The organism is Rhodovulum tesquicola, assembly GCF_024128855.1.
In the GTDB taxonomy this organism is placed as follows: domain Bacteria; phylum Pseudomonadota; class Alphaproteobacteria; order Rhodobacterales; family Rhodobacteraceae; genus Rhodovulum; species Rhodovulum tesquicola.
The window spans coordinates 335,176-537,080 of record NZ_JAMYDV010000001.1 but is presented as its reverse complement, the minus strand read 5'-3'; the positions used below and the strand labels follow the sequence as shown (position 1 = coordinate 537,080).

Below are 201,905 nucleotides of genomic sequence, written 5' to 3'. Positions count from 1 at the left end.
GCATCCTGCGCAAGATCGCCGAAAACGACTTCGGCGCGCTGGGCGACATCTCAACCCTCGCCGACCCATCCGTCGTCGATACCCTCATCGAAAACAGGATGAACAGGTAAACGAAATCCGGGGGCGGACCCGAAAGGGCCCGGCCCCGGCCTCTGCCAACTTCAACGGGAGGAAACCCATGTCCGACAAGGACAAAGCAATGGCCTACTGGAAGGCCAATGTCAGATTGATCCTGATCAGCCTGGTCATCTGGGCGATCGTATCCTTCGGCTTCGGCATCGTGCTGCGGCCGCTTCTGTCGGGCATCGCCATCGGCGGCACCGATCTTGGCTTCTGGTTCGCGCAGCAGGGGTCGATCCTGGTCTTCCTGGGCCTGATCTTCTTCTACGCGTTCCGCATGAACAGCCTCGACCGGAAACACGGCGTGGACGAGGAGTAAGTCACCATGGATCAGTTTACGCTCAACCTCGTGTTCGTGGGCGCGACCTTCGCGCTCTATATCGGCATCGCGATCTGGGCCCGGGCCGGGTCCACGTCCGAATTCTATGCCGCCGGCCGGGGCGTTCACCCCGTCACCAACGGCATGGCGACCGCAGCCGACTGGATGTCGGCGGCGTCCTTCATCTCGATGGCCGGCCTCATCGCCTTCGGCGGCTACACCGCGTCATCCTTCCTGATGGGCTGGACCGGCGGCTATGTGCTGCTCGCGCTGCTGCTTGCGCCCTACCTTCGCAAGTTCGGCAAGTTCACCGTGCCCGAATTCATCGGCGACCGGTTCTACAGCCAGACGGCGCGCCTTGTGGCCGTGGCCTGTCTGATCATCGCCTCGGTGACCTATGTGATCGGACAGATGACCGGCGTCGGCGTGGCGTTCTCGCGCTTCCTCGAAGTGTCCAACACCACGGGCCTGCTGATCGGCGCGGCAGTCGTGTTCGCCTACGCGGTGCTTGGCGGCATGAAGGGCATCACCTATACTCAGGTGGCGCAATACGTCGTGCTGATCACGGCCTACACGATCCCGGCGATCTTCATCTCGCTGCAACTGACCGGCGTGGCGCTGCCGCCCATCGGTCTGTTCTCGGAATACACTGCCACCGGCGAGCCGCTTCTGGCGCGTCTGAACGACGTGGTCCAGGATCTCGGCTTTTCTGCCTACACGCTGCAGGACACCAGCTTCCTTCCGATGCTGAACATGTTCCTGTTCACGATGTCGCTGATGATCGGCACCGCGGGTCTGCCGCACGTCATCATCCGCTTCTTCACCGTGCCGCGGGTGGCCGATGCGCGCTGGTCCGCGGGCTGGGCGCTGGTCTTCATCGCGCTTCTCTACCTGACCGCCCCGGCGGTGGGTGCGATGGCCCGTCTGAACCTGGTCGACACCATCTATCCGAACGGTGCGACCGAGCAGCCCATCGCCTATGACGAGCGGCCGGACTGGATCAAGAACTGGGAGATCACGGGTCTTCTGAAGTTCGAGGACAAGAACGGCGACGGCCTGATCCAGTGGTATAACGAGGGCAACGCCACCTTTGGCGAGACCGCCGCGGAGCGTGGCTGGCAGGGGTCGGAACTCACCGTGAACAACGACATCCTGGTTCTGGCCAACCCCGAGATCGCCGGCCTGCCGGGCTGGGTGATCGCGCTGGTGGCGGCTGGCGGTCTGGCCGCGGCGCTGTCCACGGCGGCGGGTCTGCTGCTGGCGATCTCGTCCGCGGTCAGCCACGACCTGATCAAGGGTGCGATCAATCCCAAGATCAGCGAGCGGGGCGAATTGCTGGCGGCGCGGATCGCGATGGCGGTCGCCATCGCCGTGGCGACCTGGCTGGGCCTCAACCCGCCGGGCTTTGCCGCGCAGACCGTGGCCCTGGCCTTCGGGATCGCGGCGGCCTCGCTGTTCCCGGTGCTGATGATGGGGATCTTCTCGACCCGCATCAACAACCACGGCGCCGTGGCGGGGATGCTGGCCGGTCTGATCTTCACGGTCGTCTACATCTTCCTGCACAAGGGCTGGTTCTTCATCCCCGGCACCAACAGCTTCCCCGACACGATTGCGGGATCGCTGTTCGGGATCCAGTCGACCGCCATCGGCGCGGTGGGCGCGATCCTGAACTTCGCGGTGGCCTATGGCGTCTCGAAGGTGACGGCCGACACCCCGCAGGAGATCAAGGACCTGGTCGAAAGCGTGCGCGTCCCGCGCGGTGCGGGCTCGGCCGCGGCCGACCACTGACGACAAGGACGGGGGCGGCGCGCTGCCGCCCCCGTCCCCACGCGCCCGGAATTTCCCGGATCGCGCCGTCCTTTTAGGTTCTTCGCACAACCGTTCCGCCCACCCGCGCAGGAGGTGCGCATGTCCGACCCCGAGGCCGGGATCCTCGAAAGCCTCAGGCAGGCTCCGCCCTTCGACCTGATCCCCGAGGACGCGCTGGCCGCGCTTGGTCCCAGCATCCGCCGCATCACGGTCGGTCCCGGCCAGACGATCTGCACCGAGGGCGAACGGCTGGACGGGCTTTACGTCATCGAGACCGGGACCGTCGATATCGAGACCGGCGGCTCGGACCTGATCGCCCATCGCGGGCCCGGCGACGTGGTCGGCGAACGCGGATTGTTGCGGCTGGGCCGCGCGACGCTGACGGCGCGGGCCGTATCCGAAGTGACGCTGCTGGTGCTGTCCAAGGCCGCCTTCCACGACCTGATGGACGACGTGCCGGCCTTCGCCGTGTGGTTCCAGCGCTCGCTGCCCGGCCGGGTCGCAGCCGCGGGCGAGGAGGCCGCCGGGCTGACCGCGCTGCGGGTGGCCGACCTGATGACCCCGACCCCGATCACCTGCACGGTCGGTTCGCGGGTCAGCGACGTGGCGCGGATCATGCGGGACAAGAACATCTCGTCGGTGATGGTGATGGAGGGCGAGACGCTGGCCGGCATCGTCACCGTGCGCGATCTGACCAACAAGGTGCTGGCCGAGGGGCTGGACGGCTCGACCCCCGCCACGCAGGTGATGACCCGCGACCTGATCACCATCCCGCCAGACGCGCTGGGGCTCGATGCGCTGATGACGCTGGCCGACAACAATATCAGCCACCTGCCGGTGGCCGAGGCGGGCCGGGTCGTCGGGCTGATCGGGCGCACCGACCTCTTTCGCCAACAGGCCGCCACCGCCAGCCACATGATCGTCGAGATCGTGGATGCCGACGGACCCGAGGCCATGGCGCGCGTCGTGGCCGAGGTGCCCGCGCTGCTGGCGCAACTGGTCCGCTCGGGCGTCAGCGCCAACGCGATCACGCGGCGGATCACCGACATCACCGACTCGATCACCCGCCGCCTGCTGACCCTGGCCGAGGCCCGTCTCGGCCCGCCGCCCGTGCCCTATCTGTGGCTGGCCTGCGGCAGCCAGGGTCGGCGCGAACAGACCGGCATCAGCGATCAGGACAATTGCCTGATCCTCGACGACGCCTTCCGTCCCGAGCATGACGGCTATTTCGCCGAACTGGCGAAATTCGTGTCCGACGGGCTGAATACCTGCGGCTTTTTCTACTGCCCCGGCGACATGATGGCGACCAACCCGCGCTGGCGTCAGCCCCGCCGGGTCTGGCGCAGCTATTTCTCGGGCTGGATCGCCCAGCCCGACAACGAGGCGCAGATGCTGGCCTCGGTGATGTTCGACCTGCGCCCGATCGGCGGCGAGCGGGCGCTGTTCCAGGATCTGCAGGCCGAAACGCTGGCCATGGCGCGCAAGAACTCGATCTTCGTCGCGCACATGATCTCGAACTCGCTCAAGCACACCCCGCCGCTGGGCCTGTTCCGCGGCTTCGCGCTGATCCGCTCGGGCGAACACAAGGACATGCTGGATCTCAAGCTCTCGGGCGTGGTGCCTGTGGTCGATCTGGGCCGGGTCTACGCGCTCAAGGGCGAGTTGCTGGCGGTCAACACGCGCGAACGGCTGGTCGCGGCGCGCGAGGCGGGCGCGGTCTCGCAATCGGGCGCGCATGACCTGATCGACGCCTATGACCTGATCTGCGAGACAAGGCTCGCCCATCAGGCCGACCAGATCCGGGCGGGCACGACGCCCGACAATTTCATGGCACCGGGCCAGTTGTCGGAACTGGAGCGCAACCACCTGCGCGATGCCTTCATGGTGATCAAGACAATGCAATCGGCCGCCGGACAGGGCCGCGGGGTGATGGGATAGACGATGTTTCTGGAACTGATCGCAAGTGTGGCCGCCGGGTTCGGCGCGGGCGGGCTCATGTTCCTGCTCAACCGGCTCAGTGGTCAGCGGCTGCCGCGCTGGTCGGTGCCGGTGGCGGCGGGCTTTGCAATGCTCGCCTACGCGCTCTGGTCGGAACAGTCCTGGGCCGCGCGGACCATGGCCGGCCTGCCCGAGGGCCTTGTCGAGATCTCGCGCGTCGAACAATCCGTCCCGTGGAAGCCCTGGACCTATCTGCTGCCCCAGACGACGCGGCTGATGGCGGCCGATATCGCCCGCGCCGCCCGCCGGGAGGATGCGCCCGAGATGCGGCTGGTCACGCTCTACTTCTTCGCGCGCTGGCAGCCCGCCCGTTCTGCGCCGGTGCTGGTCGATTGTGCGCGTCCCGCGCGCGCCGACGCGACCGAGGCGGCGCTGACCGACCCGCGCGGGGCCGACTGGCGCGCGCTGTCCGGCGACGATCCGTTGGTTCGCGCCGTCTGCGGCAGCACAAGCTGAGGGGGGATGCGTCATGGGGCGAAAATCGGTTCTGCTGGCCGAGGACGAGGATGGAATCGCCCTTGCGCTGGAATACCTGATCGCGCGCGAGGGATATGACACGCGCCGCGTGGCCGATGGCGATCTGGTGCTCAAGGCGCTGGAGGAGGCCCCCCCCGATCTTGTGGTTCTCGACGTGATGCTGCCCAATCGCTCGGGCTACGAGATCTGCCAGATGATCCGGCGTACCGAGCGGCTGAAAGATGTTAAGGTCCTGATGATGACCGCGCGCGGTGGAGAGGTCGAGCGGCGCAAGGGTCTGGCACTCGGGGCGGACGCGTTCCTGACCAAACCCTTCGCGACCGCGGATCTGACGGCCCAGATCCGCGCGTTGCTGGGGGGAGAGTTGGATGCATGAGCGGCTTGGGCTGAGAACCCGATTCGCGCTGTTCTTCGCGGCGCTGGCACTGGGCGGGCTGGCGATCCTGATCCTGGGCCTGTGGCTCGGCCATGCCAGGGCGGGCGGCCCGACGGACGGCTTCGTGATCGCGGGCGCCGTCGCGGGCTTTGGCCTCGCGGGGCTGGCGGCCTGGGTCGGCCTGCTGTTCGACCAGAACGTCGCCCGCCCGATCCTGGCCCTGGCCGCCGACCTCACGACACGGGCCCGGGCGGATATCGACGTCGATATCGACGAAGCACCCGCCCGCTATCTGGGCGCGCTGGCGCCCGCGGCGAACGCCATCAACGACGCGCTGGCCGAGACCCGCGCAGCCCAGGATCGCGCCGTGGCCGAGAAGACCGCGCTCCTGAACCGCGACAAGGCGATGTTCGAGGCGCTGTTGCGCGATCTTGCCGAAGGCGTCGTGGTGGCCACGCCCGATCACCGGATCATGCTCTACAACCGCGCGGCGCAGGGGCTTCTGGGCGATCTGGGGCTCGACCGGCGGCTGACCGCGTTCCTGCGGCCCGAACCTCTGGCCCACGCGCTCGACCGGATGGGCGCGCGCGCCGCGCGCGGCGAGCTCGAGGCCGAGCGATTCCTGGCCGCCACCGCCTGCGGCGAACGCTTCCTGATGGCCCGCGTCAGCCCGATCGCGGTGAATGGCAGCCGCGTGGGCTATGTCCTGATCTTCCACGACGCGACCGAGGATCTCGACGCCCATGCCGAGCGTGACCACCTGTTCAACACGCTGCTCGAGGCGATCCGCCGCCCGACCGCCGCGATCGGCGCGCTGATCGACGCGATCGAGGCCGATCCCGACCTCTGCACGGACACGCGGACGAGCTTTTTCCGACAGTTGCGGCGCGAACAGGGGGCGCTGGTGGTCAAGGTCCACGAGATCGCCGAGCGCCACGGCACCGCCACCGCGCGCCGCTGGCCGATGCCCGCCGTCGCCTCCGATGACATCTTCGACGCGCTTCAGGCCCGCCTGCCCGAGGATCTCCGCGTCGAGGGCGCACGCCAGTTCATCCGCTGCGACGGCTTCGCGATCACCGAGCTTCTGGCGCGCGTGATCGGTGGCTTGCGCTCCGACCCGGCGCGCTGCGATTTCGTTCTGCGCGCGGGCGCCTGCGACCGCGAGATCTGCCTGATGCTGGACTGGAAAGGCCCCGAACTGCCCGATGGTCAGCTCGATCGCTGGCTGGCCGCGCCGTTGTCCGAGGGCTACGGGCACTATACCGGGCGTGACGCGCTCGAGGGCCACGGGACCGAGATGTGGTCCGAGGCGACCGCGACGGGCAACCGGCTGATGCTGCCGCTCCAGGCCGCCAAGGCGCCGGTCCTGACCCCCGCGGATCCGCGGCCCGAATTCTACGATTTCACCCTGCCCCCGCCGGTCTCGGACGAGATCGCCGAGCGGCCGCTCTCCGAACTGCGCTTCGTGGTGTTCGACACCGAAACCACGGGTCTTTCACCCCGCGCGGGCGACGAGATCGTGCAGATCGGCGGCGTCCCGATCGTCAATGGCCGCATCCTGCGCGGCGAGGCTTTCGACATGCTGGTCAATCCCGGCCGGCACATCCCCGCCGCCTCGACCGCCGTGCATGGCATCGACAATGCCCGCGTCGCCGCTGCCCCCGACATCGTCGAGGCCGGGCGCCGCTTTCATGCCTATTGCGAGGGGGCGGTGCTGGTCGCCCATAACGCCGCCTTCGACATGGCCTTCCTCAAGCTCAAGGAGGACCGCATCGGCCTGCGCTTCGACCAGCCTGCGCTCTGCACCGTCCTGCTGGCCGCCGCGCTCTACCCGGATGCCGACGACCTGACGCTCGACGCGCTGGCCACCCGGTTCGGGGTCACGCTCGCCAACGAGCACCGGCATACCGCGCTGGGCGACGCGCTGGCCACGGCCGAGGTGTTCCGCCACATGCTGGGCGTTCTCGAAGGGGCCGGGATCGGCACCCTCGGCGAGGCCATCGCCCGCAGCGACCAGATGCACCGCATCCGCAAGGCCCAGACCTACTGAGCCCGGGCGCCCGCCCTATTCCTCGCGCTGGTCCGAGGGCGGATCGTCATACATCGACCAGCCATGCTCGCCTCCGGTCGGCGGCACGTCCGAGGGGCGGATATTGGCCTGGATGAAGGTCTTGGCGATGAAATGCGCGACGATCGGCGCGGTCAGGAACAGGAACAGCGTGATCAGCAATTCGTGGAACGACAAACTGCCCTCGATCAGCAGGAAATACAGCATCGAGGCGATCAGCACGCCCCCGACCCCCAGCGTCGTCGCCTTGGTCGGCGCGTGCAGCCGCTGCATCGTCCCGCGCAGCTTGATCAGCCCGAACGAGCCGACGAAGCCGAAGACCCCGCTGACGACAAGGAAGAACGCGATCACAAGCTCCGCCAGGAAATCCATCCCCTGCCCCCCTATTCGATGATGTCGCCGCGCAGCACGAAGCGGCAATAGGCCACCGTCGAGACGAAGCCGACCATCGCCACCAGCATCGAGGCCTCGTAATAGACCGCCGTGCCATGCTTGATCCCGTAAAGGATCAGCAACGCGATCACGTTGATGACGATCGTATCCAGCGCAAGGATCCGGTCGGCCACGTCAGGGCCGCGCGTGATCCGCCAGAGATTCAGCAAAAGCCCCAGCCCGTAGCAGCCGAAGGCGAAGATCAGGGCCGCCTCGATCATTCGAAGATCTCCTTCAGGCGCCGCTCGTAGCGGCTCTTGATCTGGTCGCGCACGGCATCCGGATCTTCGGCATGCAGGCAATGCACGAGGATCGCCCCGCCATCGGCTGCCAGCATTGCAGAGACCGTGCCCGGCGTCATCGTGATCGTGCCCGCCAGGACCGTGATCGCCTCGGCCGAGGTCAGGTCCAGCGGCACCGTGATCCACGTCGAGCGCAGATCCGCGTTGCGCTTGAACAGGATGATCATCGCCACCTGCACATTCGCCACCACGATGTCCCACAGCACCACCAGCGCATATTCCGCCGCCATCAGCGGATTGCGCAGCCGCGGCCGGTTCGGCCAATAGGCCGCCGTGGTCAGCGGCACGATGATGCCCAGCGCGACACCCAGCACCAGATTGCCCGGCGTCACCTTGTTCACCAGCCCCAGCCAGACCAGGGTCAGCACCAGGCTCAACAGCGGATGCGGGAAGATGCGTCCAAGCATGGCCTAGCCCTCCTCCTGCACCGGGTCTTCGACGGCGTCCGGTTCGGGTTGCGGCACCTCCGGCACCTCCTGCGGACCCAGCACCGCGGCAATATAGTCTTCCGCGTGGAAGACCTGGCGCGATCCCGCATCCAGGAAATCCGTCAGCGGCCCGGCAAAGGCCGCCAGCAGCGCCGTCATGCCGATCGCCGCCATGGTCGGCGCGATCTGGATCGGGCTGGCCGGGCGCGGTTCCGGGTCATCCGCGGCCGGCACATGCGCCGCCACGGCGGTCGAGCGCCAGAACAGCACGCTGCCCGCCCGCGCCAGACCGACGATCACCAGCAGCGACCCGGCCAGAACCGCCGTCCAGCCCAGCGCCATGAACTGCGGATCGCGCAGCGCATCCAGGATCATCAGCTTGCCCAGGAACCCGCTCAGCGGCGGCATGCCCGCCATCGCCACCGCCCCCGCAAAGAACAGCGCCGCGAACAACCCGTTCTGCACCGTCGCGGGCGCCGGATCCAGCCGGTCACCCTCGGGGCGCCGCGACACAACCAGATCGGCCAGCAGGAACAGCGCCGCCGCCGCAAAGGTCGAATGGATCAGGTAATACAGCGCCGCCGTCGTCGCCCAGGGCGTGAAGGCCGCGACCGCAAGCATCATCGTCCCCATCGAGGCCACCACCGAGAACGCCAGCAACGGCATCAGCCGCCGCGCGCCCAGCACGCCGAAGGCACCGATGGCCAGCGTCACCGCCGCGGCCGGGAACAGCCAGGTGCCGGTCAGCCCGTCCGTGGCCGCGATCTCGGGGCCGAAGATCATCGAATGGATCCGGATGATCGCATAGGCGCCCACCTTGGTCATGATCGCGAACAGCGCGGCCACGGGCGCGGGCGCATTGGCATAGGTCGCGGGCAGCCAGAACTGGATCGGGAACAGCGCGGCCTTGATCGCGAAGACCACCATCAGCAGCATCGCCGCCACCCGGATCAGCGCCGCCTCCTCGATGGGTATCTCGCGCACCTTCACCGCCAGGTCGGCCAGGTTCAGCGTGCCCGTCGCGGCATAAAGCGTGCCCAGCGCGATCAGGAACAGGGTCGAACCCGCAAGGTTCATCACCACATATTGCAGACCCGCCTGCAACCGCACCTTGCCGCCGCCATGGATCATCAACCCGTAGGACGCGATCAGCAGGATCTCGAAGAACACGAACAGGTTGAACGCGTCGCCGGTCAGGAAGGCGCCGCAGATCCCCATGATCTGGAACTGGAACAGCGCATGGAAATGCCGACCCCTTGTGTCCCAGCCCGTCGCCGCCGCATGGGTCAGCACGATCAGCGCCAGCACCGCCGTCAGCAGCACCAGAACCGCCGACAGCCGGTCCAGCACCAGGACGATGCCGAAAGGCGCAGGCCAGTTGCCCAGATCGTAGACATGAACCGCGCCATCCGCCGAGATCACGGCCAGCCCGACCGCGATCGCGACCAGCGCCAGCGCGCCCGCGAAGGACGCCGCGCGCGCCAGAACGATATCGTAGCGCATCACGAAGGCAATCAGCGGTGCCAGCAGCGCGGGCAGGATGATCGGGGCGATGATCCAGTGGCTCATGCCGCGCCGTCCTTGCGCACGGCCTTGCCCGCGTCATCCGCCTCGGTCATGTCGATCCGGTCGTCGCCCGCCTCGATGAAGGCGCCCAGCGCCACCATCACCAGCAGCGCGGTCATCCCGAAGGCGATCACGATGGCCGTCAGCGTCAGTGCCTGCGGCAGCGGGTCGGTATAAACCGCCTCGCCATATTTCTGCAGCACCGGCGGCGCGTTGATCCTAAGCCGCCCCGAGGCGAACAGGAAGATGTTGGCGGCATAGGACAGAAGCGCCAACCCCAGGATCACCGGAAAGGCGCGCAGCCGCAGCACCAGATAGACCCCACCCGCGGTCAGCACGCCGACCGAACTCGCAACGATCAACTCCATATCACTCGCCTCCCCTGCCGACCGCCCCGGCGCGCTGCGAGGGATCGTAATCCATCGGCTCGACATTCACCGTCTCGCCGGCATAGCGCGCGATCCGCGACAGGCTGTAAAGCGTCAGCATGACCGCACCCAGTACCGTCAGGAACACGCCCAGGTCGAACAGGAAGGCCGAGCCAAGCCCGAACTCCTCGATCAGAGGCAGCTTGATGTAGCCGTAGGCGCTGGTCAGGAACGGCTTGCCCGCCAGCCACGCCCCCGCGCCGGTCAGCCCCGCGATCACCACGCCCCAGCCGATCATGTCGTGATAGCCGATGCGCTGGCGGGCCTGCGCCCAGGCAAAGCCCGAGGCCATGTATTGCATCAGGAAGGCGATCGAGACCACCAGCCCCGCGATGAACCCGCCGCCCGGCTGGTTGTGCCCGCGCAGGAAGATATAGACCCCCACCATCAACGCAATCGGCAGCATCGCGCGGGTCGCCACCACCATCATCAGCGGATGCCGGTCGCGCGAGCGGTCCTGCGACTGGTCGGAGTTTCTCAGCCGCCGCGCCGCCTGGCCGCGCAACAGCGTCTCCATCAGCGCAAAGATCGCCAGCCCCGCAATGCCCAGGACGATGATCTCGCCATAGGTGTCGAAGCCGCGGAAATCGACAAGGATCACGTTGACGACATTGGTGCCGCCGCCGCCCTCGTAGGAATTGGCCAGGTGATAGTCCGAGATCGGCGAGAAATCCCGCAGCAGGAAGGCAAAGGTCAGCGCCCCCACCGCGCCCCCCGCGGCAACCGCAAGCACCCCGTCGCGCGCCCGCAGCGCCAGCGGGCTTTCGCGCGGCGTGTCCTTGGGCAGGAAATGCAGCGCCAGCAGCAACAGCATGATCGTGACCGTCTCGACCGAGATCTGCGTCAGCGCCAGGTCGGGCGCGGAAAGATAGACGAACCCGACCGAGATCATCAGCCCGATCACCCCGATCAGCACCAGCGCCTGAAACCGCTGGCGGTGCATCGTCACCACCAGCGCCGTCGCCACCGCCAGCAGGACCCAGCCGATTGCCACAACCGGCGGGATCGGCAGCATCGCCCGGTCGGCCGGCGCCAGCCCGCCCCCGGTCCAGGCGACATAGCCCAGCGCCACCGAGGCGGCGACGAAGATCGCCAGATAGCGGCTGATCGCCCCGTTATGCAGCCCCTCGGTAATCCGCCGCGACAACCCCGCCGCCGCCGCGACCAGCCCGTCGAAGATGACCTTGGCCTCTGGCCGCGGCGCAACCTGCCACAGCCGGTCCAGCGGCCGATGCAGCGCCAGCAGCACCAGACCGCCCGCCAGCGCGATCACCGACATGATCAGCGCCGCATTCACCCCGTGCCAGATCTTCAGCGAATAATAGGGCAGTTCTCCCCCCCCGATCACCGCGCCCCCCGCCACGGCCACCAGCGGCCCCACGATGGCGGCGGGCAGGATGCCGATCAGCACCACGAACACCGCCAGCAGCGCGGGTGCGGCCCACATGCCGAAGGGCGGATCATGCGGTTTCGCCGGATAATCGTCGCGCACCGGCCCGAAGAAGACATGGACGATGAAGCGGAAGGAATAGGCCACCGACAACAGCGCGCCCAGCGTGGCCGCGACCGGCACCGCCCATGCGCTGCCCGCCCAGACCGTCTCGGCGGCCGCGTCCAGCATCATCTCCTTCGACAGGAACCCGTTGAAGAAGATCATGCCCGCCATCGACAGCGCCGTGACGACGGCAATGCTGGCCGTGATTGGCATCAGGTGCCGCAACCCGCCCAGCCGCTTGATGTCGCGGGTATGGGTCTCGTGATCGACGATGCCCGCCGACATGAACAGCGCGGCCTTGAAGGTCAGGTGGTTGATGATGTGAAAGACGGCGGCAATCGCCGCGTATTTCGTCCCGAAGCCCAGCAGCATGGTCAGCAGGCCCAGATGGCTGACCGTGGAAAAGGCCAGCAGCGCCTTCAGATCGTCCTTGAACAGCGCAATCAGCGCGCCCAACACCATGGTCACCAGCCCGGTGGTCGCGACGATGTAGAACCACGCCTCGGTCCCCGACAGCACCGGCCACATCCGCGCCAGCAGGAACACCCCGGCCTTCACCATGGTCGCCGAATGCAGATAGGCCGAGACCGGCGTGGGCGCGGCCATCGCATGCGGCAGCCAGAAATGGAACGGGAACTGCGCCGATTTGGTGAAGGCCCCGATCAGGATCAGGATCAGCGCGGGCAGATACCAGTCCGACGCCCGGATCGCGTCGCCCTGTTGCAGGATGTCGGTCAGGTTGTAGCTGCCCGCGATATTGCCAAGGATCAGCATCCCCCCGATCATCGCCAGCCCGCCCGCCCCGGTCACCGCCAGCGCCATCCGCGCGCCCTGCCGGCCCTCCGGCAGGTGCTTCCAATAGCCGATCAGCAGGAACGAGGTCAGGCTGGTCAGTTCCCAGAAGATCAGCAGAAGCAGGATGTTGTCCGAAATCACGATGCCCAGCATCGCGCCCTGGAACAGCAGCAGATAGGTATAGAACTGCCCCATCGGATCCTCGCCCGACAGGTAGAACCGCGCGTAAAGCGTGATCAGCAACCCCATCCCCAGGATCATCCCCGCGAACAGCAGCCCCAGCCCGTCGAGGAAGAAACTGGCCGACAGCCCCAGTTGCGGCAGCCATTCGATTTCCGCCCGGATCACCTCGCCCCGCATCACCGCGGGCGCCAGCACCCCCAGCATCACCAGCGCCAGAAGCGTGGGGATCGCCGTGAAACTGGCGCAGGCCGTCCGGCCTGCGCGGATCATGATTCCGGGGATCAACGCGCCCAGGAAGGGAAGGATCGCAATGATGGGTAACAGGCTGCTGCCGCTGCTCATCCGGTGCACCACTCGCTAGTTCGGCCACAGACTTAACCGCTTTCCGCCGGATGGGAAATGCAGATGGAAAAAACGTTATCGCCGGGTGGGAAGACTGCCACGAATTGCCCAGAAACGCATCAGGACAGCCCGGTTTCGATGGCCAGCCGCACCAGTTCCGTGGTGTTGCGCGCGCCCAGCTTGCGTTTCAGCGTGGAACTGGTGTTCGCCGCGGTCTTGTAGCTGATGCACAGCGCATCCGCGATCGACTGCAAATCCTCGCCCCGCCCGATCAGCCGCAGCACCTGATGCTCGCGCTCGCTCAGCGCCGAGATCGGATCCGCCTTGCCGCCGATCTTCATCGAGGCGATGGAAACCGCGACCTTGTGGCTGAGATAGATCTCGCCCCGCTCCAGCGTGCGCACGGCCTCAAGGAAATCCTCGGGCGCCGAGTTCTTGGACAGATAGCCGCCAGCGCCCCCCTCCAGCGCCTTGACCGCGAAGACGGTCTGCTCGTTCATCGTGAAGACCAGGATCCGCGCATCGGGCGCCCGGGCGGCCAGCGGGCCGATCATGTTCAGCCCGCCCACGCCGGGCATGCCCAGGTCCAGCACGATCAGGTCGGGGCGGTGCGCCTCGGCCAGGCGATAGGCCTCGCGGTCGGTCAGCGCCTCGAACACCTCGTCATAGCCCAGATCGCGCAGAAGCTGGCCACAGCCGATATGGGTCACCGGATGGTCGTCGACGATCAGCGCGGTCTTCATGCCAGGGCCTCCATCGCGGGGCGCGCGGCCCGGGCACCGGCCAGCGGCAGGCGCACGGTCAGCCGCGTGCCGCCGCCCGGCCGCGGGCCCAGCGCCAGCCTGCCGCCCAGCGCATAGACCCGGTCGCGCATCGCGGTCAGCCCGCGCCCCTCGACCAGCCCGGCCCCCAGCCCCACGCCGTTATCCTCGATTCCCAGCGCGATCTCGCCCGCCCCATGCCCTTCCGTCACCACCGCCATCGCGATCCGCACCCGGCCGGGGCGTCCATGGCGCAGCGCATTCGTCACGCCCTCCTGCACGACGCGATAGACGGTCAGATCCACGATTTCCTCGGTGCCCGGCACCGACCGGGGCAGGATCACCTCCCAGTGGAGGCCCGTATGGGTGCTGCGAAAGCCCGCGATCATGTCCTCCAGCGCCTCGACCAGCGGCAACTGGCCGATGGTCATGGGCCGCAGCGTGGTCAGAAGCCGGGTATTCGCCACCCGGATCTGATCGACGATCGAGGCGACCGTCTCGGCATCGCGCCTCAGCGTGCCATCGCCCGACCGTTCGGCCACGCGCGCGATGGCACCCGCCTTGACCTTCAGCCCGAACAGGCAGGGGCCGAACTCGTCATGCAGTTCCATCGCGATGGCGCGCCGTTCCGCATCGCCCAGTTCCACGATCTTGCGCGCCAGCGCCGCGCGCGCCGCCTCGCTGGCCTCCAACCCCTGCGAAAGCGCGTTGAACCCGCCCACGATGGGCACGAAATCCGCCCCGCGCACGCCCGCGATCCGCGTCGTCAGATCGCCCGCCTGCAACGCCGCCAGCCCGCGATTGATCGTGTCCAGCGGTCGCAAGCCCCGCCCGATCACCGCCATCACCACCAGCGCGGAGGCCAGCAAGGCCGCGCCCAGCGTCCCGAACAGCGCCACCGCATCCTCCCAGATCTCGGCGATCTCGTCCTGCGGCGCCGTGCTCAGCGAGACAAAGCCGTAATCGCGCCCGTTATCCAGGATCGACAGCCGCGTCTCGCGCCGGGGGGGCATCACCAGACCGGCGAACCAGCCGGGCGCGGGCGCGATCTCGGCCTCGCGGCTGCCCGACAGCACCGGCAGCGGCCCGGTGCGCGAATCGTAAAGCACCAGCCGCACATGGCGCGGCTCGACCAGTTGCTCGGACAGCACGTCCAGAACCCGCTCGGGCGGGTGGTCGCGCATCGCCGTGCCGACCGCCGCGATCACCTGGGCGCGTGCCGCCGATTCGGCCGCCGTCATCTCGACCCCGACCGCCTTGCGCGCATTCTCCAGCATCACCCAGCCCGCAAGGCCCAGCGCCACGGCCTGAAGCCCGGCCACGCACAGGACCACCTGCCAGCGAAGGTGAAGCCGGTCGAACATCGCTGTTTCCTCCCTTTGCGACCCATTCTAGCGTTTCCTGCGCCAAGGTCGATTGGCGACGCCGCGCCAGCGGGAGGGATCGGCAAGGTGATTGCCGATTCTTCCCGGGCAGATTTGGGAGGAACGGCGCGCGCAGGCATGCTAGCCCGGAAGACGGGAGAAGCAGAGGGGGGAGATCGGCCATGGTTGCCGAAAACGGGTTCTGGTCCAACCTGGCCGGATTGCGCCTGCGGGCGCGCGCCGCGCTTCTGGGCGCGGCCTTTGCGTCGCTGGCGACACTCCCCGCCATGGCGCAAGAGGTCCGGACGGCCGTCATCCGCGTCGATTACCCCTCTCTCCTTCCCCTGTCGCGGCTTGACCTGCCCGCCGAGGATCGCGCCTTTGCAGGTGCCACGCTCGGCACCGAGGACAACGCCACCACCGGCCGCTTCATGGGCCAGACCCACGAGACGGTGACCGTGGCCACCACGCCCGAAAACGCGCTGGCCGAGTTCGAACGGCTGGCAGGCGACGGCTACCGCCTCTTCGTCATCCTCGCGCGCGAGGCCGAATTGCTGGCGATGGCCGATGCCGCGCCCGGGGATGCGCTGCTGTTCAATTCCCGCTCGGGCGCAGGCAGCCTGCGCTCCGAGGACTGCCGCGCGAACCTGCTGCATGTGGCACCCAGCGACGCGATGCGCGCCGATGCCGTGACGCAATTCCTGGTCTGGAAGAAATGGACCGACCTGTTCCTCGTTCACGGCTCGAACCCCGAAGACGTGGCGCTGGCCGACGCCTACCGCGCCTCGGCCCGGAAATTCGGCGCGCGGATCGTGGGCGAGCGTGAATTCACCGATACCGGCGGCTCGCGGGTGTCGGATTCGGGCCATGTGCTGGTCCAGCGCCAATTGCCTGTCTTCATGCAGAACACGCCGCGCCATGACGTCGTGCTGGCCGCCGACGCCACCGACTATTTCGCCGAATACCTGCCCTACAACACATGGGAGGCCGCGCCCGTCGCAGGCTCGGCCGGGCTGGTGCCCGTGACCTGGGCGCCGACGCATGAATCCTGGGGCGCGACGCAGCTCAACACCCGCTTCGAAAAACTCGCGAACCGCCCGATGCGCGACGAGGATTACCAGACCTGGCTTGCCCTGCGCGTGATCGGCGAGGCGGTCACCCGCACCGGCTCCGCCGATCCGGCGGAGTTGCGCGCCTATGCGCTGGGCGACGCGTTCACGCTGGCCGCCTTCAAGGGGGAACCTGTGACCTTCCGGAAATGGAACGGCCAGATGCGCCAGCCGATCCTTCTGACCAATGGCCGGATGACGGTCAGCGTCTCGCCGCAGGACGGCTTCCTGCACCAGCGCACGCTTCTCGACAGCCTCGGGCTCGACCAACCCGAATCCGCCTGCACCGCTTTCGAATGAGGTATCCGATGATCCGCTCCACGCTTCTGGCCACCGCCGCCGCCCTTGCCATTGCCGCCACGCCCGCGCTTGCAAACAATGTCTTCGTCTCGAACGAACGCGGCAACACCGTGACCGTGCTGGACAGCACCACCTGGGAGGTGATCGCCGAGTTTCCCGCCGGAAACCGCCCGCGCGGCATCACCATCGCCCCCGATGGCAGCGAACTTTACGTCTGCGCCTCGGATGACAACCTCGTGCGGGTGTTCGACCCCAACACCTTCGAGGAACTGCACACCCTGCCCTCTGGCCCCGACCCCGAACTGTTCGTCCTGCACCCCTCGGGCAACCCGCTCTACATCGCCAACGAGGACGACAACATGGTGACCGTGGTCGATGTGAAGACCCGGCAGGTGCTGGCCGAAATCCCCGTCGGCATCGAACCCGAGGGCATGGCGATCAGCCCCGATGCCCGCACGGTCATCAACACCTCCGAAACCACCAACATGGCGCATTTCATCGACGCCGAAAGCTACGAGATCACCCATAACGTGCTGGTGGACCAGCGCCCCCGCTATGCCGAGTTCACCTCGGACGGCACCAAGCTCTATGTCAGCGCCGAGATCGGCGGCACCGTCAGCGTGATCGACATGACCGCCAACGAACCCCCGATCACCAGGAAGATCACCTTCGAGGTGCCCGGCATCCAGCCCGAATGGCTGCAACCCGTGGGCGTCAAGGTGACCGCCGATGGCAGCCGCGTCTTCGTCGCGCTGGGGCCGTCGAACCGCGTCGCGGTGATCGACGGCGAAACCGACGAGGTCATCAAGTATCTGCTTGTCGGCCAGCGGGTCTGGCAACTCGGCTTCACGCCGGACGAGAAATTCCTGATCACCACCAACGGCAACTCGAACGATGTCTCGATCATCGACGTCGAGCGCGAAGAGGTCATCAAGTCGGTTCAGGTCGGCCAGCAGCCCTGGGGCGTGGTCGTCGCGCCGGACTGACGCAAACGGGACAGGAACGGAATGAAAGGGAGGAATACCATGAAGAAACTAGCCTTTGCCCTGGCGCTGGGCCTGACGGGCGGCCCCGTGATGGCCGCGCCGCTCTGCGACGATCTGGGCTTTGCCGGGCTTCTGGCGCGCTGCAACCGCGGCGAGCCGGTCGTGCTGACACTGGCTTCGGGCCAGCCGCTCTTTGACGGCGAACAACCCGTGGAACTGCAATCGGGCGCCTATTACGTTCTGGACATGACGGCGGACGGATCCGCGGAACTGGCCCTTGTCGGACCGGAATTCTTCCGTGCGATCTGGATCAACGAGGTCGTCATCAACGATATCGAGGTCCGCGCCATGGCGCTCGACAGCCTCGAATTCGACGCCGCGGGGCAGGTCCGGCTGTCCTTCATCGCGATCAAGCCCGGCACCTACGAGCTGCGCATCCCCGGCACCACCAGTGACAACCAGCGCGTCCAGATCGCCATCCGCTGACAGAAGGGACAAACCGATGAGAAGACTGATCGCCATTGCCGCGCTGATCCTCGCCCCCGGCCTTGCCATGGCCGATGACGAGGTGCCCGCCGAGGTCGTCGAGCAGATCATGGCCATGCTGGCCGAGATGCAATGCGAGATGGACCCCTCGGATATCGAGGCCGAAGACGATGGCGGCTACGAACTCGACGACGTGTTCTGCGTCGACGGGCAATACGACATCGAACTCGACGCCGATCTCCAGATCACCGAGCGCCGCAAGGAGTGATCGCGGATCGCAGGCAGAAACGGCAAACGCCGCGCAGGGCACCCCGCGCGGCGTTTCGCATTTCCGGGGCCGGGCCTATTTGGTCAGGATCAGCTTGCCCGCCCGCGTGATCCGCAACTGGTAGTCCATCCCGTTCAGCCGGATCACCGCGCTGGACCCGCCCCCCGTCAGCCGCCGCGCATCATGCTCGGGCACCCGAGCGCCGGCATCGTCCTCCCTGCCGGCCTCTCCGGCCCGCACGCATTCCACCTGTCCCGTCGCTCTCTCCATCCACGCGCTCCTGTCCCGATCGGCCCGCCCTCGGACGGCCTGCACCCCCTATTCCTGACTGAAACCCTAGGCTTTGAAAAGGGGCGTGCGACAAAAGACAGGTGCCCCGGTCGGGCGGGGTATCGACCCGGATTGCGCTGCCAACCGACAGGCCCGGTCGGCCGCCGCGGCGGGCAGCGCGCCCGCCCTCCCCGCGACACGGGCCAGCGCGCGGATCATACGGGCACCGCGGCCCCCAGACCGGGCAGCGTGGCCACCAGATCGTCCCAGCCGGGGGTATGGTCAGCCTCCCCCTGCCGCATGCCAAGGGCTTGCAGGATCAACTCCCCCCGCGCATCGAACGCCTCGACCGAAACGGCGGGGCCGCGTTTCGTCGGCCTGGTCACGGCCCAAAGCTCGGCCACATGGTCGCCGCGCAGATGCAGGTTGAAATCGGGATCGAGGATGTTCAGCCAGGGCCCCGTCGGCTTGATATTCGCCGCCGGTCCGCCATGGACCTCGATGCAGCCCTGATTGCCGACAAACAGCATGAAGGGCAGGGCGCGTTCCGCCAGCCCGTCCAGCAGCCCGCTCATCCCGGCCGGGTCCAGCGCCCGCGCACGCGGCGCCCCCGCGATGCGATAGGCGCCCAGCCGGTTCATCCCGAGCTTGCGCACCATTTCCGGGAACGGATGCGTGTCGGTCAGCCGGTCCCATTCCTCGCGCAGCCGCCCGGCCATGGCGGGGTCGGATTGCGCCGGTTCCACCGGTTCGCGCGGCGCAACGCCCAGGCTGTCGGACTGATCCTCCAGCCGCAGCGCGGCCAGCAGGTCCGCCCATTCGGCCTCGATCCCGTCCTCGCCCAGATAGATCTTGTGGACCGCATCCCCCGCCGCATCGAAGATCTGGAGCGAGCGGCGGATCCTGCCGCCCTTCGGCTCCTCGACCGCGAACCCATGCACCCAATGGCGGGGAAAGATCCGCAGGTCGATGGACGGGCCCTGCACCATCGCGGCATGTTCGCCCGGCGTGTAATCGCCATAGACGCCCGTCTTCTCGATCACCGCGCTGTCGTTCCGGGTCAGCGCCATCGCCTCGCCGAAACCGGGCATGCGCGGCATCAACCCGTCGGGATGCGCCGCGATCCGGGTCACGCCCGCGCCGCATTGCGCGGCCAGAACCTGCGCCTCGGCCACGCCCAGGCTGTCGGCCAGATCGCGGCTGCGCATGGTGGATTTCTCGGCCCGGACGGCCCTGATCCTGTCCGGAGTCACGTTTTCGCCCGCTTCCATCGAAGGCTCCCTTTCCGTTTCGACTGTCTCGGACATGCTGCCGGGCTGGCCGGGAAACGCAACCGTCGCGGCGTCGCTGGCTCGCGGGCCGTTCGCGCGACCGTCAGCCATCCGCCGCGCTGCTGGCGGCCTGTGACACCCGCGCGCCCAGCGCCGCCATGATCTCGGCCAGAACGAAGGCCGCGATCACCGCAGGCCGCTTGTCGCCCGCCCCGGCCGCGCCGATGGGGCAGGTCAGCCCCCGATGCGCAACGCCCCGCTCGGCCAGGAACCGCAAGAGCCGCGCGCGCTTGCTGGCCGAGCCGATCATGCCGACATAGGCCGCATCGCCCCGCGCCAGCGCCTCGGCCACCAGCAGGAAATCCAGCCCGTGATCGTGGGTCAGCACCACATGGGCCGCGCCGGGCGGGGCCGCGCGGATCTCGGCCTCGGGCAGCGGGGTCATCCGCGCCTCGACCCCCGGGGGCGCCTGCGCGACCTGATCGGCGCGGCTGTCGATCAGCAATGCCCGCACCGGCATCTGCACCAGCAACCCGGCCAGCGCCCGGCCCACATGCCCAGCCCCCAGGATCAGAACAAGCGGGCGGGCTTCCTGCCCGGCCTCCTCCGCGCGCAGCAGGGCCGCCCGGGCCGCGGGGTCCAGCCGCCGCAGCACAAGACCGACCCGCCCGCCGCAGCATTGCCCGCCGTCCGGGCCAAGGACCACCTGCAGCCGCGCTTCGGCCGCCCCCCCGTCCAGCATCGCCCGCGCCGCCGCGATCGCGTCGAATTCCAGCCGCCCGCCGCCAATCGTGCCGAAACAGGCCCCCGCCGCCACCAGCATCCAGGCCCCCGCCTCGCGCGGGGCCGAGCCCTGCACCCCCTCCAGCCGCACCAGAACCGCGTCCGGGTGGGCCGACAGGAAGCCCGACGCCTCAGCCACCGCGCAACCGCTCGACGGCCATCAGCACCCGTTCGGGCGTTGCGGGCGCGTCCAGCCGCGGACATTCGCGGTACTCCGCCACGCTCGCCACCGCCATCGAGATCGCTTCCAGCACCGAGATCGCCAGCATGAAGGGCGGCTCGCCCACCGCCTTTGACCGCTTGATCGTCATCTCGCGATTCTCGGACCAGTCGGCCAGCCGCACGTTGAAGACCCGCGGAATGTCCGAGGCCAGCGGGATCTTGTAGGTGGACGGCGCATGCGTGCGCAGACGCCCCTGATCGTCCCACCACAATTCCTCGGTGGTCAGCCAGCCCATCCCCTGCACGAACCCGCCCTCGACCTGCCCCAGATCCAGCGCGGGGTTCAGCGAGCGGCCCGCATCATGCAGGATATCCACCCGCTCGACCCGATATTCCCCGGTCAGCGTATCCACCGACACTTCGGAACAGGAGGCCCCATAGGCGAAGTAATAGAACGGCCGCCCCTTGCCCGCCGCCCGGTCCCAATGGATGTCGGGCGTCCGGTAGAACCCTGCCGCCGACAGATGCACCCGCGCCATATAGGCCTCGTGCACCAGCCGGTCGAAGGGCACCGCCTCGCCCCCGATCCGCACCTCGTTCGGCGCAAAGCGCACATCGGCCGGATCGACGCCGCGGCTTTCGGCGGCAAACCCCACCAGCCGCGCCTTGATCTGCTCGGCCGCATCCAGCGCCGCCATCCCGTTCAGATCCGACCCGGACGAGGCGGCGGTGGCCGAGGTATTCGGCACCTTCTCGGTCGTCGTCCGCGTGATCCGGATCCGCTCGATATCCACCTGAAAGGCGTCCGCCACCACCTGCGCGACCTTGGTGTTCAGCCCCTGCCCCATCTCGGTGCCGCCATGGTTCAGATGGATCGAGCCGTCCTTGTAGACATGGATCAAGGCACCCGCCTGGTTGTACCAGGTCGCCGTGAAGGAGATGCCGAACTTCACCGGCGTCAGCGCGATGCCCCTGCGGAGGATCCCCCCTTGCGCGTTATGCGCCAGCACCGCGGCCCTGCGGGCGGCGTATTCGGCGCTGTCCTCCAGCTCCGCGACCAGCCGGGGCAGGATCATGTCCTCCACCCTCTGGTGATAGGGGGTCAGGTCGCGGCCTTCGCGGTAGAAATTCGCGCGGCGGATCGCCAGCGGATCGCGGCCCAGCGCATAGGCGATCTCCTCGATCATCCGCTCCGCCGCGATCATGCCTTGCGGCCCGCCGAACCCGCGAAAGGCCGTGTTCGAGACGGTATCGGTCTTCAGGGGGCGCGAGCGCAGCCGCACCGCCGGATAGAAATAGGCATTGTCGGCATGGAACAGCGCGCGATCCGTCACCGGCCCGGACAGATCCGCCGAGAACCCGCAGCGCGCGGCAATCGTCGCGTCCACGCCATGAATCACGCCATCCGCGTCAAAGCCCACCTCATAGTCCACGACCACATCATGCCGCTTGCCCGTCGCGATCATGTCCTGATCGCGGTCGGGGCGGATTTTCACGGGCCGGTTCCAGCGTTTCGCCGCCAGTGCCGCGACCACGCAGAACAGGTTCATCTGCGTTTCCTTGCCGCCGAAGCCCCCGCCCATCCGCCGCACGTTCACCACGACCGCATTCGCGGGCACCCCCAGCACCTGCGCCACCATCTGCTGCACCTCGGTCGGGTGCTGGGTCGAGGCGTGGACCGTGACCTCGTCATCCTCGCCCGGAACCGCAAAGGCGATCTGGCCTTCCAGATACATGTGGTCCTGCCCGCCGACCGTCATCCGGCCCGTGATCCGGTGCGGCGCGGCGGCCAGCGCCGGACCGACCGCGCCGCGTTCCAGCACCAGCGGCGCGGTGACATCCGGATAGCCCGCCGCCAGCGCCTCTTCGATGGTGATGGCCGCGGGCAGCGGGTCGATCCCGGCACGCGCCAGAACCGCCGCCCGCCGCGCCGCCTCGCGGGTTTCGGCGATCACGGCAAACAGCGGCTGGCCGTGAAAGGCGACGGTCCCGACGGGAAAGACCGGGTCATCGCCGGTGCCGTTCGGGCTGATATCGTTCCGCCCCGGAATGTCGGCAGCCGTCAGAACCCCGACAACGCCCGGCGCGGCCAGAACCGCCGACAGGTCAAGTCCGGTCAGCCGCCCATGCGCCACCTCTGCCAGCCCCAGACAGGCATGCAGCGTGCCCAGCGGTTCGGGGATGTCGTCGGTATAGTCCGCCCGTCCGGTGACATGCTTTTCCGCCGAATCGTGCGGCCGGTCGCGATGGACCGCGCCGCCGATGGCCGCATCCCCCTTCATGCAGCACCTCCGGTCCGGGCCTCGCCCTGCTCCAGCCAGAACCGCCGGAACAGGTTCTGCGCGACCTTCATCCGGTAGGCGGCCGTGCCGCGCCAGTCGGTCAGCGGCGTGAAATCGCGCGGCAGATCCGCCGCGGCCGCGACCAGCGACGCCTCGCACCATGGCCGCCCCACCAGCGCCGTCTCGGCATGGGCGGCCCGCTTCGGCACCCCGGCCATGCCGCCAAGGGCGATCCGCGCCGCCCTGACGATCCCGCCCTCGACCGTCACGGCAAAGGCGGCGGCAAGGGTCGAGATATCCTCGTCCCGCCGTTTCGATATCTTGTAGGCGGCATGCCGCGTCCCCGGCCCCGAAAGCGGAATGCGCAGGCTCTCAACAAACTCCCCCGGCGCGCGGTCCTGTCGGCCATAATCCACAAAGAACGCCTCCAGCGGCAGCACCCGCCGCACATCGCCCCGGCGCAGCACCACCTCGGCCCCCAGCGCAATCAGCGCGGGCGGCGTATCCCCGATGGGCGAGCCGTTCGCGATATTGCCCCCGATCGTGCCCGCCGCGCGCACCTGCGGCCCGCCGATCCGCGACCAGTAGCCCGCCAGATGCGGAAAGGCCGCGACCAGCGGGCCTTGCGCCTCGGCATAGCTGGCGCCCGAGCCGAGATGCAGCGCGCCGTCGCGCGTCTCGACCCGCCGCAGCGCATCGAGATGGCCGACAAAGATCGCGGGCGATATGCGCCTCAGCCCCTTGGTCACCCACAGCCCCACATCGGTCGCCCCCGCCACCACCACCGCGTCGGGCATCTCGGCCAGAAGGGCGGCGAAATCCTCCACATCCGCAGGCAGGATCGCCCGGCTGTCACCGCGCGCCACCTCGACCCGCCGCCCGTCGCGCAGCCCCGCCAGCCGCGCCGCCACCTCGGCACGGCCCGTCACCAGCGGATCGGCCGCACGGTCCCCGAACCCGCCCATCGCCTCGGCCGCGCGCAGGATCGGCGCATAGCCCGTGCAGCGGCACAGATTGCCCTGAAGCGCCTCCTCGACCGCCTCGCGCCCCGGCGCGGGCGTCGAAAGCCACAGCGCCACCAGCGCCATCACGATCCCCGGCGTGCAGAATCCGCACTGGCTGCCGTGATGGGCGACCATCGCCGCCTGCACCGGATGCAAGCCCCCTCCCGGCCCCGCCAGATGCTCGACCGTCACCACATGACAGCCGTCCAGCGTGGCCAGCGGGCGGATGCAGGCATTGACCGGCTCATAGACCAGCCCGCCCCCGGTCAGCCGCCCCACCAGAACCGTGCAGGCCCCGCAATCGCCCTCGGCGCAGCCCTCCTTGGTGCCGGTCAGGCGACGCCGAAGGCGCAGGAAATCCAGCGCCATGTCCTCGGCGCAAACCTCGGCCAGGCGAACCTCCTCGCCATTCAGCAGGAATCGGATTTCCCGGCGGTGATCCATCGCGCGTCCCTCCATCCCCGCCACTCTACGCGCAGCCGCCGCAGGGGCAACATCCGCCCCGCACCCGGGCCCCGCCCCGCCCACCCGCTGCCCAATCCCCGGGCAACGAAAAAGGGGCCGCGAAACGCGGCCACCTTGCTTTCCGTCGCGGGGGAGGGATGGCGCGGGCGCCCTATTCCACCTCTTGCGGCACCGCGAAGACGATCGGCCCGAGTGTCCGGTTCGGAACCGGCCCCCATTTCCGATGCTTCAACTGGCCGTCTGCGATATACAGGTTGCGCAAGAGGAACGTATCGACAGCACCATCGGCCCGAAGTTCCATCGCATCCCCGTCCGCCGTCCGGACGATTGCAACCGCGTCGTCGTTGGCGGCGATGCTCTCGATGATCCGTCGGACATCATAGGGGTCGGTGACACGATCCACCCGGAAGTAACAGAACCCCTCATAGGCCCCCGCGCCGACGAACGCGACCGCACCCAGAGCGACCGTGACGGGGGCCATCAGGACGCTTCCGATGCTGCCGATGGCACCGGCCGTCCCGGCGATTATTCCGACGGTTCCGGCTGCCGACGCCCCGGCCGCCGTCGATCCCAGCATGGTCAGGCCGGACCCTGAATGCAACAGCGTGTAATAGCCCGCCGCCTTCAACGCGATACCCGCTGCGTCGGCACCACCGGCGACGGACGCCCCCACCGCCGTCGCCGCATTTCCGACGAGCTTCGAGGGTTTGTAGTCGCAGATTTCTGCCCGGGCGCTTCCCGCGATGAACGCGAGGCATGAAGCGGCCAGCAGGCCGGGCTTGCGTGTCATCGACCCCACTCCGTCAACAGTCCGACCGTTTCCAGATACGCGCGTCAGGACAAAAAAAGAAGGGGCCGCGAAACGCGGCCCCATTCCGATCCATCCCGAGGGGTGGCTTACATCATGCCGCCCATGCCGCCCATGTCGGGCATGCCGGCGCCGGCACCGGCGCCTTTCGGCTCGGGCTTGTCGGCCACCATCGCCTCGGTGGTGATCAGCAGGCCCGCCACGGAGGCCGCGTCTTCCAGCGCGGTGCGGGTCACCTTGGCCGGGTCGATCACGCCGAACTTGAACATGTCGCCATATTCCTCGGTCTGGGCGTTGAAGCCGAAATTGGCTTCGGCGCTTTCACGCACCTTGCCCGCGACCACGGCGCCGTCCACACCGGCGTTCTCGGCGATCTGGCGCAGCGGCGCTTCCAGCGCCTTGCGGATGATCGCGATGCCGGTGTTCTGGTCCTCGTTGGCGCCGGTCATGCCCTCGAGCACCTTGCCCGCCTGCACCAGCGCGACGCCGCCGCCGACCACGATGCCTTCCTGCACGGCCGCGCGGGTCGCGTTGAGCGCGTCATCGACGCGGTCCTTGCGCTCCTTGACCTCGATCTCGGTCATGCCGCCGACGCGGATGACGGCAACGCCACCGGCCAGTTTCGCGACACGCTCCTGCAGCTTCTCGCGGTCGTAGTCCGAGCTGGTTTCCTCGATCTGGGCGCGGATCTGGCCGACGCGGGCCTCGATCTCGGCCTTGTCGCCGGCACCGTCGATGATCGTGGTGTCGTCCTTCTTGATCAGGACCTTCTTGGCGCGGCCCAGCATGTCGAGGGTCACGTTTTCCAGCTTCATGCCCAGGTCTTCCGAGATCACCTGGCCACCCGTGAGGATCGCGATGTCCTGCAGCATGGCCTTGCGGCGATCGCCGAAGCCCGGCGCCTTGACGGCGGCAATCTTCAGGCCGCCACGCAGCTTGTTGACCACCAGCGTGGCCAGCGCCTCGCCTTCCACGTCCTCGGCGATGATCAGCAGCGGCTTCTGCGACTGGATCACGGCCTCGAGCAGCGGCACCATCGGCTGCAGCGAAGAGAGCTTCTTCTCGTGCAGCAGGATGAGGCAGTCTTCCAGTTCCGCGGCCATCTTGTCGGCATTGGTCACGAAATAGGGCGACAGGTAGCCGCGGTCGAACTGCATGCCTTCGACGACCTCGACCTCGGTCTCCATGCCCTTGTTCTCTTCGACGGTGATGACGCCGTCATTGCCGACCTTCTGCATCGCGTCGGCGATGAAGCGGCCGATATTGGCCTCGCCATTCGCGGAGATGGTGCCGACCTGCGCGACCTCGTCGCTGTCGCTCACCGGGCGCGAGGCGGATTTGATCGCCTCGACCACGGCACTGGTGGCCAGGTCGATGCCGCGCTTCAGATCCATCGGGTTCATGCCCGCGGCGACCGACTTCATGCCTTCGCGGACGATGGCCTGGGCCAGAACGGTGGCGGTGGTGGTGCCGTCGCCGGCCTCGTCATTGGTGCGGCTGGCCACTTCCTTGACCATCTGCGCGCCCATGTTCTCGAACTTGTCCTCCAGTTCGATCTCCTTGGCGACGGTCACGCCGTCCTTGGTGATCCGGGGCGCCCCGAAGGATTTCTCGATGACGACGTTGCGGCCCTTGGGGCCCAGGGTAACCTTCACCGCGTCGGCGAGGGTGTTCACACCCTTCAGCATGCGGTTGCGGGCATCGGTAGAGAATTTGACGTCCTTGGCAGCCATTGCGCTTGCTCCTGGTTGTCCGAATTACGTTTCTGCGACGGCTCAGGCGATGACGCCGAGGATGTCGCTTTCCTTCATGATCAGCAGGTCTTCGCCGTCGATCGTCACCTCGGTGCCCGACCACTTGCCGAAGAGGACGCGGTCACCGGCCTTCACGGCCATTTCGATCAGTTCGCCGGAATCCTTGCGGGCGCCGTCGCCACAGGCGATGACTTCGCCCTCGGCCGGTTTTTCCTTCGCGCTGTCGGGAATGATCAGACCGCCTTTGGTCTTCTCGTCGCTTTCGACACGGCGGACCAGAACCCGGTCATGCAGCGGTTTGAATGCCATCTTTGAACGCTCCTTGGTTCAGGGTGTGATCTGTTGTCACTCGCACCCATCGAGTGCTAACGCCGCTGAGTTAGGCACAAGCCGAATGCCTGTCAAGACGCCGCAGGGCGAAAAAATTCTTGCGCCTGCCCCTGTAAAACACGGCGCGCTCACCGTCATGAAAGCTTTGCCCGCCGCCCCCGTGACAAGCCCCGCGCCCCTGCCTATAAGGGCGCCCGACCGACATTCCTGACAAGCGGACATCCCCATGACGATCAAGGTCCTTGGCCACAAGTCCCCCGACACCGATTCCACCGGCTCGCCGATCATCTGGGCCTGGTATCTTTCCGAAATCCAGGGCCGCCAGGCCGAGGCCAAGCTGCTGGGCGAGCCCAATACCGAGGCGAAATTCGTGCTCGGCCGCTGGGCCCTCGACCAGCCCGAGATCATCGCCGACGTCGCGGCGGGCGAGGATGTGGTGGTCGTGGACACCAACAACCCCGCCGAACTGCCCGCCTCGATCAACGAGGCCAATGTCATCGCGCTGATCGACCATCACATGCTGGTCGGCGGGCTCAAGACGCGCAGCCCGATCGAGATCACCGTGCGCCCCGTCGCCTGCACCGCCACCATCATGCATGACCTGATGGGCGCGGACGCCGCGAAGATGCCCGCGGCGATCAAGGGCACGATGCTGTCCTGCATCCTGTCCGACACGCTGGAATTCCGCTCGCCCACCACGACGCCCGCGGACCGCGCGCTGGCCGAGGCGCTGGCCGCCGATCTGGGTGTCTCGATCCCCGATTACGCCGCCGAGATGTTCGCGGCAAAATCCGACGTGTCGGCCTTTTCGGATGCCGAACTGCTGCGGATGGATTCCAAGGAGTTCGAGATCGCGGGCAAGCAGTTCCGCGTGTCGGTTCTGGAAACCACCTCGCCGAAAACCGTGCTCGACCGCAAGGCCAGCCTGATGGAGTCGATGGTCACCGTGGCGCAGGAAGACGGCGCCGATCAGGTGCTTCTCTTCGTTGTCGACATCCTGCGCGAAGAGGCAACGCTTCTGGTGCCGAACGATCTGGTCAAGACGCTGGCCGAGAAGAGCTTTGCCGCCACGGTCGAGGGCGACACCGTGGTTCTGCCCGGCATCATGAGCCGGAAGAAACAGATCCTGCCCGCCCTGCAACTCTGACTCCAAGGGGGCGCCCATCGCGGCGCCCCGCTTCAAGGACCGCCCATGACGCAGATCATCGACCGCCTCGACGAGGTCTCCGCCCGCTACCGCGCGCTTTTCGTCGATCTGTGGGGCTGCGTGCACAATGGGCGCGAGCCGTTCCCCGAGGCCGTCGCCGCGTTGCAGCACTACAAGGCGGCCGGCGGCGTGGTGGTCCTGCTGACCAACGCGCCGCGCCATCGCAAGGCGGTCGAAGGCCAGCTTGACCGGATCGGCGTGCCCACCGATTGCTGGGACACCATCGCCACCTCGGGCGATGCCGCCCGCATGGCGATGTTCCGCGGCGCGGTCGGGCAGCGGGTCTTCTTCATGGGCACCGACGAGGACGAGTCCTTCTTCGACCCGATCCGCATCGTCGAGAACCCCGTCGCGATCGAGCGTGTCCCGCTGGATCAGGCCGAGGGCATCGTCTGCACCGGCCCCTTCGACGCCCATGCCGACCCCGCCGAGTTGCGCCCGCAACTGCTTTACGCCAAGAACAAGGGCCTGAAGCTGCTCTGCGCCAATCCCGATATCGTAGTGGACCGGGGCGAGACGCGGGAATGGTGCGGCGGCGCGGTCGCGCAGCTTTATACCGAGATGGGCGGCGAAAGCCTTTACTTCGGCAAGCCGCACCCGCCGATCTACGACCTCGCCCGCCAGCGGCTGGCACAGATCGCCGAGGTGCCCGATTACCAGATCCTCTGCATCGGCGACGGCATCGCGACCGACATTCGCGGCGCGCTGGGCGAGGATCTCGATTCGCTCTTCATCACCGGCGGGCTGGCCGCGCAGGAAACGAACACCGCGCGCGACCCCGACCCCGCCGCGCTGAACGCCTTTCTCTCCCGCGAAATGGCCAGCGCCACCTACGCCATGGGCTTCCTGCGCTAGGCCGGGTCCCGCACGCAACAAAGTTGCGACACTCGCATCTTCTGTAACGGTATATTACCCTTCGCCGTTGCAGCCTCGGATCGGCTTCGCTATGCTGCGCTGCAACATCAGAATCCGGGGAGCCGGGGGAATGCTCGACAACATGCCACGCGGAACCATCTGCATCGAGGATCTCGAGATCGGCATGATCCGCCACCTCCGCAAGGAAGTGACGAACCGCGATATCGAGATGTTTGCCGAGGTCTCGACCGACCGCAACCCGGTGCATCTGGACGACGATTACGCGATGGCGACGATCTTCGAGGGCCGCATCGCGCATGGCATGCTGACCGCGGGGCTGATCTCGGCGGTGATCGGCGAACAGCTTCCGGGCCATGGCACGATCTATCTGGGCCAGACCCTGAAATTCCTCGCCCCCGTGCGCCCCGGCGATGTCGTCCTGGCCGAGGTCGAGGTGATGGCCATCGACTACGGCAAGCGCCGCGTGACGCTGGACACCCGCTGCCTGGTCAATGGCAAGCCCGTCCTCAAGGGCGAGGCGACGGTGCTGGCGCCGACCAAGAAATTCGATTGACGCCGCCCGGCCTTGGGTGCAATCCGGGGCCGATGAAGACCTTCACGACATGGGCAGGCGCCCCCCTGGGCGAGCGCGGCGCGGTGGCCGCCATCGGCAATTTCGATGGCGTGCATCTGGGCCATCGCAGCGTGATCGAGCTTGCCCGGGCCGAGGCCGCCCGGCGCGGCGTGCCGCTGGGCGTCGTCACCTTCGAACCCCATCCGCGCCAGCATTTCGCCCCCGACGCCGCCCCCTTCCGGCTGATGAATGCCGAGGCGCGCTCGAACCGGCTGGCGAAACTCGGCATCGACCACCTTTACGAACTGCCCTTCGACGGCAGGCTGGCCGCCCTGACCCCCGAAGCCTTCGCCCGCGAGGTGCTGCATGAGGGGCTGGGGCTGGCCCATGTCGTCATCGGCCAGGATTTCCGCTTCGGCAAGGGACGCGCGGGCGATGTCGCCGCGTTGCGCCAGTTCGGCGACGAGCTGGGCTTCCGCGTGACCGCCGCCGATCTGCTGGAAAACGCCGCGGGCGAGGTCTCCTCGACCGCGATCCGCGAGGCGCTGACCGATGGCCGCCCGCGCGATGCCGCCGCGATGCTGGGCCATTGGCACCGGATCGAGGGCGAGGTGCTGCACGGCGATTCGCGCGGCCATGCGCTGGGCTATCCCACCGCCAACATGTCGATCCACGGCCTGCACCGCCCGCGCTTCGGCGTCTACGCGGTGCGCGTCGATGTGCTGTCCGGCCCGCATGCCGGCAGCCATGACGGCGTCGCCTCGATCGGGGTGCGCCCGATGTTCGGCGAGAATGTCCCGAACTGCGAAAGCTACCTGTTCGACTTCAAGGGCGATCTTTACGGCACGCATCTGTCGGTCGCGCTGGTCGAGTTCCTGCGCGACGAGGCGAAATATGACAGCCTCAACGCCCTGGTCGCCCAGATCGAGCGGGATTGCACCCGCGCCCGCGAGATCCTCGCCCGGGACCCGCCCCTGCCCTGGCGGCCCTGAGCCATGTCCGACCCCATCGACCGCATCGGCCTGCGCCCCCGCTTCTGGGAAAAGGTGCCGATGAAGAAGCTGACCCCCCACGAATGGGAGGCGCTCTGCGACGGCTGCGGCAAGTGCTGCCTGAACAAGCTGGAAGATGCCGATACCGGCGAGGTGGTCTTTACCCGCATCGCCTGCCGCCTTCTGGACGGCGACACCTGCCGCTGCGGCAATTACGACTGCCGCAAGGCCATCGTGCCCGAATGCGTGGTGCTGACGCCGAAAAACATCGCCGAGATCGCCTATTGGATGCCCGCCTCCTGCGCCTATCGTCGGGTCTGGGAGGGCAAGCCGCTTGCCGACTGGCACCCGCTGGTCTCGGGCGATGCCGAAAGCGTTCACCGGGCGGGCGCATCGGTAAGGGGCTGGACACTGCCCGAATTCGATATTCCCCTCGACGAGTGGGAAGACCACATCATCGAAGAGGAGCTTTGATCGTGCATTTCGCCTCGGACAACACCGCGCCCGTCCCGCCCCAGATCCTCGAGGCGATGATCGAGGCCAATCACGGCCATGCCATGCCCTATGGCAATGACGTGACCACGACCGACGTGCGCGACGCGATCCGCATCGCCTTCGAGGCGCCCGAGGCCGAGGTCTATCTGGTCGCCACCGGCACCGCGGCGAATGCACTGGCGCTGGCCTGCCTCTGCCCGCCCTGGGCCACGGTCTATTGCCACCGGAACGCCCATGTCGAAGAGGACGAATGCGGCGCCCCCGAATTCTTCACCGGCGGCGCCAAGCTGACGCTGGTGGGCGGCGATCATGCAAAGGTCGACCCCGACGCGCTGGCGCGCGCCATCGGCTTCACCGCACGGGCGGGCGTGCACAATGTCCAGCGCGGCGCGGTCACGATCACCAACGCGACCGAGGCGGGCGCGGTCTATTCCCCCGCCGAGGTGGCGGCGATCTGCGCCGTGGCCCGGGCGGCAGACCTGCCGGTCCACATGGACGGCGCACGCTTTGCCAATGCGCTGGTCTCGGCCGGATGCAGCCCGGCCGAGATGACATGGAAGGCGGGCATCGACGTGCTGACCTTCGGCGGCACCAAGAACGGGCTGATGGGGGTCGAGGCGGTCGTGCTGTTCGACCCCGCCCGCGCCTGGGAATTCGAACTGCGGCGCAAGCGCGGCGGGCATCTGTTTTCCAAGCACCGCTACCTTTCGGCCCAGATGGGCGCCTATCTCAAGGACGATCTGTGGCGCAAGATGGCCACCCGCGCGAACGCCGCCGCCCAGCGCCTGTCCACCGGCATCACGGCCCTGCCCGGCGCCACGCTGCTGCACCCGACCCAGGCCAATTCCGTCTTCGCCGCCTGGCCGCGCGAGGGCCATCGCCGGGCACAGAAAGCGGGCGCGCAATATTACCTCTGGCCGATGGACCAGTCGCTTGACGGCCCCGGCGATCAGCCGCTTTCGGCGCGGCTCGTCTGTTCCTGGTGCACCACGGATGACGAGATCGACGCCTTCCTCCGGCTGGTCGAGGGCGGCCCCGCGCCCGCGCCGGTCCACGTCCCGGGCTGAGCCCTCCGCCCCGTCCGCCCCCCGACAAGCAACGCCCGCGCGCCCCGGACCCCGGTCCGGGGCGTTTTCCGTTCCGCAGGGCCGCCCCCGCAGGCGCAACCATCGACCGGCCCGCGCGTATTCCCCGCCCGCAAGACCCCATACGGAAGTCCGATGGAATTCCGATGGAATTCAGATCGAATTCAGATCGCCGATTCCGGCCCGGTCCCGCTACAGCCTGCCCGCCAGATGCAGGTCCAGATCCTCCAGCCGGTCCTGCCCCCAGAACCGTTCATCCCCATCCGTGATGTAGAAGGGCGCCCCGAAAACGCCCCGCGCGGTGGCTTCTTCCAGGTTGGCCGCATAGGTCTCGGCCCCGGCCAGCAACCCCTTGTCCGCCAAGGCGGAATCGAACCCCGCCGCCGACAGGCACTCGCGGATCACCGCATCCTCGGCCACGTCCCGCTCCTCGGCCCAGCAGGCGCGCAGCACCCCATGCACCAGCCCGCCCAGATCCCCGCCCCCCGCCGCCTGCGCCGCGATGATCGCATAGGCGGCAGGCGCCGGGTTCGTCGGGAAATGCTTCGGTTTCAAAACGATAGGCAAACCCCGCTTCGCCGCCTGCCGCCGGATTTCCTGCAGCCGATAGGCCTTCCGGCAGTCCGGCCGATCCGGCAACGCCACGCCCCCCGTCCGCGCGAACAGCGCGATCATGTCCACGGGCTTGTAGGTGATCGTGGCCCCATGGCGCGCGGCGATCTCCTCCAGCCGCAGGCCCGCGAGATAGCAGAAGGGCGAAACCGCCGTGAAGTAATAGTCGATATGGGCCATCTTGTGCCTGTCCCCCTCACTAGGTTTTCAAGACCGTAACCGGGTGATAAGCGCTGTCAACGTCACGCGACCGTCACGAATCCGCTGCCGCCCAAGGATCCTCCAGATGCACAACATCCACGAACCGAAACTGATTTCGGGCAATGCCAACCGTCCGCTCGGCTCCGCCATCGCCCGGCGGATGTCGATGCATCGGGGGGTGAACGTCAACCTCGTCGATGCCCGGGTCGAACGGTTCAACGACCAGGAAATCTTCGTCGAGGTCTACGAGAATGTCCGCGGCGAGGACATGTTCATCATCCAGCCGACCTCGAACCCGGCCAATGACAACCTGATGGAATTGATGATCATTTCCGATGCGCTGCGCCGCTCGTCGGCCGCGCGGATCACCGCCGTCATCCCCTATTTCGGCTATGCCCGCCAGGACCGCCGCACCAAGGCCCGCACCCCGATCAGCGCCAAGCTGGTCGCCAACCTGCTGACCGAGTCGGGGATCGAGCGGATCCTGACGATGGATCTGCACGCCGCCCAGATCCAGGGCTTCTTCGACATCCCCGTCGACAACCTCTATGCCTCGCCGATCTTCGCGCTGGACATCGCGCATCAGTTCAACGGCATCGGCGACAAGATCACCGTGGTCTCGCCCGATGTCGGCGGCGTGGCGCGCGCCCGCGAACTGGCGCAGCGGATCGGCGCGGGGCTGGCCATCGTCGACAAGCGCCGCTCGCGCCCCGGCGAGGTGGCCGAGATGACCGTGATCGGCGAGGTCGAGGGCCAGATCTGCTTCATCGTCGACGACCTGTGCGACACGGCCGGAACGCTGGTCAAGGCCGCCGACAAGCTGATCGAGGCCGGCGCCGAAGAGGTGCACGCCTATATCAGCCACGGCGTTTTTTCCGGGCCCGCGGTGGAACGCATCACCGGCTCGCGGCTGAAAACGGTGGTGGTGACGGATTCGATCCAGCCGACCGAGCAGGTCCAGGCCGCCCACAACATCCGGATCGTGCCCACCGCGCCGCTGTTTGCCCAGGCGATCATGAATATTTGGCAGGGCACGTCCGTCTCGTCGCTGTTCGAGCACGAGACGCTGGCCCCGATCTACGAAGGGCTCTACGCCCCCGCCTCCCGCTGACGCCCCCCAGGGGGCAAGGGGCCACCCCGCGCGCAGGCGGGGGTGGCCCTTTTCGTTCACGCCGCCAGGTCGAAGCGGTCGGCGTTCATCACCTTGGTCCAGGCCGCCACGAAGTCCTGAACGAACTTCCCGGCATTGTCGTCCTGGGCATAGATCTCGGCATAGGACCGCAGGATCGAGTTCGAGCCGAACACCAGATCCGTGCGCGTCGCGGTCCACTTCACCGCATCCGACTTGCGCTCGCGGATCTCGTAGACGCCATTGCCCGCCGGAACCCATTTATAGGCCATGTCGGTCAGGTTGACGAAGAAGTCGTTCGTCAGCGCGCCTTCGCGGTCGGTGAACACGCCATGCCGGGTGCCGCCATGGTTGGTCCCCAGCACCCGCATCCCGCCGACCAGAACGGTCATCTCGGGCGCGGTCAGGCCCATCAGCTGCGTGCGGTCCAGCAGCAGTTCCTCGGGGCTGACGACGTAATCCTTCTTCATCCAGTTCCGGTAGCCATCGGCCAGCGGTTCCAGCACGTCGAAGGACGCCGCGTCGGTCATCGCCTCGGTCGCGTCCCCGCGGCCCGGCGCAAAGGGCACCTCGATGTCATGGCCCGCGGCCCTGGCGGCCTGTTCGATCCCGACATTGCCGGCCAGCACGATGGTATCGGCCAGCGACGCGCCCGCCTCGGCGGCCAGCGGCTCCAGAACCGCCAGCACCTTTTGCAGCCGCGCGGGCTCGTTGCCCTCCCAGTCCTTCTGGGGCGCCAGGCGGATGCGCGCGCCATTGGCACCGCCCCGCATGTCCGACCCGCGGAAGGTCCGCGCGCTGTCCCAGGCGGTGGCGACCATCTCGGCGATCGACAGGCCGGACCCCGCGATCTTCGCCTTCAGCGCCGCCACGTCATAGGAGGTCGCGCCCGCAGGCACCGGATCCTGCCAGATCAGATCCTCGGTCGGCGCCTCGGGGCCGATATAGCGCGCCTTCGGTCCCATGTCGCGATGGGTCAGCTTGAACCAGGCCCGGGCGAAGACCTCGGTGAAATAGTCCGGATCCTTGTAGAACCGCTCGGAGATCTCGCGATAGACCGGGTCCATCTTCATCGCCATGTCGGCATCGGTCATGATCGGGTTGTAGCGGATTGAGGGATCCTCGACATCCACCGGCTTGTCTTCTTCCTTGATGCCGACCGGCTCCCATTGCCATGCACCGGCGGGGGATTTCTTCAGCTCCCACTCATAGGTGAAGAGCAGGTAGAAATAGCCGTTGTCCCACTTGGTCGGATGGGTCGTCCAGGCGCCCTCGATGCCGCTGGTCACGGTGTAGCGGCCCTTGCCCGACTGGTTCGGGTTCGACCAGCCAAAGCCCTGTTCGCAGACATCCGCGGCCTCGGGATTCGGCCCCAGCAGGCTGGCATCGCCATTGCCGTGGCACTTGCCGACAGTGTGCCCGCCCGCGGTCAGCGCGACGGTCTCCTCGTCGTTCATCGCCATCCGGGCAAAGGTCTCGCGCACCTGAAGCGCGGTCTTCAGCGGGTCGGGCTGGCCGTTCACGCCCTCGGGGTTGACGTAGATCAGGCCCATCTGCACCGCTGCCAGCGGGTTCTCCATGGTCGCGGGATTGTCGAGATCCTCGTAGCGCGAATCCGACGGCGCCAGCCATTCCTTCTCGGCGCCCCAGTAGATGTCCTTTTCGGGATGCCAGATATCCTCGCGGCCGAAGGCGAAGCCATAGGTCTTCAGCCCCATGGATTCATAGGCCACGTTGCCCGCCAGGATGATGAGGTCGGCCCAGCTGATCCGGTTGCCGTATTTCTTCTTGACCGGCCACAGCAGCCGCCGCGCCTTGTCCAGGCTCACGTTGTCGGGCCAGGAGTTCAGCGGCGCGAAACGCTGGTTGCCGGTGCCCCCGCCGCCGCGGCCATCGGCGATCCGGTAGGTGCCCGCCGCGTGCCAGGCCATGCGGATCATCAACCCGCCGTAATGGCCCCAATCGGCCGGCCACCAGTCCTGGCTGTCGGTCATCAGCGCGCGCAGATCGGCCTTGATCGCGTCGAAATCCAGCGTCTTGACCGCCTCGCGGTAGTCGAACCCCTTCAGCGGGTTGGTCTTGGTGTCGTGCTGATGCAGGATGTCCAGGTTCAGCGCGTTCGGCCACCAATCCATGACACTCGTGTTCATCGCGGTGTTCCCGCCATGCATCACCGGGCATTTGCCGGTCGCCATGTCGTTTCCGTCCATTCGGGTTCTCCTCTGATGGTCATTGGCCGGGGGTCGGGAAGGGGCGGCCAGCCTCCGTGCCGTGCCACTCCCGCGCGAATCCGCCCCCGGATCACAGATTGCTTCTAGCACCTATTATCATTATTGGAATTTTGAAGTTCTAATGACAGTGATAATCCCAGCCTATGATAAGCCTCACCCTCAAGCATCTGCGCTATTTCGAGGCGCTCGCCCGGCACCGCCATTTCGGCCGCGCCGCCGAGGATTGCGGCATCTCGCAACCCGCCCTGTCGGTGCAGGTCAAGGAGCTCGAGGCGTTGCTGGGCGCCCCCCTGATCGAACGCGGCACCCGCCAGATCCGCCTGTCCGGGCTGGGCGAGGCGCTGGCCGAACGCGCCCGCGACATCCTGCGCGCTGTCGAGGAACTGGACGATCTGGCCCGCGCCGCGCGTGGCGGGCTGACCGGGCGGTTGCGGATCGGGGTGATCCCCACCATCGCGCCCTATCTCCTGCCCGGCCTCATCAAGGATCTCGCGGCCCGCAATCCCGATCTCGACATCCGCCCGCGCGAAGCCGTCACCCAGGTCCTGATCCGCGATCTGGTCGAGGGGCGGATGGATCTGGCCATCGTCGCGCTGCCCGTCTCGGAACCCGCATTGCACGAGGAACCGCTCTTCGACGAGGATTTCGTCCTTGTCCGCCCGCTTGCCGATGCCCACAGGCCGGTCCCCTGCCCCGAAACGCTGCGCGAGATGCGGCTTCTGCTGCTGGAGGAGGGGCATTGCTTCCGCGATCAGGCGCTGTCCTTCTGCGCCCCCACGACCCGCGCCGCGCGCGACATGATGGAGGGCAGTTCGCTTGCGACACTGGTGCAGATGGTCGGCGCGGGCATCGGCGTCACGCTGATCCCCGAAATGGCCATCCCCACCGAAACCCGCTCGGCCGCGGTCTCGGTCGCGCGCCTGCCCGCGCCCTGCCCGAAACGCACCGTCGGCATGGTCTGGCGCCGGACCAGCCCGCTGGCCCCGCAATTCGCCGCCATCGCCGCGATGCTGCGCCCGCCCGCTCAGCCCAGCGCAAGCGCCGCCGCCCCGGTGGCCAGCACGACCGCATAGACCGCCAGCACCCGCAGCCCGAAGCGCCCGCCGCCCAGCACGGCCGCGATACCGCCCTTGACCGCCGTATTGACCGACACGGCCAGCACGATGGCGGCCGCAGCGGTCTCCAGGCCCAGCCCGTCGCGGGTCATCCGCGCGACCGTGATCGTCAGCGCATCCACATCCGTCACCCCCGAGGCCGCCGCCACCGCCAGCACGCCGCCCGCCCCGAACCAGAGCTGCAGGTAATGGGTGGCCAGCACCACCCCCACCAGCACCGCCCCGAAGGACAGCGCCGTGCCCAGCGCCAGCGGGTTCGACAGCCCGTCCAGATCGGTCTCCGACCTCTGCCCCCGCCCCGCCGCCAGCGCCAGAACACCCGCCCCGGCAAAGCCCGCCGCCGCCATCGCCCCCAGCGGCACCAGCAGCGGCGCAAGCAGGTCGCGCGCAAAGATCGTGCCCACCACCAGCACCCGCAGGAAGGTCACCGATCCCGCCAGCACCACGCCGATCGCCATCACCGGCCCCAGCCGCGCATCGCTGCGCACCAGCCGCGACAGCGCCAGCGTGGTCGAGGTCGAGGAGGCCAGCCCCCCGAACAGCCCCGTGATCACCGCACCCAGCCCCGCCCCCGCCACCCGGATCGCCGCATAGCCAAGAAAGGACAGCCCGGCCACGATCACCACCGCCAGCCACAGCTCATGCGGGTTCAGCGCAGCCCCGGGGCCATATCCCCGGTTCGGCAACAGCGGCAGGATCACCACCGAGATGACGGCCAGTTGCACCAGCGCGGCCAGCTCGAACTGCCGGATCCGCGCGACCCAGCCATGCAGCACCCGCTTGAGCGACAACAGCGCCGTCGCCACCACCGCCACGGCCGCCGCCGCCGCCATGTCGCCCAGCAACGCCGCCGCCCCCAGCGCAAAGGTCAGCAACAGCGCGACCTCGGTGGTCAGGCCCTGATCCTCGTTCTCCTCGATCTGCGCCCAGTAGGTCACCGCGACAAGCGCCGCCATGGCCACGAAGGCCAGCCCCGGGAAAACCGGCCCGACCAGTATCCCCAGCCAGCCGCAGACCCCGCCCAGCAGCCCGGTCAACCCGAAGGTGCGCAGCCCGGCCACCCGCTCGCCCTCGGGCTCCTCGCGGGCATGCCAGCCCCGTTCCAGCCCGAACAGAAGCCCGATGGCCAGCGCAAGACCCAGACGGCGGAAAAGCTCGAAATCCTCCATGCCGCCGATTTAAGCGCGCGCGCACCGGATTCGGCCAGCGTCCTGCGCGGGAACCGTGGCCGCCGAAACGGCAACGGCGCGCGGAAGGCCCCGCGCGCCGGTCTTCTCATCGGTCGGCGATGGCCGGACCTACCCGGCCGTCTGCGCCTCCTCGGCCGGCGCCTGCGCCGGGATCGCACGGGCGCCCGCCGCCGCGATCTCGATGCGGCGGGGCTTCAGCGCCTCGGGCACCTCGCGCACCAGGTCCACATGCAGCATCCCGTCCACATGGCTGGCCCCCGTCACCCGCACATGATCGGCCAGCGCAAAGCGCCGCTCGAAGGCCCGGGTCGCGATGCCGCGATGCAGGAAGCTGCGCCCGTCGGGTTCGGGCGCCTTGCGGCCCGCGATCACCAGCGCGTTTTCCTTGACCTCGACCGACAGATCGTCGGCGCCAAAGCCCGCCACCGCGATCGAGATGCGATAGCCATGCTCGCCGGTCTTCTCGATATTGTAGGGCGGATAGCCCGGCTGGCCCATTTCGCTGGCCAGCAGCCGGTCCATCATGTCGGCCACCCGGTCAAAGCCCACGGTGGCGCGGTAAAGCGGTCCGAAATCATAGTGTCGCATGTCTGTCATCCTCTTCTGAGCGATGCAAGGAATGCCCTCCCCCTCGTCGGGACGGGCGATCACGCGGGCCCTGTCGGCACCCGCGAACCGGGATCTGGGAAGCCCGCCGGGGGCTGTCAAGAACCCCCGGGCCGCGCTCAGGGCCGGACGAAGCGCGCCCCGATCTCGCCGCGCGTGCCATCGCTCCCGGCCACGGGCAGGCGGCGGGCATCGACCCCCTCCCGGGGGAAGACGCCCCGCCCCGCGCGCAGCGCCGCGGCCAGCGCGTCCAGCGCCGCGCCCGCATCGGGGCCATAGGCGATGCTGCGCCCATCCTCGCGGAGGCCGCCCGACACGATGGACACGATCCGCGCCCGGCCCGACGAGGTCTCGAAGACCGGCGCCCCGGACGAGCCGAACCACACATCGCAGGAAAACGCATAGACCCCCGCCCCGCGGTCCAGCACGGTGCAGCCCGGCTGCCAGGACAGCGCCTCCTCGCGCCCGCGGGCATAGGAGACCACGCTGACCGCGCCGCCACGCCCCACCGCGCGCCCCGCCACGAAGGGCGCGGCCACGCCCGCCGGGATCGGCTCGGCCAGTTGAACCAGCGCCGCATCCGCCCCCAGCCGCGCCAGCGCGTCGCCCTCGTCCGGGCGATAGCCCTCATGGATCACCGCCCGGCGTCCGGCGACCTCGGCGATGGCGGCCCCCTCGCTCAGCCCCGCACGAAAGGTCAGCCCGCGCGGATCCACGCGCTGGCCCTGACCGTCGAACAGGCAATGCGCCGCGGTCAGCACCAGGTCGGGCGCGACCAGAACCCCGGTGCAGAACGCGCCCGCCGCATGGTCAAGCCGGCCCACCGCCTCCCAGCCCAGCAGTTCGGCGCGCTGGCCCAGCCGCCTGAGCCCGGTATCGCCCAGCGCCGGAAACGCGACCAGCGCCAGCATCAGAGCCAGGGAAAGCCGGGGGCACCGCATCGCTCAGGGCCTTACGAACCGCGCGCCGCCACTCGCGCGCGCGCCGCCCTGCCCGAAGCGCGGCGCCGCCCCGGCCGCGCCGATCACGCCCTCGCCCGCCGCAAGCCGGCCCTGCAACAGCTCCAGCGACGCGCCCAGCGCCGTGCCCAGCGCCACCGGCCGCGCGGCCAGCTCGGCCTTGGCCGACACGACGGACACGATCCGCGCCACGCCATCCTCGATCCGGAAGACCGGCGCGCCCGAGGCCCCGAAATCCACCTCGCAGGACAGCATCAGGACGCCCGGCTGCAAGGCCAGCACATGGCAGACCTCCTGCAGCGAGGGGGCCTCGGACCGGCCCTGGGCATAGGACACCACGCCCACCGCCGCCCCCATGCGCGGCCGATCCCCGGTCTCGAAGGGATGCAGCCCCGGCAGCCGGATCGCCTGGTCCAGTTGCAACAGCGCCAGATCATGGGACACGCGCGCGATGTCGTCCGGCGCGTCATAGCGGTAATCGGGATGAACGACGCCGCGGCGCACCTTGCGATAGGCTTCGGCCCGGCCATTGCGCCAGCCCGCCCGGAATTCCAGCCCGGACGGCTCCACCGGCAGCCCGCTCGCCCTGTCGAACAGGCAATGCGCCGCGGTCAGCACCAGATCCGGCGCGATCAGCGCCCCGGTGCAGAAGCCGCGCCCGCCGATCTCGATCCGCCCGACCGCGCGCCAGTCCTTCGAGGCGTCGCAGCTTTCCAGCGCGCGCAATGTCCCGTCCTGCGCCGCCGCGATCCCCGCGCCCAGCGCCAGCAAAAGCCCGGCCAGCGCCGCGATATGTCCGAACGGTCCCGCCATGGAACCGCGATAGCACCCGCCCGGGGCAGGATTATGGCCGCACCCCCTGGTCCGCGCCCAGCGCCCGCGGCCGCGGCCCGCCCGTCGCCCAGTCCAGCAACTCGACCGTATGGACCACCGGAACCCCGGTGCCCGAGCCGATCTGCATCATGCAGCCGATATTGCCCGTGGCGATCACCTGCGGATCCCGCGCCTCCAGCGTCCGGACCTTGCGCGCCTTCAACTCGGCCGAGATCGCGGGCTGCAACAGGTTGTAGGTGCCCGCCGAGCCACAGCACAGATGCGCATCCGCAGGCTCCACCACCTCGAACCCCGCGCGCTGCAACAGCGCCTTGGGCGCGGCCTTCACCTGCTGGCCATGCTGCAATGAACAGGCCGCGTGATAGGCCACCCGCAACCCGCCGCGCCCCTCGGGCAGGCCCAGCCGCTCGACCAGTTCGGAAATGTCCAGCGCGCGCGCCGCCACGGCCCGCGCCTCGGCCTCCAGCGGATCGCCCGCGAACATGTGGCCGTAATCCTTGATCGTCGTCCCGCAACCGCTGGTATTGACCACGATCGCATCCAGCCCCTCGCCCGCGATCTCGGCGCTCCAGGCCCGGATCGCGCGCGCCGCCATCGCGTGGCTGTCCCCCACCCGCCCCATGTGATGGGTCAGCGCCCCGCAACAGCCCATCCCCCGCGCGATCACCACCTCGCAACCCAGCCGCCGGAGCAGCCTGATGGTCGCGTCGTTGATATCGGTATCCAGCACCCGCTGCGCGCAGCCCGTCAACAGCGCCACCCGCATCCGCCGCGCCCCGATTGCGGCAAAGACCTGCGGCCGGTCATTCGGGCTGCGCTTCGGCAGGCGCGCGGGCACCATCGCCATCATGGCCTTGATCCGCGCATCGGGCAGCAAGGCCGCCACCGGCCGCCCCAGCTTCGCCAGCCGCATCGCGATCCGGAACCGCGCCGGATAGGGCAGCGTCTTCGCCACCATCCAGCGCAGCGCCCGGTCAGTCAGCGGGCGTCGATAGGTCCGCTCGATATGCGCGCGGGCGTGATCGACCAGATGCATGTAATGCACACCCGAGGGGCAGGTCGTCATGCAGGCCAGGCAGGACAGGCAGCGGTCGATATGCCTGACCGTCTTCTCATCCGCCGGCCGGTCATTCTCCAGCATGTCCTTGATGAGGTAAATCCGCCCCCGCGGGCTGTCCAATTCGTCGCCCAGAACCTGATAGGTCGGGCAGGTCGCGGTGCAGAACCCGCAATGCACACAGGCGCGCAGGATCTCGTTCGCCCGCGCGATGCCGGGATCGCGCAACTGGTCTTCGGTGAAATGCGTCTGCATCGCGCTAGCCCATCAGCCCGGGGTTCAGAATGCCGCGCGGATCGAACTGCGCCCTCAGCCCCCGCGCGAGCGCCGCCAGCGGCGCCAGCTCGGGCTGGAACACCGGCACCGCGGCACGCAACGCCTCCGGCCCCTTGACCAGCGTCGCATGGCCGCCGCCCAGTTCCGGATCGGCCATTTCCGCCTGCAGGTCGCGATGGAACCGGATCGCCCCCGCAACCGCATCCGCCGCCCCGAAGCGCGGCGCATAATCCGCCGCCTGCGCCTCGGTCATCCCGATCCAGCACAGGCCCCCGGCCCAGTCCACCACCCGGTCGAACCGCGCCGTCCGGTCCAGATCGGCCCGCAGCCCCGCCCGCATCGCGCCGGGCGCCATCGACACCCGCCAGACAAAGGCGTGCCCGGCCAGCGCCTCGACATCCCGGATCGCCCGCCACAGCCGCGCATTCGCCTCGGCCCCGGTCTCGACCGTCACCTCGCCCGGACCGGCCAGCAGCGCCCGCAACCGCCCCGCGCGATAGGCCACCGACCCCGCGAAGCCCTCCAGCCGCAGATGCACCTCACCCTTCCCCGGCAGCCACGCCGCCCCCGAAACCTCGAAGGGGCTCTTCATCGCCCGCGTCATCGCCTCGAAGGCCCGCGCGCCATCCGCCCCGTGCAGCGTGACGGTCGCGACACTCTCGGGCACCGGCAACAGCTTGAAGGCCACCTCGCTCAACACCCCCAGCGTGCCCCGGCTGCCCGCCATCAGCTTGACCAGGTCATAGCCCGTGACATTCTTCATCACGCGGCCCCCGTTGCGGATCACCGCGCCCCGCCCGTCGACGAAGCGCACCCCTATCAGGCTGTCGCGACAGGCCCCCGCCTGCACCCGCCGCGGCCCCGAGACATTGCCCGCCACCACGCCCCCGATGGTCGGCACGCCCGAACCGCCCAGGAGCACCCGGTGATCCATCGGTTCGAAGGCCAGCCGCTGCCCCTCACCGGCCAGCACCCGCTCGACCTCCTCCAGCGGCGTGCCCGCGCGCACCACCAGCGTCAACGCGCCCGGCTCGTAAAGCACCACCCCCGACAGCCCCGCCACCGACAGCGCCTCGCCCTCGACCGGCCGCCCCACCGGCCGCGTGCCCCCGCCCAGAATGCGCAACGGCCCGGCCGCCGCCGCCACCGCCTCGGCCAGCTCCGCTTCCGTCCCCGGTCTCATCATGCTTCTTCTGGCTCCAAATATCCTCGGGGGTGAATTGCCCGCAGGGCAAGAGGGGGCGGAAAGCCCCCTAACCCGCCCGCCGCCCCGCGCTCGCCTCCAGCGGAAAGACCTTGGCCGGGTTCAGCAGCCAGCCGGGATCGAACACGTCCTTCACCCGCATCTGGGCTTCCAGGTCCACGGGGTCGAACTGCACCCCCATCAGGTCGCGCTTCTCGATGCCCACCCCATGCTCGCCAGTCAGGCAGCCGCCCACCTCGACGCAGAGCTTCAGGATCGCCGCCCCGAACGCCTCGCAACGCTCCAGATCGCCCGGCGTGTTGGCGTCGAACAGGATCAGCGGGTGCATGTTGCCGTCCCCCGCATGGAACACGTTGGCCACGCCCAGCCCGAACTCGGCCGACATCTCGCCGATCCGGCGCAGCACATGGGGCAGCGCCGAGACCGGGATCGTCCCGTCAAGGCACATGTAATCGCCCAGTTGCCCCATCGCGCCAAAGGCCGATTTCCGCCCCTTCCAGATCGCCGCACTTTCCGCCTCGGACCCGCTTTCGCGCAGTTCGACCGGATCATGCCTGCGGGCGATCTGCTTGATCAGGCCCAGCTGCTCGTCGATCTCGGCCGGGCTGCCCTCGACCTCGACGATCAGCAGCGCCTCGCAATCGGGATAGCCCGCGCCGGCAAAGGCCTCGGTCGCGCGGATGCAGGGGCGGTCCATGAACTCGATCGCCACGGGCAGCACGCCCGCCTTGATGATGTCCGCGACACAGGCCCCCGCCACTTCGGAACTGTCGAACCCCATCAGCACGGGCCGCGCCCCCTCGGGTCTGGGCAGGATGCGCAGCGTCGCCTCGGTCACCACGCCCAGTTGCCCCTCGGATCCGCAGATCACCCCCAGCCAATCATAGCCGCCCGCATCCATATAGGCCCCGCCGATCTCGACCACGGTGCCGTCCATCGTCACCAGCGTCACGCCCAGAAGGTTGTTGGTGGTCACCCCGTATTTCAGGCAATGCGCGCCCCCCGAATTCATCGCGATATTGCCCGCGATGGCGCAGGCCAGCTGCGACGAGGGATCGGGCGCGTAGAAGAAGCCATCCGCCTCGACCGCGCCGGTCACGCTCAGATTGGTGCGCCCGGCCTCGACCCGGATGACGCGGTTGTCGTAATCGACCTCCAGCACCCTGTTCAGCCGCGCCACGCCCAGGATCACGGAGTCCGCCGTCGGCATCGCGCCGCCCGCCAGCGACGTGCCCGACCCGCGCGGGACCACCGGCACGCCCTCCTCGTGGCAGATGCGCAGCACGGCCGCGACCTCCGCGGTCGAGCCGGGCAGGACCGCCGCCATCGGCGGGCAGCGATAGGCGGCCAGCGCGTCGCATTCATAGGCGCGCGTTTCGGCCGGATCGTGGATCACCGCGCCCTCGCCCAGCACCTCGGCCAGACGGGCCACCACATGCTCCTTCTTCGCGATGACCGCGGCATTCGGCACGGGCATATCCATCGGCGTTCCTCCCTTATTGGTAAGAAATTATAACCAATATTCCGCGCTGACAAGCGCTTTCCCCTGCGTCTAGGCTCGCGCCCATGGAACTGCTCGACCGGATCGCAATGTTCACGGCGCTGGATGCCGCGGCCCTCGGACTGTGGATCGCGGCCTGGCTCTGGATCGGCTGGCGAATCGAGCATTCCTCGGCGGCCCGCCCCTCGGTCTCGGTGCTGATGTCGGGCTACCGGCGGGAATGGATGCGCCAGCTCGTGACCCGCCAGCCGCGCATCTTCGACGCCACCATCCTGTCCACCCTGCGCCAGGGCACCACCTTCTTCGCCTCGGCCGCGATGATCATCATAGGTGCGGGACTCGCGCTGATCGGCAATACCGAGCGGCTGCTTGGCCTGGCCGAGGATCTGACGCTGGACGCCGCCCCCGCCATCGTGTGGGAACTGAAGATCCTCTCCATCCTGCTCTTCGTCGCCAATGCCTTCCTGAAATTCGTCTGGTCGCACCGGCTGTTCGGCTATTGCGCGGTCATCATGGCCGCGGTCCCGAACGAGCCCGAGGACGCGGCCGCCCTGCCCCGCGCAGCCCAGGCCGCCGAGATCAACATCACCGCCGCGCGCAGCTTCAACCGGGGCATGCGCTCGCTCTATTTCGCGCTTTGCGGGCTGGCCTGGCTGCTGGGGCCGCTGCCGATGATCGCGGCCACCGCGCTGACGACCTGGGTGCTCTGGCGGCGCGAATTCGCCTCGAACTCGCGCCGGGCGCTGCTCGGCGAGGGCGCGCCATGAGGACCGCTCGACAGACGGGCAGAGCCGGGCTAGCCAGTGACCAACGCCATCGACCCGACGGAGCGCCCGTGACCAGAACCCGTTCCCCCCTCGCCGCGCCGATCCTTGTGGCCGCCCTCGCGCTGGCCGGCTGCGCCGCCGCCCCCCCGGGACGGGACAGCCTGCCCCCGCCCGATCCCGCCGAGGTCACGGCGCTGGCGCGCACGATCCAGGATCTGGGCCCCGGCATCGACCCCGCCGAGGCCGCCCGCGCCGCCGAGATCGCGCATGCCCATGCCCGCCAGCTGGCGCGCGACTACCGCGTGACCGACCCGCCGCTGGTGCATAACACCAAGGTCAACATGGGCCTGCGCGACCGGGGCCTGTGCTATCACTGGGCCGAGGACATGGAGGCCCGCCTGGCCCAGGAAGGGTTCCGCACGCTGCAATTGCACCGCGCCATCTCGCCCGGCGAGCGGCTGTTCCGGATCGACCATTCCACGGTGATCCTCAGCCGAAAGGGCGATCCGATGCAGGCGGGCGTGGTGCTCGACCCGTGGCGGACGGGGGGCGACCTGTTCTGGGCGCGCACGCCGGAGGACCGGAAATATGCCTGGCGCCCCCGCGCCGAGGTGCTGGCCGAAAAGGCCGCCACCGCGGGCCTGAGCGAGACCGCCTCGACCAGCAACCGGCAATAGCGCGGCACGGGCCGGTCTTCAGGCCGCGCGCCACGCCCCGCTCTCCAGCCCCACCAGCGTCCAGTCGCCGACCTGCCAGCGGATCAGCCGCAGCGTGGGGTGGCCCACCGACGCGGTCATCCGGCGCACCTGGCGGTTGCGGCCCTCGGTGATCGTCAGTTCGATCCAGCAATCGGGCACCGACTTGCGAAACCGCACCGGCGGCGTCCGCGGCCACAGCCCGGGCGGATCGCCCTCGATCCGGCGCACGCGGGCGGGCCGGGTCGGCCCGTCCTTCAGCGTCACCCCCCGGGCCAGCGCCTCAAGTGCGGCGTCGGACGGAATCCCCTCGACCTGCACCAGATAGGTCTTGGCCAACTTGTGGCGCGGATCGGCGATGCGGGCCTGCAACCGCCCGTCATCGGTCAGCACCAGCAATCCCTCGCTGTCGCGGTCCAGACGCCCGGCGGGATAGATGCCGGGGATGTCGATGAACTCGGCCAGCGTCCGGTGGCCGCCGCCCGCGTCGGTGAATTGCGACAGAACCCCCCAGGGCTTGTTGAACAGGATCACCCGGCTCACGCCGCGCCCTTGGCCGAGGTCAGTTCCACGAAGACGTCCTCGAGGTTGGGTTCCTCGGTCGCGATGTCGCGGATCGTGATGCCCGCATCGCGCACCGCCTCGATCACGGCGCCCGTGGGGATCTCGCGGCGGCGATAGGTGAAGCACAGCGCGCCGTCGCGGCGCAGGCTGGCTTCGACGCCGGGCGGCATCGCGGGGGGCGCGCTCACCGGCGCTTCGGGATGGATCACCAGCGTCTTGGCATCCATCCGTCCGATCAGCGCCGCGGTGGAATCCCGCGCGATCACCTCGCCATGGTTGATGATCGCGATCTCCGCGCACATCTGCTCGGCCTCTTCCAGGTAATGCGTGGTCAGGATGATCGTGGTGCCCTGTTCCTCGTTCAACCGGCGGATATTGGTCCACAGCATCTGGCGCAGCTCGATATCGACGCCCGCGGTCGGCTCGTCCAGCACCAGAACCTGCGGACGATGCACCAGCGCCTTGCCCAGCAGCAGACGCCGCCGCATCCCGCCCGACAGGTTGCGGGCATAGGCATCGGCCTTGTCCTCCAGCCCGATGGCCTTAAGGATGCGGTCGGTGATGCGCTGCGATTTCGGCACGCCATACAGCCCCGCCTGCATTTCCAGCGCGGCGCGGGGGGTAAAGAACGGGTCGATGTTCAGTTCCTGCGGCATGACGCCGATGGCCGCGCGCGACTGGCGCGGGTTCACGTCCTGATCGAACCCCCAGATCCGCACCTTTCCGCCGGTCTTCAACACCAGACCGGCCAGGATGTTGATCAGCGTGGACTTGCCCGCGCCGTTCGGCCCCAGCAACCCGAAGATCGAGCCTGCCGGGATCGCCAGATCCACCCCCTTCAGCGCCGGTTTCGGGGGCTGGCCGCCGCTGGCGGCATAGGTCTTGGTCAGCCCTTCGATCTCGATCGCGTTTTCGCCCATCTGTGCGCCTCTGCCGCTTGCCCGTGCCCCGGTCCTCGCTATCATGCCCCCCGAGTTAACGCGACCCCGTCGCCCCGGCAACGAGCGGAGCCCAGAGATGACCACACATGCCACCCGCGACCCGCGCGCGATCGACGCCCCCGAGACCGAGATCGTCAGCCAGTGGCGCGTGGCCTGCGATGGCTGCGGCCCCGCGCTGGGCCATCCCCGCGTCTGGCTGGTGATCCCGCACGAGACGGGCTTTGTCGATTGCGGCTATTGCGACAAGCGGTTCGTTCACGAGAGCTTTGCCGACAGCCTGGGATGAGCGCGCCTGACCCACGCGGGCGGCTGCGGCGCAACCTGTTGTGGCTGGGCGGCATCGCGCTGGCCTATGGGGCCATCGCCTCGGGTCCGGGGCTGTGGCGGCGGGCCTTTCCGCCCGGTTTCGAATTCGCGCCGGTCGCGGGCCTGCCGGGCTTCCGGCGGCTTGACACGGGCGCGGTTTCGGCCGGTTCGCCGATCCTGATCGGGCTGGGGGACGCCCCGCCCCGCCCGGCGCCCGAGACGCTGCGCGACGGGCTGTGCGGGCATCTGTTCGGGGGCGCGGTCGGCACGGGTGCCGTGCCGGTGGCCTATTTCACCGATGTCCGCTGCACCTGGTGCCGGGTGATGACCCCCTTGCTGCGCGAACGCGCCGGGGGGGCTGTTCCCTCGATCCGGCTCGCATGGCACGAATTGCCCCTGCTGGGCGAGGCGTCGGTCATGGCCGCGCGCGCGGTGCTGGCCGCGGCGGAACAGGGCGCGGGGCCCGCGCTTCACGCGCGGATCTCGGGCGGTCGCATCTTGCCCACGCCCGAGGCACTGGCGCGGCTGGCCGATGCGCTGGGGCTCGATGGCGCGCGGCTGCGGACCGACATGGACGCGCCCGGGATCGACCGGCAACTGGCGACCAGCCGGGGCCTTGCGGATCTGTTCGGCTTTTTCGGCACGCCCGCGCTGGTGGTGGGCCGCACCGCCGTTCTGGGCCGGATCGAGGCCGCCGATCTGGACCGCCTGATCGCGCTGGAGGCCGCCGAGGCCGCGACCGCCCCCTGCGCCTGAAGGCTGGCGAAGCGCGCGCCGTCATGGCAAGACCGGAGCGCACCGCCAAGGGGGACACGGACATGGGCACGACATTCGGCAAGGGCTGCCACCTGCACCTGATCGACGGCTCGGCCTTCATCTTCCGCGCCTTCCACGCGCTGCCCCCCTTGACGCGGAAATCCGACGGGCTGCCGATCGGCGCGGTCTCGGGCTTCTGCAACATGATCCACAAATACGTCCAGGACAACGCGGGGCCGGATGCGCCGACCCATGTGGCCGTGGTCTTCGACAAGGGCAGCCACACCTTCCGCAACGATCTTTACGACCTCTACAAGGCCAACCGGGACGAGATGCCCGCCGACCTGCGCCCGCAGATCCCGCTGACCCGCGAGGCGACGCGCGCCTTCAACATCGCCTGCCTGGAACAGGAGGGGTTCGAGGCCGACGACATCATCGCCACCCTGACCCGTAGGGCGGTCGAGGCCGGGGGGCGGGTGACGATCATCAGTTCCGACAAGGACCTGATGCAGCTTGTCGGCAATGGCGTCGAGATGCTGGACGCGATGAAGGGCAAGCGCATCGGCGTCGAGGAGGTCGAGGAGAAGTTCGGCGTCGGCCCGGACCGGGTCGTGGACGTGCAGGCGCTGGCGGGCGATTCGGTCGACAACATCCCCGGCGCGCCGGGTATCGGGATCAAGACCGCCGCGCTCCTGATCCAGGAATATGGCGATCTGGAAACGCTGCTGGACCGCGCCGAGGACATCCCCCAGCCCAAGCGCCGCCAGACGCTGATCGAGCATCGCGCGCAGATCGAACTGTCGAAACGGCTGGTGACGCTGGACGCCGCGATGCCGCTGGAGGTGACGCTGGACGATCTGGAGGTGCGCGCGCCCGATCCCGCCACCCTGATGGACTTCCTCACGCAGATGGAGTTCCGCACGCTGACCCGGCGCATCGCCGACGCGCTGGGGATGGAACCGCCCGCCGCCGAACCCGCCCCGGCCGCGGATGCCGCGGCCCCCGCACGGCTGCCCTTCACGCCCGAAACCTATGAATGCGTGCGCGACGCCGCGGCGCTGCGGGTCTGGATCGAGGCCGCGAATGCGCAGGGCTGGGTGGCCGTCGATACCGAGACCACCGGCCTGGACGAGATGCGCTGCGATCTGGTCGGCATCTCGCTGGCGGTCGCACCGGGGCGGGCCTGTTACATCCCGCTGGGCCACAAGACCGGCGGGGGCGACCTGTTCGGCGCGGATGCGCTGGCCGAGGGGCAGATGCCGCTTTCCGAGGCGCTGGCGCTGCTCAAGCCGCTGCTCGAAGACCCGGCCGTGATGAAGATCGGCCAGAACATGAAATACGACGCCAAGGTGCTGGCCCGCCATGGCATCGCGGTCGCACCCATCGACGACACGATGCTGATGTCCTACGCGATGAATGCCGGGCTGCACGGCCACGGGATGGACGCTCTGTCCGAACGCTATCTCGACCACAGCCCGATCCCGATCAAGTCGCTCCTGGGCACGGGGAAATCCCAGATCACCTTCGACCGCGTGCCGATCGACGAGGCGGTGAAATACGCCGCCGAGGATGCCGACATCACCCTGCGGCTGGCGCAGCTTTTCAAGCCGCAACTGCACCGGGCGCGCGTGACGACCGTCTACGAGACGCTGGAACGCCCGCTGGTCCCCGTGCTGGCCGAGATGGAGATGACCGGCATCAAGGTCGACCGCGACACCCTCAGCCGCATGTCCAACGCCTTCGCCCAGAAGATGGCGGGGCTGGAGGCCGAGATCCATGACCTGGCAGGCGAGAAATTCAATGTCGGCTCGCCCAAGCAGCTGGGCGAGATCCTGTTCGACAAGATGAGCCTTGCGGGCGGCAAGAAGGGCAAGACCGGCGCCTATGCCACCGGCGCCGACGTGCTGGAAGACCTTGCCGCCGAAGGCCACGACCTGCCCGCCCGCGTGCTGGACTGGCGCCAGATCGCCAAGCTGAAATCGACCTATACCGATGCGCTTCAGGACCATATCCACCCCGAAACGGGCCGGGTGCATACCTCCTACGTCATCACCGGCGCGGTGACGGGGCGGCTGGCCTCGACCGACCCGAACCTTCAGAACATCCCCGTCCGCTCCGAAGACGGCCGCCGCATCCGCGAGGCGTTCGTCGCCGATACGGGCAAGCTTCTGGTCAGCCTCGATTACAGCCAGATCGAGCTGCGCATCCTTGCCCATGTCGCCGGCATCGACGCGCTGAAACAGGCGTTTCGCGAGGGCCAGGACATCCACGCCATGACCGCCTCCGAAATGTTCGACGTGCCGCTCGACCAGATGACGCCCGAGATCCGGCGCCGCGCCAAGGCGATCAATTTCGGGGTGATCTACGGCATCTCGGGCTTCGGCCTTGCCCGCCAGTTGCGCATCCCGCGCAGCGAGGCGCAGGGCTTCATCGACCGCTATTTCGAGCGTTTCCCGGGCATCAAGGACTACATGAGCGAAACCGTCGCCTTCGCCAGGGCCAAGGGCCATGTCCAGACCCTGTTCGGGCGCAGGATCCACACCCCAGAAATCGGCGCCAAGGGGCCGCAGGCGGGCTTTGCCCAGCGCGCCGCGATCAACGCGCCGATCCAGGGCACGGCGGCCGACATCATCCGCCGCGCCATGATCCGGATGCCCGCCGCGCTGGACGGTCTGCCCGCGCGGATGCTGTTGCAGGTCCATGACGAACTGGTCTTCGAGGTGGACGAGAACGCCGCCGAGGACGTGATCGCCCGCGTGCGCGATGTGATGGAGGGGGCGGCGATGCCCGCGGTCAAGCTGGATGTGCCGCTGGTGGTCGATGCCGGGCAGGGGGCGAACTGGGCGGCGGCGCATTGACGGCGGGCCGGGCGCCGCGCAAGCCCCGGGCAGCGCTCAGGGCAGCTCGGCCGCAGGGATCACGGGGAAGAACGCCCCGCCCGAGCGCAGCCCGAACCAGTCCGCGCCCTCATGCGCTTCGGTCGTGCCGATCTCGACCAGCCGGTAAAAGCTCTTGCGGTCGATCCGCGCCTCCAGCCCGCTGCGGACATGAACATAGGGCGCGGGCTCGCCGGTCCCGGCATCGCGGGTGACGCGGATCGGATGATCCGGCCCGGCCGCAACCCGGTCGCCGACATTGGTGACAAAGGTCAGGACCTGGCCGGCACCCTCGCCCGTCCGCTCGAAATCGACGGCGACAAACGGGGCATCCTCGACCGTAATCCCCACCTTCTCGACCGGCGTGACCAGGAAGTACCGCGCGCCCTCGCGTTTCAGGATGGTCGAGAACAGCCGCACCAGCGGCGCCCGTCCGATCGGCGTGCCAAGGTAGAACCAGGTCCCGTCGCGCGCGATCCGCATGTCGATATCCCCGCAGAAGGGCGGGTTCCACATCTCGACCGGCGGCAGCTTCCCCTCGCGCGCCGCCGCGCTGGCCGTGGCGGCCAGCCTGTCGGCATCGGGTTTCACGATCATTTGTGGCGCTTCGGTTTTTGCCATTTGTGACGCGGGCGATATGTGACGATACTGGCCCATATAGCATCGCAGGGAGAGATGTCATGTCCGACGAGACCCAACTGGTGGCCGAGATCGAGGCGCTGGGCGTGCGGCTGGCCGAGGCCAAGACCAGCATCACCAAGCGGTTCATCGGCCAGGAACGGGTCGTGGACCTGACGCTTTCGGCGCTTCTGTGCGGCGGCCACGGGTTGCTGATCGGTCTGCCGGGGCTGGGCAAGACGCGGCTGGTGGACACGCTGTCCACGGTCATGGGCCTGCATGGCGCGCGCATCCAGTTCACCCCCGACCTGATGCCCGCCGACATCCTCGGCTCCGAGGTGCTGGAAACCGGCGAGGACGGCTCCCGCGCCTTCCGCTTCATCGAGGGGCCGATCTTCTGCCAGCTTCTGATGGCCGACGAGATCAACCGCGCCAGCCCCCGCACGCAATCCGCGCTGTTGCAGGCGATGCAGGAGAAATCGGTCACCATCGCGGGCGCCGCCCATCCGCTGAAACCGCCCTTCCACGTTCTGGCCACCCAGAACCCGATCGAGCAGGAGGGCACCTATCCGCTGCCCGAGGCGCAGCTTGACCGCTTCCTTGTCCAGATCGACGTGCCCTATCCCGACCGCAGGACCGAGCATGACATCCTGATCGCCACCACCGGCGTCGAGGAGGAAGCCGCGCATGAGGTGTTCAGCGCCGACCAGCTGATCGCCGCGCAGAAACTCGTCCGCCGGATGCCGGTGGGCGAAACGGTGGTCGAACTGATCCTCGATCTGGTGCGCGCCTGCCGTCCGGGCGAACCCGAGGCGCCGCAGATCGTGCGCGATGCCGTGGCCTGGGGGCCGGGTCCGCGGGCGGCGCAGGCGCTGATGCTGACGGTGCGCGCGCAGGCCCTGCTGGAGGGACGGCTGGTGCCCTCCGCCGATGACGTGCTCAAGATGGCCGCCCCGGTGCTGACCCATCGCATGGCGCTGAGCTTCGCGGCGCGGGCGCGCGGCGAAAGCCTGCCCGACGTGATCGAGGCCGTCGCGCGCCAGACCCTGCGGGTCGAGGCCGCGGCGTGAGCGATCCCGCCGCCCTCCGCGCCCGGGCCGAGGGGCTGGCGGCCGCGCTGCCGCCGCTTCTGGCCGATGCCGAGCATCTGGCGCAGGCGGTGCTGCTGGGCGAGCACGGGCGCAGGCGGGCAGGCACGGGCGACGAGTTCTGGCAATACCGCCCGGCCCATGCGGGCGACGAGGCGCGGATGATCGACTGGCGCCGCTCCGGGCGGTCGGATGCCCATTTCGTGCGCGAACGCGAATGGCAGGCGGCGCAAAGCGTGCTGCTCTGGGTGGACGGCTCGGCGTCGATGGGGTTTTCCGGGGCAAAGACCCGCCCCGCCAAGGCCGAGCGCGCCCGCGTCCTTGCGCTGGCCATTTCGGTCCTGCTGAACCGGGGCGGCGAGCGGGTGGGGCTTTCGGGCACCGGCCTGCCCGCGCGGCGCGGTCCGTTGCAACTCCTGCACATCGCCGAGGCACTCAGCGGCGATCCCGCCGCCGAGGATTACGGCGCCCCCGACGCGCGCGGCATGCCGCCCCATTCCCGCGCCGTGTTCCTGTCGGATTTCCTCGGCGACCCCGCCCCGGTCGAGCGCGCCCTGACCGAGGCCGCCGACAAGGGCGTGAAGGGCGCGATGTTGCAGATCCTCGACCCCGTGGAAGAGGCGTTCCCCTTCGACGGCCGCACGATCTTCGAAAGCATGGGCGGCAGCCTGCGCCATGAAACGCTCAAGGCGGGCGATCTGCGCGGCCGCTACCTGGACCGGCTGGCGATGCGCAAGGCGCGGCTGGCCGATCTGGCCCGCGCGACGGGCTGGCATTTCTCGACCCATCACACCGGCGAGTCGGCGCAGGGCTCGCTGCTCTGGCTCTTTCGCGCGCTAGAACGGGTGCATTGATGTGGACGCTGGGCGGCATCGGCTTCACCGCGCCCGTGCTCCTTTGGGCGCTGCTGGCGCTGCCCGCGCTGTGGTTTTTGCTGCGCGCCGTGCCGCCCGCGCCGATCCGGCGGCGGTTTCCCGGCGTCGCGCTGCTGCTCGGCCTGACCGATGACGAGACCCAGACCGACAAGACGCCCTGGTGGCTGTTGCTGCTGCGCATGCTGGCGGTGGCGGCGCTGATCCTGGGCTTCGCAGGCCCCGTCCTGAACCCGCAGGAGCGTCAGCCGGGACAGGGGCCGCTCCTGGTGTTCATCGACGGCACATGGGCCGATGCGCGCGACTGGCCGCGCCGGATCGACCGGGTCGCGGCGCTTCTGGACGAGGCCGGGCGCGACGGGCGGCCCGTGGCGGTGGTGCAGGCGACGGCCCTGCCCGAGGCGGGGCTTCCCCTCCAGTCGGCCGAGGCATGGGCCAGCCGTCTGGCCGGGCTGAAACCCGCGGCCTGGCTGCCCGATCCGGCGGCGCTGTCGGACTGGGCCGGGGCGCTGGAGGGCGGCTTCGACACGTTCTGGATGTCGGGCGGGCTGGACTACGAGGGGCGGCGCGACCTCATCGCGCGCTTCGAGGCGGCGGGAACCCTGCGCGTCTTCGAAAGCCCGCGCCCGGTTCTGGCGCTGCGCCCCGCGATCTTCGAGGATGGCGCGATAAGGCTGACCGCGCTGCGCGCCGGGCCGGGAGAGACCTCCGAGATCACGCTGGCCGCGACGGGGCGCGATCCGGCGGGCGTGGAACGGGTGCTGGCGCGGGTGCCTGCCGGTTTCGAACCGGGCGCCGCCGAGGTGACGGCGGACCTCGTCCTGCCGCCCGAATTGCGCAACCGGATCAGCCGCTTCGCCATCGAGGGCGTGCGCTCCGCCGGTGCGGTCAGCCTGACCGATGACAGCCTGAAACGGCGGCGCGTGGCGCTGATCGCCGGGCGCGACGACCGCGAGGGGCTGCAACTGCTCTCGCCGCTGTTCTACCTGCAAAAGGCGCTGGACCCGACCGCCGACCTGATCGACGGCGCGCTGGCCGACATCATCCTCGCCAGCCCCGATGTGATCGTGCTGGCCGATGTCGCGACCCTCTCCGCCGCCGAGGCCGAGGCGTTGCAGGACTGGGTCGAGCGCGGCGGGCTTCTGGTGCGCTTTGCCGGGCCCCGGCTGGCCGCCTCGTATATCAGCCGCGATGCCGAGGATCCGCTGATGCCGGTGCGGCTGCGCGCAGGCGGGCGGACCGTGGGCGGCGCGATGAGCTGGGGCGAGCCCAAGGCGCTGCGCCCCTTCGCCGAAACCTCGCCCTTCTTCGGGCTGACGATCCCCGGCGATGTGCAGGTCACCGCACAGGTCATGGCCCAGCCCGATCCGCAACTGGCCGAACGCGCGATCGCGGCGCTGGCCGACGGCACGCCGCTGGTCACGCGCAAGCGGCTGGAGGACGGGCAGGTGGTTCTGTTCCATGTCACCGCCAATGCGGAATGGTCCACACTGCCGCTTTCGGGCCTGTTCGTGCAGATGCTGGAACGTCTGGCGGTCTCGACCCGCCCCGCCCGGCCCGAGGCGGACGAGCTGCGCGGCACGACCTGGGTTGCCGAAACCGTTCTCGACGGCTTCGGCGAGGCGGGCGAGGCGGGCAATCTGCCCGGCATCCCCGGCGAACGACTGGCCGAGGCACGCCCCGCCCCCGACCTTCCGCCCGGGCTGTATGCCGGCGAGGATCGGTGGCTCGCGCTGAACGTGATCGGCCCCGACACCGCCCTGACCCCCACGACATGGCCCGCGCGCATCCCGGTCGAGGGGCTGGCCGTCGCGCGCGAAACCCTGCTCAAGGGCTGGGTTCTGACGGCCGCGCTGGCGATCCTGGCCGCCGACATCCTGGCGTCCCTGTGGCTGTCGGGGCGGCTGCGCGGGCAACGCTCGGGCGCGGCTGCGGTCCTCGTGCTGGCGCTGATGCTGCCCCGGGGCGCCGAGGCGCAGGTGGACGACCTGGCGCTTCGGGCCACGACCCAGGTGGTGCTGGCCCATGTGCTGACCGGCGATGCCCGGGTGGACGAGGTGGCGCGCGCCGGGCTCTGGGGGCTGTCGCAGAAGCTGATCCAGCGCACCTCGATCGAACCGGCGGACCCGATCGCGGTGAACCTCGAAACCGACGAGCTGTCGTTCTTTCCCTTCCTCTACTGGCCGGTGACGGCGGCCCAGCCGATCCCCTCGCCCGAAGCCTATGCCCGGCTGAACCGCTACCTGCGGACCGGCGGCATGATCCTGTTCGACACCCGCGACGCCGACGTCGCCCGCTTCGGCGGCGCCTCGCCCGAGGGGCGGCGGCTCCAGCAACTGGCGCGGCCGCTGGACGTGCCGCCGCTGGAACCCCTGCCCGCCGATCATGTGCTGACGCGCACCTTCTACCTGTTGCAGGATTTCCCCGGCCGCCACACCAGCCGCGAAGTCTGGGTCGAGGCCGCCCCCGCGGATGCCGAACAGGCCGAGGGGATGCCGTTCCGCGACCTCAATGACGGGGTGACGCCGGTGGTGATCGGCGGCAATGACTGGGCCGCGGCCTGGGCGGTGGATGCGCAGGGCGGCGCGATGTTCCCGGTGGGCCGCGGCTATGCGGGCGAACGGCAACGGGAAATCGCCTATCGCTTCGGCGTCAACCTGATCATGCATGTGCTGACCGGCAACTACAAATCCGACCAGGTCCATGTGCCCGCACTTCTGGACAGGCTGGGACAATGACGGGCAACGTGATCCTCGATCCGCTGATCCCCTGGCCGCTGGTCTGGATGCTGACGGCCCTGGCCGTCGCGATCACCGGCCTTGCCCTGTGGCGCGGGCTGGCGGGCTGGTGGCTGCGGGGCCTGGCCGCAGTGGCGATCCTGGCGGCGCTGGTCAATCCCGCGCTCCAGACCGAGGAACGCAACCCGCTGTCGGACATCGTGGTTCTGGTGGTCGATGACAGCGCCAGCCAGCGCCTTGCCGACCGCCCCGAACAGACCGCCGCCGCCATCGCCCGGATCGAGGCCGAGATCGCGGCGCTGGAGAATACCGAGCTGCGCATCCTCCGCATCGGCGATGGCGAGGGCAACGAGGGCACGCTTCTGATGACCGCGCTGGCCGCCGCGCTGGCCGAGGTGCCGCGCGCCCGGCTGGCGGGCGCGATCCTGCTGACCGACGGGCAGGTGCACGATCTGGACCGCGCGCCGCCCATGGCCGCGCCGCTGCACGCGCTGCTGACCGGGCAGCGCGACGACTGGGACAGGCGGCTGGTGGTGCGCAACGCCCCCGCCTTCGCGATCCTCGGCGAGGAGGTGACGCTGACGCTGCGGATCGAGGATCAGGGCGCGGTGCCCGCCACGCTCGGCCAGACGACACAGGTCCGGGTGGCCATCGACGGCGGCCCCGCGCAAAGCTACACGGTGCCGCTGAACCAGGATATCGCGGTGCCGCTGGTGCTCGACCATGCCGGGCGCAACGTGATCCAGTTCTCGGTGGCGCTCGAAGAGGGCGAACTGACCGACCGCAACAATGCCGCCGTGGTCCAGATCAACGGCGTGCGCGACCGGCTGCGCGTCCTGCTGGTCTCGGGCGAGCCGCATGCGGGCGAACGGACCTGGCGCAATCTGCTGAAATCGGACAGTTCCGTGGACCTCGTCCATTTCACGATCCTCAGACCGCCCGACAAGCATGACGGCGTGCCGGTGTCGGAACTCTCGCTGATCGCCTTTCCCACGCGCGAGCTGTTCCTCGACAAGATCGACGAGTTCGACCTCATCATCTTCGACCGCTACCGGCGGCGCGGCATCCTGCCCGGGCTCTATCTCGAGAATGTGCGCGACTATGTCGAAAAGGGCGGCGCGGTGCTGATCGCGGCCGGCCCCGAATTCGCCAGCGCGGATTCGCTCTACCGCTCGCCCCTGGCCCAGATCCTGCCCGCCGCGCCCACGGCGCGGGTCCTCGAAGAGGGCTTCCGCCCCGAGATCACCGAACTGGGCCAGCGCCACCCCGTGACCGAGGGGCTGGAGGCCGAGGCGGACGGCCCCTGGGGCCGCTGGTTCCGCCTGATCGAACTGGAGGCCGGAGGCGGCCAGGCGGTGATGTCCGGCCCCGGCGCGCGGCCGCTTCTGCTGCTCGACCGGGTGGGCGAGGGGCGCGTGGCGCTGATGGCCTCGGATCACGCCTGGCTGTGGAATCGCGGCTTCGAGGGCGGCGGGCCGCAGATGGAACTGCTGCGCCGGCTCGCGCACTGGATGATGAAGGAACCCGACCTCGAAGAGGAATCGCTGGGCGCCGCCGCCGAGGGCCAGACCATGACGATCACCCGCCGCTCGCTGTCCGAAGGCGCGCGCGGCGTCGAGATCACCCGCCCCGATGGCGAGACCGAGACGCTGGATCTGCAGGAAACCGCGCCGGGCCGGTTCCAGGCAACCTATCAGGGGCCCGAGATCGGGCTTTACCGGCTGACCGATGAGGACCTGGAAACGGTGATCGCGCTGGGCCCGGCGGCACCGCGCGAATTCGAGCAGACCATCGCCACCGGCACGCTGCTGGCCCCGGTGGTCGAGCCGACGCGGGGCGGCATCGTGGCGATGCAGGCCGGGCTGCCCGACATCCGCACCGTGCGCGAGGGGCGGCTGGCGGCGGGCCGGGGCTGGATCGGGATCACCCCGCGCGGCGCCTACCTGACCGCCGATCTGCGCATCACGCCGCTGGCCCCGGCCTGGGCGATGCTGCTGCTCGCCGCCGCTCTCAGCCTCGGCGCCTGGCTGCGCGAGGGGCGGCGCTGAGGGATCGGGTCCGGCCGGGGCGGGGCCGAAGGCGGGCTGCCGGTCCCGGCGCGCCGGGGCGGACATCGCGCCGGGAAGGGGGGCGCTGCCCCCCGTCCTTGCGGACTCCCCCCGGGATATTTCCGGCCAGAAGAAGGGCAGGTCGGGGGTTTCAGGCGAACAGCACCAGCGAGCGGGCATCCCAGGCAACACGGGCCTCGGTGCCGCGTTCCAGGACCGGGCGGCCGACGAGGTTCTTCATCGAGATCGTCATCGGCCGGTCCCCCCCGTCGAGGCGGACCTCGTAATAGGTCATGTCGCCGTAATAGGCGAGATCCTCGACGGTGCCGGTCGCCACGCGCCGGTCGGTGGTTTCCCCGGGGAACAGGATCGACATGGTCTCGGGGCGGATGCCCACGCTCTGGGTCTGGCCGGGATGCCAGCCGCCGGGCAACTGGTCGGGGCCGATCACCGCGCGCCCCAGCCCCGAGACATCGACCTCGATATGGGTCTCGTCGGTGACGGTGGCGCGGGCGGGCAGGAAGTTCATCACCCCGATGAACTCGCCCACCTGCCGCGTGACCGGGCGGCGATAGAGCATCTGCGGCGTGTCGAGCTGCGCGATCTGCCCCTCGAACATCACCGCGATGCGGTCGGACATGATCAGCGCCTCTTCCTGGTCATGGGTGACGAGGATGAAGGTGATGCCCACCTGCCGCTGCAACCGGCGCAGTTCGACCTGCATCTGGTCGCGCATCTTCTTGTCGAGCGCCGAAAGCGGCTCGTCGAGCAGCAGCACCTTGGGTTCCAGGATCAGCGCGCGCGCCAGCGCCACCCGCTGGCGTTGTCCGCCCGAAAGCGCATGCGCCGCCCGTCCGCCAAAGCCCGCAAGCCCCACCATGGCAAGCGCCTGCTCGACCTTCGCGGCGCGCTCGGCCCGGGACAGGCCCGATCGGCGCAGCCCGAAGCCCACATTCTCGGCGACGCTGAGATGGGGAAAGATCGCGTAGGACTGGAACACCATGTTGGTGGGCCGCCTGTTGGCAGGCACCCCGGCCATGTCCTGCCCGTCGATGAACAGCCGCCCTGCGGACAGGTCCTCGAACCCGGCGATGGTGCGCAGCAGCGTGGTCTTGCCGCAGCCCGAGGGGCCGAGCAGCGAGAAGAACTCGCCCTGCCGGATCTCGGCGCTGATGCCGCGCAGCGCGTGGTAGTCGCCGTAATATTTCTCCACCGCCTCCAGCGTGATGATCGGCCGGGCCTCGGTGCGCGTGTCTTTCACAGGAATCCTCCGGCGTCTTTCTGCCCGGTGCGCGCGGCGCCCCGGCGGCGGGCATATTCGGCAATCGCCAGCAACAGGACCGAGGCCAGCACGAGGATCGTGCCCAGCGCCATGATCACCGGCAGCCGCTGCGGAAAGCGCATCTGGCCCCAGAGATAGACGGGCAGCGTCGGTTCGGTCCCGGTCAGGAAGAAGGCGATGATGAACTCGTCCAGCGAGATGGTGAAGGCGATCAGCAGCGACGAGATGATCCCCGGCATCACCAGCGGCAGCGTGACAAGGCGAAAGCTGGACCATTTCGTCTCGCCCAGATCCACCGCCGCCTCTTCGAGCGAGCGGTCGAGCCCCTGGAAGGCCGAGTTCAGGATCGCGATGGCAAAGGGCGTCGCGATCAGCACATGGCCCAGGATCACCGTCCAGGCCCCGAGGCTCAGCCCCAGTTGCAGCAGCACCACCAGCAGCGACACCGCCACGATGATCTCGGGCAGCACCAGCGGCAGCATGATCAGCCCCATGATCCCCTTCTTGCCGGGAAAGGCGAAGCGCGTCGCGGCCCGCGCCGCCAGCACGCCCAGGCAGGTCGCCAGGATCGCCGAGATCACCGCGATCTTCAGGCTGTTCAGCACCGCCGCATGCAGCGCCGGGATCCCGGCAAGCTGGCGGAACCAGTCCCAGGTAAAGCCCCTCAGCGGAAAGGCGATCACCGTGCCGTCATTGAAGGCGAAGACCGGCAGCAGCGCGATCGGCGCATAGAGAAAGCAGAGGTAAAGGATCGCGTAGACGCGCAGCGGCCGTTTCATTGCCGGCCTCGCAGGTAACGGCGGTTGAGGAACACGAAGACCAGCGCCACGACCGTGACCATCGCCATGGTCAGCACGGCCAGCGCAGCCCCCATCGGCGCATTGTTCAGCCGCAGGAACTGGGTCTGGATCATGTTGGCGATCATCCGCCCGTCCGGTCCGCCCACCAGCACCGGCGTGACGTAATCCCCGATCGTCGGGATGAACACGATCAGCACCGCCGCCACCACGCCGGGCATCGCCAGCGGCAGCGTCACCCGCCAGAAGGTCGAAAGATAGCCCTCGCCCAGATCCTGGCTGGCCTCGTGCAGGCTTCGGTCGATCTTTTCCAGCGCCACGAAGATCGGCAGGATCGCGAAGGGCGCATAGGCATGGGCCAGCGTGATGACCACCGCATTCGCGTTGTAGAGGATGAAGGTCAGCGGCTCGTCGATGATGCCGAGGCCCAGCAGCGTGGTGTTGAACACCCCGTTATAGCCCAGGATCACCTTCCACAGGAACACGCGGATCAGGTAGGAGGTCCAGAACGGGATGGTGATCAGGAAGATCCACATCGCCTTGCGTTCCGGCGCGACATGGAACGAGACGTAATAGGCGATCGGAAACGCCGCCAGCACCGTCGCCGTCGTCACCGCCGCCGAGATCAACAGCGAGCGCAGCAGCAACTGGCGATAGAGCGGGTCGGACAGCGCCTCGCGATAGTTCTTCAGCGTCAGCGCGGTGTCGATGGTCAGGTAATCCTGCGACCAGAAGCTGAACAGCAGGATCGCCCCCAGCGGCGCGGCCAGCAGCAGCAGCGCATAGGCCAGCGGTGTCGCCACCAGCAGGTAGCCCTGTGCCGCCTCGCTCCGGCCGAAGCCCGGCCCCCTGTTCCCGTCGCTCATTCCGTTGCGTGCGCCTCCAGATTTGTGGCGATCATGGGAACGGACGCGCCGCTGTGCAAGCCCCGCGCAGGGGTCGGCGGGCGAAAAACCGGGCGCCCGCCCGAAAATGCGGCAGGTGCCTTGCGCCTCAGGCCGGGGCCAGCATCCGGCCCAGATCGCGCCCGCCCAGGATATGCACATGCATGTGCGGCACCTCCTGGATCGCGTCGCGGCCGGAATTGGCGATCAGCCGGTAGCCCGCGCCGCCCTCGCCCGGCCGCAAGCCCTTCTGGCGGCAGATCTCGCCGACGACACGGGTGAAATCCGCGATCTCGGCCGCCGAGGCGTCCTGTGCGAAATGATCGTAGCATACATAGGGCCCCTTGGGGATCACCAGCACATGCACCGGCGCCTGCGGCGCGATATCGTTGAAGGCCAGCGTGTAGGTGGTTTCCATCACCGTGTCGTTCGGGATCTCGCCGCGCAGGATCTTCGCGAACACGTTCTGGTCGTCATAGACATAGGGCATGGGGCCTCCTCAATCGGCGAAAAGCTGGTCGGTCGCGGCGATCTTGCCTGCCGTTTCGTAGGGGATCGAGAGGAACTGCGCCAGAGGGGCCGCGTTTTCGGCCGCCCCGCGACGCTGGTCGATCCGCAGCAGGCCGGCGAACCCCGCCCCGTCCAGCCGGTCGCTTTCGAACCCGATGTCGCGCCGGATCGTCGGCAACAGCCTCGCCAGCGCCTCGTCCGGGGTGCGCTCGCCCGCCAGCCCGACGCGCCGCGCATGCCCGGCCAGGTCCGCATCGCTGAAATCGCAGCGGATCTCCAGCACGCCCACGCGGGCGCGGTCGGCATCGAAATCGCGCATCGCCTCGATGCCCGCGGGATCGAGGCAGATCGCCAGCCGGTCGGTCCCGAAATGGTCGAACAGCATCCGCACCAGCGCCCGGCGGTGGCGGTTGCGCTTCTCAAGGCTCGCCGCGATGCCGCCCAGATCGGGCAGGCCCGCCGCCTCTTCGTCGAACAGGTAGCCGACGCCCGGCACCCCCGTCACCTCGCGCATCCGCGCGACCAGCCGCCGGGCCACATGCCATTTCTTGCAGGTCACGATCAGCAATTCGCGCCCCGGCCCCAGGCTTGCCTCGGTCTCCCAGATGCGGGGCGCGAACCGCCGCCCGACCCGCCCCTGCCCGGTCAGGAATGCATGCAGCCGCCGCCCCTCGTCCGAGATCGGGAAATCCACGCCCCGCGCGGCATAAAGCGTTCCCAGCCGCGCCTTGAGGTCCTGCGCCTCGGGCGAGATCTTGCGCGCGAACAGGAAATCCTGCGCCAGCAGCAGGTCGTAATGATCGTTGTAGAAGGTCACCGGCATCCCGTAATCGGTGAACATCAGGAAGGTGGGCGTGCGCGCGCTGATCTCGGCCGCGGGCACCAGATGGCGCACCAGCGTCTGGAAAAAGCTCTCGTCGGGGATCCATGTGCCACGAAAGAACCGCACCACGTCGGGCCGGGCGCGGATGAAATCCAGCACCGCCTCGACCGTGCGGCGGCGCAGGCACCACCACTGGCTGCCGATCATCACCCGCAGATCGGCCGGGATCGCCCGCCTCAGCCCCAGCCGCCGCTGCACCGCCAGCGTGGCGTAGAACAGCCGCCTGTGACGGCGCTCGTTGAACGGGTGGCGATAGATCAGCCGTTCTTCCCTGATCCCGGTGCGGATCCAGTCCGACTCGAAGAAATCAAAGCACTCGATATGGTCGGCGTCGCGGGCATCGAGAAAGGCATGGGCATATTCGGCCGTCTTGATCGGCATGCAATCGCCCGACAGCATGTAGAAATGGCTCGCCCGCGGGAAGGCCGCCAGCGCCGCGCGCAGCGCCTCCAGCGTGGCCTCCACCAGCGACCACCCGCCCCAGCCGCATTTCACCCGCCGCCGCGCGAACACAACCCCCGGATCGCCCGCCAGCGCCGCGCGGATCGCCGCATGCTCGCCCGCAGGCGCGCGCCCGTCATGATGGATCGCGACGAAATCCCCCGCCGCACTCAGCCGCCGGGCCTGGGCGATGACCTCGTCGGGCGCCTTGTGGCACAGAAGGATATAGGCGATTCTCGCCATCTCTCGCGGCCCGCCTCCGGTTTTGCGCACGCCCCGACCATGCGCCGGTCTTCGTTGAAAATTTGTTATGATTTTCCCGCCTAGAACCGTCAGGGACGGCGCAGAATCGCGTCGGCACAGCGGAGGCGAGGATGGGCTTTCCCGGCACCTGGATGACGACCAGCGAAAGCATGGTCTACCGCGTCGTGCCGAAATGCGCCTGCTCGACCATCGGCCAGATCATGTATTTCTCCGACCACGGCCAGTTCTTCGACGGCGACATCCACGACGCCACCGAAGGGCTGCACAAATGGGCACAGGACGACAGCCAAGGGCCCATCGACCGCGTGGTGCGTGCCCGCAGCGCGCCCGCCTTTACCTGCGTGCGCAACCCCTATTCCCGCATCCTGTCGTCGTTTTTCGACAAGATCTGCGGCATCCAGCGCAACGGCAACCGCTATCGCGGCAAGCTGGTGCCCATGCTGGTGCAGAAATACGGGATAGATGTCGGCGGCCCAGATGGCAGCGCCGAGTTCGACCAGATCGCCAGCTTCCGCCGCTTCCTGCTGTTTGCCCGCGACACCATCCGCTGGCGCAAACCGATGGATCCGGACATCCACTGGTCGGCCATGTCGGGCCATATCTCGACCTTCATCCTGGGCGGCGGGCGCTATGACCGCATCTTCTTCACCGAACGTTTCGACCAGGGGATGCAGGCCGTGCTGGACGCCGCCGACACGCCGCACCGGATCGACCTTGCCGCCATCCCCCGCTTCAACGAATCCGCCTCCCACGGCCCGAAACGCGCCCACCCTGTCGAGGCGTATTTCGACGACCTCGCCATGCACCTGATGCACGAGATCTACCGCCGCGACTTCGCGCTGTTCCGCTACGATTTCGACGATCCCGCCAACCGCATGCCGCTGGGCGAGGTCGACCTTGACGAGGTGCATGCCAAGCTGGGCGACTGACCCCCAGCCGCCCGGCCCCGCCCGCCTCAGCCGATCGGCGACAGCGGCGCCTGCGCCAGCCCCTGCCCGCGATCGGCGACCTGCACGCCCGGCGCGATGCCCGCCACCGTGGCCGAGGACAGCAACCGCATGCTGACCGTCCCGGCATTGGCCGGCAGCGCCCCCGCGCGCGTCGCCTCCCACCACAAGGCGGCCAGCCCCGCGACATGCGGACAGGCCATCGAGGTGCCCGACAGCGCGACCAGCCCGCCGCCCGCCCTGGCCGACAGAACCCCCACGCCCGGCGCGGCGATATCGGGATTGGTGTTCGAGAAATCGGCGATCCGCAGCCCCGCCGCGCCCTGCTGGAGCGCGCCCACCGCGATGCAGCCCTCGGCCACCGCCGGGACCGAGGCGCCGACCTCGTAATTGGGATGGATCTCGCGGCGGCTCTCGTTGCCGCTGGCCGCGATAACCACCGTGCCGCCATCGAACACCGCCTGCTGCCGGATCATGTTCATCAGCGCGTTGAACATCGCCAGATTGGTGCGGAACCCTTCCAGCGCGATCCAGGTGGCCAGATCGGCGGGGAAATCCTCCTCTTCGATCAGCAACTTGACGAGACCGGGAAAATCGAATCCCAGCGACATCGAGATCACCTGAACCCGTTCCTCCGACGCCCGCTTGAGCGCGCTGAACATCATCTCGGAACTGCCCGAGCCTTCCGCGTTCAGCACCTTGCCGATGAAGGCCTCACTCACCCCGCGCGCCACGCCGATCCGCTGGCCGTTCACGTCCCGGCCAAAGATCGTGCCCGCGCAATGGGTGCCATGCCCGTTGCCGTCGCCATCGCCCTCGCCGGTATAGTCCTGCTGGACCAGCGTCATCCCCGCAAAGGCCGGGTGGGCCGCGTCGATGCCGGTATCCAGCACCGCTACCCTGACGCCTGCACCGGTAAAGGGCGAGGCATCGGCGCGCACCGCCCCGATGCCCCAGGTATCGGTCGCCGCGGCGTCGGCAGCCGTCGCCTTCGGCACGATCAGCGCCGTCGGGATCGAGCGCACCACACCCACCACATCGCCCTGACGCATCGCGTCCTTGGCCTCATTCGCGGTCAGGTCGGCACTGTCAAGCTCGGGTCCGGGCGGCAGCATGGTGCTGATGGCCGCCCCCAGCCGCGGCCCGGCCGCCTCGCCCAGCACACCGGCCATCCCCGGCGCCTCGCCGAAGGCTTCGCCCGTGATGCGCTTGCGCAGATCGGCATTGCGGTCGCGCAGGATCACGTAACGCGATAGGTCTCCCATGGATGTTCCCCCTATGGTTCAACGCTCACCGGCACGGGGCAGGAAACGGAACGCACTGGAAAACCACAGGAAGGCCCCTCACCGGCCCGGGCGCCAGTCTACGCCCGGACGCGGGATTTCCGAAGCGGAAAGAGCGGCTCAGACCAGGCCGTGCTGGCGGAACAGCGCGGACAGATCGGCCTCGGGGCGCGCGCCGATATGGCTGATGATCTCGCTCGCCGCGACACAGCCCATCCGCCCGCAGATTTCCAGGTCGTGACCATGGGTCAGCCCCCACAGGAAGGCCGCGGCGAACAGATCGCCCGCCCCGGTCGCATCCACCACCTGCGTCGGCACCGCGGGCACATGCCAATGCTGCCCCTCGGCCAGCACATGCGCGCCGTTCTCGCTGTCGGTGCAGGCGACGATGTCGATCTCGGCCGCGGCCCGGCTCAGCGCCTCGTGGAAATCCTCGGTCTCGTACATCGACAGGATCTCGGCCCGGTTCGCGAACAGCAGGTCCACATCCTCGCGGATCATCCGCCGGAACGCCTCGCGGTGGCGTTCCACGCAGAACGGGTCGGACAGCGTCAGCGACACCCGCCCCCGCGCCGCCCTGGCCGAGCCGATGGCACGGGCGAAGGCCTCGTGGCTTTCCGGCCCGTCGAAACGGTAGCCCTCAAGGTAGATCCATTCCGCCCCGGCCATCTGGCGTTCGTCGATATCGGCGGGCGTCAGATGTTCGGTGACGCCCAGATAGGTGTTCATCGACCGCTCGCCATCGGGCGTGACCAGCACGATGCAGCGCCCGGTCTCGCCCTCGGTGTCCTTCGGCGCGGGGCGGGTCGTGTAATGCGCCCCCTGCGCGCGCAAATCATGGGCAAAGATCCCGCCCAGCTGGTCGTCCTTGACCTTGCCGACATAGGCCGTCCGCCCGCCAAGCCGGGCAATCCCCGCGATCGTGTTCGCCGCCGACCCGCCCGAGATCTCCTGCGCCGGACCGACCCGGCCGTAAAGCTCGACCGCGCGCTCCATGTCGATCAGCTGCATGATGCCCTTCTCGATGCCATGCGCCTCCAGAAAGGCGTCCTCGGCATGGGCCAGGATGTCGACCAGCGCATTGCCGATGCCGACGACGTGATAGGGTTTGGTCATGGTGTCTTGTCCTCATGGGGGCAGAGATCGCGGATCAGGCAATTGCCGCAGACGGGCTTGCGCGCCTTGCAGACATAGCGGCCGTGCAGGATCAACCAGTGATGGGCGTGGCGCTGGAACTCGGCGGGAACATTGTCCTCGATGGCGCGCTCGACCGCCTCGACACTCTTTCCCGGCGCGATCCGGGTGCGGTTGCCGACGCGAAAGATATGCGTGTCCACCGCCTGCGCAGGCAGCCCCCACCACATGTTCAGGACCACATTCGCCGTCTTGCGCCCCACGCCGGGCAGCGCCTGCAACGCCGCACGCGAGGACGGCACCTCGCCGCCATACTCCTCGACCAGGATGCGCGACATCTTCATCACGTTCTTCGCCTTGTTGCGGTAAAGACCGATCGTGCGGATATGCCCGATCAGCCCCTCCTCGCCCAGGGCCAGCATCTTCTCGGGCGTGTCCACCACCGCGAACAGCCCCCGCGTCGCGCGGTTCACCCCCACATCGGTCGCCTGCGCCGACAGCGCCACCGCGACCAGCAGGGTATAGGCGTTCACATGCTCCAGCTCGCCCTTCGGCTCGGGCTCGGCGGCGTGAAACCGGGCAAAGATCTCGCGGATCGTTCTGTAATCAAGCGGCTGCGCCATGCCATCCCTATGCCCGCCCCCCGGGCCGGAGGCAACGGCGATTTCGCGCATCTTTCGGGTCGCGCCCCTGCGGCGCGGCGCCTATCCTGCGCCGATGCAGGACAGCACCGACAGCTATCATTACCAGGTCATCCGCCGCGCCATCGCACGGATCGACGCGGCGGGCGGCCAGCCCCTGCCGCTCGACCGACTCGCCGCCGAGATGGAGATGAGCCCCGCGCATTTCCAGCGCGTCTTCTCGCGCTGGGCCGGCGTCTCGCCCAAGCGTTACCAGCAATACCTGGCGCTCGACCATGCCCGCGCCCTGATGCGCGCGCATTTCACCACGCTGGCCACGGCGGACGCGCTGGGGCTGAGCGGCGCGGGACGGCTGCATGACCTGTTCCTGACATGGGAGGCGATGAGCCCCGGCACCTATGCCCGCGCCGGGGCCGGGCTGACGATCCGCCACGGGCTGTTCCCCACCCCCTTCGGCCAGGCGCTGGCGATGGCCACCGATCGCGGCCTGTGCGGGCTGGCCTTCACCGACGAGACCGGCCCCGCCGCCGCCCATGCCGACCTGACCGCCCGCTGGCCCGCGGCCAGTTTCACCGAGGATCCCGACCCCGTCGCACCGCTCGTCGCCGCCGCCTTCGGCCAGGGATCCACCCGGCTGCACCTGATCGGCGCCCCCTTCCAGATCAAGGTCTGGGAGGCGCTGCTGGCGATCCCCTCGGGCCATGTCACCACCTATGCCGAGATCGCCCGCGCCATCGGCAGCCCCCGCGCCGCCCGCGCCGTCGGAACCGCGGTCGGCCGCAACCCCGTCGCCTTCCTGATCCCCTGCCACCGCGTCCTGCGCGCGGGCGGCGGGCTTGGCGGCTATCACTGGGGCCTGCCGGTCAAGCGCGCGATGCTCGCCTGGGAATCCGCCCGCGCCGAGGCCGCGGAGCCCCCCGCCGCCACGACCCCGTGATCGCCAGCTTGCCGCCGGAGCGCGCACCCCCTCGCATGAGCGCGCAGGATTCACTATATTCTGTATTGACGTCCGGATCAGCCGGACCCGAAGCAAGAGGCACACCCGATGCAAGCGAAGACCCCCCTCATCCTGGCCGCGGCCGGCGCGCTGGCGCTGGCGGCCTGCACGCCCACCACCACCGATACCGGCGATCCCCGCCAGCGCACCAAGGAAGGCGCGCTGCTCGGCGCTGGCCTCGGCGCGGTCACCGGCATGATCGTCACCGATGGCGGCAAGCGCGACAAGCGCGATGCGCTGGTCGGTGCGGCGGTCGGGGCGGCGGCAGGCGCGGCGATCGGCAGCGGGCTCGACCGGCAGGCGGCCGAACTGCGCCGCGATTTCAGCAGCGACGAGATCCGCGTCGTCAACACCGGCTCGGAACTGGTGGTGACCATGCCCCAGGGCATCCTGTTCGCCACCGACAGTGCCGCGGTGCGCTCCGACCTTCAGGCCGACCTGCGCGTGCTGTCGCGCAGCCTGAACCAGTATCCCAACAGCACCGTCGACGTGATCGGGCACACCGACAATACCGGGTCGGCCAGCTACAACCAGGATCTGTCCTCCCGCCGGGCTGGCTCGGTCGCGGCGGTGCTCACCGGCGCGGGCGTCGATCCGCGGCGCATCCGTGCCTATGGCCGGGGCGAGGAACAGCCCGTCGCCTCGAACCTGACGCCCGAAGGCCGGGCGCAGAACCGCCGGGTCGAAATCGTCATCCGCCCGACCACCTGAACCCGGGCGCGTCCCCGCCGGTCCGACCGGCGGGGAGACCGCGCATTGGCCGTTGCCGCCGCCCCGAAGTGGTCATATCTTCTGACCGGTTTCAGGGAGTTCGGCCATGCCCTTCCAGAAGGTTCACCCCGAAAAGCTTTCCGGCGCCGTGGTCCGCCAGATCGAGCTTCTGATCCTGCGCGGCATCCTGCGCCCGGGCGAACGGCTGCCCTCGGAACGCGACCTGTCGGACAAGCTGGGCGTCTCGCGCCCCTCGCTGCGCGAGGCCATCGCCGAATTGCAGGATCGCGGCCTGCTGGTCAGCCGCCCCGGCGCGGGGCTCTTCGTCGCCGAAGTGTTGGGCGCGGCCTTCCCCGAGGCGCTGGTCCAGCTTTTCGCCCGCCATGACGCGGCGCTGTTCGACTACATCGCCTTTCGCCGCGACGTCGAGGCGATGGCCGCCGAACGCGCCGCCCGCCGCGGCTCGGACACCGATCTTGCCGTGATCGACGCGATCTTCCGCCGGATGGAGACCGCGCATGCCAAGCGCAACCCCGCCGACGAGGCCCGTCTGGATGCCGAATTTCACCTCGCGATCATCGAGGCGGGGCATAATCTGGTGATGCTGCATGTGATGCGCGCGATGTTCGACCTGTTGCGCGCGGGCGTCTTCTACAACCGCCAGATCATGTTCCGCCAGCGCACCACGCGGGCGATGCTGCTGGACCAGCACCGCGCGATCAACGACGCGCTTCAGGCCCGCGACGCCCCCGCCGCCCGCGCCGCGGTGGAACGGCATCTGAGCTATGTCGAGACCGCGCTGGCCGACCACCTGCAATCGGAACGCAACGAGGAAATCGCCCGCCAGCGCCTGGAGCAGGTCAGCGCCCGCGGCTGACCGTCCCGGCCCGCGCAACGCAAAAGGCCCGGCAGTTCCCCGCCGGGCCGTCTTGCTGTCCCGTTCCGCCGCTCAGTGCAGCTTGAGCTTGGCCTGAACATCGCCGATGGCCGCTTCGACCAGGCGGTCGTTGGACGCGTCGGTCATCTGCCGGGCCACCACCTCGCGCGCAGCCGCCACCGCCACTGTGATCGCCCGGTCGCGCACCTCGCGCACCGCGCTGGTCTTGGCCGACTCGATCTGCTCGTCGGCGGCCGCAAGGCGGCGCTCGATCGTGGATTTCAGGTCTTCCTTGGCCTTCGCGGCGGCCGCCTCGGCCTCGGTGCGGGCGCTCGCGACGATGCGCTCGGCCTGCTCCTGGACCTCCTTCTGCTTGCGCTCATAGGAGGCCAGGACCGACTGCGCCTCTTCGCGCAGTGCGCGCGCCTCGTCCAGCTCGCGCTGGATCCCTTCCGCGCGCTTGTCTAGCATCCCCGCCAGCTTGCCGGGCACCTTCAGGTAGACCAGCACGCCGACAAAGGCGAGAAAGGACAGCAGCACCACGAAATCGGTGTTGTAGAGCGAGAAGAACGGCCCCGACGCGGCGAAGGCCGGGCTGGCGACAAGGCTGGCCGCGATTGCGAGTTTCTTCATGCCCCTCACCCCTTCACCTTGGCGTCGACCGCCGCGGTCACCGCGGCCTCGTCGGCCTGGAAGCCCAGCGCCGCGACCAGCTCGCCAGCCGTCGCGCGGGCGACGATGGTCACGCTTTCCATCGCGTTCTCGCGGATCTCGGCGATCTGCTTCTCGGCCTCGGCCGCACGCGCCGATATCTCGGCATCCGCCCGGGCGGTGGCCGCGGCGAGGTCCGCCTTGATCTCGGCCTTCGTCGCGGCGACGATGCGCTGCGCCTCGGCACGGGCATCGGACAGCGCCTTCTCATAGGCCCGCTCGGCTTCCTGCGCCTTCAGCCTCAGCTCGTCCGCGGCGGTGATGTCGTTCGAGATCGTGCCCTGACGCTCGGCCAGAACGGCCGCGATGCGCGGCAGCGCGATGCGCGACAGCACGAAATAGATCACGACCAGAGTCACCACCAGCCAGAAGATCTGGTTGGGGAAGGTCGCGAAATCGAGTTGCGGCATGCCGACCGGTTCGGCCGCTTTCGTATCAGTTGCCATTGTCGTCCCCCTGGACCCCGGGATTACACCGGGAGGGCGCTGTCAAAGCCCCCACCCGGCCGTAAGGATCGGTTCGGGAGATCAGACGGCGAACATCAGCAGAAGCGCGACGAGGAACGAGAAGATCCCCAGCGCTTCGGCGAACGCGATACCGATGAACATGGTCGCGGTCTGCGAGGCGGCCGCCGACGGGTTGCGCAGCGCACCCGAGATGTAGTTGCCGACAACATGGCCCACACCGACAGCGGCGCCGCCCATGCCGGTGCATGCCAGGCCCGCACCGATATAGGCACCCATTTGAACGATATCGCCTTCCATGTCGATTTCTCCTTACGTTGGAATTGGCAGATTTCGGAATGCGTCAGTGATGCGGATGCAGCGCATCGCGCAGGTAGACGCAGGTGAGGATCGCGAAGACATAGGCCTGGATGAAGGACACCAGAACCTCCAGTGCATAGACCGCGGTGATGGCGGCCAGCGGGAACACGGCGCCCACGCCCAGCACGCCCGCAAAGCCCGCGAACACCTTGATGACCGCGTGCCCGGCCATCATGTTGCCGGCAAGACGGATGGAATGGCTGACCGGCCGGACGAAGTAGGAAATCACCTCGATCAGCGCCAGGATCGGCCGCAGCGCCAGCGGCGCGGCGCTGATCCAGAACAGGCTGAGAAAGCCGATGCCGTTCTTGACCACGCCCAGGATGGTCACGAAGAAGAACACCGCCAGCGCCATGGTCGCCGTCACCGCGATATGCGACGTCGTGGTGAACGCCATCGGGATCAGGCCCAGGAAGTTCGCGAAGACGATGAAGATGAACAGCGTCATGATGTAGGGGAAGTATTTCACCCCGTCCTTGCCCGAGACATCCTCGACCATCTTGTAGACGAAGCCATAGGCCAGCTCGGCGATCGACTGCACCCGGCTGGGCACCAGCGCGCGCCCGCGCGTGCCGATCACCAGCAACAGCACCACGCAGACCACCGCAAGCGCCATCCACAGCGTCACGTTGGTGGGCGTGTACCAGTGGATCGCATCGCCGCCGAACAGCGGCTTGACGATGAACTGGTCCATCGGGTGGATCTGCAGGCCGCCGGTCGCTTGGTCGCTTGCCACGTTCAATCCCTCTTGTCGTCCTTGGCGGCCTGTTCGGCCACCTGTTGCCTCTGGACCTCCTGCGCCGAGCGCATCATCACGCGCACCCCGGCGGCAAAGCCCAGCAATATGAACAGCACCAGGAAGATCGGCAGCGTCCCCAGCCACAGGTCCACCGCATACCCGATGCCGAAGCCGATCCCCAGACCGGCGACAAGCTCGATCACCATCCGCCAGGCCAGTTGCGCCTGGGAATAGTGTTCGTCCTGGTGGCGCTTGCCGGGCTCGGCGGCCTCGGCCTTCTTCAAGGCCTCGATCCGCGCTTCGAGCCGCTCAAGCCGCTCCTTTTCCGCCGGATCAATCACCCCGAGCGCCCCCTGGGACAGTCGCCGCGAACCTAGAGAGGGCACCGACATGAGTCAAGCGCCCATATTCCGCGCCAAGCCATTGTTTGCAAACGGTTTCATGGAACGCTGCGCCGCCGCATCCCCGGCTTTCGGGCGCGCTGCATATTCAACCTTCCGGTTGACGATCGGGCGGCGGGCGGCCCATGCTCCGGCCATGGATGACCGGCTCGACATCGTTTTCGCCGCCCTCGCCGACCCCACCCGGCGCGCGATCCTCGCCATGCTGCTCGAGGACGACATGGCCGTGACCGATGTCGCCACGCCCTTCGAGATGTCGCTGGCCGCGATCTCGAAACATCTGGTCATCCTGACCCGCGCGGGCCTCATCAGCCAGGAAAAGCGCGGCCGGGTGAAATGGTGCAAGCTCGAACCCGACGCGCTGCGCGATGCCTCGGTCTGGATGCAGGGCTTCGGCCAGTTCGACCCCGTGGATCTCGACGCGTTCGAGCGGTTCCTGCGGATTGAACTCGACGACGGGGCGGCGGCGCAGCACGCCTCCGACGACGCCTGCCGGGAGGGCCTGTAAAGACCCGCCCTACCCGTCCTCTTTCAGCAGCAGGACCAGCGCGACAACCGTCAGCCCGATCCCCCCCAGCACCAGCCCGCGGGGCGCGGCATTGCCCAGCGCGATCTCCCAGCCGATCACCCAGCTCGGCGTCAGGTAGGTATAGGCCATCACCTTGGCCGAGGGCAGCCGCATCGCCGCATATTGCAACAGCACGAAGGTCACCGCGCTGGTAAAGACCGCCAGGTACAGCACCACCCACCAGACCCGCGCGGGCAGCGCGGCCCAGTCGGTCGCGCGGATGGACGGCAGCCCGTAGATCAGCAGCAGCACCAGCGCCGCCATCATCATCCCGAAGGTGAAGACCAGCGCGGGCTCGCCCCGGTTGAACTTGCGCACCAGCGGCGTATAGGCGGCATGCGCCAGCGCGGCGACGAAGAACACCGCCTCGCCCCGGCCCAGGTCGAACGCGATCAGCGCCGCCGGGTCGCCGCGAAAGATCACCCAAAGCGCCCCCGCCGCCCCCACCGCCAGCGCCAGCGCCATCCGGCCCGTTGTCAGTTGGCGCAGGAACAGCCAGCCGAACCCCGCCGCCATGACCGGCGTCAGGGTAAAGATCGCCGCCGTCGCCACCGGCTCGGCGGTCTTCAGCGCCTCGAACATCAGCACGAAATAGGCCCCGAACAGCCCGCCCAGGATCACGAACCGCCAGGGCGCCCGGAACCGGTGCGCGCGCAGCCCCGGCCCCAGCGCCGCCGCCGCCCCGATCAGCCCGCCCGCCAGCGCAAAGCGCAGCGCGGTCAGCGCGGCGGGGTCGATATCGTTGGCGATCAGCTTGCCGAAACTGAACGAGCCCGCCACCAGCCCCGAAAAGGCCAGCATCGCCAGATGCCCGCGCAGCGCCTCGGCCCGGGTCAGGGCCATTCCCGCGCCGCCTCCTTCAGCCGCGCGGTCAGCGCCTGCACCTTGGACGTGCGGTGCAGATCGACATGGGTGACCAGCCAGATCGTCACCTCCCACTCGGGCCGCGGCGGGCGCATCTCGACCAGATCGGGCAGGTTGCGCGCCTGCCAGAGCGGCACGAACCCGATCCCCGCCCCCGCCTCGACCGCCTCGACCGCGCCGCGCATGTCGCCCACGCGAAAGGTGACCCGCTCGGCCGGGACATGCGCCCGCAGCCAGCGGTAGAACGGCGCGGGATGCCCCTCGTCGGTGGGTCCGACGAAGCGGTGGGCCGAGACATCCTCGCCCAGCCCCCCCTGCGCCGCCACATAGTCACGGCTGGCATAAAGCCCGCTTTTCTGCACATACAGCGTCTGCACGATATTGTCGGGCTCGCCCGGCCGCGCGCCGGCCCGCAGCGCCACATGCGCCTCGCCATATTCCAGCCGGTAAAGCCGCGGATCGGCCATCAGCCGCACCGACAGCTCGGGATGATCGGCCTGGAACCCCGCCAGCACCGGCACCACCAGCGGCGTCAGCGCATCCACCGTCGTCACCGCCAAATCGCCGGTCATCGCCGCGCCCTGCCCGCGCAGCCGTCCCGCAAGCTGGCCGAACTGCTCGGCGGTGACCTGGGCCACCTGCATCAGCTCCTCGCCCGCCTCGGTCGGCGTATAGCCGCGGGCATGGCGCTGGAACAGCTTGACCCCCAGCCGGGCCTCCAGCGCGTCGACATGGCGGATCACGGTCGCATGATGCACCCCCAGCGCCTCGGCCGCGCCGCTGACCGTGCCCAGCCGGGCAACGTGATAGGCGGTGCGGATTTCGTCCCAGTTGTCGATATCCATATGTGCGCCAACTCACAGACCTTGTTGATTTTGAGCAATTGTGTTCACCAGCGCAAGGACCATTTTCCCCTCACATCCTCATCCCATCGGAGTTTCCCATGTCCCGCACAATCCTGCGCATCGACAGTTCGGCCCGCCGCGACGGCTCGGTCTCGCGCGAGCTGACCGACCGCATCACCGCCCGCCTTGCCGGTGACGACACCCGCATCCTGACCCGCGACCTGGCCGAGGGGCTGCCGCTGCTGACCGAGGCCTGGATCGGTGCCAATTTCACCCCCGAAGCCGACCGGACCGAGGCGCAGCGCGCCGAACTCGCGCTGTCCGACAGCCTGATCGCGGAACTGAAGGCCGCCGATACCATCGTGATCGGCCTGCCGGTCTACAATTTCGGCCTGCCCGCCGCGCTGAAGGCCTGGATCGACCTCGTGGCCCGCGCGGGCGTCACCTTCCGCTATACCGAGGCCGGGCCCGAAGGGCTGCTGGGGGCCAAGCGGGTGATCGTTGCCGCGGCTTCGGGCGGCACCGCCTTCGGCTCGGATTTCGACTTCGCCACCCGGTATCTCACCCATGTGCTGGGCTTCCTCGGGCTGACCGACATCACCGTGCTGGGCGCCGACCGCCTCGCGCTGGATGCCGAGGCCGCCCTGGCCGCCGCCCATGCCGCGGTCGACCAACTGCCCCGCGCCGCCTGACGCGCCCCCGGCCTGCCCCCTCGCACGGGCAGGCCGGACTTGACTCCCGCCCCCATCCATGGCTTAAGCCGTCCCGATATCCGGAACGGTTCACGCCTTCCGGTCCCGGTCATGTACCGGGATCGCCCCCCGTCAGCGAGGTTTCGCCCACGGGGGCGTCACTCGTTTGGCGCTTCGTCGCGCTGACATTTCAGGCGTCCCCGCCCATATCGGGGGCAGGTGCAACGGTCGACGGAGGGCCCGGCCCATGTTCGAAAGTCTATCAGACCGCCTGTCCGGCGTGTTCGACCGCCTGACCAAGCAGGGCGCGCTGAGCGAGGACGACGTCAAGACCGCGCTGCGCGAGGTCCGCGTGGCGCTGCTGGAGGCCGACGTTTCGCTGCCCGTCGCGCGCAGCTTCGTCAAGTCGGTGCAGGAAAAAGCCACCGGCCAGGAGGTGACGCGCTCGGTCACGCCCGGCCAGCAGGTGGTCAAGATCGTCCATGACGAGCTGGTGCGCGTGCTGACCGGCGAGGGCGAACCGGGATATCTCAAGATCGACAACCCGCCCGCGCCGATCCTGATGGTCGGCCTTCAGGGCGGCGGCAAGACCACCACCACCGCCAAGCTGGCAAAACGGCTGAAGGAGGTGAACGGCAAGCGGGTGCTGATGGCCTCGCTCGACGTGAACCGCCCGGCGGCGATGGAACAGCTTGCCATCCTCGGCGCGCAGATCGGCGTCGATACCCTGCCCATCGTGCCGGGACAGAAACCCGTCGACATCGCGAAACGCGCCAAGCAGCAGGCCGCGATGGGCGGCTATGACGTCTACATGCTGGACACCGCCGGGCGGCTGTCGATCGACGAGACGCTGATGGCCGAGGTCGAGGCCGTGCGCGACGTCGCCACGCCCCGCGAGACGCTTCTGGTCGTGGACGGCCTGACCGGTCAGGACGCGGTGCATACGGCCGAGAATTTCGACGGCCGCATCGGCATCTCGGGCGTGATCCTGACCCGGATGGATGGCGACGGCCGGGGCGGTGCGGCGCTTTCCATGCGCGCGGTGACCGGCAAGCCGATCAAGTATGTGGGCTTGGGCGAAAAGCTCGACGCGCTGGAGGAATTCCACCCCGAACGCATCGCGGGCCGCATCCTCGGCATGGGCGATATCGTGTCGCTGGTGGAAAAGGCGCAAGCCACCATCGAGGCCGAACAGGCCGAGCGGATGATGAAGCGCTTCCAGAAGGGTCAGTTCAACATGAACGACCTGAAGATGCAGCTCGACCAGATGCTCAAGATGGGCGGGATGGAGGGCATCATGGGCATGATGCCCGGCATGGGCAAGATGAAGGGCCAGATGGCCGAGGCGGGTTTCGACGACGGGGTCCTGCGCCGCCAGATCGCGCTGATAAATTCCATGACCAAGGTCGAACGCGCCAATCCCCAGATCCTTCAGGCCAGCCGCAAGCGGCGCATCGCGGCGGGCGCGGGTCTCGAGGTGCCGGAGCTGAACAAGCTGCTCAAGATGCACCGCCAGATGTCCGACATGATGAAGAAGCTCGGCCAGAAAGGCGGCCGCGCCATGCTCAAACGCGCCATGTCCGGAATGCTGGGCAAGGGCGGACTGCCCGGCATGGGCGCGGACATGGACCCCAAGGCGCTCGAAGAGGCCGCGCGCCGGATGGGCGGCGGGCTGCCCGGTGGCATGGGCGGCCTGGGCGGCATGGACCTTCCGCCGGGTCTGTCGGGGCTGGGCGGCAAGAAGAAATGACGCGGCGCGCTCCGGCATATCCCCTGCGGCGGCCCGGCACCGGGCGGCCTGACATCGGGCAATTTGTCCGACGAAAGTCCGATGGAATTCCGATGGAATTCCGATTTGCCAATCGCGACGAAAGGAGCGCTGCGTGACCTCCGCGACCGACACCACCGCCCGCGCCGCAGACCTTCTGCGCGAGCACCGCGCCAGCATCGACCGGCTGGACGCGATCCTCGTCTACACGCTGGGCGAGCGGTTCAAGCACACCCAGGCCGTGGGCCGTCTCAAGGCGCAGCACGGGCTTCCGCCCTCGGACCCGGCGCGCGAGGAAAGCCAGATCGCCCGGCTTGAGCAACTGGCCCGCGAGGCCGATCTCGACCCGGAATTTGCCAAGAAATTCCTGAGCTTCGTCATTCAGGAAGTCATCCGACACCATATCGAACACCAGAAATAGGCACCCCTGCCGAACGCCAGATACAGGAGAAACTGACATGGCACTGAAACTTCGTCTCGCCCGCGGCGGCTCGAAAAAGCGTCCCTTCTACAGCATCGTCGTGGCCGACAGCCGCGCCCCCCGCGACGGCCGCTTCATCGAGAAGCTGGGCATCTACAACCCGCTTCTGGCCAAGGACAACGAACAGCGTGTCCGCATGGATCTGGACCGCGTGAAGCATTGGCTCGGCCAGGGCGCCCAGCCGACCGACCGCATCGCCCGCATGCTGGAAACCGCTGGTATCGTTGCGAAAACCGAGCGCAGCAACCCCAAGAAAGCCGTGCCCGGCGCCAAGGCCAAGGCCCGCGCCGAGGAAAAGGCCGCCAAGGCCGCAGAGGCCAGCGCCGAGTAAACGATGCCCGCCCAGGCTCCCCAGCCCGACCGGTTCGCGCCCGCCTTCCGCGACGAGCTTTTCCGGCTCATGCACTGGCGGCGCGACGTCCGGCACTTCCGCCCCGACCCGGTGGACGAGGCGCTTCTGGACCGCTGCCTTGACGCGTTCCGGCTGGCGCCCTCGGTGGGCCTGTCGGAGCCCTGGCGCATCCTGCGGCTGGACAGCGAGACCGCCCGCCAGGCCGCGCGCGCGAATTTCGAGGCCGCGAATGCCGCCGCCCTTGCGGGCTATGACGGCGAGAAAGCCGCGCTTTATCCGCGGCTTAAGCTGTCCGGCATGGACCGCGCCCCGGTGCAGTTGGCCGTCTTCTGCGACGAGGCCACGCCGCAGGGCGCGGGCCTGGGCGCGGCCACCATGCCCGAGATGCGGCGCTATTCGGTCGTGGCCGCGATCTCGATGTTCTGGCTGGCCGCCCGGGCCGAGGGGCTGGGCGTGGGCTGGGTCTCGGTGCTCGATCCCGACCGGCTTTGCCGCGATCTGGCAGTGCCGGACGACTGGTCGCTGGTGGCCTATCTCTGTATCGGCTGGCCCGAGGTGGAACGCGACCACCCCGAACTGGAAGAGGTCGGCTGGGAACGGCGCGCCGAGGCGCTGCATGTCGAGGGGCGCTAGATGGCCGAAACCCGTGTCTGTGTGGGCGTGATCGGCGGTTCCTTCGGGGTCCGGGGCGAGGTGCGGCTGAAAAGCTTCTGCGCCGAACCCGAATCCATCGCCGACTACGGCCCGCTTTTCACCGAGGATGGCAAACGGTCCTTTGCGGTGACGCTGACGCGCGCCGTCAAGGGCGGGTTTGCCGCCCGGCTGACCGGCATCGCCACCAAGGAACAGGCCGACGCGCTGAAAGGCGTGCGGCTTCACGCCGACCGCGCCGCCCTGCCCGCCCTGCCCGATGACGAGTTCTACCATGCCGACCTGATCGGGCTTGAGGTCCTGGATACCGGCGGCAAGGTTCTGGGCCGGGTGCGGGCGGTGCATGACCATGGCGCCGGGGATCTTCTGGAGATCCACGGGCCGGGGCTGACATCGACGGTCCTGCTGCCCTTTACCGCGGCCTGCGTGCCCACCGTCGATCTTGCGGCGGGGCGCCTCATTGCGGATCCGCCCGAAGGTCTGTTCCCCTGATCGCCGACCAACAAGGAACGAGGATCACCATGTCCCCTGCAAACATCTTCTACGCGATCATCCTGGCCGGGGCCTTCCTGGCCGGGCAATCGGAAAACCCGGTCTGGGTCATCCTTGTCATCGCCGCGCTGGCCACCGTCGCGCGCGCCCTCGACCCCGCAGCCGCCGCCACCCGCGCCGCGCAGGGCAAGAAGCTGGCCAGGGCGCTGCCCTTGATGGTCTTCAACCAGATCATCTGGGTCAACCTTGTCTTCCTGATCGGCCTCGGCATCTTCTGGGCGCTTGACGCCCCGGTTGTCGCGCTGCCGCTCTGGCTGCCGATCCTCGTCTCGGCGGTCGGGCTTGGCGGCGCGATCGCGGTATCGCGCAAGGGCTGAGGCTTTCGCCCGGCCGCGTTTCCGGCTAGAGACCGCCCATGACGGACACACCGAAATCCCATGGGCGGCTCTCGATCTCGGCGAGCCTTCAGCCCCGCGACCTGATGGACACGCGGCCCCGCCTGAAAGGCGCCTGGACCGCGCGCATCATCACCCTGTTCCCCGAGGCGTTTCCCGGCGTTCTGGGCCTGTCGCTGACCGGACGGGCGCTGGAAATGGGGCTCTGGGCGCTGGAAACCGTCGATCTGCGCCCCTTCGGCGAGGGCAGGCACCGCAATGTCGACGACAACCCGGCAGGTGGCGGCGCCGGAATGGTGCTGCGCCCCGATGTGATGGGCGCCGCGCTGGATCAGGCCGCGCTGGGCACGCCCACGGATCGCAACCGCTGGCCTTTGGTCTACCTCTCCCCCCGGGGCGCACCGTTCACGCAAGCGATGGCGCAACGCTTCGCGCAGGCCGAGGGCATCACCCTGATCTGCGGCCGGTTCGAGGGGCTGGACGAGCGGGTGATCGAGGAATATGGCGTCGAGGAAGTCAGCCTGGGGGATTTCGTCCTGACAGGTGGCGAGATCGCGGCACAGGCCTTGATTGACGGGACTGTCCGCCTTATACCCCGCGTACTCGGGAATCAGGCATCCACGGAGGAGGAATCCTTTTCCGAGGGCCTGCTTGAACATCCGCAGTATACACGGCCCGCCGTCTGGAAAGGCCGCGCGATACCCGACATTCTCCTGTCGGGCCATCACGCGAAGATCGCCGCCTGGCGGAAGGCCGAGGCCGAAAGGCTGACCAAGGAACGCCGCCCTGACCTCTGGCGGGCTTACTGCGCAAGCCGCGGTAGGGACCCGGACGGAGACCGAGAGCTCTGAGGGCTGCATCACCTTCGCGGAACGAACCGCGAGCAAAGATGGAGACGCTGCGATGAACCTGATCGCACAGCTCGAGGCGGAACAGATCGCCGCCCTCGATAAGAAGATTCCCGACTTCAAGCCGGGCGACACGATCCGCGTGGGCTACAAGGTGACCGAGGGCACCCGCTCGCGCGTTCAAAACTACGAAGGCGTGTGCATTGCCCGCAACAACGGCAAGGGCATCGCCGGGTCGTTCACCGTTCGCAAGATCTCGTTCGGCGAGGGTGTGGAACGGGTGTTCCCCCTCTACTCGACGAATATCGACTCGATCGAGGTGGTGCGCCGCGGCCGCGTGCGCCGCGCCAAGCTCTACTACCTCCGCGCGCGCCGTGGCAAATCGGCCCGGATCGCCGAGGACAGCACCTACAAGCCGAAGACCGAGGCGTGAGGAGAGCGACCATGCGCAAGGATATCCACCCCGATTACCACGTGATCGACGTCAAGATGACCGACGGCACCGTGATCCAGATGAAATCGACCTATGGCAAGGAGGGCGACATGCTTGCCCTCGATATCGACCCGTCGGTGCACCCCGCCTGGACTGGCGGCGGCCAGCGCCTGATGGACACCGGTGGCCGCGTGTCGAAGTTCAAGAAGAAATACGAGGGCCTGGGCTTCTGATCCCGCCCGGCTTCAACACTGCGGAGACGCCGCCCCCCGGGGCGGCGTTTTCATGTGGCGGAGGCTGCGGCAGGACCATGCGCCGTAATCGTGACACCTTGTCCTCCACTCCCGCTTTGACTACCGCTTGCCACAACATATGGTTGTCGGCGACTCTCTCGCCCATAGTCATGCAGATCGCAGGGGGAAGGTGACGTGGCGCATATCATCGTCGTCGGCAATGAAAAGGGCGGGGCGGGCAAGTCCACCATGTCGATGCATGTGGCGACCGCGCTGGCGCGGCTGGGCCACCGGGTCGGCGCGCTGGATCTGGACCTGCGCCAGCGCAGCTTTGGCCGCTACATGGAGAACCGGCGCGCCTATATGGACCGCTCGGGCCTCGATTTGCCGACGCCGGACTACCGCGAATTGCCCGAGATCGCGCCCGAGCAACTGGAGCAGGGCGAGAACCCGCATGACCGCCGCATCGCCGAGGCGGTTGCCGGAATGGAGCAGGACAAGGAGTTCATCCTGATCGACTGCCCCGGCTCGCATACACGGCTGAGCCAGATCGCCCACACGCTGGCCGACACGCTGATCACGCCGCTGAACGACAGTTTCATAGATTTCGACCTGCTGGCCCGGCATGACGGGGCAAGCGGCAAGATCCTCGGCCCGTCGATCTATTCCGAGATGGTCTGGAACGCCCGCCAGATGCGCGCGCAGGCCGGGCTGAAGCCGATCGACTGGGTGGTGCTGCGCAACCGGCTGGGCGCACAGCAGATGCACAACAAGCGCAAGATGGGCGACGCGCTGGTCAACCTGTCGCGCCGCATCGGCTTTCGCGTGGCGCCGGGTTTCTCGGAACGGGTGATCTTTCGCGAGCTGTTCCCCAGCGGCCTGACGCTTCTGGACCTGCGCGATACCGGCGTCACCGGCATGAACTTCTCGAACATCGCCGCAAGGCAGGAATTGCGCGACCTGATGGTCGAACTGCGCCTGCCCGGCGTCGAGGTGACGTTCTAGGGGTCTTGGGCCGCGGCCGGGATTTGCGTAGGGTGGGTGTCAACCCACCGGCGGGCGGACGCGGGTGCGGGCAGGTGGTGGGTTTCACCCACCCTACGGTTGCTGTCACTCTCCGATCGGCAACGCCCGCTTCAAATCTTCGATCGAAAGTTTGGTCTTCTCAAAGACATCACGACGCATCGCTGCTACCGCTTTTGCAAAGAGGCTGTTGAATAACGCCATATCGCGGCCAAAATTGGGAGCACTGGTCTTTTTCGCGTAATCGTCCAAGTCGCCGACAGCCTTCAGCACATCGTCGGACGCGACCAGAACTACGGCCATTCTTGCTTCAGTCAGGGGCTGAAGTCCCTCAGCAGCGGCGGCGCGAAGGTATGCCAGCAGATATTGCTCGTAGGCCAAGCGACGCTTTGCAATTAGCTCGGCCGTTCGGTCGATCCGTTTTTGATTCCAATATGCAAGTGCGCCGCCAAAAATGGCGATCAATGCTGTCGTTATCGGAACCCACGCGCTCACCCACTCAACCCCCCATGCAGCGTCGGCATGTCGAGCGCGCTGAATCCGTAATGTCTCAGCCAGCGCAGGTCTGAATCGAAGAACGCCCGCAGATCCGGAATCCCGTATTTCAGCATCGCCAGCCGGTCGATGCCCATGCCGAAGGCAAAGCCCTGCCACTGGTCGGGGTCGATCCCGCCCGCGGCCAGCACCTTGGGATGAACCATGCCACTCCCCAGGATTTCCATCCAGTCATTGCCCTCGCCGATCTTCAGCGTGCCGCCTTCCCAGGAACAACGGATATCGACCTCGGCCGACGGTTCGGTGAAGGGGAAATGCGAGGCGCGGAAGCGCAGTTCCACGCCTTCGACCTCGAAAAAGGCGCGGCAGAATTCCTCCAGCACCCATTTCAGGTTGGCCATGGAAATGTCGCGGTCGATGGCCAGCCCCTCGACCTGGTGGAACATCGGTGTATGCGTCTGGTCGTAATCGCAGCGATAGACCCGGCCCGGCGCGATCACCCGGATCGGCGCGCCCTGGGCCTGCATCGCGCGGATCTGCACCGGCGAGGTATGCGTGCGCAGCACATGCGGCGCGCGGTTGTCGCCCGCGGCGCGCGCCATGAAGAACGTGTCATGCTCCTGCCGGGCGGGGTGTTCAGGCGGGATGTTCAGCGCGTCGAAATTGAACCAGTCGCTTTCGATCTGCGGCCCCTCGGCGACGGCAAAGCCCATATCGGCAAAGATCGCGGTGATTTCCTCGGTCACTTGGCTGACGGGATGGATCGTGCCGCGCGGGCGTGGACGGCCGGGCAGGGTCACGTCCAGCCATTCGGCGGCCAGTCGTTCTTCCAGCGCGGCATCGGCCAGCGATGCCTTGCGCCCGGCCAGCGCCGAGGTGATCTCGTCCTTCAGCGCGTTCAGCTTCGGCCCCATCGACTGACGCTCTTCGGCCGACATCTGGCCCAGTTCGCGCATCTTCAGGCTGATCTCACCCTTCTTACCGAGGGCCTGAACCCGCACCTCCTCGATCGCCGTCTCGTCCCCCGCACCGGCAATCGCGTCGAGATATTTCCGCCTGAGATCGTCCATTCCGGGGCCCCCTTGCTGGCATTTCGTGGCGTCGATAGCACAGGGTCCGGCGATTGCAAATGCAGGGCTCCGCCGGGCACGCGCTGCCAGTCTGCACGGCAGAGACGCCCGGCAGAGCCGAAAAACCGGGCGGATGGCCAGAAGGGCGGGCCTCCGGCGGCATGGACAGTTTGTGCGCGCGCTCGAAGCCGCGAAGATAGGAAGGCAAGCGGTGGACGCGGGATGTCGGGCCGGGCCTGTCGATACCGCCTCCGCCTCTTGCACGAAAGGAGCCGGGCATGACAGCGGACGAGGCCTATAGCTGGCTGATCGGGGGGACAGCGCCGGACGCCGACCCGTTCGACGCCCATGTTCTGGCCTCGATCCTGGCGCTGGCGATTGCCGAGGGCGGCGCGGCGGGCAGGCTGTGCGCCCATTCCGGGCTGGACGCGCAGGCGCTGCGCGCCCTGTCAGACATGGTGTTTCCGGGTTGCGGCGCGGGGATCGAGCGAATGACCCGCCCCCCCCCGCCCCCGGCAGAGATCGAAGAGACCTCGGTCCGCGATCTGCTGCTGGCCCATGCAAGCGGCGCAAGCCCGCTGGAACACCCGCTGGCCGCCATGATCGCCCGCCGCGCGATGGAACCCGACCATCTCTGGCAGGATCTGGGCCTGCGCGACCGGGGCGAGTTGACGGCGCTGCTCGATCGCCACTTCGCGCCGCTTGCCCGCCAGAACACCGCCAACATGAAATGGAAGCGGTTCTTCTACCGCAAGCTCTGCGAGGAGGAGGGCTTCGTGCTCTGCACCGCGCCGGTCTGCACCGCCTGCACCGATTTCGAGACCTGCTTCGGCGAGGAAACAGGCGAGGCCCGCCTGGCCCGGCTGCGCAACGGCATCTCCGCCCCGAGCCTGGCCTGATCAGCACGCGGAACGCAAAACCCCCGCCCGGGTCGACCGGACGGGGGCAGAAAGGCAGGATCGCGATGGATCAGGCCAGCGCGGCCTTGGCCCGGGCAACGATGGCGCCGAACGCCTCGGGCTCGTTCACCGCGAGATCGGCCAGAACCTTGCGGTCAACCTCGATCCCGGCGGTGGCCAGGCCGTTGACGAAGCGCGAATAGGTCAGCGTCTCGTCACAGGCGCGGACGGCCGCATTGATCCGCTGGATCCACAGCGCGCGGAAATTGCGCTTGCGCTGCTTGCGGTCACGGGTCGCGTACTGGTTGGCCTTGTCGACGGCCTGGGTCGCGGTGCGATAGGCATTGCCGCGGCGGCCATAATAGCCTTTCGCCGCCTTGATGACCTTCTTGTGACGGGCGTGGGTGGTCGTTCCACCTTTGACTCGGGACATGGTTCGGCCTCCTCAGCGGTCGTAGGGCATGTAGGTCTTGACGATCTTCTCGTCCGGGGCCGACAGCGTCGAGGTCCCGCGGGCGCTGCGGATGAACTTGTTCGTCCGCTTGATCATGCCGTGCCGCTTGCCGGCCTGGGCGGCAAGCACGCGGCCCGTCGCCGTCACCTTGAAGCGCTTCTTGGCGCTCGACTTGGTCTTCATCTTGGGCATTTCCGTCTCCTCTTCGGGCGGTTCAGGCGCGACTCGGCATGCCACTGGGGCCGGCCGCGCAACTTCGAGCCGCCCCAATAAGACCCCCGGCCCAGCTTTGCAAGGACAAAGCCCACCACGACCATGCCGCAAGAGACGCGCGCCTCCCCTTCTTCTTCTGGCCGGAAATATCCCGGGGGTCCGGGGGCTGGCCCCCGGACGGTCGCCGCGCGCGGGCCGGCGCAAGACCCGCAGCGGATCCGCTACCGTCCGGCCAGCGCCGCGACCTCGTCATGGCGCGGGCAGGTCACGAGATGGTCGTTGACCATTCCCACCGCCTGCATGAAGGCATAGGTGATCGTCGGCCCGCAGAAGCGGAATCCCGCGGCACGCAGATCCGCCGATACCTGACGCGACAAAGGCGTCTCGGCAGGTATGTCGCCCGGCGCTGCGAACCGGTTCTGGATCGGCAGGCCATCGACATAGCGCCACAGGAAGGGTGCGAACCCGTCGCGCGCCTCGAGGTCAAGCCATGCCCGCGCATTCCCGATCGCGGCCTCGATCTTGCCGCGATGCCGCACGATCCCGCGATCAGCCAGCAGGCGCGCGACCTCGGCCTCGCCCCAACCCGCGATCACCGCGGGATCGAACCCGGCAAAGGCTGCGCGGAACGCTTCGCGCTTTCTCAGGATGGTGATCCAGGCCAGCCCCGCCTGGAAGCCGTCGAGAATCAGCTTCTCGAAAAGTGCCCGCCCGTCACGCTCCGGAATGCCCCATTCGGTGTCATGATACGCTACGTAAAGCGGGTCCGCTCCGCACCACCAGCATCGCTCGTCCATTGCAAGACCTCTTTATTTCCAGTTGGTTGGCGGGTCGCGTCCAGATTACCGAAAATTGGAACCTAATGCGAACATTCATTCGCCCTTAACGGCTTTGCCCACAACTGGTCCGCGTGGAAGCGGAGAGACAGCATGCCAAGCAAGAAAGCCGATCCCAAAATCGTCGTGGAGCCTGGACAGGAAAGCCCGCTTTCCGTCGCGATCACCCAGCGGGATCGGGACATCCTCCAGACCGTGCACAAGGCGATCGAGCGGCGCGATGTGCTGCTGGCCTTCCAGCCCGTGGTGCAGTCGGTCGAACATGGGCAGGTCGCGTTCTACGAGGGGCTGATCCGTATCCTCGACCATACCGGCCGGGTAATACCCGCGCGCGACTTCATCGAGACGGTCGAGACGAACGAGATGGGCCGGATGATCGACTGTCTCGCGCTGGAGATGGGACTGATCGCGCTGACCGAGGCGCCGGACCTGCGCCTGGCGATCAACATGTCGGCCCGCTCGATCGGCTATCCACGCTGGAAGAAGACGCTGGAGGACGGCCTCGCCCGCGACGCCACGGTCGCCGAACGGCTGATCCTGGAGATCACCGAAAGCTCGGCGATGGTCATGCCTGACCTCGTGTCGGTCTTCATGCGCGAATTGCAGACCAAGGGCATCGCCTTCGCGCTGGACGATTTCGGCGCGGGCTATACGGCCTTCCGTTATCTGCGCGAGTTCTATTTCGACATCCTCAAGATCGACGGCCAGTTCATCCGCGGCATCGCAGACAGTCCCGACAACCAGGTGCTGGCCCAGGCGCTGATCGCCATCGGCCAGCATTTCGACATGTTCACGGTCGCCGAGAATGTCGAAACCGCGCGCGATGCCGCCTGGCTGGCTGCGGCCGGGATCGACTGCATGCAGGGCTTTGCCTTCGGCGCGCCGTCGCTCGTGCCCCCCTGGCGCGAGGGCCGCGAAAAGCGCCGCGCCTGACGGCTGCGCCATCGTGCTGGCGCCCGGCAGTTTCCCGCTTCGGCAGGGCATTCCCGGTCACTGACAGGGGGTGCCTTTCTGCATCCGCATCCCCTATAGTGCGCACGAAAATCGACCAGGGGAGAAGGACCCAACCATGACCAATGTCGTCATCGTCTCGGCCGCGCGCACGCCGGTCGGCAGTTTCAACGGCTCTTTCGCAACGGTGCCCGCCCACGAGCTTGGCCGCATCATGCTTGAAGCGCTGGTTGAACGCGCCGGCATCGACAAGGCCGAGGTGTCCGAGACCATCCTCGGCCAGGTGCTGACCGCGGGCCAGGGCCAGAACCCCGCCCGGCAGGCCCACATCAATGCCGGGTTCCCCATCGAATCGGCGGCCTGGTCGATCAACCAGGTCTGCGGCTCGGGCCTGCGCGCGGTGGCGCTGGCGGCCCAGCATGTCCAGCTTGGCGATGCAGCCATCGTCGCCGCCGGCGGGCAGGAGAACATGACGCTTTCGCCCCATGTCGCCCACCTGCGCGCGGGCCAGAAGATGGGCGATCTGTCCTTCATCGATTCAATGATCCGGGACGGGCTGTGGGACGCCTTCAACGGCTACCACATGGGCCAGACCGCCGAGAACGTGGCGAACCAGTGGCAGATCAGCCGCGACATGCAGGACGAGTTCGCGCTGGCCAGCCAGAACAAGGCCGAGGCCGCGCAGAAGGCCGGCAAGTTCGCCGACGAGATCGTGGCGGTGACGGTCAAGGGCCGCAAGGGCGACACCATCGTCGATGCGGACGAGTACATCCGCCACGGCGCCACGCTCGACAGCATGCAGAAACTGCGCCCCGCCTTCACCAAGGACGGCAGCGTGACCGCGGCCAACGCGTCGGGCATCAATGACGGCGCGGCGGGCGTGCTGGTGATGTCGGCCGACGAGGCCGAACGCCGCGGGCTGGAACCGCTTGCGCGCATCGCCTCCTACGCGACGGCGGGGCTTGATCCCTCGATCATGGGCGTCGGCCCGATCCATGCCAGCCGCAAGGCGCTGGAAAAGGCGGGTTGGAAGGTCGGCGATCTGGATCTGGTCGAGGCGAACGAGGCCTTTGCCGCCCAGGCCTGCGCAGTGAACAAGGACATGGGCTGGGATCCGGCGATCGTGAACGTGAACGGCGGCGCCATCGCCATCGGCCACCCGATCGGCGCCTCGGGCGCGCGCATCCTGAACACGCTCTTGTTCGAGATGAAGCGCCGCGACGCGAAGAAGGGCCTTGCCACCCTCTGCATCGGCGGCGGCATGGGCGTCGCAATGTGCCTGGAACGGCCGTAAGCCCGGGGACAAGATGGGCGCGCAATATTGTTGCGCGCCCAATCTTTCTTGCGTAACACCGTTACCGGCACAATCGACACCCATTCTGGAGGAATCATGGCAAGAGTTGCACTCGTCACCGGCGGCAGCCGCGGCATCGGCGCGGCGATCAGCAAGGCGCTGAAGGCGGCGGGCTATACGGTCGCGGCGACCTATGCCGGCAATGACGACGCCGCGAAGAAGTTCACCGAGGAAACCGGCATCCCCACCTACAAGTGGAACGCGGCCGATTACGAGGCGTCCAAGGCCGGGATCGAGAAGGTCGAGGCCGATCTGGGCCCGATCGACGTGGTGGTCGCCAATGCGGGCATCACCCGCGACGCGCCCTTCCACAAGATGACGCCCGAACAGTGGAAAGAGGTGATCGACACCAACCTGACGGGCGTCTTCAACACCGTCCACCCGGTCTGGCCCGGCATGCGCGAGCGCAAGTTCGGCCGGGTGATCGTGATTTCCTCGATCAACGGGCAGAAGGGCCAGTTCGGCCAGGTGAACTATGCCGCGACCAAGGCGGGCGACCTGGGCATCGTCAAGTCGCTGGCCCAGGAAGGCGCGCGGTTCGGCATCACCGCGAACGCGATCTGCCCGGGCTACATCGCCACCGAAATGGTGATGGCGGTGCCCGAGAAGGTGCGCGAGGCGATCATCGCCCAGATCCCGGCCGGCCGTCTTGGCGAGCCCGAGGAAATCGCGCGCTGCGTGGTCTTCCTGGCCTCGGACGAGTCGACCTTCGTCAACGGCTCGACCATCTCGGCCAACGGCGCGCAGTTCTTCGTCTGAACGCGGACCTCTGCGATCACGGGGGCGGCCCATCGGGGCCGCCCTTTCTTCATGCCCGCGTGCCGCGGGCGCGCTGCGCGCATGGGTATTTTTTCCAAGAAGAAGACAGGAGGGCGCGAACCGCTCTGGGCGGCGCGGCGCGACCGGTATAGAGGACGCGCCATGTCCCGGTCCCGCGCCACAGCCATCGGATTCCTTGCCGTCCTGCTCTGGGCGCTTCTGGCGCTGTTGACCGTGGGTTCGGCGCCGGTGCCGCCATTCCAGCTCAATGCGATCTGTTTTGCCATCGGGGGCGCGGTCGGGCTGGTCTGGGTGGCCGCGACCGGCGAGGCGCGGCTGTTGGTCCGGGTACCGCTGAGGGTCTATGCCTTCGGCACGGCGGGGCTGTTCGGCTATCACGCGCTTTACTTCTCGGCGCTGCGGCTGGCGCCCGCCGCCGAGGCGGGGTTGATCGCCTATCTCTGGCCGCTTCTGATCGTGCTGTTCTCGGGGCTCTTGCCCGGCGAGCGACTGCGGGCGGGCCATGTGTTCGGCGCGCTGGCCGGTTTTGCAGGGGCGGCACTGATCGTGGCGCGGGGGGCAGCCGGGTTCGACGGCGCGGCGCTGCCCGGCTACGGGCTGGCGCTGCTCTGCGCATTGACCTGGTCGAGCTATTCCGTTCTGTCGCGTCGGTTGGGCGAGATCCCCACAGCAAGCGTCGCGGTGTTCTGCCTTGCCACCGCCGGATTGTCGCTGCCGCTTCACCTGGTGCTGGAGGAAACGGTCTGGCCGGAGTCGGGTGTTGGCTGGTTCAGCGTGCTGGCGCTGGGGCTGGGGCCAGTGGGGCTGGCCTTTTATGTCTGGGACATCGGGGTGAAGCGCGGCGACATACAGCTTCTGGGGGTGGCCAGCTACGCCGCGCCACTTTTGTCCACGATGGTCCTCGTTGGCGCGGGGATCTCGGCCCCCACGCCTGTCCTTGTTGCCGCCACGGTGCTGATCACCGGCGGCGCCGCGCTGGCCGCCCGGGCCAGCGCACGGCATGATCAGGCCTGAGACAGCCTTTCGATCTGTTCCTTGAGCCTGAGTTTCTGCTTCTTGAGGTCCGCGATACGGAAGTCATCCGCCGACGGCGTTCGCTGCGCCTCCTCGACCTGGTCCGAGAGTGCCTGGTGCTTGCGGCGGAGTTCCTGAAGATGCGAACTCAGGTTCATGGTCGGTGCTCCTCTCCTTGTGTCATCGAACCATTACAGTGCAGCACGAAAAACGAGTCGTGTCACCTCCTTGAAAATCACGGATTCGCGCATAACGGGTTTCGTCAGACCGGCCATGGAAGTGCGGCGCCCCGACGCAGGACATCGGAGATGGCCGGAACATAGCTGTCACCATCCCGTTCGTGCCGGGAACCTTCGTGAAGAATCAATGGGCTATGCAACCTGAAGGCGCTCTTGCCTCCCTTCCTCGCGCGCAGGAGGACAAGTTTGGCAGGGCGGCCGGGGCGGGCTGCCAGGGGCAGGATCTCCACACTACCTAAACGTGTATCCAGGGCCCCCAGCAGCTCGGGCAGCCGCTCGGCGCGCTGGATCAGCGTGAGCCAGCCGCGGGGGGCAAGGCGGCGGGCGGCGGTCTCGACCCAAAGTGCCAGCGGCGTCGCCTCGCCCAGCGCTGTCTCGCGGCCCGGATCGGGGGCGGCGCTGCCGCGCGCGCGCAGGTGGTAGGGCGGGTTGGCGATGACATGATCGAAACCGCGCGCGCGCAAGGATGCGGGCAGCGCCGCCAGATCGGCGGTCACGATGTCGAGAGCGATGCCGTTCGCGCGGGCATTTCCGCGCGCCAGCTCGGCATAGACGGGTTGCAATTCCACCCCGGTCAGCGTCAGCCCCGGCACTCGAACGCCGAGGCAAAGGCTGGCCACCCCGACGCCGCAGCCCAGTTCCAGCACCGACTGCCCCGGCGCGGCAGGCACCGCGGCGGCCAGCAGAACCGGGTCTATCCCGGCGCGATAGCCTTGCTCTGGCTGGCAGATCGACAGCTTGCCACCCAGGAACGCATCGCGCGTGAACCCCTCCTCCGGCCTCATCCGCTTTCGGGCAGATCGATGCCGTTGTCACGCAAGACGGCGCGTGCGCGGAACAGGTCGCGATCCGCCACCATGATCCGGCGCGGCAAAACGCCTATCGAGCCCTCAAGTATGCTCATGTGGACATCCATCTGAAAGCAGACTATCTCCTCGCCTTGTAGAAGTGCCGAGACGAAGGCGATGATCGTCGGGTCGTTGGTGCGGATGAGTTCCTTCATGACAGCGAGTTAAGGCCAGAGCGCCCCGCTTGTCGAGCAACCCTGACGAGGCCGTGATGGGCTTGGACAACGCAGTCACGAAACCGCATGAACGGCTGGCCGCTCTGCTGAGCGAGGAAATGGCCGCCGTCGACAGGCTGATCCGGGAACGGATGCGGTCGGATTATGCCCCGCGGATCGAAGAGGTGGCCGCGCATATCGTGAGTGCGGGCGGCAAGCGCCTGCGCCCGATGCTGACCATCGCGGCGGCGCGGATGTGCGGCTATGACGGGCCCTATCACGTCTACCTGGCCGCGACGGTCGAGTTCATCCATACCGCGACGCTGTTGCATGACGATGTGGTGGACGAAAGCGGCCAGCGCCGCGGACGGCCGACCGCGAACCTGCTCTGGGACAACAAGTCGAGCGTGCTGGTCGGCGATTACCTGTTCGCGCGGTCCTTCCAGTTGATGGTGGCGCCGGGCAATCTGCAGGTGCTGGACATCCTGTCGAACGCCGCCGCGGTGATCGCGGAAGGAGAGGTGCTGCAACTGACCGCGGCGCGCGATCTTGCGACGACCGAGGATGTTTATTTCAAGGTGATCCGTGGCAAGACCGCAGCGCTGTTCGCAGCGGCGACCGAGGTCGGCGGCGTGATCGCAGGCATGCCCGAGGATCAGGTGCGCGCGCTCTACACTTACGGCGATGCGTTGGGCGTGGGCTTCCAGATCGTTGACGACCTGCTGGACGTGGCAGGCGATGCCAAGGCGACCGGAAAGAATATCGGCGACGATTTCCGCGAGCGCAAGCTGACGCTGCCGATCATCAAGGCGGTCGCTGCGGCCGATGACGAGGAACGCGCGTTCTGGAAGCGCACGATCGCCAAGGGCGACCAGCGCGAGGGTGATCTGGAACACGCGCTGGACCTGATGCACAGGCGCGGCGCAATCGAGGCGACGCGGATTGAGGCGCTGGCCTGGTCGGCACGGGCGAAAGAGGCGCTGGACTGCCTGCCCGATCACGAGATCCGGGACATGCTGAGCGACCTGGCCGATTTCGTGGTGGCGCGGATCAGTTGATCCCGGATTCCGTCAGAGAGTGAAGGGTTCGCCGGCGGCGACCCACCATCCGAGGTTCTCGGCACGCAGGGCCGCGGCGGCGGCCTCGGCCTCGGCGCGGGTGTCGAAAAGGCCAAAGCAGGTGGCTCCCGAGCCTGACATCCGGGACATGTGGCAGCCCGGGCTGGCGCCAATTGCCTTCAGAACCGCGCCGATCACAGGTGCCAGTTCCATTGCGGGGGCCTCGAGGTCGTTACGCTGGGTCTTCAGCCAATGCGCCATGGTCGCAGCGCTTGCCCATCCCGGCGGATGCGGCATGGCCGGGTTGTCCTTGCGGGTCAGCGCCTTGAACACCGCGGGCGTGGGCACCTCGACGCCCGGGTTCACCAGAACCAACCCCATCGCGGGCAGGCGCGGCCCCTCGGTGATCTCCTCGCCGACGCCGCGCATGCGCAGCGACCGAGGCGCAAGGCAGACTGGCACATCGGCGCCCAGCGACAGCACCGCCTGCGGCTCGGGCAGGGCCATGTCCCAAAGCTGCGCAAGACCGCGCAGCGCCGCCGCGGCATCGGACGAGCCCCCGCCGATCCCGGCCGCGGCGGGCAGGTGCTTGTCCAGCGTGATCGCCGCGCCTCGCCCCGGCCCGAACAGCGCCGCGGCCTTCAGCACCAGGTTGCGCCCGTCCGTGGGCACGCCCTCGGCGCGGGGGCCGGTGACGGTCAGCGTCAGATCGTCGGCGGGCGCCAGCGTCAGCCGGTCGCCGCAATCGGCAAAGACCACAAGGCTGTCGAGCAGGTGATAGCCATCTGCCCGCTGTCCGGTGACATGCAGGGTCAGGTTGATCTTGGCAGGCGCGAAGGCCTCAACCGTCATTGGCCGGATGCAGGGGCGGCGCCCCTTCTTCCTTGAGCACCTTGTCGAGCCCCACGTCCAGCTTGCGGCGGATGCGGTTGGCCTCGTCCTCCTCGGGGTCGAAGGACAGCGCGCGGTGCCACTGGAACCGCGCCTCGTTGCGCCGCCCCACGGCCCAGTAGACATCGCCCAGATGGTCGTTGACGATCGGATCGACCGGCATCAGTTCGGCCGCACGTTCCATATGCGGCACCGCCTCGTCGTAGCGGCCCAGCCGGTACAGCACCCAGCCCAGGCTGTCGGTGATATAGCCGTCATCGGGCCGGGCGGCGACGGCGCGTTCGATCATGTCGAGCGCCTGATCGAGATTGGTCTTCATCTCGACCCAGGAATAGCCCAGATAGTTCAGCACCTGCGGCTGGTCGGGTTCCAGTTCGAGGGCCTGAAGGAAATCGGCCTCGGCCCTGTCCCAGATGTCCAGCCGCTCATGCGTGATGCCGCGGACGTAGTAGACGATCCACTGGCCGCGGGCGGGCTCGTCGAACAGCGCGATGGCCGCGTCATAGGCTTGCCGCGCTTCCTCGTACCGCTCCTGGCTGCGGAACGTGTCGCCCAGCGTCACATGGACGATGGCGATGTCGGGAAATTCCGCGGCCAGCGCCTCAAGAACCCCGATCGCAGCGTCGATATCGCCCGCCCTGCGCATCGCTTCGGCGCGGCCGAGCTCGGCGGCGTAGAAGGCCGGATCCTCCGCCCCGACACGGGCATAAGCCGCGATGGCAAGCTCGTACCGCTCCTGCGATTCCAGAAGGTTGGCGGACAGCAGAACCGCATCGGTATTGGCCGGGGCAAGGTATTCGGCAAGCCGCGAGTAGATCAGCGTGTAGCTGTCCATCGCATCGCCGTTCAGCGCGCCCGCAACGGTGTAGAAGACCTCGGCTGCCCCCTCGGTCGCGTCGCGCACGACATCGAAGGGCAGCGGCTCATCCGCAGCCAGCCGCGCACTCAGCCGGGTCACCCCGGGATCGGTTTCGCTGCCGAAGGCCATCTCGACCAGTTCCAGCGCATCCGAATTGCGTTCGAGCTGGCTGAGAACCTGTGCGTGGGCGATCACGCCGCGCCGGGTCGCGCGCAACGGCCCCTCGGCCTCACCGGACAGGATCAGGTCGGCCCCCTCGAAATCGCCCGCCGCGGCCAGCGCCAGCGCCTTGTGGTACAGCCCGAATGCCCTGAGCCCGGACTGCGCAGAGGCCGCGTCGAAGGCCTCCAGCGCCTCGGACATGCGGCCCTGCCCGAACCGTGCCCAGGCGCGGATCAGCGCATCGACCAGCGGCGCGGCACTGCGCCCGGCCTCCATGTCGGCCAGCACCTCGTCCCAGGCGCCGCGCTTCATCTGCTCGGCAATAATGACGAGGTTCGCGATCTGACTGGAATGGCCGCCGCTTTCCAGACGCCGCGCGATCGGCACCGCGCGGTCAAGCTCGCCAAGTCCGACATGGGCGGTCAGGGCGTTTTCCAGGAGGAACGGATTGGACGGATCGCGCGCCAGTGCGGCGTCGAAATAGCGCGCCGCCTCGGCGTAGTCGCTGTACATGCTGGCCTGGCGCGCGGCCAGATAGGCCCCGGCAAGACCCTCCTGCGCGCGGACGGGGGCGGCCAATGTCAGGGCAGAGAGCCCGACAGCGGCAAGAAGGGCGAAACGCGGAAGGCGGGCGGCCAAGGAGATACTCCAACTGATATGGACAAACCTAGAGCCCGGCGCCGGGCAAGGCAATCCGCCGCCCCGAACCGCCCCCCGAAACCCTGCCCCCGTCGCGCGGATGTTACATGTTCGGATAGTTCGGCCCGTCACCACCCTGCGGCGTCACCCAGGTGATGTTCTGGCTGGGATCCTTGATATCGCAGGTCTTGCAATGGACGCAGTTCTGGAAGTTGACGACGAATTCCTTGGTGCCGTCCTTCTCGACCACCTCGTAGACGCCCGCCGGACAATAGCGCTGCGCGGGTTCCGCGAATTCGGGCAGGTTCACCCGGATCGGCAGGGCCGGATCGGCAAGCCGCAGGTGGCTGGGCTGGCTTTCCTCGTGATTGGTGAAGGAAAACGCCACGTTGGTCAGCCGGTCGAAGCTGAGCACGCCATCGGGCTTGGGGTAGTCGATCTTGGGAAAATCCTTGGCCTTTCCGGTATGGGCGGCGTCGGTCTTGGCGTGGTGCAGCGTGCCCAGCGGGTTCCAGCCGGTCAGGTTGGCCATCCACATGTCGAACCCGCCCAGCGCCGTCGCCATCAGGTTGCCGTAATGCGACCAGAGCGGCTTGACGTTCCGGACCCGCTTCAGGTCCTTGGCGATGGCGCCCGCATGCAGCGCGGTGTCGTAATCCTCAAGCGTATCGCCCGCGCGGCCTGCGCGGATCGCCGCGACCGCGGCGGTCGCCGCCTCGATCCCCGACATCATCGCGTTGTGATTGCCCTTGATCCGCGGCACGTTCACCAGCCCTGCGGAACAGCCCAGCAGCACGCCGCCGGGGAACGCTGCCTTCGGGATCGACTGGTAACCGCCCTCGGAAATCGCCCGCGCGCCATAGGCCACGCGCTTGCCGCCCTTCAGCAACTCGGCCACGACCGGGTGATGCTTGAAGCGCTGGAACTCCATGTAGGGGTAAAGATGCGGGTTCTCGTAGTTCAGGTGCACCACGAAACCGATGAAGATCTGGTTGTTCTCGGCGTGGTAGATGAACGAACCGCCACCGGCATTGCCGTCAAGCGGCCAGCCCATCGTATGGGTGACCGTGCCCTCGCGGTGCTTGGCGGGGTCGATCTCCCAGATCTCCTTCATGCCGATGCCGTATTTCTGCGGGTCGCGGCCTTCCGACAGGCCGAATTTCACGATCACCTGCTTGGACAGCGATCCGCGCACGCCTTCGGCAAGGAAGACATACTTGCCGCGCAGTTCCATGCCCGGTTCGTAATTCGGCCCCGGTGTGCCATCGGCCTGCCGCCCGAACTCGCCCGCGACGACGCCTGCAAGGCGGCCATCCTCGCCCCAGACGACTTCCGAACAGGACATGCCGGGGAAGATCTCGACGCCCAGCCCCTCGGCCTGTTCGGCCAGCCAGCGGCAGACATTGCCCATCGAGACGATGTAGTTGCCATGGTTCGACATCAGGGGCGGCATCAGCCAGTTGGGAAACCGGATCTGGCCCTTTTCGCCGAGAAACAGGAAATTGTCCTCGCGAACCGGCACGCTGACCGGCGCACCGCGTTCCTTCCAGTCGGGGAAAAGCGCGTTCAGGCCAGTGGGATCCAGAACCGCGCCCGACAGGATATGCGCGCCGACCTCGGAGCCCTTTTCAAGCACCACGACCGACAGATCGGACTCGAGCTCCTTGAGCCGGATCGCGGCAGAAAGGCCCGCAGGCCCCGCGCCCACGATAACGACGTCATATTCCATCGATTCCCGTTCGATCTCGGCCATGGAACTTCCCCTCTCGAACGGCGCGGGCGCCGCCCCCACGTTATGCTACCGCAAACCGTTAGCGCAGGCGGCGGGGCAGTTCAATCGCAACGCAACAAGATTTCGCTGCAGAGCGGCATTGCGCAACGGAACGCCCCCGGAGGCTTGGCGGAACGGCGCTTGCGGCTGGTGATGCACTCTTGCAATCCGCGCCGCTCTCGGTTCAGGTGAATCGGAACCCAACCGCTGGCGGGCTGCAGTTTGCGCCCGCCTTGTTCTCTTTAAGTCCCGAAGAGTGCCATGGAAAAGATACCTATGACCCGCGCGGGCCACACCGCGCTGGATGAAGAACTGAAGACGCTCAAATCCGTCGAGCGTCCGGCCGTGATCCGGGCGATCGCAGAGGCGCGCGAGCATGGCGACCTGTCGGAAAATGCCGAGTATCATGCCGCGCGCGAGAAGCAGAGCTTCATCGAAGGCCGCATCAAGGAACTTGAGTCGCTCTTGTCCCGGGCCGAGGTGATCGACCCTGCGAAGCTGTCGGGGCCGATCAAGTTCGGCGCCACCGTGACGCTGGTCGACGAGGACACGGACGAGGAACGGACCTACCAGATCGTGGGCGAGGCCGAGGCAGATATCGAGAAGGGCCTGCTGAACATCAATTCGCCGCTGGCCCGCGCGCTGATCGGCAAGGAGGCAGGCGACAACATCGAGGTGCGCACGCCGGGTGGCGAACGCGGCTACGAGGTGCTCAAGATCCGCTACGTCTGAGGACGCGGGAGCCGTTGCATGGCTTGGGAAAAGCAGGACAAGTCGTTCGACCCGGGAAGCTTCACGCGCCCGGTCCGCGATAACGGGATCACGACGACGGATGTCGTGGCGGCGGTGCTGTCCGTGCTCTGGCTGGCCGTGGCGGGAAGTTTCCTCGCCTTCGGGCGCGGGGCGGACGGGGGCGCCGGCGCCCTGGGCTTCGTTCTGCTGCTTCTGGCGATGGTGACGCCGCTCGCGCTGATCTGGGTGGGCGCGGCCACGATGCGCAGCGCGCGCATCCTTCGCGAGGAGTCGGCGCGGTTGAGCGCGGCGCTGGATGCCCTGCGCCAGAGCCAGATCCAGCAGCAGCGCGCCGGGGGCACCGATCCGCGTCCGACCCTGGAAAGACGGATCGAGGAAATCGCCGAGGCGCAGCGCAAGACCGAAACCGTCGTCGCGACCTTCGTTTCGACCCGCGCGCGCGAGGCGGCCGCAGAACCGCCCCCTGCGCCCGCCCCGCCCCCTGCCCCCCAGCCCCAGACCGAGGCGCAGCCCTCGCTGGCGCTGGGCGCAACGGCCGAGACATTGCAACCGCCGCTGGAACGGCGCGAGTTCATCCGCGCGCTGAACTTCCCCGAGACCACCGGCGACCGCGAGGGCTTTCGCGCGCTGCGCCGCGCGCTCGAGGACAGGATTGCCGCCAAGCTGGTCCGTTCGGCCCAGGACGTGCTGACCCTGCTCAGCCAGGACGGCATCTACATGGACGACCTGACACCGGACCGGGCCCGGCCCGAAATCTGGCGCCGCTTTGCCCAAGGCGAGCGTGGCGCGGGCGTCTCCGCGCTGGGTGGGGTGCGCGACCGCTCCTGTCTGGCGCTGACCGCGGCGCGAATGAAGCAGGACCCGATCTTCCGCGATGCCGCACATCATTTCCTGCGACAGTTCGACCGCATGCTGGTCGAGTTCGAGCCAGACGCCACCGACCAGGAACTGAACGACCTGGCCGAAACCCGCACCGCGCGCGCCTTCATGCTGCTGGGTCGGGTGGCGGGGATGTTCGGCTAGGACTGGCGATCAGGGACCGGTCGGATGCAACGCCGCCTCGGCAAGGGCAAGGTCGTCGGGGGTGTTGATGTTGAAGAAGGGGTCAATCCCCTCCGCCTCGAACCCGACCGTTACCGCGCGCATAATATGGGCGAAGCCCCCAAGGCGACGCTCACCCCGGGCCAGCGCGGCGCACACTTCCGCGCGCAGCCCTACCGGCCAGAGCGCCGCGGTCGGGTGCATTCGCCCGCCGCTTGCCGCAACCGCCAATTCGCCACCTGCCGCAGTTCCCAGCCGCGCCACCAGATCGACGGGAAGAAAGGGCGTGTCGACCGCCACGGTCGCGACCGCGTCTGCCCCCGCTTCTGCCGCCCAGTCGAGCCCGGCCAACACGCCCGCCAGCGGCCCGAGATCGCCCGGCGGCGGATCGGCCAGCACCGGCAGGCGGGCCTCGGCATAGTCCTCCACCGGGCCATTCGCACTGAGCGCCATCGCCGCGACCTGGGGCCCCAGCCGCGCGGCAACGCGCGCCAGAAACGTCGTGCCGCCCAGACGGATCAGCGCCTTGTCCACCCCGCCCATCCGCCGCCCCTGCCCGCCCGCAAGGATGACCCCGACCACCTGCATCGCATCCCCGTTTTGCGGTTGCACCCCATCGCCGGAGAGCTTACGCCCGCCGGGCACCGCAAGACCAGAGCGCGTCAATGTCCGCCTCAATTGTCAGATCGGCCTATTGGACCGGCGTCCGCCACGGCGCGCCGTTCGTGCTGGTCATCATGCCCTTCGGCCTGCTGTTCGGGGTCGTCGGCACCGAGGCGGGGCTGAACATCGCCGAGGTTTTGGGCTTTTCGATCCTCGTGATCGCCGGTGCTGCGCAGTTCACGGCCGTTCAACTGATGGTGGACCAGGCGCCCACGGTACTGGTGCTGGTGACGGCGCTGGCGGTGAACCTGCGCATGGCGATGTATTCCGCGGCCCTGACCCCGCATCTGGGCGCGGCACCGCTCTGGCAGCGGGCGCTGGCGGCCTATTTCCTGGTCGACCAGACCTTTGCCCTGGCCCAGGCCCGGTTCGAGTCGCGCCCCGAGATGAGCCTGCGCGAGCGGCTGGCCTATTACGCGGGCAGCATCACGCCGGTCTGTCCGATGTGGTATGTCGCGACGCTGGTGGGCGCGCTGGCAGGCCAGGCGATCCCGCCCGAATTCGCGCTGGATTTCGCGGTGCCGATCACCTTCCTCGCGATGGTGGCGCCCGCGCTGCGGACGCTGGCCCATGTCGCCGCCGCGGCCACCTCGGTCGGGGTGGCGCTGACGCTGGCCTTCCTGCCCTACCAGGCGGGCGTGCTGATAGCGGGGCTGGTGGCGATGATGGTGGGGGCGCAGGTGGAATTGCGGATGGGAAATCGGGAATGAGCCAGTCGAGCGTCGAGATCTGGACGATCATCGTTCTTCTGGGGATCGGCACCTTCCTGATCCGGTTCTCGTTCCTCGGGATGATCGGCGAGCGGCCGCTACCCGACTGGCTGCTGCGGCATCTGCGCTATACGCCCGTCGCGGTGCTGCCCGCGCTCGTCGCGCCGATGGTGGTCTGGCCGCAGGCAACGGGCGGCGAGCCCGACCCGGCCCGGATGTTGGCCGCGCTTGCCACCCTGGGCGTGGGGCATGTCACGAAGAACGTGCTGGCCGCGATCGGGGCGGGCGCGGTCACGCTTTACGGGATGCTGTTCGTGCTGGGATAGGCGCCGGGTTTCGGCTTGCTGCGCAAGCCGACCCGGGGGGGGCGCTGCCCCCGGACCCCCGGGGTATTTGGACCAAGAAGAAACACGGGGCGTTTAGTGCGCCTGGGCAGGATGCCGCGCTCAGTCCGCCGCGGCAAGTTCTGCCACGCGGTCGCGGTGCTGAGCCGCCAGAACGGCGCGGTTCCCGTCCGGGTCGTCGTCGCGGATCGTTTCGGTGCGGACCCCGGGCAGCTTGGCGAAACCGTCCATGATGGCCCTGGGGCGGACCGTGGCGGGGATGGTCTGAAAGCCCGGCACCTGGCGCAGTACCTGGCTGACGGAGCGGCCGCACATCGCCTTGGGCGCGGCGCCGAAGGCTTCGGCCACGCGCAGCGCCCGTTCGGCGGTTTCGGGGGAAACCTCCACGGTCTGGGTGACGACGCGAAAGGTTTCGCGCGCGTGGTAGTCGGTGTAGAAATCCAGCATCTTGGGCGTGATGCCGTAGAGCAGATCGTTGCGCTCGGGCACGGTGCGGTGCCACCAGGTTCCTGCCGGGTCGAAGATCACCCGCTGGCTGGCATTGATCATCAGCGCCGAATGTGCCCCGGCATCCGACCGGTTGGCGATCACCGTGAAAAGCGTGATCGAGGGCGGGCCGGGATGGCGATAGGCGGCGCGCGCCACATCCTCGTCAGGCGCCCAGACCGATTCGGCGCAGCCGGCAAGAAAGAGCAGGAAAAGAGCGGCGAGAAGGTGAAGCTTCCGCAAGGCAAAGGGGCGCCGTGCCGTTCGCCATTGCGCCGGAGTGGTCGATATCATCTGCGCGTCGATCCCCGTGGCCCTGCTTCGCGCGGCAGGCTAGCGGATCGGCCCGGGGCTGTCACGCCTGCGGCCCCTCGATGCGCTGAAACAGCCAGGCGCCATCCTCGCGCTGCCAGCGGCGGGCGCGGCCGGTCAGGAACAGGTGGTTCAGATGCCCCACCGCCTCGACCAGGGCGAGGACATATTCGGCCGGGCCGATCTCGCGACGGTAGAGCACGGGGAAGCAGTCGCAGGCGGTGCGCGGCCGGTCGAGATGGGCGATCAGCCGGTCGAGCGCGCCATGGTGGTTGTCGATCAGTTGCGAAAGCCGCGTGGGCAGGCCGGTGAAGGGCAGCTTGTGCCCGGGCAGCACCAGATGATCCTCGCGCGCATGGGTGGCCAGCCGGGTGCAGCTTTGCAGCCAGCCCGCGACGGGGTCGTTCAGCGGTTCGGTGGCATAGACCCCGAGATTGGGCGAGCTCGAGGGCAGGAGCTGGTCGCCGCCGATCACGAGGTTGCAGTCCCGGCTCCAGAGGGTGACATGGTCGCGCGCATGCCCGTCGCCCAGCCGCACGTCCCAGTCGCGCCCGCCCGCGCGGATCCTGTCGCCCTCGGCCATGTCGCGAAAGCCGAGCGGCATCGGCGCCACCGTGTCGGCGAAGTTGAACGGGCGCTGATTGGCGCGTTCGGCGAAAAGGGCCGGGTCCATGCCCGCGCCGCGCCAATGGACCAGCGTCTCGGGCGCGGGACGGTCCTGTTCGTCGAGTTGCAGCATGCGCGCAAACAACCAGGCGACGCGGCTGGTCCACAGTTCGGCGCCGTGCGCGGACTGGAACCAGCCCGCAAGACCGACATGGTCGGGATGGTGATGGGTGACGATCACGCGGGTCACCGGCCTGCCGCCGAGCGGCCCCGCCATCAGCGCCCGCCAGAGCGCGCGGGAGCGGCTCGAGGCGATTCCGGTATCGACCACGGTCCAGCCCGCGCCATCGTCCAGCGCGTAGACATTCACGTGATCCAGCGCCATCGGCAGCGGCAGGCGCATCCAAAGGACGCCCTCGGCGATCCGAACCGCGCTGTCGGGAGCGGGCGGGTCGGGGAAGGGATAGCGGATCGGGCCGCGCGTGCCGTCCATCATGCCGCCAGATCGTCGTCGGACAGCGCGTAAAGCCCCGCTCCCCCGGCCCGGGCCTGGGCCAGCAGGGCGGCATGTTCGGGCAGAAGCCGCGCGACGAAGACGCGGGCAAGCGCGGTGCGCGGCCCCGCGCCCCCCTCGGCGCGGGCGGCGGCAAGATGGACATGGCCGCCCAGAACCCGCGCCCAGGCGCGCAGGAAGGGCACCGCACCGGCGAATCGGTCGGTCTGGCCCTGGGTCAGCATCCATTCGGTCGTCTCGCGCAGCGTTTCGGCGGCGGCCCAGACGTCGCCGGCAAGATCGGGCAGAAGGGCGCGCGCGGCTTCGGCGCCCTGTTCGATTTCCTCGAGCAGCCGCCAGGCGGCCTCGCCGCCATCCGTCAGCTTGCGGCCGACCAGGTCCAGCGCCTGGATGCCGTTGGTGCCCTCATAGATCGGGGTCACGCGCACGTCGCGCAGGTATTGCGCGGCACCGGTCTGTTCGACGAAGCCCATGCCGCCATGGACCTGGATGGCGGCCGAGGCGACCTCGACCCCGGTATCGGTGCCGTAGGCCTTGGCAATGGGGGTCAGGAAAGCCGCGCGGGCGGCCCAGTCGGTCTGTCCCGTGGCATCGGCCATGTCGATCGCCACCGCGCAGGACAGGGCGATGGCGCGGGCGGCGAAGATCTCGGCCCGCATGGCGGCCAGCATCCGGCGGATATCGGCATGGCCGATGATGGCCTCGCCCTGCGGCGTCGCCCCCTGCCGCCGCTCGCGGGCATAGGCCAGCGCCTGCTGGAACGCGGCCTCGGCCACGCCGATGCCCTGCATCCCGACGCCAAGGCGGGCATTGTTCATCATGGTGAACATCGCCGCCATGCCGCGATGCGGTTCACCCACCAGCCAGCCGGTCGCGCCGTCATAGTCCATCATGGCCGTCGGGCTGCCATGCAGCCCCAGCTTGTGTTCAAGGCTGACCACCCGCAGGCTGTTGCGCGCACCCGGATCGCCGCTTGCATCGGGGATGTTGCGCGGCACCAGGAACAGGCTGATGCCGCGGGTGCCGGGGGGGGCGTCGGGCAGGCGGGCAAGCACCAGATGGACGACATTGCCGATGAACTCGGAATCGGCCCAGCTGATGAAGATCTTCTGCCCGGTGATCGCGTAGGTTCCGTCGCCCTTCGGCACCGCGACCGTGCGCACCGCCCCCACATCGCTGCCCGCCTGCGGTTCGGTCAGGTTCATCGTGCCCGACCATTCGCCCGAGATCAGTTTCGGCAGATACAGCGCCTTGAGCGCGTCGCTGGCATGATGGCTCAGCGCCTCGATCTGGCCCTGGGTCAGCAGGGGCGCGATCTGAAGGGCAAGGCAGGCGCCACTCATCATCTCGGTGACGGCCATTGCCAGCGTCTGGGGCAGGCCCATGCCGCCATGCCGGGTGGGCGCGGCCAGACCGATCCAGCCGCCTTCGGCAATGGCCCGCCAGCCCTCGGCAAAACCGGGGGGCGTGCGGACGATGCCGTTTTCCAGCCGCGCGGGGTGCAGATCGCCCACACGTTGCAGGGGCGCCATGACCTCCTCGCAGAGCCTGCCCGCGCCGTCGAGGATCGCGGCGGTCAGATCCGGCGTTGCCTCGGCGAAACGCGCGGTCGCGGCAAGCTCGGGGAACCCCGCCACATGGTCGAGCAGGAAGCGGATATCGGCCACGGGGGCACGGTAAGGCATGGGATCCTCCCTCTCCTCCTGCCTTGTCCCCGGGCCGGTGCGGCTGTAGCAGTCCGGCAAGGGTGTGGCAGAGGTCGCATGCAAGGTAAACGACCGCCCCGCCCCATCAAGTCCAACGCAACGTCACCGGGACCGCAGACCATGAGCGCAGAGATCCTGAAGCCCGATGCAGGCGGGCTTGCCCGCGCGGCGGCGCTGCTGGGGGCGGGCCAGCTTGTCGCCTTTCCGACCGAGACGGTCTACGGGCTGGGCGCGGATGCCCGGAACGACCATGCGGTGGCGCGGATCTTCGAGGCCAAGGGGCGGCCGCATTTCAACCCGCTGATCGTTCATCTGGCCGATGCCGCGGCCGCGGCACGGTTCGCGGTGCTGGACGGGGCGGGCGAACGGCTGGCATCGGCCTTCTGGCCCGGTGCGCTGACGCTGGTGCTGCCGCTGCGCCCGGATGCCGGGCTGTCGCCGCTGGTCAGCGCGGGCTTGCCCACCGTGGCGCTGCGGGTGCCCGATCATCCGGTGGCCCATGCCCTGCTGACGGCGTTCGGCGGGCCGGTCGCGGCACCCTCGGCCAACCGTTCGGGCAGCATAAGCCCGACGCGGGCCGCGCATGTTATCGAGGGGCTTGGCGACCGGATCGCGGCCGTGGTGGATGGCGGGGCGTGCCCGGTGGGGTTGGAATCGACGATCGTCGGCTTCGATCCCGCGCCGGTGCTGCTGCGCCCGGGCGGGCTGCCGCTGGAGGCGATCGAGGACTGCCTGGGCAGGCGGGTGGCGCCCCGCAGGGCGGACGATGCGATCACCGCGCCGGGGCAGCTTTCGTCGCATTACGCGCCGGATGCCCCCGTCGCCCTCGAGGCCGCCACGCCGCCCCCGGGCGCGCTATGGCTGGGATTCGGGTCGGGCTGCGACGGGGCGGCGCTGAACCTGTCGTCCACGGGCGATCTTGTCGAAGCGGCAGCGAACCTGTTCCACGCGCTGCGCGAACTGGATGCCCGCGCCGAACCGGGCCAGCGCATCGCCGTCGCGCCGATTCCCGATCACGGCCTTGGCCGGGCGATCAACGACCGGCTGCGCCGGGCGGCGGCCCCCCGGGGCTGATCACGCCCGGCCCGCTGCCGAGGACAGCATCAGCGGTTCGATCCCGAGGGTCCGAAGCGCGCGCTCCCACTTGGCGGTATTAGCAGGATCGAACACGATTTCGGGCACGGCCTCGCAGGTCAGCCAGCCATTGTCCTGTATCTCGCCCTCGAGCTGGCCCGGCCCCCAACCCGCATAGCCAAGCGCCAGCAGGGAATCGGCCGGCCCATGCCCCTTCGCGATGTCCTCGAGGATGTCGAGCGTCGCCGTCATCCCGAACCGGCCATCGACCCGCAGCGTCGTGTCGCTGCCGGAATTGTAGTCGCCCGAATGCAGAACGAAGCCCCGGGCATGTTCGACCGGGCCGCCGAAATGCACGCGGATGTCGCGGGCGCCGGGCGCCCGCGCAATGCCAAGCTGCTTGAGCAGATCGGAAAAGGACAGCTCCGCCATGGGCTTGTTGACGATCAGCCCCATGGCGCCCTCCTCGGAATGCGCGCAGAGAAAGACCACGCTTTTCTCGAAGCGGGGATCACCCATGCCGGGCATCGCGATAAGAAGCTTGCCGCCGAGTTGCATGCGAACCGTCCGGGCCGACCTTACCGACAGAATGTGTCGCCAGCTGCAACGGCGCAAGGCCGACGCGAGACAATTTTTTCGCGACGCTCTCTCCCGAATGTGATTTCCCGCCGCTGAACCGCCCATTATCTTCGCCCGCATGGGATTTGACAGATCACTCCGTCTTGCCGCGGCGTCGGCTCTTGCGCTGGGGTTGGCTCAGGCCGTCCTGGCAGGCCCCCCCGATGATGTGCTGAGCGCCGAGATCCTGCCGGGCTGGCAGACCGCGGACGGAACCTACATGGCCGGGTTGAAGCTTCGGCTTGCGCCTGGGTGGAAGACCTACTGGCGTGCACCGGGCGATTCCGGAATACCACCGCGTTTCGACTGGGCGGGGTCGGAGAACGTGGCGGGGGTTGAGGTGCATTGGCCCACTCCGCGGGTGTTTTCGTCGAACGGGCTGCGCACCATAGGCTACGAACACGAGGTTGTGCTGCCGCTGGAACTGACCCCGCGCGAGCACGGGCAGCCGCTGCAACTGGACGCGCGGGTGGAACTGGGCGTGTGTCAGGACATCTGCCTGCCGATCGAACTGCACCTGTCCGGTCTGTTGCCTGCCGAGGGCCGAGGCGAGTCGATCCGCGCGGCGCTGGCTGCGCAGCCCGAGAGTGCGCGTGCGGCACGGGTCGGCAGCGTGGCCTGTACGGTGGAAGCGATTCCCGACGGTCTGCGTCTGACCGCCGAGATCGAGGTCGCCCCCCTGGGGCGCAACGAAACGGCGGTCTTCGAGCTGTCGGACAGTTCGATCTGGGTTTCCGAGGCGCTCATTGCGCGGCAAGGCGGGCGGCTTGTGGCGCGCTCGGACCTTGTGCCGGTGACCGGCGCGCCCTTCGCGCTGGACCGCTCCGACCTGCGAATCACGCTGCTTGGTGAGGGGCGGGCAATCGACATCCGCGGCTGCGCGGTGCGCTGACCACCCCCGCCAAGGACATTGCAATCTTGCGGGCAGGAATCCTTCAGGAATTCTGCGTCTGGCCCGGGCTATGCCCTCCGGCTCGCACCATTGCGCGAGCAGCAAGCGCGTAAGCCACCACCAGGACGATGGCTCCACCGCCAAGGAAAAGCAGCAACGCCGCCGCCATCGGCCGATCGGCCAGCATCGGCAACGCCGCGGCCAGCGGTCCGGGTAGTGCGCCCGTCACAAGCACCGGCCCTGCCGTTGCCGCGAAAAGGGCCGCAAGCCCCAGCGCGGCCGACGCTGTAGTCCGCCCCACGGCACGCGCCCGACCGCCACGCGAATGCCCGCGAAGTGCATGGCGCAACGCGCGGATCTGTCGGCTGACATCCTGCTGCACCGCCAGAAGCGCCGGCACCACCAGAAGGACCAAGAGCATCCCGAAGCCCAGCCCGTAGACCAGCGTTATGACCGTCGGCTTCAGGAACTGCGCCTGTTGCGACTTCTCGAACAACAGCGGCATCAGCCCCAGCACGGTCGTCAGGGTGGTCAGCAGCACGGGGCGCAGCCGGTCGGCGGTCGCATCCACGATCGCGGGGATCAGGCCGCGCGAGCGGGCGTAATCGTCCACCGTGCTGACCAGCACGATCGAATCGTTGATGATGATGCCGACCATCCCGATCAGCCCGACCACTGTGAACATCGACATCGGCACGTCCCAGGCCATGTGGCCATAGATCGTGCCCACCAGCCCGAACGGGATGATCGCCATCACCACCACCGGCCGCGACCAGCTTGCGAAGATCCAGGCCAGCGTCAGGTAGATGCCGATCAGCCCCAGCCCCAGCCCCAGCCGGGCATCGGCCATGAAGTCCTGTTCCTGCTCGGACAGGCCCGCCATGCGCCAGGCGACGCCCAGATCGCTTTCGATCCGGGGCAGGACCACCTGTTCCAGCTCGCGCATGATCTCCTCGGCCCGCGCCGGATCGTCCTCGGACAGATCGCCCGCGACCGAGACCACGCGCAGCCCGTTCTCGCGCCGCACGGTCGAGAACCCGGTGCTGCGCTTGACCGAAACGATATCGGCCAGCGGCAGGTAGTCGCCCGAGGGCGCGCGCAGAAGCGTGCGCTCCAGGAAATCCGCCGTCAGCTCGCCCGCGGGCAGTTCCACCCGGATCGCGGCCGAACGCGGCCCGTCGGGATAGGTCGCGGCCTCGATCCCGTTCAGCCGGTGACGCAGCACCCGGCCCAGCTCCTCGATGGTGAAGCCCAGCGCCGCGCCCTGCGCCGTCAGGTCGAGCAGCAATTCCTCCTTGTCATAGGCCATGCTGTCCTCGACCGCCGAAACCTCGCCATACTGGGCAAGGGCCGATTTCAGCGCCTCGGCCGCGGACTTGAGCGTGGCGGCATCGGCGCCGTAGAACTGCACGTCCAACGCATCGCCACCGGGGCCCGACCGCCAGCCGCGGAAGCTGACCGTCTCGGCCATCGGGTGCTCGCGCACCTCGTCCTGAAGATCGGCGACGAACTGGAACGAGGAATAGGACCGCAGATCCGGGTCGATCAGTTCTATGGCGATCGAGCCCAAGAGGTCGGTATCCTTGACATCGGCCCCTGCCATCCCGCGCCCGGCATTGCCGCCGATCTCGGCGATGGCGTAATCGACCGGGTTGCGGCCATGCTCGGCCTCGTAGCGGGCCGCGACGGCCTGGGCGGCGCGCTGCATCTCGCGCATCATTTCCAGCGTGTCCTCGCGGCTGGCGCCGGGCAACATCGCGAAATTACCGGTGACCGAGCTTTGCTCGGGCGCGTTGAAGAACCGCCAGGACACATCGCCCCGGATCAGCAGCGCCACCTGGCTGGCCAGCAGCAGCACCGTCAGCGCCAGCACCGGGTAACGTGCCCGGATCACCAGGACCATGAAGGGCCGGAACAGCCGGTCGCGCACCCAGCGGAACCCGCGGTTGAAGGCGCGCGAGGGGGCGTCATACCAATGTTCCTTTGCCGTATGGGCCAGCGCATGCGCCATGTGATGCGGCAGGATCAGGAAACATTCCACCAGCGAGGCGACCAGCACCGCAATCACGGTAAAGGGGATGTCGGCGATCATGTGGCCGAAGCGTCCCCCGATCACGACCAGCGCAAGAAAGGCGATGATCGTGGTCAGCGTGGCCGAGAAAACCGGCGCGGCCATCCGCCGGGCGGCATTCTCGGCGGCCTCGACGGGCCCTTCGCGCAGGCGGCGGGCACGGAAGTCGGCATGTTCCCCCACCACGATGGCGTCGTCCACGACGATGCCCAGCGTGATGATCAGCGCGAACAGCGAGATCATGTTGATCGTCAGCCCGAAGGCATACATCAGCGCCACGGTGGCCAGCATCGCCACCGGAATGCCCGCCGCGACCCAGAAGGCGGTGCGCGCGTTCAGGAACAGGAACAGCAGCACCAGCACAAGGCCAAGCCCCATCAGCCCGTTGTTCAGCAGGATGTCGAGTCGGCCCGAGATGTATTCGGCGCGGGTGCGGATCAGTTCGACCGAGACGCCTTCGGGCAGGGTGGTGCGCAACTCGGCCGCCACGGCCTCGACCCGGCGCTGCAACTCGATCGCGTCGCCCCGGTCCGAACGGTCCACCCGGATCGTGATGGCGGGTTGATCGCCCACGAAATAGGCCCGCTGGCGGTCGACGCCCTCGACCCGGACGGTGGCGACATCGCTTATCCGCAGCGTCGAGCCGTCCGCGTTCGAACGCAGCACCAGCGCCCCGATCTGCTCGGCGCTGCGCTTTTCGGCACCGGTGCGCACCCGCGCGGTGCCGCCCGACACATCGCCCGCAGGCGCAGTCGCGGCCTCGGCGGCGATGACCTGGGCGATCTGGGCCATCGTGATGTCATGCCGGATCAGTTCCGCCGAAGGCACCTCGACCACGGTTTCGGGCGCGGCCAGCCCGCGCAGCGTGGTGCGCGTGACCCCGGCCGCGAACAACCGGGCCACCAGTTCGTCCGCAAGCCGGCCCAACTGGTCCACCGCCACGGGTCCGGTCAGGACGATATCGGTCACCTGATCGCGCCATGACCCGCGGCGCACCTCGGGCACCTCGGCCTCGGCGGGAAGCGTGCGCACGGAATCGACCGCCGTCTGCACATCGTCGGCGGCGCGCGACATGTCCCAGCCCGGTTCGAAATCCAGCGTGATGAAGGCCGAGCCTTCGGTCGCGCGCGACGAGCTTTTCTCGATCCCGTCAAGCGCGATCAGCACGGGCTCCAGCACCTGGACGATGCCGGTATCCACATCCTCGGCGCCCGCGCCTTCCCATTGCACGGTCACGGTGACGCTGTCGATCACCACATCGGGGAAGAACTGCGCCCGCATCCGCGGCGCGGCGGCCAGCCCCGCGACGATCAGCATGACAAGCAACAGGTTCGCGGCGGTGCGGTGGCGGGTGAAATAGGATAGGACCCCGCCGACCGCACTGGGGATCGGGCGCGTCATGGCCTAGCCCCCCATCCGGGATTCAAGCCGCTCGACCACGCGGACAGGCACAAGGTCCTGTTCAAGCTGCGCGCGCACCCGGGCCTTGGCCTCGTCGGGCATCATCGGGTTGGACTCGACAAAGGCGATCAGCGCGGCACGGCGTTCGGGCGACAGCTCGACCGATTCGGGGATGTCCCCGGCAGCCTCGGCACCGGGGCGCAGCGGGCGCACCCGGATCCCCGCGCCCAGAAGCGGCGTGCGCTCGGCCACGACCTCGCGCCCGGCAAGACCCGCGGCGCGCACGATCACGTCGTCCCCCTGACGGCGCAACAACTCGACCTGAACGGCCTCCAGCCGGTCATCCTCGCCCAGAACCAGCACCTGCGACGCCGCATCCAGCGCGGTCGCAGGCAGGCGCGCGACGCGGTCAAGCGGCGGTTCCTCAAGACGCACGGTGACGAAATCGCCCGGCCGCAAGCCCGGCGCGTTGTCGAGCCGTGCAAACAGCAGCCGCCCGGCCTGCCCCTGCGCAACCGCGCCGCTTTCGCGGATCAGTTGGCCCGCCGCGGTCAGATCGGCGCCGAACACGTCCAGCACAGCGGTCACCGGGGCGGGGCGCAGCGCGCCCTTGTCGTCCAGCAGTCGGGTGTATTGCGCGGTCGAGACACGGAACGCGACCTCGAGCGCGGAGGGGTCGATCAGTTGCGCCACCCGTTCGTTCGGCGCAACCAGCCCGCCCTCGACCAGCGACACCTCGGCCAGCGTTCCCGAGAAGGCCGCGTAAAGCTCGGTATCGGCCAGCGCGCGCTCGGCCTCCGCCAGCCGGATGCGCGCCCGGGCCAGCGCGTTATGCGCGGTTTCCACCGCGGCCTCGGCCTGCGCCTCGGCCTGCCGACGCGCGACCACGGCCTGCGCGGCGGCAGAGGCGGCCAGCGCGGTATCCTCGACGGCGGCATCAGTGCCCACGCCACGGGTGCGCAGGTCCTGCTGGCGGGCCAGCGCCTGCGCGCGCAGCCGGGCCTGCTCCTCGGTCGCGGCCAGTTCCTCGCGCGCCAGGATCAGCTTGCGCTCGGCATCGCGCAGATCGGCCTCGGCGGCGGTCAGGTCGGACTGCGCCACATCGCGCGCCCATTGGGTATTCGAGGGGTCGACCCGCAGTATCAGCTCGCCCGCCTTGACGCGACCGCCTTCCTCGAACGCGGGATGAAGCTCCACCACCCGGCCGCCCGCCTCGGCGCGCAGATCAAGGGTGCGGCGCGCGCGCACCTCGCCAAAGGCGGTCAGCACCGGCGATATGGTCTCGGGCGTCACGGTCACGACATTCGCCGCGAAGACACGCTCGCGGGCGGGGCGCTGGCCGGGCTGATCGGCAAGGCGGGCCTGAATGGCCGAACTGACCATGTGCCCGGCCCAGGCCAGCAGCCCGAAAGTCAGGGCGACAAGGAACAGCCCCACAAGGCTGCGGCGGAGAAATCTCATCTGCCAATGTCCTTTCCCGGCCGGTCAACCCGCGCCCGTGCCACAGCAATAGCGCCTGCCGGGCCCGGCACCCAACACATATGCGTTACGCGCGATGTATCTATTTCCGTCGCCGGTGTTCGTCGAGCCGGGGAAAAATCTCGACGAAATTGCAGGGCCGGTGGCGATAGTCGAACTGGTGAACAAGGATCTCGTCCCAGGCGTCCTTGCAGGCGCCGGGGCTGCCGGGCAGCGCGAACAGATAGGTGCCGTTCGCCACACCCCCGGTCGCGCGGCTTTGCACCGCCGATGTGCCGATCTTCTGCATCGAAACGATGGTGAAGACGGTCGCAAACGCCTCGATCTCCTTTTCATAGACGTCGCGATGCGCCTCGACCGTGACATCACGGCCGGTCAGCCCGGTGCCGCCGGTGGAAATGACGACGTCCACGCCCGGATCGGCGCACCAGTCGCGCAGTTGCGCGGCGATCTGGTCGCGTTCATCGGGCAGGATCGCGCGGGCGGCAATGACATGGCCCGCGGCCTCGATCCGATCGACCAGCGTCTGGCCCGAGCGGTCTTCGGCAAGGGTGCGGGTGTCGGACACGGTCAGCACGGCAATGCGCACGGGGATGAAGTCCTTGGTCTCTGTGCCGTGGCTCATGGCCGGGCTCCGATCTCGAACCAGTTGACCCTGGGGCCCAGGTTGACCACGCGCGTCGCGCCGATCATGCCCTCGCGCCCCCAGCAATCGTGGATATGCCCGCAGACCGCAAGCTGTGGCTGCACCCGGGCGATGGCATCGCGGATCGCGGTCGAGCCGACCGAGAACCATCCCCCCGTGACATCGGCGATGCCCTTGGGCGGCGAATGGAACACCATCACATCGGCAGCCTCGCACGGGGCCAGAAGCTCTGCCGCCGCCTCCTCGGTCAGGTCGCAGGACCAGTCGCCGAAGGGCGTGACCGGCACGCCATAGCCCAGCCCGAACAGCTTGAGTCCGCCGATCTCCAGACCCTCGCCATGCAGCACATGCGCCCCGCCCGGCGCGGCCGCGCGCAGTTCGTCCGCACTTTCGCAATTGCCGGGCACCATGACGAAGGGCGCGGCGATCCCCGCAATCATCACCATGGCCTGATCCAGACCGTCGCGGCGGTTGCAGAAATCGCCCGCGCCGATCACCAGGTCAGCCCCGGACGAGGCGGCGACCAGCGCGGCGGCTGCGTCCTCCGAGATATGGAGGTCGGAAAAGGCGAGTATCTTCATGCGGTCTCCCTCAGACGGGCCTGAAGCATCAGAAGGTCATGCCAGGCTTCGCGTTTCGCAATCGGATTGCGCAGCAGATAGGCCGGGTGGAACATCGGCAGCACCGGCCGGCCAAGCGCCTGCGCCCAATGCCCGCGCAACCGGGTGATGCCCTTGCGGCCCAGCAGAGCGCCGCAGGAATGGTTGCCCATCAGCACCAGAACCTGCGGGTCGATCAGCGCCACATGGCGTTCCAGGAAGGGCAGCATCATCGCCACCTCCTGCGGCTCGGGGTCGCGGTTCTGCGGCGGACGCCAGGGCAGGACATTCGTGATGTAAAGCGCGCGGGCGGGCTCGGCAGCGGCGCGGTCAAGGCCGATGCAGGCGAACATCCGGTCCAGAAATTTCCCGGCCGCGCCGACAAAGGGCTTGCCCTGGATATCCTCGTCCCGGCCCGGCGCCTCGCCGATGACCATGACGCGGGCGGCCGGGTTGCCGTCGGAAAAGACCAGCGATTTCGCGCCCTTCTTCAACTCGCAATGCTCATAGGCGGCAAGGGCGGCGCGCAGCCCGTCACGGTCGGCGGCACCGGCTGCCGCCGCGCGGGCGACAAGGACCGGATCGGCCTCGGGCGCGGGCGCAACCGGCATGGCGGGCCTGGGGGTCTGCAGCGCAACGGCCACGGGCGCCACGGGCGCGGCCTCGTAGCGGTTGACCGGCGTCTCGCCGATCGCCTCGGTCGCGCCCAGTTCGATCTGCCATTCCAGCAGCGCCAGCGCGGTGTGGGGGTCGATCCCGGAATCCATCGCGCAAGGCTAGGGCGCGACCGGGGCGGCGGCAATGGCCATCGCGTCCCTTGCCGGGGACAGGCGCGCTTTCTATAAGCGGGGCGATCAGGTCGGAGGCCCCATGACGTTCCGTTTCCGCCACCTTCTGGGCATCGAGCCGCTGAAGGCAGACGATATCCGCACCATCCTGGATCTTGCCGATCAATATGTCGATCTCAGCCGGGGCGCGTCGAAACATTCCGACGTGCTGGCCGGGCTGACCCAGATCAACATGTTCTTCGAGGCATCGACCCGGACCCAGGCCAGTTTCGAGATCGCGGGCAAGCGGCTGGGCGCGGATGTGATGAACATGTCGATGCAGGCGTCCAGCCTGAAGAAGGGCGAGACGCTGATCGACACCGCGCTGACGCTGAACGCGATGCATCCCGACCTGCTGGTGGTGCGCCATCCGCAATCGGGCGCGGTGGATCTGCTGGCGCAAAAGGTCAATTGCGCGGTGCTGAACGCGGGCGACGGGCGGCACGAACACCCGACCCAGGCGCTGCTGGACGCGCTGACGATCCGCCGCGCCAAGGGGCGGCTGCACCGGCTGACGGTGGCGATCTGCGGCGACATCGCTCATTCCCGCGTGGCGCGCTCGAACATCCTGCTTCTGGGCCGGATGGAGAACCGGGTGCGGCTGATCGGCCCCGCAACGCTGATCCCCGCCCGGGCCGCCGAATTCGGCGTCGAGGTCTACGAGGACATGCGCGAAGGGCTGGCAGGGGCCGATGTGGTGATGATGCTGCGGCTACAGAAGGAACGGATGGATGGCGGATTCATCCCCAGCGAGCGCGAATACTACCACCGTTTCGGGCTGGACGCCGAGAAGCTGGCGCATGCCAAGGAGGACGCCATCGTGATGCATCCGGGGCCGATGAACCGCGGGGTCGAGATCGACGGCACGCTGGCCGATGACATCAACCGCAGCGTCATCCAGGAACAGGTCGAGATGGGGGTGGCGGTGCGCATGGCGGCGATGGACCTTCTGGCGCGCAGCTTGCGGGCGGAACGCGCGGCGGGGGGTATCCATGTTTGATCCCACCTTGTCGGCCGATCTGGAGGATGGCGAAACCGTGCAGGCGCAGTTCCGCGCCGACCGGGGCACCTATATCAAGGCGCATGCGTTGCTGGCGGCGATCGCCGGTGTGGGGGCGAGCCTGGTGCTGTTGCTGCTGGGCAACCCTTATCCCTGGGTCGGGATCGTGGCCGCGCTTCTCGGGATCGGGGTGCGCGGGGCCTATCTGATCGGCGAGGAACTCAAGGCCACCTGGACGCTGACCGACCGCGCGCTGATGGGACCGGGCGGACGGCGGATCCTGTTCGAAAACATCGACAAGGCCCGCAAGCTGGGCGCCGCGGTGCAGGTCGTCACCCGCTCGGGCGACAAGCACCTGATCAAGTTCCTGGCAGAACCGGATGCAGTCGTGGCGCGGATACTGGCGGCGAAGGGCGCGCGGCGATGAGAACGCTATTTACCAACGCCCGCCTGATCGACCCCGAGGCCGGGACAGACGCGCCCGGCTGGTTGCTGGTCGAGGGCGAGACGATCCTTGCCACCGGCACGGGCGAGGCGGCGCCGGCCGACACCGTGATCGACTGCGCCGGGAACTGCCTTGCCCCCGGGATCGTCGATATCGGCGTCAAGGTCTGCGAACCGGGCGAGCGGCACAAGGAAAGCTTTGGCTCGGCCGGGGCGGCTGCGGCCGCGGGTGGCGTGACCACCATCGTCACCCGCCCCGACACGACCCCCGCCATCGACACGCCCGAGGTGCTGGAATTCGTCACCCGCCGCGGCCGCGATGCCTCGCCCGTCCGGATCAAGCCCATGGCCGCCCTGACCAAGGGGCGCGAGGGGCGCGAGATGGTCGAGATCGGGTTCCTGCTGGATGCGGGCGCGGTTGCCTTTACCGATGGCGACCGGGTGGTCGAGAACACCAAGGTCCTGTCCCGCGCGATGACCTATGCGCGCTCCCTTGGCGCGCTGGTGATCGCCCACCCGCAGGATCCGGGCCTGTCGGACGGGGCCTGCGCGACCTCGGGCAAGTTCGCCTCGCTGCGCGGTCTGCCGGCCGTCTCGCCCATGGCGGAACGCATGGCGCTGGACCGCGACCTGGCTCTGGTCGAGATGACGGGCGTGAAATACCACGCCGACCAGATCACCACCGCCCGCGCCCTGCCCGCGCTGGACCGCGCCAAGCAGAACGGCCGCGACGTGACTGCGGGCGTGTCGATCCATCACCTGACGCTGAACGAACTGGATGTCGGAGACTATCGCACCTTCTTCAAGGTCAAGCCGCCGCTCCGGGCCGAGACTGACCGCGTGGCGCTGGTCGAGGCGGTGGCCTCGGGCCTGATCGACGTGATTTCCTCGATGCACACGCCGCAGGACGAGGAATCGAAGCGCCTGCCCTATGAAGCTGCGGCAAGCGGCGCGGTCGGGCTGGAAACGCTCCTGCCCGCAGCGCTGCGGCTTTACCATGCGGGCGCGATCGACCTGCCGCGGCTCTGGCGGGCGCTGTCGCTGAACCCGTCACGGCGGCTGGGGCTTGCCACCGGGCGTCTGGCCCCGGGCGCACCGGCCGATCTGGTCTGGTTCGACGCGGATGCGCCCTTCGTGCTGGACCGCTTCGCGCTGCGCTCGAAATCGAAGAACACCCCCTTCGACGGGGCGCGGATGCAGGGCCGGGTGCTGGGCACCTGGGTCGCGGGCGCGCGCGTCTTTGGAAAAGGCTGACCCCTCATGCCCATGATCGAAACCGCGCCCCTGACCCTCGGCCTTGTGGCGCTGCTGGCCTATCTGCTGGGGGCGGTGCCCTTCGGCATCGTCATGGCGCGCCTGTTCGGCCTTGGCGATCTGCGCAAGATCGGGTCGGGGAATATCGGCGCAACCAACGTGCTGCGCACCGGCAACAAGCCGGCCGCCTTCCTGACATTGGTGCTGGACGCGGCCAAGGGGGGCATCGCGGTGCTGATCGCGCGCGTGGCGGTCGGCGAGGATGCGGCGCAACTTGCAGGCTTCGCAGCCTTCCTCGGCCATCTGTTCCCGGTCTATCTGGGGTTCAAGGGCGGCAAGGGGGTCGCGACCTTCCTTGGCACCTTGCTGGCGCTGGCATGGCCCGTGGGACTTGCGGCCTGCGGCACCTGGCTCGTGGTGGCTGCCGCGCTGCGCTATTCGTCGTTGTCCGCGCTGGTCGCGGCGGCGCTGTCGCCGGTCTGGGCCATGGTTCTGGGACATGGCGAAACGGCCGTGCTGGCCGCCCTGCTGGCCGCCCTGATCCTTGTCCGCCACGCCGCAAATATCCGCCGCCTGATCGCCGGGACCGAGCCGAAGATCGGCAGGAAGAGCTGAGTCGCGAAGGTCGGGTTTCCCTTACCCTGCGGCATTTTCGCTTTGTCCACGCCGCAGCTGGATCTAATATAAGTTAAGGAAACCTTGACATTTTTGGCAGGCTGCACCGCATGGGTTCGGCTGGTCCCGATCCTTCGCGGGAGGTCGGATCATGGACACGTTGTTCTGGCTGATACTGGCCACGGGCCTGACCGTAGCGGGCGACTATTTCATCAAGCTGGCATCCGACCACGATGACGGGATGACCTCGACGATGTTCCTTGTCGGGGCGGTGTGCTACGGGCTGCCCGCCCTGGCCTGGTTCTTCCTTATGCAACAGCATTCGCTGGCCACGATCGGCGTGCTCTATTCCTCGGCAACGCTGGTGCTGCTGGCGTTGCTGGGCATCGTCGTCTTCAAAGAAGCCGCCTCCTGGCGCGATGCGGTCGGCATCGGACTGGCGCTGGCCGCCGTGCTGGTCATGCACAGCGGGGACAGGGGCGCCTGAACGGCAGGCTCAGTAGCTGAACTCGGCGTAGATGCGGGAGAGATCCCCGTTCCAGTCGCCATGGTAATGCTCCAATAGCTCGTCGGCCGGGGCCTTGCCGGTGTCGACGCTGTCTTCGAGCGCGTGCAGGAAATGGCGTTCGTCCTGCACCATGCCGCCCAGCCCCGGCCGGGCGCGGGCCTTGAGGCCCGAGCGCGCGATCGCGACGACCTCGCTGGCAAGCGCCTGCATGCTGCGGCCACCCACTTCGGCCTGAAGCCCCTGCACCGAGGCCGCAACCCGCCAGGCATCGCGCGTTTGGGCATCCCAGTCCTTGACCAGATCCCAGGCAGCATCGAGCGCGGACTGGTCATAGGTCAGCCCGACCCACAGCGCGGGCAGCGCGCATAGCCGCCGCCACGGCCCGCCATCGGCGCCGCGCATCTCGATGAACTTCTTGACGCGGGCCTCGGGGAAGATGGTGGTCAGGTGATCGGCCCAGTCCGACAGGGTCGGCACCTCTCCGGGCAGCGCGGGCAGGCGACCGGCAAGGAAATCGCGGAAGGACTGGCCCAGCGCGTCGATGTACCTGCCGTCGCGATAGACGAAATACATCGGCACATCGAGCGCGTAATCCACCCAGCGCTCGAAGCCGAAACCGTCCTCGAAGGCAAAGGGCAGCATCCCCGTCCGCGCCGGGTCGAGATCGCGCCAGACGCGGGCGCGCCAGGACTTGTGGCCATTGGGCTTGCCGTCGAGGAAGGGCGAATTGGCGAAAAGCGCGGTCGCGACGGGTTGCAGGGCCAGCGCCACGCGCAGTTTCTGCACCATGTCGGCCTCGGACGAGAAATCGAGATTCACCTGCACCGTGCAGGTGCGGTACATCATCGTCTTTCCCATGGTCCCGACCCGGTCCATGTAGTCGGTCATCAGCCGGTAGCGGCCCTTGGGCATCACCGGCATCTCATCATGCGCCCAGACCGGCGCGGCGCCCAGCCCGATGAAGCCCACGCCGATCTCGTCGGCGACCGAGCGGACCTCGCGCAGGTGCTCGTTCACCTCGTCACAGGTCTGATGGATGGTTTCGAGCGGCGCGCCGGACAGTTCCAGTTGCCCGCCCGGCTCCAGGCTGACGTTGGCGCCGTCCTTTTCCAGCCCGATGATATGCTCGCCCTCGAAGATCGGCGCCCAGCCATAGCGCTGGCGCAAGCCCTGAAGCACGGCCAGCACCGACCGCTCGCCCGCATAGGGAATGGGCTTGAGCGTCGCCTTGTCATAGCCGAATTTCTCGTGCTCGGTGCCGATGCGCCAGGCATCCTTGGGCTTGCAGCCGGCTTCGAGATACTCGGCCAGTTGCGCCACGGACTCGATCGGGCCGCCGCCGGTTTGTGGGATGGACATGGGCGCTGGCCTCCGGGTTCGTTCGCGTCGTTCGGCCTGTCACCTGCGACGGGGGGCGGGTCAAGTCAAGGCCGGGTGACGCTCGCGCCGCCAGACCGTGACCGGTCCCTGGTCCGGGGTCCGGTCGAGTGCCGCGACAATATGGCCGGGGCGGGCGCCCGGCAATGATACGAAAGCATCGAACAGCGCATCGGCCCCCTGCGCCGCGGCCGGGATCGTCACGGTGGGAAAGCCGGATTGCGCAAGCCGCCAGAGCCGGGCGCCATCGGCGTCGAAGACCAGTTCCAGTTCGGTCAGTTCGCTCAGCGCCACGAAGCCGCCATTGCCGGGTGCCAGATAGGTGATCTGCCCCTCGTCCACCTGCACGATGCCCGGCGCCGCCCCGTGCGCCAGAAACCGCAGCCGCCGGATCGCGACATAGGCCAATGCCAGCGACAACAGCAACAGCGCCAGCCCGAGCCCCTGGAAGAACCAGCCGCCGAAGGTGAAGACCCAGCCCCCCGCCAGCGCCATCCCGCCCGCGGCCAGCATCTCGCGCGAGCGATCGAGCAGCGCGCGAATCTCGGGGCGCAGGAAGCTCACCCCCAATCCCCCAGCGCCTGCTGCCACAGCGTCATGGCGGCCACCGCCGCCGTGTCCGCGCGCAGGACCCGGGGGCCCAGGCTGACCGGATGGGCAAAGGGCAGGCCGCGCAGGCGGGTGCGCTCGGCATCCGAAAAGCCGCCCTCGGGGCCGATCAGTATGGCCCAGGGCCCGCGCGGCGCATCGCCCAGCGCCGCCCCCGCCCCCACCAGCGCCTCGTCGCAGAACATCAGCCGCCGCCCTTCGGGCCAGTCGGCCAGCAGGTCGGACAAGCGCCGCAGGTCGCAGACTTCGGGGACATAGGTGCCGCCGCATTGCTCGGCCGCCTCGATGGCATGGGCCTGCAAACGGTCCTGCCGGATCCGCTCGGCATTGGTGAAATCGGTCTGGACCGGGCAGATCCGCGCGGCGCCCATCTCGGCCGCCTTCTCGACGATGAAATCGGTGCGCGCCTTCTTGATCGGCGCGAACAACAGCCACAGATCGGGCGGCAGCCGAAGCGGCCTTGTCTGCCGCTCGCACAGCAGCGCGCCACCGCGCTTGCCCGCCGTGGACACCCGAGCCAGCCATTCGCCCGCGCGCCCGTCGAACGCCAGAACCGCATCGCCAACGCCAAGCCGCATCACGGAAAAGAGATAATGCGCCTGCTCCACCGCCAGAGGAACGGTTTGCCCTTCCCCCAACGGGTGCTCTACATAGAGCCGGATTTTCGCAGACCGGGGTTCGCTCATGGCCACCAGTGATATGTCCCAGACCGGCGAAACGCCAGAGGCCGAAGGCCAAGTCGCAGATGCGGTCCGGGGCAACTGGGTCGACGCCCAGGCGCCGGCCTGGACGCGCCCCTATCTGCGGCTGTCGCGCGCCGACCGGCCGGTGGGGACGTGGCTGTTGCTGATTCCCTGCTGGTGGGCGGTGACGCTGGCCGCGGCCTCGACCGGATTCCTGTGGATCGACCTCTGGATCGTGCTGGGCTGCGCCATCGGGGCGTGGCTGATGCGCGGTGCGGGCTGCACATGGAACGACATCACCGACCGCGAATTCGACGCCAGCGTGGCGCGCACCCGCTCGCGCCCGATCCCCTCGGGGCAGGTGACGGTGCAGAACGCGGTGGTGTGGATGGTGCTTCAGGCGCTGACCGCCTTCCTGATCCTGATCACCTTCAACAACGCGGCGATCTCTCTGGGAATCGCCTCGCTGGTGCTGGTGGCGGTCTATCCCTTCGCCAAGCGCTTTACCTACTGGCCGCAGGTCTTTCTTGGGCTCGCCTTCAACTGGGGGGCGCTGCTGGCCTGGACGGCGCATACCGGCAGCCTAGGTTGGCCTGCGCTGTTCCTTTACCTGTCGGGGATCGCCTGGACGATCTTCTACGACACGATCTATGCCCATCAGGACAAAGAGGACGACGCGCTGATCGGGGTGAAGTCCACTGCGTTGCTGTTCGGAGACCAGACGGCGCTGCGGCTTCAACAGTTCGGAATCGCAAGCGTCGGGTTGATGGCACTGGCGGTTCTGGTCGCGCTGACCCATAGCGCCGGACAGACAGCCGTGATCGTTGGATTGATGGGGGTCGCAGGCTTCGGCGCGCATCTTTACTGGCAATTGCGCAATCTTGACGCGGACGATGCCGAGACCTGCCTGCGACTGTTCCGGGCGAACCGCGAAGCCGGTCTGATCCCGGTGCTGTTCTTTGGTCTTGCAATTCTGGCATGATTGAGCGGCACGCGGCCTTGGAAGGGGACGATCCATGATCCTAACCGTGGGACAGCCCCGATGACCCGCCTCAGCCCGAAACTGATAACGAGTGCCGTGATCGCGCTGGTGGGCGGATTGTGCCTGCTGGCCGCGTTTCTGGCCGTCGGACAGCTCGAGTCGCGGACGGCAAAGGCCACGCGCGCGGCGTTGTCCGAGAAAGGGATCGACTGGGCCGAGGCCACGCCAGACGGGATGCTGATGCGGCTGACGGGCACGGCCCCGGACGAGGCGGCGCGGTTCCGCGCGCTCTCGGTCGCGGGCGAGGTGATCGATGCGTCGCATTTGCTGGACGAGATCACGGTCGAGACCACAAACCCACTGGCAGCGCCAAGATTCTCGGTCGAGCTGTTGCGCAACGCCTCGGGTATCTCGGTGATCGGGCTGGTGCCGACGGCGACCGATCGCGGCAGGCTTGGCCGTGATCTGGCGCGAATCGCGCGTGACGGGTCCGTCACCGACATGCTGGAAACCGTCAACGCCCCGGCACCCGAGGGCTGGGATGCCGCGCTGGCCTTCGGCATCGACGCATTGGGCCGTTTCGATAGCGCCAAGGTCTCGATCACGCCCATGAAGGTCTCGGTAGCGGCCATCGCGACCAGTCTGCGCGAGCGGGACAGGATCGCACGGGACCTGCGCGCCGCCGCCCCCGTAGGGGTGACGCCCGTGCTCGACATCTCGGCGCCGCGCCCGATGATCGCGCCCTTCACCCTGAGATTCCTGCTGGAGGATGGGACAGCAAGGTTCGACGCCTGCGCTGCCGACACTGCCGAAGCCGCGACATTGATCGCCCAGGCGGCCCGGCGCGCGGGGCTGACCGGCGCGCTGGATTGCCCGCTGGGGCTGGGCGTGCCCGCACCCGGCTGGGGCGAGGCCGCCGCGCTGGGCATCGACGCCCTGGCCGAAATCGGCGGCGGCACTCTGAGCTTTTCCGATGCCGACGTAACGCTGATGGCAGCCCCCGGAACCGAACGGGCGCGTTTTGACAAGGCGGTGACGGCGCTGCGGGCCCGGTTGCCCGCCCCGTTCGAGCTGACGGCCACCCTGACCGACCCGGCCGGGTCCGAGGGACCGGCCGCCGACGAGGGCCCCAAGGAATTCGTTGCCACGCTTAGCCCCGAAGGCCAGGTGCAGTTGCGCGGTCGGATGCCAGATGCGCTGGTGCAATCTGCGGCCGAAAGCTATGCGCGGGCGCAGTTCGGGTTGCAGAGCGTCCGCTCGGCGACACGGCTTGACCCGAGCCTGCCCGAGGGCTGGCCGATCCGGGCTCTGGCCGGGCTGGAGGCGCTTTCGCAGCTGCGCAACGGAACCGTGATCGTGCGGGCCGATCTCGTGCGGCTGACCGGCGTCACGATGGACGACACAGCCCAGGCAAGGGTGGCGCGGCTGCTTTCGGACAGGTTGGGCGAAGGTAAAGCCTTCCAGATCGACATCACCTATGTCGAACCCGAGGAAACCCCGGACGGCCGCCCGACCCCGGAGGCCTGCGTCGCCCGGATCGCCGAGATCCTGGCGAAAGAAAAGATCACCTTTGCGCCCGGCGCGACCAGGATCGAGGGCGCCGCGGTCCGGGTGGTCGACCAGATCGCCGACGTGCTGCGCAGCTGTCCCGATGCCCAGATCGAGATCGGCGGCCATACCGACAGCCAGGGCCGGGCGGCGCTGAACGAAAGGCTCAGCCGCGAGCGGGCCGAGGCGGTGTTGACCGCGCTGATGGCGCGGCGGGTGCTGACCTCGAACCTGACCGCGCGCGGCTATGGCGCCAGCCAGCCGATCGCGGACAACGGCACGGAAGAGGGGCGCGAGGCGAACCGGCGGATCGAGTTCCAGTTGGTGGCGGCGGAGCCCGAAGACGTCGAGACGGACGAGAACGAGAACGAGAACGAGAACGAGAACGAGAACGAGAACGAGAACGAGAACGAGAACGAAGAAGCAGAAGAAGAAACCGATGGACAGGACTGAATTCATCATCGTGACGACACTGGTTCTGTTCGCGACCTTCCTTCTGGGCTGGTTCGCCTCGTTGCTGGTGCATCGGGTGGCGCAGGTCACCGACGAGAACATGGACGATCTGGATCACATGGCCCAGGCGCTGCACGAGGCCGAGGAACAGCGCGACCAGGCGATCGCCTATCTGCACCAGCGCGAGGCGGAGCTGACCAATCGTCTCAGCCAGACCGAGGCCGAATTGCGCGCGACGATGGACGGGCTGCGCGATGCGCGGTTCGAGGCGGGCGAGCTTCGCGCCCAGATCGACCGGATGCGCACGGACTGAGCGGCAGAACGGGTATGCGCTCCAAGAAGCAGGCGGATGGTCAGTCTTCGGACCAGCGGCCGAGCGCCTTTTCGTCGGTGTCCTTCGCCGCGACCCAGGCTGAACCGTCTGCGCCGAACTCCTTCTTCCAGAAAGGCGCGCGGGATTTCAGGTAGTCCATCAGGAATTCCGCCGCGGCAAAGGCATCGGCGCGGTGGGGGGCGGCGGTCCCGACCATCATGATCGTCTCGCCGGGCAGCATCGTCCCGAAGCGGTGGATGACGAGGCAATCCCTCAGCGCCCAGCGCCGCATCGCTTCGGCCGTGATCCGCCCCAGCGCCCTTTCGGTCATGCCGGGGTAATGCTCCAGTTCCATCCGCGCGAGCCCGCCATCGTCGCGCACGATCCCCGCAAAGGTCACAACTGCGCCCGCATCGGTCCGCCCGGTGGCGAAGGCCCCGCATTCCGCGCCGAAATCGAAGGGCTCGGCCTGAACGCGAACCCGCATCCTCAGCCCCCGGTCATCGGCGGGAAAAAGGCGACCTCGCGCACGCCTGCCAGCGGGGCGTCGAACTCGGCAAGTTCCTGGTCCAGCGCAACCCGCACCGCCGCAAGATCGGCAAAGGCGGCGGCATAGCGGTCCTCGCGCGCCTTCAGTTCCTCGACCAGATCGGCCACGGTCGCCGCGGATGTCTCGATCCGTTCCTTCGGCAGGCCGATGCGCTCGCGCAGCCAGGCGAAATAGAGAACCTCGATCATCGCCGCTCTCCCTCGGCGAGATGGGGCCAGGCCTTGGCGAAATAATCCGCCCCGGTTATCAGCGTCAGCCCCGCCGCCACGACGAGCAGCGCGGTTCCCAGGAACTCGACTGCGGGCAGGGCCACGATCCCATGGCCGATCAGCACCGAGATCGCGACCATCTGGACCGTGGTCTTCCACTTGGCAAGCTGCGTCACCTTGAGCTGGCCAGCGCGCGCGCCCAGAAACTCGCGCAGGCCCGAGACGAAGACCTCGCGGAAGAATATCACGCCCGCGGCCAGCGTCATCACCGCCGGCATCCCCGCCTGTGCCACCACGACCATCAGCGCGATCAGCACCATCGCCTTGTCGGCGATCGGATCGACCATCGCGCCGAAGCGGCTGACGACATTCCATTTCCGGGCCAGGTAGCCGTCCACCCAGTCGGTCGCCGCGGCTCCGACGAAAAGAACAAGCGCGATCCAGTCGGCCAGCGGGCTGTCCCACAGGAAATAGACCGCCGGAAACAGCGGCGCTGCGCAAAGGCGCAGCACGGACAGGATATTGGGCAGGGTCCACCTCATGGCGTCAGGCTTACCGGCTCAACCCGCCAAGGGAAAGGGTGCTTGGATGCCATCATCATGCCTCGCGCTACAAACTCCCGCCCGGGGACGCTGCATCCTTGGGGCAAATGCCCTCCTGTGTCCGTCAGCGCCCAAGGCAAGCCCGCTCGGCTCACTCGCGGTCCAGGCCGCGTCAATGCCCAGCACAACCTGTCGCACAACTCAGCCACCGGCATGAAAGAAGTCATGGATTCTTTGTGCCAGCGATTCGGAAACTCCGTCCACGGCCTTGAGATCGGCCAATCCCGCGCGCGCTACCGCCTTTGCGCTGCCGAAATGCGCCAGCAGCGCGCGCTTGCGCGTGGCGCCGACGCCGGGGATGTCGTCAAGCGGCGTGGCGCCCACGGCCTTGGCGCGCTTTTGCCGATGCGCCCCGATGGCAAAGCGGTGCGCCTCGTCGCGCAGGCGCTGCACGAAGTAAAGCACCGGGTCATTGTGTTTCAGCGCAAAGGGGCGCTGGCCGGGGCGGTGGAATTCCTCTTTCCCGGCATCGCGGTCGATGCCCTTGGCCACGCCAAGAACCGGGATGTCCTCGACGCCCAGATCGGCCATGATCTGCGCGACCGCCCCCACCTGCCCCGCACCGCCGTCGATCAGCAACAGGTCGGGCCATGTCTCCCCCTCGCGATCCGGGTCTTCCCTGAGCAACCGCTGGAAGCGGCGCGTCAGCACCTCGCGCATCATGCCGAAATCGTCGCCCGGCGTCAGGTCGGTGCCGCGGATGTTGAACTTGCGGTACTGGCTTTTCACGAACCCCTCGGGTCCGGCAACCACCATCGCCCCCACCGCGTTCGTGCCCTGGATATGGCTGTTGTCGTAGATCTCGATCCGCGCGGGCGGGGAGTCCAGTCCGAACGCCTCGGCCAGCCCTGCCAGCAGCTTGCCCTGCGCCACGCTTTCCGACAAGCGCCGGGCAAGGCTTTCGCGGGCATTGCGGGCGGCCCCGGCCACCAGATCCGCCTTTTCGCCACGCTGGGGCACCGCGATCTCGACCTTGCGGCCCGCGCGTTCGGACAGCGCCTCTGCCATCAGGTCGCGATCCTCGATATCGTCCGACAAGAGGATCAGCCGGGGCGGGTCCTTGTTCTCGTAGAACTGGCCAAGGAAGCCGCGCAGCACCTCGGCCGCCTCGGCGCCGGAACCGGTCTTCGGGTAATAGTCCCGGTTGCCCCAGTTCTGGTTCGCCCGGATGAAGAAGACCTGCACGCAGGCCTGCCCGCCCTCCATGTGCAGCGCGATCACATCCGCCTCGGCCACGCCGCGCGGGTTGATGCCCTGAACCGACTGCACCTGGGTCAGGGCGCGGATGCGGTCGCGCAGGGCCGCCGCGCGCTCGAACTCCATCGCGTCCGAGGCCGCCGCCATCTCGGTCGCCAGCGCCTCCTGCACGCCGGTCGTGCGGCCCTGAAGGAAGCGTTCGGCATCGCGCACCGCCCGGGCATACTCGGCCGCGCTGATCCGGCCGACGCAGGGCGCGCTGCACCGCTTTATCTGGAACAGAAGACAGGGCCGCGTGCGGCTGTCGAACACCGAGTCCGAACAGTTCCTCAGCAGGAACACCTTCTGCAACTGGTTCAGCGTCCGGTTCACCGCGCCGGCACTGGCGAAGGGGCCGAAATAGGCGCCCTTCTCGGACTTGGCCCCGCGATGCTTGGTGATCTGCGGGAAAAGGTGGCCGGTGGTAATCAGGATGTTGGGAAAGCTCTTGTCGTCGCGCAACAGCACGTTGTAGCGCGGCTTGAGCTGCTTGATGAGGTTCTGCTCAAGCAGCAGCGCCTCGGTCTCGGTCCGCGTGGTCAGGAACATCATCGACGCGGTTTCCGAGATCATCCGCGCGATCCGGGGGGAATGCCCGGACGGCTTGGCATAATTCGCCACCCGTTTCCTCAGGCTGCGGGCCTTGCCGACATACAGAACGCGGGCCTGGGCATCGAGCATGCGGTAGACACCGGGCGAGTTGTCCAGCGTCGCAAGGTAGGACTGGATACAGGCATGGCCCTGCGGGCGGCGGGCGGCTTCAGCCTCGGTCGGGTTCATGGTCATTTCGTCGAGATCGTGATTCCCCGCCATCGCTGCAACGATACCCGGCCGGCCATCAAGTCCAAACATGTCCACGACTTCTGTGGACAAGTCTGCGTATAAGCTTGGGGCGCGTGGGATTTTCCATTGGATTCCGACCCGTTCAACGGTTTGCTCATTTTTTGTGCGGTTCTGCAAGTGATTGATATTTCATCACAAAATTCACAATGTTGCAAATTGTTGAATTTCCTGAAGAAATGGTGAAGAAATTATGACCGGCTCCGGCAGAGGTGGAAAAGTTAACGCGCCACTCTGCCCGAGACCGTCACTCCACCCCAAGAACATCGGGTGTCTGCCAGGACAGGTGCTGGCCGCCATCGACGCACAGAAGTTGCCCCGTGACCGAGCGCGCATCAAGGAAGTAGTCGAGCGCAGCGCAGATCTCGTCGGGATCGGCGCCGCGGCGCAGGATCGTCGCGGCGCGCTGGCGAGCGAAATGGTCCTCGGACTGCCGACCGCCGCGCAGCGTCGGCCCCGGCCCGATCGCGTTCACGCGGATCGCCGGGGCCAGCGCCTGCGCCGCGGTGCGGGTAAAGGCCCAGAGCCCCATCTTGGCGATGGTATAGGTCATGAATTCGGGCGTCGGCTTGAGCACGCGCTGGTCGATCATGTTGATCACCAGTCCCGAAGCCAGCGGCTCGCCACCCTCGCAGATGCCGTGATCGGGCGCCTGATGGGCAAAGGCCTGCGTCAGCAGGAAGGGCGCGCGCAGGTTCGAGCCGATATGCCGGTCCCAGCTTTCGCGGGAGGCGGTGTGGATGTTGTCGTATTCGAAGATCGAGGCGTTGTTGACCAGCACCGTCAGCGGCCCGCCCAGCGCCTCGGCCGCCCGCCCGACCAGCGCGGCGGCGGCATCCTCGTCCAGCAGATCGGCCTGCAGCGCCACCGCATGCTGGCCCCGGGCGCGGATCTCGCCTGCCACCGCCTCGGCTGCATCGGCGCTGGCGGCATAATGGATCGCCACGTCGAAACCGCGCGCCGCAAGGTGCAGCGCCATCGCCCGGCCCAACCGCCGCGCGCCGCCTGTCACCAGCGCACGATCCGTCATGTCATCACCACAAGCGCAATGTAGAGCACGAAGAGGGCCGTGAAGATCGCGCCCCAGACCCGGGTCAACGGCCAGCCCCGGAACACGAAGGGCACCAGAAGGAGCGTGGCCCCCAGCATCACCCAGAAATCGAAGCGCAGCATCTCGGCCGGGATCGGGATATTGCCGAAGAAGCTGGCAATGCCGACGATGGCGAGCAGGTTGAACATGTTCGACCCGATCACGTTGCCCAAGGCGACATCAGCCTGTCGGCGCAGCGCGGCCACGACCGTGGTGGCAAGCTCGGGAAGCGATGTGCCGACGGCCACCAGCGTGAGGCCGATCACCGTATCCGACACGTTCAGCGCCCGGGCAATCTCGATCGAACTGTCGACCAGAAGGTCTGCGCCCAATGGAAGACCGATGAGACCCAGCACCAGGTAGACCAGGATTTTTTGCCAGCCAAGACCGGGATCGGCACCCTCTATCTCCTCGGGATCGTCACCTGCTGCCACGCGCGCGCCATTCGCACGCCTATGGTTTCTGGCGGTCAGGAAGGCGTCGGCCAGAACGAAACCCAGCACCAGCAAAAGGCCCAGGCCGTGAACCCATGTGATCGTTCCGGTCAGCGAGATCGCCAAGAAGAAGACCGTGGCGCCCAGCATCAGCCCATAGGTGCGCCGCGTGTCGCATTCATCGGTCCGGATCGCCACGATCAGTGCCGGCAGGCCCAGCACCATAAGCACGTTGGCAATGTTCGATCCGACGACATTGCCCAGCGCAATGCCCGGCGAGTCGCGCAGCACCGCCTGGATCGAGACCAGAAGTTCGGGCGCCGAGGTGCCGAAGGCCACGATGGTCAGCCCCACGATCAGCGCGGGCACACCCAGTCGCAGCGACAGGTTCACCGCCCCCTTGACCAGGCTGTCCCCGGCCAGAACCAGCAACGCCAACCCGAGGGCGGCGTACATGAACTGGATCGCCATTGTGCCTAGCCCTTTCCGCAGGGGCAGGGACCGCTGCCGATCCGATGGCGCCCACAGGCGGGGCATTTGCCGGTTCTGGACCGCCCGAAGGCAATGCGCCGACCGCCCGTCCCGGGCAGGCGCAGCCTGCCGAACATGGCCAGCACGGCCATGCCGATCAGGAAGAGCGTCACGATCTTGAGTATCATATCCTACAACCCATAGCGCGCCCACAGCGCGCGCGCCTCGATCTCGTCCATCACGCCCGCCACCGCGGGCGCACCGAGCCGCGACCAAAGACCCTTGCGCGGGCTATGCAGCGCGAACTTCACCTTGTCGCCAAAACGGTCCTTCATCACCGGCACCATATGGCCGATGCCATCCGCCAGCCCCAGTTCGACCGCCTGCTCCCCGACCCAGACATCGCCGGTAAAGAGGTCGCGATCCTCCTTCAGCCGCGTGCCGCGACGCGCGCGGACATGGTCCTTGAACGCTTCGTGGATCGGGGTCTGCAACTGCATCAGCCGCGCGACATCCTCGGGCTTTTCCGGCTGGAACGGGTCGAGGAAGCTCTTGCTTTCGCCCGCGGCATGCACCCGGCGTTCGACGCCGTAGCGCGCGATGAACTCGGGAAAGCCGAAGCCCGTATAGATCACCCCGATCGAGCCGATGATGGAACTGCGGTCGGCCCAGATCTCGTCGGCCGCGCAGGCCAGCCAGTAGCCGCCCGAGGCGGCGACATCCTCGACGAAGGCGAAGACCGGCACCTCGCATTCCTCGGCAAGCCGGCGGATCCGCGCGCCGATCAGCGCGCTTTGCGCAGGCGATCCGCCGGGCGAGTTCAGCGCCAGCGCCACCGCGGCCGGGCGGCCCTTGCGAAAGGCGCGCTCGATCACCGGCGCAAGCCCCGCATCCGACAAGCTGGCCCCGCCCCGGCCGCCCGCCGCAATCGGGCCGGAAAGACGGATCACCGCCACCAGTGGATCGGATTTCACGAAGGGGAGCCAGCGCTTCATGGACTCGCATGTAGAGTGGGGGGCGGGTCCGAACAAGACGGCAGAAGAAATGGCCCCGCCCTGTTGCATCGCCGCCCGGCCGCGCAGCTCAGGCGGGCTTGCGCGCGATGATCGCGGCCCGGCGGCGGCGCAGCGTGCCCGTTCCGTTGGCCAGGTCCGTTGACTTGCCGGTATGGTCCACCCGCTCGACCGTCAGCCCGGCCGCCGCGAACAGCCCGCGCATCTCGGCCTCGCCCAGGGGGCCGGTGCGCCGTGTCGGGCGGGATGCCCAGAACCGGCCCGCGACCTCGGCCAGTTCGGCCACCTCCACGGGCGCAAGCCCCGCGGCTCGCGCCTGTTCGGTCAGCCTGGCCTGCCGGGCCGGGATGTCGTCCGCGCCCTCTGGCCGCCAGGGCTCGCCCTCGCCATCCTCGGCCAGCGCGCTGGACATCAGCACCGCGCCGCCGGGCACAAGGCTTGCCGCCCAGTTGGCAACGACCCGGCCGCGCTGGTCGCGCGGAAAGAAGACGAGGAAGGAATGGGCGATCACCAGATCCATGCCCTCGGCGCGGAAGTCCAGCATGTCGGCGGTGCGGGCGGTCAGATCGAGGCCCAACTCGGCGCCCAGCAGGCGGTTCTGCATGACCGGCGTCGCGCAGCGGTCGACATAGGTGATTTGCGGCGCAACGCCCGCATTGCGAAAGCCCGAGGCGACAATCGACAAAACCCCGGTATCGGCCCCGCCCGAGATCAGCACCCGCCGCGCACCCTGCGCCGCGGCCCGGGCGATCTCGGCGTGAAAGAACCGCCAGCCCGCGGGCGGCTTGCCCTGTGCCAGCACCAGCCGCAGCATCGACCAGGCCCGGTGGTAATCGGCGCAGCCATCGCCGGGCGCGCAAAGGGCGGGCGCCCAGTCCCAGGAAAACCGCGCGATCCGCTCAAGCGGCTCGATATCCTTGGGGGTCAGGGGTGCGTCCGGAACCATGGCCCGGACTGAACCCCTACCCCGCAGCCGCTTCAAGCGCAAACGCAGCCCGCGGGATCAGGCCTTGCGCTGGGCGGTGTTCAGATACCGGCATTTCCAGTTGGCGACGGTCCAGTTCGGATGCGTCTCGACCCATTTTGCCAGTTCCGGCTGGGCCCCCATCATGCAGGCCATGGGTGAGATGTCGGTATAGATCAGGCTGCGTTCCTCGCAGGCCCGTTGTTCATTCTGCGCCAGTCCAAAGCAGGCGACGAAGACAAGTTCGATCATGGCGACCTCGCGCTTTCCGGTTCCTGCCGAAAGGATGGCAGGCGATCCTGCATTGATGGTTAACCGGGCGCGCGCTTCCCGCAATGCTGCATCGCAGCAAAATCCATGCTGCACATGCAAAGCAGAAATCGGCGACGTTTTCGCCCTGCGCTGCCTGAATCCCGGGCAGAACGCGGCTATCCCTTGCGCCGCATCAGCCCCCGCGCCGGGTCATAGCCCAATAGCGCCAGCAGGAAGAACGCGACCGCCCCGGTCCCGACCCACAGCAACGCCCAGCCGTTGAACTGCGCATAAAGCGCAAAGCGGATCAGTTCGACCGCATGGGTAAAGGGGTTCACCGCGCAGATGTCGCGCAGCAGCCGCGAGGCTTCGGCCATCTTCCACAGCGGATAAAGCGCGGTCGACAGGAAGAACATCGGGAAGATGACGAAATTCATCACGCCCGCGAAATTCTCGAGCTGCCTGATCGTGGACGAGATCAACAGCCCCAGCGCCCCCAGCATCAACCCGCTGAGGACAAGCGCCGGCAGGACGTAGACATAGCCCATCGCGGGCATCCTGATGCCCATCAGCGCGGCGATGCCGAGAAAGGCATAGACTTGCAACAGCGACACCGCCACGCCCGCCATCAGCTTGCAGAACAGAAGCCACCAGCGCGGCCGGGGGGAGGTCAGCAACAGCCGCATGGAGCCCATTTCCTGATCGTAGACCAGCGAAAGCGAGGACTGCATCCCGTTGAAAAGCTGGATCATCGCGCAAAGGCCGGGGACGATGTAGACCTCGTAGGTGATATAGGTCTGGTAGGGCGGCGTGATCGACAGGCCCAGCGCCGCGCGGAACCCCGCGGCAAAGATCACCAGCCAGACCAGCGGGCGCACCAGCGCCGAAAGGAAACGGCCGCGGTTCTGAAGAAACCGCATCGCCTCGCGCAGCACGATGGCGTAAAGCGCGATCGTCCAGGCGTTCATGCCGCCGCCTCGTCATTGCCGCCGGTCATCTCGATGAAGGCGTCGATCAGATCGCCCTCGCCCGCAATCTCGGCCGCACTGGCCTGTTTCAGCACCCGGCCGCGATTCAGCACCACGACATCGTCCGAAGGCTCGATCTCGTCGACCAGATGGGTGGCCCACAGGACCGTCAGCCCCTCGGCCGCCAGATCGTGGACATGGGCGGTGATCGACCGGCGCGCGGCGGTGTCCAGCCCCACGGTCGGCTCGTCCAGCAACAGCACCTCGGGCGCATGGATCAGCGCGCGGGCAATCTCCATCCGCCGGCGGTGCCCGCCATTCAGCGCGCGCACCTTCTCGTCCGCGCGCTCGCGCATGTTCAGCCGCTCCAGCGCGGCGTCGATCCGGGCGGTGGCATCGCGCCCCGCCATGCCGTGCAGCGCCGCGAAATAGCGCATGTTGCGCATGACACTCGTATCCAGATCCAGCGTCGGCTGCTGGAACACCACCCCGATCCGGGCAAGTGCTGCGCGCGGGTTGCGGGCCAGGTCGAAGCCCGCCACCTCGATCCTGCCCTCGCGCGTCACCAGAAGCCGCGTGAGCAACGAGAACAGCGTCGATTTCCCCGCCCCGTTCGGCCCCAGAAGCGCGCAGAACCGCCCCCGGTCCAGCGCGAAGGACACATCGTCCAGCGCCCTTTTCGCCCCGTAGGACAGGCTGACATTGGAAACGCAAAGGGCGGTGGTGCGGGTCATATGTCCTGTCCCTGGGCAGGTGAGAGGATAGCGGGCCGGCCGGCAAGGTCCAGAATCCGGGTCCCGAGGCGCTCGGCCTCGGCGCGAGAGTGGGTCACGAACAGCGTGGCTGGCCGCTCCTCGGCGATCAGCCGCTCGGTCAGCGCCAGCATCGTCTCGGCGGTTGCAGGGTCGAGCGAAACAAAGGGCTCGTCCATGATCAGAAGCTCGGGATGCCCGGCAAAGGCGCGTGCCAGGGCAAGCCGCCGCTGCTGGCCCAGCGAAAGCTGGCCGGGAAAGGCATGCGCCTTGTCGCCGATACCGACCCGGGCCAGCATGTCGCGCGCCGCCCGGCGCGTCAGGCCCGGATGCACCAGCGTCAGGTTCTGCAGCACGCTGCGCCAGGGCAGAAGGGTCGGTTCCTGGAACACCATCGCGATCCGGCCGGGCCGCTCGACCGTGCCTTCGAACCTGTCATCCAGCCCGGCAACGATACGCAAGAGCGTCGTCTTGCCGATACCCGAGGGGCCAAGGATCGCCACCGTCTCGCCCTTGGCGACCTCGAAGGCGACCGGGCCCAGAACGGGGGTATCGCCAAAGGACTTGGCGCGGATATCGACGCGGATCATGCCGTCCGCCAGCGCCGCGCGCGCCGCTCCCACGGTTGCAGGATCAGCCATTCGACGGCCAGCATCACCACGATGAAGGATAGCGCGTAGATCAGCACCATGCCCACGTCGAACAGCTGGAAGTAAAGGTGGATCTTGAAGCCGATCCCGTTCGACCGGCCCAGGAACTCGACCACCAGGACGATCTTCCAGATCACCGCCACACCGCCCCGCGCCGCCGCCGCCACGAAAGGAGCAAGCTGGGGCAACAGCACATGGCGCAGCCGCGCCCAGCCGGACATGCGATAGACCCGCGCCATGGCGTCCAGATCGGCCGACAGCGCCCGCGCGCCCTCGCGGATGGTGACGGTGACGTTCGGCACCTTGTTCAGCGTCACCGCCACGATGGCCGCTGTCTCGTTCAGCCCGATCCACAGATAGCAAAGCACAATCAGCACCAGCGCGGGCAGGTTCAGGAACACCACCAGCCACGGATCGAGCCAGCGGTTCAGCCGCTCGAACCGGCCCATCAGCAGGCCGAGGATCAACCCCAGGCTCATCGCAAGGCAGAACGCCCAGATCACCCGGACCAGCGTCTGGCCCAGGTGATGGGGCAGCGCGCCCGAGCGGATCTCGGCCAGCCATGGCCCGACCAGCGCAAAGGGCTGGGGCAGGATCTGCGGATCGGCGGTCAGCGCCGCGGCGATGATCCACAAGAGCAGCAGACCGGAAAGCGAGATCGCCGGGACGGCGAGGCGGCCAAGCATCGCCGCCGCTCACTCCAGTTCCAGGAACAGGCCCGCAGGCAGGGTCGTGGCCCGCCCCACCAGTTCCTCGCCGCCCAGTTCCGCCATCAGCGCCAGAAAGCGGTCCGCCGCCTCGGGATCGACATTGCCCGGCGCCGGGATCCCCGCGCGATAATCGTCGCGCAGCCGCTCGAACTCGGCATCGTTGGCGGCGTTCATCAGGGGCCGGATCGCCTCCCACGCCGCGTCGCTTTCCAGAAGCATCGCCTTGGCCTCGCGCGAGGCGGCGTAAAAGGCTTCGGCGATGCCGGGATTCTCGGCCAGAAAGCTTTCCTTGAGCGCATAGCTCAGAAGCGGGGTATCCGGATCGAGCCCCAGCGCCGCCGAGGCATCCGCCACCGAGATCAGTTCGCGCATCCCCGCGGCCTTCATCTTGGCGAGGAAGTGCCAGAAATTGATCGCCCCGCCGGTTTCCCCCGACAACCCCGCCTTGAAGATCAGCGGCGGCGCGCCATAGACCTGTTCGGTCTCGGCGGCCAGGTCCATGCCGTATTCGCGCGCGGCATAGGCGCGCAGGATCAGCCAGCTCTTGTCCAGCGGTCCGCCCGCGATGCCGATCTTCGCCCCCGCCATGTCCTTCAGGCTTTGCGCCGGGCTGTCCGCGGGCACCACCAGACCGCCCACCGCCCGCGAATAGGGGATCGCGACATAGTCCCGGCCCGCGGCGCGCTGGCGGGCGACCCAGATCCAGTCGACCACCATCATGTCGGCCTCGCCCCCCTCGACCGCGACGCGCGTGGCGCCGTTATCGGCAAAGGGCGACAGCACCAGCTCGAACCCGTTCGCGGTATCGAGCCCGTTTTCCATGATCGTCGTCAGTTCCCAGGTCACGGTGCCCAACTGCAACACCGCCGCGCGCAGCCGCGGCAAATCCTCGGCCCACGCAGCGGCGGCGCTCCATAGCGCCAGCGCGGCCGCAAGCGCGCCCGTCAGTCGGTTCAACATGATCTTCCTCCCGGTTTCGGCGCGCGTTTCCGGTGTCGTTCTTGTCCGCCCTTTATCACCCGGACCGGCGGACAGCATCGCCGCCAGCCGCCTCCCCGCCAGCGCAGGCAGAGTTTCGAGGATCGTGCCAGAGCGCAGAGCAAATGGGAAACCGATACTTAAGGCGCATTGCGACCTGTCCGGGCGGGGATAAGCTCGGACGATGAACCTGCGCCCCCTTCTTGCGGCTCTTGCCGCCCTGATCGCTCTGGCCGCAGCCCCGCTCGCGGCGCAGGCCCCACTGGACCGCGACGGGCAGGTGGCGTTCTTCGGCATCACCTTTCTGGATACCTCGACCGAGGGCGACTATTTCGGCGCGCGCGCAGACGAACAGGCGCGCATCGTTCTGCTGGAGGACGAGGTGCGCGCACGCTTTGGCGCCGAGGGGCTTGCGCTGATGGACAACGCGCCGGTTGCCGAGGATCTGGCCCGCATCAAGAACCCCGCCAACTGCTATGGCTGCGAGTTGCGGATCGCCGACAAGCTGGGCGCCGATTACGTCCTGGTCGGCGAGGTGCAGAAGGTGTCGAACCTTATCCTGTCGATGAACCTGGTGATGCGCGATGTCGAAACCGGCGCAATGGTGCGGGGGATGTCCGTTGATATCCGCTCGAACACCGACGATTCCTGGCTTCGGGGCATGCGCTACATCCTGAAAAACAATTTCTTCAAGGAATGAGGGAGGATTTCGTGAAGTTCCATGGCTCTCTGGCCGCGCTGACGGCCGTGGCGGTGATGGTTCCCGCGCTGGCGCTGGCGCATGGGCCGACGCGCCAGAAGGTCGACGTGACCACCGAACTGGCCGCCGAACCGGCCGAGGTCTGGGCGGTCGTGGGCGACTTTCAGGACATGGGCTGGCACCCGGCTGTCCACGCCACGACCGGCGAGGGCGGCAACGCGGTCGATGCGACGCGGGTGCTGACGCTGGGTGCGGCGGACGGGCCGACCATTTCCGAACAGCTTTACAAATTCGATACCGAGAAGATGACCTATTCCTACCGGATCACCGAGGTCGCGGTCGAGGTGCTGCCGGTGACGAACTATTCCGCCCATCTGACCGTCAAGCCGCGCGATGGCGGCGGGTCGGTCGTGGAATGGCGCGGCGCCTTCTATCGCGGCTATCCCAACAACGATCCGCCCCCCGAACTGAACGACGAGGCCGCGATCAAGGCCGTGACAGCGGTCTATGAGGCGGGCCTGTCCGCCCTGGTCGACCGCTTTGGCGCGCCCTGACATTCTGGCGCTGGCCTTGGGCTGGACGCTCGCCGCGCCTCCGGCGGCAGGCGATATTGCCTATGTGACGAACCAGAACGGCGGTTCGGTCTCGATCCTCGATCTGGCTGCCGGAACCGAGCTGGCGCAGGTCCCGCTGCCCGGCCAGCCTGCCGGGATTGCGGTTGCGGCAGACGGCTTCTTCGCCGTCTCGCCCGACACCAAGTCGCTGCGCCGCTTCGATGCCTCGGGGCACCAGACCGGGCAGGTCGCGCTGGACGGCGGCCCCATCGGCATCGCCCATGATCCGCTGCGCGGGCGCGTCTTCGTGTCGGACTGGTACAATGCGCGGCTCTGGGTGGTGGATGCCGCCGCAATGGCGCTGACCGGCACGCTGGAAACGGGCGCCGCGCCTGCCGGGCTGGCGGTATCCCCCGATGGCCGCTGGCTTGCCTCGGCCGACAAAGAGGCGGGGCAGGTTTCGGTTTTCGACCTTGAAAACCTTGCGCGCATGGGCACGGTCCCGGTCGGCACCCGGCCCTTCGGGCTGGGCTTTGCGCCGGACGGGCGGTTGTTCGTCGGCAATGTCGGCTCTAACGACGTGAGCGTGGTGGATGTGGACCGACGCCTTGTGCTGGCGACGGTTCCGGACGGCGACCAGCCCTATGGCGTCGCCTTTGCCCGTGGCCGGGCCTTCGTCACCAACCAGCACGCGGATACGGTCAGCGTGATCGACCTTGCCACCCTCGCAGCGCTGGCCGAGATCGCGGTCGGCGAATACCCCGAGGGGATCGACGCCACCGCCAATGGCGCGACCATCGTGGTTGCCAACTGGTTTTCCAACAGCGTCAGCCTGATCGACGCCGAAACCCTGACCGTGACCGCCGAGATCGCCACCGGCGACGGCCCGCGCGCCTTTGGCCGCTTCATCGCAAAACGAGGAGACTGAGCCCATGCGCCGCCTTTTCCTTGCCCTCGCCCTGTCGCTGGCAGCCGGTCCGGCCCTTGCCCAGACGGCATGGGACGAGTTGCGGCCAATGCTGTTTCCGGACCATGAGTTGATCCCCGCCGGTCCGCATATCGCCATCACCAGCCCCTATCGCACCGAGGACGATGCAAGGACGCCGATCGGGGTGCATGTCGAGGGGCCCGAAGGGCGGCTGATCGACAGGGTCACCGTGGTTCTCGACGAGAACCCGATGCCGGTCTCTGCCGTGGTCGAGCTGGCGCGTCCGCTGCCCGCGCTGTTTCTGGACCTGACGCTGCGCTTCAATGGCGCGACGGCGCTGCACGTCGTCGCCGAGACGACCGATGGCGGGCTTTTCGTGGCCGAAACCCATGTCAAGACCAGCGGACAGGGCGCCTGCGCCGCGCCGCCCGGCAGCGATCCGGTGGCAGCACTTGCCGATCTGGGCCAGATGCGGATCGAGATGGCGCCATTGGCCCATGCCGCCCCTCCAACCGCGCGACTGGCCGCGCTGACGACAAGAGAGGGCCGGATCGACATCGACATCCGTCACCCCAGCCATTCCGGCCTGCAAAAGGACCAGGTCTCGCTGCTGTTCATCCCGCCACGCTATGTCGAGACGGTCGCGGTGGCGCTGGATGGCCAGCCCTATGCCACGATCACCGGCAGCATCTCGCTGAGCGAGAACCCCCGCATCGGCCTGTCCGCCCCGGGCGCAACCCGGCTGGTCGAGGTCACGATGAAAGACACCAGCGGCACCGTCACCACCGCCAGCCGCCAGCTTCCGGGTTACTGAGTGCCCGGCTCGCCGGGCTCTGGCGCTGCCCGCTCCAGCGGCAGGGCAAGGAACGTCCATCCATCGGTGCCTTCGGGAAACCAGTAGACGCGCGCATGGCCGTATTCGAGCGCGCGTTTCGCGGCGTTCCAGCTCATCCAGCATTCATCGAGGCAGAAGAATACAAGCGGCCGCGCCGCGTCCCCGCCGGTCGCGCGGTCAAGGCCATCGCGGAAATAGCCGTGCGTTACCTCGGCAATCTCGCCATAGCCCACATTCGGCAGCCAGATCGCGCCGGGAATCGACAGGCGCGGAGGATCGCGCCAGATCGTGCCTTCGGGCAGGTTCGGCGGCTTCGGTGCGCGCGGCATCACATCGACGAACACCGCCCCGCCCGCTTGCCAGAGCGCATGCGCCTGTTCGGGGCCAATCACGGTGGCGCCCGCCAGCGTTGCGGGCACCGGACCGCGATAGTCGTCCATGCGGTAGTCCGGGGGTTCCGGCACCTCGGCCAGCCCCTGCCCCGCCCCAAGCCCCAGCACGAGTGCAAGGGCCGCAGCGCGGATCATTGCGCCAGGTCCCGCACCACCTTGCCATAATCGTCCACGATCGGAACGCCCGCCTCGTGCAGGATCGCGTTGATCTCGTCCTGATGGCGGCGGATCAACGAGTTCAACTGGCGCTGCCAGACCTTCTCGTTCAGCCGCACCCCCATGGTGATGCGATAGAACAGCCGCGGCGGCAATTCCTCGTGGACCAGCGGGATGACCTTGAGTTCGGGGAAGTCGTTCTTGACCAGCGGTCCGCCGATCGGCCCCCACAGGACCGCGCCGTCGATCTCTCCGGCTCTCAGCGCGGTCAGCATGTCGGGGCCCGGCGCCTCGTAGCGGCGATCCACCATCAGGTCATAGGCCAGCGCCTTGCCCATCAGACCGTACCGCGCCATGTGCGAGGCAGGCGGCGTGCCCGCGACGACGCCCAGCGCGCGCCCCTGCAAGGCCGGGTCGGACAGGGCCTCGACATTCGCGAGCGGACCATCCGCATCCACGATCAGCACATAGGTCGAGGTGAAATAGTGGTTGGTGTTCAGCACCAGCTCATGCCCCTGGGCAAAGCCGATGATGACATCGCACTTGTTGGCACGCAGGGTATTCCGCACGAAACCTGTCGCCATCGGGTACCAGGTGTATTCGACCGGCAGCCCAAGCTTCTCTGCGAAAAGTTCCGCAAGCCGGTTCTCGAACCCGCGCCCCTGATCGTCCGACATCGGGTAGTTGGCAGGATCGGCGCAAACCCGGAATGCGGTCTTCGATACCAGATCCGAGGTTTGCGCCTGCCCCGGAACCGGCGCAAAGCTCAGAAAGAGTGTGCCTATCGCTGCAGCCAGACGCGCTTCAACCACCGGCCATACACTCGGCTTCGAAGGAGGCGACCGCATCCGACTTGTCCTCTCTCTTGGCCGGACGGCCCCGCTGCAACGCTCCATCACCTCGGGCCTTGAGATAGACATAGATGTCGTCGATGTAGCACATCACGTTCTTGTTCTGCCCGAAGGTGGGCATCACGTTCTGATGCGATACGTCGACATTCTGGATCCCGTTCGACACGATATAGACGAAGTCGTAGTAATCCATCCTCTCGACGGCGTCCTTCAGCGGCGGCGCGTAGGTCGAGCCCATGCCGTCAGGCCCGTGGCAGACATGGCACTCCGCGTGATAGCGGCGGAAGCCTGAAAAGGTCAGCCAATCGACCGTGCCGTCCTCGGCGATGAAATAGGTGGGCACCCCGTCCTCGGTGAAGTACCGCCCATCCTCCTTGTAGGCGGCAGGACCGTTGCCCGGCAGCCCCCTGTTCTCGGTGGCGCCGCCGGCGCTGGCCAGCCCCGCCACTGCGCCGAAAACCAGCGCCAGTCGCAACCTCTTCATCTTTCCTCCCTGTCGCGATGTGGACTGGCACGGGTCACCCCGTGCCAATCCGGCTCCTCCCCTCGCGCCGCCGATCAGTCCGGCAGCTTGAACACGGTCAGCTGACCGCCGAGCGCGGTATAGTCGCTGAGCGCGGCATAGCCTCCCACGGCACCCAGACCGTCATTCGGGTTGGTAAGGCCCGCCGCCAGACCGATGCCGGCCCAGCCGCCGACACCCGACAGGATGCCGACATACTGCTTGCCGTCATGCTCGTAGGACATCACGTTCCCGATGACGCCCGACGGGGTCTTGAAGCGGTAGAGCTCTTCGCCGGTCTCGGCGTCCACGGCCTTGAGGAAACCCTCGAGCGTGCCGTAGAACACGACGTCACCCGCGGTGGCAAGCGCGCCCGACCAGACCGAGAACTGCTCGGGGATCGACCACTTGATCTCGCCCGCCAGCGCGTCCCAGGCGATGAAGTTGCCCATCCCGCCATGGCTGTCCGGCGCCGGGTACATCGACAGCGTGGCGCCCACATAGGGCTGGCCGGCGGTGTAGCTGACGCGGAAGGGTTCGTAATCCATGCAGACATGGTTCGTCGGCACATAGAACAGACCCGTCTGCGGCGAGTAGGAGGCCGGCTGCTGGTCCTTCGTGCCCAGCGCGGCGGGGCAGATGCCGGTGGTGTTGACATCCTCGCCGTTCTGCGCGGTCGAGTAATCCGCCACCACCATCGGGCGGCCATAGGTCTCGGACGCAGGGTCCATGTCGACATGGGTCGCCCAGTTCACGGCCGGGTCGTATTTCTCGGCCACCAGAAGTTCGCCGGTCGCGCGATCCAGCGTGTAGGCAAAGCCGTTGCGGTCGAAGGTGACCAGCAGCTTGCGCATCTCGCCGTCGATTTCCTTGTCGACGAGGATGTTCTCGTTCACGCCGTCATAGTCCCACTCGTCATGCGGGGTCTTCTGGTAGACCCACTTGGCCATGCCGGTATCCGCATCGCGCGCGATGATCGTCATCGACCACTTGTTGTCGCCCGGACGCTGGGACGGGTTCCAGGTCGAGGGGTTGCCGGTGCCGTAATAGACGAGGTTCAGATCGGGATCGTAGGAGTACCAGCCCCAGGTCGTGCCGCCGCCGATCTTCCACTGGTCGCCTTCCCAGCTGTCGATCGAGGAGTTGGCCGGAACCGGCTTGCCCAGCGACATGGTGTTCTCGTCGAACAGGATCTGGTCGTCGGGGCCGACCGAATAGCCGCGCCAGGCAAGTTCGCCGGTTTCCATGTCATAGGCGGTGATATGGCCCTGAACTCCGAACTCGCCACCCGAGATGCCGACGATGATCTTGTCCTTGACCGGCATCACGGTCGCGGTGTTCGTCTCGCCAATCGAGGGATCGCCATTCACCGCGGTCCACTTGACTTCGCCCGTCTCGGCGTTCAGCGCCACGATGGTGGTATCGGCCTGATGCAGGAAGATCGTGTTGTTGGCATAGGCCACACCGCGGTTCACGGTGTCGCAGCACATCACCGGTATGACGCTGCTGTCCTGCTGGGGCTCGTATTTCCACTTGATCCGGCCGTGATCGTTCAGATCCAGCGCGTAGACGATATTCGGGAACGGCGTGTGCACATACATTGTGTCGCCGATCACCAGCGGGCTGCCCTCGTGGCCCCGCAGAACGCCGGTCGAGAAGGTCCAGGCCACCTGCAGGTTGCCGACGTTCTCACGGTTGATCTGGTCGAGCCCCGAATAGCGATGGTTGGCGTAGTTGCCCGTCTGGATGACCCATTGAGTCGGGTCGTTCATCAGCTCCAGCAACTCGTCGTTGGCCAGCGCCGCCGACCCGGCACACAGCGCCGCGACAGACGTGAAAGCAAACAGTTTTTTCATTTTTCACTCCCTTGGGTTCTGGTCTTTTGAAAGGCTCCGCGGCAGCAGGGGGTGGCAGTCGACCACCCTTCGCCTGGCCGGAACCGGCGCAGCACCGGGACATTGGTCCTCCCTCCGGTGCAACGTTTCGGTAAAGTCGCGTCAGTCCTCCCCTATTGCCGTGATCGTGGTATCTGTCGCGGCGCGGGCAACCGGCCTGCCGTGGCGAAGGTGTCCCGACCCTTTGCACGCATGCCCCCGCTCCCGAACCTGTCAGTTGCGCCGCCGGTGCAGGCGTTCGGCATGCCAGCCGACATGGTCCCCTGCAAAGCTAGCGACGAAGTAATAACTGTGGTCATAACCGGGCTGCATGCGGACCAGCCCGGCCTGACGCCGACGCGCCAAGACTGAGGCCAAAGCCTCGGGGCGCAGCAGGTCGAGGAACTGGTCTCCGGCCCCCTGGTCGATCAGGATCGCATCCTTCCAGCCATGCTCCTCCAGCAGAAGGCTTGAATCATAACATGCCCATGCCGATTCGTCGTCGCCGAGATAGGCGCTCAACTGCTTTCGCCCCCAGTCCGACCGGGTGGGATTGGCGATCGGCGCAAAGGCTGACAGGGAGTCGAACCGGTCGGGGTTTCGCAGCGCCAGGGTCAGCGCCCCATGCCCGCCCATCGAATGTCCGGTCACCCCATGGACATCGGCAATCGGCAGGTTGTCCAGCACCAGCCCGCGCAATTCCTCGAGCACATAATCATACATCCGGAAATGCGCCGTCCAGGGCGCGCGCGTGGCGTTGACGTAGAAGCCTGCCCCCTGGCCCAGATCATAGGCGTCGTCATCGGCCACCCCATCGCCGCGGGGCGACGTGTCGGGAAAGATCACGGCAATCCCATGCTCGGCCGCGTGCCTCTGGAACCCGCCCTTCACCATCGCATTCTCATGCGTGCAGGTCAGCCCGGAGAGATACCACAGAACCGGAACCGGCCCGTCCTCGGCCTGGGGCGGCAGGTAGACGCCGAAGGTCATGTCCACGCCGCAGACCTGCGACGGGTGGGTGCAGACCATCTGCACCCCGTCGAAGCAGCGATTCTGGGAAACAACCTCCATCGGCGCGGCTCAGTAGACGACCACGGAACGGATCGACTTGCCTTCATGCATCAGATCGAACCCGTGATTGATCTCGTCCAGCGTCAACTGGTGGGTGATCATCGGGTCGATCTCGATCTTGCCGTCCATGTACCAGTCAACGATCTTCGGCACATCGGTCCGTCCGCGCGCGCCACCGAACGCCGTGCCCCGCCATGACCGGCCGGTGACCAACTGGAACGGACGGGTCGAGATCTCGGCCCCGGCAGGCGCCACGCCAATGATGATCGACTCGCCCCAACCCTTGTGGCAGCACTCCAGCGCGGTGCGCATCACGTTGACATTGCCGGTGCAGTCGAACGTGTAATCCGCCCCACCCTTGGTCAGATTGACCAGATACGGCACCAGATCGCCCTCGACCTCGGCGGGGTTCACGAAATCGGTCATGCCGAAGCGCTCGGCCATCTCGCGCTTGGCCGGATTCAGGTCCACGCCCACGATCTGATCGGCCCCGATCAGCCTCAAGCCCTGAAGAACATTCAGACCGATGCCGCCCAGCCCGAACACGACGGCGCGACAGCCCGGTTCCGCCTTGGCGGTGTTGATGACCGCACCCACGCCGGTGGTCACGCCGCAGCCGATATAGCACACCTTGTCGAAGGGCGCGTCCTCGCGGATCTTGGCGACCGCGATCTCGGGCAGCACGGTGAAGTTCGAGAAGGTCGAACAGCCCATGTAGTGCAGGATCGGATCGCCATCGAGCGTCCTGAAGCGCGAGGTGCCGTCCGGCATCAGGCCCTGGCCTTGCGTGGCGCGAATCGCCTGGCAGAGATTGGTCTTGGGGTTGAGGCAGTATTCGCATTCGCGGCATTCGGGCGTGTAAAGCGGGATCACATGATCGCCCGGCTTGACGCTTTTCACGCCCGGGCCCACCTCGACCACAACACCCGCGCCCTCATGGCCCAGGATCGCCGGGAACATGCCCTCGGGATCGGCGCCCGAGCGGGTGAACTCGTCGGTATGGCACAGCCCCGTCGCCTTGATCTCGACCAGAACCTCGCCCGCCTTGGGGCCTTCCAATTCGACCTCGGTCACCACCAGAGGCTTTCCCGCCTCAAACGCCACTGCCGCACGCGTGCGCATGTTCGCTATCTCCTCCCAACCCAAGTGTTCTTATTTTTCTTAAGTGAAGCAAGTATGCGAAGGCACACAGTGACCGGCAATTGCGACCTTGGTGGGTATTGGCCGGAACGGTCCCTGCGTGGACTTCGAGCCGATCCGCGTTAGACTTGCGCCGAGGGAGGAGAATCCATGACCGCACGCGCTCTCACCGTGGCTGCGCTCTTGGCGCTAGGCGCCGCAACCGTTGCCCCGGCCGCCGATTTCTCGGACCCCACTTGGCCCTGCATCCAGCGCAAGGTGGCACAATTGTCCCCCGGGATCATGTGGCCCCATCCGATCGAGCCACGAAGTTTCGACGCCGAGACCGAGGCCGCGGTGAAGGAGCTTGTCGGCAGGTTGGTGCTGCGCCGCATCCCGGTCGAGGATCTGGAACCGACGGTGACCGCCTTCACCGGAGCCTACGGCAATGACAGCGCGCTTCTGGGCCATGTCTTCATGTCGGCCTTCGAAATCATGTCGCGCCAGCGGCAGACCGTAATGAAGGGCATCGAAGACTATTCGCTCTCGCAGATCGCGCTGTCCGAAAGGATCGAGGCCACCCGGATCGAGGTCGACACGCTGCTGGACGCAGAGCCGCTGGATCACGACCGGATCGATGCGGCCGAGGAGCAGCTCGCATGGGACGAGCGAATCTATACGGATCGCGCGCAGTCGCTGACCTATGTCTGCGAGACGCCGGTTATCCTGGAACAGCGACTTTTCGCCATCGCGCAGATGCTGGCCCGCGCCGTCGCGGAGTGAACGGGATAAAAGCGGCGCTCATTCCCATTCCAGTTCGGTGAAGGCAACGGTCGCGTTGCGCGCATTATGCTCGTCGAACAACTCCCAACGGTCGCGTTCCCCGGCGGCGATGTCGCCAACCGCACCGCTCAGCCGCTCGCCCCTGTCGATCGCGGCGCGCGTGTCTCGTGCCAGTAAGTCCAGATAGCGCGCGGTGTCCTGCACCCCATCCGGCCATGACAATACCGGCCCGCCATGGCCAGGCACGACGGCACGCGCCGGGATCGTCACAAGTTCGGCCAGCACGACCTGCCAGCCACGCAGCGATCCATCGAGGGTCGGCAGATGCTTGTCGAAGACCAGATCACCCACGAAAAGCACGCCGCTGTCCCGGTCCAGCACGGTCAGGTCGGTCCCGGTATGGGCGGTAGGCCAGGCGCGCACCTCCAGAACCCGCCCGCCAAGGTCGATCTCGACCGCATCCGCGACCTCGACATCCACCGGCGCGACAGCCGTGCCGATGAACGGCCCGGCCCCGATCCGCGCCGCGAGGCTTTCCAGATAGTTCTGCTGCCGGTCGGCCAAGGCGCGCGCCAGCCCCTCATGCCCCACGACCTCTGCCCCCGCTTCGGCCAGCACCGTGGCGCCGAAGACATGATCGGGATGCATGTGGGTCAGGATCACATGGCTGACCGGCAGATCGGTGCGCGCCCGCACCGCCCGCCAGATTGCCTCGCCCATCCAGCGCGCGCTGCCGGTGTCGATCACCGCGACCGATCGGGCGCCGATCACGACCCCCAGATTCGCCATGTCGCCACCATTCTCGCCATCGGCCTCTGCAATCGCGCCCCGATGCACCAGAATCCCCGGCGCAACCTCGTCAAGGCCCAGCGCCTCGCCCACCGGCACACAGACCGGCCCGGCTGCGATCACCCCCTCGGGCAGCGCCGCGACAGGTGCCCGGTCCAGGGACGCAAGGCAGGCCGCCTCGGTCGCCGCCTCATGGCCCGGCAACAGCACATCGCGGCAGGTCCCGGGTGCCGCGGCCAGACAGAGCGTCACGATCACTTCGAACAAAGGCACCCCTCCCCGGCTCCGCCCTCCAAGCCTGCGCCCGCCGCCCCCCGCATTCCATACCGACCTATGGGGAATACCGCGCAGCCCGTTTTCGTGGCATACTCCCCTGTCAGGACCGCGCATCAGGGAGGACGCGCCCCATGAAACCCCTCATCGCCGCCGCCATCGCCGCGCTGGCCTTCGGCCCGGCACTGGCCGAGGATAACCGTGCCAGCCCGCTGGCCGAAAGCCACATCTGGAACGAACTCAGGACCGACCTCGTGGGCGAGATCGACATCGCCGACGCCGCAGGCCGCTTCGAGGTCCAGGCCCCCTACCGCGCCAACGATGCCGCCACGGTGCCGGTCACGATCCGCCAGACCGATCCGGGCCTGACGATCCGGAGGGCGACCGTGGTGATCGACGACAACCCCGCACCGCTGGCCGCAAGCTTCACCTTCGGCCCCGCCATGGCGCCGCTCGATCTCGAGATCCGGGTGCGCGTGAACCAGTATTCCAACATCCGCGTGATCGCCGATACCGACCAGGGCCACCTGATGACCGGCCGCTATGTCAAGGCCTCGGGCGGTTGCTCGGCCCCGGCCACGCGCAACCCCGAAGAAGCGCTGGCCGGGATGGGCGAGATGCGACTGAAGCATTTCTCCCAGGCGCCCACGATGTCGACCGCACGTCGCGAAGCGCAGATCATGATCCGCCACCCCAATTATTCGGGCCTGCAGCGGGACCAGCTCACCCAGCTTTTCATCCTCGCGCATTTCATCGACCGGCTCGAACTCTGGCAGGGCGACGAGATGCTCTTCACCATGGAGGGTGGCATCTCGATCAGCGAGAACCCGGTCTTCCGGTTCTCCTACACCGATAACGGCGCCCCATCCCTGCGGGTGATCGCCCGCGATACCGAAGGCAATGTCTTCGAACACGACCTGCCCAAGGCCGGCCAGTCCTGACGGACGGCCCACGCGCCGCGCCCTTCTTCTGGCCGCATACATCCCCGCCGGAGGCGCCGCGCGCGGCACGCGCGCGGCCACGCCCAACGCCGGACAAGCGGGGCGCATGCCCCGCGCCGCGCCGGGGGCGGGAGAATGCCCTTGCCCCCGGCCATGCGTCAGAAGCAGACGATCTCCGCCTCCGCCTGGGCCCGCCGTAGATCGGCAACCAGTTCGTTCGCCATGGCCGAAGCGCGGAAGACCGATGCGCGTTCCCCTGGTATCTGCCGCAGCGACAGCACCGTCTCGGCCTCGACATATCGTTCGTAGGACAGGATAGAGGCGATCACGTCGATCGAGCAGGCGCATTTCTCCAGCACGTCGCGCCCCTGCCCGTTGGTGGCCATGCAGGCAAAGACGTAATCGGCCCTGGCCGCCGTGGGGTAATCGTTCCACCGCGCCGCCACATCCTGCGCTGCTGCCGGCACGGTCAGGCACGCTGACACCATGGCAAGGGCTGTCATCCTCATGGTTCCGCCTCCCCGCCCGGCGCTTTCAGCTTCAGCGTTGAAACATAGATCGGCGCGCCGCCCTCCAGATCCGGCACACGCGCGCTCAACGCATGATACCATCCCGGCACCTCGTCCGACATGGTGACCGTGACCTCCAGATCGGCAAAGCCCTGCATCCGCGCACGGTTCGGATCGTCCTTGAAAGGGTGCAGCGTCAAGGCCTGCGCCTGCACCTCGTCCGCGCCGAACTCCACCTCGACCGCCTCGACACTGGCCGGACGCAGCAATGCTTCCTTCATCCGGTTGCGGATGTAGAACGGGCTGCCGCCCGCGGTCTCGGCCATGTCGCGCACGACCGTCTCCATGAAATACATGATGACCGGATTGCCGACCTCGGCGGGGAAGGATCCGATTGCGCTGAAGCTGTCGCCATGGGTGAAGCGCAGCGCGGCCAGCGTCGGATCGTCCGCGGCGAAGCGCAACTCCACCTCCCCGGTCGCGGCGGCCGCGGCCTCGGGGTTCGCCCGATTGGCGACCTCGCGCGCATAGACCAGCATTGCCGAGCGTGGCACGTCGTCCAGCGTGCCGCTTCGAAACAGCATGTCATAGGTCTCGGTGCCCTCGGTGTCGGCCGAGGCCGTGCCGCCCAGCACGAGGGCGGCCGCAGCAAGGCCCGCAATTGTCTTTCGCATATGTCCTCTCCCTTTCGCCGAGCCTAGCCCGCCCGCAGCCGGTGTCACGCGATACTTTCGTCGGACAGCGGCGCGGGCGCCCGGGTCTTCCAGTCGATCAGCGGCCGCAGTCGCGAGAGTTGCACCGGCTTTCTCAGGACCGTGAAATCCTCTGTCAGCCCAGCGCGCAGGACCTCGTCGCCCTGATCGGCGGTGATCATGATCGCGGGGATGTGGCTACCCGTCGCCGCCCTCAAGGCCTTGATCGCGGCGATCCCAGTGTCGTCGCCATCCAGTTGATAATCGGCCAGGACCACGTCCGGTGCCATCCCGATCTCGTCCACCAGCCGCACCGCCTCGACGGTCGAGCCTGCGGCCAGCACGCTCGCCCCCCAGCTTTCCAGCTTCTGCGTGGTGGCAAACAGGACCTCGGGATCATTCTCGACAATCAGCACGATAAGGTTCAGGTCCGCCTCGCCATTCGACAGGTCCGGTCCGGTCGCGCCGGGGCAATCGTCCCTTGGGAGCACGGTCCCGATCTCGATCGAAAAGACCGAACCCCGCCCCGGTTCCGAGTGAACCGACAGCTGGTGCCCCAGATGGCGACAGGTGCGTTCCACGATCGACAGCCCCAGACCCATGCCGGAGCCGGGGGGAACATTATCGGCGCGGGCGAATTCCTCGAAGATGCGGGCGTGGTCGGCGGGCAGGATGCCGATGCCGGTATCCCAGACCTGTAGCACCACCCTGTCGCCGCGCCGCCGACACCCCACCAGCACGCGGCCCCGCTCGGTATACTGGATTGCATTGACCACGAGGTTGCGCAGCGACCGCGTCAGGTATTCCCGGTCGCTGCGCACCCAGGCAGAACAGGGCTCCATGTCGAGCCGTAGCCCCTTTTGCGCCGCGACCATCGCCTGGTCCTCGACCACGCTGCGCATCACGGTCCCCAGGCAGAATTCCGTCGGCGTCAACGCCGAGCCGGTGCTTTCCAGGCGTGAAATATCCAGCAGTGCATGCAGAAGCGATTCCATCGAGGCGAAGGACCCCGCAAGCCGATCGGTCAGCCGGGCCATGTCGGTGCCCTCTGCCATCTCGGCCAGGGTCGAGATCAGCAGCTTGGCGGCGTTGACGGGTTGCAGAAGGTCATGGCTGGCCGCGGCCAGGAACCGGGTCTTGGACGACATCGCGGCCTCGACCTCTTCCTTGGCCAGCCGCAATTCCTCCTCGACGCGCCTTTGTTCCTCGTGCTGCTCGCGCAGGCGGCGATTCGCCTCGGTCAGTTCGTGGGTCCGCTCGCGCACCCGCTTTTCAAGAAGCTCCGTTGCCCGCGATTCCAGCGTCACATCGGCAATATCGACAAGGAACCCACGGTCCGGCAACAGGTGCACATGCAGATCCAGCACCCGGCCACCGGCATGATGCAGCCGCTTGCGCAGCCGCCCTTCGTGACGCAACTCGGTCGGCCAGTGGTCGATATCGGCGATGTCCGCCTCGGCCACCAACCGGTTGTCGCGGATATGGCGCAGGATCGTCGTGAACTCGGTGCCGTCGCGGACCAGCGTGTAGGGCACGCCCAGGAGTTCGCGGAAACGCCCGTTGCGGATCGTCACCTCGCCCGCGCGCGAGAAGGTGCAGATGCCAAGGCTCATGTGGTCGAAGGCCGCCTGCAGGTAATGGGCCTGCATGTCGATCAGCAGATCCTTTTCCATCCGGTTCTTGCGCACGATATCGGTGATCTCGGTCTGCAACAGGATGATGTTGCCGGATCGGGTGCGCTGCTGGCTGATCTGGAACCAGCGGTCCGCCTGCAATTCCAGAACGAAGGACATGCTGGCGCCGCCCGCAGGCCCGCGGATCGCTTCGGCCAGATCGCGGCAGGCCCTGTCGGGATCAGCCAGATGGCGGCTGGTCTGCAACGCGCGGAAATAGTCCTCGACCGTCAGCCCGGGCAGGATGCGCGCCGAGATATCGGGCAGGATCGACTTGAACAGATCGTTGCAGACCTGAAGCCGCCCCTCGTTGAACAGCGCGAACCCGCCCTCCATCGCGTCCAGCGCCTCGGTCAGGCGGCGCTGGGTCTGCTCGCGGTCGAAGCGCGCGATTTCCAGTTCGCTCGAGGTGCGTTCAAGATCGCGGGTCTTGGCCCAGACCTGCCCTTGCAGCGTCACGGCCGACTGGAACAGCGCATAGGCCGAGTCGCCCACCTCGTGCTGGCGGCTGGCACGCCGGACCAGCGCGTCGATGATCCGGGCCTGGCGCTCGATCGTCACCTCGGGTGGGGCGTTCGGGTCGATCATGTCAACGTCCTGAAACGCGGTTCGAAAAAGGCGACGCCCACGAAGGTCTGGTTCACATGCACCCCGCAATGCTGTTCGCCATAGGTGTTGAAGCCCAGCACGCGGCGCGCACGCAGGATCTCCGAGACCCGGCCGGTCAATTGCTTCTGCCCGATCTCCAGCTTCCTGAGAACGCAGTCGAAGCCGAGAATGAAATCCGGCGCGCGCCCCCCGGCGCCGGTCACATCAAGGCCCTGATCGAGGGTGCGCAAGATCTCCTGCCCCTGGCCCAGCGTCAGCAAAAGCCCGTCGTCGATCGCCGACAGGAAAGCCAGTGCGCCCGCATCCGTTACCCGCTGGATCGCGCGCACATGGTAAAGGCCACGATTGCGGACAAGAACGGGATGCTCGGCAAAGACTTCGGGCGACAACTCGTCCAGCGTGCGGCCAACGAGACGGGCATATTCCTCGGCCGCGGGCGCGCCGTTCAGTTCCAGCACCAGGCGTTCCTCGGGCACCGCGTCGGTGACCACCATCAGATGCTCGGTCGGCAGGAAATGGTCGAAGCCGATCCCGGCGAATTCCAGGTCGGTTTCCAGCAGCATCAACAGTGCCGCGTCGCTGTGAAAGGCGCCACCGTGAAAAACCGCCGTCCGGCGAAAACTCAGCCCATCCCCGGCCGAACCGCCGAAGACCGGCAGATCGTCCAGGCCGGCTGCCAGCGCGGCCACCAGCATGTCCTCCTGCTTGGACAGCCCGTCGGCAAAGATCAGCGCCAGCCGGTTCCAATGCGCCGAATGCGAGAACTGCGCCGCCAGTCGCCGGGCATCGACCGAAACCCGCTCGATCGGGCAGGGACCGAGCGGCCGGATCAGCATAGACGCGCAGCGGAAATGTGCCCGCGGGAAGGCCAGCATCATCAGCGCCTCGTCCTCGTAGCCTTCGGGCGTGATCTGCCCCGCCGTGGTGCAACCGAAGACCGGAAGCCCCGCCAGCGCGGCATTCAGCGCCTCGGCCAGCGGATCGAGCGCGAGCCGGTCCGGCACGAAGACCAGCACGAAACAGCTTTGCGACAGGTCGATCTGCGCGGCGGCCTCGCGCACGGCCTCGGCGGGATCTGCGGCGCGGGACAGTCCCACGCCGACCGCGCCCGCCCCCGGCCTGTCGCGCATGTCTCGCATTGTCCCGGCTTACTGGTTCAGGAAGGCGCGGGCGTCGGCATCGCCGAGCCCCGTGCCCAGATCGAGATTGGCGCTTTCCACCAGCACCGCCGCCTGGGTGCGGTTCTGCACCCCGAGTCGCCGCAACAGCGCCGTGATATGCGCCTTGACGGTCGCTTCGGCCAACGACATTTCATGGGCGATCTGCTTGTTCGGCTTGCCCGCGCAGATCAGCTTCATGATCCGCGCCTGTTGCGGCGTCAGTTCCGCAATCCGCTGGCTGACCTCCTGCACCGTGGGCATGCGCGCCCCTGTCCTGGCCGCCTGGCCGGCATTTCGATAGCCCGGCGGAAGATAGCGGCGGCCAGACCGGATCTCGATCAGCGCCGTCTTCAGGTCGTTGGTTGCGGCATCCTTGGGAATGAAGCCCGCCGCGCCCGCCTCCATCAGTGCCTGCACCACCTCGACCGAGGTCAGGGCCGAGATCACCAGCACCGGCACATCGGGAATCCGCTCGCGCAACCGCAGGAACCCGCTAAGCCCGGTCACATCCGGAAGCTTGAGGTCCAGCATCACCAGATCCGGGCTGAAATCGGGGCCAAGCTGCGCCAGCCCCTCGCCCAGCGAGGTCGCGCTGCGGATCTTGCAGTCGTCGAAGACGTGACGCAGCGCCATCGCCAGCGCGTCGCTGTAAAGCGGGTGATCGTCGATCACCAGAATCGCGCGGATGCGACTGGCGCCTGGCGCAACGGTGTCTTGGTCCATCTGAAAGTCCTCCCCTCGGGGAGGATAGCAAAACTCGAAGACGCCGCGCAACTTTGCCGCACATCCGGCAGGGATGCCGCCGTCTCAGGCCGGGGCGGCGCGCAGCCGGTCCAGATATCCCGAACTCCGCCGCGCCGCGTGCTGCCAATCGGCCTCGGTCTGCCGGGCGGCCAGATCGGCGGCGATCTCGACCTCGTCGAAGCCGCAGGCCAGTGCCATCGGGTACTGGTCGGCGATCAGATGCCCCGCCGCCCTGAGCCGCCCGTTGAATCCCATCCGCCGCAGGTCGCGCGCCAGCGTGAAGCCGCGCCCGTCGGAAAACACGGGAAAGGCAATGCGGATCGCGGCGATCTGTCCGAGATGGGGCGCCAGCGCCGCCGGATCGTCGGCAGGCAGCAGGTCGACAGCGCCCGGCGCAGCCACGCCCAGCGACGTCAGCGGCACGAACACCTCGCCCGGATCGACCGTCGCGAACCCCGCTTCGGTTACCACGACATTGCCCCCGCTCATGCCGCACCCGCCCGCCGGACCGCGCGGCCGCCCGAAAAATGGATGCCGCATTCCTCCTTGTCCTGGCCGCGCCAACGGCCAGCCCGCGGACTTTCGCCGGGGGCCACGGGGCTGGTGCAGGGCGCGCAGCCGATCGAGGGATAGCCGCGCCCGACCAGCGGGTGACGCGGCAGGGCATGGGCGTCGATGTAATCGCGCACCTCCTGGCCCGACCAATGCACCAGCGGGTTGACCTTGGCACGGCCGCCCGCGTCCAGTTCGAACAGCGACAGGCCGCTGCGCGCGCCGGTCTGGTGCTGCTTGCGCCCGGTGATCCACGCGCAATATCCGCCCAGCGCCGCCTCCAGCGGGCGGGTCTTGCGCATCGCGCAGCAGGCGTCGGGATCGTGGCGATGCAGGTTGCCCGCCGGATCGGCCGCCGCCAGTGCCTGTGCGTCGGGCCGAACCATCCGCACGCCGGTCATCCCCAGCAGCTGCGCCACCTCGCGCTGATAGTCCAGCGTCTCGGGGAACAGCAGTTCTGTATCGAGAAACAGCACCGGCAGCGCACTGTCGATCCGCGAAACCATGTGCAACAGCACAACCGATTCCGCGCCGAAGGACGACACCAGCGCGATCCGCCCCGCGAAATCCTCCAGCACATGGGCCAGAACGGTTTCGGGCGCCGCCCCGGACAGCGTGGCGTTCAGCGCCGCCACTTGCGCCTCGGCCGGATCGAATATCGCCTCACGCCGCATCGTCGGTCTCCTTGCACTCGTAAAGCACCTGCTGGAACGGCCCCAGCCCGACCCTGCGGAATGCCTCGCCAAAGGTTTCGTCGGCATCGCGCCGCAGCGCCAGATAGGCCAGAACGATCCGCTCGACCGCGCCCACGATCTCGTCCGCGGCAAAGCCGGGGCCGGTGCGCTGGCCGATGGCGGCATTCTGGGTCGGATCGCCGCCCAGCGTGATCTGGTAGGTCTCGACCCCGGCGCGTTCGAGCCCGAGGATGCCGATCTCGGCAACATGGTGATGCGCGCAGGCATTGATGCAGCCCGAGATGTTCAGCCTGAGCGGACCCACCTCATGCTCGATCTTCAGCGCCTCGAAGTGCTGCGCGATCTGTTGCGCAACCGGGATCGAGCGGGCCGTGGCCAGCGCGCAATAATCCAGCCCCGGGCAGGCGATGATGTCAGAGATGTGCCCGGCATTCGCCGCCGCCAGCCCCGCATCCGCCAGCGCCGCGAACACCGCCGGCAGGTCGGCCTTGCGCACATGCGGCAGCACCACGTTCTGGCGGTGGCTGATCCGGATCTCGTCATGGCCATACCGCTCGGCCAGATCGGCCAGCAGCCGCATCTGCCAGGCACTCGCGTCCCCCGGCACCTGACCCGGCGTCTTGAGCGAGACGGTGACGATGGCATGATCCGCCCGCCGGTGCGCGGCAAGGTTCGTGTCACACCAGGCGCGAAAGGCCGGGCTGCCCGGCGGGATCGTCTCGGGGCCGTCCGGCAGGGCGGGCGGGGCGAAATGGCCCGCGATTCCTGCCAGCAGCGCCCGGTCGGCACCGCCGAACTCGGCCCGCGTCTGCGCAAAGCGCACCTCGACCTCGTCGCGCAGGGTTTCAAGCCCGATCTCGTGCACGGCGATCTTGATGCGCGCCTTGTACTTGTTGTCCCGCCGACCAAGCCGGTTGTAGACGCCCAGGATCGCCTCGAGATATGGCAGCAGATCCGCTTCGGGCAGGAAGTCGCGGATCACCCGGCCCAGCATCGGCGTCCGGCCCAGCCCGCCGCCCACGCTGACCTCGAACCCCGTCTCGTCGCCCTTCCGCACAAGGCGCAGCCCGATATCATGGGCGCGCGTGACCGCCCGATCCTCGGCCCCGCCGCTGATCGCGATCTTGAACTTGCGCGGCAGGAACTGGAATTCGGGATGGTCGGTCGACCATTGCCGCATCAGTTCCGCATAGGGGCGCGGATCGGCAACCTCGTCCGCGGCGGCTCCGGCGAAATGATCGGCCGTGACGTTGCGCACGCAATTGCCCGAGGTCTGGATCGCGTGCATCCCGACATCGGCCAGCGCATCCAGGATGTCGGGCACGTCGCGCAGCCGGGGCCAGTTGAACTGGATGTTCTGGCGCGTGGTGAAATGGCCATAGCCGCGGTCCCAACGCTCGGCGATCATCGCAAGCTGGCGCATCTGGCGGGCGTTCAGCGTGCCATAGGGGATCGCCACCCGCAGCATGTAGGCATGCAGTTGCAGGTAAAGCCCGTTCATCAGGCGCAGCGGGCGGAACTCGTCCTCGGTCAGGCGGCCGTCGATCCGGCGCTCCACCTGATCGCGGAACTGGCGCACGCGGGCGCGGACGAAATCCTCGTCGAACTCGGAATAGGCATACATGGGCTTACTCCCGGAGGGTCATTCTGCGGCCTGGGCGGGCAGCGCGAAAGGGGCGGGACCGCGCGCGCGGACCCGTTCGCGGAAATCGACGGGCACCGGACCGAACGGGCCCGGCCGCACCTCGGCCATGTAGGCTCCGACCACGCGATCGGCCTGCGCCATGGCCGCGGCAAGACGGGCCTCGGCCCCGGCCGGGTCGCCGATCACCTCGGCATCGGCAAGCGAGCGCGACCAGTTTCCGCCCGGCGTCATCCAGACCGGATCGCCGTCGAACAGATCGTTGGCGGCCACCACCACGGGCATCGCGATCCGGCTCATTGCGCAACCTCGCGCAAGGGCGCGGCGGCCAGCGCGGCCGCATCGCGCGGGGCGAGCCCCAGCATGATGACCGCGGGGCCGCGCAGGTCGGCCGCGGCCAGATCGGCGGCCAGCGCACCCAGCCGCGAGCAAATGATCCGCTCATCCGGGCGCGAGGCATTCTCGACCACGCTGACGTGCGTCGCGGGATCGGCGCCATGCATCAGAAGACGCCCCTGCACGAACCGCGCCGCGCGCTTGCCCATGTAGATCGCCGCCACCGCCCCGGGCCGCGCCAGCGCAGCCCAGTCATGATCGGCCAGACCGTCGACATCCTGCCCGGTGATGATCCGCAACTCGCCATTCCGCCCCCGCCGCGTCAGGCTTTGCCCAAGGCTCGCCGCCGCCGCCGAGGCTGCGGTGATGCCGGGCAGGATCGCCCAGTCGAGCCCCGCCGCCGTGCAGGCGTCGATCTCCTCGTCAAGGCGGCCGAACACGCCCGGATCGCCGGCCTTGAGCCGCACCACCAGCGCCCCGGCGCGGGCGCGCTCGACGATCAGGCTGTTGATCTCGGCCTGCGGCGTTGACGGGCCGAAGCCGGTCTTGCCGACCTCGACGATCTCGGCCTCGCGGCGGGCAATCTCAAGGATCGTCTGCGGCACCAGCCGGTCATGGATCACCACATCGGCCTGATCCAGCGCCCGGCGCGCGCGCAGCGTCAGATCGTCGGGATCGCCCGGCCCCGCGCCCACGAACAGCACCCGGCCCGGCGCGGGCGCGCGGTCCAGATGGTCGGACAGAAGCGGCGCGGCCTCGGGCACGGCTTCGCCCGCCAGCGCGCGGTCGAACAGCACGCTCCAGAACTCACGCCGCGCCCGGCCCGGCGGCAGCGCCTCGGCCTCGGGGCGCAGCGCCTTTGCACCGCGCAGCACCGCGCCCAGCTCGGCGGGCAGCCGTTCCTCCAAGAGCGCCTTGACCTTGCGCGCCAAAACCGGCCCCGTGCCCTCGGTTCCGATGGCGATCACCAGCGGATCGCGGTCGACCAGCGCGGGCGTCAGGAAGCCGCTGGCCTCAAGGTTATCGACGATGTTGAACGGCACCCCGGCCGCTTCGGCCATAGCAGCAACGCAGGCATCTGCGGCCTTGTCCTCCTCCGCGGCATAGACAAGCCGCAGCCCGGCAAGGTCGTCCTGCGCCAACGGCCGGGGAAACAGCAAAATGCGCCCCTCGGCATCCCATGCGGCGATCAGCGGATCGGCGGTTTCGGCATAGACCTCGATCCGCGCCTCGGTCTTGAGCAGCAGCCGCAGTTTCGCCACCGCGGCCGCCCCCCCACCCGAAACGGCAACACGCAGACCGGCGACGCGCAGGAAGATCGGAAAATGGTTCATGGGGCACCTCTGGATACAGGCCCGTTATAGAACAATTTTCCTTTAGAAAGCCATACTTCCCCGCGGAAAGGGACACGATATAGGCCATTCACGCCCTCAGCGGGAAATTAGTCCCCGCCGCATATCCCGTGCCGCATGACGGTCCGCGATCCGCCCTGCGGCCGGGACGACCGCCCCGGCCGCAGGGGCCTTCATCGGCGCAGCGCGAAGAAATGATCCGTCGGGCCGACCCCGCGCCCCACCCACAACCCGTCCGCCGCACGAATCGCGGCCAGCGTGTAGTCCTTGGCCGCCTGCACCGCCGCCAGCGGATCGGCAAGCGCCGCAAGATGGGTCGCCAGCGCCGCCGACAGGGTGCAGCCCGTGCCATGGGTGTTGAGCGTCACAACGCGCGGCGCGATCAGCCAGACCCGCCGGCCCGCCGAAAGGAACAGATCGGGGCTTTCGTCCTCGCCCAGATGGCCCCCCTTCAGGAACACCGCGCCACAGCCCAGCGCCAGCAGCGCCTCGGCCTGCGCCTCCATCTCCTTGCGCGTGCGCGCCTCGGGCCGGCCCAGCAGATCGGCCGCCTCGGGCAGGTTCGGCGTGATGATCGTGGCCATGGGCAGCAGCACATCGCGCAGCGCCGCAACCGCATCCGCCGCCAAGAGGCGGTCACCGCCCTTGGCCACCATGACAGGATCCAGCACCACCGGCACGTCGCGCCCGTCCAGAACGCCTGCCACCGCCTGCACTATGGCGGCCGAGCCCAGCATCCCGATCTTGACCGCATCCACGCGGATATCGTCGAACACCGCCTGAACCTGCGCCGCGACAAGGTCCGGCGCAACCAGTTCCGCGGCCCGCACGCCTTGGGTGTTCTGCACCGTCAGCGCGGTGATCGCGGCCATGCCATAGCCGCCATTGGCACCGATCGACTTAAGATCGGCCTGAATGCCCGCCCCGCCCGAAGGATCGGACCCGGCAATGGACAGGATGTTGGGGATCATGCGTGGCTCCATGTCTGGGCAAGGTCGCGGGCGGCGGCCTCGGGGTCGGGGGCGGACGCGATGGCCGAGACGACGGCGATGCCTGCGCAGCCCATCTGCTTGAGTTCGGGAATATCCGGGGCACCCACACCGCCGATGGCAACCGCGGGCACCGGCGCCGCGCGCACGATCGGGGCCAGCCCGTCCATGCCCAGCGGCGCAGCGTGATCGGGCTTGGTCGCGGTGGCGCGCACCGGGCCGACGCCCAAATAATCGACAGCGCCGGGCGGCAGGGCAGCAAGCTGCGCCGCGGTCTCGATCGACAGCCCCAGGATCGCCACCGGCCCCAGCGCCGCGCGCATCCGCAGCGGGTCGCCATCCGACTGGCCGATATGCAGCCCGTCCGCCCGCGCTGCCAGCGCCACCGCCAGCCGGTCATTGACGATCAGCGGCACGCCCAGCGGCGCCAGCAGGGCGCGCAGGCGGCGGGCCTGCGCGATCATCGCCGCATCCTCGGCTTGCTTGTCGCGCAACTGCACCGCCGTTGCACCGCCCCGCACCGCCGCCATCACCAGTTCGTCGGACACGCCATCAGGCGTGACGAAATAGACCCGAAAACTCATGCCGCCTGCACCCGCGCCCCGGCGGTCAACGCGTCCGGCGTGATCGTGGCCAGCGCGTCCAGCAATGCGACCTGAAAGCTGCCCGGGCCCGCCGCGATGGCGCCTGCGCGTTCCCCCGCAAGCCCGAAAAAGGCCAGCGCAGTCACCGTCGCCTGCGCCCGGTCCTCGGCCCCGGCCAGAAACGCACCGACCAGCCCGGTCAGCGAACAGCCCAGCGCCGTCACCCGCGGCATCAGCGGATGGCCATTCGTCACACGCCAGCCGCGCGCCCCGTCGGTGACGAAATCGACCGGCCCGGTTACGGCGACAACCGCGCCCGTGCTGCACGCCAGCGCACGCGCCGCCTCCTCGGCCGCGGCCACCGGATCGGCGCTGTCCGCCCCCTTGCCCTGCGCCGCCGCCCCCGACAGCGCAAGGATCTCGGAGGCATTGCCCCGGATCGCCGCCGGGCCAAGCGCCAGCAACCGCGCGCCGATCTCGCGCCGGAAGGCCGTGGCGCCGACCGCGACCGGATCCAGCACCCAGGGCAGTCCCGCCGCCTGCGCGGCCTGCGCCGACGCCTCCATCGCTGCGACCCAGGGGCCGCTGGGGGTGCCGATATTGATCGTCAGCGCCCCGGCCAGCGGCGTGAACTCGGCCGCTTCCTCGACGGCATGAACCATTGCGGGCGAGGCGCCTGCGGCCAGCAGCACATTCGCCATGACGTTCATCGCGACGTAATTGGTTATGTTCTGCACAAGCGGCGCGCACTGGCGCATCTCGCTCAAATGGGCTCCCCAGTCGGGCATCGCGTCCTCCGTGGCCGGGCAGGAAACGAACGCGAAAGCCCCTTGGGCGCTTCGGGTGCGACTTCCTCCGCCAGCATGATCTGGTTCAGGTTCAAAGGGTGCTTCTCAGCCCGGGTTGACCCCGGACGCCCCTGTCACGGCGGGCATGGAACCACGTCCCGCGCGGAAACGAAAGCCCCCTTTTGCCCGCCCCTGGCTCAGGCCGGAGCCATCGCGCGCGGGCGCGTCAGGATCGGCCAGTAGAGCAGCGCAAAGCCCAGGAACGCAGCGATCCAGCCCGCCCCGGCCAGATGCAGCAGCCAGCCCGGGGCCCCAAGCCCTTCGGCAAACCGCGCCATGACCGCGACCAGCAGGACAAGATAAAGCGCGGCGACGGCCGGGCTTGCGGTCAGCGGGCGGCCCGAATGGCCAAGGCTCGCGCGGGTCATTATCGCCAGTGTCATCATGCCGACCGCGCCCGCCATCCACACATGCTGCGCCGCCGTGACAGAGCCCAGCCCCGGCATCACCGACGCAAGCCCCACCGCCAGGAACCCGACCGTCACCAGCGCATAGGCAAGGTGCAGCACCCAGACCAGCGGCTCGGCCAGCGTGCGGTGCCCGACCCAGCGGCCCAGCCGGATCAGGTGCAGCGCCCCCGCCAGCAGGCAGAGCAGCGCGGCAAGCCAATGCGCGGGCGCCACGGTCCAGACCATTAGCGCCAGCCCGGCGATTGCCAGCGCGATCCTGTCGAACCGGCCCAGCGGTGCGGGCAGCCGCGTCTCGCGCCGCTGGGCAAGCCAGTTGCGGGTGAAACTCGGCACGACGCGGCCGCCGATCAGCAGGATCATCCCGATCCCAGCCGCCAGCGCCACCCGCAGCCCCAGCCCGCCTGCCGCGTAATCGCCGCGCAGGGCGTCGAGGTGGAACAGCCCCTGCCCCAGCGTCATCAGCACAAGCAGCGCCCAGACCGACAGGTTGCGCCAGTTCCGGCCCGCCACGATCTCGCGCAGCGTCACCCCGACCAGCGCCAGCGGAAAGGCCAGATCGACCGCTACCGCCACCCCGAAGGGCAGAAGCGCCGAGACCGCCACCGCGACCCGCCCTGCCGCCCAGACCAGCACCAGCGCCAGAAGTGGCCAGCCCATCAGCGGCAGCCGCCCGGTCCAGTTCGGCACCGCCGTCAGCAGGAACCCTGCGGTGACGGCACCGAGATAGCCGAACAGGAAGGCATGGGCGTGCCAGCTGACCGGATCGAACACCGTGGGCAGCGCCACGGCGCCGCCCAGCATTGCGATCCACAGTGTCATCGCCGCGGCCGCCCAGAGACTGCCGAACAGGAAGAACGGGCGGTGGCCCTGCGCCAGAAGGGCGGGACCGGCAAAGGCGCGGCGAAGCTGGGATGTGGTGGCCATGGGACGACTCGCTTTTGGTATTTCAAATACCGATTAGCCGATGTAATACGCATTTGAAACTCCAATTGGTGGGGCATTATGCGCCTGACCCAGTTCACAGATTTCGGATTGCGCGCGCTGATGCGGCTGGCAGGCCGCCCCGAGCGCGGCTTTGCCACCGCCGAACTGGCGGACGAATTCGGCGTCTCGCGTCACCATCTGGCCAAGGTCGTCGCCCGGCTGGCCTCTGCCGGGCTGGTAGAAGCCCGCCGCGGCGGGGGTGGCGGGCTGCGCCTTGCGCGCCCCGCCGCCGAGATCCGGCTGGGCGAGGTCGTGCGCCTGCTGGAGGCCGATCAGGCGCTGGTCGAATGTTTCGCCGCCGATGGCGGGGCCTGCACGCTGATGCCCGATTGCCGCCTGAAGGCACGGCTGGCCCGGGCCGAGACCGCCTTTCTGGCCGAGCTTGACCGCACGACGCTGGCCGATTGCACCTGGGCGCCGAGGTCGGAATGATGGGCGGCTGGGGTGAACTGGCGCTTGCCTTCGGCGTTTTCCTGGCCTCGCACGGCGTTCCGGTGCAGCCCCCCGTCAAGCGGCGACTGATCGCGGCGCTGGGGCCGGGCGGCTATCTGGTGGCCTATGGCGCGTTGTCGGTCGCCGTGCTGGCCTGGCTGATCGTCGCCGCCGGGCGCACGCCGCATGTGCCGGTGCTGCCCTGGGCGGCGTGGCAGGCCTGGGTGCCGAACCTTGCGATGCCGGCGGTCTGCCTGCTGATCGCCTTTGGCACGGCTGCGCCCAACCCGCTCAGCTTCGGGGGCGCGCGCAACGACCGGTTCGATCCGGCCCGACCCGGCATTGCCGGGCTGACGCGCCACCCGCTGCCCTGGGCGCTGGCGCTCTGGGCGGCCGCGCATGCGCTGGCCAATCCCGACCTTGCGCATCTGCTGATGTTCGGCGGCTTCGCGGGTTTCGCGATTCTCGGCACACGGATCATCGACCGGCGCAACCGGCGGCTTCTGGGCGTGGCCGAATGGCAGCGACTGGCCGCCAGCACCTCGAACCTGCCGCTGGCCGCACTTGTGGCTGGCCGATGGCGACCGCGCCGAGGCCCCGCCCCGGCAAGGCTCATCATCGCCGTTGCGCTATGGGCGATGCTGGTCCTCAGCCACGCCCCGGTGATCGGCGTATCGCCGGTTCCGACACATTGCTGAGAGGATCAGATCTCCGGATCGTCGATCATCCGCACCGGCTTGGCCAGCCGGACGAGCGACTTGCGATCCGCGATGGTAATCGTCATTCCGTCATTCGTGACGCCATATTCGCCCAGCAAACGCAGCGCACGCGAGAAGTTCTCGGGCGTCATTCCAAGCAAGGCGGCGATCTTGCGCTTTTCCACCGGCAGAACGAAGCTTGGCGCGCCCCCCGCGAGATCCTGCTGCCGGATCAGGTAATTGGCCAGCCGCTCGATCCCGTTGCGCAGCTTGAGGTTCTTGCTGGATTTCACAACCCCGCGATAGCAACCGGCCAGTTCCCGGACCAGCGCACGGGCAAAGGCCCCGTCGGTATCGAACACGTTCCGCACATCCTGCGAGGGCAACAGGATCAGGCGGGACTTCTCGACCGTGCGGGCGGACATCAGAAAGGGCGCATCCCGGATCGTGGCCGCAAGGATGAAACTCGAAACCGGCCTGACGATCTCCATGACCGTCTCGCGCCCGTTCCAATGTGCGCAGAGTTCGACCTGACCGGCCACGAGGATATGCAGGAAGTCGCTGGGTTCGCCCTCGGCGAACAGTTCGACCTGCGGCGGGAAGGTCTGGACATAGGCCGCGCGGCAAAGACGCGCGAAGGCCGCATCGTCCATGTCGGCAAAGATCGTCAGTCCGCGGATTTCACCTGTTTCCGATTCGCGCATCGTCCCCACATCGGAACCGCTTGATTTATATCAAGCTCGTCCACAGCAAATGTCATCAGTGCGTTCGGTATACATTTGCACACAGAGCCCCATTTTTCAATCACTGCCCGACCTTTTTCCCGCATGCGCTTGTTTCGTCACTCTGGCGTGGCTTTTGGTCTCGAATCAACCCCCAAGCGACTTGCATCGGGGCCGCTTATCCCCACTAAGCCGGCCGGCGACGGCAATGCCGCCGGTTACTTGACGAGAAGGGGAAAGAAGACGTGATGGGTTTGACATGCGCCGGCGGGACGTTCCCCGAGGCCGTGAAGGCGGGGCGGATCCCCCGCGAGGTGGTGGCCGGATGATCGTGACGCTCAAGGCTCTCGCCGCGATGCTGCTCCCGCCCTGCGCCGGGTTCAAGGCTGCCACCTGGGATGTCGCCGACGCCATGCTGGCCGAGGATCGTCTGGCGCCCGAGGTCCGCCGCCGACTTCTGCCACTGCTCGACGAATTCCACGAAATGGATCTCTGCCGCCAACAGGAACGCTTCGTGGCAATGTTCGAGCGCACGCCATCGCTGTCGCTGAACCTGTTCGACCACCTGCCGGGCCAAGAGCGCCAGGATCTTTCAGACACGCCGCAGGGCGAGCGAACGGATCACCTGCCCCGGTTTCTGACCAACCTCGCCAAACATCCGGAAGCCGAGGTGCAACAGGCGCTTGCCGAGGCGGCGCCGGTCTTCGCGCTGCTAGCGGTTCGGCTCGAAGCGATGGACAGCAGCTATGCCGGCGTGTTCGGCGCGCTGCTGCATCTCGGCGAAACCGGAAGGCATGCTTAACACCGGACGGCGCCGGAATTTGCCCTTTGCGTGATGCCCGGCGCAATCGGGCCGGTTGGACCCCGGAAGGCGGCCTCGAGCGCCGCTTCGCGACGGGCATTATTCAAATCAAACGATAAATGCCCGTGCGGCGGATGCCTTGCGCCCCCGAAGCTCGAGCGAAACATCTCCGTTGCCGCAGCCTTGAGCCTAGGCAAATCCGCCGTCATCGCGCATGATCGGGCCATGGCCATCGTCTTCCTGATCATCATCGGTGCGGCGGCTGGGTTCATCGCGACCCGGCTGATGCGGCTTGAGGTCGACATTCCGACGACCATCGCCATCGGCATCTTCGGCGCGCTCCTGGGCGGGTTCGTGCTTCGGATGGTCATGGCGCTGACCGGGTTCGCCGCGGGCTTCGTGGGGGCCGTTCTGGGCGCGATGCTGCTGATCTGGCTCTATCGCCTTTACGTTCAGGGGCGCTGAGGCGGCAGGTTCGCCTCGACCCCGAAGCCCGGCGGGATGCCATCCGCCCGCCCCTCGAGCACCAGATCGGCCATGACCGCCCCGACCAAGGGCGCCAGCCCGATGCCGATCTTGAAGCCGCCATTGGCCACGAAATGACCGGGCCGTCCGGGCCATGGCCCCAGCATCGGCGCGATCAAGCGGGCGCGCGGGCGCACGCCTGCCCAGCGCTCGATCACCTCGGCCTGTGCCAGCGCCGGACATACCGTGCGCGCCCGCGCGATCACCTCGTCCAGCCGCACATCGGTCGACCACGGATCGGCGAACTCGCGTTCGGTGGTCGAGCCGACCGCCACTGTCCCGTCATGGTGCGGCACGATCATAAGCCCCCCGGCATAAAGCTGCGGCACCGCGCCCGCGTCATGGGCCAGGATCGCCGCCTGCCCCTTGACCCCGCTGCCGACGGCATGGCCTAGTTCGGCCGACAGTTGCGCAAGGCCCGGATAACCCGTGGCCCAGATCACGCGCCCCTCGATGGGCCCCTCGGCGCCACAGGCGACCTCGCCGCCCTGCGCCCGGATGGCCGCCGCCAGCGCCGAGCAGGCCGCCCGGGGGGCGATCCGTGCCGAGAGCGTGTCGTGGATCAGGAACCCCGTGGGCGAGACCGGCGCGAACGCGCCCGCGGCGTCCGCCGTCACCACCTGCCATTCGGCCAGGCCGCGCCAGAGCTGCCTCGCCTGCGCCTCGCGCGCCCGCGCGCGTTCCAGCGCGTTTTCATCCGCGATGGGCTGGAACCGGCCAAGCCGGGCATAGCCCGTCGCCCGGCCCGTGAGCTGCTCGACCTCGGCCCAGAACCCGGGCGCCATGACGAGGCTTTCGAACTGGAACGCCTTCTTCTCGTCCCACGCCTCGGGCACATGGGGCGACAGGGCCCCCACCGGCGTACCGCTGGCACCCCCCCCGGGATGCGACCACTCCACAACGCGCACGCGGGCGCCGCGCCGCGCGCAGGCATGGGCGCAGGCCAGCCCGAACACCCCCGCCCCCATCACCGTCACGTCGACCGTTGCCATTGCCCGCGCCCTTCCCCATTCTCGCGCTTCGGATCACCGGGGGTCTAGGGCAAGACATGATGCAAGGCCAGCACGCCGACATCTCGTGGACGGCCGAAGGCGTGCCGGTCTCGGCGCGGTTCGATGATCCCTATTTCTCGCTGGGCAACGGGCTGGCCGAAACGCGCCATGTCTTTCTGGCGAGCAACGAGCTGCCCGCGCGGTTCCGGCCCGGCTTTCACATCGCGGAACTGGGCTTCGGGACGGGGCTGAACCTGCTGGCCGCGCTGATCGCATGGCGTGCGGCCGGGGTGGCTGGGCCATTGAGGTTCACCAGTTTCGAGGCGTTTCCCATGGACGCGGACCAGATGGACCGCGCGCTGTCGGCCTTCCCCGAGGCGCATGCAGTCGCGGGGCCGCTGCTGGCGGCATGGGCGAGGGGGGCGCGGACGATCCGCACCGACGATCTGGAAGCCGAGATCGTGATCGGCGATGCCCGCGAAACCCTGCCGCACTGGACGGGCCGGGCCGATGCCTGGTTCCTGGACGGCTTTGCCCCCGCGAAGAACCCCGAACTCTGGGCGCCCGACCTGCTGGCCGAGGTCGCCGCACATACCGCACCGGGCGGCACCGCCGCGACCTACAGCGCGGCAGGTGCGGTGCGGCGCGCGTTGGCCGAGGCGGGGTTTGCCGTCGACCGCCGCCCGGGCTTTGGCCGCAAGCGGCACATGACCGTCGCAAGGCGCCCGGCGTGACCGAGCAGAACACCCGCCTCGGCATCCTGCTGATGGTCGCCACGACCTTTGTCTTTGCGATGCAGGACGGGCTCTCGCGCCATCTGGCCGGGGAATACAACGTGCTGATGGTGGTGATGATCCGCTACTGGTTCTTCGCCGCCTTCGTGATCGCCATCGCCGCGCGCAAGGCCGGCGGCATCCGCGCCGCCGCGGCGACAAGGCGACCCTATCTTCAGGCATTCCGCGGGCTGCTGCTGGCCGCCGAGATCTGCGTGATGGTGGCAGGTTTCGTGGCTCTGGGTCTGGTCGAAAGCCACGCGGTCTTTACCTGCTACCCGCTGCTGGTCGCGGCACTCTCGGGGCCGGTGCTGGGCGAGCGGGTCGGCTGGCGGCGCTGGGTCGCGATCGGATTGGGGTTCGTGGGCGTTCTGGTGATCCTGCAACCGGGCTTCCGGGTGTTCTCGCCTGCCGCGCTGATCCCGCTGGCGGCCGCCTTCATGTTCGCACTTTACGGGCTGCTGACCCGGCTGGTCGGGCGCACCGACAGCGCGGCGACCAGCTTTTTCTGGACGGGCACCATCGGCGCGGTGGCGATGACCGCCGTCGGGGTTTGGTTCTGGGAGCCGATGGCACCGCGCGACTGGGGCTGGATGGCGGCGCTTTGCGTCACCGGGGCAACCGCACATTACCTGCTGATCAAGGCCTATGAGGTGGCAGAGGCCAGCGCCGTGCAGCCCTTTGCCTATCTGCAACTCGTCTTCGTCACCGTGCTGGGGATCACCGTCTTCGGCGAGACGCTGGCACCCAATGTCGCGCTGGGGGCCGTGATCGTGGTTGCGGCGGGCCTGTTCACGCTCTGGCGCGAGCGGCAGCGGGCATGACAGCCCCTCACCGCGCCTTCAACTCCTGTGACAGCCGGATCGGTTCGGTCCGGCCCGATAGCCGCGCGCGGTAAACGGGCAACGATTCAGCCACCCGCATGACGTAATTGCGTGTCTCGCGGAAGGGGATCAGCTCGATCCAGTCCACCACATCGACCCCAGCCGAACGCGGGTCGCCATGTTCGGTGACCCAGGCGCGAGCGCGGTTCGGCCCGGCATTATAGGACGCCGCGACCAGCACCGGGTTGGGGCCGAATGCCTCGACCAGATGGGCCAGATAGGCCGCCCCCAGCCGCGCGTTATAGGCCGGGTCCGAGGTCAGCGCCTTGCTGGAATAGCTCATGCCCAGCCGCCCGGCCATCGCCTCGGCGGTGCCGGGCATGACCTGCATCAGCCCGCGCGCCCCGGCCGGGCTGATGGCCGCCGGATTGAACTCGCTTTCGCGCCGGGCGATCGCCTTGACCAGTTCGGTCGGAACGGGATGTTTCGCCCGCGCCAGATCGGTGAGCGGGAAATAGGCCGCCACCATCACGTTGCCCTGCCCCGCCGCCACCTTGGCGATCCTGAGCGCGACGTGATGATCGCCCAGCCGCAGCGCCAGCCCGGCCAACTGGCGCTGGCCCCTGGGACCGGCGGTTTCGGCCAGATGGGTCAGGAACATCTCGGTCAGCGCGCGCTCGCCCGCCTCGTGGAACATCAGCGCCGCGCGCAGGACCGAACCGTTCGCCCAGGGCGCGTCGCGCCAGTCCGGATAGGTCTCGTTGCCGACAAGTGCCGGGTCCATCGGCAGGCCCGCACGCTCGGCGGCAAGCAGCCCGTAATAGGTGGTCTGATGCGCCCCCGCCTTGGCATAGGCGGCCTTCGCCTCTTGCGGCCGGCCCAGCGCCTCAAGCGCCCGGCCCTGCCAGTAGCCCGCGCGCGCCAAGCTGATCGGCGACTCGACCCCGGTTTCAAGGGTCCGGAAATGGCCAAGCGCTGCGTCGGGCTTGTTCAGGTAGCGAAGCGCGATGAAGCCCGCCAGCCATTCCAGATCGGCGAAATCCGCACCGCCGCCCAGATGGTGGCGCGCGGCCATCCGGTAGGCGCGCGCCGGATCGCCGTCGCGCATCAACTGCCGGACAAAGGCACGCCGCGCGCCTGCCCATTCCTCGGGCTTCCCCAATGCCGCGGCCGAGCCACTGCGTTCCTCGATCAGCGCAATCGCGTCCGCCGTGCGTTCCTTGCGCTGGCGCCAGCCGAACCGCTCATGCGCCAGACCCGGATCGTTGCTCAGCGCCGCGGGCACCCGCGCGATCAGCGTATCGACCCCGGGCGCATCCTCGCGCAGCGCCATCCGCGCCTCGGCCAGCACCTTCCAGCCCGCGGGCACCAGCGGCAGCATGCGCCGGGCCGAGATGAAATGCCCCTGCCACAGCATCTCGTCCAACCGCGCGACATGGTGCTCGGCCAGGTGATCGCGGAACCGCGACAACAGTTCGTCCTGCGCCCCTTCGGACAGCGGCAGCATGCGCCAGGCGCGCAGCGCCAGCGCGCGGGCCTCGGCCATCTCGCCGCGCGCGGCATGGGCCTGCACCAGCCGCAGCGCGCCTGCGCCGGTCGTTGGCGCGGAGCCGCGGAAAAACGCGATCACCCGATCGGGATGGGCATCGGCGGGGATCTTCGCCTCGCCCTCGGCGCGCAGGCGGGCCAGGCCCGGCCAGTCGGGGTTGCGTGCGATGAAATCGAGGTAATCGGCGAATTCCCCCTGCCCGGCCCTGAGCCAGCGCCAGGTGACGATGTCGCGCGCGACGGATCCGGCGGGTGCGGCCTGTGCCCAGGCGGCCTCCCAGCGGTCGGCACGGACCTCGGTCATGGCCCGCGCAAGCGGCGAGGCGGCGCTGGCCACGGTCGGGACGGCAAGGGCGATCAGAAGGCTAAGGGCGGTCAGGCGCATCGGGGTGCCGGGCTTCTCGGGTTCGGGGGAAAGGTGTCACGGCGCGATCTCAAGCTGCAATTCACAAACTTGGCAAGCCCTCCGTCGCGCTATAGGGTCCGGCGCGCCATGCCGGGCACGACTCGCCCGCAACGGCCAACCAAGGACATTCACGGAAACAAGAGGAGCGTGTCATGATTCAAGGGTCCCTTCCCGCCCTGGTGACGCCGTTCAAGGACGGCGCGCTGGATCTCGACACGCTCAAACGGCTGGTCGAGTGGCATCTCGACGAGGGCAGCCACGGCTTCGTGCCGGTCGGCACCACCGGCGAAAGCCCGACGCTGTCGCATTCCGAGCATGAACAGGTGATCGAGGCGGTCGTGCAGGCCGTCGATGGCCGCGCGCCCGTGATCGCCGGGGCCGGGTCGAACAACACCGTCGAGGCGATCCGCTTCCTGCAACATGCCGAGCGCGTGGGCGCAAACGCCGCGCTGGTGGTCACGCCCTATTACAACAAGCCGACCCAGGCGGGCATGGTCGCGCATTTCACCGCGCTGCACGACTGCTGCACGCTGCCGATCCTCATCTACAACATTCCCGGCCGGTCGGCCGTCGACATGATGCCCGAAACGATGGGCGAACTGGCGAAGCTGCCGCGCATCATCGGGGTCAAGGACGCCACCGGCGATCTGTCGCGCGTGCCGAAGCAGCGGATCACCTGCGGGCCGGATTTCCTGCAATTGTCGGGCGAGGATGGGACCGCGCTGGGCTTCAACGCGCATGGCGGGCGGGGCTGCATCTCGGTCACGGCGAATGTGGCGCCCCGCCTGTGCGCCGAGTTCCAGGAGGCAACGCTTGCGGGCGATTACGGCAAGGCGCTGGAGATCCAGGACCGCCTGATGCCGCTGCATATCGCGATCTTTCTCGAACCGGGCGTTGCAGGCGCGAAATATGCGCTGTCGCGGCTTGGCAAATGCGAGAACGAGGTCCGCTCTCCGCTTGTCGGCGTGACCGTGGCCACCGCCGCGAAGATCGACGCGGCGATGCGCCATGCTGGGCTGTTGAACTAGGCATGGCGGGCGGGCTTCGCCCGGGCGAGGTGGCGCTCGCGGACGCCCTCGAGCCCGACGGCCCGCGCCTGCGCCTGATCGGACGCATCCGGTCGCCCTGGGGACCGGATGACTGCCCCAGGAATATCGCCCGGGCACGCGAAACGGGGCGCAGGGCGACCGTCGAACTCGACCCCGCCTATGCCCCCGCGCTGTCGGGCCTGTCGGTCGGCCAGCCGGTGATCCTGCTCTACTGGATGGCCAGGGCGCGGCGGGATCTGCTTGTTCAGGCGCCGCGCCATGTCTAGGCGCCGCGCGGCACATTCGCGCTGCGCTCGCCGAACCGGCCGAACACGATATCCCAGGCGATAGTTCGCATCACCGCGCTGAGCCCGAACGCGCCACGTTCGGGATCGACGCCCTCGACTGCTTCGACGGCACACCGCTTCTCGACATCAAGCCCCGGCTTGGCACCGTCGACATCCCGCCCGGCGATGCCGGATAGCGGCCTTTCGCGATGCGCCGCCAGGGCGAAGCCGGTCACTCCACCGTCACGCTGACCGGTTCGGACATCACCGGCGGATCATGCGGCAGGTGCGCGGCATCGCCCAGCAGCAACCAAAGCGTATGCGTGCCTGCGGGCAGGTCCAGCGTGACCTCGGTCTGGCCACCGCCGAAATGGATATGGTTGTCGTCTGCGGGCACCGCGACCGAGAAATCATAGCCCTCCTGGGGCACATTGATGATCAGGTGGTGATGGCCGGTGCCCATGTGGTCGATTCCGGCCGGAGCGACCCCCATCCCATCGAGGCCGAAGCGGATCGTCACCGGGTTCGACACGGTTGCACCCTCTGCCGGCGCGATGATGTAGGCGCGCGCGCCCTCTGGCGCGGGCGTGCGGTCCTGGGCCGCGGCGGGCAGGGCCAGCGAAGCGGCAAGCAGAAGGCTGGCGAAACGGATGGATGGAACGGCGATCATGGTCGGACTCCTCCCTTTCTGGAAATGGCGGTTTGCGGCAATCCTCTGACGCTTTCCCCGCTTGTGGAAGGGTAGACCGCCGCGCCGGGCGTTCAATCCTCTGCCGTCGGCAGCGGCGCGCGCGGCGGGATCGGCAGCCAAAGACCCTCGGCATGCACGTCCACCAGTTCGTCACAATGGAACAGCGTGTAGGTGAAGATCGTCTCTGGCTTGCGCATGATCCGCGGCCCCGTGGTCAGCCGACCCGCGGGCTGCGCACGCGTTCCCGGCTGCGGCCGCGGCGGATGGATGCGCTGGGCGGGCGAGACCACGACCTCGCGCGCAGGAAGGCCCGCGCCGAAGGCGCCGGGACGGATCAGGACCGGCTGTGCCTCGGGATGGTGGGCGAGGAAGGACTCGTCCAGCACCACCCGGTCCAGCCAGACGATCCGCTTGAACGGACCACGACGGGTGCGCACCCGGTCGCCCACGCGCAATGCCTGCGCCGGGAAATCGCCAAGTTCGGTGGTGATGCGGGTCATCGGCCCGAATCCCGGCAAGCTCCAGGCCCGCCGCATGTCCTGCGGGGCGTTGGCCGGGTCGCAAGCGCCCCGAAGCGAAGACTGGTCGGACATCGCCTGACCTCAAACGGGCGGCCGCTGCATCCCGACCGCCGCCCGGGACGGGCGCGCGGCGGACTGCGTTGGGGTGCACGGGCCTGAACAACCCGAGGGCCCGTGCACCCCAAGCAACCACACCACTGGTTACGGACCCTGAGGGACCCTTACGCAGGACCGACACCGTCGATCCGCGGGTGACTAGGCTCCCGGAATAGGTCAACACTCGGGTGGAGTCCCGCAGCTTTGTGGAGCTTTGGTGACGCAGCGTCCACAAAGCGCGAAAGGCGTTTTCTCCTCTGTCCACGGTCAGGGAACAATTCGACGCCGCAACCTGTCGAAAAGTCAGGGCTGGCTTTGGGAAAGCCCGGAATCCGTCACCTTTGCCAGAACAATGGATCATGGCCATTCCGCCACCTTTCTACTGTTCACGAACCGCGAACAAACCGTTTCCGGCCAATTTTCGGGGCCTGTGACGAAAATTCGGGGCGAATCCCACGGATCCGCGCCGCGACTCACCCGCGGCTCCGGCCGCTTCCCCCCGGGGCCGGTTTCGCCTATATGCGCTGCACCATGGCCAAACCGAAAACCGACCCGAACTACAAGGTGATCGCCGAGAACCGGCGCGCGCGCTACGATTACGCGATCGAGGACGATCTGGAATGCGGGATCATCCTACAGGGATCCGAGGTCAAGTCCCTGCGCGAGAACGGCGCCAACATCGCCGAAAGCTATGCCAGCGTCGAGAATGGCGAGCTGTGGCTGATCAACGGCTATATTCCGCCCTATGAACAGGCCAAGACCTGGGGCCACGAGGAACGGCGCCGCCGCAAGCTGCTGGTCAGCCGCAAGGAACTGGCCCGGCTCTGGTCGGACACCCAGCGCAAGGGCTACACGCTGGTCCCGCTGGTGCTCTATTTCAACCACAAGGGCGTGGCCAAGCTGAAGATCGGCATCGCAAAGGGCAAGAAGACCGAGGACAAGCGCGCGACCGAGGCCAAGCGGGACTGGCAGCGGCAGAAACAGCGCCTGCTCAAGCATCACGGCTGAGCGCCTTGCCAGCCGGACAACACCGTTCTAAGGGAATCCGGTGCTGCGCGAGGCGGAGGGGTTCATGGGCTGTGACGATCCGACGACGTTGGTCTCGACCGAATGGCTGGCGGCGCATCTGAAGGACCCGGACCTGCGCGTCCTGGACGCCTCGTGGTACCTGCTCGGCGCCGGGCGGAACCCGCGTGCCGAGTACGCCGCCGCCCATATCCCCGGCGCGCGGTTCTTCGATATCGACGAGATCGCGGATCTGCGCTCGGACCTGCCGCACATGGCGCCCCCGGTCGAGAAGTTCATCGCCCGCATGCGCGCGATGGGCGTGGGCGACGGGCATCATGTCGTGGTCTATGACGGCGCTGGCATCTATTCGGCGCCGCGGGTCTGGTGGACCTTCCGGCTGATGGGCAAGACCGATGTGGCGGTGCTGGATGGCGGCCTGCCGAAATGGCAGTCCGAGGGGCGCCCGGTCGAGAACATGCCCCCCGTGATGCGCGACCGGCACATGACGGTCCAGCGCCAGGCCCAACTGGTCAAGGATGTCACCGAGGTCGCGGCAGCCTCGAAACTCGGCGATCACGCCATCCTGGACGCCCGCAGCCCGGGCCGTTTCGCCGGCACCGAGCCCGAACCGCGACCGGGCGTTCGAGGCGGGCATATCCCCGGCGCGCGCAATGTCCATTACGAGACTCTTGTGAATCCCGACGGCACGATGAAATCGCCCGACAGCCTGCGCGCGGTGTTCGCTGCAGCGGGGGTGGATCTGGGCAAGCCCGCAATCACCTCCTGCGGCACCGGCGTGACGGCCGCGATCGTCAACCTTGCGCTGGAGCGCATCGGCCATCGCGACCACGCGCTTTACGACGGCTCCTGGACCGAATGGGGCATGTATGGCGATCTGCCGGTCCAGACGGGGCCCGCATCATGCTGAACCGTCTTTCTCCCCAGGCTCCCGACAAGATCATCGGCCTGATGCAGGCTTTCCGCGCCGATCCGCGCGCCGAGAAGATCGACCTTGGCGTGGGCGTCTATCGCGATGCAGCGGGCGCGACGCCGGTGATGCCCGCGGTCAAGGCGGCCGAGGAACGGCTGTGGCAGGGCCAGCAGAGCAAGGGCTATGTCGGGATCGAGGGCGATCCCGGTTTTCTGGACGCGGTGCGCCTGCTGGTGCTGGGCGAGGCGGTTGGCGCCGAGCGGGTGGCCGCGGTGGCGACGCCGGGCGGAACCGGCGCGGTTCGGATCGCGCTGGATCTCGTGCGGCTGGCCAATCCCGGCGCGCGGGTCTTCATCCCCGATCCGAGTTGGCCGAACCATGCCGCCATCGTGGGCCATCTGGGATTCGAACAGGTGGACTACCGCTATTACGACGCGGCCTCGCGGGGGCTCGACCGGGCCGGGATGCTGGCCGATCTGGAACGTGCGGGGCCGGGCGATGTGGTGATCCTGCATGGCTGCTGCCACAATCCCACGGGCGCCGACCTGACCCTGGCCGATTGGGCGGATGTGGCGGTCGTTCTGGAACGGACCGGCGCGCTGGCGCTGGTCGATCTGGCCTATCTGGGCTTCGGCGCGGGCGTCGAGGCGGATGCCGCGGGGCTGCGGATGCTGGTCGGGCGGTTGCCGGAGATGCTGATCGCGGTCAGCGGGTCCAAGAATTTCGGGCTTTACCGCGAACGGGTGGGCGCAATCCTGGCCCTGGCGGGCGATGCGGCGACCGCGACGCTGGCGCGGGGGAACCTGTCGAACCTGAACCGCCAGACCTATGCCTTCCCGCCCGATCACGGTGCGCGCGTGGTCACCGACATCCTGACCGACGCGGCGTTGCGGGCGGACTGGCTGGCCGAACTCGACGCGATGCGCGCCCGGATGGAAGGCTTGCGCGCAAGTCTTGCCGACACGCTGCGCGAGATCAGCGGCTCGGACCGCTTCGCCTATCTGGCGGCGCAGAAGGGCATGTTCTCGCTGATCGGCGCAACGCCCGAGCAGGTGGCCGCGATGCGCGATGCCCATGGGGTCTATGTGATCGGCGACGGGCGGATGAACGTCGCGGGCCTGTCCGAGGCGAATATCCCGCGCGTGGCCCGGGCGATGCTGGCGGCCGGGCTCTGACCGGGGCGGCGGCGGAACGGGAAAGGCCCGGGCGGATCGCCCGGGCCTTCGGTTTTCAGGGCTCCGGCGATCAGGACTTGCCGAATTCCGGATAGGCTTCCATGCCCAGTTCGGCCACGTCGAGGCCCTTGTATTCGGCTTCCTCGCTGACCCGCAGGCCGATCACCGCCTTGATGATCGTGAAGCAGATGAAGCTGACGACGAAGACGAAGGCGCCGATGGCCGCAAAGCCGATAAGCTGGGTGATGTAGCTTGCGTCATCGTTCGACCAGGCCACGATGAAGGTGCCCCACAGACCGGCAAACAGGTGCACCGGGATGGCGCCGACCACGTCGTCGATCTTGAGCTTGTCCAGCAGCGGCACGGTGAAGACCACGATCAACCCGCCGATGGCACCGATCAGCGTGGCCTCGGTCAGCGAGGGCGCCAGCGGTTCGGCGGTGATCGAGACCAGACCCGCCAGCGCACCGTTCAGCACCAGCGTCAGGTCGACCTTGCCATAGACAAGCTGCGTCAGGATCAGCGCGGCCACCGCACCACCTGCCGCCGCGGCGTTGGTGTTGGCAAAGATTCGGCTGACATCGGTCACGTCAGAGACGGTGCCCATCGCCAGCTGCGAGCCGCCGTTGAAGCCGAACCAGCCCAGCCACAGGATGAACGTCCCCAGCGTGGCCAGAGCGAGGTTCGAGCCCGGGATCGGATGCACGGAACCGTCCTTGCCATACTTGCCCTTGCGCGCGCCCAGCACGATTGCCCCGGCCAGCGCGGCAAAGCCGCCCGCCGCATGCACCAGCGTCGAACCGGCGAAGTCGGAGAAGCCCATCTCGTCCAGCCAGCCGCCGCCCCAGACCCAGGAGGCCTCCATCGGGTAGATGAAGCCGGTCAGGATGACGACGAACAGCAGGAACGGCCACAGCTTGATGCGTTCCGCCAGCGCGCCCGAGACGATCGAGGCGGTGGTGGCGCAGAACATCAACTGGAAGAAGAAGTCGGAGCCGACAGAGGCATAGCCCAGATCCGCGTCTTCCACGGCAAGGCCCACGGGTTCCAGCGAGGTCACCGCGAAAAGCGGGCCAAGCCAGCCCTCGATCCACCACTCGCCCGGATACATCAGGCCAAAGCCGATCAGGTAGTACATGATCGCCGCGATGGAGAAGAGGCCGATATTCTTGGTCAGCTGCATGGTGACGTTCTTGGAACGGACCAGACCGGCCTCCAGCATGGCAAAGCCCGCGGCCATCCAGAACACGAGGAAGCCGCCGATCAGGAACAGCAGCGTGGTGAGGATATAGGCTGTCTGCTCGGCGGGCGCGCCCGATACGGCCTCGGCAACGGTTTCGACGGCCTCGGCGACTTCGGCGACGGCGTCCTGGGCGAGGCCCAGGCCCGGCGTCAGCGCCAGCGCGACCACCGCAAGGGGGATCAGTTTCAAGGGTTTCATTTCTCTTGGTCCTTTCGTGAGGATCGTCGTGGCGCTCAGATCGCGTCTTCGTTGGTTTCGCCCGTGCGCACGCGGACGGCCTGGTTCACGTCGAGGACGAAAATCTTCCCGTCTCCGATCTTGTCGGTCTTCGCAGTCTTCGCGATCGTCTCGACGACCTGATCGGCCATCGCCGACGGCACGACGATCTCGAGCTTGACCTTGGGCACGAAGTTCACGGCGTATTCCGCGCCGCGGTAGATTTCCGTGTGGCCGGACTGAGAGCCGAAGCCCTTGATCTCGGTCACCATCATGCCGCGCACGCCGATGGTGGTGAGCGCTTCCCTCACCTCCTCCAGCTTGAACGGCTTGATTGCAGCAATGATCAGTTTCACGTCATGACCCTTCCGGTTTGGCAGGAGGCCCTGCGGGAGCAATGGGGCAAGGAGGGGCCGGAGCCGCCGGGCAGACAAGGAATCGCAGCCGCCCGGCACGCCCCAGACAGTGATTTTTGCACATTTTTTGCACAGAAAGGCGTTGACGCCTTTTTTTTGTGCAGGCAAGAAAGCCGAAAACGTGAGCACCTGGGAACTCCACATTCCACCATCGCCGGGGTATGGTGCCGCGAGGCAGGCAGAACACTCGGAACGGACATGAGCAGCACGGGCCGGAGAAAACCCCCGCTGGTGGCGGAACGGCGCACCCCGCGCAAGGCGACAGCGAAAAAGACCGCCGCGACCCGGCGCAAGTCAAGCGGCGGGCGAGGACGCACGTCCCGGCGGCGCGGCAACCCGGTGGTCGCGTTCTTCACGGGCATCATCGGCTGGATCGTGGGGCTGTTCTGGAAGATCGGGTCGCGGATCGCGTTGATGGGCACGGTCGCGGTCGGGCTTGCTGTGCTGTATTTCTACGTCCAGTTGTCCCCGGTCTCTGCGCTGCTCGACGGGCGCAACCGCGGTTCGGTCACGCTGCTGGACCGCGACGGGCAGGTCTTTGCCTGGCGGGGCGAGCAGTTCGGCGGCCAGATCACCGCGGCAACGGTCGCGCCCGCGCTGAAGAACGCGGTGCTCGCCACCGAAGACCGCCGGTTCTACCGACATTTCGGCCTTGACCCGCTGGGCATCGCGGGCGCGGTCCGCATCAACATGTCCGAAGGGCGCGGGCCGTTCTCGGGTCATGGCGGCTCGACCATCACCCAGCAGACCGCGAAACTTCTCTGCCTGGGCGTGCCCTACGACGCCCGGGAGTGGAAAACCGAAGCCGCCTACGAGGCCGACTGCCGTCGCACCACCCTGAGCAGAAAGGCCAAGGAGGCGGTCTATGCGATGGCGATGGAGGCGCGCTATACCAAGGACGAGATCCTTACGATCTATCTCAACCGCGCCTATCTGGGCGCGGGCGCCCGCGGCTTCGAGGCCGCGGCGCAGCGCTATTTCGGCAAGTCGGCGAATACGGTCACGCCGTCCGAGGCGGCGATGCTGGCGGGGCTGCTGAAGGCGCCGACGACCTATGCCCCGACCAACAATCTGGAACGCTCGCGCAATCGCGCGAACCTGATCCTTGGGCTGATGGAGCAGCAGGGCTTTCTGACCGCGCGCGAGGCCGCCGAGGCCCGCGCGAACCCCGCCCGGCTGTCCCAGGCGGCGGAATCGCGGTCGGGCGGCTATTTCGCCGATTGGGTGATGAGCGCTGGACCGGATTTCCTGACCCGCGACACGACCGAAGACGTGATCATCCGCACCACCTTCGACCCGCGTCTGCAAAAGGCCGCCGAAGATGCGCTGACCACGATCTTCGAGACCAAGCTCAAGCCCGGTTCAAAGGCCGAGGCGGCGATCGTGGTGATGTCGGCCGATGGCGCGGTGCGGGCGATGGTCGGCGGGCGGCAGACCTCGATCGGGGGCTTCAACCGGGCCACAATGGCGCTGCGTCAGACCGGTTCGGCCTTCAAGCCCTTCGTCTATGCGGCGGCGCTGGACCTTGGCTATACGCCCAATGCGACGGTCGTGGACGAACCGATCACGATCCGGGTGCCCGGTTCCGGGGCCTATTCGCCCGAAAATTTCGACCGCCGCTTTCACGGCCGCGTCACCCTGACCGAGGCGTTGAAACATTCCTACAACATCCCCGCGGTCAAGGTGTCCGAGGAGATGGGCCGAGGGAACGTGCGCAAAATCGCCGCCGATTTCGGGCTGCAAAGCGATCTGGCGCTCGGCCCGGCGCTGGCGCTGGGCGCGTCGGAATCGACGCTGATCGAGATGACGGGGGCCTATGCGGGCATCCTGAACGGCGGCTCCAGCGTGACGCCCTATGGTCTGCTTGATCTGCGCCTGAAGGGCGAGCGCGATGTCCTCATGGACAAGGCAGGCGGCATGGGCGAGCGCGTGATCTCCCAGGACGCCGCACAAAGCCTCGTCTACATGATGCACCAGGTGATCGAGTCGGGCACCGGACAGCGCGCCAGGATTCCGGGCTGGCAGGCGGCAGGCAAGACCGGCACCACCTCGGCGGTACGCGATGCCTGGTTCATCGGCTTCACCGCCGAGTATGTAGCCGGCGTCTGGATGGGCTATGACGACAACACGCCGATGACCGGCGTCACGGGCGGCGGCCTGCCGGCCGAGATCTGGCGCGAGGCGATGGTGCGGGTGCATCAGGGGCTGACGCCGCGGCCGCTGCCGATGCTGGTGCCCGAGCCACCCGCGCCCGAGTACAACTACCCGGGCGAGACCTATTCCTCGGGCGAGGGCTATGGCCAGCGTGGCCCGAACCCGCCGCGCGAAAGCGCCGGCGACGTGGCCGAACGCATCCTGCTGGAGGTGCTGGGCACGATCCTGGGCGGCGGCCGCAACTGAGGCGCGCCGCGCCTCAGCCCATCCGCCGCAGATCGGCGATCAGCGTATCCAGATTGCCGCGGCGCTGATCCAGCAGCGCGCCGATCTCGGTGCGCTCGGTGGCCAGCATGTTCACGCCCTCGATGAAGATGTTGAAGAACAGGTTGCGCCCCGAGCGGCCCGAGACCAGGAAAACCACCTCGAACGGCGCCTGCCCGCGCAGCGCCGCCGTCGTCCGGACCTCGTAGAAATCGCGGAACGGCCTTGCCTCGCGCACGATAAGTTCGCCGCCGATGAACTCGCGGAACCGGCGGCCATACTTGCGCGACATGTAGCCCTGGAACGCCTCGGTAAAGGCGCGCATCTGCGCCGCAGAGGCCGAACGCGCCGCCACTCCCAGCGCAGACCGCGCGATGATCGGCACGTCGGCATAGCGGGCGAAGATCCGCTCGAACTCTGGCAGCATCTGCGCTTCCGAACGGCCGGAATTGATCACCCGGTTGATGTCGCCCACCACCTGGTCGATCAACTGCGAAGCCTCGGCCTCGGTCAGCGCACGCGCTGCACCCGGCAAGGCAAGCGTGGCGCCCGTGGCAAGGGCGCAAGCCAGCAGGGCGCGTCGGGCGGGATCATTGGGCAGCGGGGTCTTCATAGGGGTCCTCGTAGGGGTCGAAGTAATCGGGCTCGGCACCGCGGCGCAGATTGAAGCGGCGATTTTCCAGATAGGTCTGGCGGGTCTGCGCATAACTGTCTGCGCTTTCATATAGGAGCGAATCGATCAGGTTCGAGCGCTCGTAGCGCGTTCCAAGCCGCGAAAGGACCGCGACACCGGCCGCCCCCTCGCGCTGTTCGGGACGCGGCAGCGTCGTCGTCGGGCTCAGGACGATATCGACGATGCTGCCCAGCGCATCCCGTCCGGTCGATGGCCCGAGCAGCGGCAGTTCAATGTAACTGCCCTCTGCCACGCCCCAGACATGAAGCGTCTCGCCAAAGCCGGTGTCGATCCGCGCCGCCCCCATCGGGGTCGCGGGGTCCAGAAGCCCGCCCATTCCGATGGTGGAATTGACGAGGAAGCGCGTGGTGTTCTGCGCCGCGTCGCCGGGACGAAGCTGCAACAGGCTGTTGATGACCGCCCCCGGCAAGGCCAGGTTCGAGGCGAAATTGCCGATGCCTGTGCGCACCGGCCCCGGAACGGTTCGGCCATAGGCCATGGCAGCCGGGCGGACGACAGTCCGGTCCAGCGCGATATTGCCCCGATGCACGGCGCGGTTCTGCGCCTCGTGCGGGTCGGAAATCCCGTTGGGGATGGGCGCGGCACACCCGGCCAGAAGGACCAGCGCGACCGCAGGCACGAACCGTCGGGACAGGGGCTTGGCGAAGGGGGACAAGGGCAGCATCCGCAACACATGAACGAATATCGTTACCGAACCATGCCACGCGGCGGATCACAAGGGGCAAGGCCACGCCCGCGATACGTTCATTTTTCGGTTTCGCCCGCCCGGGCGCGGCTGTAGCGTCGCGCCCAGGAAACAGACGATCCGGAGACAGCGCATGAGCGGACGATACGAGGCCCGGCTGGCCGAACTTGGCGTTACCCTGCCCGAAGCCCCGGCGCCCGCGGCGAATTATGTGCCTTATGTGGTCTCGGGCGATCTGGTTTTCGTCTCGGGCCAGATCTCGATGGCGGATGGCGTCTTCATCACCGGCAAGCTGGGCGCCGACATGGACGTGCCCGCAGGCGCAGCGGCTGCGCGGAGCTGTGCGATCAGCCTGCTGTCGCAGCTCAAGGCGGCCTGCGGCGGTGATCTCGACCGGCTGGTGCGGGTGGTCAAGCTGACCGGCTTCGTCAACTCGACGCCCGATTTCGGCGACCAACCCAAGGTCATCAACGGCGCCTCGGATTTCCTGGTCGAGGCGCTGGGCGAGGCCGGGCGGCATTCCCGTTCGGCGGTCAGCGCGGCCTCGCTGCCCTTTGGCGTCGCGGTCGAGATCGAGGGGATCTTCCAGATCCGATGACCGCCCTGCCGCGCGCGTTCCTGGACACGCCCATCGCCCATCGCGCCTTCCACGACCGCTGCGCAGGCCGTCCCGAGAACTCGATGGAAGCCGTGCGCGCCGCCTTGGCGGCGGGCTATGGCATCGAGATCGACATCCAGCCTTCGTCGGACGGGGCGGCGATGGTGTTCCACGACTATGACCTCAAGCGGCTGACCGGCGGCACCGGCCCGATCCGCCAGCGCAGCCGGGCCGAACTGCGCGAGTTCCCGTTGCTGGGCGGCGCAAGCGCGATCCCCACGCTGGACGAGGTTCTGGACGAGGTTGCAGGCCGGGTGCCCGTGCTGATCGAGATCAAGGATCAGGACGGCGCCATGGGCCGCGAGGTGGGCGCGCTGGAACGCGCCGTCGCCCGCGCGCTGGCAGGCTATGACGGGCCGGTGGCGGTGATGTCCTTCAATCCCCATTCGGTCGCCGCGCTGGCCGAGGCCGCGCCCGACATTCCCCGCGGGATCACCACCTGCGCCTACAAGCGGCCGAGCTGGCCCGGCCTGCCCGGCCCGGTGCGCAAGCTGCTGCGGGAAATCCCCGATTTCGACCGCGTCGGCGCCACGTTCATCTCGCATCGCTGGTCGGATCTGGCCCGGCCGCGGGTGGCCGAATTGCGCGCCCAGGGCGCCGCCATCCTGTGCTGGACGATCCGCAGCCCGCAGGACGAGGCCATCGCCCGGTCGCTTGCGCAGAACGTCACCTTCGAGGGCTACGCCGCGACCCACCCCGCCGCTTGACCCGCGCCCGGCCCGGCCCATCTGATCGGGCGGACAGGAGGGCGCGCATGGCCGAAGGGCAGCTTGACACCGTGCAGACCGAAGAGGCGCGGATCGAGATCGAGGTCGTGTCCTCGCTCTCGCAGATCGCCCCGGCCGAATGGGATGCCTGCGCCTGCCCCGAAACCGGGGATGGCGGGCGGCCAGAGGATCCGTTCACCACCCATCGCTTCCTGAAGGCGCTGGAAGACAGCGGCTCGGTCGGCCCCGGCACCGGCTGGCATCCCCAGTATCTGGTGGCCCGGCAGCGCGGCACGATCCTTGCCGTCGCGCCGCTTTACGCCAAGACCCACAGCCAGGGCGAATACATCTTCGACCACAACTGGGCCCATGCCTATGACCGGGCGGGCGGGCGCTATTATCCCAAGCTTCAGATCGCCGTGCCCTTCACCCCCGCGACGGGGCGGCGCTTGCTGGTGCGTCCCGAGGCGGGACACACGGGCATGGCGGCGCTGGTGCAGGGCGCGGTGGAACTGGCGGCGCGCAACCGGCTGTCCTCGGTCCATGTCACCTTCTGCACCGAGGCCGAGGCGATGGCCGGGGCCGAAATGGGCCTGATGCACCGCGTCACCCAGCAATTCCACTGGGAAAACCGCGGTTATGCCGATTTCGATGCCTTCCTCGCCGACCTCTCGTCGCGCAAGCGCAAGAATATCCGCAAGGAACGCGCGACGGCGCAGGGTTTTGGCGGAGAAATTCGCCACTATGCGGGCGACGCGATCCGGCCCGAGCATTGGGACGCGTTCTGGCGCTTCTACCAGGACACCGGCGCGCGCAAATGGGGCACCCCCTACCTGACGCGCGCCTTCTTTGACCACGCACAGGAAACGCTGCGCGACGACATGCTGCTGGTGCTGGCCGAACGCGACGGCCGACCCGTGGCCGGGGCGCTGAATTTCATTGGCCGCAAAAGGCTTTACGGGCGCTACTGGGGCTGCATCGAGGACCACCCCTGCCTGCATTTCGAACTGTGCTATTATCAGGCCATCGACCATGCCATCGCCCGGGGCCTTGCCACCGTCGAGGCGGGGGCGCAGGGGGCGCATAAGCTGGCGCGGGGGTATTTGCCGGTGGCGACCAACTCGTTGCACTGGATCGCGGATCCGGGATTGCGGGGGGCAGTTGCCAAATATCTGCGGGCCGAACGGGAGGCCGTCGAGGAGGAGATCGAGGTGCTGACCGAGTACGGGCCGTTTCGCAGGGTCACGACGGAGGAGACATGACCGACACACTGACCGGGGACGCGCGGACACAGGCATTGGCGCCGCTGCTGGCGGCGGGCTGGGTGCTGGACGAGGGCCGGGATGCCCTTGAAAAGACGTTCGAGTTCAAGAACTTCGTCGAGGCGTTCGGGTTCATGGCGCGGGTCGCGCTCTGGGCCGAGAAGCTGGATCACCACCCCGAATGGCGCAATGTCTACCGCCGCGTCGAGGTGGTGCTGACCACTCATGACGCGGGCGGGTTGACCGCGCGGGACGTGGACCTGGCCCGCCGGATGGACGCGCTGGCCGGAACGGCGTGACCGTCCGGACCGGCCGGAGGGGCCGGTTTCGGGAAATCGGAAAATCATCGGACTTCCATCGGACTTTCATCGGACCTTTTGCGGGCGTCCGCCCGACGGCCGACGCTCCCCGGCTGATGCCGACGGCAGGGCATCGGCCCTGAGCCGCGCGCGGGACCGGGCTGCCCGGCGGGGGGCCTGTTCCGCGGGATGAGGAGGACGCGGCAGAGGACCGGCGGCGTCTTATTCGGACCCTTGGGAGCGCGTCGGGCGATGACGCGGTGGCGCCATCCTGCGATGCGACGGGAAAGGCGAGATCGGTCCCGAAGGCCGGCGGCGCGGGACGGGCCTCGGGCAGGCGGGCCGCGGGGCCATGCCTGCGCGGGTTCACGAATGTTTGCATCACGAAATTGCGTGTCGATTTCTGAACCGATCGTTCTTTTAAATCCGACCGGGACCATGCGGGAGCGCCATGCCATGCGGGACGGGATCGGGGATGAAACGCGCCTGCGGACGTTGCTTGCCGCGGGCGACCGGGCCGCGTTCGAGCGGCTTTATCGCCAGCATAACGGCGCGATGATCCGGGTCTGCACCGCGATCGTCGGCAACCGGGCCGCGGCGGAAGAGGTCGTGCAGGATGGCTGGATCGCGATCCTGCAGAATATCGGCGGGTTCGAGGGCCGCGCGTCGCTGGCCGGATGGATGTTCGCCATCGTCCTCAACAAGGCGAAAAGCCGTGCGCGGCGGGACGGACGGTCGGTGTCCTTCGACGCGGGCGGCGAGGAGAACAGCCTGGCCGCCGCCTTCGACGGGCGCGGGCGGTGGAAGGACATGCCCGAGCTTTGGGACGAGGTCACGCCCGAGCGGATACTGGCCGGGCGCCGGGTGCTGGACCATGTCACCGCCGCCATCGAGGCCCTGCCCCCGGCCCAGCGCGCCGTCATCGTGCTGCGCGGCCAGCAGGGGCTGGACGCGGCCGAGGTCTGCGCGGCGCTGGGGATCAGCGAAGGGAACATGCGGGTCCTGCTGCATCGCGCGCGGCTGGCGGTGCGGGCGGCACTTGACGATCTGCTGTAGCATCCCGTTGCGGGGGCGGGTCGGGGATGGCGTGTAACGGAACGCGGGATCGGGAGTCTTCCCGGCAACCGGATGGAAGGCAGGGACTGGCCCGATGTTGAACTGCAAGGACGTCGCCGCACGCGCCAGCGCGTTGATCGACGGCGAGTTGAGCGGTTGGCAGGCCATGCAGATGCGCCTGCATCTGGCGATGTGCCGGGGGTGCAGCGCCTTTGTCGGCCAGATCCGGCAGACCCGCGATCTGACCGAGGCGGCCCTGCGGGAGGGGACGGCGCATGCGGGCGATGATGCGCGGCTGGCCGCGATCCTTGCGCGCCTTCCGGATCAGCGCCGGGGGGGCTGAATGCGCGGCGGCCCGGCCGGTTTCAGCGCGCGCCCGGCCGAAGCAGGGCGGCCTGCGCGGCGCGGGCGACGGGCGCAAGTTCACCGGCCCCGGCGCCCGAGCGGGCGCGCAGCATCAGGCCGCGGGCGACGGCGGCGGCCAGTCCCGCCGCCGCCGGGGCGCCGGTCTCGCCCGCCTCGTCCCATCCGGCGGCGCGGAAGCGGGCCGCCAGCCGGGCCTCCATCCCGTCATAGCGCCGGGCCAGTTCGGCGCGGAAGGCCGGGTTCGCCCCGGCGGCATCGGCCAGCACGCAGGAGATCAGGCAGCCGGGTGTCCCGGGGTCGGCCGTGGCCAGCGCGATCACCTGCTCGAAGAAGGCGGCCAGATCCTCGGCCAGCGTGCCACAGGGCCCCAGAGCGGCCACCACCGGCACGATCCGCGTCTCGACATATTGGCCGATGGCGGCCAGGAACAGCCCCTGCTTGTCGCCGTAGAGATGGTAGAGGCTTGCCCGCGGCATCCGCATCGCGCGGCAGAGCCTGTCGATCGAGGCGCCGTCATAGCCCGCGGCCCAGAACACGCGGATCGCCGCGTCAAGCGCCGCGCGCTCGTCGAACTGGCGGGGTCGGCCGCGCGGGCGCGGGTCTGCGATGCTGGGGCTGTCTCCTGGGGCCATCCTGCCAAGATAGGCAGGGCGGCGGTCGGGACAATCCGCTTTCCGCGCGGCGCCGGTCGGGTTGGGCCGTCACGCGGCCTGCGCGGCGGCGGGGTGCGGCCGCGGCCTGCCGGGGTCCAGCCCCAGCAGGTGGTCGAGCGAGGCCCGCCCCGGCCCGCCTGCGACGAGTGCCAGCAGCGCGGCGGCCCAGAGGCCGTGGGTGATCCAGGCGCCGGGATAGACGAAGATCTGGATCACCGCCGTCATGGCCAGCAATCCCAGCGCCGAGAACCGGGTGAAAAGGCCGAGGATCAGCAGGACCGGCAGCACATGCTCGGCGAGGGTGGCCAGAACGGCGGCCAGTTCGTGCGGGATGACCGGAAGCGCGTATTCATGCTCGAACAGGAACCAGGTGGAGTCCCTGATCGAGAACAGCCCGTCGACCTTGGTGCGGCCCGATTGCAGGAAGACCATCGCCGGGAAGAGGCGCAGCCCGAGGGCGACGAGATCATTCGGAACATGGGCAAGCGCCCGGTTCAGGCTGCGGATCAGGGGTTTCATCGTCGGTCCTCCCGGGGGTGATGAGGGCGCCCGCCTGCATCAGGCGGACGAGGATGGGCTGGGGGTCATGCGCTTGCTGGGCCGTGGCGGCACGGCGCGCGGCGGCGGTCAGCGGGGCGCCGGTGCGCAGGGCCTCGACCAGCGCGGCATCGCCCGGGCAGATGGCGGCGACCGGCACGTCGAAGCGGGTATCGCGCAGGATCAGGGCGGTCTCGGCCGCGGGGGGGAACGGGCCGCTTGGGTCGCGGCCGGGCTGGTTCGCGGCCCAGATCGACACCGCCGGATGCGCAAGCCGCAGCACCTGCACCGAGGGGTGAAGGCAGAGCCGCAGGCGGGACGGATCGGCCCCGGCCAGCGCCGCGGGCGGCAGGGGGGGCCGGTCGGCGGCATGGAAGGCGCGGCCGCGGGCATGCTCGATCCGGGCGATGTCGGCCAGGTAGGGATGGGCCGCCAGCGGCGGGAAGGTTTCCAGAAACCCGGGCAGCTCCGCGCCCCAGTCCAGCAGAACGGGCGAGCGCGGCCGGTGGGTTTCGGCAAAGACCCGGGCCATCGCGCGGAAGAAGTCTTCGCCCAGCAGCCGCCGGATCACCGGGAAGCGGGCGGCCAGCGCGTCGATCAGGCCGACGGCGACGTTGTTGCGGTAGACCGCGAAGCGGCGCGCGGCCTCGTCCGGCGGGGTGGCGGTCAGGCCCGGTGGCAGCGTGCCGTCCCGCAGCCCGGCGGCGAAGCGGGCGGTGAAGTCAGGATGCGCGGGCAAGGCCCTGCCCCCCGCCATCCAGGATCGCCTGCGCCCGGTCGGCCTCGGCGGCGAGCACGGGCCAGTCGGGCAGGTCGTTGTCCCATTCGACCAGCGTGGGCCGAGGACCGATGCGCGCGATCACTTCGGCGTAAAGCGTCCAGACCGGGTCGGCGACGGGGCTGCCATGGGCGTCGATCAGCAGCGGGCCGGTGGGCAGATCCTCGCTGTCATGGCCGCCCAGATGGATCTCGCCCACCCGATCCATCGGGAAGGCGGCAAGATAGGCCCGCGGATCGGTGCGGTGATTGCTGGCCGAGACGAAGACATTGTTGATGTCGAGCAACAGCCCGCAGCCGGTGCGGCGGCTGATCTCGGCCAGGAAGTCGACCTCGGGGATCGTCGATTGCGCGAAGAGCACACAGGTCGCGGGGTTTTCCAGCAGCATGCGCCGCCCCAGCGCCTGTTGGACCGCGTCGACATGGTCGCAGACGATGGCCAGCGTTTCCCAGGCATAGGGCAGCGGCAGCAGGTCGTTGAGATACTCGGTCCCGTGGCTTGACCAGGCGAGATGCTCGGAGAAGCTTTCGGGCTGGTAGCGGTCGATCAGTGCCCGCAGGCGTGCGAGGTGATCGGCATCGAGCGGCCCGGCCCCGCCGATGGACAGCCCGACCCCGTGCAGCGAGATCGGAAAATCCGCGCGCAGGGCGGCCAGCTGGGCATGGGGCAGGCCGCCCGCGCCCATGTAGTTCTCGGCATGGACCTCGAAAAAGCCGATGCGGGCGGCGGTTTCGCGGATCGCCGCGAAATGCTGCGGCTTGAAGCCGACACCGGCGGCATTGGGGAGAACGGTCATCTCGGACCCTCGCGGCTGGGATGGACGGGGCGGGCCTGCGACCCGCCCCGCAGGATCAGGACGGGATGTCGCGGGTCAGCGGTTCCAGCGCGCCCATGCGATCACCCGGCAATTCGATCTGGGTGCAGGTGCCGGTGGGCACCAGCGTCCAGGCATTGCCCTGGTAATCGACCTTCGACGTGCCCGCGCAGGTCGTGCCGGGGCCGGCCGCGCAGTCGTTCTGCCCGGCCAGTGACACGCCGTAGCATTTCTCCATCTCCTGGGCATGGGCCGGGGCGGTTGCCATCACGCTCAGCGCACAGGCCAGCGATGCGCCAAGCCCGAGGGTCGGTTTCATAATGTCCATCTCTCTCTCCTTGTCAGACCAGTCCGGGCCGGTTGCGGCCCGTGCCGATGCGACCCTCGGGGAGCCCGGGTGTTACAGCCCTCGCGAAACCGTGTTCCGGCGAGAGCGGGCAAGGGGGGGCCGGGAGATCGGGATGGTCAGGGCGCCGCGATGGCGGTGCAGGCGAGGGTCAGGTTGCGCAGGCGCAGGATCGGCGGGCCGCCGGACGCCGCGCCGCTGAACAGCGACAGATCAAGGCCAAGCGACGCCTCGGCCCAGAGATCGGGGCGGGTCGTGGGTGTGATGTCCATCGCGGCGAGCCAGCGGGTGATGTCCTGCGCCACCTCGTCGAGGAAGGCGGGCGGGGCCGGGTCCGATGCGCCCAGCGTGACGGCGGTGGGCAGGCGCAGGAGCACCGGCAACCGCACCGGCGGCAGGGCAAGCGTCGCGGGGCCGCTGGCGGTCAGGGGCAGGTCGAAGCCGACGGCAAGCTGAACCATGCCCTCCAGCGTCTCGCCCGTGCCGCTGCCCGTGACCAGCGCGGCGTGCAGCGCGGCAAGATGGGCCGCCAGCGGGCGCGGCTTGCCCGGCGCCCCGGCAAGGTCCGCGATGTCGATCGGGGTGGCGATGTCGAGTTGCGGGGCGACCGGGGTGGGATAGCGGACCCAGTCGGTCGCGTAGCGGAACGCCTCCTGGAAGCGGGCATTGCGAAGGATCTGCATCGCCATCGTGCCGTCCTGCCGGTCGATCACGTTCAGCGCGCTGCCGAAGGGAGCGCCCTTGTCCGCCGGGGCGACGATGACGCGGCGTTCGGCCAGCGCGCGGCCCTGCTCCTCGGTCAGCGGCTTGCCGGTCTGCGCGTCGAGATAGGTGTAGCTGGCGGAACTGGCGTCCTTTGCCGCGACCTGCGTGCGGTAGCCGTCGATCCCGATCATCGGCAGGATGTCGAGATCCGCGGCGCCCTTGTCGCTGATGCTGATCCGGGTCATCCATGGATCGCCCGGCTTCTGCACCCCGTCCTCGATGGCGAAGCGGCGGCTGCGGCGGACAAGGCCCGTGGCCTCGATCTCGGCAAACGCCTCGGGCATGATCGGGGACCAGCCGCTGTCGGCGATGTCCTGCGCCAGTGTCGCGAAGCTGTCGAGCGCGGCCTTGAGCACCGGGTTGTCCGCGCGGTCGGGGCTGCGGATGGCGGCAAGGCCCTGGGCGACGAACAGCGCCTGAAGCTCGGGCAGCAGCCGGTCGAAGGCGATCAGCGCGTCGATCACGTCGAGGCCGGTTGCGAACAGCAGGCCCTGCCGGTTGCCCTGGTTGACCGTCACCTCAAGCTCGACCCGGTCCTGGGCGACGAAGCCGTGGCGATAGCTGCCGTCCAGCGCCCAGGACTTGGCCAGCGCCAGCGTTTCGGCCGCGGTCTTGGGCAGCGCGCCCGGATCAAGCAGGCCGCGGGCCTGTTGCTGGCCAAGGTCGGGCGGCGTGGGGAAGGCGCGCAGCGGGATCGGGAACGCGACCTCGCCGATGGCCAGCGGCGCGGGCGGGTCGAGGAAGCTGAGCCAGCCGCCGCTGGTATAGACCGTCTCGCCGATGCGGACCTCGCTCAGGTCATGCTCGATGGCGCCGATGGTGAAGGTCAGATCGGCGGTGAAGGTCGAACTGAGCGTCTTGTTGCGGGCGAAAAGACCGATGGCCATGGGGCCGCCCGAGGGTGTCATCGCGGCCTTGCCCCCGGTGAGCGAATAATTGTCCGTTGTCGGGGGCGCGTTTTTCGGGCCGGTGCCGGGCGAGGGCTGGCCGAAAAGGTTCATCGGCTGGGGGCTGGCGAGCCCGCCAAGCGCGGTCTTCAGGTCCAGCACCGCGACCGAGGCCATCTCGTAGAAATTGCCCATCTCGATCAGGCATTCCTGCCGGTAGCGGTCCTTCGCGGCGGCCAGCGCGGCGTCACCGGCCGGGGCGGTGTCGGTTCCGTCGAGGCGGATCTCGGTCACGAAGGCGACCAGCTTTTCGACGATGGCCTTCTTGGCCGCGGCAAGCCGGTTCAGCGCCTCGCGGTTCACCAGCGCCACCGGGACCGCCAGTTGTGGCGCGAACATGCCGTCGAGCGCGGCAAGCACGCGGCGCATCACCGCGTCGATGTCGATGTCGCGCGCGGCGACCTGCGTGCCCGGGGGCGGCGACAGCGTGCCGTCGGCGGCAAGCGTCGGGACCTGCACATTGCGCGAGATCAGCCGGTTGGACAGCGGGCGCGGGGCGAAACAGGCGGGCGGCGTGGCGGTGTCGAAACGCGGCGCGATCCCGGTCTTGCCGTAGCGCAGCACCCAGAGCTGGCGGCCGCTGTCGGCGGAACTGGCCGTGCGGTTGGCCCCGGCGGCCAGAACCCGGTCCTGTGCGGCGAAGGCGGCGTTGAACCCCGCCTTGAACGCATCGAGCGAGAGCGGCGCGGCGGGTTGACCCTGTGCGCCCGCCGCATCGGTGCGGGGCGGCAGCGGGACGGTGACGCTGCGCACCGCGCTGTCGGCGGGCACGTCCGGGGCAAAGGGGCCGGACCGCGCGATGGTCAGGCTGGCGGTCAGGGGCAGCGCGAGGTCGGGGGCCAGCCCCTTTACGTCGATGGCCGCCGAAAGGGGGGTCAGCACCTGTTCGGGCGGCGGCGCGGCGGGCGGCGCGGTCAGGATGGGGGCGGCGAGGATCGCCTTGTAGGCGGTCAGCAGGTTCGCGGCGAGCGTCGCGGCCTCGACCGGCAGCGCCGCGCCGGGCACGAGGCTGGTGGCGAGCGTCAGCGAAACCTGTTCGCGGCCCTCGATCGCGGCGATCTGGTAATACGCGGCGGCATAGGCCGCGAGGTCGGCCGATCTGCGTTGCTGCGCGGGTTCGCCTGCCGGGTAGACCGGCGGGGTCAGGACGGGTGTCACCACCAGACGGGGCGTCTTCCCGCCCTCGAAGGCATAGCTGAAGGACAGATAGGGCAGCCGGGTCGGGGCGATCAGCGGATCGTCATAGGCAGGCGACAGCGTGCCGCCATCGTCGTAGCCCGCCCAGAGATTGCCGAACAGATCGACGCGGGCAAGGCCGAGATCGACGCGCTTGCCCATCGCGGCATAGGGGTTGTCCGCCTCGGGCAGCGCGCCGCCATCGGCCACGGCATGCAGGTTGCCCGCATGGGGCACCAGCGGGAAGCTGTGGCGATAGACCAGATCATCGCCATCCTGCGCGGCCTTGTCGGGGCCGAAGACCGTTGCCTCGCCATCGGGCAGGGGCGTGCCGTCGATGGCCGTGATCCGGCCCGCGTAGAGGTTGTAAAGCTGGTCCAGCGCCGCGCCCAGATCGGCGGCGCCGGGCTCGGCGGGCCTGCTGCGCGTAAGCTGGATGGCCAGTTGGCCGGGCAGGGTCAGCGGATGCGCATCGTTCAGGCTGTCGGACGCGACGAACAGGGCGTCGCCGGGCGTCAGGCCGCTGCCCAGCACCGCGTTGACATAGGGGGCGAGTGGCACGGGCCCCGTGCCCGGATGTACGAGCCCGATCACCAGCGTCAGCGTGGCCCGCCCGCCGGATCCGAACAGCGCCGCGGGCAGGCCGCTTCCGTCGCCCGCATGGCAGAGGAAATAGCCGCCCGAATTGGTCACGCCCCCGCTCCAGAGCTTGCCGAGAAAGCCAAGGGCCTGTTTTGGATCGGGGGGCGCGGCGCCCGCGCTTTCCAGCGCCATGACGACCTGCGGCGGGCGCGTCTCGGTCGAGAAATTGCTTTGCACGAGGAAGGTATCGGTGAAGTCGATATCCCCCAGCGTCAGGCTTGCCGCCTGCCCCGCCGGGCCGGTGCGATAGCCCAGCCGCAGCGCCGAGACGCGGGCCGTGGGCGTCGGGGCCGACAGATCGGCAATCAGCCGTTGCAGCAGGGCCAGCCCCTTCTGGTTCACGCTGGCCAGCGCATAGGTGTTGCCAAGGTATTCGGGCGATTTCGGATCGGCCGCGCCGGGCAGCGGGATCCGCGCGACGTCGAAATCGAGGGCGAGCGCCCAGTCGAAATCGGCGGCGGGAACCGGGGTGCCCTCGGCCTCGGGGTCGCCATCGGGCAGCGTGAACAGCCCGAAGGCCGCGGTGGGGGCGCGCGAGAGCAGGTCGGTCAGGGCGGGCGGCAGGCGCCAGACGGTTCCGCCGCCGGTCGCGGCGATCCCGGCGGGCAGGGCAAAGCGCAGCGGCCTGATATCGAAGGCGGGCTGGAGCGTGAGCGCGGGTTTCGGGTCGGGCAGATCCGGCGCGGCGGGCAGCGCGGCGGGTGCCTTGACCAGCGGTTCGGCATCGGCGCTGGAAAAGGCGAGGCTCTCGCCGCCGCCCTCGATCCGGACATTCCACAGCGCCTGGTCGGCGGCGGGCAGGCCGACGCCGAGGACAAGCGTATCGGCCGCCATGTCGCCCGCGCCCAGAACCGCCTGCTGGCCCGTCAGCGCGTAAAGCGGGTGTAGCGAACCGTCCGCCGCGGGCTGGCGCGTGCCATGCAGCATGAAGCGCGAGGTCAGGCCCGAGATCCCGGCAAGGGCGGGGGACAGGCGGGACAGGATCGCGGCGATCTGCGGGGACGGCCCGGCTTCGGGGAACAGCTCGGTCGCGTCATGGGCCTGTTGCAGCCCGGCGCGCAGGGCAACCGTGACGTAGTCGGCCAACACCTCCTCGACCGGCGCGGAGGGCGGGGTTGCCGGAAGCGGTTCGCCCAGGTGGGCCAGCGCTCGGGACGGCAGCGGCCCGGTCGGGGAGGCGGTCCCGCGCGGGGTCTGTTCCAAGGGAACCGCGGGCCCGGTGCCGAGCGTTAGGGTGATTTTCATGCCGGGCAGGGCGGGGAAGAAGCCCACGCCCAGCGTCTGGCCGTCGGCGGGTGTCGTCGGCTTGCCGATGCGGGTTTCGAACCCGGCCTTGAACAGGGCCTGGATCTCGGCCAGGCCGGGCCGGTCGCCACGGGCGAGCGTGGCCAGCAGCGCGGCGATGTCGTCGCGCGTGACGGTGGTCTTGTCCACCACCGACTGGTCGGCCGCGGCACCGCCCGGCTGCGCCTGCCCCGAGGCCGCGAACAGGCCCCAGCGCATGAGCCCGGTCAGGAAGGCGGCGTAGGAGCCGTCCCCCGCATCGGCGGTTCCGGGGGCTGCCATGGGGTTCGACAGCGCAAGCTGGGCGACCTGGATCCAGCGATCCGTGGCGTGGGCGGCGTCGGTATAGTCCAGCCCCGCGCTGAGGGCCGGAAGGACATATACGGTCAGCGGCACCGGCCCGCCGGTCGGCGCGACCGGCTGCCAGACGGGGGGCGGGGCGGTGCCGGACAGGGCGAACATTTCCAGCGTCAACGCATCGTCCCAGAGGGCATGGGTATCCTGTCCGAATGTCGCCGAGCCGTGGACCACCATGCTGAACGACAGGTGGATCGAGATCCGGAACAGGAACAGGTTGATGACCACCGTCACCCGGACATCGACGCCCGCGGCAAAGGCAACCTCGGTCGCGCGATGCGCGATGATGCGCATGTCGGCGCGCACGAAGATCCGGACTTCGAGCGTGGCCTTGATGATGGCGAAGTCGATCGCCCCGACAAGCTGGCCGAAGACCGCGACCGTCGCGCGCACGTCGTAGAACTCGTCCGTCTGGCCGCTGGCGAAGTCGTGATAGGTGGCGAAGGTGCCCTGGAACAGGCCCTGCACCATCACCGCGAACCGCGCGCTGAGCGGCCCGCTTTCGAACCCCTTCTGGATGCCGACCTGAAGCCCGATGCCGATCTCGGTGACCGGGCTGAAGATGCCCTTGTCCTGTGGCACCTGCGGCAGGCCCTTGGGGTCGAGCCCGTCGAGTTTCGCGTAGTAGAACCCGGCCGCGCCCGAATAGATCTCGACCGTCAGCGACAGGGATTTCGAGAAATCGAGGTCATGGGGGAAGCCCACGTCGATCTTGAAATCGCCATTGGTGTAGATCGCGAGGTAGAAGGACGGCAGCGTCATCTCGAACGCGCCGAAATTGATGCTCTGGATGCTTTTCGGAAGGGTCAGCGTGCCCTCGTAGACGCCGACCGCGTCGGTGACCTTGCGATAGAGCACCTCGGCATAAAGCCCGTCGAGGACGTTCAGCTTGTCGTTCTTGCCCTTGGTGACAGTGATCAGGACGCCGTAGATGTCGGGGTCGTTGAACACGAATTCGAGGTCGGCCTGGCCGAGGATCCGGGCATGCGCCGCGAACAGCCAGCCCGCGTTCGGGTCGAAATGCATAAGCGCGGGCGGGCCGGTCCAGGACGAGGCGGCCAGCGACTTGCCGACCGTCCCGACGGCATCGGCGATACCGCTGGGCACGGTGTCGAAGGCGAAATGCTGGCCCGCGGCGGCGGTGCGGATCTCGACCAGCGCGCCGCCCTTTCCGGGGATCTCGGGCGGGGTTTCGGTCGCGGGATCCCAGGCGAGCGCGCTGCCGCCGGGCAGCCGGCCGGTCAGTTCGATGGTGATCCCGCTCTTGCCGCCCGTGGCCGCCGCGCGGGTATAGACCAGCGAGATGCCGTCGATCCTGAAGGCGAGGAAATCGAGGCCGATCTGGCCCAGCGTCAGCGTGACCGCGCCGGTCTTGGTATCCATCGCAAGCGCGAGGTCCTTGGGCAGCCTGATCTGTTTGAGGATGTCGTCCCAAGGTTCGGGCACGACGTAGTAGCGTTGTCCGGTGGCCGAGCCGACGAACCAGGCGATCATCATCGCAAGGTTCACCTCGGCCTCCAGCGTCAGCGCCAGCTTGCCGGTGCTGTCATAGCTGCCGGCGATCTTGAGCGGTTGGCGGTCGATGATCGCGTCGATGCGGGCGCGGATGGTATAGGCCTGTTGCGCGTCCTTGCCCTCGGTCAGGTCAAGCGAGAGGTCGAAATGGAAGCCGTCCATGTCGAACGTGGCGGTGAACAGCTTGTGCTTCTCGGTCAGGTCGATGGACAGGGTTGCGCGGAGTCCGCCCGCCAGTTGCCATGTGCCGTCGAACGCGCCCTTGAGCCGGTAGGCCGTGGCGCCCTGACCGTCGCGGGTGTAGCGGGCAGAAAGCTCGGCGACCGACAGATGGCCGATCTCGTCGGGGAGGCGGGCGGCGCTGCCGGGCACGAACAGTTCGGCCAGATCGGCGATCCCGATCAGCGGCAGGGGCGGCGGCGTCTGGCCGGGATGCAGGCGTTGCCATGTATCGGCCACGTTGATCGCACCGGCAAAGACCCAGGTGCTGCCCGGGGCCGCCGCCTTGCCCTTGGGTTTCTGGCGGTCGTCCTTGTAGCTGGCGGCGATGTCGAAGCTCAGCGCCTCCATCACCAGGAACTGGCCCTTGATCGCGACATCGGTCCGGGTCGCGGAATAGGCGCAGTCAAGGCTGGCCTCGGCCAGGGACAGCAGCGCCCTGGCGCCGTCGCCCTGCACCAGCACCAGCGCCGCGCCGGTCTGGGTGACCAGCTTGGCCTTGATCGAGCCCGATTTCGTCGGCACCACGACTACGAAATCCAGATCCTTCAGCGTGAGGCTGTTCAGGAAATCCTGCGCGTGCAGCCCGAAATCCGTCAGGAAATCGGCCAGCACCAGCGTCTTGCCTGCGGGCTGGGCGATCTCGATCCGGCCGTCGGGATAGCTGCCGGTCACGTCGAGGGCCAGTTTCGCGATATCGACCGCGCCCGCCGAGCTTGCGATCAGGCTGCGGTCGGGGCCGGTCGGCTTGTCGAGGCCCACATTCAGCCCGGTGATCCCGACCGTAAAGTTTTCGGTCCCGATCCGGGCGATGGTCCAGTGCAACCCGTCGAAGGCCGTGCCGGACTTGGCCCCGAAGCCAAGCGCGCAGGTCACAGCGCCGATGGTCCTGGTCCTGGTCAACAGCGTGATCGTGACCGTTTCAAGCGTGACATAGGGCGTGTGCGGTTGCGGGGCGGGGGGTGGCAGCAGGCCGGGGGGCAGCAGGCCCAGCAGATCGGCGCCCTGCACGATCCCGGCAAGCTGGTAGACCGAGGACAGCTCCAGCCCCAGCGTGACCTCGACCTCGGTTTTCTCGGCCTTGGGATCCTTGGCGATCTTGATGAGCCTGTCGAAATCCAGCGCGAGCGCGCGGCCGGTCTGGATCGCGGCCCGGATGTCGTCCTCGAACCCCGTGCTCATTTGCCCGCCTCGCGCGCCTGGTAGCCGCCGACCCAGCCCAGGATCGGATTGACCGCCTCGCCCGTGCTGGTCCCGCCCATCAGGTAGACATTGGTGGTGCCCGCGGGCGGGAAGGACAGCATCAGCACCGACAGCCCGATGCTTTCGAAGATCATCACGAACAGGTCGGACTCGGGCGAGGCGTCGCTGCGCCGGATCCGGTTCAGCAGAACGTCCCGCGCGCCGAATTTCACCACGCCCTCGATGTCGAAGCTCAGCGCGATGCCGTCCGGTCCCGACAGCCGGAAAAGCGGCGCGATATCGGGCTGCCCTGCGCCATCGGGTTGCCAGGCCAGCAGCAATTCGGCCGCGATCACCGCCTTGCCCGCCAGCGCGCCGCTTGCGCCAAGCGTCATCTCGAAGGCCAGCGCGTGCCATGGCCCGCTATCCAGATCGGCCGCCGACACGCCCGCGGGGGCGGTGGTGTGCAGCACCCGGTAGCCAAGGCTTTCGGGCGGGGCGGTCGCCGCGCCCGAGCGGAAGCCCTTGATCCGGAGCGGAAAGGCCGCCAGCAGCGAGCCGGTGCGCACGAGGTTTTCATCCGTGTCCGCGGCCTGCCCGGCGTCGATCTGCCTGAGCCCCAGATCCTCGAATACCAGCCCGTCGGTGCGGAAGGCAAAGCTGCGGTCGAACACGGTCTTGCCGCCCGGGGGCTGCGCGGGGGCGGGGGTCAGGCGCATCTCGATGGCGAGGTTCTGGAAGGCCAGCCGTTCGAAGGACAGAAGGTCGAAAGCCGGGTCCGCCAGCAGGCCGAGACTGCCCCACATCCCGAACCGCGCGACATAACCCGCGCCGGGCTGCGATGTGACCGCCATCGTGGCCTTTGTCACGGTCACGCGGTCCAGCGCATTGCCGGACAGGAAGAACTGGCCCGCGCTGCCCGGCGCGGTGGCGAAGGTGTAGCTGGGAACGCCGTTCGTCGTCCTGTAGGTGCCGATCAGTATCAGCGTGTTGCGGGCGGTCTGGCCGTCCGGGGCGGCGGCCAGCACCCGGTCGCCGAACAGCCGGTTCGCGACGATCAGCGAGCGGTTCGAGAAATGCGTCAGCCGCGCATCCTCGAACACCGCTTCCAGCGTCAGCACGCGGAAATCGAAATCGTCCGGCGTGGGCAGATAGGCGATGTCGTCCTGCGCCCCGCGATAGGCCGGGTCGGTATAGCGGATCAGCCCGAAGACCGAACTGTTCAGCGCGAAGTCGCCGCCTGCCTTGGGGGCCACATGGTTGACGAGGTTGCCGATATGATGCGCGGCGAACAGGCTGTCGTCGATGCCGGCCAGCAGCGCCTCGATCTCGGGGGCGAGGGCGGCGGGATCGACGCCCACGTTCAGCGCCAGCACCCCGTTCCAGTCCGGATCGTCGATCAACGCGCAGAAGGCGCCAAGGCTTGCCACGCCGCGCCCGCCGTCATGGATCCGGCGTGCCTCGTCCAGATAGGCGGTCAGCCAGGCCGAGAGATAGGCGCCCTCGGGATCGGCCTCGCTGTTGAAGGCCGCGGTTCCGGTCCAGAGGTCCGGCGTGGCGGCCAGTTGCGCGAGCGAGGCGCTGGCCGACTTGAAGATCAGCACGTTGCGATAGCTGCCGATCGTGGTGTTGACCGACAGATCCAGGTCGAATTCCCAGCCGCTCATCCGGATTTTCGGGGTGAAGCGGCCGAGATTGCCGCGGTCCTGCGTCATCACCACGAATTGCTGGTTGGTCAGGAACGCGTCCTGCAAGGCATCGGGCAGCGCCTTGCCCGGGTCTGCCTCGAACCGGATCGCGACCTGGGTCTCGGGGCCCTGCATCGCGGCCACGTCAAGCGCGGTCCATTGCCCGTTCCGGAACGTCGCCTTGTGGCCCTGCGGCGTCACCGCGCAGGTGGTGGCCCCGGCCATCGTGGCGGCCTGTCCCGTCGCCGCGGCGGCGATCGCGGCGCGGCGCGCGGGGTTGAGGTGGTGCAGCTCGAACGCGCGGACCAGCGCGGGATCCTGCGCGGCGCCGAGCCCCGGCATCGCCGCGTAGGGCAGGGCGGGAAAGAAGGCCGAGGCCGCGCCCGGGGCCAGCGCGATCCGGCTGAGCGGCAGATAGCCCAGTTGAAGCGGATCGGACCCCGCCGATCCGGGGGCGAAGAAGGGCGAATTGTCGGGTTCGCTGACATAGGCGCGGGGGGCCGTGTCGGCGCGGATCGTCATCTGCGCGGTGGTCGCGGCCCCGGCCGGATCCGCGGCAAAGACCGGGTCGGCGCTGCCGGGCGAGACGGTGATCGCGGCGGGCTGACCGGCGGAAAAGGCCATGCGGTCGCCCGCCTCCAGCGCGATGTATTCGACGCCCGACAGCCCGCACAGGAACGCGCTGTCGCCCGCCCCCGGGGGCGGCGAAGCGACGAACGGGCCGTCAAGCGTGAGGTAGCGCATGGCCCCGTTGCCGCGGTTGAAGACAAGCCGACTGCCGCCCCCGGGATCGGGGGCAAGGGCGATGGTGCCGCCGCCCCGGGTGCGGAAGGCCGACGCGAACCCCGCCCCGGCCGGGTCCAGCGCGAACCCGCTGCGCGCGGGGTCGAGCACCGCGTTGGGCGAGAGGCAGAGCGTGGCCGCATGCCCGTCCAGCCCGTCGGGCGCGTTCAGCGCCGGAGCGGCCAGCGGCCCGCGCGCGCCAAGCTCGTAGCGGAACCCGACCACAAGATCGGAAACCGGCATGGCCAGCGCGCCCACCGCCCGCAGGCAGCCCGCCGCGGCGCCCTGCGCGTCGATCTGGACCGCGGTGCCGGGCGGCACGCGGAACAGGGGCGGCGCGGGCTTGCCCTTGGGCGTGCCGCGCAGCAGGCCGAAACCGGCGTCGCAACTCAGCACGAGGCCGTCATCGGCGGCGTTGGCGTCTACCTCGATCTTCGCGCGCGCCCCGGCCGCCAGCCGCAGCGAGGCCGGTTGCGCGCCGTCCTCCAGCAGGACCAGCGGGCGGGTCTCGGGCGCGTCCAGCAGAACGGCGAAGCGTTTGGTCCGGCGGTCGACAAGCGGCACCATCGGCAGGGCGGCGACCGGCGCGGTGTCGGGCACCCAGGCCAGCGATGCCGCGCCGATGGCGGACCAGTCACAGGCTTCGAGTCCCGCGACGATATCCTTGATCTCGCCCTCGCCCAGCCCGGTCTCGAAGAAGACGAAGCTCTGCACGAAGTAGAGCATCGGGTTCTGGAGCATCTTGAGGTTATGCGAGAGATAGGCCAGCCGCGTGGTATCCTGCGGCGCGGGGGTATGGATGAAGATCCCGAACCAGCCCCCCGTCCGCGGCACGACCCCGTCCGGCGTCAGCAGGTAGAAATAGGATTTGGGGGCACGTTGTTCCCAGAAGGCGACCGCGAGCTTCACCTTCGCCCTCCCTCGAAGGCCCGGGGCGCGGCGGACCGGCATCCGGGGCAGGTGTGACGGACAGGAAACCTGGGCAACAGGAAAAGCACGCGCCCCGCCCTTTGCGGGCGTGTCGTCAATCCCCCCAAAGACGCAATTATCTTGCGAATTCGGCCTGCGAGGAACAATCTATGGAAAGGATACGGAGCCCTTGGCACAAGTCAAGGGAGTTGCCCGCTCCCTTGCGCCCGGAAAGGACCGCCGCAATGATCCGCATTTTCCCGGCCGTTCTTGTCGCTTTCGGCATGGCCTGCGCGGCCCCTGCGCGCGCCGGGCCGGACTGGCTGGCGGGTCCGGCGCTGGGGGTGCAGGATCTGGCCGCGGGGCAGGAGCGGGCGCTGACATTCCGGGGCCTTGGCGCGGCAACCGATCCGCGCAACACGGCGCTTGCCACGGATGCCGAGGTCACGCTGACGGGGGTCGATCTTGCCCTGATGACCCGCCCGCGGGACGACCGGCGCCTGGTGTTCCGCCTTGCGGCCGGGCGGTCCGATGTCGAGTATCAGCAGATTTTTCAGGATCTTCGCGCCGACAGCCTGGGGTTCGGTGTCGATCTGTTCCAGATCCGCGAGACTTATGTCGCGCAGGTCGGCTTCAGCGTCAGCGGCCAGCGGTTCCGCAACAGCTTTCTGGGCAATATCGACCGATGGGACGGCCACATGGTCGAGATCCACGCGCGGATCCATGCCCCGCTGGTCCGCCAGCCGGGGCTGAGCGTGGGCCATTTCGGCGGCGGCCAGATCCTTGGCCTGACGCAGGAGGCGCATACGCAATTCGCCACGATGCTCGACCGGGAGACCCGGGTCAGCCGGAGCCTGTTCTACGGGATCGACGTTTCGGGCGAGGTCGCGATCGGGCAGGGCCGGACGATCACCCCATGGGCCTTTGTCGCGCTGGTGCACGAGTTCGGGAAACGCCCGCCGCAACGGCCCTCGGCGCTGGTGACGGGCTTTGCGCCGGGGAACGCGTTCACCCTGTTTTCCGACCAGCTGGCGAATATTCCCGACCGCTATCCCGAGGCCAATACCGCGGTCTTGGGCCTGGGCCTTGCGCGCCAGATGCAGGGGGGCGGCATGGCCAATCTGGGGGTCTATCTGGAACGTAACGGCGATTTCGAGACGCGATACCTGCAACTGGGCGTTGCCTTTCCGTTCTGACATCGGCGGGATGCAAGGCGCATCGCGTCTTGTGCCCGGGCCTTGCATCTGGTCTTGATACCGGCCACGGGGCGGCGTGGCGTGCCTCGCAGAATCCGCCCGGCAAGGGCGAACGGACAAGACGGAGGAGTTCCATGAAGGCGATCACTCTGGGCAGGGGCGCGTTCGCCGCCCTGGTCGCGGGCGCGATGATGCTGGGCACGGCCTCGGCCGAGACGCTGCGGCTGTCGCACAATGTCGGCGACACCA

Annotated in this window: 209 protein-coding genes and 1 riboswitch (1 of these 210 running past the window's edge); of the genes, 89 read left to right on the top strand and 120 right to left on the bottom strand. The window is 68.2% G+C overall.

The window, feature by feature from the left end; genetic code table 11:
* Positions 1-178 precede the first annotated feature (178 nt).
* The 6 genes from NHN26_RS02565 to NHN26_RS02540 all read left to right on the top strand — a co-directional run bounded on the left by NHN26_RS02565 (position 179) and on the right by NHN26_RS02540 (position 7,149).
* Positions 179-439, top strand: a complete 261-nt coding sequence (locus NHN26_RS02565; RefSeq protein ID WP_132695748.1) for a DUF4212 domain-containing protein — start codon at positions 179-181, stop codon at positions 437-439.
* 6 nt (positions 440-445) lie between these two features.
* Positions 446-2,227 carry a sodium:solute symporter family protein gene (locus NHN26_RS02560; RefSeq protein WP_253087942.1) on the top strand — a complete coding sequence of 594 codons (1,782 nt, stop codon included), beginning with the start codon at positions 446-448 and terminating at the stop codon, positions 2,225-2,227.
* Positions 2,228-2,347: 120 nt separating this feature from the next.
* Positions 2,348-4,186, top strand: a complete 1,839-nt coding sequence (locus tag NHN26_RS02555; protein WP_253087941.1) for a DUF294 nucleotidyltransferase-like domain-containing protein — start codon at positions 2,348-2,350, stop codon at positions 4,184-4,186.
* A gap of 3 nt (positions 4,187-4,189) precedes the next feature.
* Positions 4,190-4,702, top strand: coding sequence for a hypothetical protein (locus NHN26_RS02550; protein ID WP_253087940.1), 513 nt, complete (start codon positions 4,190-4,192; stop codon positions 4,700-4,702).
* A gap of 13 nt (positions 4,703-4,715) precedes the next feature.
* Positions 4,716-5,099: a response regulator transcription factor gene (locus NHN26_RS02545; RefSeq protein ID WP_132695741.1), complete on the top strand. Its 384-nt coding sequence runs from the start codon at positions 4,716-4,718 to the stop codon at positions 5,097-5,099.
* Positions 5,092-7,149 carry a 3'-5' exonuclease gene (locus NHN26_RS02540; protein ID WP_253087939.1) on the top strand — a complete coding sequence of 686 codons (2,058 nt, stop codon included), beginning with the start codon at positions 5,092-5,094 and terminating at the stop codon, positions 7,147-7,149. The genes NHN26_RS02545 and NHN26_RS02540 overlap by 8 nt, the downstream gene beginning before the upstream one ends.
* A 15-nt stretch (positions 7,150-7,164) precedes the next feature.
* Here the strand turns inward: NHN26_RS02540 and NHN26_RS02535 are convergent, their stop codons facing one another.
* From NHN26_RS02535 to NHN26_RS02500, 8 genes are all read right to left on the bottom strand, one after another.
* The gene (locus NHN26_RS02535) at positions 7,165-7,539 is read right to left on the bottom strand and encodes a Na+/H+ antiporter subunit G (RefSeq protein ID WP_253087938.1); all 375 of its coding nucleotides are present in this window, start codon (positions 7,537-7,539) and stop codon (positions 7,165-7,167) included.
* Between the two features lie 11 nt (positions 7,540-7,550).
* Positions 7,551-7,820, bottom strand: coding sequence for a K+/H+ antiporter subunit F (locus NHN26_RS02530; RefSeq protein ID WP_253087937.1), 270 nt, complete (start codon positions 7,818-7,820; stop codon positions 7,551-7,553).
* Positions 7,817-8,308, bottom strand: coding sequence for a Na+/H+ antiporter subunit E (locus tag NHN26_RS02525; protein ID WP_132695734.1), 492 nt, complete (start codon positions 8,306-8,308; stop codon positions 7,817-7,819). Before NHN26_RS02525 ends, NHN26_RS02530 begins: the two co-directional genes overlap by 4 nt.
* Positions 8,309-8,311: 3 nt before the next feature.
* The gene (locus NHN26_RS02520; protein WP_253087936.1) at positions 8,312-9,898 is read right to left on the bottom strand and encodes a monovalent cation/H+ antiporter subunit D; all 1,587 of its coding nucleotides are present in this window, start codon (positions 9,896-9,898) and stop codon (positions 8,312-8,314) included.
* Positions 9,895-10,263 (bottom strand): Na+/H+ antiporter subunit C, encoded by a 369-nt coding sequence (locus NHN26_RS02515; protein ID WP_132695730.1) that lies wholly within the window; start codon positions 10,261-10,263, stop codon positions 9,895-9,897. Before NHN26_RS02515 ends, NHN26_RS02520 begins: the two co-directional genes overlap by 4 nt.
* Position 10,264: 1 nt before the next feature.
* Entirely contained in the window at positions 10,265-13,138 is a 2,874-nt protein-coding gene (locus NHN26_RS02510) for a monovalent cation/H+ antiporter subunit A (protein ID WP_253087935.1), read from the bottom strand.
* A gap of 119 nt (positions 13,139-13,257) precedes the next feature.
* Positions 13,258-13,881 (bottom strand): response regulator, encoded by a 624-nt coding sequence (locus NHN26_RS02505; protein WP_253087934.1) that lies wholly within the window; start codon positions 13,879-13,881, stop codon positions 13,258-13,260.
* Positions 13,878-15,263, bottom strand: coding sequence for an ATP-binding protein (locus NHN26_RS02500; protein ID WP_253087933.1), 1,386 nt, complete (start codon positions 15,261-15,263; stop codon positions 13,878-13,880). Before NHN26_RS02500 ends, NHN26_RS02505 begins: the two co-directional genes overlap by 4 nt.
* A 182-nt stretch (positions 15,264-15,445) precedes the next feature.
* Between NHN26_RS02500 and NHN26_RS02495 the strand changes: the two genes are divergently transcribed.
* The 4 genes from NHN26_RS02495 (at position 15,446) to NHN26_RS02480 (ending at position 18,412) form a co-directional block, all read left to right on the top strand.
* Positions 15,446-16,672: an ABC transporter substrate-binding protein gene (locus NHN26_RS02495; RefSeq protein ID WP_435594162.1), complete on the top strand. Its 1,227-nt coding sequence runs from the start codon at positions 15,446-15,448 to the stop codon at positions 16,670-16,672.
* 8 nt (positions 16,673-16,680) lie between these two features.
* Positions 16,681-17,658: a YVTN family beta-propeller repeat protein gene (locus tag NHN26_RS02490; RefSeq protein ID WP_253087932.1), complete on the top strand. Its 978-nt coding sequence runs from the start codon at positions 16,681-16,683 to the stop codon at positions 17,656-17,658.
* A 39-nt stretch (positions 17,659-17,697) separates the two neighbouring features.
* Complete coding sequence (locus tag NHN26_RS02485) at positions 17,698-18,144, top strand: cupredoxin domain-containing protein (protein WP_132695720.1); 447 nt, start codon at positions 17,698-17,700, stop codon at positions 18,142-18,144.
* A 67-nt stretch (positions 18,145-18,211) separates the two neighbouring features.
* Positions 18,212-18,412 carry a PepSY domain-containing protein gene (locus NHN26_RS02480; protein WP_435594168.1) on the top strand — a complete coding sequence of 67 codons (201 nt, stop codon included), beginning with the start codon at positions 18,212-18,214 and terminating at the stop codon, positions 18,410-18,412.
* 75 nt (positions 18,413-18,487) lie between these two features.
* Here the strand turns inward: NHN26_RS02480 and hemP are convergent, their stop codons facing one another.
* The 8 genes from hemP to NHN26_RS02440 all read right to left on the bottom strand — a co-directional run bounded on the left by hemP (position 18,488) and on the right by NHN26_RS02440 (position 27,520).
* A complete protein-coding gene (gene hemP / locus NHN26_RS02475) occupies positions 18,488-18,682 on the bottom strand; it encodes a hemin uptake protein HemP (RefSeq protein WP_253087930.1) in 195 nt (64 codons plus the stop codon).
* A 215-nt stretch (positions 18,683-18,897) separates the two neighbouring features.
* Positions 18,898-19,953 carry a hemin-degrading factor gene (locus NHN26_RS02470; protein WP_253087929.1) on the bottom strand — a complete coding sequence of 352 codons (1,056 nt, stop codon included), beginning with the start codon at positions 19,951-19,953 and terminating at the stop codon, positions 18,898-18,900.
* 103 nt (positions 19,954-20,056) lie between these two features.
* Positions 20,057-20,875, bottom strand: a complete 819-nt coding sequence (gene xdhC / locus NHN26_RS02465; RefSeq protein ID WP_253087928.1) for a xanthine dehydrogenase accessory protein XdhC — start codon at positions 20,873-20,875, stop codon at positions 20,057-20,059.
* Positions 20,868-23,180 carry a xanthine dehydrogenase molybdopterin binding subunit gene (gene xdhB / locus NHN26_RS02460; RefSeq protein WP_253087927.1) on the bottom strand — a complete coding sequence of 771 codons (2,313 nt, stop codon included), beginning with the start codon at positions 23,178-23,180 and terminating at the stop codon, positions 20,868-20,870. Before xdhB ends, xdhC begins: the two co-directional genes overlap by 8 nt.
* Positions 23,177-24,628, bottom strand: coding sequence for a xanthine dehydrogenase small subunit (xdhA, locus tag NHN26_RS02455; RefSeq protein WP_253087963.1), 1,452 nt, complete (start codon positions 24,626-24,628; stop codon positions 23,177-23,179). The genes xdhB and xdhA overlap by 4 nt, the downstream gene beginning before the upstream one ends.
* A gap of 172 nt (positions 24,629-24,800) precedes the next feature.
* Positions 24,801-25,439, bottom strand: a complete 639-nt coding sequence (locus tag NHN26_RS02450; protein ID WP_253087926.1) for a hypothetical protein — start codon at positions 25,437-25,439, stop codon at positions 24,801-24,803.
* Positions 25,440-25,546: 107 nt separating this feature from the next.
* Positions 25,547-27,190 (bottom strand): chaperonin GroEL, encoded by a 1,644-nt coding sequence (gene groL, locus NHN26_RS02445; RefSeq protein ID WP_253087925.1) that lies wholly within the window; start codon positions 27,188-27,190, stop codon positions 25,547-25,549.
* A gap of 42 nt (positions 27,191-27,232) precedes the next feature.
* Entirely contained in the window at positions 27,233-27,520 is a 288-nt protein-coding gene (locus tag NHN26_RS02440) for a co-chaperone GroES (RefSeq protein WP_253087924.1), read from the bottom strand.
* Between the two features lie 247 nt (positions 27,521-27,767).
* On the opposite strand from NHN26_RS02440, the gene NHN26_RS02435 reads away from it, so the two are divergent.
* The 6 genes from NHN26_RS02435 to NHN26_RS02410 all read left to right on the top strand — a co-directional run bounded on the left by NHN26_RS02435 (position 27,768) and on the right by NHN26_RS02410 (position 32,731).
* Positions 27,768-28,688, top strand: coding sequence for a manganese-dependent inorganic pyrophosphatase (locus NHN26_RS02435; RefSeq protein ID WP_253087923.1), 921 nt, complete (start codon positions 27,768-27,770; stop codon positions 28,686-28,688).
* A 45-nt stretch (positions 28,689-28,733) separates the two neighbouring features.
* Entirely contained in the window at positions 28,734-29,603 is an 870-nt protein-coding gene (locus tag NHN26_RS02430) for a TIGR01459 family HAD-type hydrolase (RefSeq protein ID WP_253087922.1), read from the top strand.
* A gap of 130 nt (positions 29,604-29,733) precedes the next feature.
* Positions 29,734-30,177: a MaoC family dehydratase gene (locus tag NHN26_RS02425; RefSeq protein WP_253087921.1), complete on the top strand. Its 444-nt coding sequence runs from the start codon at positions 29,734-29,736 to the stop codon at positions 30,175-30,177.
* A 32-nt stretch (positions 30,178-30,209) separates the two neighbouring features.
* Positions 30,210-31,169: a bifunctional riboflavin kinase/FAD synthetase gene (locus NHN26_RS02420; protein ID WP_253087920.1), complete on the top strand. Its 960-nt coding sequence runs from the start codon at positions 30,210-30,212 to the stop codon at positions 31,167-31,169.
* A 3-nt stretch (positions 31,170-31,172) separates the two neighbouring features.
* Positions 31,173-31,643: a YcgN family cysteine cluster protein gene (locus NHN26_RS02415; protein ID WP_253087919.1), complete on the top strand. Its 471-nt coding sequence runs from the start codon at positions 31,173-31,175 to the stop codon at positions 31,641-31,643.
* A 2-nt stretch (positions 31,644-31,645) separates the two neighbouring features.
* On the top strand, positions 31,646-32,731 hold the full coding sequence (locus NHN26_RS02410; protein WP_253087918.1) for a threonine aldolase family protein: 1,086 nt from the start codon (positions 31,646-31,648) through the stop codon (positions 32,729-32,731).
* A 210-nt stretch (positions 32,732-32,941) separates the two neighbouring features.
* Here NHN26_RS02410 and NHN26_RS02405 read toward each other — a convergent pair whose 3' ends face one another.
* On the bottom strand, positions 32,942-33,541 hold the full coding sequence (locus NHN26_RS02405; RefSeq protein WP_253087917.1) for a 2-hydroxychromene-2-carboxylate isomerase: 600 nt from the start codon (positions 33,539-33,541) through the stop codon (positions 32,942-32,944).
* 106 nt (positions 33,542-33,647) lie between these two features.
* Here NHN26_RS02405 and NHN26_RS02400 point away from each other — a divergent pair, with 106 nt between their 5' ends.
* Positions 33,648-34,673, top strand: a complete 1,026-nt coding sequence (locus NHN26_RS02400) for a ribose-phosphate pyrophosphokinase (protein ID WP_253087916.1) — start codon at positions 33,648-33,650, stop codon at positions 34,671-34,673.
* Between the two features lie 56 nt (positions 34,674-34,729).
* On the opposite strand, the gene katG is transcribed toward NHN26_RS02400, so the two are convergent.
* Positions 34,730-36,901, bottom strand: coding sequence for a catalase/peroxidase HPI (gene katG / locus NHN26_RS02395; RefSeq protein WP_253087915.1), 2,172 nt, complete (start codon positions 36,899-36,901; stop codon positions 34,730-34,732).
* 164 nt (positions 36,902-37,065) lie between these two features.
* Here katG and NHN26_RS02390 point away from each other — a divergent pair, with 164 nt between their 5' ends.
* Positions 37,066-37,995: a hydrogen peroxide-inducible genes activator gene (locus tag NHN26_RS02390; protein WP_253087914.1), complete on the top strand. Its 930-nt coding sequence runs from the start codon at positions 37,066-37,068 to the stop codon at positions 37,993-37,995.
* On the opposite strand, the gene NHN26_RS02385 is transcribed toward NHN26_RS02390, so the two are convergent.
* From NHN26_RS02385 to NHN26_RS02355, 7 genes are all read right to left on the bottom strand, one after another.
* Entirely contained in the window at positions 37,947-39,206 is a 1,260-nt protein-coding gene (locus NHN26_RS02385; protein ID WP_253087913.1) for an MgtC/SapB family protein, read from the bottom strand. The two genes, NHN26_RS02390 and NHN26_RS02385, sit on opposite strands and share 49 nt — an antisense overlap.
* 129 nt (positions 39,207-39,335) lie before the next feature.
* Positions 39,336-39,815, bottom strand: coding sequence for an Hsp20 family protein (locus NHN26_RS02380; RefSeq protein WP_253087912.1), 480 nt, complete (start codon positions 39,813-39,815; stop codon positions 39,336-39,338).
* Between the two features lie 137 nt (positions 39,816-39,952).
* Positions 39,953-40,744: a trypsin-like serine peptidase gene (locus NHN26_RS02375; RefSeq protein ID WP_253087911.1), complete on the bottom strand. Its 792-nt coding sequence runs from the start codon at positions 40,742-40,744 to the stop codon at positions 39,953-39,955.
* A 33-nt stretch (positions 40,745-40,777) separates the two neighbouring features.
* Positions 40,778-41,605 carry a trypsin-like serine peptidase gene (locus NHN26_RS02370; protein WP_253087910.1) on the bottom strand — a complete coding sequence of 276 codons (828 nt, stop codon included), beginning with the start codon at positions 41,603-41,605 and terminating at the stop codon, positions 40,778-40,780.
* 31 nt (positions 41,606-41,636) lie between these two features.
* On the bottom strand, positions 41,637-42,938 hold the full coding sequence (gene glcF / locus NHN26_RS02365) for a glycolate oxidase subunit GlcF (protein ID WP_253087909.1): 1,302 nt from the start codon (positions 42,936-42,938) through the stop codon (positions 41,637-41,639).
* A 4-nt stretch (positions 42,939-42,942) separates the two neighbouring features.
* Complete coding sequence (locus NHN26_RS02360; RefSeq protein ID WP_253087908.1) at positions 42,943-44,142, bottom strand: FAD-binding protein; 1,200 nt, start codon at positions 44,140-44,142, stop codon at positions 42,943-42,945.
* A 70-nt stretch (positions 44,143-44,212) separates the two neighbouring features.
* The gene (locus NHN26_RS02355; RefSeq protein WP_253087907.1) at positions 44,213-45,646 is read right to left on the bottom strand and encodes an FAD-linked oxidase C-terminal domain-containing protein; all 1,434 of its coding nucleotides are present in this window, start codon (positions 45,644-45,646) and stop codon (positions 44,213-44,215) included.
* 83 nt (positions 45,647-45,729) lie between these two features.
* On the opposite strand from NHN26_RS02355, the gene NHN26_RS02350 reads away from it, so the two are divergent.
* Positions 45,730-46,431, top strand: a complete 702-nt coding sequence (locus NHN26_RS02350; protein WP_253087906.1) for a DUF599 domain-containing protein — start codon at positions 45,730-45,732, stop codon at positions 46,429-46,431.
* Between the two features lie 68 nt (positions 46,432-46,499).
* On the top strand, positions 46,500-47,108 hold the full coding sequence (locus NHN26_RS02345; RefSeq protein WP_253087905.1) for a hypothetical protein: 609 nt from the start codon (positions 46,500-46,502) through the stop codon (positions 47,106-47,108).
* An 18-nt stretch (positions 47,109-47,126) separates the two neighbouring features.
* Here NHN26_RS02345 and NHN26_RS02340 read toward each other — a convergent pair whose 3' ends face one another.
* Positions 47,127-47,669, bottom strand: a complete 543-nt coding sequence (locus tag NHN26_RS02340; RefSeq protein ID WP_253087904.1) for a pseudouridine synthase — start codon at positions 47,667-47,669, stop codon at positions 47,127-47,129.
* Entirely contained in the window at positions 47,666-48,610 is a 945-nt protein-coding gene (locus NHN26_RS02335) for an ABC transporter ATP-binding protein (protein WP_253087903.1), read from the bottom strand. The genes NHN26_RS02340 and NHN26_RS02335 overlap by 4 nt, the downstream gene beginning before the upstream one ends.
* A gap of 97 nt (positions 48,611-48,707) precedes the next feature.
* On the opposite strand from NHN26_RS02335, the gene NHN26_RS02330 reads away from it, so the two are divergent.
* From NHN26_RS02330 to polA, 3 genes are all read left to right on the top strand, one after another.
* Positions 48,708-48,917, top strand: a complete 210-nt coding sequence (locus NHN26_RS02330) for a zinc-finger domain-containing protein (RefSeq protein WP_253087902.1) — start codon at positions 48,708-48,710, stop codon at positions 48,915-48,917.
* Positions 48,914-49,693: a DsbA family protein gene (locus tag NHN26_RS02325; RefSeq protein ID WP_253087901.1), complete on the top strand. Its 780-nt coding sequence runs from the start codon at positions 48,914-48,916 to the stop codon at positions 49,691-49,693. Before NHN26_RS02330 ends, NHN26_RS02325 begins: the two co-directional genes overlap by 4 nt.
* A 62-nt stretch (positions 49,694-49,755) precedes the next feature.
* Positions 49,756-52,551 carry a DNA polymerase I gene (gene polA / locus NHN26_RS02320; RefSeq protein WP_253087900.1) on the top strand — a complete coding sequence of 932 codons (2,796 nt, stop codon included), beginning with the start codon at positions 49,756-49,758 and terminating at the stop codon, positions 52,549-52,551.
* A 36-nt stretch (positions 52,552-52,587) separates the two neighbouring features.
* Here polA and NHN26_RS02315 read toward each other — a convergent pair whose 3' ends face one another.
* Positions 52,588-53,190 carry a DUF1285 domain-containing protein gene (locus NHN26_RS02315; RefSeq protein WP_253087899.1) on the bottom strand — a complete coding sequence of 201 codons (603 nt, stop codon included), beginning with the start codon at positions 53,188-53,190 and terminating at the stop codon, positions 52,588-52,590.
* A gap of 59 nt (positions 53,191-53,249) precedes the next feature.
* On the opposite strand from NHN26_RS02315, the gene NHN26_RS02310 reads away from it, so the two are divergent.
* Genes NHN26_RS02310 through NHN26_RS02295 form a run of 4 tightly spaced genes read left to right on the top strand, consistent with a single transcriptional unit; the run spans position 53,250 to position 59,933 of the window.
* Entirely contained in the window at positions 53,250-54,257 is a 1,008-nt protein-coding gene (locus NHN26_RS02310) for an AAA family ATPase (RefSeq protein ID WP_253087898.1), read from the top strand.
* Positions 54,254-55,129: a DUF58 domain-containing protein gene (locus tag NHN26_RS02305; protein ID WP_253087897.1), complete on the top strand. Its 876-nt coding sequence runs from the start codon at positions 54,254-54,256 to the stop codon at positions 55,127-55,129. Before NHN26_RS02310 ends, NHN26_RS02305 begins: the two co-directional genes overlap by 4 nt.
* Complete coding sequence (locus NHN26_RS02300; protein WP_253087896.1) at positions 55,129-57,885, top strand: DUF4159 domain-containing protein; 2,757 nt, start codon at positions 55,129-55,131, stop codon at positions 57,883-57,885. Before NHN26_RS02305 ends, NHN26_RS02300 begins: the two co-directional genes overlap by 1 nt.
* The gene (locus NHN26_RS02295) at positions 57,882-59,933 is read left to right on the top strand and encodes a hypothetical protein (RefSeq protein ID WP_253087895.1); all 2,052 of its coding nucleotides are present in this window, start codon (positions 57,882-57,884) and stop codon (positions 59,931-59,933) included. Before NHN26_RS02300 ends, NHN26_RS02295 begins: the two co-directional genes overlap by 4 nt.
* Before the next feature lie 151 nt (positions 59,934-60,084).
* Here NHN26_RS02295 and NHN26_RS02290 read toward each other — a convergent pair whose 3' ends face one another.
* The 5 genes from NHN26_RS02290 to NHN26_RS02270 form a co-directional block, all read right to left on the bottom strand.
* Positions 60,085-61,194, bottom strand: a complete 1,110-nt coding sequence (locus NHN26_RS02290) for an ABC transporter ATP-binding protein (RefSeq protein WP_253087894.1) — start codon at positions 61,192-61,194, stop codon at positions 60,085-60,087.
* The gene (locus tag NHN26_RS02285) at positions 61,191-61,994 is read right to left on the bottom strand and encodes an ABC transporter permease (RefSeq protein WP_253087893.1); all 804 of its coding nucleotides are present in this window, start codon (positions 61,992-61,994) and stop codon (positions 61,191-61,193) included. The genes NHN26_RS02290 and NHN26_RS02285 overlap by 4 nt, the downstream gene beginning before the upstream one ends.
* Positions 61,991-62,878, bottom strand: a complete 888-nt coding sequence (locus tag NHN26_RS02280) for an ABC transporter permease (protein ID WP_253087892.1) — start codon at positions 62,876-62,878, stop codon at positions 61,991-61,993. Before NHN26_RS02280 ends, NHN26_RS02285 begins: the two co-directional genes overlap by 4 nt.
* Before the next feature lie 127 nt (positions 62,879-63,005).
* A complete protein-coding gene (locus NHN26_RS02275) occupies positions 63,006-63,386 on the bottom strand; it encodes an HIT domain-containing protein (RefSeq protein ID WP_253087891.1) in 381 nt (126 codons plus the stop codon).
* Between the two features lie 9 nt (positions 63,387-63,395).
* Positions 63,396-64,973: a DUF5928 domain-containing protein gene (locus tag NHN26_RS02270; RefSeq protein ID WP_253087890.1), complete on the bottom strand. Its 1,578-nt coding sequence runs from the start codon at positions 64,971-64,973 to the stop codon at positions 63,396-63,398.
* 131 nt (positions 64,974-65,104) lie between these two features.
* Between NHN26_RS02270 and NHN26_RS02265 the strand changes: the two genes are divergently transcribed.
* Complete coding sequence (locus NHN26_RS02265) at positions 65,105-65,923, top strand: sulfotransferase family protein (RefSeq protein ID WP_253087889.1); 819 nt, start codon at positions 65,105-65,107, stop codon at positions 65,921-65,923.
* Positions 65,924-65,949: 26 nt separating this feature from the next.
* Here NHN26_RS02265 and NHN26_RS02260 read toward each other — a convergent pair whose 3' ends face one another.
* From NHN26_RS02260 to nth, 3 genes are all read right to left on the bottom strand, one after another.
* Positions 65,950-67,206, bottom strand: coding sequence for a S8 family peptidase (locus NHN26_RS02260; RefSeq protein WP_253087888.1), 1,257 nt, complete (start codon positions 67,204-67,206; stop codon positions 65,950-65,952).
* A gap of 138 nt (positions 67,207-67,344) precedes the next feature.
* Positions 67,345-68,340: an adenosine kinase gene (locus NHN26_RS02255; protein WP_253087887.1), complete on the bottom strand. Its 996-nt coding sequence runs from the start codon at positions 68,338-68,340 to the stop codon at positions 67,345-67,347.
* Positions 68,337-68,981, bottom strand: a complete 645-nt coding sequence (gene nth / locus NHN26_RS02250) for an endonuclease III (RefSeq protein WP_253087886.1) — start codon at positions 68,979-68,981, stop codon at positions 68,337-68,339. The genes NHN26_RS02255 and nth overlap by 4 nt, the downstream gene beginning before the upstream one ends.
* A 94-nt stretch (positions 68,982-69,075) precedes the next feature.
* Here nth and NHN26_RS02245 point away from each other — a divergent pair, with 94 nt between their 5' ends.
* The 3 genes from NHN26_RS02245 (at position 69,076) to NHN26_RS02235 (ending at position 71,584) form a co-directional block, all read left to right on the top strand.
* Complete coding sequence (locus NHN26_RS02245) at positions 69,076-69,936, top strand: methylated-DNA--[protein]-cysteine S-methyltransferase (RefSeq protein WP_253087885.1); 861 nt, start codon at positions 69,076-69,078, stop codon at positions 69,934-69,936.
* Positions 69,937-70,044: 108 nt separating this feature from the next.
* Complete coding sequence (locus NHN26_RS02240) at positions 70,045-70,707, top strand: YiaD family glycine zipper/OmpA-like lipoprotein (RefSeq protein WP_253087884.1); 663 nt, start codon at positions 70,045-70,047, stop codon at positions 70,705-70,707.
* 106 nt (positions 70,708-70,813) lie between these two features.
* Complete coding sequence (locus NHN26_RS02235; RefSeq protein ID WP_253087883.1) at positions 70,814-71,584, top strand: FadR/GntR family transcriptional regulator; 771 nt, start codon at positions 70,814-70,816, stop codon at positions 71,582-71,584.
* A gap of 72 nt (positions 71,585-71,656) precedes the next feature.
* Here NHN26_RS02235 and NHN26_RS02230 read toward each other — a convergent pair whose 3' ends face one another.
* From NHN26_RS02230 to NHN26_RS02210, 5 genes are all read right to left on the bottom strand, one after another.
* Positions 71,657-72,217: a F0F1 ATP synthase subunit B gene (locus NHN26_RS02230; protein WP_253087882.1), complete on the bottom strand. Its 561-nt coding sequence runs from the start codon at positions 72,215-72,217 to the stop codon at positions 71,657-71,659.
* A 5-nt stretch (positions 72,218-72,222) separates the two neighbouring features.
* Positions 72,223-72,741 carry a F0F1 ATP synthase subunit B' gene (locus NHN26_RS02225; protein ID WP_253087881.1) on the bottom strand — a complete coding sequence of 173 codons (519 nt, stop codon included), beginning with the start codon at positions 72,739-72,741 and terminating at the stop codon, positions 72,223-72,225.
* Positions 72,742-72,822: 81 nt separating this feature from the next.
* The gene (locus tag NHN26_RS02220; RefSeq protein WP_074220027.1) at positions 72,823-73,059 is read right to left on the bottom strand and encodes a F0F1 ATP synthase subunit C; all 237 of its coding nucleotides are present in this window, start codon (positions 73,057-73,059) and stop codon (positions 72,823-72,825) included.
* Between the two features lie 43 nt (positions 73,060-73,102).
* Complete coding sequence (locus NHN26_RS02215; RefSeq protein WP_354595916.1) at positions 73,103-73,855, bottom strand: F0F1 ATP synthase subunit A; 753 nt, start codon at positions 73,853-73,855, stop codon at positions 73,103-73,105.
* Positions 73,856-73,857: 2 nt separating this feature from the next.
* Positions 73,858-74,199: an AtpZ/AtpI family protein gene (locus NHN26_RS02210; RefSeq protein ID WP_253087880.1), complete on the bottom strand. Its 342-nt coding sequence runs from the start codon at positions 74,197-74,199 to the stop codon at positions 73,858-73,860.
* Positions 74,200-74,395: 196 nt separating this feature from the next.
* On the opposite strand from NHN26_RS02210, the gene NHN26_RS02205 reads away from it, so the two are divergent.
* A complete protein-coding gene (locus tag NHN26_RS02205; protein ID WP_132695630.1) occupies positions 74,396-74,767 on the top strand; it encodes an ArsR/SmtB family transcription factor in 372 nt (123 codons plus the stop codon).
* A gap of 9 nt (positions 74,768-74,776) precedes the next feature.
* On the opposite strand, the gene NHN26_RS02200 is transcribed toward NHN26_RS02205, so the two are convergent.
* Both NHN26_RS02200 and NHN26_RS02195 read right to left on the bottom strand, forming a co-directional pair.
* Positions 74,777-75,670 (bottom strand): DMT family transporter, encoded by an 894-nt coding sequence (locus NHN26_RS02200; RefSeq protein WP_253087879.1) that lies wholly within the window; start codon positions 75,668-75,670, stop codon positions 74,777-74,779.
* Entirely contained in the window at positions 75,661-76,530 is an 870-nt protein-coding gene (locus tag NHN26_RS02195) for a LysR family transcriptional regulator (RefSeq protein ID WP_253087961.1), read from the bottom strand. The genes NHN26_RS02200 and NHN26_RS02195 overlap by 10 nt, the downstream gene beginning before the upstream one ends.
* Positions 76,531-76,634: 104 nt before the next feature.
* On the opposite strand from NHN26_RS02195, the gene NHN26_RS02190 reads away from it, so the two are divergent.
* The 11 genes from NHN26_RS02190 (at position 76,635) to NHN26_RS02140 (ending at position 83,886) form a co-directional block, all read left to right on the top strand.
* A complete protein-coding gene (locus NHN26_RS02190; RefSeq protein WP_253087878.1) occupies positions 76,635-77,228 on the top strand; it encodes an FMN-dependent NADH-azoreductase in 594 nt (197 codons plus the stop codon).
* Between the two features lie 247 nt (positions 77,229-77,475).
* A complete protein-coding gene (ffh, locus tag NHN26_RS02185; protein WP_253087877.1) occupies positions 77,476-78,978 on the top strand; it encodes a signal recognition particle protein in 1,503 nt (500 codons plus the stop codon).
* A 133-nt stretch (positions 78,979-79,111) separates the two neighbouring features.
* Complete coding sequence (locus tag NHN26_RS02180) at positions 79,112-79,417, top strand: chorismate mutase (RefSeq protein ID WP_243642059.1); 306 nt, start codon at positions 79,112-79,114, stop codon at positions 79,415-79,417.
* 37 nt (positions 79,418-79,454) lie between these two features.
* Positions 79,455-79,808 (top strand): 30S ribosomal protein S16, encoded by a 354-nt coding sequence (gene rpsP / locus NHN26_RS02175; protein ID WP_253087876.1) that lies wholly within the window; start codon positions 79,455-79,457, stop codon positions 79,806-79,808.
* A gap of 3 nt (positions 79,809-79,811) precedes the next feature.
* Complete coding sequence (gene bluB / locus NHN26_RS02170; protein ID WP_253087875.1) at positions 79,812-80,462, top strand: 5,6-dimethylbenzimidazole synthase; 651 nt, start codon at positions 79,812-79,814, stop codon at positions 80,460-80,462.
* Positions 80,463-80,972, top strand: a complete 510-nt coding sequence (rimM, locus tag NHN26_RS02165; RefSeq protein WP_253087874.1) for a ribosome maturation factor RimM — start codon at positions 80,463-80,465, stop codon at positions 80,970-80,972.
* Positions 80,973-81,001: 29 nt separating this feature from the next.
* Complete coding sequence (locus NHN26_RS02160) at positions 81,002-81,349, top strand: hypothetical protein (RefSeq protein WP_253087873.1); 348 nt, start codon at positions 81,002-81,004, stop codon at positions 81,347-81,349.
* 38 nt (positions 81,350-81,387) lie between these two features.
* Complete coding sequence (trmD, locus tag NHN26_RS02155) at positions 81,388-82,218, top strand: tRNA (guanosine(37)-N1)-methyltransferase TrmD (RefSeq protein ID WP_253087872.1); 831 nt, start codon at positions 81,388-81,390, stop codon at positions 82,216-82,218.
* Between the two features lie 52 nt (positions 82,219-82,270).
* Positions 82,271-82,648 (top strand): 50S ribosomal protein L19, encoded by a 378-nt coding sequence (rplS, locus tag NHN26_RS02150; RefSeq protein ID WP_132695612.1) that lies wholly within the window; start codon positions 82,271-82,273, stop codon positions 82,646-82,648.
* A gap of 11 nt (positions 82,649-82,659) precedes the next feature.
* Positions 82,660-82,881, top strand: coding sequence for a 50S ribosomal protein L31 (rpmE, locus tag NHN26_RS02145; protein ID WP_253087871.1), 222 nt, complete (start codon positions 82,660-82,662; stop codon positions 82,879-82,881).
* A 195-nt stretch (positions 82,882-83,076) separates the two neighbouring features.
* On the top strand, positions 83,077-83,886 hold the full coding sequence (locus NHN26_RS02140) for a division plane positioning ATPase MipZ (protein WP_253087870.1): 810 nt from the start codon (positions 83,077-83,079) through the stop codon (positions 83,884-83,886).
* A 105-nt stretch (positions 83,887-83,991) separates the two neighbouring features.
* Here NHN26_RS02140 and NHN26_RS02135 read toward each other — a convergent pair whose 3' ends face one another.
* On the bottom strand, positions 83,992-84,399 hold the full coding sequence (locus NHN26_RS02135; RefSeq protein WP_253087869.1) for a hypothetical protein: 408 nt from the start codon (positions 84,397-84,399) through the stop codon (positions 83,992-83,994).
* Positions 84,396-85,469 (bottom strand): phenylalanine--tRNA ligase subunit alpha, encoded by a 1,074-nt coding sequence (gene pheS / locus NHN26_RS02130; RefSeq protein ID WP_253087868.1) that lies wholly within the window; start codon positions 85,467-85,469, stop codon positions 84,396-84,398. Before pheS ends, NHN26_RS02135 begins: the two co-directional genes overlap by 4 nt.
* 278 nt (positions 85,470-85,747) lie before the next feature.
* Between pheS and NHN26_RS02125 the strand changes: the two genes are divergently transcribed.
* Entirely contained in the window at positions 85,748-86,368 is a 621-nt protein-coding gene (locus NHN26_RS02125) for a nitrogen fixation protein NifQ (protein ID WP_253087867.1), read from the top strand.
* Positions 86,369-86,438: 70 nt separating this feature from the next.
* Here the strand turns inward: NHN26_RS02125 and rplT are convergent, their stop codons facing one another.
* The 3 genes from rplT to NHN26_RS02110 all read right to left on the bottom strand — a co-directional run bounded on the left by rplT (position 86,439) and on the right by NHN26_RS02110 (position 87,832).
* On the bottom strand, positions 86,439-86,801 hold the full coding sequence (rplT, locus tag NHN26_RS02120) for a 50S ribosomal protein L20 (protein ID WP_253087866.1): 363 nt from the start codon (positions 86,799-86,801) through the stop codon (positions 86,439-86,441).
* Positions 86,802-86,813: 12 nt separating this feature from the next.
* The gene (rpmI, locus tag NHN26_RS02115; protein ID WP_132695109.1) at positions 86,814-87,014 is read right to left on the bottom strand and encodes a 50S ribosomal protein L35; all 201 of its coding nucleotides are present in this window, start codon (positions 87,012-87,014) and stop codon (positions 86,814-86,816) included.
* Positions 87,015-87,256: 242 nt separating this feature from the next.
* The gene (locus tag NHN26_RS02110; RefSeq protein ID WP_253087865.1) at positions 87,257-87,832 is read right to left on the bottom strand and encodes a DNA-3-methyladenine glycosylase I; all 576 of its coding nucleotides are present in this window, start codon (positions 87,830-87,832) and stop codon (positions 87,257-87,259) included.
* Positions 87,833-87,964: 132 nt separating this feature from the next.
* Between NHN26_RS02110 and NHN26_RS02105 the strand changes: the two genes are divergently transcribed.
* From NHN26_RS02105 to yddG, 4 genes are all read left to right on the top strand, one after another.
* Positions 87,965-88,804 (top strand): EAL domain-containing protein, encoded by an 840-nt coding sequence (locus NHN26_RS02105; protein WP_253087864.1) that lies wholly within the window; start codon positions 87,965-87,967, stop codon positions 88,802-88,804.
* Positions 88,805-88,940: 136 nt separating this feature from the next.
* Positions 88,941-90,116 (top strand): acetyl-CoA C-acetyltransferase, encoded by a 1,176-nt coding sequence (locus tag NHN26_RS02100; RefSeq protein WP_253087863.1) that lies wholly within the window; start codon positions 88,941-88,943, stop codon positions 90,114-90,116.
* A 96-nt stretch (positions 90,117-90,212) separates the two neighbouring features.
* Positions 90,213-90,935, top strand: a complete 723-nt coding sequence (gene phbB, locus NHN26_RS02095; RefSeq protein WP_253087862.1) for an acetoacetyl-CoA reductase — start codon at positions 90,213-90,215, stop codon at positions 90,933-90,935.
* A gap of 162 nt (positions 90,936-91,097) precedes the next feature.
* A complete protein-coding gene (yddG, locus tag NHN26_RS02090) occupies positions 91,098-91,970 on the top strand; it encodes an aromatic amino acid exporter YddG (protein ID WP_253087861.1) in 873 nt (290 codons plus the stop codon).
* Here the strand turns inward: yddG and NHN26_RS02085 are convergent.
* From NHN26_RS02085 to NHN26_RS02075, 3 genes are all read right to left on the bottom strand, one after another.
* Positions 91,961-92,128: a YdcH family protein gene (locus NHN26_RS02085; protein WP_132695119.1), complete on the bottom strand. Its 168-nt coding sequence runs from the start codon at positions 92,126-92,128 to the stop codon at positions 91,961-91,963. The two genes, yddG and NHN26_RS02085, sit on opposite strands and share 10 nt — an antisense overlap.
* A gap of 104 nt (positions 92,129-92,232) precedes the next feature.
* Positions 92,233-92,994: a tRNA1(Val) (adenine(37)-N6)-methyltransferase gene (locus tag NHN26_RS02080; RefSeq protein ID WP_253087860.1), complete on the bottom strand. Its 762-nt coding sequence runs from the start codon at positions 92,992-92,994 to the stop codon at positions 92,233-92,235.
* On the bottom strand, positions 92,991-93,212 hold the full coding sequence (locus tag NHN26_RS02075) for a putative signal transducing protein (RefSeq protein WP_132695122.1): 222 nt from the start codon (positions 93,210-93,212) through the stop codon (positions 92,991-92,993). Before NHN26_RS02075 ends, NHN26_RS02080 begins: the two co-directional genes overlap by 4 nt.
* Before the next feature lie 56 nt (positions 93,213-93,268).
* Here NHN26_RS02075 and NHN26_RS02070 point away from each other — a divergent pair, with 56 nt between their 5' ends.
* Positions 93,269-94,270 carry a polyprenyl synthetase family protein gene (locus NHN26_RS02070; RefSeq protein ID WP_253087859.1) on the top strand — a complete coding sequence of 334 codons (1,002 nt, stop codon included), beginning with the start codon at positions 93,269-93,271 and terminating at the stop codon, positions 94,268-94,270.
* Between the two features lie 12 nt (positions 94,271-94,282).
* On the opposite strand, the gene NHN26_RS02065 is transcribed toward NHN26_RS02070, so the two are convergent.
* From NHN26_RS02065 to NHN26_RS02055, 3 genes are all read right to left on the bottom strand, one after another.
* Complete coding sequence (locus NHN26_RS02065; protein WP_253087858.1) at positions 94,283-95,122, bottom strand: 4-(cytidine 5'-diphospho)-2-C-methyl-D-erythritol kinase; 840 nt, start codon at positions 95,120-95,122, stop codon at positions 94,283-94,285.
* Positions 95,112-96,821, bottom strand: a complete 1,710-nt coding sequence (locus NHN26_RS02060) for a tetratricopeptide repeat protein (protein WP_253087857.1) — start codon at positions 96,819-96,821, stop codon at positions 95,112-95,114. The genes NHN26_RS02065 and NHN26_RS02060 overlap by 11 nt, the downstream gene beginning before the upstream one ends.
* A gap of 103 nt (positions 96,822-96,924) precedes the next feature.
* Positions 96,925-98,574 carry an electron transfer flavoprotein-ubiquinone oxidoreductase gene (locus NHN26_RS02055; RefSeq protein WP_253087856.1) on the bottom strand — a complete coding sequence of 550 codons (1,650 nt, stop codon included), beginning with the start codon at positions 98,572-98,574 and terminating at the stop codon, positions 96,925-96,927.
* 279 nt (positions 98,575-98,853) lie between these two features.
* Between NHN26_RS02055 and greA the strand changes: the two genes are divergently transcribed.
* The gene (gene greA / locus NHN26_RS02050; RefSeq protein WP_253087855.1) at positions 98,854-99,324 is read left to right on the top strand and encodes a transcription elongation factor GreA; all 471 of its coding nucleotides are present in this window, start codon (positions 98,854-98,856) and stop codon (positions 99,322-99,324) included.
* 18 nt (positions 99,325-99,342) lie between these two features.
* Positions 99,343-100,368, top strand: coding sequence for a hypothetical protein (locus tag NHN26_RS02045; RefSeq protein WP_253087854.1), 1,026 nt, complete (start codon positions 99,343-99,345; stop codon positions 100,366-100,368).
* Between the two features lie 9 nt (positions 100,369-100,377).
* On the opposite strand, the gene mobA is transcribed toward NHN26_RS02045, so the two are convergent.
* The gene (mobA, locus tag NHN26_RS02040; RefSeq protein WP_253087853.1) at positions 100,378-100,974 is read right to left on the bottom strand and encodes a molybdenum cofactor guanylyltransferase MobA; all 597 of its coding nucleotides are present in this window, start codon (positions 100,972-100,974) and stop codon (positions 100,378-100,380) included.
* A 77-nt stretch (positions 100,975-101,051) separates the two neighbouring features.
* Here mobA and NHN26_RS02035 point away from each other — a divergent pair, with 77 nt between their 5' ends.
* Both NHN26_RS02035 and NHN26_RS02030 read left to right on the top strand, forming a co-directional pair.
* On the top strand, positions 101,052-101,759 hold the full coding sequence (locus tag NHN26_RS02035; RefSeq protein ID WP_253087852.1) for an AzlC family ABC transporter permease: 708 nt from the start codon (positions 101,052-101,054) through the stop codon (positions 101,757-101,759).
* Positions 101,756-102,085, top strand: coding sequence for an AzlD domain-containing protein (locus tag NHN26_RS02030; RefSeq protein ID WP_253087851.1), 330 nt, complete (start codon positions 101,756-101,758; stop codon positions 102,083-102,085). The genes NHN26_RS02035 and NHN26_RS02030 overlap by 4 nt, the downstream gene beginning before the upstream one ends.
* 120 nt (positions 102,086-102,205) lie before the next feature.
* Here NHN26_RS02030 and NHN26_RS02025 read toward each other — a convergent pair whose 3' ends face one another.
* The 3 genes from NHN26_RS02025 to NHN26_RS02015 form a co-directional block, all read right to left on the bottom strand.
* Positions 102,206-102,832 carry a hypothetical protein gene (locus tag NHN26_RS02025; RefSeq protein ID WP_253087850.1) on the bottom strand — a complete coding sequence of 209 codons (627 nt, stop codon included), beginning with the start codon at positions 102,830-102,832 and terminating at the stop codon, positions 102,206-102,208.
* Positions 102,833-102,944: 112 nt separating this feature from the next.
* A complete protein-coding gene (locus NHN26_RS02020; protein ID WP_435594161.1) occupies positions 102,945-104,003 on the bottom strand; it encodes an MBL fold metallo-hydrolase in 1,059 nt (352 codons plus the stop codon).
* On the bottom strand, positions 104,000-105,706 hold the full coding sequence (locus tag NHN26_RS02015) for an acyl-CoA dehydrogenase (protein WP_253087848.1): 1,707 nt from the start codon (positions 105,704-105,706) through the stop codon (positions 104,000-104,002). Before NHN26_RS02015 ends, NHN26_RS02020 begins: the two co-directional genes overlap by 4 nt.
* Positions 105,707-105,847: 141 nt before the next feature.
* On the opposite strand from NHN26_RS02015, the gene NHN26_RS02010 reads away from it, so the two are divergent.
* Entirely contained in the window at positions 105,848-106,801 is a 954-nt protein-coding gene (locus NHN26_RS02010; RefSeq protein WP_253087847.1) for an L-threonylcarbamoyladenylate synthase, read from the top strand.
* On the opposite strand, the gene NHN26_RS02005 is transcribed toward NHN26_RS02010, so the two are convergent.
* Complete coding sequence (locus NHN26_RS02005) at positions 106,802-107,359, bottom strand: YqgE/AlgH family protein (protein WP_290442752.1); 558 nt, start codon at positions 107,357-107,359, stop codon at positions 106,802-106,804. It lies immediately after the preceding gene.
* 193 nt (positions 107,360-107,552) lie between these two features.
* Between NHN26_RS02005 and NHN26_RS02000 the strand changes: the two genes are divergently transcribed.
* Positions 107,553-108,311 (top strand): protein-disulfide reductase DsbD domain-containing protein, encoded by a 759-nt coding sequence (locus NHN26_RS02000; RefSeq protein ID WP_253087845.1) that lies wholly within the window; start codon positions 107,553-107,555, stop codon positions 108,309-108,311.
* Between the two features lie 43 nt (positions 108,312-108,354).
* On the opposite strand, the gene NHN26_RS01995 is transcribed toward NHN26_RS02000, so the two are convergent.
* The 5 genes from NHN26_RS01995 to NHN26_RS01975 form a co-directional block, all read right to left on the bottom strand.
* Positions 108,355-111,783 (bottom strand): efflux RND transporter permease subunit, encoded by a 3,429-nt coding sequence (locus tag NHN26_RS01995; protein ID WP_253087844.1) that lies wholly within the window; start codon positions 111,781-111,783, stop codon positions 108,355-108,357.
* 3 nt (positions 111,784-111,786) lie between these two features.
* The gene (locus NHN26_RS01990; protein ID WP_253087843.1) at positions 111,787-113,244 is read right to left on the bottom strand and encodes an efflux RND transporter periplasmic adaptor subunit; all 1,458 of its coding nucleotides are present in this window, start codon (positions 113,242-113,244) and stop codon (positions 111,787-111,789) included.
* A gap of 100 nt (positions 113,245-113,344) precedes the next feature.
* Positions 113,345-113,887: a molybdenum cofactor biosynthesis protein B gene (moaB, locus tag NHN26_RS01985; protein WP_253087842.1), complete on the bottom strand. Its 543-nt coding sequence runs from the start codon at positions 113,885-113,887 to the stop codon at positions 113,345-113,347.
* Positions 113,884-114,489 carry a metallophosphoesterase family protein gene (locus NHN26_RS01980; protein WP_253087841.1) on the bottom strand — a complete coding sequence of 202 codons (606 nt, stop codon included), beginning with the start codon at positions 114,487-114,489 and terminating at the stop codon, positions 113,884-113,886. Before NHN26_RS01980 ends, moaB begins: the two co-directional genes overlap by 4 nt.
* Positions 114,486-115,274 (bottom strand): uracil-DNA glycosylase, encoded by a 789-nt coding sequence (locus tag NHN26_RS01975; protein WP_253087840.1) that lies wholly within the window; start codon positions 115,272-115,274, stop codon positions 114,486-114,488. Before NHN26_RS01975 ends, NHN26_RS01980 begins: the two co-directional genes overlap by 4 nt.
* A 103-nt stretch (positions 115,275-115,377) precedes the next feature.
* Here NHN26_RS01975 and NHN26_RS01970 point away from each other — a divergent pair, with 103 nt between their 5' ends.
* The 5 genes from NHN26_RS01970 to NHN26_RS01950 all read left to right on the top strand — a co-directional run bounded on the left by NHN26_RS01970 (position 115,378) and on the right by NHN26_RS01950 (position 119,134).
* Complete coding sequence (locus NHN26_RS01970; protein ID WP_253087839.1) at positions 115,378-116,334, top strand: aspartate carbamoyltransferase catalytic subunit; 957 nt, start codon at positions 115,378-115,380, stop codon at positions 116,332-116,334.
* Positions 116,327-116,761, top strand: coding sequence for a hypothetical protein (locus NHN26_RS01965; protein WP_253087838.1), 435 nt, complete (start codon positions 116,327-116,329; stop codon positions 116,759-116,761). The genes NHN26_RS01970 and NHN26_RS01965 overlap by 8 nt, the downstream gene beginning before the upstream one ends.
* Positions 116,758-118,032, top strand: coding sequence for a dihydroorotase (gene pyrC, locus NHN26_RS01960; protein WP_253087837.1), 1,275 nt, complete (start codon positions 116,758-116,760; stop codon positions 118,030-118,032). Before NHN26_RS01965 ends, pyrC begins: the two co-directional genes overlap by 4 nt.
* 6 nt (positions 118,033-118,038) lie before the next feature.
* The gene (gene plsY, locus NHN26_RS01955; protein ID WP_253087836.1) at positions 118,039-118,647 is read left to right on the top strand and encodes a glycerol-3-phosphate 1-O-acyltransferase PlsY; all 609 of its coding nucleotides are present in this window, start codon (positions 118,039-118,041) and stop codon (positions 118,645-118,647) included.
* A gap of 151 nt (positions 118,648-118,798) precedes the next feature.
* Complete coding sequence (locus tag NHN26_RS01950) at positions 118,799-119,134, top strand: EamA family transporter (protein ID WP_253087835.1); 336 nt, start codon at positions 118,799-118,801, stop codon at positions 119,132-119,134.
* A gap of 9 nt (positions 119,135-119,143) precedes the next feature.
* On the opposite strand, the gene NHN26_RS01945 is transcribed toward NHN26_RS01950, so the two are convergent.
* Genes NHN26_RS01945 through NHN26_RS01935 form a run of 3 tightly spaced genes read right to left on the bottom strand, consistent with a single transcriptional unit; the run spans position 119,144 to position 121,827 of the window.
* Entirely contained in the window at positions 119,144-120,514 is a 1,371-nt protein-coding gene (locus NHN26_RS01945; protein WP_253087834.1) for a glutamate--cysteine ligase, read from the bottom strand.
* Between the two features lie 60 nt (positions 120,515-120,574).
* Positions 120,575-121,096 carry a hypothetical protein gene (locus NHN26_RS01940; protein ID WP_253087833.1) on the bottom strand — a complete coding sequence of 174 codons (522 nt, stop codon included), beginning with the start codon at positions 121,094-121,096 and terminating at the stop codon, positions 120,575-120,577.
* Positions 121,093-121,827, bottom strand: coding sequence for a 16S rRNA (uracil(1498)-N(3))-methyltransferase (locus NHN26_RS01935; protein ID WP_253087832.1), 735 nt, complete (start codon positions 121,825-121,827; stop codon positions 121,093-121,095). Before NHN26_RS01935 ends, NHN26_RS01940 begins: the two co-directional genes overlap by 4 nt.
* Before the next feature lie 13 nt (positions 121,828-121,840).
* On the opposite strand from NHN26_RS01935, the gene ubiA reads away from it, so the two are divergent.
* From ubiA to NHN26_RS01920, 3 genes are read left to right on the top strand one after another with little or no spacing between them, the layout of a single operon-like run.
* Entirely contained in the window at positions 121,841-122,806 is a 966-nt protein-coding gene (ubiA, locus tag NHN26_RS01930; protein WP_253087960.1) for a 4-hydroxybenzoate octaprenyltransferase, read from the top strand.
* A 60-nt stretch (positions 122,807-122,866) separates the two neighbouring features.
* Entirely contained in the window at positions 122,867-124,807 is a 1,941-nt protein-coding gene (locus tag NHN26_RS01925; protein ID WP_253087831.1) for an OmpA family protein, read from the top strand.
* Entirely contained in the window at positions 124,794-125,120 is a 327-nt protein-coding gene (locus NHN26_RS01920; RefSeq protein ID WP_253087830.1) for a hypothetical protein, read from the top strand. Before NHN26_RS01925 ends, NHN26_RS01920 begins: the two co-directional genes overlap by 14 nt.
* Before the next feature lie 40 nt (positions 125,121-125,160).
* Here the strand turns inward: NHN26_RS01920 and NHN26_RS01915 are convergent, their stop codons facing one another.
* From NHN26_RS01915 to NHN26_RS01845, 15 genes are all read right to left on the bottom strand, one after another.
* The gene (locus NHN26_RS01915; protein ID WP_253087829.1) at positions 125,161-125,607 is read right to left on the bottom strand and encodes a molybdenum cofactor biosynthesis protein MoaE; all 447 of its coding nucleotides are present in this window, start codon (positions 125,605-125,607) and stop codon (positions 125,161-125,163) included.
* A 2-nt stretch (positions 125,608-125,609) separates the two neighbouring features.
* Positions 125,610-125,858 (bottom strand): molybdopterin converting factor subunit 1, encoded by a 249-nt coding sequence (moaD, locus tag NHN26_RS01910; protein WP_253087828.1) that lies wholly within the window; start codon positions 125,856-125,858, stop codon positions 125,610-125,612.
* On the bottom strand, positions 125,855-126,421 hold the full coding sequence (pgsA, locus tag NHN26_RS01905) for a CDP-diacylglycerol--glycerol-3-phosphate 3-phosphatidyltransferase (RefSeq protein ID WP_253087827.1): 567 nt from the start codon (positions 126,419-126,421) through the stop codon (positions 125,855-125,857). Before pgsA ends, moaD begins: the two co-directional genes overlap by 4 nt.
* Before the next feature lie 201 nt (positions 126,422-126,622).
* The gene (gene uvrC, locus NHN26_RS01900; RefSeq protein ID WP_435594167.1) at positions 126,623-128,497 is read right to left on the bottom strand and encodes an excinuclease ABC subunit UvrC; all 1,875 of its coding nucleotides are present in this window, start codon (positions 128,495-128,497) and stop codon (positions 126,623-126,625) included.
* A gap of 307 nt (positions 128,498-128,804) precedes the next feature.
* Positions 128,805-129,587, bottom strand: coding sequence for an SDR family oxidoreductase (locus NHN26_RS01895; protein ID WP_253087826.1), 783 nt, complete (start codon positions 129,585-129,587; stop codon positions 128,805-128,807).
* Positions 129,584-130,552, bottom strand: a complete 969-nt coding sequence (locus tag NHN26_RS01890) for a calcium/sodium antiporter (RefSeq protein WP_253087825.1) — start codon at positions 130,550-130,552, stop codon at positions 129,584-129,586. Before NHN26_RS01890 ends, NHN26_RS01895 begins: the two co-directional genes overlap by 4 nt.
* A 5-nt stretch (positions 130,553-130,557) precedes the next feature.
* Positions 130,558-130,740 carry a hypothetical protein gene (locus NHN26_RS01885; protein ID WP_253087824.1) on the bottom strand — a complete coding sequence of 61 codons (183 nt, stop codon included), beginning with the start codon at positions 130,738-130,740 and terminating at the stop codon, positions 130,558-130,560.
* Between the two features lie 3 nt (positions 130,741-130,743).
* Positions 130,744-131,547: a S49 family peptidase gene (locus NHN26_RS01880; RefSeq protein WP_253087823.1), complete on the bottom strand. Its 804-nt coding sequence runs from the start codon at positions 131,545-131,547 to the stop codon at positions 130,744-130,746.
* A gap of 88 nt (positions 131,548-131,635) precedes the next feature.
* The gene (locus tag NHN26_RS01875; RefSeq protein ID WP_253087822.1) at positions 131,636-132,511 is read right to left on the bottom strand and encodes a class I SAM-dependent methyltransferase; all 876 of its coding nucleotides are present in this window, start codon (positions 132,509-132,511) and stop codon (positions 131,636-131,638) included.
* A gap of 57 nt (positions 132,512-132,568) precedes the next feature.
* Complete coding sequence (locus tag NHN26_RS01870; protein WP_253087821.1) at positions 132,569-132,781, bottom strand: hypothetical protein; 213 nt, start codon at positions 132,779-132,781, stop codon at positions 132,569-132,571.
* 176 nt (positions 132,782-132,957) lie between these two features.
* A complete protein-coding gene (locus tag NHN26_RS01865) occupies positions 132,958-133,749 on the bottom strand; it encodes an ABC transporter permease (protein ID WP_253087820.1) in 792 nt (263 codons plus the stop codon).
* Positions 133,746-134,483 carry an ABC transporter ATP-binding protein gene (locus tag NHN26_RS01860; RefSeq protein ID WP_253087819.1) on the bottom strand — a complete coding sequence of 246 codons (738 nt, stop codon included), beginning with the start codon at positions 134,481-134,483 and terminating at the stop codon, positions 133,746-133,748. The genes NHN26_RS01865 and NHN26_RS01860 overlap by 4 nt, the downstream gene beginning before the upstream one ends.
* Positions 134,480-135,142: an ABC transporter ATP-binding protein gene (locus tag NHN26_RS01855; RefSeq protein WP_253087818.1), complete on the bottom strand. Its 663-nt coding sequence runs from the start codon at positions 135,140-135,142 to the stop codon at positions 134,480-134,482. Before NHN26_RS01855 ends, NHN26_RS01860 begins: the two co-directional genes overlap by 4 nt.
* Entirely contained in the window at positions 135,088-135,837 is a 750-nt protein-coding gene (locus tag NHN26_RS01850) for an ABC transporter permease (RefSeq protein ID WP_253087817.1), read from the bottom strand. The genes NHN26_RS01855 and NHN26_RS01850 overlap by 55 nt, the downstream gene beginning before the upstream one ends.
* A 9-nt stretch (positions 135,838-135,846) precedes the next feature.
* The gene (locus NHN26_RS01845; protein ID WP_253087816.1) at positions 135,847-136,821 is read right to left on the bottom strand and encodes an ABC transporter substrate-binding protein; all 975 of its coding nucleotides are present in this window, start codon (positions 136,819-136,821) and stop codon (positions 135,847-135,849) included.
* A 202-nt stretch (positions 136,822-137,023) separates the two neighbouring features.
* Here NHN26_RS01845 and NHN26_RS01840 point away from each other — a divergent pair, with 202 nt between their 5' ends.
* The 4 genes from NHN26_RS01840 to NHN26_RS01825 are packed head-to-tail and all read left to right on the top strand — an operon-like array spanning position 137,024 to position 139,835.
* Positions 137,024-137,539, top strand: a complete 516-nt coding sequence (locus NHN26_RS01840) for a DUF3280 domain-containing protein (RefSeq protein ID WP_253087815.1) — start codon at positions 137,024-137,026, stop codon at positions 137,537-137,539.
* A gap of 56 nt (positions 137,540-137,595) precedes the next feature.
* Complete coding sequence (locus NHN26_RS01835) at positions 137,596-138,093, top strand: SRPBCC family protein (RefSeq protein WP_435594166.1); 498 nt, start codon at positions 137,596-137,598, stop codon at positions 138,091-138,093.
* Positions 138,080-139,021, top strand: coding sequence for a cytochrome D1 domain-containing protein (locus tag NHN26_RS01830; protein ID WP_253087813.1), 942 nt, complete (start codon positions 138,080-138,082; stop codon positions 139,019-139,021). The genes NHN26_RS01835 and NHN26_RS01830 overlap by 14 nt, the downstream gene beginning before the upstream one ends.
* A gap of 4 nt (positions 139,022-139,025) precedes the next feature.
* Positions 139,026-139,835: a quinoprotein dehydrogenase-associated SoxYZ-like carrier gene (locus NHN26_RS01825; RefSeq protein WP_253087812.1), complete on the top strand. Its 810-nt coding sequence runs from the start codon at positions 139,026-139,028 to the stop codon at positions 139,833-139,835.
* Here the strand turns inward: NHN26_RS01825 and NHN26_RS01820 are convergent.
* The 6 genes from NHN26_RS01820 to NHN26_RS01795 form a co-directional block, all read right to left on the bottom strand.
* A complete protein-coding gene (locus NHN26_RS01820) occupies positions 139,829-140,383 on the bottom strand; it encodes a PQQ-dependent catabolism-associated CXXCW motif protein (protein WP_253087811.1) in 555 nt (184 codons plus the stop codon). The two genes, NHN26_RS01825 and NHN26_RS01820, sit on opposite strands and share 7 nt — an antisense overlap.
* A complete protein-coding gene (locus tag NHN26_RS01815) occupies positions 140,380-141,252 on the bottom strand; it encodes a substrate-binding domain-containing protein (RefSeq protein ID WP_435594160.1) in 873 nt (290 codons plus the stop codon). Before NHN26_RS01815 ends, NHN26_RS01820 begins: the two co-directional genes overlap by 4 nt.
* On the bottom strand, positions 141,209-141,739 hold the full coding sequence (locus tag NHN26_RS01810; RefSeq protein ID WP_253087810.1) for a c-type cytochrome, methanol metabolism-related: 531 nt from the start codon (positions 141,737-141,739) through the stop codon (positions 141,209-141,211). The genes NHN26_RS01815 and NHN26_RS01810 overlap by 44 nt, the downstream gene beginning before the upstream one ends.
* 74 nt (positions 141,740-141,813) lie before the next feature.
* Positions 141,814-143,613, bottom strand: a complete 1,800-nt coding sequence (locus NHN26_RS01805; RefSeq protein ID WP_253087809.1) for a methanol/ethanol family PQQ-dependent dehydrogenase — start codon at positions 143,611-143,613, stop codon at positions 141,814-141,816.
* A 252-nt stretch (positions 143,614-143,865) separates the two neighbouring features.
* Entirely contained in the window at positions 143,866-144,702 is an 837-nt protein-coding gene (gene fghA / locus NHN26_RS01800; protein WP_253087808.1) for an S-formylglutathione hydrolase, read from the bottom strand.
* Between the two features lie 9 nt (positions 144,703-144,711).
* A complete protein-coding gene (locus NHN26_RS01795; protein ID WP_253087807.1) occupies positions 144,712-145,824 on the bottom strand; it encodes an S-(hydroxymethyl)glutathione dehydrogenase/class III alcohol dehydrogenase in 1,113 nt (370 codons plus the stop codon).
* A 168-nt stretch (positions 145,825-145,992) separates the two neighbouring features.
* On the opposite strand from NHN26_RS01795, the gene NHN26_RS01790 reads away from it, so the two are divergent.
* Positions 145,993-146,604, top strand: coding sequence for a hypothetical protein (locus NHN26_RS01790; RefSeq protein WP_253087806.1), 612 nt, complete (start codon positions 145,993-145,995; stop codon positions 146,602-146,604).
* Between the two features lie 18 nt (positions 146,605-146,622).
* Here NHN26_RS01790 and NHN26_RS01785 read toward each other — a convergent pair whose 3' ends face one another.
* Positions 146,623-147,666 carry a quinoprotein relay system zinc metallohydrolase 2 gene (locus NHN26_RS01785; protein ID WP_354595915.1) on the bottom strand — a complete coding sequence of 348 codons (1,044 nt, stop codon included), beginning with the start codon at positions 147,664-147,666 and terminating at the stop codon, positions 146,623-146,625.
* Between the two features lie 134 nt (positions 147,667-147,800).
* Between NHN26_RS01785 and NHN26_RS01780 the strand changes: the two genes are divergently transcribed.
* Entirely contained in the window at positions 147,801-148,607 is an 807-nt protein-coding gene (locus NHN26_RS01780; protein ID WP_253087804.1) for a quinoprotein dehydrogenase-associated SoxYZ-like carrier, read from the top strand.
* Positions 148,608-148,765: 158 nt separating this feature from the next.
* Here the strand turns inward: NHN26_RS01780 and NHN26_RS01775 are convergent, their stop codons facing one another.
* The 14 genes from NHN26_RS01775 to NHN26_RS01710 form a co-directional block, all read right to left on the bottom strand.
* Positions 148,766-149,116 (bottom strand): hypothetical protein, encoded by a 351-nt coding sequence (locus tag NHN26_RS01775; protein WP_253087803.1) that lies wholly within the window; start codon positions 149,114-149,116, stop codon positions 148,766-148,768.
* Positions 149,113-149,790, bottom strand: coding sequence for a hypothetical protein (locus tag NHN26_RS01770; protein WP_253087802.1), 678 nt, complete (start codon positions 149,788-149,790; stop codon positions 149,113-149,115). The genes NHN26_RS01775 and NHN26_RS01770 overlap by 4 nt, the downstream gene beginning before the upstream one ends.
* A 44-nt stretch (positions 149,791-149,834) precedes the next feature.
* Complete coding sequence (locus NHN26_RS01765; protein WP_253087801.1) at positions 149,835-152,069, bottom strand: PAS domain-containing hybrid sensor histidine kinase/response regulator; 2,235 nt, start codon at positions 152,067-152,069, stop codon at positions 149,835-149,837.
* Complete coding sequence (locus NHN26_RS01760) at positions 152,066-153,220, bottom strand: FIST N-terminal domain-containing protein (RefSeq protein WP_354595914.1); 1,155 nt, start codon at positions 153,218-153,220, stop codon at positions 152,066-152,068. The genes NHN26_RS01765 and NHN26_RS01760 overlap by 4 nt, the downstream gene beginning before the upstream one ends.
* 18 nt (positions 153,221-153,238) lie before the next feature.
* Positions 153,239-153,973 (bottom strand): response regulator, encoded by a 735-nt coding sequence (locus tag NHN26_RS01755; protein ID WP_253087799.1) that lies wholly within the window; start codon positions 153,971-153,973, stop codon positions 153,239-153,241.
* 84 nt (positions 153,974-154,057) lie between these two features.
* Positions 154,058-154,483 (bottom strand): DUF934 domain-containing protein, encoded by a 426-nt coding sequence (locus NHN26_RS01750; RefSeq protein WP_253087798.1) that lies wholly within the window; start codon positions 154,481-154,483, stop codon positions 154,058-154,060.
* Positions 154,480-155,220, bottom strand: a complete 741-nt coding sequence (locus NHN26_RS01745) for a phosphoadenylyl-sulfate reductase (RefSeq protein WP_253087797.1) — start codon at positions 155,218-155,220, stop codon at positions 154,480-154,482. Before NHN26_RS01745 ends, NHN26_RS01750 begins: the two co-directional genes overlap by 4 nt.
* Positions 155,210-156,865, bottom strand: coding sequence for a nitrite/sulfite reductase (locus tag NHN26_RS01740; protein ID WP_253087796.1), 1,656 nt, complete (start codon positions 156,863-156,865; stop codon positions 155,210-155,212). Before NHN26_RS01740 ends, NHN26_RS01745 begins: the two co-directional genes overlap by 11 nt.
* An 18-nt stretch (positions 156,866-156,883) precedes the next feature.
* Positions 156,884-157,183, bottom strand: a complete 300-nt coding sequence (locus NHN26_RS01735; protein ID WP_253087795.1) for a DUF2849 domain-containing protein — start codon at positions 157,181-157,183, stop codon at positions 156,884-156,886.
* Positions 157,180-158,553 carry a siroheme synthase CysG gene (gene cysG, locus NHN26_RS01730; protein ID WP_253087794.1) on the bottom strand — a complete coding sequence of 458 codons (1,374 nt, stop codon included), beginning with the start codon at positions 158,551-158,553 and terminating at the stop codon, positions 157,180-157,182. Before cysG ends, NHN26_RS01735 begins: the two co-directional genes overlap by 4 nt.
* Positions 158,554-158,744: 191 nt before the next feature.
* Positions 158,745-159,542 carry a bifunctional hydroxymethylpyrimidine kinase/phosphomethylpyrimidine kinase gene (gene thiD / locus NHN26_RS01725; RefSeq protein ID WP_253087793.1) on the bottom strand — a complete coding sequence of 266 codons (798 nt, stop codon included), beginning with the start codon at positions 159,540-159,542 and terminating at the stop codon, positions 158,745-158,747.
* Complete coding sequence (thiE, locus tag NHN26_RS01720; protein WP_253087792.1) at positions 159,539-160,144, bottom strand: thiamine phosphate synthase; 606 nt, start codon at positions 160,142-160,144, stop codon at positions 159,539-159,541. The genes thiD and thiE overlap by 4 nt, the downstream gene beginning before the upstream one ends.
* Entirely contained in the window at positions 160,141-160,932 is a 792-nt protein-coding gene (gene thiM / locus NHN26_RS01715) for a hydroxyethylthiazole kinase (protein WP_253087791.1), read from the bottom strand. The genes thiE and thiM overlap by 4 nt, the downstream gene beginning before the upstream one ends.
* A gap of 45 nt (positions 160,933-160,977) precedes the next feature.
* Positions 160,978-161,075, bottom strand: a riboswitch (TPP riboswitch).
* A 54-nt stretch (positions 161,076-161,129) separates the two neighbouring features.
* Complete coding sequence (locus NHN26_RS01710) at positions 161,130-162,326, bottom strand: NnrS family protein (RefSeq protein WP_253087790.1); 1,197 nt, start codon at positions 162,324-162,326, stop codon at positions 161,130-161,132.
* Positions 162,327-162,404: 78 nt separating this feature from the next.
* On the opposite strand from NHN26_RS01710, the gene NHN26_RS01705 reads away from it, so the two are divergent.
* Positions 162,405-162,818, top strand: coding sequence for an Rrf2 family transcriptional regulator (locus NHN26_RS01705; protein ID WP_253087789.1), 414 nt, complete (start codon positions 162,405-162,407; stop codon positions 162,816-162,818).
* A complete protein-coding gene (locus NHN26_RS01700; RefSeq protein WP_253087788.1) occupies positions 162,791-163,516 on the top strand; it encodes an NnrU family protein in 726 nt (241 codons plus the stop codon). The genes NHN26_RS01705 and NHN26_RS01700 overlap by 28 nt, the downstream gene beginning before the upstream one ends.
* 5 nt (positions 163,517-163,521) lie before the next feature.
* On the opposite strand, the gene NHN26_RS01695 is transcribed toward NHN26_RS01700, so the two are convergent.
* A complete protein-coding gene (locus NHN26_RS01695; protein ID WP_253087787.1) occupies positions 163,522-164,220 on the bottom strand; it encodes a cyclic nucleotide-binding domain-containing protein in 699 nt (232 codons plus the stop codon).
* A gap of 343 nt (positions 164,221-164,563) precedes the next feature.
* On the opposite strand from NHN26_RS01695, the gene NHN26_RS01690 reads away from it, so the two are divergent.
* Together NHN26_RS01690 and NHN26_RS01685 are read left to right on the top strand one after the other, a co-directional pair.
* Positions 164,564-165,040 carry a molecular chaperone TorD family protein gene (locus NHN26_RS01690; protein WP_253087786.1) on the top strand — a complete coding sequence of 159 codons (477 nt, stop codon included), beginning with the start codon at positions 164,564-164,566 and terminating at the stop codon, positions 165,038-165,040.
* A gap of 225 nt (positions 165,041-165,265) precedes the next feature.
* The gene (locus NHN26_RS01685) at positions 165,266-165,505 is read left to right on the top strand and encodes a GlsB/YeaQ/YmgE family stress response membrane protein (protein ID WP_253087785.1); all 240 of its coding nucleotides are present in this window, start codon (positions 165,266-165,268) and stop codon (positions 165,503-165,505) included.
* On the opposite strand, the gene NHN26_RS01680 is transcribed toward NHN26_RS01685, so the two are convergent.
* Positions 165,493-166,557, bottom strand: a complete 1,065-nt coding sequence (locus NHN26_RS01680) for an NAD(P)/FAD-dependent oxidoreductase (protein ID WP_253087784.1) — start codon at positions 166,555-166,557, stop codon at positions 165,493-165,495. The two genes, NHN26_RS01685 and NHN26_RS01680, sit on opposite strands and share 13 nt — an antisense overlap.
* A gap of 56 nt (positions 166,558-166,613) precedes the next feature.
* Between NHN26_RS01680 and mnmC2 the strand changes: the two genes are divergently transcribed.
* Together mnmC2 and NHN26_RS01670 are read left to right on the top strand one after the other, a co-directional pair.
* Positions 166,614-167,291, top strand: a complete 678-nt coding sequence (mnmC2, locus tag NHN26_RS01675) for a tRNA (5-methylaminomethyl-2-thiouridine)(34)-methyltransferase MnmC2 (RefSeq protein ID WP_435594159.1) — start codon at positions 166,614-166,616, stop codon at positions 167,289-167,291.
* The gene (locus tag NHN26_RS01670; protein ID WP_253087782.1) at positions 167,288-168,154 is read left to right on the top strand and encodes a DMT family transporter; all 867 of its coding nucleotides are present in this window, start codon (positions 167,288-167,290) and stop codon (positions 168,152-168,154) included. Before mnmC2 ends, NHN26_RS01670 begins: the two co-directional genes overlap by 4 nt.
* A 7-nt stretch (positions 168,155-168,161) precedes the next feature.
* Here NHN26_RS01670 and NHN26_RS01665 read toward each other — a convergent pair whose 3' ends face one another.
* Positions 168,162-170,087: a lytic transglycosylase domain-containing protein gene (locus NHN26_RS01665; protein WP_253087781.1), complete on the bottom strand. Its 1,926-nt coding sequence runs from the start codon at positions 170,085-170,087 to the stop codon at positions 168,162-168,164.
* 173 nt (positions 170,088-170,260) lie between these two features.
* Between NHN26_RS01665 and dapA the strand changes: the two genes are divergently transcribed.
* Positions 170,261-171,136: a 4-hydroxy-tetrahydrodipicolinate synthase gene (gene dapA, locus NHN26_RS01660; protein WP_253087780.1), complete on the top strand. Its 876-nt coding sequence runs from the start codon at positions 170,261-170,263 to the stop codon at positions 171,134-171,136.
* A 2-nt stretch (positions 171,137-171,138) separates the two neighbouring features.
* Positions 171,139-171,423, top strand: a complete 285-nt coding sequence (locus NHN26_RS01655) for a hypothetical protein (protein ID WP_253087779.1) — start codon at positions 171,139-171,141, stop codon at positions 171,421-171,423.
* On the opposite strand, the gene NHN26_RS01650 is transcribed toward NHN26_RS01655, so the two are convergent.
* From NHN26_RS01650 to NHN26_RS01640, 3 genes are all read right to left on the bottom strand, one after another.
* Positions 171,420-171,659, bottom strand: coding sequence for a hypothetical protein (locus NHN26_RS01650; RefSeq protein ID WP_253087778.1), 240 nt, complete (start codon positions 171,657-171,659; stop codon positions 171,420-171,422). The two genes, NHN26_RS01655 and NHN26_RS01650, sit on opposite strands and share 4 nt — an antisense overlap.
* Positions 171,656-172,093 (bottom strand): DUF4399 domain-containing protein, encoded by a 438-nt coding sequence (locus NHN26_RS01645; RefSeq protein WP_253087777.1) that lies wholly within the window; start codon positions 172,091-172,093, stop codon positions 171,656-171,658. Before NHN26_RS01645 ends, NHN26_RS01650 begins: the two co-directional genes overlap by 4 nt.
* Before the next feature lie 92 nt (positions 172,094-172,185).
* Positions 172,186-172,614, bottom strand: a complete 429-nt coding sequence (locus tag NHN26_RS01640; RefSeq protein ID WP_253087776.1) for a Hint domain-containing protein — start codon at positions 172,612-172,614, stop codon at positions 172,186-172,188.
* Positions 172,615-173,262: 648 nt separating this feature from the next.
* Here NHN26_RS01640 and smpB point away from each other — a divergent pair.
* From smpB to NHN26_RS01625, 3 genes are all read left to right on the top strand, one after another.
* Positions 173,263-173,739: an SsrA-binding protein SmpB gene (smpB, locus tag NHN26_RS01635; protein ID WP_253087775.1), complete on the top strand. Its 477-nt coding sequence runs from the start codon at positions 173,263-173,265 to the stop codon at positions 173,737-173,739.
* Between the two features lie 64 nt (positions 173,740-173,803).
* The gene (gene sseA, locus NHN26_RS01630) at positions 173,804-174,667 is read left to right on the top strand and encodes a 3-mercaptopyruvate sulfurtransferase (protein ID WP_253087957.1); all 864 of its coding nucleotides are present in this window, start codon (positions 173,804-173,806) and stop codon (positions 174,665-174,667) included.
* Complete coding sequence (locus tag NHN26_RS01625; protein ID WP_253087774.1) at positions 174,661-175,845, top strand: amino acid aminotransferase; 1,185 nt, start codon at positions 174,661-174,663, stop codon at positions 175,843-175,845. Before sseA ends, NHN26_RS01625 begins: the two co-directional genes overlap by 7 nt.
* Positions 175,846-175,915: 70 nt before the next feature.
* Here NHN26_RS01625 and NHN26_RS01620 read toward each other — a convergent pair whose 3' ends face one another.
* Positions 175,916-177,286: an ammonium transporter gene (locus NHN26_RS01620; protein WP_253087773.1), complete on the bottom strand. Its 1,371-nt coding sequence runs from the start codon at positions 177,284-177,286 to the stop codon at positions 175,916-175,918.
* 35 nt (positions 177,287-177,321) lie between these two features.
* Positions 177,322-177,660, bottom strand: coding sequence for a P-II family nitrogen regulator (locus NHN26_RS01615; protein ID WP_132695281.1), 339 nt, complete (start codon positions 177,658-177,660; stop codon positions 177,322-177,324).
* 258 nt (positions 177,661-177,918) lie between these two features.
* Here NHN26_RS01615 and NHN26_RS01610 point away from each other — a divergent pair, with 258 nt between their 5' ends.
* Positions 177,919-180,120 carry a transglycosylase domain-containing protein gene (locus NHN26_RS01610; RefSeq protein ID WP_253087772.1) on the top strand — a complete coding sequence of 734 codons (2,202 nt, stop codon included), beginning with the start codon at positions 177,919-177,921 and terminating at the stop codon, positions 180,118-180,120.
* Between the two features lie 13 nt (positions 180,121-180,133).
* Here NHN26_RS01610 and NHN26_RS01605 read toward each other — a convergent pair whose 3' ends face one another.
* Positions 180,134-180,751 carry an MlaC/ttg2D family ABC transporter substrate-binding protein gene (locus NHN26_RS01605; RefSeq protein ID WP_253087771.1) on the bottom strand — a complete coding sequence of 206 codons (618 nt, stop codon included), beginning with the start codon at positions 180,749-180,751 and terminating at the stop codon, positions 180,134-180,136.
* The gene (locus NHN26_RS01600) at positions 180,729-181,496 is read right to left on the bottom strand and encodes an MlaA family lipoprotein (protein WP_253087770.1); all 768 of its coding nucleotides are present in this window, start codon (positions 181,494-181,496) and stop codon (positions 180,729-180,731) included. The genes NHN26_RS01605 and NHN26_RS01600 overlap by 23 nt, the downstream gene beginning before the upstream one ends.
* Positions 181,497-181,650: 154 nt before the next feature.
* Between NHN26_RS01600 and NHN26_RS01595 the strand changes: the two genes are divergently transcribed.
* The 6 genes from NHN26_RS01595 (at position 181,651) to NHN26_RS01570 (ending at position 185,842) form a co-directional block, all read left to right on the top strand.
* Positions 181,651-182,115, top strand: a complete 465-nt coding sequence (locus NHN26_RS01595; protein ID WP_253087769.1) for a RidA family protein — start codon at positions 181,651-181,653, stop codon at positions 182,113-182,115.
* Positions 182,112-182,882, top strand: a complete 771-nt coding sequence (locus NHN26_RS01590) for a glycerophosphodiester phosphodiesterase family protein (RefSeq protein ID WP_253087768.1) — start codon at positions 182,112-182,114, stop codon at positions 182,880-182,882. The genes NHN26_RS01595 and NHN26_RS01590 overlap by 4 nt, the downstream gene beginning before the upstream one ends.
* Positions 182,883-182,929: 47 nt before the next feature.
* A complete protein-coding gene (locus NHN26_RS01585; protein ID WP_253087767.1) occupies positions 182,930-184,144 on the top strand; it encodes a GNAT family N-acetyltransferase in 1,215 nt (404 codons plus the stop codon).
* Positions 184,141-184,443, top strand: coding sequence for a 4a-hydroxytetrahydrobiopterin dehydratase (locus tag NHN26_RS01580; RefSeq protein WP_253087766.1), 303 nt, complete (start codon positions 184,141-184,143; stop codon positions 184,441-184,443). The genes NHN26_RS01585 and NHN26_RS01580 overlap by 4 nt, the downstream gene beginning before the upstream one ends.
* Positions 184,444-184,881: 438 nt before the next feature.
* A complete protein-coding gene (locus tag NHN26_RS01575) occupies positions 184,882-185,499 on the top strand; it encodes an RNA polymerase sigma factor (protein ID WP_253087765.1) in 618 nt (205 codons plus the stop codon).
* A 94-nt stretch (positions 185,500-185,593) separates the two neighbouring features.
* A complete protein-coding gene (locus NHN26_RS01570) occupies positions 185,594-185,842 on the top strand; it encodes a zf-HC2 domain-containing protein (RefSeq protein WP_253087764.1) in 249 nt (82 codons plus the stop codon).
* Between the two features lie 22 nt (positions 185,843-185,864).
* Here the strand turns inward: NHN26_RS01570 and NHN26_RS01565 are convergent, their stop codons facing one another.
* From NHN26_RS01565 to NHN26_RS01535, 7 genes are all read right to left on the bottom strand, one after another.
* Positions 185,865-186,497, bottom strand: a complete 633-nt coding sequence (locus NHN26_RS01565; RefSeq protein WP_253087763.1) for a TetR/AcrR family transcriptional regulator — start codon at positions 186,495-186,497, stop codon at positions 185,865-185,867.
* A gap of 69 nt (positions 186,498-186,566) precedes the next feature.
* Complete coding sequence (locus tag NHN26_RS01560; RefSeq protein ID WP_253087762.1) at positions 186,567-187,037, bottom strand: DoxX family protein; 471 nt, start codon at positions 187,035-187,037, stop codon at positions 186,567-186,569.
* Entirely contained in the window at positions 186,985-187,794 is an 810-nt protein-coding gene (locus tag NHN26_RS01555) for an HvfC/BufC N-terminal domain-containing protein (RefSeq protein WP_253087761.1), read from the bottom strand. Before NHN26_RS01555 ends, NHN26_RS01560 begins: the two co-directional genes overlap by 53 nt.
* Positions 187,778-188,629 carry an MNIO family bufferin maturase gene (gene bufB / locus NHN26_RS01550; protein ID WP_253087760.1) on the bottom strand — a complete coding sequence of 284 codons (852 nt, stop codon included), beginning with the start codon at positions 188,627-188,629 and terminating at the stop codon, positions 187,778-187,780. The genes NHN26_RS01555 and bufB overlap by 17 nt, the downstream gene beginning before the upstream one ends.
* 55 nt (positions 188,630-188,684) lie before the next feature.
* Complete coding sequence (locus NHN26_RS01545) at positions 188,685-188,975, bottom strand: BufA1 family periplasmic bufferin-type metallophore (protein WP_253087759.1); 291 nt, start codon at positions 188,973-188,975, stop codon at positions 188,685-188,687.
* Between the two features lie 137 nt (positions 188,976-189,112).
* Positions 189,113-197,080 carry a hypothetical protein gene (locus NHN26_RS01540; RefSeq protein ID WP_253087758.1) on the bottom strand — a complete coding sequence of 2,656 codons (7,968 nt, stop codon included), beginning with the start codon at positions 197,078-197,080 and terminating at the stop codon, positions 189,113-189,115.
* Positions 197,077-200,460: a hypothetical protein gene (locus tag NHN26_RS01535; protein ID WP_253087757.1), complete on the bottom strand. Its 3,384-nt coding sequence runs from the start codon at positions 200,458-200,460 to the stop codon at positions 197,077-197,079. Before NHN26_RS01535 ends, NHN26_RS01540 begins: the two co-directional genes overlap by 4 nt.
* Positions 200,461-200,705: 245 nt before the next feature.
* Between NHN26_RS01535 and NHN26_RS01530 the strand changes: the two genes are divergently transcribed.
* Together NHN26_RS01530 and NHN26_RS01525 are read left to right on the top strand one after the other, a co-directional pair.
* The gene (locus tag NHN26_RS01530; RefSeq protein WP_253087756.1) at positions 200,706-201,656 is read left to right on the top strand and encodes an autotransporter outer membrane beta-barrel domain-containing protein; all 951 of its coding nucleotides are present in this window, start codon (positions 200,706-200,708) and stop codon (positions 201,654-201,656) included.
* 134 nt (positions 201,657-201,790) lie between these two features.
* Positions 201,791-201,905, top strand: partial view of a DctP family TRAP transporter solute-binding subunit gene (locus tag NHN26_RS01525; RefSeq protein ID WP_253087755.1) — the beginning only. The gene runs 890 nt beyond the window's last position; only the first 115 of its 1,005 coding nucleotides appear in the window; its start codon is at positions 201,791-201,793; its stop codon lies beyond the right edge, outside the window.

Bases quoted from the DNA above. Each gene is read 5' to 3' on its own strand.
- NHN26_RS02565 (WP_132695748.1), top strand. From the start codon at position 179: ATGTCCGACAAGGACAAAGCAATGGCCTACTGGAAGGCCAATGTCAGA.
- NHN26_RS02560 (WP_253087942.1), top strand. From the start codon at position 446: ATGGATCAGTTTACGCTCAACCTCGTGTTCGTGGGCGCGACCTTCGCG.
- NHN26_RS02555 (WP_253087941.1), top strand. From the start codon at position 2,348: ATGTCCGACCCCGAGGCCGGGATCCTCGAAAGCCTCAGGCAGGCTCCG.
- NHN26_RS02550 (WP_253087940.1), top strand. From the start codon at position 4,190: ATGTTTCTGGAACTGATCGCAAGTGTGGCCGCCGGGTTCGGCGCGGGC.
- NHN26_RS02545 (WP_132695741.1), top strand. From the start codon at position 4,716: ATGGGGCGAAAATCGGTTCTGCTGGCCGAGGACGAGGATGGAATCGCC.
- NHN26_RS02540 (WP_253087939.1), top strand. From the start codon at position 5,092: ATGCATGAGCGGCTTGGGCTGAGAACCCGATTCGCGCTGTTCTTCGCG.
- NHN26_RS02535 (WP_253087938.1), bottom strand. From the start codon at position 7,539: ATGGATTTCCTGGCGGAGCTTGTGATCGCGTTCTTCCTTGTCGTCAGC.
- NHN26_RS02530 (WP_253087937.1), bottom strand. From the start codon at position 7,820: ATGATCGAGGCGGCCCTGATCTTCGCCTTCGGCTGCTACGGGCTGGGG.
- NHN26_RS02525 (WP_132695734.1), bottom strand. From the start codon at position 8,308: ATGCTTGGACGCATCTTCCCGCATCCGCTGTTGAGCCTGGTGCTGACC.
- NHN26_RS02520 (WP_253087936.1), bottom strand. From the start codon at position 9,898: ATGAGCCACTGGATCATCGCCCCGATCATCCTGCCCGCGCTGCTGGCA.
- NHN26_RS02515 (WP_132695730.1), bottom strand. From the start codon at position 10,263: ATGGAGTTGATCGTTGCGAGTTCGGTCGGCGTGCTGACCGCGGGTGGG.
- NHN26_RS02510 (WP_253087935.1), bottom strand. From the start codon at position 13,138: ATGAGCAGCGGCAGCAGCCTGTTACCCATCATTGCGATCCTTCCCTTC.
- NHN26_RS02505 (WP_253087934.1), bottom strand. From the start codon at position 13,881: ATGAAGACCGCGCTGATCGTCGACGACCATCCGGTGACCCATATCGGC.
- NHN26_RS02500 (WP_253087933.1), bottom strand. From the start codon at position 15,263: ATGTTCGACCGGCTTCACCTTCGCTGGCAGGTGGTCCTGTGCGTGGCC.
- NHN26_RS02495 (WP_435594162.1), top strand. From the start codon at position 15,446: ATGGTTGCCGAAAACGGGTTCTGGTCCAACCTGGCCGGATTGCGCCTG.
- NHN26_RS02490 (WP_253087932.1), top strand. From the start codon at position 16,681: ATGATCCGCTCCACGCTTCTGGCCACCGCCGCCGCCCTTGCCATTGCC.
- NHN26_RS02485 (WP_132695720.1), top strand. From the start codon at position 17,698: ATGAAGAAACTAGCCTTTGCCCTGGCGCTGGGCCTGACGGGCGGCCCC.
- NHN26_RS02480 (WP_435594168.1), top strand. From the start codon at position 18,212: ATGGCCGATGACGAGGTGCCCGCCGAGGTCGTCGAGCAGATCATGGCC.
- hemP (WP_253087930.1), bottom strand. From the start codon at position 18,682: ATGGAGAGAGCGACGGGACAGGTGGAATGCGTGCGGGCCGGAGAGGCC.
- NHN26_RS02470 (WP_253087929.1), bottom strand. From the start codon at position 19,953: ATGGAAGCGGGCGAAAACGTGACTCCGGACAGGATCAGGGCCGTCCGG.
- xdhB (WP_253087927.1), bottom strand. From the start codon at position 23,180: ATGAAGGGGGATGCGGCCATCGGCGGCGCGGTCCATCGCGACCGGCCG.
- xdhA (WP_253087963.1), bottom strand. From the start codon at position 24,628: ATGGATCACCGCCGGGAAATCCGATTCCTGCTGAATGGCGAGGAGGTT.
- NHN26_RS02450 (WP_253087926.1), bottom strand. From the start codon at position 25,439: ATGACACGCAAGCCCGGCCTGCTGGCCGCTTCATGCCTCGCGTTCATC.
- groL (WP_253087925.1), bottom strand. From the start codon at position 27,190: ATGGCTGCCAAGGACGTCAAATTCTCTACCGATGCCCGCAACCGCATG.
- NHN26_RS02440 (WP_253087924.1), bottom strand. From the start codon at position 27,520: ATGGCATTCAAACCGCTGCATGACCGGGTTCTGGTCCGCCGTGTCGAA.
- NHN26_RS02435 (WP_253087923.1), top strand. From the start codon at position 27,768: ATGACGATCAAGGTCCTTGGCCACAAGTCCCCCGACACCGATTCCACC.
- NHN26_RS02430 (WP_253087922.1), top strand. From the start codon at position 28,734: ATGACGCAGATCATCGACCGCCTCGACGAGGTCTCCGCCCGCTACCGC.
- NHN26_RS02425 (WP_253087921.1), top strand. From the start codon at position 29,734: ATGCTCGACAACATGCCACGCGGAACCATCTGCATCGAGGATCTCGAG.
- NHN26_RS02420 (WP_253087920.1), top strand. From the start codon at position 30,210: ATGAAGACCTTCACGACATGGGCAGGCGCCCCCCTGGGCGAGCGCGGC.
- NHN26_RS02415 (WP_253087919.1), top strand. From the start codon at position 31,173: ATGTCCGACCCCATCGACCGCATCGGCCTGCGCCCCCGCTTCTGGGAA.
- NHN26_RS02405 (WP_253087917.1), bottom strand. From the start codon at position 33,541: ATGGCCCATATCGACTATTACTTCACGGCGGTTTCGCCCTTCTGCTAT.
- NHN26_RS02400 (WP_253087916.1), top strand. From the start codon at position 33,648: ATGCACAACATCCACGAACCGAAACTGATTTCGGGCAATGCCAACCGT.
- katG (WP_253087915.1), bottom strand. From the start codon at position 36,901: ATGGACGGAAACGACATGGCGACCGGCAAATGCCCGGTGATGCATGGC.
- NHN26_RS02390 (WP_253087914.1), top strand. From the start codon at position 37,066: ATGATAAGCCTCACCCTCAAGCATCTGCGCTATTTCGAGGCGCTCGCC.
- NHN26_RS02385 (WP_253087913.1), bottom strand. From the start codon at position 39,206: ATGGAGGATTTCGAGCTTTTCCGCCGTCTGGGTCTTGCGCTGGCCATC.
- NHN26_RS02380 (WP_253087912.1), bottom strand. From the start codon at position 39,815: ATGCGACACTATGATTTCGGACCGCTTTACCGCGCCACCGTGGGCTTT.
- NHN26_RS02375 (WP_253087911.1), bottom strand. From the start codon at position 40,744: ATGCTGGCGCTGGTCGCGTTTCCGGCGCTGGGCGATACCGGGCTCAGG.
- NHN26_RS02370 (WP_253087910.1), bottom strand. From the start codon at position 41,605: ATGGCGGGACCGTTCGGACATATCGCGGCGCTGGCCGGGCTTTTGCTG.
- glcF (WP_253087909.1), bottom strand. From the start codon at position 42,938: ATGCAGACGCATTTCACCGAAGACCAGTTGCGCGATCCCGGCATCGCG.
- NHN26_RS02360 (WP_253087908.1), bottom strand. From the start codon at position 44,142: ATGAGACCGGGGACGGAAGCGGAGCTGGCCGAGGCGGTGGCGGCGGCG.
- NHN26_RS02355 (WP_253087907.1), bottom strand. From the start codon at position 45,646: ATGGATATGCCCGTGCCGAATGCCGCGGTCATCGCGAAGAAGGAGCAT.
- NHN26_RS02350 (WP_253087906.1), top strand. From the start codon at position 45,730: ATGGAACTGCTCGACCGGATCGCAATGTTCACGGCGCTGGATGCCGCG.
- NHN26_RS02335 (WP_253087903.1), bottom strand. From the start codon at position 48,610: ATGGGCGAAAACGCGATCGAGATCGAAGGGCTGACCAAGACCTATGCC.
- NHN26_RS02330 (WP_253087902.1), top strand. From the start codon at position 48,708: ATGACCACACATGCCACCCGCGACCCGCGCGCGATCGACGCCCCCGAG.
- NHN26_RS02325 (WP_253087901.1), top strand. From the start codon at position 48,914: ATGAGCGCGCCTGACCCACGCGGGCGGCTGCGGCGCAACCTGTTGTGG.
- polA (WP_253087900.1), top strand. From the start codon at position 49,756: ATGGGCACGACATTCGGCAAGGGCTGCCACCTGCACCTGATCGACGGC.
- NHN26_RS02315 (WP_253087899.1), bottom strand. From the start codon at position 53,190: ATGGCAAAAACCGAAGCGCCACAAATGATCGTGAAACCCGATGCCGAC.
- NHN26_RS02310 (WP_253087898.1), top strand. From the start codon at position 53,250: ATGTCCGACGAGACCCAACTGGTGGCCGAGATCGAGGCGCTGGGCGTG.
- NHN26_RS02300 (WP_253087896.1), top strand. From the start codon at position 55,129: ATGTGGACGCTGGGCGGCATCGGCTTCACCGCGCCCGTGCTCCTTTGG.
- NHN26_RS02295 (WP_253087895.1), top strand. From the start codon at position 57,882: ATGACGGGCAACGTGATCCTCGATCCGCTGATCCCCTGGCCGCTGGTC.
- NHN26_RS02285 (WP_253087893.1), bottom strand. From the start codon at position 61,994: ATGAAACGGCCGCTGCGCGTCTACGCGATCCTTTACCTCTGCTTTCTC.
- NHN26_RS02280 (WP_253087892.1), bottom strand. From the start codon at position 62,878: ATGAGCGACGGGAACAGGGGGCCGGGCTTCGGCCGGAGCGAGGCGGCA.
- NHN26_RS02275 (WP_253087891.1), bottom strand. From the start codon at position 63,386: ATGCCCTATGTCTATGACGACCAGAACGTGTTCGCGAAGATCCTGCGC.
- NHN26_RS02270 (WP_253087890.1), bottom strand. From the start codon at position 64,973: ATGGCGAGAATCGCCTATATCCTTCTGTGCCACAAGGCGCCCGACGAG.
- NHN26_RS02265 (WP_253087889.1), top strand. From the start codon at position 65,105: ATGGGCTTTCCCGGCACCTGGATGACGACCAGCGAAAGCATGGTCTAC.
- NHN26_RS02260 (WP_253087888.1), bottom strand. From the start codon at position 67,206: ATGGGAGACCTATCGCGTTACGTGATCCTGCGCGACCGCAATGCCGAT.
- NHN26_RS02255 (WP_253087887.1), bottom strand. From the start codon at position 68,340: ATGACCAAACCCTATCACGTCGTCGGCATCGGCAATGCGCTGGTCGAC.
- nth (WP_253087886.1), bottom strand. From the start codon at position 68,981: ATGGCGCAGCCGCTTGATTACAGAACGATCCGCGAGATCTTTGCCCGG.
- NHN26_RS02245 (WP_253087885.1), top strand. From the start codon at position 69,076: ATGCAGGACAGCACCGACAGCTATCATTACCAGGTCATCCGCCGCGCC.
- NHN26_RS02240 (WP_253087884.1), top strand. From the start codon at position 70,045: ATGCAAGCGAAGACCCCCCTCATCCTGGCCGCGGCCGGCGCGCTGGCG.
- NHN26_RS02235 (WP_253087883.1), top strand. From the start codon at position 70,814: ATGCCCTTCCAGAAGGTTCACCCCGAAAAGCTTTCCGGCGCCGTGGTC.
- NHN26_RS02230 (WP_253087882.1), bottom strand. From the start codon at position 72,217: ATGAAGAAACTCGCAATCGCGGCCAGCCTTGTCGCCAGCCCGGCCTTC.
- NHN26_RS02225 (WP_253087881.1), bottom strand. From the start codon at position 72,741: ATGGCAACTGATACGAAAGCGGCCGAACCGGTCGGCATGCCGCAACTC.
- NHN26_RS02220 (WP_074220027.1), bottom strand. From the start codon at position 73,059: ATGGAAGGCGATATCGTTCAAATGGGTGCCTATATCGGTGCGGGCCTG.
- NHN26_RS02205 (WP_132695630.1), top strand. From the start codon at position 74,396: ATGGATGACCGGCTCGACATCGTTTTCGCCGCCCTCGCCGACCCCACC.
- NHN26_RS02200 (WP_253087879.1), bottom strand. From the start codon at position 75,670: ATGGCCCTGACCCGGGCCGAGGCGCTGCGCGGGCATCTGGCGATGCTG.
- NHN26_RS02190 (WP_253087878.1), top strand. From the start codon at position 76,635: ATGTCCCGCACAATCCTGCGCATCGACAGTTCGGCCCGCCGCGACGGC.
- ffh (WP_253087877.1), top strand. From the start codon at position 77,476: ATGTTCGAAAGTCTATCAGACCGCCTGTCCGGCGTGTTCGACCGCCTG.
- rpsP (WP_253087876.1), top strand. From the start codon at position 79,455: ATGGCACTGAAACTTCGTCTCGCCCGCGGCGGCTCGAAAAAGCGTCCC.
- bluB (WP_253087875.1), top strand. From the start codon at position 79,812: ATGCCCGCCCAGGCTCCCCAGCCCGACCGGTTCGCGCCCGCCTTCCGC.
- rimM (WP_253087874.1), top strand. From the start codon at position 80,463: ATGGCCGAAACCCGTGTCTGTGTGGGCGTGATCGGCGGTTCCTTCGGG.
- NHN26_RS02160 (WP_253087873.1), top strand. From the start codon at position 81,002: ATGTCCCCTGCAAACATCTTCTACGCGATCATCCTGGCCGGGGCCTTC.
- trmD (WP_253087872.1), top strand. From the start codon at position 81,388: ATGACGGACACACCGAAATCCCATGGGCGGCTCTCGATCTCGGCGAGC.
- rplS (WP_132695612.1), top strand. From the start codon at position 82,271: ATGAACCTGATCGCACAGCTCGAGGCGGAACAGATCGCCGCCCTCGAT.
- rpmE (WP_253087871.1), top strand. From the start codon at position 82,660: ATGCGCAAGGATATCCACCCCGATTACCACGTGATCGACGTCAAGATG.
- pheS (WP_253087868.1), bottom strand. From the start codon at position 85,469: ATGGACGATCTCAGGCGGAAATATCTCGACGCGATTGCCGGTGCGGGG.
- NHN26_RS02125 (WP_253087867.1), top strand. From the start codon at position 85,748: ATGACAGCGGACGAGGCCTATAGCTGGCTGATCGGGGGGACAGCGCCG.
- rplT (WP_253087866.1), bottom strand. From the start codon at position 86,801: ATGTCCCGAGTCAAAGGTGGAACGACCACCCACGCCCGTCACAAGAAG.
- rpmI (WP_132695109.1), bottom strand. From the start codon at position 87,014: ATGCCCAAGATGAAGACCAAGTCGAGCGCCAAGAAGCGCTTCAAGGTG.
- NHN26_RS02110 (WP_253087865.1), bottom strand. From the start codon at position 87,832: ATGGACGAGCGATGCTGGTGGTGCGGAGCGGACCCGCTTTACGTAGCG.
- NHN26_RS02105 (WP_253087864.1), top strand. From the start codon at position 87,965: ATGCCAAGCAAGAAAGCCGATCCCAAAATCGTCGTGGAGCCTGGACAG.
- NHN26_RS02100 (WP_253087863.1), top strand. From the start codon at position 88,941: ATGACCAATGTCGTCATCGTCTCGGCCGCGCGCACGCCGGTCGGCAGT.
- phbB (WP_253087862.1), top strand. From the start codon at position 90,213: ATGGCAAGAGTTGCACTCGTCACCGGCGGCAGCCGCGGCATCGGCGCG.
- yddG (WP_253087861.1), top strand. From the start codon at position 91,098: ATGTCCCGGTCCCGCGCCACAGCCATCGGATTCCTTGCCGTCCTGCTC.
- NHN26_RS02085 (WP_132695119.1), bottom strand. From the start codon at position 92,128: ATGAACCTGAGTTCGCATCTTCAGGAACTCCGCCGCAAGCACCAGGCA.
- NHN26_RS02080 (WP_253087860.1), bottom strand. From the start codon at position 92,994: ATGAGGCCGGAGGAGGGGTTCACGCGCGATGCGTTCCTGGGTGGCAAG.
- NHN26_RS02075 (WP_132695122.1), bottom strand. From the start codon at position 93,212: ATGAAGGAACTCATCCGCACCAACGACCCGACGATCATCGCCTTCGTC.
- NHN26_RS02070 (WP_253087859.1), top strand. From the start codon at position 93,269: ATGGGCTTGGACAACGCAGTCACGAAACCGCATGAACGGCTGGCCGCT.
- NHN26_RS02065 (WP_253087858.1), bottom strand. From the start codon at position 95,122: ATGACGGTTGAGGCCTTCGCGCCTGCCAAGATCAACCTGACCCTGCAT.
- NHN26_RS02055 (WP_253087856.1), bottom strand. From the start codon at position 98,574: ATGGCCGAGATCGAACGGGAATCGATGGAATATGACGTCGTTATCGTG.
- greA (WP_253087855.1), top strand. From the start codon at position 98,854: ATGGAAAAGATACCTATGACCCGCGCGGGCCACACCGCGCTGGATGAA.
- NHN26_RS02045 (WP_253087854.1), top strand. From the start codon at position 99,343: ATGGCTTGGGAAAAGCAGGACAAGTCGTTCGACCCGGGAAGCTTCACG.
- mobA (WP_253087853.1), bottom strand. From the start codon at position 100,974: ATGCAGGTGGTCGGGGTCATCCTTGCGGGCGGGCAGGGGCGGCGGATG.
- NHN26_RS02035 (WP_253087852.1), top strand. From the start codon at position 101,052: ATGTCCGCCTCAATTGTCAGATCGGCCTATTGGACCGGCGTCCGCCAC.
- NHN26_RS02030 (WP_253087851.1), top strand. From the start codon at position 101,756: ATGAGCCAGTCGAGCGTCGAGATCTGGACGATCATCGTTCTTCTGGGG.
- NHN26_RS02020 (WP_435594161.1), bottom strand. From the start codon at position 104,003: ATGATGGACGGCACGCGCGGCCCGATCCGCTATCCCTTCCCCGACCCG.
- NHN26_RS02015 (WP_253087848.1), bottom strand. From the start codon at position 105,706: ATGCCTTACCGTGCCCCCGTGGCCGATATCCGCTTCCTGCTCGACCAT.
- NHN26_RS02010 (WP_253087847.1), top strand. From the start codon at position 105,848: ATGAGCGCAGAGATCCTGAAGCCCGATGCAGGCGGGCTTGCCCGCGCG.
- NHN26_RS02005 (WP_290442752.1), bottom strand. From the start codon at position 107,359: ATGCAACTCGGCGGCAAGCTTCTTATCGCGATGCCCGGCATGGGTGAT.
- NHN26_RS01995 (WP_253087844.1), bottom strand. From the start codon at position 111,783: ATGACGCGCCCGATCCCCAGTGCGGTCGGCGGGGTCCTATCCTATTTC.
- NHN26_RS01990 (WP_253087843.1), bottom strand. From the start codon at position 113,244: ATGAGATTTCTCCGCCGCAGCCTTGTGGGGCTGTTCCTTGTCGCCCTG.
- moaB (WP_253087842.1), bottom strand. From the start codon at position 113,887: ATGAGCCACGGCACAGAGACCAAGGACTTCATCCCCGTGCGCATTGCC.
- NHN26_RS01980 (WP_253087841.1), bottom strand. From the start codon at position 114,489: ATGAAGATACTCGCCTTTTCCGACCTCCATATCTCGGAGGACGCAGCC.
- NHN26_RS01975 (WP_253087840.1), bottom strand. From the start codon at position 115,274: ATGGATTCCGGGATCGACCCCCACACCGCGCTGGCGCTGCTGGAATGG.
- NHN26_RS01970 (WP_253087839.1), top strand. From the start codon at position 115,378: ATGACGTTCCGTTTCCGCCACCTTCTGGGCATCGAGCCGCTGAAGGCA.
- NHN26_RS01965 (WP_253087838.1), top strand. From the start codon at position 116,327: ATGTTTGATCCCACCTTGTCGGCCGATCTGGAGGATGGCGAAACCGTG.
- pyrC (WP_253087837.1), top strand. From the start codon at position 116,758: ATGAGAACGCTATTTACCAACGCCCGCCTGATCGACCCCGAGGCCGGG.
- plsY (WP_253087836.1), top strand. From the start codon at position 118,039: ATGCCCATGATCGAAACCGCGCCCCTGACCCTCGGCCTTGTGGCGCTG.
- NHN26_RS01950 (WP_253087835.1), top strand. From the start codon at position 118,799: ATGGACACGTTGTTCTGGCTGATACTGGCCACGGGCCTGACCGTAGCG.
- NHN26_RS01945 (WP_253087834.1), bottom strand. From the start codon at position 120,514: ATGTCCATCCCACAAACCGGCGGCGGCCCGATCGAGTCCGTGGCGCAA.
- NHN26_RS01935 (WP_253087832.1), bottom strand. From the start codon at position 121,827: ATGAGCGAACCCCGGTCTGCGAAAATCCGGCTCTATGTAGAGCACCCG.
- ubiA (WP_253087960.1), top strand. From the start codon at position 121,841: ATGTCCCAGACCGGCGAAACGCCAGAGGCCGAAGGCCAAGTCGCAGAT.
- NHN26_RS01925 (WP_253087831.1), top strand. From the start codon at position 122,867: ATGACCCGCCTCAGCCCGAAACTGATAACGAGTGCCGTGATCGCGCTG.
- NHN26_RS01920 (WP_253087830.1), top strand. From the start codon at position 124,794: ATGGACAGGACTGAATTCATCATCGTGACGACACTGGTTCTGTTCGCG.
- NHN26_RS01915 (WP_253087829.1), bottom strand. From the start codon at position 125,607: ATGCGGGTTCGCGTTCAGGCCGAGCCCTTCGATTTCGGCGCGGAATGC.
- moaD (WP_253087828.1), bottom strand. From the start codon at position 125,858: ATGATCGAGGTTCTCTATTTCGCCTGGCTGCGCGAGCGCATCGGCCTG.
- pgsA (WP_253087827.1), bottom strand. From the start codon at position 126,421: ATGAGGTGGACCCTGCCCAATATCCTGTCCGTGCTGCGCCTTTGCGCA.
- uvrC (WP_435594167.1), bottom strand. From the start codon at position 128,497: ATGAACCCGACCGAGGCTGAAGCCGCCCGCCGCCCGCAGGGCCATGCC.
- NHN26_RS01895 (WP_253087826.1), bottom strand. From the start codon at position 129,587: ATGACGGATCGTGCGCTGGTGACAGGCGGCGCGCGGCGGTTGGGCCGG.
- NHN26_RS01890 (WP_253087825.1), bottom strand. From the start codon at position 130,552: ATGGCGATCCAGTTCATGTACGCCGCCCTCGGGTTGGCGTTGCTGGTT.
- NHN26_RS01885 (WP_253087824.1), bottom strand. From the start codon at position 130,740: ATGATACTCAAGATCGTGACGCTCTTCCTGATCGGCATGGCCGTGCTG.
- NHN26_RS01880 (WP_253087823.1), bottom strand. From the start codon at position 131,547: ATGAAGCGCTGGCTCCCCTTCGTGAAATCCGATCCACTGGTGGCGGTG.
- NHN26_RS01875 (WP_253087822.1), bottom strand. From the start codon at position 132,511: ATGGTTCCGGACGCACCCCTGACCCCCAAGGATATCGAGCCGCTTGAG.
- NHN26_RS01870 (WP_253087821.1), bottom strand. From the start codon at position 132,781: ATGATCGAACTTGTCTTCGTCGCCTGCTTTGGACTGGCGCAGAATGAA.
- NHN26_RS01865 (WP_253087820.1), bottom strand. From the start codon at position 133,749: ATGAACGCCTGGACGATCGCGCTTTACGCCATCGTGCTGCGCGAGGCG.
- NHN26_RS01860 (WP_253087819.1), bottom strand. From the start codon at position 134,483: ATGACCCGCACCACCGCCCTTTGCGTTTCCAATGTCAGCCTGTCCTAC.
- NHN26_RS01855 (WP_253087818.1), bottom strand. From the start codon at position 135,142: ATGGCTGATCCTGCAACCGTGGGAGCGGCGCGCGCGGCGCTGGCGGAC.
- NHN26_RS01850 (WP_253087817.1), bottom strand. From the start codon at position 135,837: ATGCTTGGCCGCCTCGCCGTCCCGGCGATCTCGCTTTCCGGTCTGCTG.
- NHN26_RS01845 (WP_253087816.1), bottom strand. From the start codon at position 136,821: ATGTTGAACCGACTGACGGGCGCGCTTGCGGCCGCGCTGGCGCTATGG.
- NHN26_RS01840 (WP_253087815.1), top strand. From the start codon at position 137,024: ATGAACCTGCGCCCCCTTCTTGCGGCTCTTGCCGCCCTGATCGCTCTG.
- NHN26_RS01835 (WP_435594166.1), top strand. From the start codon at position 137,596: ATGGTTCCCGCGCTGGCGCTGGCGCATGGGCCGACGCGCCAGAAGGTC.
- NHN26_RS01825 (WP_253087812.1), top strand. From the start codon at position 139,026: ATGCGCCGCCTTTTCCTTGCCCTCGCCCTGTCGCTGGCAGCCGGTCCG.
- NHN26_RS01820 (WP_253087811.1), bottom strand. From the start codon at position 140,383: ATGATCCGCGCTGCGGCCCTTGCACTCGTGCTGGGGCTTGGGGCGGGG.
- NHN26_RS01815 (WP_435594160.1), bottom strand. From the start codon at position 141,252: ATGCGGTCGCCTCCTTCGAAGCCGAGTGTATGGCCGGTGGTTGAAGCG.
- NHN26_RS01810 (WP_253087810.1), bottom strand. From the start codon at position 141,739: ATGAAGAGGTTGCGACTGGCGCTGGTTTTCGGCGCAGTGGCGGGGCTG.
- NHN26_RS01805 (WP_253087809.1), bottom strand. From the start codon at position 143,613: ATGAAAAAACTGTTTGCTTTCACGTCTGTCGCGGCGCTGTGTGCCGGG.
- fghA (WP_253087808.1), bottom strand. From the start codon at position 144,702: ATGGAGGTTGTTTCCCAGAATCGCTGCTTCGACGGGGTGCAGATGGTC.
- NHN26_RS01795 (WP_253087807.1), bottom strand. From the start codon at position 145,824: ATGCGCACGCGTGCGGCAGTGGCGTTTGAGGCGGGAAAGCCTCTGGTG.
- NHN26_RS01790 (WP_253087806.1), top strand. From the start codon at position 145,993: ATGACCGCACGCGCTCTCACCGTGGCTGCGCTCTTGGCGCTAGGCGCC.
- NHN26_RS01780 (WP_253087804.1), top strand. From the start codon at position 147,801: ATGAAACCCCTCATCGCCGCCGCCATCGCCGCGCTGGCCTTCGGCCCG.
- NHN26_RS01775 (WP_253087803.1), bottom strand. From the start codon at position 149,116: ATGAGGATGACAGCCCTTGCCATGGTGTCAGCGTGCCTGACCGTGCCG.
- NHN26_RS01770 (WP_253087802.1), bottom strand. From the start codon at position 149,790: ATGCGAAAGACAATTGCGGGCCTTGCTGCGGCCGCCCTCGTGCTGGGC.
- NHN26_RS01765 (WP_253087801.1), bottom strand. From the start codon at position 152,069: ATGATCGACCCGAACGCCCCACCCGAGGTGACGATCGAGCGCCAGGCC.
- NHN26_RS01760 (WP_354595914.1), bottom strand. From the start codon at position 153,220: ATGCGCGACAGGCCGGGGGCGGGCGCGGTCGGCGTGGGACTGTCCCGC.
- NHN26_RS01755 (WP_253087799.1), bottom strand. From the start codon at position 153,973: ATGGACCAAGACACCGTTGCGCCAGGCGCCAGTCGCATCCGCGCGATT.
- NHN26_RS01750 (WP_253087798.1), bottom strand. From the start codon at position 154,483: ATGAGCGGGGGCAATGTCGTGGTAACCGAAGCGGGGTTCGCGACGGTC.
- NHN26_RS01745 (WP_253087797.1), bottom strand. From the start codon at position 155,220: ATGCGGCGTGAGGCGATATTCGATCCGGCCGAGGCGCAAGTGGCGGCG.
- NHN26_RS01740 (WP_253087796.1), bottom strand. From the start codon at position 156,865: ATGTATGCCTATTCCGAGTTCGACGAGGATTTCGTCCGCGCCCGCGTG.
- NHN26_RS01735 (WP_253087795.1), bottom strand. From the start codon at position 157,183: ATGAGCCGGATCGCGATGCCCGTGGTGGTGGCCGCCAACGATCTGTTC.
- cysG (WP_253087794.1), bottom strand. From the start codon at position 158,553: ATGAACCATTTTCCGATCTTCCTGCGCGTCGCCGGTCTGCGTGTTGCC.
- thiD (WP_253087793.1), bottom strand. From the start codon at position 159,542: ATGATCCCCAACATCCTGTCCATTGCCGGGTCCGATCCTTCGGGCGGG.
- thiE (WP_253087792.1), bottom strand. From the start codon at position 160,144: ATGAGTTTTCGGGTCTATTTCGTCACGCCTGATGGCGTGTCCGACGAA.
- thiM (WP_253087791.1), bottom strand. From the start codon at position 160,932: ATGCCCGACTGGGGAGCCCATTTGAGCGAGATGCGCCAGTGCGCGCCG.
- NHN26_RS01710 (WP_253087790.1), bottom strand. From the start codon at position 162,326: ATGGCCACCACATCCCAGCTTCGCCGCGCCTTTGCCGGTCCCGCCCTT.
- NHN26_RS01705 (WP_253087789.1), top strand. From the start codon at position 162,405: ATGCGCCTGACCCAGTTCACAGATTTCGGATTGCGCGCGCTGATGCGG.
- NHN26_RS01695 (WP_253087787.1), bottom strand. From the start codon at position 164,220: ATGCGCGAATCGGAAACAGGTGAAATCCGCGGACTGACGATCTTTGCC.
- NHN26_RS01690 (WP_253087786.1), top strand. From the start codon at position 164,564: ATGATCGTGACGCTCAAGGCTCTCGCCGCGATGCTGCTCCCGCCCTGC.
- NHN26_RS01685 (WP_253087785.1), top strand. From the start codon at position 165,266: ATGGCCATCGTCTTCCTGATCATCATCGGTGCGGCGGCTGGGTTCATC.
- NHN26_RS01680 (WP_253087784.1), bottom strand. From the start codon at position 166,557: ATGGCAACGGTCGACGTGACGGTGATGGGGGCGGGGGTGTTCGGGCTG.
- mnmC2 (WP_435594159.1), top strand. From the start codon at position 166,614: ATGATGCAAGGCCAGCACGCCGACATCTCGTGGACGGCCGAAGGCGTG.
- NHN26_RS01665 (WP_253087781.1), bottom strand. From the start codon at position 170,087: ATGCGCCTGACCGCCCTTAGCCTTCTGATCGCCCTTGCCGTCCCGACC.
- dapA (WP_253087780.1), top strand. From the start codon at position 170,261: ATGATTCAAGGGTCCCTTCCCGCCCTGGTGACGCCGTTCAAGGACGGC.
- NHN26_RS01655 (WP_253087779.1), top strand. From the start codon at position 171,139: ATGGCGGGCGGGCTTCGCCCGGGCGAGGTGGCGCTCGCGGACGCCCTC.
- NHN26_RS01645 (WP_253087777.1), bottom strand. From the start codon at position 172,093: ATGATCGCCGTTCCATCCATCCGTTTCGCCAGCCTTCTGCTTGCCGCT.
- NHN26_RS01640 (WP_253087776.1), bottom strand. From the start codon at position 172,614: ATGACCCGCATCACCACCGAACTTGGCGATTTCCCGGCGCAGGCATTG.
- smpB (WP_253087775.1), top strand. From the start codon at position 173,263: ATGGCCAAACCGAAAACCGACCCGAACTACAAGGTGATCGCCGAGAAC.
- sseA (WP_253087957.1), top strand. From the start codon at position 173,804: ATGGGCTGTGACGATCCGACGACGTTGGTCTCGACCGAATGGCTGGCG.
- NHN26_RS01625 (WP_253087774.1), top strand. From the start codon at position 174,661: ATGCTGAACCGTCTTTCTCCCCAGGCTCCCGACAAGATCATCGGCCTG.
- NHN26_RS01620 (WP_253087773.1), bottom strand. From the start codon at position 177,286: ATGAAACCCTTGAAACTGATCCCCCTTGCGGTGGTCGCGCTGGCGCTG.
- NHN26_RS01610 (WP_253087772.1), top strand. From the start codon at position 177,919: ATGAGCAGCACGGGCCGGAGAAAACCCCCGCTGGTGGCGGAACGGCGC.
- NHN26_RS01605 (WP_253087771.1), bottom strand. From the start codon at position 180,751: ATGAAGACCCCGCTGCCCAATGATCCCGCCCGACGCGCCCTGCTGGCT.
- NHN26_RS01600 (WP_253087770.1), bottom strand. From the start codon at position 181,496: ATGCTGCCCTTGTCCCCCTTCGCCAAGCCCCTGTCCCGACGGTTCGTG.
- NHN26_RS01595 (WP_253087769.1), top strand. From the start codon at position 181,651: ATGAGCGGACGATACGAGGCCCGGCTGGCCGAACTTGGCGTTACCCTG.
- NHN26_RS01590 (WP_253087768.1), top strand. From the start codon at position 182,112: ATGACCGCCCTGCCGCGCGCGTTCCTGGACACGCCCATCGCCCATCGC.
- NHN26_RS01585 (WP_253087767.1), top strand. From the start codon at position 182,930: ATGGCCGAAGGGCAGCTTGACACCGTGCAGACCGAAGAGGCGCGGATC.
- NHN26_RS01580 (WP_253087766.1), top strand. From the start codon at position 184,141: ATGACCGACACACTGACCGGGGACGCGCGGACACAGGCATTGGCGCCG.
- NHN26_RS01575 (WP_253087765.1), top strand. From the start codon at position 184,882: ATGCGGGAGCGCCATGCCATGCGGGACGGGATCGGGGATGAAACGCGC.
- NHN26_RS01570 (WP_253087764.1), top strand. From the start codon at position 185,594: ATGTTGAACTGCAAGGACGTCGCCGCACGCGCCAGCGCGTTGATCGAC.
- NHN26_RS01565 (WP_253087763.1), bottom strand. From the start codon at position 186,497: ATGGCCCCAGGAGACAGCCCCAGCATCGCAGACCCGCGCCCGCGCGGC.
- NHN26_RS01560 (WP_253087762.1), bottom strand. From the start codon at position 187,037: ATGAAACCCCTGATCCGCAGCCTGAACCGGGCGCTTGCCCATGTTCCG.
- bufB (WP_253087760.1), bottom strand. From the start codon at position 188,629: ATGACCGTTCTCCCCAATGCCGCCGGTGTCGGCTTCAAGCCGCAGCAT.
- NHN26_RS01545 (WP_253087759.1), bottom strand. From the start codon at position 188,975: ATGGACATTATGAAACCGACCCTCGGGCTTGGCGCATCGCTGGCCTGT.
- NHN26_RS01540 (WP_253087758.1), bottom strand. From the start codon at position 197,080: ATGAGCACGGGGTTCGAGGACGACATCCGGGCCGCGATCCAGACCGGC.
- NHN26_RS01530 (WP_253087756.1), top strand. From the start codon at position 200,706: ATGATCCGCATTTTCCCGGCCGTTCTTGTCGCTTTCGGCATGGCCTGC.